A 225,819-nucleotide genomic window follows, 5' to 3' on the forward strand; every position below is an offset into this window, starting at 1 on the left:
TCTAGGATGTTGATCATGGCCTCTGACCCCTCTTCCGATGTCTCCAGGGTGCTGGAAAGGCAGCAGTACAAGATGCACGGATCCCACTCCGCGGTCAAGCTGTGCCACTGGGTGCAGCAGAGCCTGCTGAAGGGGCGGCCCTGCTACAAGCAGGAGTTCTACGGCATCAGGTCGCACCGCTGCCTGCAGATGACCCCGGTGGTCAATCAGTGCACGCACAACTGCCTGTTCTGCTGGCGGGTGCAGGGCTTCGAGGCCCAGAATGTGGAATGGAAGGGCCCGGAGGAGATACTGGACGCCTGCATGGCCGAGCAGAGGAAGCTGGTGTCCGGCTTCGGCGGGGACCCCCGTTGCTCCAAGGAGCAATGGAAGGAGTCCCGGGAGCCCAAGCATGTCGCCATCTCGCTATCGGGCGAGCCGACCATGTATCCCCGCTTGGGGGAGTTCATCGAGATCTGCCATCGCAGGGGCATGACCACCTTCCTGGTCACGAATGGCACTCTGCCGGAGGTTTTGGAGAAGCTCGACCCTCTGCCGACGCAGCTGTACGTAACGGTGGCGGCGCCCAACGAGGAGGTGTACAAGAGGCTTTGCGTTCCTCGCATCCCCGACGGCTGGGAGAAGCTGCGCAGGACGCTGGAGCTGTTCCCCTCACTGGGGACCAGAACGGTCGTCCGCCACACCCTGGTCAACGGGTGGAACGTGGGCTGGGAGGATGAGTACGCCAAGCTCGACGCCATTGCCGACCCCATGTTCATCGAGCCGAAGGGCTACGTGTTCGTCGGGGATTCCAGACGCCGAATGACCATCGACAACATGCCCTCCCCCGCCATGGTGGCGGAGTTCGGACGGAGATTGGGCGACCGCCTGGGGATGGAGCTCCTGATGGAAAGACCGGACAGCCGGGTGGCTTTGCTCGGAGGGAAGGGCGCCCAGGTGAAGATCCCCGGCCTGGACGAATGATCCCGTCAGCTCGTCAGATATTAAAAGAAAAAGATGAAGCAGCGGGCTCGCGCCCGCCGTTGGCCCTCGGTCCCGGCCGGATCACTTCATCCGGATGGTCTCGAGGTTCATGGGGGCCCTGGTCTCCACGTTGAACTTCTTGTAGATGGAGGACGCCAGGTCGGAGCACTTGTGCTCCTCCCCGTGGCCGATGACGATCCTTTCCGGCTTGGGATCTAGGGAGGCGATGTACGCCATGAGCTGGCGGCGGTCGGAGTGGCCCGAGAAACCTTCCGCGGTCTCCACGTCCATCTTCATCTTGACCGTCACGGGCTTGCCGCGCTCGCTGAGAGTAAGCTCGGACCAGCCCCTCTGGATCTTGCTGCCCAGGGTCCCCTCGGCATTGTAGCCGACGAACACCAGGCAGTTCTTGGGGTCGTCCGCCCAGGCCTTCAGATACTCAAGAACGGGTCCGCCGTTCATCATGCCGCTGGTCGACAGGACGATGCACGGCTCCACGTCATGGCAGATGCGTTCCCTCATGTCCTGGGTCTCCACCCTCTTGAAGTTCTGTGACAAGAAAGGATTCTGCCCCATCTGGAAGATCTGGGTGCGCAGCTGGGAGTTGAGGTACTCCGGGTACGCGGTGTGAATGGCGGTGGCCTCCCATATCATGCCGTCAAGGTAGATGGGCACATTGGGCAGCTTGCCCGTCCGGATCAGCTCCTCGAGAACGAGCATGACCTCCTGGGAACGCCCGACCGCGAACACCGGGATGAGGATCTTGCCGTTGCGGGCGAGAACGCGCTCGCAGACGGCCTTCAGGGTATTGCCCGCGTCGATACGGGACGGCTGAACGTCCCTGTACCCGCCGTACGTCGCCTCCATCACCAGGGTCTCCAGCCTGGGGAACTTGTTGACGGTGGCGTTGAACAGCCAGGTCCGCTCGAACTTCATATCGCCGGTGAAGGCGATGTTGTACAGCCCATCCCCGATGTGGAAGTGGCAGACCGCCGAGCCGAGGATGTGGCCGGCGTTCTGGAACGTCAGCCTCATGTCCGGCGCGATGTCGGTGGTCTCTCCATATTTCAGGGGTATGCAGTGCGCCACCACCTCGCGGACGTGCGAGGACTCGTACGGAGCTTTCTTCCCTTCGCCGTAGGACACCTTGATCCCGTCCAGCTGCATCAGGGACATCAGGTCCCTGGTGGGCGGGGTGCAGTACACCGGGCCGTCGTAGCCGTACTTGTAAAGCGCGGGCAGGAGGGCACAGTGATCCATATGGGCGTGGGTGATGACCACCGCGTCCAGCGCGTCCAGCGGCTGGATCTCGGGGGCGTTGAAGTATGGGGTGCCGCCGTCCTTGTCGGAGGGGTCGATCCCGCAGTCGATGAGCACCTTGGACTCCCTGGTGGACAGCAGCGTGGCGCTCCTGCCCACCTCCCTGTACCCGCCCAGGGCGGTCATGCGGATCCACGACTCGCCCTCGATGCGCGGCCTTGCCAGCCTGCGCCCGACCTTCTTCAGGAACACCTTCCTGTCATCGGATATCGTCCGCAGGTAGGCGCGGATGTCCGAGACGGTCTTGGACGGCAGAGGGGGAGCGCGAACGACCTTCGGCGCCCAGCCCACCTCTTTCTTGATCTCGTTGAGGATGCTGCCGTGCTTGCCTATGACCAGGCCGGGAGCGATCGCCTCGATGGTCACCTCCCCGGTGTCGTCCTCGAAGTAGATATCGGTGATCTGCGCTTCCTCGGGAATTATCTCCCTGATGCGCTTCTCCACCGTCTCCGGGTTGGCCAGCATGGACGGGTCAGGGCGGATCGCCACTCTCCGGCGAAGTCCCTGAGCCAGCTGCCTCACTATGTCGTTGTTGGAGGCGAACTTCTCCATGTCCTTAGTATAAATGACGACGACGGGGCCCTCGAACTCGATGGCCGCGATGTTCACATCGGAAGGCGCGATCTTCCGGATCTGTTCCCTTGCATCCTCTAGAACTCTCTCTGCGCTCATTACAATTCCCACGTTATATTTTAAACCAGATTATTGGATAATAGGAAAGATGGATTGGGAAGGGGTTTGAAGGATCAGTGGTGTTTGGCGAACCCTATCAGAAGGCCTATTTCCTGGGCCTTCTCCAGAGCTTCCTCGGGGGTCAGCTCCCTGAACCCGTCCTTGTTGATGACCGAGACAGCGTAGCCGTCGCCACTGGCGGAGTCCCTCCTCATGGCGGCGTTCAGGGCACGGATGGCCAGGTTCACGGCCTCGTCCTCGCCCATCTCCCTCTTGAACCCGTCCTCCAGGACACCGTAGGCGAACGATGAGCCGGAGCCGATGGAGACATACTCGTCCCTGATGGAGCCGCCTGCGGAGTCCAGGGCGAACACGTGCCCGCCGGCGTTGTCGAGGCCTCCCATGATCAGGCCTACATAGTAGAACCCGTAGGATCCGCCCCCGCCCCTCATGATGTTGGCCAGCAAAGTAGCTGCGGAGTTGACGGTCATGGGGGTGCCCTTCTTGAGCTTGTACAGTTCCACCTCCGCCTTGAAGTAGCGGGCGAGGATCTGGGCGTCACCAACCAGGCCAGCGACGGTAAGCCCAAGGTTCTTGTCGATCTTGAACAGTTTCTGTACTTCCTTGTGGGCGATGACGTTGCCCATAGTGGCACGATGCTCGGTCGCCATCACGACGCCGTCCTTGTATACAACGCCGATGGTGGTGGTTCCCGTCTTAAGTTCATTATTTGCCATAGTGATCAACCTCAAAAGCGGTTAAAAGGGGGTTTCTTCTCCATCCTCTCTAATGAGGGCGGCCGTATATAAATTTTAGCTTAAGACTGGCCCTGAATTATATTAGAAATATTGAGCCAGATTATATGATTATCGCTCTGGACATCGTTCCGTGATAACGTCCCTGGCGGCCCGGGGCGCTGCGGAAAACGCGCCCTGCAGGTGCCTTCCGTAATAGATGTCGCCAGGTACGACCAGTTGCCATGTCGATGTCGGATTTCTTAACAATAGATTTATGTGCTTTCCTGTCGATTATGCTCAACGGGACAGGTAGCGTGTAAGACCACTCCAGATACACGCACTCACTACATACCGTGTGCTCCTAAATGGAAATACGGGTGGCCTCGCGTCAGGACCTACCGTGCCTGCCTGTCTCGCCTTTTTCTCTATTCCTCATTGACCATCGGTCTCGACGCTCAGGAACGCGTCGGCCACGTGGGCCAGGAAGTAGGAGGCGGCCCCGCCTCCCAGCATGCCCGTGAGCAGCCTCACTATGTTGCTCGACTCGTAGTCCGTCACCAGCTGCACCCCTCCATCCAGCAGGATCGGCGCCGCCAGGAGGATCAGGGCGAGCCAGCTGAAGCGCGGCCTCAGTGCGATGATCAGGGCCATTCCTGCGGCCAGGCCGATGAACAGGCCGATGTCCCGGGCGCAGAACGGCATCTCGTTGCCGTTCAGGAAGAACGACCTCTCTGCGATCTGGTGGCAGTTGAGGTCCCCAAAGAGGTACACGCCTGCGGCCAGGGGGTTCATGTTCGCGATCTGGTCGCCGTTGTCCTCCTTGCCGACAACCCCGGAGAGGTCGGTGACGCTGCCGTGCGGCAGAGTGAACGGGGCGATCAGGACCACCAGGAGCAGGGCTGAGAACAATATCAGCATGCCGACCTTGGTCTTCAACGCCAGGTCCCGGACCACAATGCAGGGACGCCGCCCTGCTACATAACGGTTTCCGACAATGGGCGATGGGAAACGACTTAATTCAAGAAGCGCTGTCGCCGGAGCATGGTCACCCTTCCCAAGGAAATGGAGGAGCTTAAGAGGTTCCACGGCCACCTGGGCCCCTACGCCGTAATCGGCTACCGCATGGGCGAGATCGCCCGAAAGAGGTTCCCCCAGCGCATCTACGCCATCGTGCACAGCGGCACCCAAAGGCCCCTGTCCTGCCTCGCCGACGGCGTGCAGATGTCCTCATGCTGCACCCTGGGCAAGAGCAACATCTCCGTTCGGGAGGACAACGAGGTCCGCGCGGAGTTCTCCGATGGGACATCGCACCTCGAGATCTCGGCCCGCCCCGAGGTCCGGCCCGGCATCGACGGCAAGTGCACCCATGGCAACGAAGAGGAGATGGCCATGGCTTTCTACGACCTGCCGGAGGCCGATCTCTTCGTCATCACAGAAGGGATCTCAGCCCCGTTCGGCAGATGAGGGAGACCGCCACGAACACCGCGAACGCCACCGGCGTCCGGGAGCCGAACTGGTAGGCAACCTCCTTCCATGACCTGTCGCCCATGAGGAACACCGTGAAATAGGAGATGACGAAGCTCAGCTGGGCGATGTACAGCCCGGTGATGGTCAGGATGCCGGCGGAGCCCCCGGAGGACGCCCCGCCGATAAGTCCGAACAGCGCTCCGGTAACGCCGAGCACTATGGGGGCGAAGAACAGGCCGGTGGAACGCATCATGTCCACCACGCCCCTCAGTTTCTCCTCTACCTTCCCCTGGCATGCCTTCAGGTCCGACAGCATCTGGGCGAGGTTAAGCGCTACCTGCCCAGCGAAGCGGGGGTCCCGGTCCGCGCACTCTCCCACGGTGACGAAGGCGTTCTCCAGGAGCGGGGAGATCAAGCGAAAGGAGCCATCCTCCACGATAGCATCCCCGAGTTCCTTGCCGGTGATGCGGCTGCGGTGCAGAACGGCGCGCGAGATATCGTTGAACCTTGAGCCGGGGCGGGAGCTGGCAGCGTCCTCGAACGCTCTCTCGAAGGTGTCGCCGGAGGTCATGCGGTTCCCTATCTGGAACAGGCAGGCGATCGACTCCCTTTCCCACAGCTCCCTCCTCTTTCCGGCGCCACGGTGCTTCCGGGCGCTCCACGCCAGGAACAGGGACGGGGGGAGGACCGCCGCCCCGGACAGGACGTACGGCGTCATATCCCCGGAGGCGCACAGGACCGCGGCGACCACCGCGGCCGCCCACGCCGCCAGGAACTTGACGGCAGTGGCATTGATCTTGACAGCGTCCGAAGAGGGTGCCCCGACGGGGTTCCCCTGCAGGATCTGGCGGGAGTACAGGAATGACGCGGAAGGGAACACTGCCAGCAGGAGGAATGCGATGTGCCCGGAGGATATCGGCTCCGTAGCCTCGGTGCCTATCGAAGTGCCCAGGGTCATCAGCGGGAGGATGGAGAACATCATGATGGGGAGAAGGGTGCCCAGCGCGAACAGGACCATGGTCGGGACCGATAACGACGCCACGTATCGGTCCACGCTGTCCCTCACGCCCGCCAGAGCGATGGAGTTGGCCTTGTCCAGCAGGCGGTCCATGCCCTCCCTTGTGCGCTCGCAAGTGGCCGACATGACCAGGTGCATGCTCTGGCGCAGCGAGTCGTTCACCTCGGAGAGCGATGAGGTCATGTCCAGGACCGCTTCCGACAGGGAGCCCTTTACCCGGGTCAGAGAAGCCCACATCGCTTCTTTCAATCGGGAGGCCAGCACGCCCTCGCCCCGGTCCGCGGCGAATGCCACCGCCGATTCCAGGGATGGGCGGAGCTGCATGCTCATGGCGAGGCAGCCGATGATCCCGGGGCTCTCCCTGAGGATGGTCCTCTCCTCATCCTTGGCGAAGGAATCCGGCGCGTTCATCACCGCGGTGGCGGCGATGAGGGGCACCAGGAGCACCGGGAGCACTGCGTACATGGCGTTCTGCGGTCCCGACAGCATGACGAGGGCGGCCGCGCAGACGACCGCCGCGGCGAGACTGGCCAGCAGCATGCACCAGGAAGCCCTCAGCACCGCATCATGATGGACCTCGTGGCGGCGCATCCATTCCTCTCCCAGGGAGGTGCGCTTGACCTTCATGGAACCGGCGTACCAGGAGGGGGCCCGGACCTTCGGCAGGAACGAAAGGGAACGAAGGAAGGCAGCCTCAGTCCAGCTCATGCCCGCACCTCCTTTCCACCAGCCGCCTGAAGTCGTTCACCAGCCCGTCGTAGTCGCCGTCCCCTTCGTCCATCCAGTGCCAGAAATGCTCGTTGCACCGGCACACCCAGGCGGGCTCCAGGTACTCCCTGCCCCCTCGGCTCGCCGCGGCCAGAAGGATGTCCCTCATGGCCGACCGGGCCTCGATGTTAAGGAGCGCCTCGTCGTAGGACATGTTCCAGGACCCGGCGATCCGCTCTATCGTTTCCGAGCGCACCTCGGGATCGATGGCAAAGCCGCCGGAGGCGGGGTCCAGGCGGACCAGCTGGTTGAACTCCCCCGGGCCGCGCTCCCGGGATACCTCGGCGAGTTCGATGAGCCTGCGGACCTGGCGGGAGGAGCCGCCCGGGCGGGACAGGCCCATGGTCACGACCACGTCGGTGGCCATGAACGCTTCCTTGGCGATGCCCATGTCGTGAACGACCCTCTCGTACACCGAGCGGGCCGAATCCCCATGAATGGTGCCCAGGACGGAGGATCCCGCCTTGCCGGCGCGCATGCTCTGGTACAGGGTCTGCGCTTCCTTGCCCCGCACCTCCCCCAGCACGATGGCCGACTCCCCCAGCCTCAAGGACACCCTTAGGGCGCCGTCGGTGCTCTCCTCGGCGTTCTGCTCCATCCTCCTCTCCACGAACAGCGATTGGACCTTGTACCCCAGCTGCTGCATCTGCTTTACCGGGAGTTCTAGGGTATCCTCGATGGTGAGGATGCGCTGGGAGACCGGGAACTCGAACATGACCGCGGAAAGAAGGGAAGACTTGCCCGCTCCCCTGGCGCCGCTGATGAGCATGGTGCTCTTGCCGTCGATCAGGAACGACAGCAGGGCGGCGGTGTAGGTGTCGATAGCCCCGCTGTAGGCAAGCTTGAGCAGGGTCCAGGGGGTCCGGGAATGCCTCCTCAGCGCCACGGCCGTCCCGCTGGGCGAGAGAGGCGGACCGATCACGGTGGCCCTGGTGTCGTACCCGTGGACATCGGTCTCCATCACCGGGAACGCTTCCGAGAACGGCCTGCCGCTGTACTGCTTGAATCTCGAGGCCATCCTTTCCACTTCCTCCCCGGACGCGGTGATGTTGGTCCCGCACCGGCATACCGTATTGAAGCCGCTGACCCCGTTGACGGTGACATGCACAGGGTTCTCCCATGAAGGGGCATCGACGAACACATCCTCGATGCGGTCATCGCTCAGGAGCACTTCGAACACTCCCAGGCCGACAGTGTATCTTGACACCGCCTCGGAGAGCCGGGATATGTTGTCCTCCCTCTCCCCGATGTCCCGGCCCAGGTCCACCTGGTCGGCGGTAGCGACGGCGCGTAGCAGCCTGGCCGCGGTCCTGGTCACATGCCCTCTAAGGTCGGTGTACTGGGCACCGATGTCCTCGGGGGGACAGAGCGACACCTTTTCTATCACCTTCCCCAGCAGGGAGATCCAGCTGTCCGGCAGGAGGTACTCCCACGGGGTGACGTGGTACAGGTGCCTGGCCCCGTCGTCCACCGAGATGATCGATACCTTGCTGCCGATGACCTCGTACCTCTCCAGCTCGACCGAGCGGGAAGGAGGGCACGGCGATGTCCAGCACCCCGAGAAGCACGGCCGCTTCCTCGCTCGCTCATTGAGCAGGTGGACCAGCCCCTTGCTCATCTGGCCGCCGTCCGCTCCCAGGCGCGGTCTCGCCGAGCGCAGCACCACCTTATTGGATGACATCGTTCGACACCACCCTGAACGCGGTCCTGGCAACCTTCCTCTCCGCCTCGCTCAGCAGCTGCTCGATGTGCACCAGGTTCAAGCGCAGGGACCTCACGCACTGCTCGCATGCCGTGCCGTGCGTTCCTATCCTCAGCGACGACGCTGCGGCGGGGACGTAGGATTGGGGAAGCATCTCCAGCACCCTGCTCACGATGGTGCGGGGGTTCGACGGACAGGACGCGCAGTCCTCGAAGGCCTGGTAGAATGAGATCCCGGAGCAGAATTTGGTCACCTCGGCCAGGCTCTCCATCACCACCACGCAGTCCCGGTCGTACACGATCTCCCAGTCCCGGGACAGTAGTATCTCCCGCACCCCCGTCTCATTGGAAAGGGCCTTGAGCACGCCCTTGAAGCAGGCAGTGCTCTCCAAACTTTGCTCATGGGGGCAGCCCTTGCAGTTCACCACCAGGGTCCCGTTGCTCTTGCGGCTCTCGCAGCTCCGTCTGGCCGAGGGCCTCCCGACAGGAGCGGCGGTGCGTTTTCTGAACAGTCCGAGGTCAAGCTTCATCTGCCCGTTGGACCGGCGGCCGAGGTAGTCTTACTTGAGGCTACATTCAAGCTACGTCGGGGGCAGCGTTCCGGCTGCGCCTCGCATCACTTAAATCGGGGAGCTGACATAGGCCCTCCTCATGGAGGTCCTGTCACCAGCCGGTTCAAAGGACGCGTTCAAGGCCGCATTGGAGGGAGGGGCCGACGCGGTGTACCTCGGCGGCAAGACCTTCGGGGCCAGAAAATTCGCCCCCAATTTCTCGGACGCTGAGTTGAAGTGCGCGATAAAGCTCGCCCATTCCAGGAACGCCAAGGTCTACGTCACCGTCAACACTCTGGTGAAGGACCGCGAGCTGGGCCAGGCGTTCTCTTATCTCGACCTTCTCAACTCCATAGAGACGGATGCGGTCATCGTGCAGGACCGCGGGTTGCTGCGCATGATCAGGGACAGCTTCAAGATCCCCGTTCACGGCTCCACGCAGATGGGGATACATTCTCCCGACGACGCGCGGTGGGCGAAGGAGAACGGCCTGGAGCGGGCCATATTGTCGAGGGAGCTCAGCCTGGATGAGGTCGAGAGGGTGAGAAAGGCCTCGGACATAGGCATAGAGGTGTTCATTCACGGGGCGCTGTGCTACTGCTTCTCCGGCCAGTGCCTGTTCTCGTCCATCCTGGGCGGGCGGTCGGGGAACCGGGGCATGTGCGCCCAGCCCTGCCGGAAGCGGTACGCCCTCGGAAGGGAGCAGGGATACATGCTCTCCACTGCCGACCTGTTCTCGGTGCAGGCCCTCCCCCGCCTGATGGAGATGGGCGTGGACGCGATCAAGATCGAGGGGCGGCTGCGCTCTCCCGCATACGTGTACCTGGCCACCAGGACCTACAAGAGCGCGGTGGAGCGGGCGGCGCGGGGCGAGGAGGAACTGATCACCCCACGGGAGAGGGAGATGCTGGAGGTGGCGTTCAACCGGGGCTTCTCTCCTGGCTACCTGATGACCAATGATGTCATGCAGCGCGACTACGCCGAGTCGAGGGGGCTGTCTCTTGGCAAAGCTACCGTCCGAGGGAAGGAGGTCACCATTCGCTCGGCCCTGCTGGAGGCAGGCGACGGCATCACCTTCTACCGCGGCGCCGAGAAGGTGGGGGGCTTCGAGGTCAAGGACCCCCAGAAGGCGAACGGCACCACCGTGGTGAAGTCCCCATTCCGCTTGGAGATAGGGGAGTACTCTGTTTACAAGACCAAGGACCGGGAGTTCCCGGGGATCGAGAGAACGCTGTCGTCCGTGGAGTTCCCGACCTGTCAGGCCCAGCGCCGTTCCTTGCCGTTCGATCTGCCCAGGGTGAGCAGGGGGAGGAGAAGGGAGGAGCTGTCATTCTATGTGTCATCGCTCAAGACCCTGGACGCGGTGCTCCGCTACGCCGACCGGGTGTACTACGACGGCCCCGAGTTCGAGGGCGCGCTGTCCAGATGCGATGCCTCGAAGGTCGAGTGCGTGCTCATGATGCCGCGGGTGACGCCGGAAGTGCCCGAGGCGGAGGCGAGCTCGATCATGGTGAACTCGGTAGGCCAGTACCAGAATTACAAGGACCGCCGTCTGTACGGCTCATACTTCATGAACCTCTTCAACTCCCTGGCGATGCCGGACCTGTACCAGTACACGCTGTCGGTGGAGCTGTCCAGGGAGGAGATGAGGGAGCTTTGCTCTCACTACCGGGGCCGCCTGGAGGCGCTGGTGTTCGGACGCATCGAGCTCATGGTGACCAGGGACCCCTCGCTGAACGAGGGGACGCTCATCGACGAGAGGGGAAAGAGGTTCCCGGTGTCCCGGGACCGCTGCGGGTACGCGCACATCATGAACTCTTCCGACCTGTTCCTGCTGGACTTCATGGAGGAGATGGACTCCATGGGCATCGATTCGTACGGCATCGACCTCCGGGGGCGGCCGACCGAGCTGTGCTCTCTAGTGGCCAAGGCCTTCCGGGAGAGGGACCCCCGGGCCAAGGACCGCATCAGGAGGCGCGGGAGCATCACCGCCGGCCATTACCTCCGCGGGGTGGAATAAGCTAACTGTAGCCGAACCCGGCATAACGCCTTAACGTTCTCTTCGTCCGGGATATCGATGCGCGGAGCTGTATCGGGCGTTCGGCGTAAGAGGCTGCCAGGCGACACTGGGGGCATGGGAGGGTTCTACGAGGCTATCCTGTCTCTCATGGTGGTGACGCTGGGAGTGGTTCTCCTCACGCTGTCGTTCACTTTCCTGTCCTTCGGCGGCGCGTCCTCCGGTGACGATCTCGACGCCGAGGCCAGGGAGATCATGGATGGACTGCTGTCATCCCCTTCCCTCTTTGACGGGGACCGCGTGGCGGAACGGTCCGACATCGTCCGCCTGCCCCATGGCGCCATTTCGTCAGAACCTTCGTTGGGAGTGAGGATAATGATCACAGAGGTCAACGGCGCCACCGAGATACTGTACCAGAACGGCGGGCCGGAGGGGATGAAGGAGCGCGCTTCCCTGAGCGAGCCGGTGAACGTCCGGCATTCCATGGGGGACGTGCGCGCGGCGTCCCTCACCGTATGGGTGTGGCGATGAGGCGGGACCGCCGCGGGATGGCGGCGATGTTCGATGCCGTGATGTTCCTGGCAGTGGCTTCGGTGGTCTCCGTCGCGTTGCTGGGGGTTTTCTCCGCCGTGGACGCCCCTCAGGACCCGGCAGTGATGGAACGGGTGGAAGCGGCCCACCAGGTGCTGCTTCGCTCGACCCTGTCCAGCAGCACGGGCAACAACCTCACGGTCATGGAGATGGCTGCGACCGAGGTAATGTACGGGACCTCCCAAAGCTCCCTGGACATGGCGTCGGAGGCCCTGCCCACGCTGATCCCGGGGATGGAGTTCCGATGGGAGGCGTGGTGCGGCGAGAGGTCCATGACCACGTCGCCGGCGAGCCTTCCCGGCGGCAGCGATGTCTATTGCTCTATGGCCGATGTGGATATGCCCTGGGGCAAGGTGACCTTTCGGCTGAGGGCCTGGTTCGCGTAGTTCAGGCCCCGAACTTCTCGGAGCGGTCGGTCTTGTCGATGAGGATGGGCATGAGGTCCTTGCCCCTGATCCTTCCCAGCCCGCCGACGTAGCAGGCCGCCTCATCATACCCTTTGCTGCCGTCCTTGACGGTGCTGTCGGAGTAGATGCACAGCGGCACCGGGTCGCCGGAGTGGTCGCCCCTCTCCACGGGAGTGCAGTGGTCAGCGGTCAGCACGACCACGGTGCCCGGCGGGATGCCTTCCCTGATCACCTTGGCCATCTTGTCAAGGCGCTCGATGACCTCCACCTTCGTCCGGGCGTCGCCGTCGTGCGACGCCACGTCGGTGGCCTTCACGTTCATGAGCACGAAGTCCTTCTTCTCCAGCTCCCTCAGCGCGACCCGGGCCTTTGCCTCCATATTCGTGTCCAACCCGCCCGTTCCGCCGGACGGCTCCACTACTTCCAGGCCGCACATCTTGCAGATGCCCTTGATGAGCGATACCCCAGCCACGCAGGAAGCGGTGAGGCCCCAGCGCTCCTCGAAGGGGACGATGTCGGGGAACGGCCCCGCGCCCCGGGGCAGCAGGATGTTGGCCGGCGGCTTCCCCTCTTTCTTGCGGCGAACGTTGACGGGGTGATCCTTTAGCAGCTCATACGAGCGTTTTACGAACTCATTAACGGCGTCGGCGGTCCTCTTCGCCTCGGGCACCAGGGGCCTGGACACGTGGACCCTGGCGACCTCGTGGGGATCGGCATCGGTGACGTGGGCATCAAGGCCATCGCCTCTCAGCAGCAGGACCGCCCGGTGCTCCGTGGCATCCTTCACTATGGCCCTGATGCCGTTGATCTCCAGCCCCTCCAGCGCCTTCACCAGCTCGGAGGTGTCCGGCTCCTTGATGCGGCCGGCCCGGCGGTCCAGGACATTGAAGTCATCGTCGACGGTGGCGAAGTTGCAGCGGAAGGCCACGTCGCCCTTCTTGCCGATAAGCCCGACCCCGGCCGCCTCGAACGGCCCGCGGCCGGTGTAGACCTCATAGGGATCGTAGCCGAGAATGGCCAGGTGAGAAGTGTCGGAGCCCGGCCGGACCCCCGGGCCGATGACGTCCATGGCCCCGGTGGACCCGTTCTGGGCGAACCAGTCCAGATTAGGCTTCTTGGCCGCCTGCAAGGGGGTCTTGTAGCCCAGCTCCTTGACCGCGCGGTCCCCGAGCCCGTCCATCACAATGATCAGAATCTTCTTACCAGCCATCTTATCAGAACGGTATTATTGAGCGCACTATAAAAAACCACATCGGTTAGAAAGGGCAGGGTTGAAATTGTTTTTGAAATGGTTTCGGCCCGCTCAGGCCGCGGACCTGGACCACACGTCCTCGGGCAGAGAGTCGTAGAGGCCCAGCTCGATCTGCTCTTCTTCCCCTTTGCGGGGAGCGGCGGCCCTCAGGATGTTGTCGGTGTTCAGCATCCAGTAGAACACCCTCCAGGTCCTGCCGTTGGGGAGGACGGCTTCCTCCCAGCGGGTCTGGAGCATCTGGACATCCTGCAGGAAGTAGAACATCCTGCGGTCGTCCTGGTCGAGGACGTTGTCTATGATCTCGTCCTTGAAACCGAAGTAGCTCAGGACCCTGAACGCGATGTCATTGGATATGTCCTCGGTCACCTCCATCTTGTTCTGGACGGCCTTGGACAGGTCCTCGTAAGTTATGATGGGATTTATGTTGCTCATCTCACACCTCGAAACCCATAATCTGTTTACACTACTATAAAAGAATATGGGAAAAACCACCGGAATTACGGAGGTTTTCATTATGCGACTGGATGCGCTTCGGCACCTCCTCCTGACGAGGCCTTACACGATGATGTCCCCGTCATTCAGGATCTGCCGCCCGTCCACCCATATCGAGGGGTTCTTCACCAGGCAGTCCTGGTGTATGAGCGCGGGAGCGTCGCTGTCGTAATTCATGCCGATGGCGAAGTGGCAGGTCTTCCCGACCTTCTCGTCCTCCAGCATGTTGTTGATCATCCTGGCGTTGTAGTTGAGCCCGATGCCGAGCTCGCCAAGGTGGCGGGCGTTCCTCTCCTCCACCTTGAGGCCGGCCTCGCGGGCCTTCTGCTCGCCCTTCCCGATGACCTCGAGCAGCCAATCCGCCTCCTCTCCGCCGGTGACGGAGGACACGTACCCGTCCTTGAACTCCACCCTCACCGGGGTCTTCGGCTGGACGCATCGGGTCATCAGGTCCAGAGTGCCGTCGTAGCAGATGACCCCCCTGGTGGATGCTACTACGGGGGAAACGTACACCTCCCCGGCCGGAAGGTTGCCTCCAGTGCCGGGGAAGCGAAAGTCCCCGTCGTCGGCGAAGGGCTCCCTCCCCCCGATGGAGATCGTCACGTCCGTCCCGCCGGGCGCGGTCACGTGGACCTCCTTCCCACCCTTCATGGCCGCTTTCAGCCTGGCGGCGTTGGCGCGCATCTTATTATAGTCCACGGTCACCGCGCGCTCGAAGGTGTCCCTGGTGACCGAGGGCGACCACACGCTCCTGATCCGGCGATCCCCGGTCATCAGCTTGTAGTGGATGTGATCGTACCTCTTGCCGTCGCGGCCCACATATCCGATCTTCTGGCCATAGGGGTCCTTCCCGGTCTTGTAGAAGGGGACGGAGATGAATATGTCCGGATTGGCCTTGATGGCCGCCAGCACGGCGTTCTCCGCGAACTGGAGGATGGTCTTGGGCTCCTGGACCATCATGACCGGCTTTCCGCCGAGCTTCTTCGTTTCATCGTACAGCGCCTTGGAGATGTCGAAGGCGTCGCCCTCGAAGTTGGTCAGAATCAATACCTCTTCGCCCTGCCGGAGGCCGAGCACGTCCTGCATGGCCACATGGGCCGCTTCTTCGAGCTTGGACATGGCTGCACCCTGTATATCGGCGATCGGACCGGGTTCACGCCTATAATAGACTTGCGCAACGCGTAGCTGGATGGTGAGAGGCCGCTCCAGCGAGAATAGTCATGAAAAACCGATTATGAGAAAAAGAGGGAAGAAATTAAGGAAAGGTGGTCGGTTTAGAACCGCCTCTCGCTGCGTGCCGGCTTGTGCTTCTGGTAGCACTCCCTGCAGTAGACCGGCCTTCCCTCAGTCGGCTTGAAAGGAACCTGGGTCTCCGCTCCACAGTCGGAGCACTTGGCATTATGCATCTCACGGGGCTCGTCGCGCCTGTATCCGCCTCTTCTGTCGTTCATTCGAATTACCTATTTTTGGTTCCACACACCTTGGCCAAGCCTAGACATGTGTATGGTTCTCCAATTCATATTCTGGTATAAAATAACCACTATTAGACGAATGCTTTTTGCACTAGGACTTGCTGGCCTCAAGACATCGGCGGCTTTCTCCCTCGACCCAAGCGGCCCCGAGGGGCCTTCTCCGCATCTAGAGCGGGGATGGGTTCAACGCTGCCCGCGTACCGCTGAGCCGAGACCCCCGAACGTTCAACAAGCTTTATATCGGATTCTCGTCATCCCTCCCTCCCATGGAAAGGAAGAACGTCCTGCTGGTCCTAGTGATCATTCTTACTCCCATCATCATAATGGGCACTCTCGCGGTCCTCGGCGCTCATAACACCTAAAAAGCCCGACTATGCGGATCGAAACGGTGGGAATGGGGGTCGGCCCCATGACGCCACCGCCTTTGGTCCATTCATCGTCGATGTTCCGGCCCCCATCGCTCTCGCCCTGTTAGGCGCGCTGGTCTGACGGTCCCGGAAGGGGCATCGCAGGCTCGATCAGATCCGGCCGCAACGCCACGCGTCCGCATCATGATTTTCACTTTTCATTTGATACTTCACATTTTTATGTGCTGATGCGCATACTCTGGAAGAGGGACCATCATGGCCGCAGCAGAAACGAGCATATGGTATCAGAACTACTATCGCACCAGGAAGAAAGTGCTGGCAGTGGCATCCCAATACTGGATCGAGGACGCCAACGGCAAATGCCTGGGGTACGCCAAGCAGAAGATGCTGAGGATGAAAGAGGACATCCGCATCTATTCCGACGAAAGCATGGCCACCGAACTGTTCAGGATCAAGCAGGAGCAGATCATGGACGTCTGGGGGACCTATTCGGTCATAGATTCATTCACCAATGCCGTGGTAGGCAAGGTCAGGAGAAGCGTCATGTCCGGCATCGGGGCGGACGAGTGGCAGATCCTTGACCCCGCCGGCCAGCAGATCGGCAGGATCGTGGAGATGTCCGGGAGGGGCCTGGCGAGGAAGTACATACCACTGGGAAACCTCGTACCGGAACAGGTGAAGGTGGAGTTCTACGGCCAGGAGGTCGGACAGATCAAGCAACAGTTCAAGATCGTCGGCGACACCTGGGAAGTGGACTGCTGCAGGATGCCGCCCCAGCTCGACCGCAGGGTCCTGCTGGCGGGCATGGTGATGATGGGGATGGTGGAAAGGGAGAGGAAGTAAGCTCCTCTGGCCCCTTGTCAGTCCATCGGCCTCGGGCGGGCACCTCGCGGGGAGCGGATAAATATGCCGGACGGCCATGTCCCACTTATGGTAGCGCTCACCCCCGAGTTTGAGGAGCTGTTCAAGGCAGCGAAGTACTATCCCCTGGCCACCGCGTCGAAGGCCGGGGACCCCAACGTGGTCCCCGTCGGCTCCGTCTTTCTGATGGATCCCCAGACCATTTGGATCGGCAATCAGTTCATGAACGCAACAGTGGCGAATCTCAAGGAGAACCCCCGAGCGTGCTTGTACGCATGGGGTCCTGACACCAAGGGCTGCCTGAAGATAAAGGCTGACGTCACCGTGCTGGAGTCCGGCGCGGACTTCGAGAAGATGAAAGAGATGGTCAAGGCCCGCCGCGCCGACCTGGTTTGCAAGGCCCTCCTGGCCCTCAAGGTCACCGAGGTCTACAACTGCAAGTCCGGCGGGGATGCGGGAAAGCGGCTGCTGTGAGGTCCGCGCAACGCCCGGCCCCGGCCGGCCTTTTTCCCCTTTCGATATTTTGATTAGCTAATGGGAACCGTCTATACTGACGGGATGATCGCTTAAGGCTCCCGGGAGGCGGCTTCATGACGCACCACGACATCGCTATAGTGGGCAGCGGCCCATCCGGAATGGTGGCCGGCGTTCACGCCCTGAAGCATGGGTACCGGACCATAATCCTTGAGCAGGGGGCCACGGTGGACCCGTCCCCGCCTCGGTTCGAGGCCACCCCGTCGAACGGGATCCTGAGGCTCGTCGACAGGATGAAGATCCCGTATGAGTCGCTGTCATACCGTACCATGTGGGTCTCCCCCTCTGAGTTCATGTACCTCGAATCATCCAATACGCCGGACCTCATCATCAGAAGGGGGGGCATGCCCGACTCCCTGTGCGAAGTGCTGAAGGAACGCTTCCTGGACGCAGGCGGGGAGATAATGTTCCGACAGAGGGTGCACAGCGTGGAGGTCTCCGGAGGAGCGGTCCGGCAGCTGAACGGCGGCGACTTGGACGTATCGTTCGACTGGCTCATCTGGGCCGGCGGCGAGACGGTGCCGACGCTGGAAAAGTTCTGCCTCGCCCCCAAGGTGATGAGGACCATGCACGGCGCCGGCACCATATTCGACAGCGAGGGGGTGCCGGACCGGGTGACGGTGTACCTGGACCCGCGAAGGTCGCCCGGCGGCTACCTGTATGAGGTCACTTCAGGGGGGAGGACTTCCATCTACAACGTCACCGTGGGCGGGGACCCCGACCGGCTGTTCCGCGATACGCATGAGTACTTGGCATCGCGGGGCATACCGGGGGCCGCCCTTACCTACGGGCACGCGCATACTTCTCCCTGGGGCAAGAGGTGCATCCTGGAGAACGTCCTGCTGGCGGGGGATGCCGGGGCGATGAACGATTATGGGTTCGGATACGGCACCAGGAGCGCGATTTTGTCGGGGCACCACGCCGCGGAGTCGATAGCGAAGGATTACAACTACGATCTGATAGCGAAGAAGCCTAGCAGAGAAGCATGGAAGTCCAGGCTGGTGCGGAGGTGCCTCGACCGGTTCGAGCCCCAGGATTGGGACGCCGTGATCGGCCTGATGGACAACACCACCTCGTTCGGTCCGAACGTGGGGTGGAAGGCGAGGATGAGGCGGGCGGGGGGAGTATGCCGGGCGGTGTGGAGACTGTTATAGTCGGCGGGGGGCCGGCCGGCGCGTCCGCGGCCATCGCCTGCTCGGTCCACGGGGCGAGGGCGATCATCGTGGACAGGCGCGAGGTCATCGGCAGGCCGGTGCAGTGCGCGGAGGGCTATACCCCCCTTCTGGGGGAGATGAGCATCGTTGACCTCCCGGACCGCCTGACGGTGTGGAGGACCGAGGGCACCATCTTCAGGTTCGACGGGGAGGAGAGGAAGGTCGACGGGAGGATGTGGTCGACCAATATGATCGACAGGGCCGAGCTCGACTCCTGCCTGTACAATTCCGCGATGGGGTTGGGGGCCCGCCGGATCACGGGTGAAGTGTCGGACTTCGATGACGCCTCTCTGCATCTTTCGGACGGGCGAGAGGTCCCGTACGGGCGGCTGATCATCGCTGACGGGGCCGACTCGGTGTTCCTCGACCCTCAGGACAAGAAGCGGTCCGTTGCGTACGTCAGGTCGTACGAGGTACGCGGGGGCGAGGTCCCGGACCCCCGCAGAAGCACGATGTTCATCGGTGACTACTGCGAGAAGGGTTACGGGTACATCTTTCCCCGAGGGAAGAGGAGTGCGAATATCGGCCTGGGCGGTCTGGTCGACCGGGACGAGCTGGAGCGGCGGTTCGAGGAGTTCTGCGAGGAGCCGGAGGTGAAGGGCATTCTGAAGCGATCCGAGGTGGTTGCCGACAAGTCAGGATGCGCGCCGCTGTTCGGATCCAGGATGAGAAAGGAGCTGAGCGGCGCCATCATGGTCGGCGACGCCGCCAACCACAACCTTAAGCCGTTCGTAGAGGGGTTCATAATCAGCTCGATATGCGGCTATCTGGCCGGAGCGGCCTTGAGCCTCCGCCCCGCAGAGGATGCGAAGCGCTTCTTCGACACGCTGTCGCGCCGGTACCTCGGCGACCTGCTGGAAGAAGGACAACGAAGCTTCGATAAACTGTGCGGCGCCTGGGATGCCTTGAGCGCCGGGGAGATCGTGAGGGAACTGATCGACACGGACCTCGAAGGCCTCATCCCGGCGGGGAGGGATCGATTCGCGTACTGGTACGCCTCGATGATGATGCGCCGCCGCAAGAGGGAGCTAAGAAGGACGATACGCTTTCCCGGCACGGCCGGCGCTCCGGGGATCGGGGCGGGAGAATGCGCCTCACTTCCTGGGAAGAGCCCGGAACGACCGTAGGCCGCAGGAAAGCGCAGATAAGCGTCCCTTGAGTGGTGGGGCACGGCCGATCTACCTATACGCGTTCGAGCTCGTTACATGGCCGCCGTGACCGCCTATGCCTCGATGGCTTGGCCTCACCAATAATTGAAAAAGAGAAAAAAAGGAAAGAATAAGCCGTTAGGCTTAGTTGAACTGCTTCGCCAGCTTCTTGGCCATGGCGTACGCGATCGGGATCAGCATGATGGCGAGCGCGATGGCAAAGGCCCAGGAGATGTTGGCGATAATCCCGGTAACGCCGGGGAAGGATGCGAAGAGGGCGCCGGTGCCGACGATCAGGAAGATCGCGTACAGGACGAACTTCGCGTAACCAGCGACCTCCGCGAACTCAGGGTGGTCGGCCATTATGGACTTTATCAAGGCGTCGGTCAGGGAAATGCCCACACCGATGATGACAAATGCGAGTATCAGGGGGTAGATGAAGTCCCCGGGCAGGCGCATGGTGTCGAGGGCCAGCATCAGCACGAACGCCAGCAGGCCGATGAACAGCATGTTCTTCAGCCCATCGGCGACCCCGCACTTCTCGGCGGAGAACATCGGCCTGATGATCTTGCCGATGAACGAGGCCAGGAAGTCCGCTAGTATGGCGCCGAGGATCAGGATCAGGATGCCGGCAAGCAGCCAGGGCAGGTAGGTCGCAATGTCGTTCAGGTATGTGCCGAACACGCCGCCGAACGACAGCAGCTGTATGGCATAGATAACGGCTAGCACGATGATTATGGCCTTTACGACAGTACCTATCAATTTCGACGGATTCGTTCCCGCGTTCCTGAGGGACTTCCCGACCGCGGTCTCGTCGACGGTCCTGTCAAAGCTGGTCTTTCTGACCACCCAGTTGACAAGGTTCCCCACGAGGATCCCCGCGAGAACGCCCAGGGCGAGAACTACGATCGCCGCCAGGATGGATGGTACCGCATTCACTATGTCGTCCAATAATCCTTCCAACTGAGCACCCAAATCGGCCATGTTGTTACCTCTGAACTTTAAACTTAAATGAGATAATAATATTAATGTTGAATTTTCTAATTATCAAGAAATAAAGGAACAATCCAGCGGCTCATTTGGCATGCTGATGGAACGCCAGGGCCAGGGGGTCGGGCCCAGGACCGCGGGGGATATAATGGCAGCCTACCAAGAACACGGCGAGGCCATGCCGAAATGGGTGGTGGATATCAGCATCACTTCTCCCGGGCTCATTTCCTTCCGAACCTGTACTTTGCCAGCGTCCTCGGCCCCCATAAGGATGCCGCCAGCACCGCCACGGCCGCTACAAGCATGGCGGTGACGGCCGGGGCGTAGTAGCCCGCCTTGGGGAACAGAGTGAAGAAGCTGACGTTGATCATGGCGTGGACGACGACCACGGAGAACACGCTGCGGCCGGCATTATTGTAGATCCACACCATGAGCACGCGCAGGAACACCGTGTTGCACCGTTCCCAGAGGATGTAGTCCCATGCCTGGCCGGCCTGGATGTCCGGGATGACGTGCCACGCCGCCCAGATGATACCTATGATGATGCCGGCCCCCAGAGCGGTCCACTTTGCCTGCAAGGGATCAGTGGCGTAGCCGGTCCACCCCGCCTCCTCGCATGCTGCGGCGATGAAGAAGATGATGAACAGGAGAGGCAGCAGCACGGGTGAAAGAGGATTGGGGAGCGGCGTCCCCATCAGGTACATTATGGCGTACGACAGGAGGTATATCGCCGGCAGCAGGAAGAAAATAGCTGCGTACCAGGCCTTCTTCCTGATCCTCTTGTGATCGAAGACCCTCTTGAGCAGGCGCTTTACGCCGTCACGTCCCTCTTCACGGTAAACGAGGATGGATGCTGCGATGAGGGGGCAGGGAAACATCAGCGCGGCGATGGGCAGGCCCAGGGGAAGGGCCAGGTCGGACATGGCTCCTACTGCCAGGAACGGGAGGGATAGGATGAACACGAGGATGAAGAACGCCCCATACTCTCGCATCACCTTGCCGATGCGATAGGCAGCGTATCGGGCATCTCTCTCACATATCTCCTTGTCTACCATGAGCCAAGTAGCGAACTTCACATCGTAGTTCTTCGACGGTTCTTGCTGGCTGTATCCTGCGCTTAATATGTCCTGTCCTAAAAGTAGGCCAAAATCTACTTGCTCTTTCATTGTCCAGTCTCCATGTGTGTGGAGGGACTTGTCCTGCGTATCCTGTCCTTACTGTAGGACAAATTTTGCCCTAGTGCATCAAAATGGCGTGAGGGCCAGATGGTGCAGGGGGTGCGATTTGAACGCACGGACCACTAAGGACAGGATCCTAAGTCCTGCGCCGTTGGCCAAGCTTGGCTACCCCTGCGTTGCCAGGCGATAAACCCGAATGGTATTTGAGGGTTGCCACCGCACCCCTCAGCCGAGCAGGGTGGACCTACCGCGCCTCACGATCGGAAAGGCGCCCAGAACGGCCATCCCGGCGAGGACCACAGGGCCGTCAGCAGGTAGGGGTTCAATAAGGAGGTTCTAAACACGGCCCAGTGCCCTCAGCGTCGATGGTGAAGCGCAGTTCGCCGATGACAGTGTTGCCAGCACCGTCGGCGATCCTTATGGCGCCGCCAATCTCGCCGTCCGCGATCTCGAACAGCTCGAACGAGAACGGCCGCTCTCATCGTTCTCGGGGGGTTCGGGCTTCACTTTCTGGATATGAATCCACGGATTCGGTATAAATACAGAGTATTTGTTTTCGTAGGCAAGGCGTTCCCCAAATCGCTTGCCGTTCTGAACGCCCGCTCATCAGGACCGACCAGTGAACAGGGCCGCCGCACCCGTAGCCGGCAAAAATTGGGGTTGATGCCATGACCTATGAACACGCCAGGAACAGTCTCGACGAAAACGGCCGGAAGCTGCTCGACACGCTGGACGCGTGGAGGGCGAAGCGCGGCGACATAGAGTTCGTGGACAACAAGGTAGGTTTCAACATCTGCCTGAAGACCGCCAGCGGGCCCGTGACCATACTGGTGTTCTGGGGCCACATGAACCAAAAGGAGAGCTTCGTCATGGAGAGCCGGCAGGATGGGTACCCATCTTTCGTGAAGGTGGACCGGGCCGACAAGATCAGGTTCGCCAGGCAGCTGCAGCAGTACTACTTCCAGGAGACCGCAGGGCCGCACATGAACTCCCGCCTGGAGTTCCGCCAGGTGCCCATGACCCCGGACCGGCTGAACAAGATCGTGGGGGCCATCGACGGTGCTGTCGACATAATCAAGGCCAAGGTATGATCCCGGCCCCGCGCGCCTTTGGATGGTGAGGCTCATGCCCGTTAATCCAATATCTATGAAGATAATATTTAATAATTAAACCTGCCAAATACAACCGAATGAGCAGCGGGAACAAGCCTCGGTCAGTACCATCCTCCAGCCGGTCGGGGGGAAATATCATCCCGACCTCTGTGCTGGTCATAGTGTGCATTACTGCCATCACGCTTGCCCTCATCCTGTCCGCGGACCCGTCGAGGCAGAACATATCGGCCTCCCCCGACGCGGACGGGGATGGGTACGCCGACGCCAAGGACGTCTTTCCGTATGACCGCACTCAGCAGTTCGACCGGGACGGGGACGGCTACGGCGACAATCCCTCCGGCAACAACCCTGACAAGTTCCCGAACGATCCCAGCGAGTGGGCCGACTCGGATTCGGACGGAATAGGCGACAACGCCGACTTCTACGACCGGGGCAACGGGAAGATAAGGATCGCCATCACCGGTTACAAGGGCGACGGGACCGCCGATGCCGTCGGCGCGGGCGATCCCTACTTCATCATCAGGGTCGACACCAACAACGACGGCATCATGGACTTGACCTACACCAGCCAGGTCTTCACCGACAAAGAGAACCTGACAGGGCCGTACTCGGTGACGATCGACCTCCCGGACGATTCCAAGACCGTGCGGTTCTCCATCTCCGTTTTCGACGACAATAACGCGGCCGATCGCCCCATCGACTACGCGCCAGGTTCTGCCACCGTGCAGACCCACACCGTCAACGCCCCTTTCTTCGGTTCATGGACGTATGACGGGGACGATGACAAGAGGAAAGAGATCGACTGCGAGCTGAGCTACACCATCTCTGCGGTAGGCTGAGCGCTCCTTTCAATCCTTCTTGTCCATTCGGTCCGCGCGGTCGAGCACGGATTGAAGGAACTTGCTCATGGCCGCGACGGCGTTGTCCCTATTCTGCGGATAGGACTTCACCTTCCCGCGCACCGCGATGACGTCCTCGTGGTCGGCGAGCTTCAGCCTGCCCTGGTACGCTTCCTGCTTGTCCAGGCGAAGAAAGAAGAACGATTCTTCGTCGACCCTCTTCTCAAGGGAGTCCAGCAGATCCTTGACATCTTCCTTGGGCAGTCCGCTGAAAAACGCCTTGATCCCCTTGGCGTCGGTGACCCTGGCCTCCAGTACGATGATGGGGTTCCCGTGATACCCGACAGTACTGCTCTTTTTGATCTCCTCCGCGCCGGAAGCGAATTTGAGCGCCTGCTCCACCTTGGCCTCGTCCTCGGTGGCATGGGCGAACGTCCTATAGGCCAGGCTGCCGATATCCATCGCGGGAAGATACGCTCGGGCCATAGTTATTGTTTTTCCCCTCGGTGTTCCCGAAGGCCATGTGCCCTCTACGAATATCGTGCTGCCCGGACGGCAGGGCTCGGAGGATGCAAGCTGCCCCCTCCGGAGAAGAGCGATCTGTTCCATCCAGTCGGTTCGAGGCCGGCCCTTGATGGCCCCGAGGAGGTCCGTTCGTGCGTTCGATATTCGGCCTTTACGGTCGCAAATTCCGCGCCCTATCCCCGAACGCGCGCTTCAAATGGGGGCATGGCCGAGCTCGGTTTTTCGATTTCCCCAAAACATCTGGTGCGACCGCCGCTCGCTGGCAAAAATTAAAGAACAGAAAGCGGCTTGATGAACGATCCGCCCCTGCGAGGGGGGCCGACGCGTGCGGAAGGTGGACCGGTTGGATAAATTATTGGCGGAAGGCGGAAGGCTCCTGTTACTGGGCAACGAAGCGATAGCAAGAGGCCTCATCGAGGCCGGGGCAGGCCTGGCGGCCACGTACCCCGGGACGCCGTCCTCCGAGGTCGGGGGCGTCCTCGACGACATCGCCAAGGACGCCGGCATGTACTTCGAGTACTCCGTGAACGAGAAGGTGGCCATGGAGGTCGCCGGGGCCGCCGCCGTGTCGGGGGTGAGGTCCTTTGTCTTCATGAAGCACGTCGGGCTGAACGTCGCCTCCGATGCCTTCATGTCCCTCTCCTACACCGGAGTGCGCGCTGGCATGGTGGTGATGACCGCCGACGATCCGTCCTGCCACTCCTCCCAGAACGAGCAGGACAACCGCTTCTACGCCAAGCTCGGCCTGGTGCCCATGCTGGAGCCGTCCACTCCCGCGGAGTGCAAGGACATGGTGATGGAGGCGTTCCGCGTCTCCGAGGCCCTGGGCACCCCGGTGCTGCTCAGAACGACCACCCGCGTGAACCACGCCCGGGGGGCCGTCGAGTTGGGGACCCCCGCCCTCGGCAAGAGGAAGAGCGTGTTCGAGAAGGACCCCCGGCGGTTCGTGACGGTGCCCGCCAACGCCCGCCTGGGCCGCGTGGAGCAGCTGAAGCGCATGGAAAAGGCGCTGGAGATGGCGGAAGCGTCGCCGCTCAACTTCGTGGACGGCAGCTCCGACATCGGGGTCATCGCCAGCGGCGTCGCCTACACCTACGCCAGGGAATGGCTCGACGGCGTGGCCGTGCTCAAGCTGGGATTCTCCTATCCGGTGCCGGAAAGGATGGTGCTGGACTTCCTGCGCGGCAAGAAGACGGTCGTGGTCCTGGAAGAGCTAGAGCCCATCCTGGAGGATGAGGTGCGCAGGATCGCGCAGCAGTCTGGCATCAACGTGGAGATACTGGGCAAGAGGACCGGGCATCTGCCCCGCGCGTTCGAATACTCGCCTGATCTCATTCTCGCTCTGAGATCGGTCCTGCCGGTCCGGAAGGAGAAGGAGCCGCTGCCGATGCCGGCGCTCAAGGTCCCGTCCCGCCCGCCGGTGCTGTGCGCTGGCTGTCCCCACCGTGCCACCTTCTATGCGGCCAAGAAAGCCGTCGGAAGAGAGGGGGCGATCTACTCCACCGACATAGGGTGCTATACTCTGGGGGTCCAGCCGCCGATGCGGACCGCCGACCTCACACTGTGCATGGGCTCGTCGGTCGGTGCGGCTAACGGGTTCTCCGAGGTCACGGACCAGAAGGTGGTCGGTTTCATCGGCGATTCGACGTTCTTCCATGGCGGCATACCGGGGCTGATCAATGCTGTGTACAACAAGCACAAGTTCCTGCTGGTCATACTCGACAACCGCACTACCGCCATGACCGGCCACCAGCCCAATCCGGGCACCGGGAGGGACTACGGGGGCATCGAGTCCCCGCCCCTTCCCATCGAGCCGCTGGTGCGGGCGTGCGGCATACAATACGTCAAGACGGTGGACCCGTACGACCTCCGGACCACCACCGAGGCGATGAAGGAAGCATTGGCGTTCGACGGCCCCTCGGTCGTCATCGCCGAGCGCGCCTGCCCCCTGGCCATGAAGAAGGGAGGAAAGCTCGCTCCCACCATATATGAAGTGGACCAGGAGAAGTGCGTGCACTGCTATACCTGCGTGGCCAAGTTCTCCTGCCCCGCCCTGAGCAAGGAGGGCGGCGACGTCAAGGTCGACGCGGCCTCCTGCATCGGGTGCGGCGGCTGTGCTCAGGTGTGCCCCAAGAACGCCATCGGGGTGGTACAATGAAGTACAACGTGCAGCTGGTGGGCGTGGGCGGTCAGGGCGTGCTCTTGGCGTCCGCCGTCCTGGGGGGCGCGGCAGTGGCCGAGGGCCTCGAGGTGGCGATGTCGGAGGTGCACGGCATGGCCCAGCGCGGCGGCAGCGTCCTCTGCTCGGTGCGCATGGGGCAAGGGGTCATCAGCCCCCTGATACCCGCGGGCGGGGCGGATCTGCTGCTGGGGTTCGAGCCAGCGGAAACGTACCGGCACCTCGGCACCGTGAACAGGGACAGCTGCATAATCACCAACGTTACCCCGGTCGTGCCGATCAGCGCTTCCATCGGGCAGGACGCCTACCCGCCGGTGGACGAGATCATCGCGGCCATGCGGTCCGTCAGCGGTAACGTGATATCCATCGACGCTACCGCCAAGGCGATCGAGGCGGGCAAGGCCATCGCCGCCAACTCCGTGCTCATCGGCGCGATGTCCGCGGTTAAGGGCTTCCCGCTGTCCCCGGAGAGGATGCTCGATTCCCTGCTGCAGCTCGTGCCTGCCAAGGCCAGGGATATAAATGTAAGAGCGTTCGAGATGGGCTTCGACGAGGTCACAAGGTCCGCGAAGAGCTAGGGCACCTATATTTGCCGCATGTCATATATGGACGGAGATCCCGCGTGAGATTCACTGTCTGGGGAGCCTTAGCGGTATGCCTCTTGCTATCGGCATCGAATATGGCCGGTGGCGCTGCCGCGGATTGGGACGGCGATGCGGACATAGGCCCGACGAGCGTCACTGGGGGCAAGTTCCAGTGCACCGTGGACCTCACCAATGGCGGGACGGCGGACCTTCACGTGACGGAGGTCGTATACTCTATCGTCTGGCCGTTCGATCCGATAATGGAGGGGCAGAACCGGTGGATCGAGAAGGTGACGATATTCCAGGGCGAGCAGGTCATCACCCCGGGGGGATCTCATCTCTTCGTCGGACAGGTCAGCGCAGATGGCAGTGGCGGTTTCAGGTCCGAGGTCTTGGTGACCGCATATGCCGAGGGGGAGCCCCCTTCGGTCCGCGTTTTCACAGGGGATATCGCCATGGCAGAGTCGGCCCCCGCGGACCCTGTGCCTCTGATGGCTGGCATTCTGGTAGCGTCGCTTGCGTTCATGGGGATGATAATTTACTACTATGTCAAGAACGACATACCTCTTCATATGCCATTATTGTGGGCTCGGCCTCATGCCAGGATAAAGGTTGTCAGGAACTGCCCGTCCTGCGAGAGGGAGATACCCAATGACTCGAAGCTGTGTCCATACTGCGGCCGGAAGTTGTGAACGATGCGATCTGGTCAGCGGACCGTCGCCACCAGCTGCTTCCCGTACTCCACGATGACCCTCTGGTATCCTCGCAGCTCATCGTCCAGCAGGATATCGCCGGTGTCGACCCTCAGCGTCCTGGTCTCCCTCATCTTCAGCGGAGTAGCCAGCACCACCACGTTCTTCACCCCCGCCTTCCAGATGACCTCGGGGGAGATCTGCTGGTTCCCGCGTCCGAAGATGAAGCCCTGCTGCCCGATGGGTGTCACCACGATTCGCGCGTCGGGGTAGGAATCCAAAAGCGCCAGCAAGGCGGCCTCGTCGGCGTCCTTGGCCACCTGCTTCCAGTCGTACACCGCGTCCACGCCCAACAATGTCTTGTCGATGCCCAGCTTCCGCCCCACCGCCTCCATGGTGGTCCCGGGCCCAAGGATGTACAGCACGCTGGCCTGCATCTCCCCCACGAAGTACTCTGCCAGGGCGTCCTTCATCTCGTCCTCGGTGCCCCCGCCCCAGGCGACCTTGAACGGCTGCATCAGGGCCGGCTCCTCGGGGGCAGCATGTATCCGTACAGGGACGAGGAGATGCGCCCCCCGCGGAACTGCTCCTCGTCGATGTCCATGACCTCGGTGCGGCGGGAGGGAAGGTCCTCTATTCTCCACCGCCTGAGCAGCGCCCCGGCGTCGCGGGGGGTGTTGGCGAACACCCCGGACTGCATCTTGACGCCGGAGGGTATGCCGATGACCGGGACGCTCTCCCCAACGGCGTCCATGACGTCCCTGGCGGTGCCGTCGCCGCCGGTGAACACCAGGATGTCGATGCCCGCCTCCAGCAGCGCCCGGCACGCCTCGCGGGTGTCGGCGTCATACGTCTCGGGGCCGGGGCGGCATACCACCAGTGGGTCGGCGCCGAACGTCCTGAGGACATCCTCGCCCATGGCCCCGCCGGCGGTGAGGAACTCGTACCCCTCGAGGTCGCCGGCCGCCCGCAGTGCTTCGGCGGTCCGCTCCTGCGAGATCGGAGAGGCGCCCCTGCGCCTCGCTTCGTCCAAGGTCGCGGGGGAGTCCGTTCCTTTCAGGCCCACCGCTCCGCCCATGCCGGCGATGGGGTTGATGACCAGACCGACGCGCACGGGACCATGATTGGCAGCGGAATGATATATCATTGCCGAGAACAGGACTGATAGAATATGGAGGGGGCGGGAGGGTCATCCTCCGCGCCCTTTCCTGAGATGTTTTGGAGAGCTTATCTTGACATCAGCTCGGGGGTCATGGCCTCGGCGAAAGGCATCGCAGAGGTCGGAGCGTCCGCATTGATCAGCTCGGCCACGGGGGCAACCGCGGGGCGGGGCATGACCTCGGCACGGCACTCCGCGCCGTGAAGGGCCTCGGCCATCTCGTCCTTGAACTGGGACATGATGTCCGTGGTGATCTGGGAGGACACCGAGTCGATGATCTTGTTTATGGACATGTCCATGATGGAGAAGCTCTCGGTCATGGTGTAGTCCCCGGCGATCTGCAGGAGCTTGTCGTTATCCAGGACGACAGTGGTACCGGCGACGCTTTTCAGCTTCCCGATGCCGGCCCTGGCGGCATCCTGCCTGCAAGCCTCGTAAGAGAACGGGTTGATGGCGATGGCGAACGTCACCGCGTTAAGCCCCTTGGCGACCTCTGCCACCACAGGAGCGGACCCGGTGCCGGTGCCGCCGCCCATTCCGGCGACGATGAAGACGATGTCGCTGCCGTCGAGGACCCTCTCAAGGGCAGCCCTGGCATTCTTCGCGCAGCGCTCCCCGACCTCAGGATACCCGCCGGCGCCCACGCCGTGGGTGACGTCCTTGCCGATGAGGACCTTCTTGTGCGCGTCAACCTTCTCGAGCTTGCTCTCGTCGGTGTTCACCGCGATGGTCTCGACGTTCTTGTTGGCCCAGTAGATGCTGTGCACGACGTTGTTGCCAGCGCCGCCGCACCCCACCACGGTTATCCTGGGCTCCATAGGCACCTTGTTCAGGTTCGTAACGTTCTTCTCGCTCTCCATTTGTATCGTCCCCTCTCCATATCGACCTGTGCAGCAGGCGAGCTGACCGGTGTGGATAAAACCGTGCATCCCATCCCTTCTGCCAGACTTGCCCATCTAGCTGAGCTTTATCCCCGTTACATCTGCACCTGGCTCTGGAAGGCTTCCACTTTCGCTTTCTTGATGGCCTCCAGGGTCTGCTTGGTGTCGATGTACTTCTCCCTTACGCACTCCACGACCGCTTCCTCGGCGGAATTGTATATTCCTGCCCGTACCGAGCTGACGATAGTGTCGTGCGCCATCCGGGGGATCTCCACGGTGATCACGTTGTCCTTTGCTACCGGAGCGACGCTGACCTCCTGGGACCCTCCCTCGAGATTCTCTATGAACGAGCGGAAAGCGATCCTCGCGAAGTGGGAGCGGTTGGAGTACTCCGGGTGTCTCTCGATGAACTCATCGAGGAGCACCAGGTCCTCGGCTTCCAATCTCAGTGAGATCCTTTCTCCGTCCATTCGTAGCTCTCCTGCTTGCTCAGGTCTAAACTACCTAATAGTATGCCTCGTATTTAAAAATATGTCAAAATATGTCAGTCGTATTATTTTGTCATATCGATGCAGATACTTAGATTTTTTTCTAGCCAGAGAGCCCGTTTTGGGTATATACGGCTTTGCCCGGGGTGTCCGAAAGTGCCTCCTCCCGCGCGATATGACATACCTGTTCGCACTCGGGCGGCCCGGCGCCCCGCAGGCATTGCAAGGGAATCTAGCACCAAAAAGGGCCATCAAATATCCTATTAATACAAGTTGCATATACCTGGCCAAAAGGTGCGCCGATGTCTGAATGGACAGCTCAGATAGAAGCAAAGTGGCAGGAGCGGTGGTATGCCGCGAAGATCAATGAGTCCGAGAGGGACTCCAGACCGAAGTTCATGATCATCTTCGCGTACCCCGGTTTGACAGGCTACCTGCACGTCGGCCACATGCGCGGCTACACCTATGTGGACGCCATCGGGCGCTACATGAGGATGTCTGGCTACAATGTCCTCTTCCCGGTAGGCACTCACGCCACCGGCAATGGGGCCATCTCCCTGGCGAAAAGAATAAGGGAACGGGACCAGAAGACCATCGACTACCTGCTGGCGAACGGCTGCCCGCCGGAGAAGATCTCCGAGCTGGACGACCCGGTGTCAGTGGTCAAGTTCTTCAACCAGGTGTACGTGAACCAGTACTGGAAGAGGTTCGGCTTCCTGTCTGACTGGCGCCGGTTCACCAGCACCATCAATCCCGACTACAGCAAATTCATCCAATGGCAATTCCGGAAGCTTCACGACGCTGGCCTGCTGATACAGAAGCCTTACTATGCCCCGGCCTGCGTGGAGTGCGGCCCGGTAGCGGTGGACGCATCAGAGACGGACATCTCCAAAGGCGGGACCGCCGAGACCAATGAGTACACACTCCTCAAGTTCAAGTGCGAGGACTTCTACCTGGTCGCTGCTACTCTGCGGCCGGAGACGGTGTATGGTCAGGTCAACTTCTGGATCAATCCTGACGTGGAATATGTCAAAATAAGGCGCGGCGATGAGACCTGGGTCATAAGCCGCCCCTCCTTCGAGAAGATGAAGTACCAGAAGGACGGCCTCGAGATCGTCGGCACCGTCGCGGGCGCCGACCTCATCGGCAAGATGGCCCTGGCTCCCGTCATACACCGCCAGATACCGGTGCTGCCGGCATCGTTCGCCAAGCCCGAGGTCGGCACCGGCCTCGTGACCAGCGTCCCGTCGGACGCGCCGGACGACTGGATATCCCTGAAGATTCTCCAGGATGACGACGCCGCCCTGGCCAAGTACCACCTCGATCCCGAGACGGTCAAGGCCATCAAACCGATCCCCATCATCGAGACCAAGGGGTACGGACCCCTGCCGGCGGTGGAGATGATCGAAAGGCTCGGCATAACCAGGTCCGGCGACCCCCGGCTGGATGAAGCGAAGAAAGCCATCTACAAGGACGGCTTCCACACCGGGAAGATGAACTCGAACGCCGGGGAGTTCTCCGGCCTGAAGGTCGAGGAAGCCAAGGAGCTAATCAAGCAGATGATGATCAAGAGCGGCGAGGCCGAGCTGTTCTTCGACCTGTCCGAGGAAGTGGTATGCCGGTGCGGGCGCCCCGTGGTAATAAAGAAGGTCGATGACCAGTGGTTCATCGACTACGCCAATGCCGCCCTCACGGAGAACACCAAGGCCCACTGCCGCGCCATGCACATCCTGCCCCAGGAGTACTACGTGAACGTCCAGGGCGTGCTGGACTGGTTCAGGGAGAGGGCCTGCGTGAGGCAGGGCAACTGGCTCGGCACGCGCTTCCCGTATGACGACAAGTGGATCATCGAGGCCATCTCCGATTCCACTCTTTATCCGGTATACTACCTTGTAGCGCATTACTACAACTGCGGGCAGCTGACCGCGGACCAGATGACCGAGGCCTTCTTCGACTACGTGCTCCTGAACAAGGGCGAAGCGTCCGAGGTGTCCAAGAAGACCGGCGTCAGCGCCGAGCTTCTGGACCGCATCAAGCAGGACGTGTACTACTGGTACCCCCTGGACATCAACCTGGGCGGCAAGGAGCACATGACCGTGCACTTCCCCGCCTTCCTGAAGAACCACGTAGCCGTCCTGCCGGAGCAGCTGTGGCCCCGGGGCATATTTGTCAACTGGTACGTCACTGGCAAGCTCGGGAAGATCTCCAAGTCCAAGGGAGGCGCCGAGCCCATCCCGGACGCGGCCGGCCGTTTCGGCGTGGACACCCTGCGCCTCTACTATGCCCACATCGCTGCCCCCTTCGCCGACGTGGAATGGGACGAGAGCAATATAGTGAACTATTCCTCCAGGATCGACAGGGTCCTCCGGACCATCGAGGAGCTGAAGGGACTGGGCGGCTCGGAGGTCAAGAGCGTGGACCGCTGGCTCCTGTCGCGGATGAGCAATCGCGCCGCAGCGATCCAGAAGGCCATGGAAGAATTCGACCTGCGAAAGCTCGCCAACGAGGTGTATTTCGAGACCCTTACCGACCTGCGCTGGTACATGCGCCGGGGCGGGGACAACAAAGAAACGGCGGCCAAGGCGCTGCAGGCGTGGGTCCGCATGATGGCGCCCATCACCCCGCACATCGCCGAGGAGATGTGGGAAGGCATAGGGGGCGAAGGCTTCGTCTCCAAGGCCTCCTACCCTGTCGCGGCAGAGGGGGACATCGATCCCCCAGCGGAGGAGGCCGAGCAGTACCTCGAGGACGTCATGACCGACGTGAACGAGATCCTCCGGGTAACGGGCATAACACCGAAGCGCGTGCTGATCTACACTACCACGCAGTGGAAGAAGGACATCTTCGCCATCGCGCTCGACATGGCCAAGGGGAAGCAGCTGTCGGTCCCCGGGGTCACCAAGGCGGTGATGGCTCGCGACGACCTCAAGCGCCGCGGGAAGGAATCGGCCGACTTCGCCCGCAAGATCGCCGAGGACCTCCTGAAGCGCTCCGAGAACGAGCTCGCCCGGCTGTCCATCGATATCGATGAGCAAGCCTACCTTTCCGACGCGGCGGCGTTCCTCTCCAGCGACATGGGCTGCGAGGTGCGCGTGTGCTCCGCCGACGACGCTTCGGCGCCGGACCCCCAGAAGAAGTCCCGGGCCGCCCAGCCCCGCCGCCCGGCCATATTCGTGGAGTGAGCGGGGTCGGCCCTTCCAGGGCCTTGCGCCACCCTCTTCCTATGGCCGGAGATGGTCCGGGCGCCCTCTCACTTCATGGACTTTATTGTCCTGTCCAGCTCCATGAGCCGGTCCGCCACGGAAGCCCCCTTCCTGGTCAGAGAGATAAGATATCGCTTTCGCGGGCGGGTCTCCAGCTCGATCTTCACGAGACCGCTGTTCTCCAGCTGATGGATGATGACCATCATCCTTCCGTAGTTGGACATCACCTGCCGCAGCTCGGTAGCGATGATCTCCTCTCCCGACCTGGAGCGGAGGAAGGACAAAATGGAGTAGACGTGGTCTATGTCGAGGATGTTGATATCATCACCATCGTTCATATGCGCTCATGATATTGGCTGATGGGGCAAATAGGTTGCCCTCTTGCGCCCTTTCTTTGGTCCAGGCAACATCCATTGAGCACCTTTTATATAACCGACGGCGATTCGTATACTGCATTCCGTATTCGGTATTCGGAATACAGGCGGGAAGGCGCTCCCTCTCCGGGGATCGCGGCTTTCCGTTTCATTGGAGGGTGGAGGGCGGGTGGCGGTGGGTAGGGGTAAAAAGGGCGCAAGCCCTGATGGCAAGAAGCGCTCGATGGCGTTCACTTTAGTTCTGCTGTTCGGGCTGGTCAGTTTGTTCGTTGATGTGGCCAATGAGGGGGCCCGAAGCATCATCGGCCCCTACCTTGGCATCCTGGGAGCCAGCGCGGCCGTGGTGGGGATAGTCGCCGGCCTGGGCGAGCTCATCGGCTACAGCCTAAGGATTGTCTTCGGCAAACTGGCCGATGCCACCGGGAACTACTGGGCCCCAATATTCGTGGGGTATGTCATCAACCTCATCGCCGTCCCCGCCCTTGCTCTCGCCGGTGACTGGCAAGCGGCCGCCGCCCTGATAATGCTGGAGAGGATCGGCCGGGCCATGCGCTGTCCAGCCCGGGACGCCATGCTGTCATACAGCGGAAAAAAGGCGGGGCGAGGCTGGGCATTCGGGGTCCAGGACGCGCTGTCCTCGGTGGGGGGCATGCTCGGCCCTGCCGTAGTGGTCATAGTGATGGTCCTCGGCGGCGGCTACCGCATCGGCTTCGAGATGCTGGTGATCCCTTTGCTGATAGCGATGGTCGTCCTGGCCCATGCCTATCGCGTAGAGAGCGTCCCGCGCAAGCGGGAGCCCGCTCGCAAGAAGGCGGGCCGGGGAGAGAAGTTCCCCCGCATATTCTGGATATATATGGGAGCGGGCGTGCTCATCGCCGCGGGGTATTCCGACTTCCCTCTCATCTCCCTGCACGTGGGGGCGTACACCAGCGTTCCTGAGGGCTGGATCCCCATCCTGTACGCGGTGGCCATGGCCACCAATGCGATCACGGCGCTGCTGTTCGGGCGGCTCTACGACCATATGGGCATGGGGCCGCTAGTCATGATCTCGGCGATCGTCCCGGCGTTCGTGCCGATGGTGTTCTCCGGCGATCTTGAGCTGATACTCCTGGGAATGATGCTGTACGGCGTTGGCTTCGGCGCACAGGACTCCATGATGAGGGCGGCGGTAGCGGACATGGCCCCGCCCGGGCGGGAGGGCTACGCTTTCGGGCTGTACAACGCGGCGTTCGGGGTGTCATGGTTCATGGGCAGCGTGACCACGGGGCTGCTCTACGGGGTCTCCGTCATGGCGATGATAGCGCTCTCGGTGGGCTTGCAGCTCATGGCCATCCCGCTCTTCATGAAAGTAAGGCGGGGAAGGCAGGAGCCGCGCCCCGGCGGGGCGGGAGAGCCGGTGCCCCAGGCATGACCCCTCAGGCAGTGCTCACTCCCACCGCCTGAACAGGTCATGCTCCTGGCCGAGCTGGTCGAGGACCTTGCCCACCACGAACTTGACCATGTCCTCCATGCCAGCGGGCCCCTGGTAGAACGCCGGGGACGCCGGAAGTATGACCGCGCCGGCCCGGGCGAGCTTCAGCTCGTTCTCCAGCATGATGACGTTCAGCGGCGTCTCCCTGGGCACCAAGATGAGCTTCCTCCCTTCTTTGAGGGACACCGTGGCCGCCCTGGTGATGAGGGTGTCGGCGATCCCCGCCGCGATTTTGGCCATGGTGGACTGCGAGCACGGGCATATTATCATGGCGTCGAACTTGTGGGTCCCGGAGGCGGGCGGGGCGAACAGGTCGTCGTCCTCGTACACCGCCTCGGTGATGGCCTCCAGGTCCTCCAGGTCCAGATCGGTCTCTTGGTCCAGGACCTTCTTGCCCATCTCCGAAACGATGAGCTCCCGGTCCCCGTCAAGCTCCTCAAGGAGCCTGATGCCATACTGCATCCCGGAGGCGCCAGTCAACGCCACTACATAACGCATGCCCCGAATATCCCCGTCACCCTATTTCAAGCCCACTCCGTTTTTGAAATATTATTCATTTCAAATATTATCCTCCCGGTCCCGACACCCCGGGGGCGAAAGGGATATTATCACGGACCGCCTAGGGGCTCCAGCGCATGTATGGAAATGAGGTCGTCCGGACCGGTCCGACGACACTTCCAGTGGTCGGATTCTTGAAAAACGCTTAAATACAAGCAGTATATTAATGCCGTCGGCATTATCTATCCATACATAGAGCATTAATGTCATTTCGAGGTAGGTCAGATGGTTACAGTCTACGATGTCCCGCCGGAGAAGCTTATCGCGAAGGCAGCTGCTCAGTTGAAGCAGATCGACACGATCAAGGTTCCGGACTGGGCCGAGTTCGCGAAGACGGGAAGGCACACTGAGAGGGCCCCCATACAGGAGGACTGGTGGTTCACCAGGTCCGCCTCCGTGCTGAGGAAGGTATACATAAAGGGTCCCATCGGGACCTCCAGGCTCGCCGCCGAGTACGGCGGGTTCGCCGACCGGGGCTCCAAGCCCAACAAGGCGGTCAAGGGCTCCCGGGCCATCGCCCGCAGGTGCCTTATCCAGCTGGAGCAGTCCGGCCTGATCGCCAAGGACAAGAAGAACGGCCGTATCATCACCCCCAAGGGGCAGGCCCTTCTCGACAACGTCGCCAAGCAGGTCTACGACGAGGCCCACTGAGGTCCGCCGCCCAATGGAGTTGAAAACGATGCAGGACGCCGAGCTTGAGGAACTTCGCCGCCGCAAGATGGCCCAGTTGCAGCAATCGCAGGACGCGCAGATGCAGCAACAGGTCGCCATGGCCGAGCGGCAGAAGCAGATGGAGGCAGAGCGTCAGGCGGTGATGAGGCAGATCCTGACCCCCGAAGCCCGTGAAAGGCTGGGGAAGGTCAGGATGGCATACCCCGATATTGCCGCCGCAGTGGAAGAGCAGCTCATACGCCTCCTGCAGATGGGCCGCATCCAGAACCAGATAGATGATGAGACCTTGAAGGCAATCCTGAGAAAGGTCTCCCCTCAGAAGAGAGATATCAAGATTGAAAGGGTGTAATCTTATGACCAGGAACAAACCCACCGCTATGAAGGCCCGCCTGATGAGGGCGGAGAAGTCCAACCGCAGGGTCCCTGCTTGGGTAATGATGAGAACCAACAGGACCGTGCTCCGGCACCCCAAGAGGCGCAGCTGGAGACATGCCAAGCTTAAGGAGTGATAAGCATGGATGAGAAGATCATGAACATCACGCTCAAGAAGACCAAGATGTCCCCCCGCTCCAAGAGGGCCAAGAGGGCCGTCAACGAAGTTAGGGAGCAGGTCGTCAGGCACATGAAGGCCAAGGAGGACGACATTTGGATCGACCACCGCCTGAACGAGGCCCTGTGGTCCCGCGGCATCAGCAAGCCGCCGCTGCGCATCAAGGTGAAGGCGGTCAAGTTCGAGGACGGACTGGTAGAGGTCTCCCTCCCCGAAGACTCCACCGTGGAAGAGTAAACCCGGTGGTAAGATGCTGAAGCTCTCCAGCTACGATGGGAATCCCTTCATCGGAGTCTACTGCGTAGCCAACGAGAGCTATGCCCTGGCCCCCCTCGACGCCCCCGAAGCCCTCATAGATGACATCACCGAGGGCCTGGGTGTCGAGGTGCTCAGGGCCTCCCTGGCCTCCAGCAGCATCCTGGGCACTCTGGTGGCGATGAACTCGCACGGGGCCATCACCTCAGGCATGGTGGCCCTGTCGGAGATACGCCCCCTGAGGACTAAGATGACGGTGAAGAGGATCAAGGACCGCCTCAACGCGTGCGGCAACAACATCCTGGTCAACGACAACGCGGCCCTGGTGAACCCCGATCTGGAGCGCACCGCGGTCAAGCAGATCAAGGACGCTCTGGGCGTGGAGGTCGTCCAGGGCATGGTGGCCGGGCACAAGACCGTGGGGTCGGTGTGCGTGGCGACCAACAAAGGGGTCCTTTGCCACCCCAGCACTTCCAAGGCGGAGATGGAGATGCTCCGCTCTCTTTTCAAGGTCCCCGTGGCCATCGGCACTCTGAACTATGGGGCGCCGGTGGTCGGCGCATGCATGATCGCCAACAGCAAGGGCGCGGCGGTAGGGTTCCGCTCCACCCCCATCGAGCTCGGCCGCGTCGAGGACGCGCTCAACATCTGACCCTTTCGGACCGAGGTCAGAATAGTTTTCAAATTTTCGAACGGCATACGCCGTGCGATATGCCGACCTGTACCGACCCCGAGGGCCTGAGCCGATACTTGCTGAAGCGTGACGACGCCGTTCTGCTGATCATCGATGTCCAGGATCGCCTGGCCGCTGTCATGCCCGAAAAGGACCTGACCGTGGCAGCCACCGTCCGCCTGGTGGAGGGGGCGAAGCTCATGTCCGTCCCCATCATCGTCACCGAGCAGTATCCCAGGGGCCTCGGCCCCACTCTGCTGGCCATCTCCGGCGCGCTCCCGGAGCACCAGAAGTTCGAAAAGCTCAGCTTCTCCTGCTGCGGCGAGGCGGGCTTCGACGAGGTGCTGGACGGCCTTGGGAGGAAGAGCGTCCTCATCGCCGGCATGGAAGCTCACATCTGTGTGCTGCAGACAGCCCTGGCCCTCCTGGGAAAGGGGCATGATGTTCATATTGCCAGGGACGCGGTGTGCTCCCGAGTCGAGGAGAACAAGGACGTGGCCCTGGACCTCATGCGGGACGCCGGGGCGGTCATCACCACCAGCGAGATAGCGCTGTTCCAGCTCCTGGGGCGGGCGGGGGTCCCCGAGTTCAAGGCCATCTCCGCGCTGGTAAAGTAAGTTACTGGGAGAACACCCAATATTCGGTGGGGACGGGCAGCTCTTCCTTGGTGAAGTCGATCTCGTTGCCCACCCTTAGCACCTGCTCGTCCGGCACGCCCTCCAGGAAAGAGTCCACCGTCTGGATGGAGATGGACAGCCCGCCCAGCCGGAAATGCATGGGCACCGCGACCCGGGGGCGCACCATCTCCACCACCTCTCTCGCCTCCGCCCCGTCCAGGGTGAAGACGCCTCCCACCGGGAGGAAGAGTATGTCCACCGTTCCGATGGCCTTCAGTTGTTCCTCGCTGGGCAGGTGGCCCAGGTCCCCGCAGTGGCAGAACCTGATGCCGTCGAGTTCGAAAACATATATCGTGTTGCGGCCCCTCTTATCGCCGCTCTCCTTGTCGTGGAACGTCGGAATGCCGGTGACCTTCAGCCCCTTGAGGGTCTTCTCCCCAGGCTCCCGCATCACCATGGGCTCGCCCTTGATGATCCTCACGCAATTATGATCAAAATGTTCGTGGCTTATCAGGACCACATCGGCGCGGGCCACCGGGGGCTTGATGCCGATGGATTTCCCGTCATGAGGGTCGGTGACCACGCCGATGCTCTCGCGTATCTCGAAGCAAGAATGTCCGTGCCAGACGATCTTAATTCGCTCACCGCCCCTAGTTCCCCGGCTCGGCCTCTTTGCCTTTCTTGCGGGAGGGCAGGGCCTCGGTCAGCTCGGGAAGCAGCCTGCTGATCCCTAACACCGCCAGGAACGCGCCCACGATGGAAACGATCCATCCCACCGGCTTGTCCAAGGAACCGCTGGTGACCAGAAGCAGCGCGGCGGCCAGGCAGCCGATCCCCGCTACCAGCAGGGCGGCGTCGATCGCAAATGGGAGCTCGAGCTTGAACGAGGCCTTATGTCCTGCGGCAGGCTCCGCCTCGGCGGCTGCCAGCTTGGCCTTCGCTTTAGGCCGTTCCGGTCCCGTCCCCACATATGGGTCCGGGATGGCCTCGGCGATGGTATCGTCCGATGGAATGGCGCTGTCGTAGATCGGCTTGGCCACCGCGGCGGTGCCGCCAAGATCCAGCTCTTCGAACAGGGGCACGTCGTCCGCAACAGGGGGCAGGTCATGTCCCTGGACCTCTGCGGGCTTTTTCATGGTCATCTCGATCTTGGAGGCGGTGCTTTCGTCCACCGACGGGGCATCGATCTCCTGCCCCAGCTTCTCAAGGTCGCTGATCTGCCCCATCCAATCGTCGGAGGCAACTCCAAAGTCCCACCCGCAGAACTCACATTGGTAGGCTCCAGGGCGATTCCGCAACCCACAGCGAGGGCATTCCTTAAGACCGGACGGTTTCTCCATGATAACAGCCTAGCTGAGGATTACTGTCCCTGGTTATATTTGTTTCACCCCTGCGTTCATAAATAAAAATACGACGATGTATTCCGTGGCGAGGGGAAATTGCAACTAAAAATGTTGTAGGACCACGCTGAAACCTTTTATAATCGAAAACTGGATAGGCAACTCAGATGAAGACCCTCGTTCTCTGCGTGGACCGGGACGACGATTTCGGGGCCAAGGCCGGCCTTAACAGTCCGTTCATCGGCAGAGAGGAGAACCTCAACGCGGCGATGACCCTGGGGCTCAAGGACGCCGAGGACTCCGACATCAACACCCTCTTCGCGGCGATATGCCTGTACGACGAGATGACCAAGAAGGGCATGTCCGTGGAGATCGCCACTATCTGCGGGGACACCGACGTCGGCTACGAGAGCGACCTGGTGCTGGCGACCCAACTGGAGACCGTGCAGGAGGTCGTGCATCCGGACCGGGTGGTGCTGGTGTCCGACGGGGCCGAGGACGAGTACATCTACCCCATGATCTCATCGAGGATCAAGGTCGATTCGGTCCGCAAGGTCTACGTGAAGCAGGTGCCAACGGTCGAGGGGACGTACTATATCCTCATCAAGATGCTGAACGACGACAAGATCCGCAAGAGGATCCTGGTGCCCATCAGCCTGGCCCTCCTGGTGTTCGGCCTGTTCGCCCTCATCGACCCATTATATAAACTGTGGAACAGCGACCCAGACGTTTCGTTCACCAGCATCGGCCTGGCCATGATCTGGCTGGTGGTCGGCATGTATCTGTTCTCGTTCGCGTACAAAGCGGGCGACAAGATGCGCGTATGGATGGACGAGATGGGGAAAGCGGTCCGCTCAGGCAGCCAGCTAATACCGTTCGCCATACTCTCGGGCCTGCTCGCGGTGCTCGGCGTGCTGTACGGCTGGGACGCCGCCACCATGGACCCCGACGCGGAGCTGGTGCAGCAGTTCCTGCTGTTCTCCAGCACCACCCTGTGGATGTGGGTGTTCGCCTACTTCGCGTACCAGGTGGGGCTGTTCATAAACCACTGGCTGTCCAAGGGCACGGTGTCATACACGTTCATCATCGCTTCCCTGACGGTGTTCGCGGCGGGCTTCATACTGCAGGGGGCCCTGGACGCGACCGCGGTGTTCTTCGACTACCGGCACTACGATCAGGTGGTTGTGATCCTGGAGATCGCGGCAGGCTTCCTCCTGGCGGTGTTCGGGGGCCTGCTGAACTCCTCGCTCCGCGGCTCCTCCGAGGACGGGGACAAGGGGGCCGAGAAGGGCGAGGCCGCCGAGACCACGGAGTAAGGGGCCCATGGACTTCTCGGAGTGGGAGCCGTACTATCGGGAGATCGTGTCGCAGCTCCATTATTCCGTGGCGGAGGACGAGCGGGCGGCGCGGGTGCTGGCGCAGGCCGCGGTCGGCAAGACGCTGTGCAGCCCGGCCTGCCTGGCCCAGAAGATCGGACCGGAGGTCACGGTGTGCGGCTGCGGCCTCGATCTGGAGGATGCGCTGCGGTCCTCGGAGCCGCGGGGCACCCTCATTGCCGCCGACGGCGCCACCTCGGTCCTGCTCCACCAGGCCGGGCGGGTCCCCGATATTATAGTCACCGACCTGGACGGAGCGGTGGAGGACCAGATCTCCGCCAACGCCCAGGGCGCCATCGTGATCGTGCACGCTCACGGGGACAACGTCCCCGCCATCGAGCGGTTCATGCCCTGGTTCACCGGGAGGGTCGTCCTGACCACTCAGGCCCGGCCCCTTCCTACGGTCCGCAACTTCGGCGGCCTTACCGACGGCGACAGGGCGGTCATGCTCGCCCGCCACTTCGGCGCGAAGAGGATACATCTGCTCGGCTTCGACATGAGCGAGCCGAGGGAAAAGAAGGGCCGGGACCCCGCCGTGAAGAAGGAGAAGCTCAAGTGGGCCCGCAAGCTGATATGGGACCTCAATCCTCCCGGGGTCGAGCTGTCGAGCCCGTGATCCATTCGAGGTAGGGGGCGTGGCCCTCTGCGATGTCATAGCGGACCACGCAGGGCACCTCATAGGGATGCAGGCGCACCACCGCATCCTTGAAGGCCTCGAAGTCAGAGGACGCGATCTTGTAGATGACGGCCACCTCCGGCTCGTCCAGCACTTCCTCCTTCCAGCGATAGATCGACCGGACGGGGAAGATGTTGGCGCAGGCCGCCATCCTCCTGTCCACCAGCTCTCTTGAGATCTTCGCCGCCGTCCCCTCATCGGGATATGTGACCAGGACCGTGGATGCGCGGGTCATGACGTTGCCTCGGGATCTCCAAAATGCTAATCCTGCCTATCGCGCCCCGTTTATTAATAATCCTGCCGATATGTGTGCGATACTCATTTATATTGACCAGCCGATTTCCCCGCCAGTGGCTATGAGAATGCGACCCTTGGGTTGGTGAACTGTTATGAACTCGGCTACCGATCGCCCCCTTCCCGAAGAGCCTCGTTCCGGCGGGAGCTACCCAAAATTGGCATCGCTCGTCCTGGTGGCCGTTATGGTCGTGGCGAGCCTGGGCAGCGTCCTTCTGCTGGGCAAGGGGGGCGACACTCCCTCGGCGTCGTTCGCGGCCAGCAAGACCTCGGTGTCCGTTGGCGAAACGGTGCAGTTCGACGCCTCCGGCAGCAAAGCGCCTTCCGGGACGATACTTTCATATGTATGGAACTTCGGCGACAACACGCGGGTCACCACCAGCGGGCCGCTGATAGATCACACTTATTCCATTCCCGGCGCCATAATCGTCGGGCTCACCATCACCACCGACAAAGGCACATACGCGACCTCTGACGTTGTCAGGATCACCGTCAACCCGTCCACCGCGGACGCGGCCAACGACTCGGCCCCGGTGGCGTCCATCACTTCCTCCATCGAGCTGGCGGGAAACACTCTGGCCCCCGGGGCCTCCGCGATCTTCGACGGAAAGAACTCCTATGCATACACCTGGAACGGAACCGGCTTCGAGGCCGACGGGGCGGCCATCACCGGCTACGCTTGGACGTTCGGGGACGGCGGAGAGGCCTCCGGGATCAGCGCTACACACTCCTGGTCCCAGACGGACATATACGGGGTGGTGCTCACGGTGACCAAGGAGGGGAGCGTCAACACCACCTCGCAGTCGATGGTCTCGGTGTGGGTCAAGTCCTCCTCCCTTCTGCCGTTGACGAGGGCCGACACCTTTGTGAAGGCCACCAACGCCGAGCCGAGGACCGTTGATCCGGCCGTCTGCACCGACACCGCCGGAGGGGAGATAATCCAGAACGCGTACCAGACCCTGGTATGGTACGACGGGGCCAGCGCCACCGAGCTGAGGCCGGTCCTGGCGACCAACGTCCCCAGCCTGGAGGACGGGACCATATCCGACGATGGGCTGGTCTATACTTACCACATCCGCACTGATGTCAAGTTCCATTCTGGAAACATCCTCACCCCGGAGGATGTGGAGTACTCGCTGGAACGGGTTCTCCTGATGGGGCAGGCTCCCGCCTGGATCCTCGCCCAGTTCGTGGTGCCGGACTGGAGCACCGGCACCCCGGTCACCCCGGCCCAGGCCGACGCGGCCATCGAAGTGGAGGGGAACGACGTGATCATCACCCTGGTGAGGCCATACCCCGCGTTCAACTACGTCATGGCCACCACGGTCACGTCGATAGTGGAGAAGGCCCAGGTGGAGGCCCACGGGGGCGTCGAAGCGGGAGAGACCAACGCTTGGATGTCGAGGAACGACGCAGGTACCGGGCCGTTCACCCTGGCGGAATGGGTCCCCAATCAATATGTGCGGATGGACCGGTTCGACCAGTACTGGGAAGCCCCCGCCTCGCTGAAGCACGTGTTCATCAAGCAGGTCAAGGACCTTGGCACCCGCGAGATGATGCTGTTCTCGGGCGACGCCGATACCGCGTATATCGATCGCCAGCACGCCTCTGACGTGGCCGGCCGTACCGAGCTGAAGTCCGTGGTGGGCCTTCCTTCGTTCAGCATAAACTTCGTCGGACTTAACCAGAACATCGTGGCCTCGGACCTGAACGTGGGGGTGCCCTCCGACTTCTTCTCCGATGTGCACGTGAGGAGGGCGTTCGCCTACGCCTTTGACTATGCCAGCTTCATCAACGACTACATGCTGGGCACGGCGTCGCAGCCCAACAGCGCCATACCTGAAGGGATGCTGCACTACAATGCCTCCCTCCCGGTGTACCAGCTCGACCTGGAAAAGGCCAGGGAGGAGCTCCGGCAGGCCTCCGACGGGAAAGGCGGCAACTACTTCGACGCCGGGTTCACCATAAGCATCTATTACAACGTGGAGAGCCCGGAGCGCCGGGCGCAGTGCGACCTGCTGAAGACGGGCCTGGAAGCCATCAGCGACCGGATCGAGGTCAACGTGGTGGCGCTGTCATTCTCCTCGTACTACAGCCACCTGCTGGCGAACCACTTCTCCGCCTTCATCGGGGCGTGGCAGAGCGATTATGCCGATCCCGACGACAACGTCCTGCCATTCTACCACATCGGAGGCACCTACGCCGCCGCGGTCGGATTGGACAACGAGACCCTGAGCGGCATGGCAAAGCAAGCCTCGGAGACGCTGGACTATTATGAGAGGCAGCAGCTGTACGACGCCATCGCCATGTCCAGCTACGAGAACGCCTACTACATTTTCACCTCCCAGCCGGACGTGTTCCATGTGGAGCGGGCATGGGTGCAGGGCTATCACTACAATCCCATGCATATGGGCCTGTACTACTACGCGCTGTCCAAGGGATGATGCCTGATTCCCGGGACCATTTCGCGGTCCGCAAGCCATTTTATACGGTGACCCCGTTTTTCTGGCCGGTGGCGGTACCGTGAGGATCAGCGTCTACATCGCCAGGAGGCTGCTGCTGATGGTCCCGGTCCTGTTCGGGCTGTCGATATTCATCTTTTCTCTCACCCGCATCGGAGGGGACCCAGCCTACGCATACGTCACCGAAGGCATGTCCGCGGCGCAGATCGACGCCATCAGGGAGACTTACCACCTCAACGAGCCGCTGCATGTCCAGTACGTCTACTGGCTCAACGGGGTGGTGCACGGGGATTGGGGCGTTTCCCCCACCAACGGGTATCTTCCGGTCACGGACAGCATCGCCATGTTCTTCCCCGCCACGCTGGAGCTTGCGCTCTTTGCCATCGTCATCGCCGTCGCGGTGAGCGTGGTCATGGGGACCCGCTCCGCGGTCAAGAAAGACCGCGCCTTCGACCACGCCACCAGGCTCGCTACTCTGGCCAGCATTTCAGTCCCCATCTTCGTTCTGGCGCTGGGGCTACAGTATGTCTTCTACTACCAGCTGCACCTGCTCCCCGCCACCGGCCGCTACGACGAGTTCCTGTTCATGATGCACTCGTCCGGCTACCATGAGTACACCGGGCTCCGCCTGGTCGATGCCCTGCTCAACGGGGATGCCGAGCTGTTCTGGGACGCCTTGAAGCACATCATCCTGCCAGCCACCGCCCTGGGGCTGGGGACCGCGGCCGCGCTGACCCGGATCATGCGCGTGAGCATGCTGGAGGTTCTGAGCCTCGATTATATACGCACCGCCCGGGCCAAGGGGCTGGAGGAAGGGGCCGTGGTCCGCGACCATGCCCGGCGCAACGCCCTCATCCCCACGGTGACGATGTCGGGGATGCTGTTCGCGTCCCTGCTGGGCGGCGCCGTCCTCACGGAATGGATCTTCGCGTGGCCCGGGCTGGGGTACTGGTCCGCCAGCGCGATAGCGGGCAGCGACTCCGTTTCCGTGGTGGGCTTCGTGATGTTCTTTGCCATCGTGTTCGTGATCGTCAACCTTGCCGTGGACATACTGTACGCGTTCCTGGACCCCCGGATGGAGCTGAGGTGACATGGCCACGGTGAACGAGCGCGGTCCCGGGGCGGGGGAGAGGAGGTTCGGCGGGGCACGGTCGTCCCTGGCCCCCGTGCTGAGGGAGCGCCGGCGCTGGTTCGCCGCCCTGAGGAAGAACAGGCTGGCCATGGCCGGCCTCGCGCTGGTGCTGTTCATCCTGGCTATCGCCGTGGCCGCGCCCCTGCTGGCCCCGCCGGTGGGGGACGGGAACCCCCTAGAGGTGCCCAAGGACATGGAGCGGCCCGCTCTCCCCAAGCCTCCGGGGGCCCAGGGGATAATCGACGGGAAGACCACCACCTTCATCTTCGGCACCGGGCAGTACGGTGAGGATATCTACTACGGCATCGTGTGGGGCGCGAGGACCTCGCTGTACATCTCCATGGCGGTAGTGGGGGCGGCCCTGTTGCTCGGCATCGCCGTGGGAGCGCTCGCGGGGTACCGCGGCGGGCTGGTCGACGAGGTGCTGATGCGCCTCACCGACGTGTTCATGGCCCTGCCCGCCCTGATAATGGCCCTGGCCATCGTGGCGGTGCTGGGGAACAGCATCGAGAACGTGATACTCGCCCTGGTCATCACGTGGTGGCCCGCTTACGCCAGGATCATGCGCGGCCAGGTGATGTCGGTGAAGAACAGCGGGTACGTGGAGGCAGCGAGAGCGATCGGGGCCGGCCGCGGGAGGATACTGTTCCGCCATATCGTGCCGAACTCCATTTCCCCGCTGATGGTCCAGGCCACCATGGACATCGGCATGGTGGTGCTGGTGGCCGCGGCCCTTTCCTTCATCGGCTTCAACCATCCGGACATGGCGGAATGGGGCCGCATGGTCGCTTCAGGACAGAGCTATATCCTTTCCCAGGTCCCCTACCCGTACCCTGACGGAGCGATGCACAACCCCTGGTGGATGTGGGCCATACCGGGGGCGTTCATATTCATCATGGTGATGGGCTTCAACCTCCTCGGGGAGGGGCTGAGGGACGCCATGGACCCCCGGAGGGTGAAGAGGAGATGAGCGGGACGGTGCTGGAGGTCAGGGAGCTGAGGGCGGGGTTCGACACCCCCGACGGCAGGCTGGAGGCTCTCGACGGGGTGTCCTTCGAGGTCCGGAGGGGAGAGGTCTTCGGCATCGTCGGCGAGTCGGGGTGCGGGAAGAGCGTCACCGCCTCCTGCATCCTGCGCCTTCTTCCGCCCTCGGGCAGCATAGGCTCCGGCACGGTGCTGTTCGCCGTCCCCGAGGAGACCATGGACCTCATCAGGGAGCTTCGGGCGTCCGGCAAGGATAACGGCGGGCTCAGGATGCTGGTGGGAGAATGGGACCTCCTGGGGCGCTCGGAAGGGTACATGCGCCAGATACGCGGGGACCACATATCCATGGTGTTCCAGGACCCCGCCTCCGCACTGAACCCCGTGCTCACCGTCGGGAGGCAGATCTCCGAGGTGGTGCTCGCCCACCGCGGCAAGGAGCTTGCCGAGGCCGTGCTGGCGAAGGCCGATTCCGGAGAAGGGAAGAGGCACCGACTGGTACGCCCGTTCATCGCCCGCATGAAGGAAGATCCCGACAGCTTGATGCTCAGGGCGGCGCGTCGAATCCCCGTCCTCCGCAGGTACCGGCGACCGGTCGAGGAAGAGGCATGGTCCCGGGCCGAGGAGATGCTCCGCCTAATGCAAGTTCCCGACCCGCCCAGGATGATGAACTCGTACCCATTCGAGCTGTCGGGGGGAATGCAGCAGCGCGCTACCATCGCCATGGCCCTGATAAACCGGCCCAGGCTGCTCATCGCCGACGAGCCCACCACATCGCTGGACGTGACGATACAGGCCCAGATCCTGGAGCTGATGAGGCGCCTGCAGAAAGAGATGGGCAGCTCCATCCTGCTGATCACCCACAATCTGGGGGTGGTGGCGGAGACCTGCGACCGGGTGGGGGTGATGTACGCCGGGTCGATGGTGGAGATCGGCCCGGTGGACAGGGTGCTGAAGGACCCCCTGCATCCGTACACCCGGGGCCTCCTAGACGCCGTCCCGAGGCTGGACCGGAGCGAGAGGCTGAGCACCATCCAGGGGAGCGTGCCCGATCCCCTCGACCCCCCGTCCGGCTGCCGGTTCCATCCGCGCTGTCCCAGGGCGATGGACATCTGCAGGACGGAAAGGCCGGCCCCCGTCAGCATCGGCCCGGACCGCCAGGTGTGCTGCCACCTCTGCGCTGGGGTGAGGGAATGAGCGAGATGCTCATGGAGGCCAGGGGTCTGGTCAAGCACTTCCCGGTGCGCTCCGGCGGCCTGGCCGGCCGGGATGTGGTAAGGGCGGTGGACGGCGTGGACCTCGCCGTGCGCAAGGGGGAGACGGTCGGGCTGGTCGGCGAGTCCGCCTGCGGGAAGACCACCTTGGGAAGGATGGCGCTGCATCTGATCGCGCCGACCGAGGGCAATGTGTACTGGAATATGCCCCCGGAGGTCCGGGAGAGAATGCTCGAGCTGGAGCCCGGACCGGAGAGGAAAAGTCCGTCCAGGGAGCTGGAGGTCATCAACCGGGAGTACTCGCTGGGCCGGATGGGAGCTAAGAAGCTTCGCCTCATCAGGAAGGACATGCAGATGGTGTTCCAGGACCCCTACGGCTCCCTGGACCCCCGCATGCTGGTGAAGGACATCGTGGGCGAGCCCCTGGTGGTTCACAAGGCGGCCAAGGGCACGGAGCTGCGCTCCAGGGTCCTGGATCTCCTGGGGACGGTGGGCCTGGGCCCGGAGCACCTATATCGCTACCCTCACGAGTTCTCGGGAGGGCAGAGGCAGAGGGTCGGCATCGCCAGAGCGCTGGCCCTCGACCCGGAGTTCCTGGTGCTGGACGAGCCGACCTCGGCCCTGGACGTCTCGGTGCAGGCGCAGACGCTGAACCTTCTGAACGATCTCCAGGACCGCCTGGGCCTGAGCTACCTGTTCATATCCCACGATCTGTCGGTGGTCCGCTACATGTGCGACCGCGTGAACGTCATGTACCTCGGCAAGATCGTGGAGTCGGCGCCGAAGGAGGAGCTGTTCGCTCATCCCCGCCATCCGTACACCGGGGCGCTGCTCTCCTCCATCCCCGACCCGGAAAGGCCGCGGGCCCACGCGCCCCTGCCCGGGGAGGTCCCCTCGCCCGCCGATCTCCCGGTGGGCTGCCGCTTCCGCACCCGGTGCCCCTGCCGCCAGCCGATATGCGAGAGGGAGGAGCCGGGGCTTTGCGAATGCAAGCCCGGGCACTGGGTGGCCTGCCACTTCTGGGATCGGGCGGACCCGCCGCTGACGGACGGCAGGGACCGAGGTTAAGGAGGCGATGAGGGGGCACCGTTCCGGCGACGGCCTTTATACTCTACGCAGAATTATTAGAGAGAAAGATATATAAACGAGCTGTTCGAATGCAATAATCATGTCGGTGGTGAGCATGGAGGAGCTAGTCCTAGCGTTGAAGAACACGCTGGGGAAGAAGGGGATGCAGGAGAACGACATTGGCCGCTTGGCCGAGTACATCATGAGCTTTTTCGGTTACACTGACGCGGTGATCGACAACCGCCTTACCTCCGAGGACCGGGACGTGTTCTACATGCTGGAGGAGGAGGGACTGGTGACGACCACCGAGGAGGAAGTGCACCTCAAGAAGGGCAAGATGTGGAGGATCCACTACTGGATCCTCAAGAAGGACCAGATCTTCCGCCTGGCCGCGATCCCGGAGGAGAAGAGGCCGGAGGAGGACGAGCTGGCATCCATCTACGAGCGGATGTCCCAGGAGGTCTGGAGCAGCAGGGGATCGAGCCAGGCCGAGTGAGGCCGCAAACACTTTCCACCAAGCCTTTATAGTTTTACAGTATTAGAGCGTTCCGAGGAAGTGGATGGACGGCCTGCTTATAGCGCTCTTCGTCATCATTGGATATGTTATCCTGGTGTATGCCCTGAAAGGCATGGGCATCCTGGAAAAGTACAACATGAGCAACTGGGGCCCCTTCGTCATGTGGAGGACCAAGAGAGGCAGGGCCCTTATCGATAGGCTCGCCCGTCCCAAACGGTTCTGGGAAGCTTACGCTTTCGTTGGCAAGTTCATCGTAATCGGCGTGATGATCTCCATGCTCGCCCTCCTGCTGTGGGAGGCGACCATAGTGCCTACCATACCCGCGGAGAGCGCGCCCTCTCCCGAGATGATGCTGGGCATACCGGGCCTGAACCCTATCATCCCGATCTGGTACGGCATCCTGGGCCTGGTCATCGCCGTCCTGGTGCACGAGTTCGCGCACGGCATTCTCACGCGGGTGGGGGACATGAAGGTCAAGGCCATGGGCATCGTGTGGATGGTCATACCCATGGGCGCCTTCGTGGAGCCGGACGAGGAAGCGCTGGCTACTACCACTAAGAAGAAAAGGACCTCCGTGTACACGGTCGGTCCGTCCACTAACATAATCCTGGCGTTCATCTGCGCCATCCTGTTCTCCACCGTGATGGTGGCCTCCGCGGTACCGGCGCAGGACGGCCCGGTGGTGTACCAGGTGGAGGACGGCTCCCCTGCGTCCATGGGCGGCCTGGTGTACGGCTCGCAGATAATCTCGATCAACGGCACCGCCGTCGCCTCGGATGGTTTCGAGACCTTCGACGCGCCATATCCAGGGAATAGCGTTCCTGTGGTGTACTATTTAGAGGGCGAACAACGAGAGACCACGGTCGCGGCGGGAGTATACATCAGTAGTTTGGTCTCCGGTCTCCCCGCGGAACAGGCCGGGGTCCGCGCGGGCATGATACTGGAATCTCTGAACGGGGTCACCATAACCAACCTCGCCACCTTCCGGGAGGTTCTGGCGAGCATCGCGCCCGGCACGGAAGTGAGCATCACCGCCCTGACCTACGACGCCGGCACCGGCGGCTACGTCAGGACCCTGGACAGCACCATCACTCCCATCAGCAGAAGCGGGTCCGGAACGACCGATGCCTACATCGGGGTGTACATGTCCTATATGGGCGCGAGCGCCAACTCTCCCCAGGCGATAGTGGACCTGATGGCCCATCCCTTCGCCGGGGCGGACTCGGTCAGCGGCTTCACCAGGGGCATCTTGACCTACATCTCCCTGCCCTTCCAGGGCCTGCAGCCCCTCCAGTCCCCCATGTCCGACCTGTTCGTGCCCACTGGCATATTCGCCTGGATGTCCCCGGACCTGTTCTGGATAGTGGCCAACTCCCTGTACTGGATCTTCTGGATAAACCTGATGCTGGGCATGACCAACGCTCTGCCGGCCGTGCCGCTGGACGGGGGCTACCTGTTCCGGGACTGGTTCGACACCATCGTCAGCAAGGTCAAGAAGAGCGCGAGCCAGGAGCAGAGAGACACCGTGGTGAACTCCATCACCTGGGCGCTGGCCTTCCTGGTGCTGTTCCTGGTACTGTGGCAGCTGGTGGGCCCGCGGATCCTGTGATCAGCGGCCCACGTTAACCCTTTCCACCCCTTTTTCATTGCACTTCTGGCACAGACTGTAGTCCAGCGCCCGGAAGTTCGAGGACACCTCGAACACCTCGCCGCAGCACTCGCACTTCTTGAAGGCCATCAGGATGGGGGTGAACTTGTCGCACTCCGTCACCCTGCCTCCCTTGTTGTACACGCACAGCTCGGCGGTGCAGTTGTCGCAAAGACTGCGCCTGCTGATGTTCATCCACCGATGCTCGCCGACCTTAACCTTAGCCATGATACCACTCCAGGCCGACGTCTGCCTATGTGGCGGTTTGGTATTTAACATTGGACCCGCGAAACGCCGGGGTTGACGAATGACTCGCTGGAACGAGCGGAACGTTACAAAAGGAAAAAGAAGAGGGGTAAAGGGGTTTGTTTCATCCGATGTTGTTGCGGACGCGGTCCTTGAGCTCGCCCATCTTGCCCTTGTTCCAGCCCCTGGTCTTGGAGAAGAAGCCGGTGACGCGGGTGATGCCCTCTATGTCGGGAGAGCCGCACTTGGGGCACGACTCCTTAAGGCCCCTGACGGTCTGGCCGCAGCTCAGGCAGGAGGTGAACTCCGGGCTGAAGGCGATCTGGGCGTTCTGGGTGCCCTCGAAGGTCTTCTTCACGAACGCGGCAATGCTCTCCGCCGGGGGTTTGGACTCGCCAAGCCACACGTGGGTGAGCGACCCGGCGTCGATGAGCGGGTGGAACCGCCCCTCGCTCTTGACCCTCTCGATGGCGGAGATCTGCGCCCCCACGTTGAGGTAGGTGGAGTTGGTGTAGTAGATCTCCCCATTGGACTTGTTGCCCCTGATGACGGTCGGAGACTGGAGCGGGAAGTACTTCATGTCCAGCTTGGCGAAGCGGTACGCAGTTGATTCCGCCGGCGTCTGCTCCAGTGGCATCTTGAGCCCGTACTCCGCGCCGATGCGCTCGGCCTCGTTCTTCATGTAGGAGATGACCTTGAGGCCGAACTTCATGGCCGCGGTGGACTCGTGCAGCTGCTCCCCGGTGTGGTACTGGACCATCTCGTTGAGGCCGACCATGCCCACCAGGAAGGAGGACTTGTGGATGCGGTAGTAGGGCTCCCCGTCGATGTCCATGGTTAGGAGCGAGAGCGGTCCGCTCTTGCCCATGCTGAACAGCTGGGTGATGAACTCCCTCTTCTGGATGTGCGCCTGGGCCACCATCTCGATCCTCTGGGTGAGGAGATCGAACAGCCTGCGGTCGTCCTGGTGGGCCTCGTAGGCGACCCTGGGCAGATTGAGGGTCACGTTCTGCATGGCGCTGTACCTCATCTTCCACGGCGTCTTCGCGTCATCCAGGTCCGACTGGTCCAGCTTGAAGGTGAGGCGGCAGCATTCGCTGATCTTGGCGGTGTCGCCGCGGTCGAACACGTAGTAGGTGTTGCCCTTCTCGCTGCTGACCTTCGCCAGCTTGAGCAGGAACTCCTCGTGCCCCTCGCTCTGGAAGAACCGGTCGGTCATGTGCACGTTCGGCTTGGGGAAGAAGAACGGCCTTCCCATCGCGTCGCCTTCGAGGTACACGTCCATGAGGGAGCTGAGGAACCTCTGTGCTTCTGGTAGGTAGTCCTTGTAGGTCTGCCCGGTGAACTTGCCCTCAGGACCGATGGCCTCCACGTCCAGGAAGTGCTTGGGGCACTCCCAGTACAGGTTGAGGTCCGAGAAGATGGACTGTCCGCCGCGGGCCACGGCCTGCTGGGCGAACTCATAGATGAGGATTTGAGCGAGCTGCTTCATCCTCTTGTCGTCCACGTTCTCCAGGTATGGGGCAAGGAACAGGTTGAAGGCGTCCCAGCCGATCGCTCCGGAGAAGTGGCCCTGCAGGGCCGCCGAGAACTTGATGATCTGCTCTATGAGCACTTCGGGGTGGCGGGCCGGCTTGGCGATGCTGAGCGCGTTGGGAAGGTTGAGGCCGAACTTCTTGACATATTCTATGCTCTGCCCGCTGCAGTACGGTCTATCGACCATGCCCAGGTCATGAAGGTGAATATCCCCGCGCATGTGCGCGTCGGCGAGGTCCTGGGAGAACACCTCGAGGAGGGCGAACTCCTTCTTGATGTTCTCCGCCAGAGTGAGGTTGGTGGCCTCGGGGTTGTGGGGAACGTTGGCGTTCTCCTTGTTGGGCATCATGATGATCTGCCGGGCGTCGTACAGCGGCACGCCTAGGCGGGTATGCTGCTTGCGGATCTTGGAGAGCCCGTACTCTACCAGCTTAGCGTTGGTGAGCTCCCTGATGAGGGGCGCGGTGATGACATCGATCTCCAGCTCCGTCATCATCTTTTCCACCTCGCGGGACACAATGGCCGCGGCATCCTCGCTGATGGTGGTCTCCCGCATCAAGGCGTCAAAGATCTTGGCCCGGTCCCACTTCTTGAGCTCCTCATCAGAGGTGCGGACGAACAGTGACAGTTCGGTCGACTCCTTGTTATCCCCATACAGCTCTCCCGTCCTCTGTACAACATCTGTCGCCTTCATTATATCACACATGCCCCATCCATTTTCAATCAATTTTTTCAATCGCGGTTGAAGCAAAAGGGACTATCTACAGGTCCCTTTAAAACAATTTTTTGAACGCGGTCTGGTACAGATAATCCTTGATTCTGGGTTCATTCTTGGACATGTGTTACCATATCTGTTATCAGATGATGGGACCAGCGTAAGACTATCATCCGAGATATCAAATCTTAATGAGCGTTTAGGAAAGAAAAACACATTCTGACTATTGATAGAAATAATGCTTGCCGCCCTCGATTAAGGTCCGTTAATCGCTGTCGTCGGCCCGCCCCGGCCCCTCCGTCGAGATCGTCAAGGGCGGGCCGCTCGATAGGGGCCGAAACGTCCTTTCGAGCTCGTTCCGTGGACGGTTAGGAAGCGAGGGGACGCCGAGGGTCCGTTCGTTCCGCGGCTCTTTGCCGAATGGCCCCCATAGCTCAAATAATTCATTTGCCAGTGTTATACACAAAGTAAAATTTTTAGAGAAGATATTTATTTATCATGTTTGTTACCATATTGATTACCAAATGTTTCATCCTGAGAGGGATCTGAGGGAAATAATATACGAGATACTCAAGGCCGATGGCAAATCCATCAGCGCACTGTCCAGGGACTTGGAGGCGCAGGGGATCAGCATCCACCGCCTCATCCTCACCGGGTATCTGAGAGCCCTCACCGACCTGAATATCCTGAAGGAAAAGGACGTCCCTCCGGCCAAGGTCTATGTTCCCGCCCGGCCCAAGGAGAAGGATGTCTACGAGATCATCGGGGACGGTTCGAGGAAGGTAGCGGGCGGTACGGAGGCGGACAAACTGGCCCTTTATGCTCTGGGCAAGCTGTTCCGCCGCCCCATCTTTATCGACGAGCTCAGGCGGGCCGGGGTAAGGGACCCGGTAGGTCGGCAAGCCTCTCCCGAGGAGCGGGCCGACGCGAAGAAGACCCTGCAGAAGAGCGGGATGAAAGTCCCCGACAGCAGCCCCGCTTTCGTCGCCGAGGACAACGGCGCTCCGGGCAAGTTCGAAGACCTCCTGAGCGCGACAATCATCGAGCTCCTAGACGTTTCTTTCTTGGTCCGCGAGACAAAGCAGACCAAGCTGCTCAAGGATGGCATGTGACATCGGGGCGTGCCGCCATCTCCCATTTCGCGCCACGGTGGGCAAGATATTTTACCATGCCGGGCATCTATGGGCGATAAGGTCGTAAAATGGACGCCGCTAGTGGGAGCCCCCTCGTCAGCATCGTGATACCGACGTACATGGAGGAGAAGTACCTCCCGGACACCCTCGCCTCCATCCGGGCCCAAAAGGTGAGCTTTTCCTACGAGATACTGGTGGCCGACGCCCACAGCCCCGACCGCACCCAGGCCATCGCCGAAGAGTTCGGAGGCAAGGTGGTCCTGTGCCCCAAGAGCACGGTGGCAGAAGGCCGCGTGCTGGGCGCCAGAGAGGCCCGGGGCGACATATTGATATTCACCACCGGGGACAACCGGTACGTGGAGGGCTGGCTGGAGAACATGGTGAAGCCCTTCGAGGACGAATCGGTCGCGGTGGTGATAGGCAAGATCATGTTCAACGGGGGCACCAAGTACGAGGACCTGTTCAGCGAGAAGGTCCTCTTCCCGGCCTCGGTGTTCTTGTCCAAGATCGGCATCTATTATGCTCATGGGGAAGCGTTCGCCATCAGAAGGTCGGTGTACGATAAGGTCGGGGGGATCGATCCCGCCCTGGTCACCGCCGACGATACTGACCTTGCGATGAAGTCGGCCAAGGTCGGCAAGATCATGTACTCCGAGGTAGCGACGGTGCTCACTTCCAGGCGGCGCATCGAGGAGTGGGGGACCGCGTACTTCCTATGCTTCCACGTCACCAACTTCTTCCTGACCAATCTGTTCAAGAAGCCGCTGGGGACCTACGAGGTCATCCGATGAGCCCCGAGGCATCCTGCTGACTTGCTGGATTATTCGCGGAAAGGAGCGCGGGGGTAGTGTTTATTTAAGTGCTCGCTCTATACTCGCCGCATGAACGTTCAGTCCCTGGTGGCTGACCTCAAGAAATATCCGGGGATAACCAGGAAGAAGACAATCTCAGATGTCATAGGGTTCTTCCCCTCGATCTCTCATCCCGAGGTCCTGGCCGCTTACGGCGAGGATGCCGCGGTCATAGCGCACAACGACGATGTTCTCCTGCTCGCGGCCGACGGCATAATGGAATCGCTGATGAAGTCCAACCCCTACTACGCGGGGTACTTCGCCGTGCTCGTCAACGTCAACGACATCGCCGCCATGGGCGGGACGCCCCTGGCCATGGTAGACATCATATCCATGAAGGACGAGAAGGTGTGCGGGCAGGTCATGAAGGGCATGGAAGCGGCGGTCAAGAAGTTTGGCGTTCCGATCGTGGGCGGACACACCCACCCGGACTGCGCCTACAACGCCATCGACGTGGCCATACTCGGTACCGCCAGGAGGTCTGGGGTAATTTACTCCCATACTGCCGAGGCGGGGGACGACATCATCATGGCCATGGACCTGGACGGGTTCTTCCCCCTTACCCTGCCGTACGCTTGGGACACTACCACCAGGAAGGACGCGGCCATCTGCCGGCAGCAGGTGTGCCTGATGAGCGAGATCGGCGGCCGCGGGCTGGTGCACGCGGGCAAGGACATCAGCAACCCCGGGTGCGTCGGAACTCTCGGCATGCTGCTGGAGACCAGCGGCAAGGGCGGCATAGTGGACATCGGGAGGATCCCCCGCCCGCCCAAGGAGGACCTCGCCCAGTGGCTCAAGGCCTACCAGGGATGCGGGTTCGTCCTCGCCTGCGATTCCTCCAGGTCCAAGGATGTGATCGACCTCTACTCCACCGTAGGCGTGACCGCCGCGGTGGTGGGCAAGGTTGACGCTACCAAGAAGCTGGTGCTGCGCCAGGATGGGGAGGAGGCGGTCCTTTTCGACTTCGCCTCGGAAAAGATCACCGGCTGCGACCCCAATATGGTGCCGGAATGCGCCAAGAGAACAGGGAAGTGCTAGGCCACGAAGGTTGACGCTCGGATCAGCTCGAGTTATCCTGACAGCTTCTCGGCCTCGCTCCCCTTTGAGCGTTGGTAATCCACGGTAAGGCTGCTCCCGTCAGGGCCTGACCCGTTCCCCATGATTAGGGCAGGGCGCGCGACCCTCCGATCGCGCCTCCCAGCCGCTTCCAACCCCATAGGACAAGGCTTCATCGTCGTTGGCAGGGCCCGAGCCTCTCCGGTTACGCCGTCCTCCGCTGTCACCCCCGCTATCGACGTCTGCGATGTATAAGGGCGTGCCGAACGTCCCGGTCGAGCCTAGCACCCCTCCTAAGTTCTAGTACCTATATATCATTTAGCCAAAGGATATGGCTCTCTGGCCTCAGAATCGCTTGGGGGCGGTGCTCTCCCCGCCCCTGGTGCAATAATGAAGCTTCCGGAACCCGAACTCATCGTGCACCGGGCACTTGGGGCAGATACACTTCAGCTCCCTGGATATGCAGTCGGGGGAGCGCCCGTAGAAGCAGAACAGCTTTTCGTCGCGGTCCCCGGCGCACTCGGTGTAGGTGGGGCATTTCTGGCACGGGCACCTGGTCCGCATGGCCGCGATCTCGGCCTTGCGCTTCTCTGGGGTGAGCCTGTTGAGGTCCTGAAGGCTTCGCATCACATCACTCGCCGGCGCTCACTTGCGAGCGCGCATTTCCTTCTCGGAACCGGATGTGCAATAATAAAGGTTCACCAGTTCGTTCTCGGCGGCCACCGGGCAGTCGGGACATACGCACCCCAGCTCTTCCTGTATGCATTCGGGGCTCCTGCCGTGGAAGCAGTAGAGGAGCTCCTTCTTGTCCCCTGCGCATTGGTTGTACGACGGACAATCGGGGCAGGTGCATTCAGACTTCATCTTGGAGAAGATGCATTCCTTCTCCTCCTGCCCCATCTCGCCGAGGGCCTTGAGCAACTTCTCGAAAGCGTCCATAGTGTCCCGCTCTTTTTTCAGGACTATGGTCTCCACGCCTTAATAGTACCTACCTTCGCACGGCAACGAATATGATACCCGAACTGCCAAAGATAATGGTATGGCCATCGGGACGCCCGGTCATGCCGCCAGCTTCGACGTCGTGGTGATAGGCGGAGGGCTGGCCGGCCTGAGGGCCGCGCTGGAAGCTTCGCTGGGCGGTTCCGTGGCGGTGGTGAGCAAGGTGCATCCGCTCCGTTCCCACTCCGTGTCGGCCCAGGGAGGGATCAACGCCGCCCTCGGCCACGCCGATCCCTCGGACTCGTGGCAGGAGCACGTCCGCGATACCATCGAAGGGTCGGACGACCTTGCGGACCCTGAGGCGGTGGAGGTAATGTGCCGCGCCGGGCCGGAGGCGGTGCGCGAGCTTGAGCACATGGGGGCGGTATTCTCGCGCACCCCCGACGGGCGCATCGCCCAGCGGCCGTTCGGCGGGGCCGGCTCTCCCCGCACCTGCTACTCCTCGGACCGCACTGGGCACGACCTCCTGCACACCCTCTACGAGCAGGCCATGGGGCGCCCCATCGAGTTCTGCGATGAGTGCTTCGTGACCTCCCTGGTGCACCACCGGGGAAGGTGCGTTGGCTGCTTCGCCTGGGATATGGCGGAGGGAGGGATGTTCGCCCTCTCCGCCCGCTCCACCGTGCTGGCGTGCGGCGGCCACGGGCAGATCTATCAGCACACCACCAATTCCTACAACTGCACCGGCGACGGGGCCGCCCTCGCTCTCAACGCCGGGGCGGCGGTGGAGGACATGGAGTTCGTGCAGTTCCACCCGACCGCGCTTGCAGGTACGGACATCCTCGTCTCCGAAGCCTCCAGGGGAGAGGGCGGGAAGCTGATCAACGGGGAGGGGGAGAGGTTCATGAGGAGGTACGCGCCGGAGGAGATGGACCTGGCCCCCCGCGACGTGGTGGCCAGGAGTATACAGACCGAGATCGACCAGGGCCGGGGGGTGGACGGCCACGTGCTCCTCGACATCACCGGGCTGGGAGAGAGGCTGATCGAGGAACGGCTCCCCGGCACCAGGCGCATCTCCGTCGACTTCGCCAGCGTGGACCCCGTGAAGGAGCCGATGCCGGTGCATCCAGCGCAGCACTACTCCATGGGTGGGGTGGCAGTGGACGTGGAAGGGCGGACCTCCCTGCCGGGCCTCCTCGCCGCCGGGGAGTGCGCCTGCGTGAGCGTGCATGGGGCCAACCGGCTGGGCGGCAACTCCCTGCTGGAGGCGGTGGCGTTCGGGCGCATCGCCGGCCGCACCGCTTTGAGGGTGGGTGGGCCCGATGACCCTGATCTCGTAGCATCCCGGCTGCCGGCGGAGGCGGAGAGGCTGGAGGCCCTGTTCCGCCCGGGCGGCCCTGGAGATGTCCCCGCGCTGCGGGAAGAACTGCAGAGGACCATGTCCGAGCGGTTCGGCATCTTCCGCTCCGGGGAGGACATGCTGGGGGGGCTGGAGCGGATCAGGAGCATCGCCCGCAAGGCGTCCCGGTCCACGGTGCGCGACGGCGTCAGGACGTACCGCCAGGACCTGATATCGCTCCTCGAATTGAGGAACATGGCGCTGGTGGCGGAGGCGGTGGCCCTGGCGTCCCTGTGGAGGGAGGAGAGCAGGGGGTCGCACTGCCGCACCGATCGCCCTGAGCGTGACGATGGCCGGTTCCGGCGCCACAGCCTCATCCGTCTTGACGGCGGCAAGTGCGCTCTGGCATCGGTCCCGGTGGGCGCGAGCGGCATCAGGGCGGTGAAGGGGAGGATGGCGTGAAACAGCTCACGGTGCTTCGGAACAACGGGACAGGGACTTGGGAACAGGCCTATCGGGTCGAGGAGGGGGAGGGCATGACGGTCATGGACGCCTTGCTGGAGGTGCAGGAGGGGCAGGACCCCACCCTGGCGTTCCGCTATGCCTGCCACTGGGGGGTGTGCGGGAGCTGCGCCATGCTCATCAACGGAGTGCCCCGGCTGGCCTGCCGGACCAAGCTGGATAGGGCCCATGAAGGACCGGAGCTGGCCCCGATGCCCGGGGCTGCCGAGAGCAGGGGCCGCCAGGACATCTTCCTCGAGCCGCTGCCGAACTTCCCAGTGATCAGGGACCTAGTGGTGGACATGCGCCCGTTCTTCGGAACATATCGTTCGGTCCGCCCATGGTTCAGTCCCAAAGAGGACGGGCCGGGAGCGGAGAGGACGCTGTCCCCAGAGAGGGCCGGGGCGATAGGCCGGTACGCCGGGTGCATATTGTGCGGCGCATGCCACGGCTCCTGCCCCGAAGTGGCAAGGGAGCCGTCGTTCCTGGGCCCCGCCGTCCTGGCGAAAGTGTACCGCTTCGCCGAGGACCCCCGAGAGGGACGGAGAGGGGAACGATTGAGATCATGCGATGGTCCGGAGGGGTGGTCCCGCTGCCGCTTCTACGACAACTGCCGGAAGGTGTGCCCCGCGGAGGTGGCCCCGGACCGCGCCATCGGGAGGGCCAAGGCCGAGCTCAAGAGGTCGGGACGATGAGGATAGAGCGAGACACCATGGGTGAGGTGGAGGTGCCCGACGACGCCTACTACGGCGCCCAGACCGCCCGGGCGATGATCAATTTCCCCATCTCGGGAAGAAGGCAGGACTCCCTGCTCATCAGGGCGTACGGCGCGGTGAAGAAGGCCGCCGCACGGGCCAACATGCAGCTGGGTGTCCTGGACGAAGAGCGGGGGAACGCCATAGTGCAGGCGGCGGGAGAGGTGCAGGAAGGCAGGTTCGCCGACCAGTTCCCGGTGGACGCGTTCCAGGCGGGGGGAGGGACCTCCACCAACATGAACCTCAACGAGGTCATCGCCAACCGGGCGCTGGAGATTCTGGGGCGTCCCAGGGGAAACATCGACCACATCCACCCCAACGACCACGTGAACCGCTCGCAGTCGAGCAACGACACCTATCCCAGCGCGGCGCACATCGCCGCGGTGTGGGCAATATCCGGCCTGGAGAGGGAGGTGGCGGCGCTGTCCGCGGCGTTCTACGCGAAGGGGCGGGAGTTCGCGGACATCCCCAAGGCCGGAAGGACCCATCTCATGGACGCCCTGCCGGTGACGCTGGGCAGCGAGTTCGCCGCCTACGGGCTCGCCCTGAAGAGAGCGAACGGCCGCCTGCGGTACCGCAAGGACGAACTCCTGGAGCTGGAGGTCGGCGGGACCGGGGTCGGCACCGGCGCGGAGGCCCCCGAGGGGTTCAAGGAAAGGACCATAACGCTGATCTCGGAGGACCTGTCCCTTCCGTTCTGGCCCTCCCTGGACGGACAGGAAGCGCTGCAGAGCCGGGCCCCCCTGGGCACGGCGATGTCCTCGCTCAAGGGGCTGTCGGTGGAGCTGCTCCGCGTATGCAACGACCTACGGCTCCTGAACTCCGGGCCGGAGGCGGGCATCGGGGAGATCGCCCTGCCGCCCGTGCAGCCGGGCTCGTCGATCATGCCGGGGAAGGTGAACCCCTCGGTCCCGGAGTGCCTGACCATGGTGTGCTTCCAGGTGATCGGGAGCGAGCTCGCGGTGACGATGGCCTGGCAGGCCGGACAGCTGGAGCTGAACGTGTTCGTGCCGAGCATCACTTACAACGTGCTCGAATCCGCGCGTGTGCTGACCAATGCGGTCCACGCCATGCGGGCGAGGTGCGTGGAGGGGATACAGGCGCGGCCGGAGCGGTGCCAGGAGCTGCTGCGAAAGGACGCCTCGCTGGTGACGCTGCTCCTCCCCTCCCTCGGCTACCGCAAGGCCGCGGAGGTGTGGAACGAGACGGTGCGTTCCGGCGAACCGCTGGAGGATGTGGTGGAGCGTATGGGGATAATGGGCAGGGAGGACGCCATGAAGCTGCTGGGACCGTGGCTCCGGCCGGTGAAGGGGAAGTGAGCCCGCTCTAAGATATACAGTAAGGCGTTGCCTTTTTCATGGGGCGATGATATCTCTGTACGATGGGGGTCTGAGCATATTGAACGCAGCGAAGCCCGAGTGGCTCAAGGTCCGCGCCCCGGTGGGTGAGGGCTTCCTCAAGGTGAGGGCGGTCACCAAGTGCTTTGGTGTGACCACGGTATGCGACGCATCCCATTGCCCCAACATCTCCGACTGCTGGTGCCGCGGGCATGCCAGCTTCATGGTCCTCGGCGACGTGTGCACTCGGAGGTGCGCCTACTGCGCCGTACGCTCGGGGGAGCCGAAAAAGGTCGACCTGGACGAGCCGGAGAGGGTGGCCGAGGCCGTCAACTCCCTCGGCTTCGACTACGTGGTCATCACCTCCGTCACCAGGGACGACCTCCCCGACCAGGGGGCGTCGCATTTCTCCGCGGTCGTGAGCGCGGTGCGCGAAAGGTGCCCCGGCACCCGAGTGGAGCTGCTCATACCGGACATGCAGGCCGATGCCGAGGCCCTGTCCATAGTGGCGGACAGCCGCCCCGACGTACTGGGGCACAATATCGAGACGGTGCGCCGCCTCCAGCCCATCGCCCGGGACCGGCGGTGCTCCTATGAGCGGTCCCTGCAGGTCCTGCGGACCATCAAGAGGCTGGACAGCACCATCGTGACCAAGAGCTCCATGATGCTGGGCCTGGGGGAGAAGCGGGAGGAGGTATCGCAGACCCTCCGCGACCTCCGGGGAGCGGGGGTCGACATCGTGGCGATAGGCCAATATCTCAAGCCGACCGGGAACCGGCTGGAAGTGGAGGAGTACGTGACCCCGGAGGTCTTCGAGGACATCCGAGAGGAAGCGGAGGGGATGGGGTTCCGGTACGCCTCCTCCGCGCCGATGGTCCGCAGCTCATATAATGCCCACGAGGCATTTATGGACAGGGGACGTTGATGCTCTACGATGATCTTGACCTCTTGAACGGGAAGATGCTGCGGGTCCTGGATGCGGACGGAAAGGTGGTCGAGCCGTCGCTGGAGCCGGAGATCGACCCCTCTATTCTGAAGGAAGCGTACCGCACCATGGTGCTGGCCAGGACCGCCGACGAGAAGGCGGTGCTGCTGCAGCGCCAGGGACGGCTGGGAGCGTACCCGCCCAACCGGGGGCAGGAGGCCGCGTCGCTCGGTCCGGCGATGGCCATCGGAGGAGATGACTGGCTGGTATGGGCGTTCCGCGAGCTCGCCGGCCTGCTGTGGAAGAAGGTCCCCCTGCGAAGCTACTATCTGTACTGGATGGGCAATGAGGAGGGGAGCCGCTACCCTCAGGGGGTGAGGGCGACCCCGGCCTGCGTGCCGGTGGGCTCCCAGCTCCCCTATGCGGTCGGGATCGCTCTGGCCTCAAAGTACCGGAAGGAGAGGTCGGTCACGCTGGCATACTGCGGGGACGGGGCCACCTCGGAAGGCGATTTCCACGAGGCCCTGAACGCCGCGGGAGTGTACAAGGCGCCGATGGTGTTCGTCATCCAGAACAACCAGTGGGCCATCTCGGTGCCGCGGTCCCGTCAGACCGCCTCCAGGACCCTGGCCCAGAAGGCGGTCGCCTACGGGATGCCGGGGATCCAGGTGGACGGGAACGACCTGCTGGGCATGTACGTTGCCACCAGGGAGGCGGTGGAGAGGGCCCGGCGCGGCGAGGGCCCCTCGCTGATCGAGGCGTATACCTACCGCCTCGGGAACCACACCACTTCCGACGATGCCAGGAAGTACCGGGAGAACCGGGAGCTGCAGGAGTGGGAGTCCCGAGACCCCCTGGTGCGCCTCAGATCGTACCTCCTCGCCAAAGGAGTGATCGACGAGGAGGAGGACAGGGCCATCAGGGAAGAGATGACCGATCTCGCCGAAAGAGCGGTGCAGGAGGCCGAGGCGCATCCCAAGCCCACCCTGGATGACGTTTTCGCCCACACCTATGCCGAGGTCCCGGCGGAGCTGAAGGAGCAAATGGACGACCTCCGGAAGGAGCTGGGGGGTGAGGAGTGATGGCGGTCATGAACATGGTGCAGGCCATCAACTCAGCTTTGGCGAACGAGCTGGGAGCGGACCCGAACGTGGTGGTGTTCGGCGAGGACGTGGGCAGGGACGGCGGGGTGTTCCGCGTCACCGAAGGCCTCCAGGACCGCTTCGGGCAGGACCGGGTGTTCGATACCCCGCTGGCGGAGAGCCTCATCGCCGGGATGGCGCTGGGGATGGCTATGAACGGCCTCCGGCCGGTGGCGGAGATCCAGTTCATGGGCTTCTCCTATCTCGCCCTCCCCATGATGATCTCCAATGCCGCCAGGATGCGCACCCGGACCAGGGGCGCGCTGACCGCCCCCATGGTGCTGCGGATGCCCTACGGCGGCGGGGTGAAGGCGCTGGAGCACCACTCCGAGAGCACCGAGGCGCTGTACGCCCAGATACCTGGGATCAAGGTGGTGGTGCCTGCCGCTCCGAGGGAAGCGAAGGGACTGCTGATATCTTCAATCAGGGACCCCGACCCGGTGGTGTTCCTTGAGCCCACCCGCAGCTACCGCCTGATCAAGGAGGAGGTGGAGGAAGATGAGTTCACCATACCCCTGGGCAGGGCCCGGACGGTGCGGGAGGGAGACGACGTCACCGTGGTGGGCTGGGGGGCCATGATGCCCCTCATCGCCAAGGCGGCCGAGGCGGCCGGGAACGAGGGGATATCGTGCGAGGTGATCGACATGAGGACCCTCTCTCCCATGGACGCCGGCGCGGTGATATCGTCCGTCAAGCGCACCGGCCGGTGCGTGGTGGTGCAGGAGGCCCCCCGGACCTGCGGGGTGGCCGCGGAGATCGTGGCCAGGATAAACGAGAAGGCCCTGCTGTCACTGGAAGCGCCGGTGGAAAGGGTCACCGCCCCCGACATCACCCCTCCCCTGCCGCAGGGGGAAAATTATTATTACCTAAGCCCGGATAGAATTTACAATGCCATAAAGAGGGCCGCGGCCTTCTGAGGCACCGCGAGGTCATCAACATGGAGTACAAGTTCCCGGACCTCGGCGAAGGGGTCGCCGAAGGAGAGGTAAAGAAATGGCTGGTCAAGCCAGGTGATCAGATCAAGAAGGACCAGTCCATCGCGGAGGTGGAGACGGACAAGGCCGTGGTGGAGATGCCGTCGCCGGTGTCCGGGCGGGTCCGGGAGACAAGGTTCCCCGAGGGCGGCCTGGTCAAGGTGGGCGAGGTGCTGGCCGTCATCGACGAGGAGGGCGCTGCTGCACCGGCGGAGAAAGAATCGGTGTCCGTGGTGGGCGAGCTGCCGGAGCACGAGGAGGCCATCATCTCCAAAGGGCCGGCGGAGAAGCGCGCGCCGGCGGCCCCACCGGTGCAGGCGACGCCGGCCGTGAGGAAGCTGGCCAAGGACCTGGGCGTGGACCTCTCCGCGGTGAAGGGCACCGGGCCCGGCGGCAGGGTGACCGAAGGTGACGTGAAGAACTCCCAGAAGCCCGCGCCGGAAGCGAAGGCCCCCCGGGTCCAGCCCAGGTTCGACATCTACGGCTTCGTGGAAAGGGAGCCGCTGAGGGGGATCAGGCGGACCACCGCCAGCCACATGGTGGAGGCGAAGGCCCATGCCGCGCTGGTGACGGTGACCGACAAGGCCGACGTCACCGAGCTGGCGAGGCTGCGGGAGAAGGTCAAGAAATATGCCGAGGAGGCCAAGGGGCTCAAGGTCACCTACCTGCCGTTCATCATGAAGGCCGCCATCGCCGCGCTTAAGAAGCACCCCTATCTGAACTCGGAGCTGGACGAGGAGCGCCAGGAGATCGTCCTCAAGAAGTACTATAATCTGGGCGTCGCCGTGGCCATCGAGGACGGCCTCATCGTCCCGGTGGTGAAGCTGGCGGACCAGAAGGACATCTTCACTCTGGCGAAGGAGCTCAAGGACCTGTCCGCCCAGGCCACCGAGCGCAAGATAGATATGGCCGATCTCAGGGGAGGGACCTTCACCATCACCAACTACGGCTCGTTCGGCGGGGAGTACGCTACCCCCATACCGAACTACCCGGAGGTCGCCATACTGGGGGTCGGGCGCATGACCGAGCAATCCCTCGTCATCGGCGGCGAGGTGAAGGTGCGCAAAGTGATCCCCCTGTCGCTCACCTTCGACCACCGCGTGCTCGACGGAGCGGAGGCGGCGCAGTTCATGAACGAGCTGGTGATGTTCATGCAGAACCCCGAGCTGGCTCTGCTGGAGCCGTGATCACCTCGAAAAGGTCCAGTCCCGGTTGTTGTACCTCGTCCGGGACAGCTCCTCGGCCCTCGCCAGCTCCTCATGGTCTAGCCGGTCCTCGTACCACTCCTTGCCCCGGCAGAACGAGCGCTGCAAAGCGGCAAGCAGGGTTCCCAAGCTCGCTCCTCCCAGGGATGCTATGCCGGTGACCCTTTCATCCGACGAGCTTAATCCTTTATCGGCAAGCTTGGCCGGGTCGACCCTGAGCACGGAGAACATGGCCTCCCGGTCGGGGGCGTACAGCACCGTGCCGTGCTGGAGGAACACCCCGTCCCGGCGGGTCTGGGCGCACCCCGACACCTTCTTGCCGCCGACGGTGACGTCGTTGATGGGCGCGAACTCCGCCGGCAGCCCGATCTCGGCCAGAGCATCGATGACCCACCCGCATACCCTGCGATATGAGCCGACGATGTCGCTCCCCATCACCTCCTCCGGGGCGATGACGCTGTAGGTGATCTCCCCCTGGGAATCGTGAAACACCGCCCCGCCCCCGGTGCGGCGGCGGACCACTCCCACACCTCTCCTGCGGCATTCGTCCAGGTCGACCTCGTCGCCGACGGACTGGAAGCAGCCGATGGAGACCGCCGACGGCTCCCAGCCGTAGAAGCGCATGGTGGCGTCTTGGCCGGAGCGGGCGATGGCCTCCGCCACCGCCTCGTCGATGGCCATGTTGAGCCCGGCGTCGAAGCGGGCGTACGGCACCATCCTCCACCTCACCACGACGCCTCCGATATCAGCTCGGCGAGGTCCCGGGGCTCGAAGCCCACTATGACCAGGCCGGACGCCCTTATCAGCGAGTTCAGGCGGGACAGCAGTCTCTCGGCCCCCTCTCCCAGCGGGGTGCCGGCCAGCCCTTCTTCCAAGGAAAGCAGTCCTTCCTCTGGGTATACGAAGAAGTCCCCTGTAATGGACACTCGGGTTATCCGGGAGCCGTCGTCGTCCACCTTCACGCGGACCAGCTTGCCCCCCTTGACCTTTCTCTGGGCCGTTCTTGTCAAACCGTCCCTGCTCCGTCCTTACTCCGAAGCCCAGGTGACTATCTGCTCCTTGGTGGTCCTCATGCCGCACAGGGCTTTTTTCGTTCTTTCGTTATAGAACGCCGGCACTCCCAGCGAACCGCCGCAGGCCTGCTTCAGCACGTCGCCGTACGAGCGCATCAGCTTCTGGTTCTCCTCGGAATGCCAGACCTCCAGCTCGGTGATCTCCTTCCCCATCTCCTTGGATACCTCTCCGACCAGCGGGTGGATCTTCGCGCAATGGGGGCATTCCCTTCCCCAGAAGAATATCAGTCTCTGTCCTTGTTCGGCCATGTGTTGTTCACCTCTTGACGAAAAGGCCGCACCAGCATTCCCCGGTCTCCTTGTACACCGGCTGAATGAAGAAGTTGCAGGGGCAGATCAGGTTGAGATCCTCCTCCGGTTCTCCCGCGGTGATGCGGCATGGGCAATATTTCAGCCCATGGTTCTTGAGGTTTTCCAGTTCGCCCTTCGCCAGGGTCCTGACGAACTCCTTGTCGGGGTTCACTTTGAACGGTTTTCCCTCCGCGAACTTTTCCCATGTATCCATGAGCTTCTCCTCGGTGTCGAGCCTCTCGCCCTTGTCCAGGATGACCTTCTTGGTCTCCGGGTAGTCGATAAGGGTGTAGGCGTTCTTGACCCCGCAGGTAGGGCACACGGTGGGAGGTCTGATCCCGTAATGCACGTCATTGCAAACGTTGCACCGCCAAAGCTTCTTTACCGCCATAATGGACCCGTTAACACTATGATTTCGGGCAAATATAAATCTCGCTGTCGCCCGGAAGCTTTTCCCCAACGCAGCTGCGAATGGCCAGACCCGATGGGCAAAATCTGCAAGTTATAAATGGGATGCGGTCCAGAATAGACGTGGGCGGCCCGGTGGCGGCAATGTGGCCTGCCAGGGAGCGGGGCAGGGATGGGATGCCTGTCCCTCAGCGCTCCACCAGGCACCGCTGCGCCACCCCCGCCGCGGAGAGGTGATGGAGAATGGTATCGGTGAGGTGCCCGTGGTGCGATGCCCGGATGAGCGAGGGCGACAGCGAGGCGCTGTCGTCCGCCCTGATGGTACATTTCGTAAGGACGCACGGCCTGGTGCTTCCCGATGACAGCCTCCTCCAGGGGGGAAGGGAGGGGCACCTTTCCACGCTGGCGGAAGTGCCTGACGAAACGGGTGAATACGAGGTCCGGTACGGTGCGGAAAGGTACGGAGCTGAGCTGACGCAGAGGGAGACAGACCTCTACGGGGTCCTGGGGCCGCCCCGCACCATCAATGTCCAGCGGGGAAAGGAGCTGCCGGCGGTGCAGTGCCCCCTGTGCGGGTTCGAGGTGAGGGGGAGGAACGAGAACGACCTCACCGCCGAGCTGACGCGCCATATGGCGCAGAACAACGAGCTGGAGAGCGGCCGGGAAGCCATTCCGCCGGAGAAGGATGAGCGTTCCGATTACGACAAGAGGTTTTGACATGAACTCGGTCAGATGCCCGGTGTGCAACGCGAGGCTGACAGGCGAGGATTGCGACGATCTCACCGTGGGCCTGCGGGAGCACCTCGAGAGGGAGCACAACATCCAGGAGCTGTGCAATTCCCCCACCGGGGGAGTGCCGCCGTCCACGGTGGCGAGGTCCTACGAGCCCCCGGAGGAAATGGAGCCGTACCGCGAGACCGAGATGGACCGGGAGCGGCTGAGGCGGGGGAGCGAGCTGAGGGAGGCGGAGCTGAGGGATGAGACTGGGTCCTGGGGTCCGCCTGCTGGCGAGGCCTCCCTGCGCGCCCATGGGGTGGGCGGATGGTTCAGGAAGACCCTGGGCCTGGGGTATGGGGACCGGCCCGACCAGGGGGGCGAATGGGCCCGCGGCGGGAGGTATTCCGGCGCGGACGTCGCGCCCCGCCATCCGGCCCCGGAAGGCTCCTCCGTCAGGGAGGAGTATGGTAAGGAGAGGGGCCGGAGAAGAGAGAGGGTCCCAGGCAGGGAGCCGGCCGGTCCGTCGATGGGGCTGGCCCACGGGGACCACGTCGACTGCCCCATGTGCGGCATGCACCTGAGCGGGGCGGACGAGGACGAATTGTCGGTCGCGCTGAGGGAGCACATGATCTCCATGCACGAGGTCGCGCCCCTCATGACCATGAGGCCGAGGGCGTGACCATGACGGCCCTGAGATGCCCGATGTGCCCTGAGGTCCTGGAAGGCGAAGGGGTGGCTCTAACGCACTCCCTGAGGGACCACCTCTCCGACGTCCACGGCATGGCGGACCTATGCATGGACCCAGAGAGGCTGCGCTCCAGCCCCCCGGCCGTTCTGGAAGGGTATGTGGGGGTGACGTGCCCGGTGTGCGCGGCAAGCATCGCCGCCGCGGACGACCGGCTGCTCTCCGAAGGGCTCCGGGCGCACTTCGGTAACGTGCACGGCATAAGGTCGTCGAGCCTGCTGGAGCGGCTCCGCCGCTGATCACTCCATCTTCCTGATGACCTTGGAAGCGGTCCTGAACTCCCCATCCCAGTAGAGGAGCATATTGCCGCGGTCGTAGTCGGGATGAATGTCGCAGTGCACGATCTTCCCGATGACCCAGATGTGGTCCCAGTCGCTCCGGTCGATGATCTCCTGCTTCTCCACCTCCAGGTTCAGGGGGCACTCCTGGATGGTCGGGGACCTGGTCCTCGTTCCCGGCTTTGGAGTAAGGCCCACCTCGGCGAACTTGTTCATCTTGCTCCCGGAGACCTCGCCGATCTTGATGACCTTGTCCACCAGGTCCTTCCCGGGTATGTTGAGAGTGAAATCGGGGGTCTCCTCGAGCAGCTTGTATGTCCACCTCGATGATTTGACCGCTACCCCTACCCGGGGCTTGTCCACCGAGAACACGTTGAACAGTCCGATGGTGCTAACGTCGGGGTCCTTCTCCCCCACCGCCAGAAGGAACACGGGGAAGGGGGGCAGGCTCATCAGCGCGGGGAGGGCGCCGCGGTCCAGCTTTTCAGGGTCATCGTTGGCCATTCCAATCACTGAGAACATATCCGTCGCCGGACCGATATATATTTCCCCGTCACGGAATGGCATGGGGGGTCACACGATCTCGGGCGCCCTTTCCTGCCTCTCCGGGGGAAGCCCCATCAGCTTCCTCCAGGTCCTCCTGTCAACATGGATTATCTTTCCGTCCTCGTCGTAGCAGTGGAGCTGGTAGTAGAACAGCCAGTGCCTGTTGAGATCCAGGAGCTTGAGCCGGACCTTGGCGGCCCGGTCCCGAGGCACCACCAGGACCAGCCGGCTACGGCCCATCAGCACTCTGGCGTACTCGCCCATGCGGTTCTCCCGGAGGCTGTCGTCAGTTTCCACGAATTCCTTGCTGACGACGAACCTGTCGTCCAGGACGGTGACCACGCCCCTCCCGCCGGCCGTCTCGTAGCGGACGGTGGCCTGGGGGTATACGTCGGCTATCTCGTCCCGGGCCTGCTCCGCCCTGGCGCGGGTAACCTTCTTCAGGAGGTCGTTGTCCGGCATAGGTCCGAATCGTTCCGCCAGGTATATGAACGTGGCCCGGCCCTGCCGCGACGGACGTCGCTCCCGATAATCAGGAGCGGCGGACCAATCATTATGACATGCAGCGGTGTTCCCGCGCCGATGGGAACCACGACGAAGAGGACGTCGGCGGGCAAGGCGACCCCCCGGAAGAGGTCCACCATCAAGCGGAGGCGGAGGAAGCCGAAGAACAAGCCCTCTCTGGAGCCGGTGTTCTCCGCGTTCGTATGGGGGGCGCTGACATTCATTGGCATCAGCCCGATGCAGATGATCTTCGAGGCCACCGTAATCGAGATCAGCCCCTACATACAATTCGCATCTCTCGCCATCCTGCTCCTGGTGGTGTACTTCACCTATGACCCGGTCATAGAAGGGCTGCACCGAGCCCGCAAGGCCTACCGAATCTGCGGGTTCCTGGGAGTGGTGGCGATACTCATGGCCGTCCTCTCCGGCTTCTTCGTGTACGTGGAGCCGAGGGCGGTGATGGCCCAGCTGGTGGCGGTGGTGCTGTGGCTGGCTGCCACGTGGAACGGAGAAAAGGCCCGGCGGTGACGCCGGGAAGGAGTTTTACCTCACTGGGTATCGATGATCTTGATCAGGTGGTAGCCGAACTCGGTCTTGACCGGGCCGACCACCTCGCCCTTCTTCCCGTTGAAGGCGGCGTCCTCGAACTTCTTGACCATCTGTCCCTTTCCGAAGGTGCCCAGGTCCCCTCCCTTGGCCTTGGAGGGGCACATGGAGTACTCCTTGGCTATCGTCTCGAACTTCTCGCCGGCCTTGATCCTGGCGAGCAGTTCGTACGCCTTGTTCTGGTCCTTCACAAGTATATGAGCAGCGTGAACTTTGGTTGCCATGAGAAGGCCAGAGAAAGGTGGGCGGATAAATACATTGTTGTCGTGGAATATCCAGTGGGACGAAAGAGAACGAGGAGTGAAGAAAGTCGCCCCCTCGTTCGACCAATGCTTCGCGCGGGAACGGTGTTCCGGGCAGAGGATGATGGTCACTGCCGTCCCCGCCTCTCCTCTCAGACCACTGAGTATTCGGCGATTTTTCCCTGCGCCTCGGCGATCCGATCCCTTATCTTGTCGACAGTGGGCACCCTGCCCTGCGCCATCGCCCTTCCATTGAGGAGAGGGCGGGCGAGGCCGCCACCCCTTTCTCCTTGGCCTCCCCCATGCTACGGTATCTTCTCTATTTCGACGTTCAGCCCCATATCCTCAAGCGCTGCGTGGGTGGCCACCTCGATGAACCTGCATCTCGCGCATCCGATGGCGACGATATCGACCTCCATGTTCCCACGCTCATAGGGTGGGTCTTTCACCATATGGTGTGGGAGCAAAAAGAAGAGAAAAATTAATGTAATGATTTACAGTCACAGGCTGGATGGCGCCCGCGCCAATAAAACCGTTCGAACCGTTCATCCAGCATCTGGGACCCACCGCGGCCCTCCAGGAGACCATCTATGGCCTGGTCATGGTGCTGGCGACGCTTAGCGCGTTCTCGGTCGCGTTCGGCCTGAACGAGGAGACCAGATGGACCGTAGTCTTCGCATCCCTGGCGGTCAGCGTCGCCTGGGGCTTCGTGGATATGGTGATGTGGATCTTCACCCGCAACTTCGACCGGCTAAGGCAGCATTACCTGGCGGCATCGCTGAAGAAGAACCCTGGAGAGAGTGGGACCGTGGAAGCTGTCCAGGACGATCTCTCCGACACCATCGTCGGTACCCTGGCCCCTGCGGATCGGGAGCGTATCTACAAAGACGTTCTCGAAAGCGCCAAGCGTGCGCCGCCGATGTCCCACGGCATCGAGCGGGGGGCGTTCTGGGGCGGGCTCAGCGCATTTCTCATCACCATGATCGCCGCCGTCCCGGTGCTGGCGCCGGTCGCCCTGGTCGATCCTCCCATGGTGGGCCTCCGGATCGCCAACATCATGAACGTGGTCCTGCTGTTCGTTGTGGGGTACTCGTGGGCCTCCTACGCCGGGCTGAAAAAGTGGAAGGTAGGCATCACCCTGGCGGTGATCGGCACGGCGGTCACCCTGACCACCATTGCGCTGGGCGGATGAGAGGCTGCGCAACATTAAATCTTTCATCGCTGTTACCATCTTCCGATGTGGAAGCAGCTGGACGTGGAACAGTGGACCTCCCGCCGCAGGGGCACTTTGTCCGAGGTCCGTAGGTCGGTAGAGGATATCATCGCCAAGGTCAGCAAGGAGGGCGACGCCGCCCTGTATGAGCTGACGCAGAAGTTCGACAAGGTCCAGCTCGACCATTTGAGGGTAACGAGGGAGGAGATCGAGGACGCCTACGCCAAGGTCGACGATTCCCTCATCGACGCGCTCAAGAAGGCCAAGGCCAACATCGAAGCGTTCCACCGGATGCAGCGCCCCGCGGACATGTGGACCAGGGAGGTCGCTCCCGGGCTGACCCTCGGCGTGAAGAACACCCCTCTCGATCGCATCGGGGCGTACATCCCGGGCGGGCGCGCCGCTTATCCGTCCACGGTCCTCATGTGCGCCATCCCCGCCAGGGTGGCGGGGGTCGTGGACGTCGTAATGTGCACTCCTCCCCCCATCAACCCCCTGACGCTGGTAGCAGCGGACCTGGCGGGAGTGGACGAGGTCTATCAGGTAGGGGGGGCGCAGGCCATCGCGGCGATGGCGCTGGGAACCAGGAGCATCGCCCCGGTGCAGAAGATCGTGGGGCCCGGGAACGTGTACGTCACCGAAGCGAAGATGCTGATGCGGGACCGTGCCGAGATCGACTTCCCGGCGGGACCATCGGAGATAGCCATACTGGCCGATGGATCAGGCGAGGAGGAGTTCATCGCTGCCGATATATTGGCGCAGGCCGAGCACGACCCCAACGCCGCATGCGTGCTGGTCACCACCGACCAGGTGCTGGCGAACAAGGTCGGCAGGGAGGTCGAGAGGATGGCCGCCAAGGCCGAGCGCAAGGAGATAATCGATAAAGCGCTGGGTAACGCCGGGTACGTTCTCGCCAGGGACATAGCCTCGGCCGTGGAGCTGGTCAATTTCATCGCCCCGGAACACCTGTCCATACAGGTCAAGGATCCCATGGCCGCGCTGCAGGGGATACGGAACGCAGGCTCCATCTTCGTTGGCAAGTACGCGCCGGTAGCTTGCGGCGACTATGCCTCCGGGACCAATCACGTGCTCCCCACCGCCGGCTATGCCAAGACCTATTCGACCCTGGACGTCGGCCACTTCATGAAGCGCTCCTCGGTGCAGATCGTGGAGAGGGACGGATTGGAGGGCATCGGCGATGTCGTGGAGACCCTGGCGAAGGCCGAAGGGCTGCACGCCCACGCCAACTCGGTGAGGGTACGCCGGAAGTGACGGCCCTTATCATTTTTTTAATTACATTTCTTTATTTCCATAATTAAATAGGCAGAAGCACAAGAAATAGGCCATTGACGGGTAGCGATCACGTGCTCATCATCTCGCCGACCCCAGGCCTCCCAAGAAGGTTGAAAGAGTAAAAAGAAAGAATTTGAGGCGCCTTTCCTCCCTCAGACCACGAGTTTTGTTTTCGGAGCTTGAGCGGGGGTTTCGTCCCGGGGCCACTGGGTCCTGAGATAGTACAGCGAACCCAGTGCGAACACCACGATGAACGCTTCGGCCGCCCATACCCCCATGGTGCTGCTCAGGTACACCGCGCCAGCGTCGAGCGCCGTGTGCGCGGCGATGGCCGCGACCACCAGTATCGGCCGGCCTTTCAAGATCGCCAAGCCTACCAACAGCGTAAACGCGATCTGGGCGGTGAACGCGGCCATCCTCTCCACTGGAGCGGGCACCAGGTCCAGCGGGGTCAGGCTCTTCAGGGCCTCGATCTGCTCGTTCAAGGCTTCGCTGTCCCCGCCGATCTGCGCGGTCTGCTCGGGGGTCAGGGAAGTAAGCGAGACATAGGAGATTAGTTGCAAAAGCAGGACGAGCCCGATGAGAACGCTTTCGATCGCACCCCAGCCCGCGCCGAAGAACAGGACCTTCTTTACATCAAGGCGCCACTGCTTGTTCTTCCACCTCATTACCAGATACTTGCCCACGCTCTCGAAGGCGCCTGCCAGGAAGCCCAGGACAACAGAAAGTACGACCAATGCGCCTGCTGCGCCCAAAGCTTTCGTCAATGAGCTTCCCAAAGGCGCCTGCGTGAAGGTCACCAGTGGATAGTGGATCACCTGCACCAGAACGAACCCGATCATCCCCCACGCGAAGATGGCCCACGACAGATTGAATTTTTTCCTCATGTAGGCGCCCACGAGCAAAGGCACCCCTACCATTGCGGCGGCCGCAATCAGATATGCCAGAACTACGAACAGGTCCATTTTTCTTCCCCCTTGAGATTCATACTATTACAAACGGTGCAATGTGATCAGGCCCCTCTCACCTGCATGAGGTCGAGGTAGAACCGCTCCGTCTTCGACAATGAATCGAGATTGAACACTAGGGTGCCGCCGTTGTGATGCACTATGATGCACTCGTCCGTTGATCGATGGACGGCGAGCTTGTAGCTCCCGAACTCGTTGTTCCTGTAGTTGCCGCTGAGCATGCTATCGCCCGCGTAGCCTGCTGTTCGTGAACCATAGCTCACGCCGCTCCTCAGCTCCACTTTGCTTATGTCCGAGTACTGGACGGACTCATCGACGAACGGCGCTTCGACCCTGAGATCGCCGGCGTTCAGCTCGGCGGACACGGACTCCGAGCCGAGTGTGAATAGCATGCCGACCACGCAAACCGCCAGCATCACGCCGGTGAATGCGATGATGATCCTGGGAACGCGGGACATGGCCCTCTGAACAGGGCCCTTGTTCTTCAGAAAGTACGCCGCGAGCATGATGGGCGGCAGGACGGCGTACGCCACGATCCCATACAGAAAGGCATTGCTGAGGCTGGTCCCCCAGGCGATGAGCACTATCAGGACGGCCGTCGGGAGCAGGATGGCGGCGGCGATGTAGTACAGGCCTGCTTTCGAACCCTTATCCATGCTCACACCTCAAGACGATCTTAGAACGCCGCAACATCATCCCCCAGCTTTCCCCGCCGGTGAAATGGCCTCACGGAATAATATTATTTGCTTCAAATAAGATTTTCAACGGGTCAGCGAGGGGCATCAGGCGCAGTGTTGCCGCGCGGCCGCGGGGAACGGTCCGGGCGCCTTTGTTCAGAACTTATCGGTCGACCTCATTTTTCACGGCAAGATCCGGATCACGCGCGAGGATGAGGCAGCAACGCATGGCTCAGTCCGTGCGTTGCCCAGGGCCCATGTATCAAATATAATTATGACCATCTACGGTCCAATGGACCATGGGGGACGCGCCCTTCCGCCGTATGGTTTTCAGGTTCTAGCGCATTCCATGAGCAGGAGGCATCGGGATTGGACAGATTGAGCTATCCGAGCGTTCACGTTCAGCAGATACCTTGTAATGCACAGCCCCTTACCGGAGCGCCCACGTCCGTCGCGGCGTTCATAGGCCGCACTTCCACCGGACCGGTGGACAAGGCGGTTCGAGTGCGTAGCTGGAGCGAGTTCACCAACACCTTCGGGGGAGCGCTCCCCGGGAGCGAGCTGAGCGTGAGCATCCGCCTGTTCTTCGAGAACGGGGGGACCGAATGCCAGGTGGTCCGGGTGGGAGGGGACGAGCCGATAGCGGCCGACGTCCTTGGCAGCAAGAGCGCAAGGACCGGCATGTACGCGCTGGACGCGGTCAGCGACGTCAACATATTGATCCTTCCGAGCGATACCGAGATCGACCTATCCGGGGCATGGGCCCCGGCATCCCAGTACTGCGCCCGGCGGGGCGCCTTCCTTCTCATAGATCCCCCGGCCGGATGGACCAGGGCCGGACGCGCCGAGGCGGCCCACAACCCGTACCTTGTCGACGAACTCCGTCGCGGGGCCGATCAGGACCATTGCGCGGCGTTCTATCCCCGCCTGATGGTAAGTGATGAAGGTGAGGCAAGGGCCGTGGGCCCCTCTGGAGCGGTGGCCGGGCTGATGGCCAGGACCGACGCCGAAAAGGGAGTATGGGCTTCCATGGCCGGCCTGGGGGCCGACCTGCGCTCCGTCGACCGCCTGGAAGTGGAGCTGGACGAACGGGAGGTCAACAATCTCACCGTCCAGGGAGTGAACCCTCTGCTTCGGAAGAACGGCAAGTGCGTATCGTGGGGCAATTTCACCTTCCGCAGTCTCTTCGAACCCCCCACCGGGCTGAGGTACATCCCCGTTGCCCGGACCAAGATGTTCTTAGAGGGATCGGTGCGCCGCGGGACCCAGTGGACAGCGTTCGAGCTGAACGACGAGGTGCTGTGGGCCAAGGTCAGGACCCATGTCACCGAGTTCATGCTGCGGCTGTGGCGCTTCAACGCGTTCGTCGGGGATGCTCCCAGCCAGTCGTTCTACGTCAAGTGCGACGCCGAGACCACTGCCATCGAGGACCGGGCCCGGGGGGTCCTGAACCTCCAGGTCGGCTTTGCCCCACTGAGGCCCGCCGAGTTCCTGGTGATCAGGGTTCAGTGCCAGGCCGTTCCCGCCGCGCCCCCTGCGCCGACGGTGGTCAGGCCCACGCTGAACGTCGGAAGGGTCATATCTTCTTCCGGCAGAACCACCAATCCAGGCAGCCGGACCTATCCTTGATGGCCATGGCGCCCTTGACGTCGGTGGGCGGGCGCTCCAGGACATCGGAGCCGATGAACTCGTTCTCGGGCCAGTTGGCCGGGGTGACCACGCCGTGCTCCTCCACCACTTTGAGGGCCTTGACGACCCGAAGGAGTTCCTCGATGTTCCGCCCCACGCCCTTGGGGTAGAACAGCACCGAGGCGATCTTGCCCTTGGGGTTCACGAAAAAGCACGCCCTTATCGCCCCTCCGTCCGGGTGGGGGTGGATGGTGCCGAACATGCTGGATATCTCTCTGAGGGAATCTGCGATGATGGGAAAGGTGATCTCCACGTCCAGCTTCTCCTTGATCCACTCCACCCACTTTATGTGCGAGAATAGGGAATCAGCGGACAGCCCGATGAGCTCGCAGTTGAGCTCGCGGAACTTCTGGTGGTTCATGGCAAACGAGGAGAACTCCGTCGTGCACACTGGGGTGAAGTCCGCGGGGTGGCTGAACAGCAGGAACCACTTTCCGGCGAAATGGTCCGGCAGGGATATGGGACCCATCGTGGTCTTCACCTTGATCTTCGGGAACGCCTCCCCTATGCTGGGGATGCACACTCTCTGAAGCTTTGGTTCGGCGGCATCTTCGGACATCAGCTGTTCTATGGGGTTCTTGAATAATAATAGGTTTCCCGAAACATATTGCGCTGCGATCCGTTACAGACCGTGCCCTGGGTTAGCCCGGATGTAGCGGCAAGTCCCATAACCTCGCAAGCGGTCGAAACTTTCCTTGAGCGAAGTCGGCAGCGGTCACGGGCATAATTCGATCATCATTCTCCTGGACGAGTGCGGGGACCTGGGGCGCTCTCCGAACAGTTCACGGCATTTCGTCGTAGCGGCCATGATGGTCCGGGACCCCCACGAGCTGGTCCAATCGATAAAGAACGCCCGAAGGAAGCTGGGCAAGAGGGGGACTGGAAAAGAGAGCTCAAGTTCAACAACACGGTGGACCCGATAAAGGAGCTGATACTGGAAGGCGTGGCAGAGCCAGATCGCCTGGGTATCATTCGAAAAGGACAAGATGGCATCGGCGCTGCTGAAGAATGAGAAGCTTCTGTATCTGATGGCCTGTGACCCGGTGCTCGGCGAGATATTTCGACGCACACCGACAAAAAGAATGCACGTGATAGACAAGCGTTACACGAACAAAGTGGAACGCGATAGGATCGATGAGCATATTTGGGACCTGGTCGAGGATAACCACGCTGGATACCTCATACTGCAGATCCTGGTGAACCAATATGATTCAAAACTGAGCTGAGCAAAGAGTTGCAGATCCATGATTTTGCGGTAGGCGCTATTTATCAGCGCATTGAAAGAGGCGTTGACAAATATTTTGATCTCATCAAAAGCAAAATCGTTTTTCATCAAGAACTAAAAATATGAGGCAGCCCCTGGCCGGAATCTTGCAGCGATCATAGTCGACAGTAGGATTCGAACGGTGGTTGGGGCGATAAGTTAGAGTAGAGGCCGAACGTTGGTCCTGACGGGACTTCGATGGCAGAGGTAAAGGATTTCGCCGGAAAGACGCTTGAGTGGGCCCGGAAGGGCATCATGGACCGCAACTACGAACTGCGAGGCGGGAACGAGATCGTCGCCACTATCACCTGGACAAAGATATGGGGGACCCTGGCGGAGGGCACCATAGGCGGCATCAAGTACACGCTCAAGCGCAACGGGTTCTTCAACCCCTACATTACCGTGAGGAAGCCGCCCTTCGACGAGGACGTGGCCCGCTTGGACATGAAGATCGGCGGCAACGGGACCCTGCAATTCCCGAACGGCAAGAGGTACTCTTTCCAGAAGATGTCCTTCTGGGGGTTCAAGTGGTCGTTCACCAACGAGAACGGCGATCTCATCATGACGGTGGGCGCGCCGTCGCTGGTGAAGAGCAAGGGAGAGATCGTCATCGAGCCGGGAGCGGCCTCGGACCGGAACCTGCCCCTGCTGGTCCTGCTGTGCTGGTACACCGCCGTGCAAATGATCGAAGAGGCCACCACGGCCGCGGCGAGTTCGGCCGGTGCGTGAGGTCATCCCATGGACCTGACGGGAGCGCTGACATGGGCGAGGCCGAGCAGGGTGAGCATGAAGTGGGAGCTGAAGAAGGGGGACGATGTGATCGGCGCGATGTCCCCGCCCCACACCTTCGGCACCAGCGTGACGGCGTCGTTCGGCGCGGATGGCTATAATATCAGGAAAGGGGGGATAAGGCACTCAGGCGCGGCCATCTGGAAGGTCGGCAGCGAGGACAAGCTGGCCACGATGGTGGTGGGCTCGCTGGGGAAGGACACCGTGATCGCGCAGGATGGTTCCACCTATCAGCTGTCCCAGCTCGGGTCGCCGGACGACTGGATACTGTCCACAGCGGACGGGAAGGATATCTTCAGCGTGCACCGGGAGACCGCGGGGAAGAAGCCCGGCGGCGTGGTGGACGTGAAGTCCCCGGACCCGCATCTGTCCGAGCTTCTCCTCCTTTGCTGGTTCGTGATCTCGACCTCGGAGCGCTGAGGGATGAGGCACTCGCCCTCGGAGGCGTGGGACCGAGAATATTCGAAGCCTGATCCATTGTGGAAAGGGCCCCCGCAGGCCGATGTGAGCGTTTCTCAGGGGGCGAGGGTGCTGGAGCTGGGCTGCGGGAACGGCAAGGCCATCGCCGCCCTCGCCAAGAACGCCTCGGAGGTGGTGGCCGTGGACATCTCGCGGGTGGCGCTGAGGGCATGCGGCGCGGCCGTTCCCTCCAAGGTAAGCTTGGCCCGGGCGGACGTGCTCCATCTCCCCTTCGCGGACCGGAGCTTCGGCGAGGTGGCGGCGTTCCACGTGCTGGAGCATATCTCCCAGCATGATCGCCCTCTCGCCGTGGAGGAGGTCCGCAGGGTCCTGGTCCCGGGCGGCATCGTGCATGTCCGAGCGTTCTCCACCAGGGACATGCGGTGCGGGAAGGGCGAGGAGATCGAGCCGATGACCTTCATGCGCGGGAACGGGATCCCGTACCACTACTTCACCGCGGACGAGCTCAGATCGCTGTTCAACGGGTTCGAGGAGGTGGAGATGAGGGAAGCGACCTCGCCCAAAAGGTTCGACGGGAAGGATTACCTCCGAGCGGAGCTGGTGGCCAAGTATCGGGCGTAGGGGTGGTCTGCGCCGGTCATCGAAGCCCCGCAGGGGAGATCGCATGCTCCGGCCGGAACATGCTCCCCGGGTCGTATTTCGATTTCAGCTCCTGAAGGCGGCCCTGGTTGCCCTTGAAGAGGCGCGCCGGCGAGCCCTCGCTCCTGGAGGTGAAGCCCGCGTAGCCCGCCCCGGTCAGGTGATGCTTCATCTCGCCCCACCCCCGGTTGGCCCAGGCGGTGTTCCGGGTATTGCTGCGCGGCTCCTTCCAAGCGGCCGCAAGATGCACGTTGAACTGCTTCTCCCGGTGAGGGAACGCGGCGGCGTCAGGGCGCGGCCTGCACACCTTTCCGTGATGGCACCATATGTGAAGGGCGGACTCGTCGGACGGGAGGGATCTGGCCATCGAGACCAGGGCCTTGATGGAGTCGTCGCTCAGCCCGGTCATGAACCCGCTTCTCCAATAGTTGATCAGGCCAGTCGGGACCGCGGGTTCGGCCACCTTGGACAGGCCATGGTACGAGGTCATCTCCAGGGAGTCGATATCCGGCCGGCCCACCCTTATCAGGGGGTCCAAGGCCTTCTCCCCCTGCTTTGCTTCTCCGTTGTAGCATATCAGCCCGGCCACGGCCGGCCCGAGGGCGGGGACCTCGGTGAGAGTGAGGATGATGTCCAGCTCGTCCGGTATGGTCTTCATGAGCCGGCGGGCCCCTCTCAGCACCTCTATGGCCATGCTCATGGGCCATGCCACCGTTCCCCCGTAGACCTTGCTGACGCTGTGGAGCTTGTACGTGAATGACGTGACAGCCCCGAAGTTACCGCCGGCCCCCCGGAGGGCCCAGAACAGGTCAGGGTGGTCCTCGGCACTGGCGGCAACAAGCTCGCCGTCCGCGGTGACGACATCGGCGGAGACGAGGTTGTCGGCGGTCAGCCCGTAGGAGCCCATCAGCCACCCCACTCCTCCATCCAGGGTGTGGCCGGAGATGCCGGCGGAAGAGAACACCCCGCAGGGGACCGCGAGGTGTGCGGCTTGGGCCTTCTTGTTCAGCTCCCCCCAGGTAAGCCCGGGGCCGACCCTGGCGGTCCGGCCGTCCTCGTCGATCACGATGTCCTTCATGAGGCCGAGGTCCAGGACCATGCCGTCCTCCTGGATCGATGAGCCGCTTACAGAGCCTCCGCCCGCCTTTACGGAAAGCAGCACGTCGTGCTCGCGGGCGAAGGCTACGCCTTCCGCCACGTCGCCCGGGCCGTTGCATCGAAGGATGAGCGACGGGCGATGGTCCACCGAACCGTTGAAAACCCTGCGAAGCTCGTCATACTCCTCGTCCCCCGGGAGGATGATCCTCCCTTCCACGCTTCCCTCGAGGCTTTCAAGATCGGCACGAGCGAGCGGACTGTCCTTCCCCATTTGATCTCCCATCATCCAGCTGGGTATTTGGATTGAGGAATATAATATGGTTCCTCATACTGTCAGTATTCATTTCTTGATGATCTTGCGTTCGGTGCCGGGGAGCTTGCGCAACTTGCCGTTGTCGAGGGCCCATTGAAAGTTCGCCTTTTCCGAAGGGGCGACGAGCACCCTGTCCCCCGGCGCGTACTTCCTGTGGGAGGCCCACTCGGTGAAGCCGGCGATCACTTTGTACACCTCGGCCTCCTCCACGGCGTTGCGGCCGGTCCTGACGCCCTTGTATTGTGAGTAGCTGCCGTTGAACACCGTCAGCTCGCCGCCCCTCAGCTCGGCCACCTTGCTGCACACCGAATCCAATAGGTAACGATCATGGGTGACGATAATGAAGGTGCCGGGGTACTCCGCCAGGGACATCTCCACAGCGTGCTTGGCCATGATGTCCAGATAGTTGGTCGGTTCATCGAGGACCAGGAAGTTGAGGTCCGAGGACAATAGGAGAGCGAGGCCGACCCGGGCCCTCTCCCCTCCGGACAGCGTGGATATCGGCCGCCCCGCGGCGGCCTGGTCGAGCTGGAAGCGGTAAAGGTACGAGCGCGCCTTGGTGCGAGCCTCACCCTCTAGGGACTTGTTGATCTGCTCAAGGGAAGTGAGCTTGGGGTCCATCATGTCATGGCCCTGGGCGAAGTACCCTATCCTCGCCCCCGGCGCCACCCAGAGGTCCCCCCGGGAGGGCAGGTCCCCCAGGATCGCTTTTATCAATGTGGTCTTCCCCGCCCCGTTCGGTCCGAACAGGCCGAGCTTGTCGCCGGTGTCCACGTCGAGGTCCAGGTCGTCAAAGATGGCCCTGCCTCCCAGCTTGACCCTCAGCTTCCGGGCGATGACCATGTTCTTCCCCGACTTCTGCGCGGCGTTGATGTCGATGGTGAGGTCCTTCTTCTTGTCCGGCGCCTCCTTGATCTCCATCCTCTCCAGCATCTTCAGGCGGGTCTTGTGGGTGGAGGAGAACCACAGCATGCGGTGCTGCTCGTCGGCGATCTTGGCCTGCCTGTCGCGCTCCCTTGCGTTCTTCTCGAACTCCTTGCGCTGCCGCTCCAGCTCCATGGCCTTCTTGTCGACGAACTGCGAGTAGTTGCCGTCGTAGTGCTTTATCTTGGCGCTCTCCAGCTCGATGACCTGGGTAACGGTCCTGTCGAGGAAGTAGCGGTCGTGCGATACGATGAGCACGGCGCCCTTGAAGTTGAGAAGGTAGTCCTCCAGCCATTCCACCGCGTCGATGTCGAGATGGTTGGTAGGCTCGTCCAGTATGAGGAGGTCGGCCTTCTCCGCCTGCGCCAGGACCTTGGCGAGCATCACCTTGGTCCTCTCGCCCCCGCTGAGTTCGGCCACTTTTCCCGCCATCTTATCGTCGATCCCGAAGGTCTTGAGGTGGTCAAGTGCGCGCTCGGCGCCGCTCTTGTTATCCGCACTGGCCTCCTCGGTCAGCTTGGCGTACTCCAGCGATATCTCGTTCCAGTCCATCCCCCGGGGCAGCTCGCCGGAGGTCATGATGGCCTCCAGCTCTTCCATCCGCTTCTGCGCCTCGCTCTTGGGCGCGGCGCTGAGGGTCTCATGGACCGTGGTGTCCTGGTCGAAGGTGGGGAATTGCGACAGGTACACTATCTTGTTCGTTCGAACGGTGAGATCTCCGGAATCCTGCCTCACCTCTCCCATTATCATCTTGAGGAGGGTGGTCTTCCCCGCCCCGTTGGGACCTACCAATCCGATGCGGTCGTTGTCGTTGATCTGGAAGGAGACGTTCTTGAGGATGTCCTTGGGCCCGAAAGCTTTTGATACTCCCTCCGCGCGGACGAGCATGCTTCTCCAATAAGGCCAAGCAACATAAGCTTTGCTTCCGATATGGCCGCACACTCAGCACGGCCACGATATGATATTATCGGATATGGGCTGATATATCTCCCTTAGGATCAAGATGATCAGGATGGACGATCGTCACTTCTTCGGCCTATTCAGGCGCTTCAGCATGCTGAGGGACCGGTACGTTACCCACCTCGACGGTCTGCCGTTCGGCTCCACGGACACCAGGAAGCGGCCGTTGTAGCTCCTCTCCATAGTCCACCGCCCCTCATCATCCTGTTTGGACAGCAGGATGTCCAGGGCCGGCGTCATCCTCTCGTCCCATACTCCCAGCCTCGCCAGGATGTCCAGCATCTCCAGTATGTCGGTCTCGTACATGTGAGGGTAGCCAAGCTCGAGCCACTCCGGCCGGGCGGGGTCAATCCCCTCCTCGGACACGGGCAGGCACTCCGTGAGCAGCGCTTCCGTCAGCGCGGCCGCCGCCTTCTTCTCCGCCGGGGTCCGTTCCTTGGGATGAAGCTCTGCCAAGGCCTTCAGCACCTTGACCTTGCCAGACCGGCACCCCCCGCACAGATAGTACATCTCTTGGGCATCGTCGTCGTAGGCGTGGGCGATGTAATCCCTGGCCCTGCGCATTTCGGGGCCGTCCCCGAAGCCCAGGCGGGTCATGGCATAGACCATGTTCGCGGTCAGACTGGGCATTGACGGCTTGGTCCCTCCGTCAGGGCCGCCCTTATAAGTGAACCCTCCCGACGGGGCCTGGGCCCACTGGCATATGAACTCGCAGGCCTTCCCGAGGCGCGGATTGCCCGGCATCGCGCCGAGCTCGGCCAGGAGGATGAGGTTCCACATGGTCCCCTTGTACTTGGTCCGCTGGTAAAAATCATCGGGATTACCCCAGTGCCCTCCCTCCTCCTGCACCGAGAGGATCCTGGCGATGGGGCCGTAGTCAAGTTCGGCCATCCCGTCGCTGTTGACCTGCTCTCTGCCCGAGGGGAGGTCCAGCAGGTCGACGGATACAGCGCGGCGCAACGCCGGGTCCTTGGACTCCATCAGCCACTCAATGGGGTCGGCCTTCAGGAGGCTCCTCCAATCCCTCATTGGCCGGTGTCCATCGATTGCTGTTAAATAAAGCAAACCGACAAATGTAGCCCACCATTCTCGATGTTCAGCATGCTCGCGGTCAGTGACCAAAACAATTTTATCGTGCGCTTCAGGTCACGTCACTGATAACCATGAAGATCACCCGGAGCGCCTTATTCGAGCATGTGAAGAGCTATGAGGGAAAGGACAACTTCGAAGGTTTCCTCGGGTTCATCGATAGCCCCATCAGGGACTTGAGGGTCATCAAGATGCCCCAGGGCCGCGTCCGCCTGAAGTATATCGATCAGCACGACAACATTCACCGCGTGGACGTGGGGCCGGGCGAGGAAGAGGAGATAAGCTTCCCTTTTTAGAGCGGGTCCACCCACGCCACCACCGGGGTGGCGTCCAGTCTCTCCCGTATCATCGGTGCCACGGACAGCTGCCATACCCGGTCCGGCAGGTTCTCCGCCGACAGGTCGCAGTCCTCCATCAGCAGGACGACCCGCGATCCGAGCAGCATCTTTTTATGGACCTCGCCCCCCTCCTCCGGACGGCTCGGCGACGCTGCTGACAGCACGTCGATGCCCAGGATCTCCAAGTGAGGAAGGTGCTCCATAAGCGCGTCCGCGAGCGATGGGTCCAGCCAGGGGTGGGCGCTGATGTACCGTTCCTCATCATCCCGGTGGCGGTGCCACCCCGTTCTCAGCAGCAGGGCCCTGGCGTCGGCCATGGTCCCGGCCTGCGGGGCGAGATGCTCCCAGGTGATGCCCTCGTCATCGTCAACGCGTATATCGATGCAGTAGGCGGGCTCGAAGGTTCTCAGCGGGGGGATCAGGTCGCTCACCGTCGCCCCTTGCTCCGAGAAATGCTTCGGCAGGTCGATATGGGTCCCGTGGTGAGTGTTCAGCACGACGGTCGTGGATGCCGAGCCGTCCCTCTGCGTGGTCTGGAACGCTTCCAGCTTCACCGGCGGGGTGCCCGGGAACAGCGGGATGTCGGCCGACAGCGGGCGCGATATCAGCAGGCTCATGGGCTTGCAGTTGGGAGCTGGTAGTTCAAGACCTTGACGCCCGGCGATCCCGCTGCAACAAGGCCAGCATAGCTTGATTACTGCCCACGCCATCGGATGGCCCGCGTATGCCTTTTTCAGGAGGCACCGCCCATGACCGACGAGACAGGAACCAATCCGGCGCTGGAAAGCGCCATCGAGCTGCTCCGCGACGAGCGGGCCACCACCAGGAGGAAGGCCGCCCACGCCATCGGCCAGATGGCACTGGTCGATGCGTTCGACAGTAAGAGCGTACCCCGCCTCCTGGAGCTTCTGGACGACGATCTGGCCAGGCGGAACGCCGCCTTTGCCCTCAGGGTCCTGGCCGACAAAGGGGCGTTCAAGCCATCGCCCCAGGAGCGCGAGGCCATCGGCGACTGGAACGCGCCTGGTACGTGCCCGTACTGCGGCAGCGAGGACGTAATGGAGGTTCTCAGCTTCATCAAGCGGCCCGGCCGGGACATCGCCCTCCCGGAGCCGGCGGAGGTCCGCCCGTGGACCTATACCACCGCCCACTGCGTCAAATGTCGCCACGACTTCCCCGCGGACCCTTGGGAAAAGGAGCCCCGGTGCGGCCGGTGCGCCGACGCCGCCGGCCAGCTGGAGCTGCGGTTCCACTGTCCCGGCCTGAAGTACCTGGACTTCAACTCTCCGGCCTTCGACAAGAGCATCTTCGGCCGGGATTTCCGCTCTCTTTACTGGCAGTGCAAGAGCTGCCTGCGGACCTGGAGCCCGGTGAACGATCACGATCTGGCCAAAAAATGTCCCCGGTGCGGAATGAGGGCGCTGGTCCCCGTGGCGAGGGGCTTCCCCAGCGGGGTCCTGATGGCCGCGTCGGAGAGGAAAGAGGTCTTTATAGGGGCCAGCATCGCCATCGGTGATGAGCCGGAACGGGCCTGTACCGAATGCGGCTTCCGCTGCAATGAGTCCGACATGAATGACGGCCTCAGGGAATGAGGGCTCAGAGGTACGTCTTCTCGCCGACCAGGGTCGACTCGTCCACTATCTCCGGCCCAGCGGTCCTCCCCACCAGCCTGGCAGTGGAGGGCCTGCTGTCCTCGCAGTACGCGCGCATCCGCATCATGTACTCCTTGAACTTGGGATCGCCCCTAAGCCTTTGCACTCCCATCTCGGACTCGAACGGCCAGAACGCGAAGAACCTCCTCGGCTCCGCCATGTCCTGCACCAGGGTGCCTTCGTCCGCGCCAACGTTCATGTCCTCCGTCCAGAGAGCCAGGTCCTGCCAGGTCGCGATGAACTCCGCTTCGCGACCCGGCTTCACCAACCATGTCCCGATCGAGTATGTAATGCCGCTCATCGTTCCTGCCTCCATTAACAATAGATAATTGCTCTCCAAAGGTATAATCCTTCTTTTCGAACGTAACGTAGGGGAGCGAATTAACGGCCCCGAAGGGCGGGAAAAGCATTAAGTTGAGCAAGGCCGAAGTCATACCCCTATGCAGCAAGAGATCCACCCGCCCAGGGAATCCATCGTCGACCTGGCTCTGCTCCTGGAGGAGCACCTCCGGCGGGAGGGCGAGGACTGGTACACCGGCGACCAGGTGATGGACATCCACGCCCTGAAGAAACGGCTCAAGGAGGAGCACGGGGCGCTGGAGTCATCGCTGGACCGTGTCAGGCTCCAGGGCTGCAGGGCCGTTCTGACCAGGCCTCAGAAGGAGGCGGTGCGCCGCGACGCCGTGGCGCTGGCGGGGCTGTGCATGCATATCCTGCAGGCCACCAGGCTCCTCGACCCCCTGGAGGACATTGAGGCCCCTGGGCGATGAACCCGCCGCTGTTACGAAGATTCAAATAAATCCGGCTCCGAAGTGTGCCCCGGAGGACGACCGCATATGCTGGAGCAACATAGAGCCGTTGAACGGCCCGACCGCGACCTCGAGATCGAGGTGGAAGGCGGCACCATGCCGTCGGCGGAAACATGCGAAGGTCCGGATTATACTCCGGAAGTGAGGATCAATGGCCTGTGGGCGCCCTATTTCGCCCTTATAATGGACGACCCCTCGGCGTCGGAGGGCGGGTTCACCCAGTGGCTGATGTGGAACGTGCAGCGGACCGATCGGATCCCCCGCAACATCCCCAAGTCCACGGAGATCAATTTTCCGATAAGGGCGGTCCAGGGCCGCAACTCTCTCGGCGAGATCGGCTACAGCGGACCGTGCCCCCCTCCTGGGGAGGTGCACGAGTACAACGTCAGGGTGTACGGGCTCGATGAGCCGCTGGACCTCAATCCCGCTTCTGCCCGCGAGGCCCTGGAGAAGGCCATGTCTGGCCATATCATCCAATACGGTCAAACCCAGGTGGAGTACAGACTGAAGAGGGAGATGAAGATAGCCTCGGGGTCCCGGCTGTGATCTCCGCGGCCGGCGCGCAGGCCCAATGGTCAGATTAATGCCAGAGTACGCGTTCTCCCTCCCATCGAGGCGATGATATGAGCGATTCCATTCCCGCCGCGTTCGGCGGCGATGATATCGAGGAGCGGCTGAAGGCCATGGTGCAAGCGCCCTACGCGGCGCATCTGAACATCGAGACCGTGAGCATCGGCGATGGCAAGGCGGTGGTGCGCATGCCGGTGGACGGTTTGACCAACGCCCTGGGCGCGGTGCACGGCGGCGCGATCTTCTCAATAGCGGACCAAGCTTTCGCCCTGGCATGCAATTTTTCGGGGGACCCTCAGGTGGGGATCAGCGCCAGCATAACTTATCTCAAGCCGGCCAGGGGAGACCTGGAGGCGAGAGCGAGAAGGATCGGAGAGAACAAGAGCACCTCGGTGTACGAGGTGCTGGTGTATGACGGCGACGATCTCGTCGCGACTTTCCAGGGCATCGGGTATCGCCTGAGGAAGAGGTCCAAAAGTTAGAAGAGCTTGGCGCGTGAACGTCCTCCGCATGAAGCAGTGCATCAAGTGCTACGCAGAGAACGACGATCATGTCGCCATATGCAGGGCCTGCAACAGCACCAAGTTCATTATGGAAAAGGAAAGCTCCATGCGATGCCCGGCCTGCGGGGCCGAGAACGAGGAGGGGCACGACATGTGCTACTCCTGCGGGCACCGTCTAGACCGCTGACGGAGGTTCAGCGCCCGCCGGGCCTGCGGCGATGGGCGAGTTTTTCGGCATCGTTCCGGGGCATGCAGTGTGAAACGGCCCTCATAGCGGCAAAAACCCGCCTTCCCACTAATTTCTATCGTGATAGTACTAAATCTCGGACGCTGGGATAGGCCACGTCGAGCTTGCTGACCCTGTCAGGGAGTTCATCCAGAGCCTCATCGAGAAAGGAGGTCGTATGAGAGAAGACGACAGACCGAATAGATGGGACAATCCGGATCCGGACCGGACCGATAGGTTGGATGGACCGGATCGGCCGTCCGGTCGTGACAGGCCGGACGGGCTAGAAGGGCACGAGAACGAACGTGTCATAGAGGAGAGGGTAGTCAGCAGGACAGAGGAGCAGGTGTATGAGCCCGCCCCCGTGGAGGCGCCGCCCCCCAGGGCGCCGCCGCCCGCGAGATCGTATAGATGGGTGGGCGCGCTGATCCTCGCCGCCGCGCTCATCGCCGCGGCATTTGGAGCATATGCTTTACTGAACCAGGAACGGCCATCCATGCCGGAGACCACACCCAGTGAGCCTACGCCTCAGGTGACCGCGCCTAACAACACCACGAACGTGACGGCGCCGAATATGACGGCACCGCTCCCGGTGCTGCCCAACGCCACCTCACCAGGACCCGCTTCGTCGAACAATACCACGCCTGTGGTGCTCCCGCCAGGGATCCCCGCAGGCCAGGGCAACGTGTCGGCGGCCGGCGTTCAGGGGGTGGCAGCGGGCAACGTGACGGCACTTTCGCCGGCGACGTTCCCGCAGATGGCGCAGGACCTGCAGCTTACCTCGATCGAGCAGGGATCATCTGATTCCCTGACCAGGATCGCGGTGGCTAACAGTGGGTCCGAGGCGGTCACGCTGCAGTACAGCGGCTTCCTCGCCACCCTCGCTGACGGCTCTACTGTCGCACCCACCAACGCGGCCGGCATCGTGCTGCCGCCGGGGACCACCACCTTCGTGACGCTGGGCTTCCCGACGGGGGGACAGGCCATAAGCGCTATCAGCTACTCCGACGGCACCACCGCGTTCGGTGTGCCGTACGAGGGCGCAACCTTCGCCCCCGCCGGAGAGCCGGTGACCATGCAGACACCCTCGGGCCTGGTGCCGAACACCGATATCGGGTTCGCATCACCTGACTCCTGGATGTCCGACGACAGCCTGGTGGTCCTGGTACAGGCCACCAACAACAACCCCGATCCCGTGGCCATAAGTCCATCGGACTTCTGGATCGATCTGGGCGGTGGCACCTGGGTGCAGGCGGACGGCGTGAACAACAATGTTCCTGCCGCCCTTGAGCCCGGAGAGACCACTCCATTCCTGGTAGGATTCAGCGGCGTCTCCGGCGCCTCTCCCGACCAGGTGTGGTACTGGCCAGGCGGCCCCTCGCTGGAGCGCATCGGCATAGAGCCGTCCAGTGCTGCCGGCACCGGCGCCCAGCTGTATCAAGCGTGGGCATCGGACAGCGCCGACCCGGCCATGCAGGAGGTTTCGTTCGTCCTGCTGAACAATGGAGCGGCCGCCATCAATGGCTGTGAGATCGTGGCGTACACTGCCAGCGGTGGAGTGTACAACGCCGCGGCTGCGGTCGCTGGAACCACTGACCTGCCCGGCAACGCCGGCGTGGGCACCGTAACGGTGACCTTCGACGTGCCGAGGGATGACAACATCGTCCTCCTCAGCTACGTGCAGAACGGGGAGACCCAGTACGCGCAGTTGGGTTGATGCCGGATCGTCACAAACCTCTTCCCGACTTTTTTTCTTCCGAGGCGCCTGCGCTCTCCTCGCAGGGGGCAGTGTCGACAAAGCACCGGAAGAACGCTCCGAAGAATTACCGGGGCCGATCGGACCGCATAACTAATGAAGAGATCGTCGAAAAAGAAAGAGGGAAAATGTTTGGAGCTGAGCCGATAAGCTTCCGTGTTTATCGCCGTCTCCTGCTGTACAGCACAGCTCCGAGGGCTCCGAAGGAAGCTATCGCGGCAATGCCGGCGAGGGCGTACGGCGCTGCGCCACCGTTGTTCTCCTCGCTCAAGCCGCCAACGACACTGTCGTCGATCTCACCGGTCGGTGTTTGGCTGTCATCGGACGATCCGTCCTCGGACGTCTCCTCGCTGGGTGGTTCGGGCTCACAAGGGGGTACCGAATATTTCACACCGCCGATGCAGATCACGCTCCCGTCGGGGATCGCGTTGTTCTCGACGACTATCTCGCCGAACTGCTCGCCGTTCATCATCAGGGGGTACCCGCCGTTGTGGCAGAGGACGTTGTCCGTTACGGTGACATTGCCGTAGGCCTCGCCGTCGAAGAGCACCCCGTCGCCGCCGTTGTACCACGCATCGTTCTCGGTAACGATCACATTGCCATAGCTCGTGGCGCTGAAGGCGATGCCCGCCCCGACGTTGTTGTTGAGGCAGTTGCTCATCACCACGACGTCCCCGATCACGCCGTCGATCGCTTCAACGACTATGCCGTTCGCGCCATTCCCCATGGCAGTGTTGTCCCTGACGATGACGTCCCCGATGTTGGCCGCGGCCACGCAGATGCCGTCACTGGTGCTGCCGCTGACGCCATTCCCTTCAAGAACGATGCTGGCAATATCTCCGGCTACACCGACATATATGCCGTAATAGCCGCTCGTGACGCTATTGCCGCTTATGCGGACATCGCCCAGAGAGGTGATGTTGGTCCCGACAGCATGGGCCAGCACCCTTATGTAGGACGACGCGTCAACGCCGACGGAGTTGTTCTCCACAACCAGGTCCCGGATGCCCACGCCGCCTCCCGTGGCATATGCCTGGATATCGATCCCGCCCCGGCCGGCGTTGGTGACGATGTTGTCCGCAACGACCACGCTGTCCGCGTCCCAGAGATCGAGGTGGATGCCGCCGGAACCGATTATGTCCACATTGTTCCTGATGATCACGCTCTCCGCGCCGGAGAGGGAAAGAACAATGCTGGTTTCGGTGGTGTTGCGGAAGGTGTTGTTCACGACGATGAGGTTGCCGTACCCGGAGCCATAGGCGTGGAGGCCGAGCCAGTTGTTCTGGAAGGTATTTCCTTCGAACACTACGCTCTGCGCCGATATGTGCGTATAGACCACTACACCGATGCCGTGGAAGGTTTCAGCGGAGCCTTCGATGTAGTTATCCTCCATGATCAGGCTGTTGATGGTCTCGCCGGTGACATCGAAGCCATCGCCATGCGCGGTGTTCCCCGTGAAGGTGACGTTCCCGATGGCGCCCCCGTTAACGGCGATGCCGCTGTACCTGTTGTCACGGACCACATTGTTAGCTATAACTAGGTCGCCGATGGCTTCGCCGGTGAAGGCTATGCCGACATTGTCGTTGCCAATGGCGGTGTTGCCGCGGATGACGGGATCGGGGCAGTCCGTCAGGAGTATGCCGAAGACGTTCCCCGTGAACGTCGAGTTCGTTATCTCCACGTTCGACCCGGTGGCCAAGACGGCGTTATCGGCGTTGGAGAACTCGGCATTGTCAATGGATATGGTCGAACCCGAAGTGGCATTGATGCCGAACCAGTAGCTAAAGCCCGCATCGGTGGTGTTAGGGCCGAAGATCACCGGATCGGCCGAAGTTCCTGCGATGATCAGCGCACCGCTGACATTGAGCCCGGTGCCCGCGCTGAACAGCACCGTCACTCCCTCCGGGATGGTGAGAGCGACCCCGGCCGGCACGGTCAGATTGCCGGTTACGATGTAGGTGTCGCCCGGCACCCATTCGGTATCGGTAAGTATCTCTCCGTTCACATAGTTCGTATCCTGCGCGCTGACGTTCCCCAATGCCAAAAAGAGCGACATTACCAGTACTAAGGCCAATGCGTACGAAGACAATCTTTTGGCCAAGGGGTTTTTCAGCGCTTCCGCTGCGCTATTTTGTTTCATTCCTATTCCCCACGAGATATCTAGACTGTTATCTAGATAGAGAATGATGTTGTATCATGGAGTATTTAAAAATTATCAATTAATCAGGCCATGCGTATACAAAAGCACCTATCTTTGAAGAACATATACTGTTCTGACCTAGGCCTAGCGACAATTTCGGTCCGCGCTTTGCAAGCGACAATTATTTTTCTTCATACTGATTTAACAAGCAGACATGACTGAAGCCGCCGCCAAGTGGGACCTCACGCAGCTGGTCAGCGACCCCGACACCGACAAGGTCGCCAAGGAGATGGAGAACGCGGTTAACAGGGCCTCGGAGTTCCGGGCCAAGTACCAGGGGAAGATCAGGGACCTTGATGCCGCCGGCCTTCTGAAGTTCATCGAGGAGCGCGACGACGTGTTCCTGCCGTTCGAGGGAGCGTTCCAGTACGCCCGGCTGTCGTACTCCGCCGACTCCACCGACCCGGCGGCGAAGAAGCTCAACGACGTGGCCAGGAAGGCTGGCACCAGGGCGGGGCAGCAGCTGGCGTTCGCGGAGATCGAACTCGGGGAGCTGCTGAAGGCCAAGCCCCAGCTGGTCGACGATCCCAAGCTGGCGGAGTACCACCACTACCTGGAGAGGGCGCTGAAGCGCGTCCCCCACCAGCTCTCCGAATCGGAGGAGCGCCTCATCATGGCCAAGGACCAGAACGGCATCGACGCGTGGTCCCAGCTGCAGGGGGACTGGCTTTCCACCCGCACCTTCAAGATGACCGTGGACGGGGAGGATAGGATTCTGCCGTACGGACAGATCATCGGCTATTATCAGGACCCTGACCGCGTCAAGAGAAGGGAGGCGAACCGGGTGGTGTACGACGGCCTGGGCAAGGACGAGATCGTGTGGGCCTCCGCCCTGCGCTCGGTGGCCGCGGACCATCTGCAGATGATGGAATGGAGAAAATACTCCTCGCCGCTGGAGCCGAGCCTCAACGACAACGACGTCGACGAGGCGTCCGTGGACGCGCTGATGAAGGTCATGCGCGAATCTGTGGGAGTGTACCGCAGATACCTAGTGCTGAAGGCCAAGATGATGGGGCTGGAGAAGCTGGGGAACTGGGACGTGGTGGCGCCGCTGCCCCACGCTCCCGACAAGCACTATTCCTGGGAGGACTCCCGCGCCGAGGTCGTCCGCGCGTACACCAAGTTCGACGAGCAGTTCGGGGAGTGGGCCGAGGACATGTACAAGGGCCGGCGCCTGGACGGGCAGGTCCGCAAAGGCAAGGTCAGCGGGGCGTTCTGCTCCTACTGGTACGGTGGGAGGACCGCTTTCGTGCTCCAGAGCTTCACCGGCCGCATGGGGGACGTGTACACCCAGGCGCACGAGCTCGGCCACGCCATCCACGGATACATAGGGTCGAGGCACCAGAGGCCCAGCAACTTCGAGATGGGGTCGTGCATCGCCGAGAGCAGCTCCATCTTCGGCGAGCTGCTGCTGACCGATCAGCTGCTGGGAGAAGCGAAGAGCGACGCGGAGCGCCAGGCGGTGCTGTCTAACGTGCTGGACGAGTTCGGCATGGCCGCCTTCCAGGTCAGCGCCCGCTACTTCTTCGAAAAGAGCCTGTACGAAGCTATCGAGAACGGCACCTTCCTGGACGGAGAGACCATTTCGGAGCTGTGGGTGAGGGCGCGCGACGACGTGTACGGGGACGCGGTGGACTGGCTGCCGGAGATGAAGTGGGAATGGACCATGAAGCTCCACTATTACATGCCCAACTACCGGTTCTACAACTACCCCTACGTGTTCGCCCAGCTGTTCGTGTTCGCGCTGTACCGTCTGTATCTGGAGCAGGGAAGGGAATTCGTCCCCAAGATGAAGGCCCTGCTGGCGGCCGGGTCCAGCAGATCGCCGGCCGAGCTAGCCAGGGAGATGGGGTTCGACATCCGCACCGAGGCGTTCTGGCGGAAGGGCATCGAGCAGTTCGAGGAGTTCCTGGGGCAGCTAGAACGGACTCTTTGATCCTACCGGTCCGCCCCGAAAAACGGGAGCGAATATTATTTACCCTTCCCGGCCCTCTTTGGCTCGAATGAGCGGGGAGGAGGCCGGGAAGGCCAAGAGCTGCGAGCCCAGGCCACGCGGCCGTCTGAACCGGGCGGTATGGAACGTTCTCGGGACCTTCTTCGTCGTGCTGGGGGCCATCGGGATCGCGCTGCCGGTGCTGCCCACCACCCCGTTCGTCCTCCTGGCCGCGGCATGCTATGCCAAGGGCTCCGAGAGAATGCATTGCTGGCTGATGAACAACAAGTACTTCGGCAAGTACCTCCGCGATTACGCCGAGCACAGGGGCATGCCGATGCGCGCCAAGATCGTTTCCATACTGTTCGTATGGGCGGGCATTCTGTTCTCAGCGTACTTCTTCGTCCCCGTGCTGTGGGGCCAGATTGCCATGGTCGCCGTCGCGATAGGGGTCACCGTCCACCTGCTGAAGCTCAAGACCCTTAGGTCCTGAAGGCCCGGTGCCTAAAGCGTATATACGTCCGCTTGCCACGTGGCAGGCCATGAAGGATACGACCAAGATGATGCGGAGGGTCGACAGGGTCCTGAAGGGCGAGGAGACCATGGAGGGCGCGGGCGTGCGCCTGAAGCGCGTCCTGGGTCGGGACGAACGATCGACCCTGGACCCGTTCCTCATGCTGGACATGTTCGAGTCTGACGACCCCCGCGACTACCAGGCGGGGTTCCCGGCGCACCCCCACCGGGGCATCGAGACCGTAACCTACATGTTGAAGGGAGAGATGGAGCACGGGGACAGCACCGGGACCAGGGGCCTGATAGGTCCCGGAGAGGCGCAGTGGATGACCGCGGGGAGCGGGATCATCCACCAGGAGATGCCGGTGGTGTCGTCCGAGGGGATAAACGGCCTGCAACTATGGGTGAACCTGCCCCAGCGGGCCAAGATGAAGAGGCCCCAGTACCGGGACGTCAGGAAGGACAGCATCAAGAAGGTGGACCTGGGCGACGGCGTGGAGGCCAGGATCATTGCCGGCGAGCTTGAGGGGTCTGCCGGCCCGGTAAGGGACCTGGAATCCGACATCCAGTTCTTCGACGTGGTCATGAACCCTGGCAGCACCGTCTCGCTGAACGTGCCCAGAGGCCGCACCTCTTTCGCCCTGGTGCTGGACGGCGCGGCCTCCTTCGAGCCCGGCGGCTCGCCCGTCAAGAAGGGCGAGGCAGCGGTGTTCGCCGACGGGGACTCCGTTCAGGCCGGCGCGTCGGACCGCGGGGCCAGGTTCCTGCTCATCTCCGGAGATCCCCTGAACGAGCCGGTGTTCTGGCGCGGGCCCATCGTGGTGAACTCGCAGGAAGAGCTGGACCGGACCTTCGAGGAACTGCGGAACGGTACCTTCGTCAAGTGAGGACGCCGATCCTCCTTTTTATCTTCGATCGTCCATGGATGTCTGGTCCGGCGTTCGGTTCAGACAGGACATTTTTTAAACGGTGATGCATATTAGCCGTTCGGGATGCACTTATGGTTGCTGACGTGAAAGTTCCAGCTCAAGATGCGGAGAAGGCCGAGGAGAAGCGCAGGGAGAACGTGTGGAGGGTCGCCCCCCGCATATGGGAGAGGTGCCTGACCTGCGAGGTGCGCAAGAAGTGCACCGAGGCCGGGGTGGTAAGGGGATCCAGGGCCTGCATCAATGCCCGCGCTTCCCTGATAAAGAGAGGCGGCGAGAAAGGGCCGTTCTAAGGCGACATTCAGGGCCATAATCAGGCTGCAGATAATGCGTCATTGGCTTCGCGTCCAGCGATAGCATTGAAGAGAACGGGCAGGGAAGGTCTTGTCTCCGGCCGCCCCGGGTCCGTCGCGATCACCGTTCCTGCTCGGAAGGCCCGACCGGCCCAGCGGTCTGCCTTGCGGAACGCTTCTTCCGCCTCCTCCATAGCAGGAAGAGCACCGCGGCGATGACGGCCACGGCCGCCACGGCGATCATGACGACATTCACCCAGTTCGGACCGTTGGCGATCTCGTAGGCCACAGTGGCCGGTCTGCCCGCGTAGGTCTCGCCGTGGACCTGCGAGTTGTCAATGATGACGTAGTACATGCCCGGGTCCAGCTTCACCTTCGCGTCCACCGAGGTGACGCCCATGAAGCTCCCTCCGTCCACGATATCATACGATCGCAGGGACTTGTTCAGCTTGGCATAGTTCTCCTCGTCCAGGACGAAGACGTCGACCTCGTGGTTGGCGGTGACGGAGATCGACATTTCCGTGGCGGACCTCACCTCGTAGCTCAGCAACAGATATTCTCCGGGCTGAATGGTCTGGGTCATTGCCGCGGCCGAGGCCGCCGGCGCGGCGAGCAGGCCGACCAGCAAAATGGCTAACGCTAGTCCAGTGAACGGTTGGGAGCCCCTCATCGTTTTCCCACGTTACATGATTTCATCAACAACATGATGAAACCAAGCATTTCCCTGCGATGGGGAAAAGAGGTCCCGGCTCACTCTTCCAGCGTGGAGAGGTCGCCCAGCGGCTGCCCCAGCTCCTTCGCTTTCAGGACCCGCCTCATGATCTTGCCCGATCGGGTCTTCGGAAGCTTCTCGACGAACTCGATCTCCCGCGGATACGCGTAATACGCCAGGCGGGTCTTCACGAAGCGCGTTATCTCTTCCTTGAGCTTCTCTGACGGCGCATAGCCGGGCCTCAAGGAGACGAACGCCTTGACGATCTCGCCCCTCAGCTCGTCGGGCTTGCCGATGACGCCAGCCTCCGCTACTGCTGGATGCTCGATCAGAGCGGACTCCACCTCGAACGGTCCCAGCCTCTCCCCGGAGGTCTTGATGACGTCATCCGCCCGACCAAGGAACCAAAGGAAGCCGTCCTCGTCCTTGTAGGCCTGGTCCCCGGTGATGTACCAGCCCGGGATCCTGAAGTACTCCTTGTAGGTGGAGGCGTTCCTCCAGATGCCGATCATCATGGACGGCCAGCCGGGGCGGAGCGCCAGGAACCCCTCTCCATACGGCGGGACCTCCGCCCCGTTCTCGTCCACCACGGCGGCAATGAGCCCATGGATGGGCTTGCCCATGGAGCCGGGCTTGATGATGTTGCAGGGATAGTTGACGATGCAGGGGGCGCCCGTTTCGGTCTGCCACCAGTTGTCGTGGACCCTCTTCCCCATGGTCCTCATGGCCCAGCGGATGACCTCCGCGTTGAGCGGCTCTCCGGCGGAGCAGATGTGGCGAAGCTTGCTGAGGTCGAACTCCTTGACGACATCGTCACCGGCCCTCATGAGCATCCTCAGGGCGGTGGGTGCGGTGTACCACACGCTGACCTTAAATTTCTCCAGGAGGTAGTACCATGCCCGGGCATCGAAACGGCCCTCGTACGATATGATGGACGTCCCCAGGAACCAGGGGGCGAATATGCCGGCAGAGGTTCCGGTGACCCAGCCGGGGTCGGCGGTGCACCAGTAGGTATCTTCCTCTCTGAGATCGAGGACATACTTGGCTGCGGCCATCTGCTGCACCATGGCCCGGTGGCCGAGCATGATGCCCTTCGGTTTTCCGGTCGAGCCGGAAGTGTAGTGGATTATGTAGGGGTCGGTGGGCTTCATGGGGACCGCCTTGAACCCATGGTCCCCCATGGCCAACAGCTCGCGGAAGCTGATGATGTCCTTCCCGAGCCCTCGCAGGCTGCTGATCTCCTCGTCGTTCCCTACCACCACGATCTTCTGCAGATCTACAAGTTCATGCAGCACCGGCTCGATGCGCTTCAGCAGGTAGGGTGAGGTGAAGATGATATTGCAGCCACTGTCCAGGGCGCGGTCCTTGATCGCTTCCGGGCCCAGGGCGGAGAACAGCGGTCCGGCGATGCCGCCCATCTTAATGATGCCTAGGATGGAAGCGTACACCTCGAAGCCCCGGTCCAGGTACACGAAGATCCGGTCGCCCTTCTGCGCGCCCAGCTTGACCAGGCCGTCGGCGATCTTGCTGGACACCCCTGACATCTCGTCGAAGGTGTACTTCTCCACCCGGGAGTCGGCCTTCACGGCGTACAGGGCGATCTTGTTCTTGCGCCAGCTGTGGGAGTGGCGGTCGACGGCCTCGGCGGCGATGTTGTAGACTCCGCCGTGGTACCACTCGAAGTCCTCGTGAATGGATGCCCAGTTGAACTCCTTCGACAGCTGCTCGTAGTCTTGCAGGTTCCCTGTGCCCCTGGGAGGCAATACATCATCCAATCCAACATCACCTAGACTGGCGACCTAAAAACATAGTGGGATATAAAGTCCACGACCAGTGGAACAACGCGGCCAGATCGATGGACAGAGGGGCGTGGCGGCAGAACGGATGTCCCCTGCATCGCATGACCTCGCCTCGACGTTCCGCTGTCGCGATGAGGTCGACGGCAAATTGCAACATCGCGGGATAGGGCGCCGGTGAGAACGCTCGGAAGGCGCTCCGGCCGGCAATCCCTCACCGTTCATATGATGGGGCCCACTTATCGAGCGGACAAACGGCATCAATGCCCCGTTGCGCTCGTTCATGCGATATCATGAATGTCGGTACCAAGTACATCGAAGTAGAGCCGGGGGTGTATAACTACGTGCAGGACTGGGGTGAGGGGCGGCCGCTCCTGCTCATCCACGGGTGGCCGCTGAGCCACCGCATGTTCGACGCGCAGTCCGCGGAGCTGCCCAAGAGGGGGATCAGGGTGATCACGTACGACCTGCGAGGGTTCGGACGATCAAGCAAGACCTGGAACGGTCTGGACTACGACACCTGGGCCAATGATGTGGACAAGATCATAGAGGCCCTGGACCTGAGCGACGTCACCCTGGCCGGGTTCTCCATGGGAGGGGCGATCGCCATGCACTACGTAGCGACCAAGCGCGACTGGAAGGTGTCGAAGCTGGCCTTGTGCGCTGCTGCCGGACCCAGCTTCATCGCCAGGGATGGCTTTCCCCAAGGGGTGCCGAAGGAGGTCGCCCAGGGCATCATTGACATGGAAAAGAGCGATCCGGCCAGGTCAAAGCGGGAGTTCGGGAAGAGCTTCTTCTCCACGCCGGTCAGTGAGGAGATCGCCAGATGGTATGACAGCATCGGCATGGAGGCGCCCCCGCGTTCCACCATCAGGGGGATGGAGGAGCTGCGGGACCGGGACCTGAGAGGGGAGATGAAGAACATAGGCATCCCCACGCGCATCTTCCACGGCATCAACGACAAGATAGTGCCGTTCGCTCTGGGGGAGTGGCAGAGGGACAACATCGAAGGGTCCGTGCTGGTCAAGTTCGACAAAGGAGGCCACGCTTTTGCCTATGAGGAGATGGACAAGTTCAACGACGAGATGGAGCGGTTCGTCAAGGAAGAGGCGAAGGGCAGGGTGGAGGTGGCCGCCCGGGCCAGAGGATGAGGCCGTTCGGCCGTCCCCGGCCCGTCCGACAACAGCGGGGATCGAAGTGCCCTCGCCCAGCGGCCGCCCGCTGATCCTGCGGCACACTGGACTATCCTGCGGAACGGGGCCTATAATACTTTACTTTCGGCTAGATATTCGACCGTTATGCATGATATCTTCGAGCCGTTCTCTGAAGACTCGAAGGTTGAATATATAATGAACCGCGTTATGGTACCTTGGGGAACCATGGTAAAGGTCTGCTTAAGTTGTGAGCTGGAGGTAGAGAATGGAACGGAGAAGTGCCCTGTCTGCGGCGGGGAGCTGCGGAAGAGGACCGTTGGCGACGCGATCGTCAACCTGTTCGAAGCGTCGGAAAAGAAGGACGAGTCGACCTGACTCCGGCCATGCCCTGGCTGGGCGGCCTGCGGCCGACAGTACGGCCGTTCGCTGAGCAATTTCAATAATTTTAAATAATCAAAGGAGAATGTGCTAATTGTATTCGCTGACGTTCCCAGGACATAGCCATTGGGGACACGGGTGCTGAACCCTTGTGTCGCCTGGGAACCTCAGTCTATATCTCAGGCACTTTTGGAAGGCTTTTTAAATCCATACTTGCTCAAGAGCCATGTTGCAGCCTCCACAGACAGCTACGGTCCTCATCGACAACGGGTACCTGGTGAAGATCCTGGAGTACGAGTTCCACAATGCCCGGCTGGACTACGCGGCGTTCTCGGACTGCGTGTGCCGTATGAACTCGTGCGTGCGCAGGAACACTATATTCTTCGATGCCGCGCCGGTGCAGTTCAGGGACTCCAGCTCCCGGGAGAGGAAGAAGTATGCCAACAAGCAGCGGTTCTTCGCCGAGCTGGCCAAGCTGCCGGATTTCGAGGTCAAGCTGGGAAAGCTTGTCCCCTATTATGACTGGGTCACCGGGGAGTCGAAGATGAGGCAGAAGGGCGTGGACGTGCAGATCGCGGTCGACATGGTGGCGATCTCGTGGGACCCCGCCCGGAAGGTGGACAAGATCATCCTTATTGCCGGGGACGGGGACTTCGAGCCCGCCGTCAAGTACGTCCGTACCCTGGGGAGGGAGGTGGTGCTGTATCACTCCGCGCGAAGGAACAAAGATGGGTCGAAGAAGGTCGCCGACGCGCTTAGGGCCGCTTGTGACGAATGCTATCCGCTGGACCAGGGCTTTATGACGGAGTGCTTCTACGACGGAAGGAAAGTTGCGGGAACGTAAACCGAATCCGTTTCAATCATGATCAGCAATTTGCATATTGGATCGGATTCTGAGACCCGGGCCCGATATGTTGTCCAAAGAATTGATCACGAATATCCATTTGCCACCTCTCCAGAGGATCCTCATCTTTTCAGATAACGGTCTTGGAATCCATAGGAATCATGTCATCTCAGTATAGCTGGTTTATCGTGAATAGTATGGTCTTGTGATGCCTGTCCATCGACCTGCTTTTTCACATAATTTAATCTCGTTTCGTTAATAGGGAATAATTCTGCAAGTTCCTGTAAGCCATAAATAGGTAGGATAGAATTAATTGGATCTATAGCAAGGGCCCTGGATTTTTAATGAGCGTCCCCTGCTGGAACCCGTTAAAGGGAGCGAGTTCCGCTCACAACGGGATCGGTGGGTCATTCATCCTCGGGTGGAGGCGGTATGTCCTTTATCATTCCCCGCTCCTGCATGCGGCCGAGGAAGTCCTCTCGGTAGGCTACGTGGTCAAGGTAGTACCGTACGGAGGAGAGGATGAACTCGGATCGAGACATGTAACCCTTTTTGTTCACCCAAAGGTCTATTTCCGCGACCAATGCGGGAGGCATTCGTACGTTCACTATCTTGGAATCTTCTTGGTTTCCGGATTTCCGGGGCATTCGATCGTTGTAATACACTTGTGTTGTATATTAAAGTCCTCCGTGCCCAAAAACTAAAGGAAAGAATAATATATCTACAATTGTATTACACAAGTAATACAAGAAACCATCTCCATCCGAAATAGGGACGACCACAATGAGCCAAACGGAACGTATTGCGTGGCTTTTCGCGGCCTTGACCTCTAGAACGGCGTTCAAGGTAGCTCCTAGCCCCCCATTGAACCGTATTGCCGGAAATCGTCGTTCTCTTTGATCTCTCCGGCAAGATTCACATCTAACTCGTCAGGCGGGAACGCCCATCCGATGAGATAGCGGTCCAGCCAGATAGGAGGAAAACAAATGGGAAACCAAGAGGAAATATTGGAAGGACTGAAGAACAGCGTGATAGACTACGACCAAGATAAGGCCAAGGTCTACGCTATCCGAGCCGTAAATGACGGCATGGACGCACAGAAAGCCATCACCGACGGGCTGAGTGCGGGGATGAGTGAAGTGGGACAGCGGTACGAAAAACAAGATATGTACCTGCCGGAAGTAATGGCTGCATCACAAGCCATGTATGCGGCGCTAAATATCCTGATGCCTCACCTGAGTGCCAAGGATGACACTAAGGTAATGAAGAAGGTAGTCATTGGCACCGTGGAGGGTGATGTGCATTCGATCGGTAAAACGATCGTAGGTACACTCCTTAAGGTGCATGGCTATGATGTCCAGGACCTCGGAGCGGATGTCCCCATAAATACGTTCATCGAGACCGCGGAGAAGAGCCAAGCAGATGTGATCGCCATGAGCACGCTCATGACCACTACGATGGCGGGCATGGAAGATGCCATGAAGTCCCTCAAGGCCAAGGGGATCCGGGACAAATTCAAGGTGGCCGTCGGCGGAGCTCCGGTGAACGAGGAATTCTGCCGGCTCATTGGCGCGGACTTCACCGCCACCAACGCGGAGAAGGCGGTCGAAGAGGCCAACAGAGTGTTCGGAGGCGAGTAGGATGTGGACCGAGACCATGACCCCGTTCGAGCGTCTGATGTCCCTTCACCAGACGGGATGGGCGGACCGGCCGGGGGTAGGTGCATTTGCTATGGGCATGATACCCAAGCTTACCCCGGGACTAACTATTGGGGAGTGTTACGAGGACCCTGTCAAATTCGCCAAGGCCTACCTGCCGATACAGCAGCTGTTCGGTTTTGACACTGGTCCTCTCTTCGGGCACGCCTGCTCCGGAGCGGCCGAGTTCGGCGGGACGATATCATATCCGGCCCCAGACTCACGATCGCAGTCTCCCATGATAAGGAGCCACCCCCTTAACACGCCAGAGAAGGTCGATGCCATGGAGGTTCCCGATCCGGCCACCGCGGGGGAGGTCGAGAAGACCTGTCAGGGCGCGAGGTATGTGCTCAAGAACTTCCCTGATGGATATAAAAGTCCCTCCATCGTCACCGGCACGCCTTTCACATGGGCCGGCAACGCCGTCGGAGTGGAAACTATGCTCCTGTGGATGATCAAGCAGCCGGATCTCGTGCACAAGGTGCTCAAGGGGGTGACGGAGTTTCTCATCGAGCAGGCCAAGTACATCGTGAAGACGGTTGGCCCGATCATGCTGTTCGATGGCGGGCCTAGCGATGCAAACGATCTCATCAGCCCCAAGCAGTTCGAGACCTTCGCCTTGCCCTACCTCATAAAGGTCAGGGAGGGAGCGCTGAAGGCAGGCATCCCCGGCTTCCTGGCGCACCCCTGCGGGAACCAGGTCAAGAACGTGGAGATGTGGGCCCGGGTGCCGGGATCGTTCGGCATCAACTTCGACTACCGCACTCCGCTGGAAACTTGCGTGAAGGTGTTTGGCCCCACCACCATGGTGATCGGGAACATCGAGCCGGCCAAGTTCCAGTACAGCAACTACGGCTGGATCTACCAGAAGACCATGGAGAGCCTGCGCACCGCGTACAACGCCCCTCATGGATATATGGTCGGTCCTGGCTGCGAGATACCCACGGACACGCCTCCGCTGCACCTTGCCGCGATGATCCAGGCAACCAGGAAGTTCGCTCAGAGCAAGGAGTGGCAGGAGATCCGTCCCAAGTAAGGGCCGCTAGCGGACTTTAGAGGACATGACAGAGGTGTTACTATAGCTGAAGCTAACAAAGAAAATCTGGTAAGGATAGTGGACTCGTCAGCGAGCCCGGACGCGCTCGGCTCGATGCTGCTGGGTTGGGTGACCATCCTTCTGGCCTTGTCGGCCTTGAACGTATACCCGGTAGGGGGAATGGTCCTGGCGACCATATTCTTCTCCGGTTTCGGGTTCATGTTGGTGGCCTATATCGGGTACAAGCGGGGCGAACCCTTCACCTTGTTCGCTTTCGGAGCAATAGCGGTGTTCGTATGGTCCTTCTCAGGGTTCCATATCTTGCCAGCAATGGGCCTGACAGCGGCCACCACAGCAAACGAGGTGGCCGCATTCATGATAGTCTTCGCGTTATTCATTGCCGTCCTGGCCGTGATCACCATGAAGATGCCATGCCGCCTGCTGACGATCACGATCTTCTCGGCGGCGATATTGTTCCTCATGGTCGGCATCCAGGCGGCAACGGGTGATGCGAACCTGTTGACCATGTTTGGGCTTTGGGGCATGTTCGTCGGCATTCTGGCCCTGTACCTTGGAAGCGCGATCACGTTGAACACGGTCTACGGGAGAATGGTCGTCCCCCTGATGATGAAATGCGAGGTGATCAGAAAGGAAGCCTGAAACGTAACGAAGACAGGGGCCTTTCACTGACATTTGGGCCCCTGTCATTTTTTCCTAAGAGCATGGTTCACGAGTACACATCGGCGTTGGAAATAGGCTCCTTGTGTGCAACATCTGTGAAATACAGTAATATATGGCACAGGGAGCTAGATGACCGTAGGCGCATTGGTGGGGTTGACGCGATAGATGCAAGGTGAGCCTCGGAGGTGATCAGAGTGTTCCGAGAGAAAATGACACCGAAAGAGCGGATCAACTCGCTCCATGAGACCGGCCGGGCCGACCGGCCGGGGATATCTGTCCTGGCGATGGGACTGGTCCCCAGGATGACTGGGGTCTTGACCATCGGGGAGTGCTACGAGGATCCCATCAAGTACGCCCGCGCGTTCCTGAGGGTCCAGGAACTTTTCGGGTTCGACAGCGGGCCTGTGTTCGGACACCCCGCCTGTGGAGCTGCGGAGTTCGGGGGCAAGCTCCTGTATCCTCGGGCCAATTCCAAGATGCAGTCGCCTGTGATTGCCAAGCATCCTTTGACCAAGCTCGAGGACATCGATCGTTTGGAGGTCCCCGACCCTGCCAAGGCAGGAGAGATACCCAGATTGGTGGCCGGCGCGAAATATGTTCTGGACAACTATCCCGATGGATATCGGAACCCCATGCTGGTCTCCGGCGACCCCTTCACCTGGGCAGGGAACATCATTGGCATGGACACCATGCTTATGTGGATCGAGCAAGACCCCGCGCTGGTGGCCAAGGCGCTTGACATCGTAGCAGAGTTCGAGATCGAAGTGGTAAAATACGCACTGCGAGAGCTCGGGGAGGTTACTTTCTTTGACGGAGCCGTATGCTGTTCGAACGACCTTATTAACGCAAAGCGGTTCAAACAGTTGGCCCTTCCCCCGCTGGTGAAATACAGAGTGGAGAGCATAAAGGCAGGAGCTGAACGGTTCGTATCTCATCCCTGCGGGGACCAGAGCAAGAACATTGACTTCTGGGGCCAGGTACCGGGGACGTATACCATCAACTTCGATTTCCGTACACCACTGGAACTATGCGTCAGCAAGCTCGATAAGGAAATGACTATAGCCGGAAACATTGAGTGCATGCACTTCCTAATCGGCGACTACGACTGGATCTACAGGAAGTCTTACGACAAGCTCAAGTTCGCCGCCACTAGATGCCGGAGAGGATATCTCGTCGGTCCGGGGTGCGAGATACCTCCGAACAGCTCTCCCGTCAACATCCACGCGTTGGTGTCCGCCGCGAGAGACTACGCCGCCAACGATCCCGATTGGAAAGCGATGGGAGCACGCTGAGCCTCGCAAGTAATTTTATCTTGGACAGAGCGACTCGGCCATTCATCTCGAGCGGTGGCATGATGAGCAACGGGATTGGAAAGGAAGGGAGCACCGCATCCATCAGTATGAGAAGGTGGAATGGTCGGCCGGAGAGGTCGATTACTCCGAGTTCGCTTTCCATAATGCTCTGGGAAAGAACGATGCTACGGTAAATGTGCTGGGGACAATGTCCTCAAAAGCATCGCTAGGGATATCGCCGACATCATCAACAAGAGCGCCAGGGAGAGCACTCGGGCCGACATGCGCCGCCTGGTCAAGCGCATCCTGCGGAAATACAACAACTCCCCAGATAAGCATGAGAAGGCCGTCACCATTGTGATGGAACAAGCGGAATTTTTGTATCTCGGCATGGCTTAATCAATGCTTATAAATACCAGCACGCCTACCATGGTCGGGGATTGGATGCATCTGTTCTCACAGATCAATTACTTTCTCACTGAGTGAACAATCATGACAACTTTCGAAGAACTTCATATCTCACAGAAGATCATCAGCGCAATGAGCGACATGGGCTGGACCGAGCCAACCCCGGTGCAGATAGCATCGATACCGGTGGGTCTCGACGGCGGCGACATGTTCGCCCAGGCCCAGACCGGCACCGGCAAGACCGGCGCGTTCGGCACCATCATACTGGAAAGGACCAAGCCCGGGATGAAAAAACCATCCACGCTGGTCCTGGTGCCGACGCGCGAGCTCGCTAACCAGGTCTCCGAGGAGCTCGGAAAGCTCGCCAAGTACACCGGCCATACCTGCGTTCCCATCTATGGCGGCGTGGGCTTCACCCCTCAGATCGACAAACTCCGCCACGGTGTGGACATAGTGGTGGCGTGCCCGGGACGGGCCAAGGATCTCATCGACCGCAAGGACCTGGACCTCTCCAAGGTCAGCGTGGTCGTTCTGGACGAGGCCGACCGCATGCTGGACATGGGCTTCGCCAGGGACCTCCATTATATCCTGGCAAGAGTGCCGAACAAGCGCCAGTCCCTGATGTTCTCCGCCACCATGTCCGAGGACATAAGGGACCTGGCCATGGACCAGATGGTAGATCCTCAGGAGCTCCTGGTCTCCAAGGACGAGCCGGTGCTGGACCTCACCGCGCAGCAGTACATCGTGGTCGGCAACGACCTCAAGCGCGACGCCCTGTGCACCATCCTGGACACCAACTCGGCCAAGAGCATCGTGTTCTGTAACGCCAAGCACAGAGCGGACCGGCTCATGAAGAAGTTGCTGGCCTGCGGGTACTCGGCGGGAGCGATCCATGGCAACGTGGCTCAGAACAAGAGGGAGAGGATCCTCAAGAGCTTCAAGGACGGCTCCCTCAGGATCCTGGTCGCCACCGACGTGGCGGCGCGGGGGCTGGACATCGACAACGTCGACCTGGTGGTCAACTTCGACGTGCCGGCCGACGCCGACACCTACGTCCACCGCATCGGCAGGACCGGTAGGGCGGGAATGAAGGGAACGGCGGTGACGATCTTCACTCCGGAGGAGAAGAGCATGCTCAAGGCCATCGAGAACCGGACCGGAAAGCCCATCGAGCAGATCGAGCTGGAGATCGTGCGCCGGCCCGAGCTTGAGCCGAAGCCACGCGCCCCCGGCGATCGCCGCAGCGGTGCCGGAAGGGGGCCGCGCGCGTCCAACCGGGATACTCCTCCCAAAAAGCACTCTCACCGCCCCCCGCAGAACGCGCAAGGTCCCAAGAACGACGGCAAGCGGCACCTCAAGCCCCGCGCCGCCGGGGGCAACCGCCCCCGCCAGGACTCTAGGCCCTCCGGTGCGAGAACGCGCTGATATGAAGGGTCTTCGCACTCTATTCTTTGATGAGCATGCAAACGCTCAACTAAAGAGATAGCTTCTAGTCTGATCGATATGCCCGAGACCACCTCCACGTTCGAAGGCGAGCGCGTCGCCAAAGTGCTTGCGAGAGCGGGCGTATGCTCGCGTCGCGACGCCGAGAAGCTCATTGCCGACGGCCGCGTCGCCGTGGACGGCGAAGTGCTGACCTCCCCGGCAGTGAACGTCACCAGAAAGAGCGTCATCACGGTCGACGGGGAGCCGGTGAAGGCGGCCGAGGAGACCCGGGTGTGGCGCTATCACAAGCCTCCCGGAGCCGTCACCACGTCCAGGGACCCTCAGGGGCGCCCGACCATCTACGACCGGTTGCCCCCGGAGATCGGCCGCGTGGTGAGCGTGGGCCGCCTGGACATCAACAGCGAGGGGCTGCTCCTCCTGACCAACGACGGCGAGCTGGCCCGCCATCTCGAGCTCCCGCAGAACGCCTGGCAGCGCCGCTACCGGGTGAGGGTCCTGGGCGACGTCGACAGCCGGAAGCTGGCCTCGGTGGCCAAAGGCGTGGAGATCGACGGGGTGCGGTATGAAGGCGCCAAGATCGTGCTGGAGAGAGGGGACGAGGGCGCCCATCACTGGGTCTCGGTCACTCTCCGCGAGGGCAAGAACCGCGAGGTCCGCAACATCATGGCCCACCTGGGCCTGCAGATATCGCGCCTGGTCCGCGTGGAGTACGGGCCGTTCAAGATAGGCAGGCTGCCGCGCGGCGGCCTTGATGAGGTGCCGCAGGACGTCCTCCGGAAGTCGCTGGGGCAGTTCTACAGCGAGAAGAGAGGAAAGGAGAGATCGTCCCGGCCGAGCGGCGGAAAAGGGGTCCGCGAGAAGCGGTACCGTTGAGTAACTCTTTAACGGTCAGGTTTACAAAGAGCATTTCGTGAGCGAGAGGCCTTCGTCCAATGATGCGGCATGGACCGCGGAGCGTGATGATGATTCCGCCGCCAGGGAGAGGCTGGTCAGTTCATTCTTCTCGGGGACCGGCAAGAGCTATGACCGGGTCGTCAATATCTTCACTCTCGGGCTCGACAGGCATTGGAAGACCGAGATCGTCAAGCTGGTCCCGGGTCCGGGAAAGATCCTTGACCTTGCCTGCGGCACCGGCATACTCACGGAGCGCCTGGCAAGAAGGTTCCCCGCCGCGGAGATTATGGGGGTCGACATCACCCCTGACTACCTCGCGGAGTACGATAAGCGCATCGATAGGAAGCCCTGGATACGGGCCCGCTCCGCCCTCGGGAACGCCGAGACAGTGGCCCTGGACGGCGAGTTCGACGCGGCGATCTCCTCGTATCTGGCAAAATATGTCGATCCCGACGCGCTCCTCGACAACATCGGCCCCCGCCTGAGGAAGGGCGGAATGTTCATCGCTCACGATTTCATCCTGCCGACGAAGCCAGTGTATCTGGCAGGATGGAACGCATACACGCGCGCGATGAACCGGGTCGGCCCTGCCTTGTTCATCGGTTTCCGGACCGTGTTCGACGATGGATTGACAAGCCTGATCCGCAGAACGGATTGGTTCGACGCCTTCGCGAAGGCCCTCGAGAGACATGATTATGCGGATATCCATGCCCGGCGGCTCAGCTTCGAGACCGCGGGGATCATCTGGGCAACCAAGACCTGACCTCTGATCAGATCGAGATCGGGACCGCTGATCGGCTCCATTGGTCCTCGGAGGCTGCCTTGGCCTCCATCATCGGGGGCACACGGTCAGATTCGCCAGGGACTCCGCCTCAATGTAGACGCGCTTCGTTTCCGGGTACGCCGCGCGCAGGTCGGTCTCGATGCGGCGGATGGATGCGTGCATCTCCTGGTCGGTGGCACCGTCGGCGAAGCAGACCCCCATGTTGATCAGGAGGTCGTGGGGACCAAGGTACATCGTGAGGATGTCCCCGGCCCGCCGCACCGTCGGGTCCGACTCCACTCTCCGCCGGATGTCCGCCAGCTCGTCCGGGTTCACGCCCTCTCCTACCAACAGCCCCTTGGTACGCGAAGCGAGGAACCAGGCTACGCTCATGAGCAGCAGACCGATGGCGATGGACGCTACCCCATCAAGGTACGGGTTGTTGAAGAGGTGGCCCAGGAAGATGCCCAGGAACGCGAACACCAGGCCGAGCATGGCCGCGCTGTCCTCGAACACCACCGCGTAGAGGCTGGGGTCCTTGGAGCGCCGGATGAACTCCCCCGCGCGCATCTTCCCTTTGGCCTTCATGAACTGCCTGACGGCGATGGTGAACGACGCTCCTTCCACTACCAGCGCGATGGCGAGCACTATGTATGCTGCGGTGGGGTCGCCCAGGACGGTATGCTCACCTACTGAGGTGACATGGGTGATGCCCTCATAGAGGGACATGCCGCCGCCGATGCCGAAGATGGAGATGGCCACGATATTTGTCCAGAAGTACAGCGATTTGCCGTGGCCGAAGGGGTGCTCCTCGTCAGCAGGCTTATCGGCGTCCTTCAGCCCCAGCAGCAGGAGGCCGCCGTTGCCGGTGTCCACGACCGAGTGTATGCCCTCGGAGATCATGGCCGATGAGCCGGTGAACGCCGCCGCGATGAACTTTATGATCGCTATGATGAGGTTGCTCGCGATGGCCGCTACCACCGCTATCTTTGACTCGCCGTGTTCCGCCGTACGAAGCCTCCGAGGATGAGGCAGTGGATGGCCGCGCAAGTACTTAATCCCAAACTCAGACCTTGTCCTTCATGATCTTGAGGAAATCGCTGTTCTCGGCCTTGTAGACCACCAGGCCCCTCTTCTTCAGAACATGAAGGATATTTGTTTATCGGCCCCGCATCGATACCGAACCCCCTGGACCACCGTCGGAGGGCGGGGGCTCAATTGATCGTCTTGAACCGCTGGTGCACCCAATCAAAGAACACTGGGTCGGACATCCTGTAGTATCCGGTGCGAGGCCTCTCCAGGACCCCGCAGTTCAGCAGCAGCTTCAGGGTCTTAGAGATGTTCACAATGGGCTTCCTGACCTCCCGGGCGATCTCGCTCGGCTTCTCCATGCCGAGGGACAGGGCGATCAGTATCTCCCTCTCCAGCGGGGAAAAGGAGCTGAAATACGTTTCGAACTCGCCGTCCAGGCCGATGAGCATGTCCTCGTACACCTTGTTGACGTCCGCCTCGGTGAGCGAACCGCCGGGACCCACGGAAAGATAGAGCTCCAACCCCAGACGCTGGACGTAATCGGGGAACCCCTCCGACAGCGTCACGATCCTGGACGACACTGCGTTGCTGGCCTTGATGCCCACCGAGCCGAGCCGCTTCTCCAGGAAGGAATGGACGACCTCTTCCCGGAGCTTCCCGATCGGTACTTCGACAAGCTGACGGTAGAAGGGTGAGCGGGTGTCATAGACCAGCTCGTGCATTATGGTGGTGGCCGAACCGGCGAATATGTAGCAGACCCTGCTCTGGGACTGTATGACCGTGCGCATCCTTTTCAGCGTTCCCTCTCCCCACCGGATGATGTCCTGGAACTCGTCGAACATTATGAGGAAATAAACTTCCTTCTCGCCAGCCAGCGTTTCAGCGAATCGCAGCGCGTCCTCCAGGAGGGCGACCTCGTCGACATCCTTCTCCCTCAGCTTGACGGTGAAGTCCCGGAGCGAGACCTCGCTCACTCTTTCGGAGGCCGCTTTGGCCGCCTCATCCACGATGATCTTGAACCTGCGGAGATAGGCTTTGTCTCCCGTCTTCTTTACATAGCTATCAATGACGCTGTCGATGAGGATCCTAGCAAGCCGCGGTTTCGAGGCGATACCGTAGCAGTTCACGATTACCGGGATGATCTTCTTGTTCGAGTCCAAATGTTCGGAGATCTGGTATAGCACCGATGTTTTGCCTGTTCGTCTCAACCCAGCGATGACGGAATTGCTGGCAGCTCCGTTCTGCACCCCCTCGACCAAGATCAATAGTCGCTTTATCTCGTCCTCCCGGTCCACGAAATAATCGCCTGTCGCTGGCCGGCCAACAATGAACGGAGGGGGCATGGTCTCGGCTTCGGTATAGGGATTTATGCCTATATAGGATTTACTGCCTATGTAGTCGCGTGTCCGCAGTTCGGATAGTTACTATCGACGGTACTTCTGAAGTGACTTGCCGACAAATATCTCTAGAGGCTAGATACTTATTATTATGAAATAAAGGTGGACAGAGCGGGATTTGAACCCGCGGCCTCGACATTGCGAATGTCGCGATCTTCCAGCTGATCTATCTGCCCAATGCTGGGGGAGTGTAATGCCAGGACAGATATAATCTTTTGTGGTCGGAAGGCCACTCGTCCATGTAGCATACGCCCAGATGAGTTGGTGAGGCATTGCGAAGGCGTTGACACTCCCACACATCAATCTGTAGGATTCTAAGATTAGCATCGTTCATTCCGTTGCTTACTGAGGGGTATCAATGCGCCCTTTGCATGCATCCCTGTCTGCATGCAATCGACCATTACCTTCTCCCAGAGGAGGACGCAGCGCGATGTTGAATGACGCGTTCACGTCAGCGTGGTCAACGTGCCCGCAATGGGGACACGAGAAATCCTTGCCGTTCCTGTTACCTATCCTGCCACAGCGTGAGCACTGTTGGCTGGTGTAAGCAGGGTCAACGTAGGCGACCGGTACCCCGCGCAGCTTGGCTTTATGTTCTATCATCATTTGTATCTGATAGAACGACCAACTGTGCAGCGAGGCCCTGGTCGATTTGGATGTGCGTGCGGTCGTTCGTATGTCGCTCAGCCGTTCCATTTTTATACCGCACCCTTGCTGAGCTGCATTGTTCACAATTTCTCTTGAGATTTTGTGGTTCAAATCCTTGGATATCCTATTCTCCTTATTCCTTATCTTCTCCTTGGCTACTTTAGGGTAGCCTTCGTTGTTGAGGTTATTCCGCATCTTGGAGTACTTCTTGTGGATGTGCGGCACTTCCTTGCCGTACTTCTGGACCTTACCCGTGGATGGGTTAGCTACAACGGCGACGTGTCCGGTTGAGTTTAGATCGATACCGACCCACTGCTCGACCTCGCATATCGGCAGCTCGTTGACCGTAACCATAACGTGCGCGTATTCTTTGTCCAGTTCTATATGGTTTACCTTCTCGAACAATGGCAGATGGCTTATGTCAAGGCGGAGCTTGAGGCATGGTATGTACAGTTCTCGATGGTCCACGCTCACCCTTGCGTCCCTGCCATAGAGGGACAGCAGCACGTTGTCTCCTTGAGCCTGTAGTTGCGAGAGTACTTCCTGAGCACTTGACCAGATATCGCTGAGGGCAGGCCAATGTCCTTGACGTCCTTAGATGTCCCGTAACCAACGCGGAGAGCATACTCCGCCACTTGCCTGGCCTTGGCCAACTCGACGCTGAGGTCCCTGTTGTGCTTTACGTTGTACGTCAAGAGCATGAGCTCACATCCTCGACCGGACCCAGCGCATAAAAGAGACCGAAGCGCGCCAGTGGCAAGAAGATCATCTGCTCAGAAAGTTCGGTCCGCTACCGGACCTCGATCTGAGGGAGGATACCTCTGGCCGTGCTTGGCTCTTCCTGTTTCTCGCACTGCCTACCTCCCCTCTGTTCCCATTGCTCGATAAAGCAGGGCATATAAAATGGATTATGGAAGGTTGGGCGAAAATACAATGGCCGCTGAGAGCGTCCAGCACCGAGATGGAAACCCGAAGACGTCGAACGTTCACAACCCCGGAGATCGCCATGCCGGCCTCGATGACGGGCGGCACCTCCAAAGAGGGACAATCCTCACTCGATATTCCTCTTGTACAGCCAGTCCGCGGCGATCTGGAACACCAGGGTGAACGCTGCCAGCGCCGCCACGTCGATGAGCGGGTCGATGTTGGAGCGGCCGGTGAAGGCGCTCTGGATGAGGTCGTTCCCGTACGTCAGCGGGGAGAGGTAGGCGATCCACCGCGCGGCCTCCGGCAGCTCGGCGATGGACACGAACACCCCGGAGATGAATATCAGGGGGAAGCGCACCAGGTTCAATATGGACATGATGTCGCCGGGGCTCTCGGTGGGATACGCCGCGGACAGCGTGCCCATGGTGGCGAAGCAGAACGATGTGAGCAGCGCCCCCACCAGCAGCGGAAGGGCACTGACGATGGTGCCGTCCAGCAGGAGCATTCCCGCCACCAGCGGGACCAGGGCGATGCCCAGCGCGTACAGGAAGCCGCTGAGGCTCTCCCCCAGCACCACCGCGTTCAGTGAGATGGGCGCCGACACCAGGCGGTCGAAGGTCCGCATCCTTCTCTCGATGGGAATGGACACCGGCTCGATGGAGGATGCGGAGAACAGGAGGGTGATGGAGATGAGCCCGGGGATTATGATCTCCGCCCCCAGGGGGCGGCCGACCGCGAACGCCAGGAACATGAACAGGGGGAACAGCAGACCGGACACGATGATGCTCGGGCGGAGATAATAGATCAGCACGTCCTTCTTGCAGATGGCCCACGCCGCCGTAAGCTCGTTGCGCAGCCTCGCCGCCCCGAGACCATCAGTCAATGGCCTTCACCCCTCGGGCCTGGGGCTCCAGCCCGGTCAGCTTGATGAAGACGTCCTCCAGGCTGGGCCCGTAGGTGTTCAGGCTGATGACGGGGTTATCGTGCTGTCTGGCATACTCGGCCAGGTCGGCGATCGCGCACGGCGGGTCCTCGGTGATGAGGCGGAACTTGTCGCCCTCCTTGCGCACCTCATGAACGCAGGGGATGGCCATGAGGTGCCCCTCCAACTCCGGCACGTTCCTCTGAAAAGCGACCTCCACCGACTGCACGCTCTGTATGGCGCCCTTCAGCCTCTCGGGCGAATCGATGGCCGCGATCTTGCCGTGGTTGATGATGGCCACGCGGTCGCAGGTGAGGTTGGCCTCCTCGATATTGTGCGTGGTCAGGAAGATGGTCACGCCCCGGGAGTTGAGGTCGCGTATCATGTCCCGGATGATCAGGTTGCTCTGCACGTCCAGTCCCGAGGTCGGCTCGTCCAGGAACAGGAGCCGCGGCTCGTTGATCAGCCCCATGGCGATGGTCAGTCGCCTCTTCATGCCCTTGGAGAAGCCGCGGGCTTTGCTGTCCTTGCGGTCCCACAGCCCCATGGTATGGAGCAGCTCCCTCCCCCTTCGCTCCCGGGACGACCTTCCCACGGAGTACAGCTCGGCGGCGAACATTAGGTTCTGCCAGGCGGTCATGTCGTCGTAGATGTTCGAGGTCTCCGGGACGATGCCCATCATCCTCTTGGCGGCCACCGTCTCCTTGGCGATGTCCTTCCCGAATATCTCCGCTCTCCCGCCGGTGGGAGGGACGATGCCGGTGAGGACCCTGATGGTGGTGGTCTTGCCGGCCCCGTTCGGCCCCAGGAACCCAAAGGTCTCCCCATCGTTCACCTCGAAGCTGATGCCCCCCAGGGCCTGGAAATCGCCGAACCTCTTGTACAGGTCCTTAACATCGATGGCATACAAGGCAAAGCACCGGCCTCGGGGAGAAGCCTATTGACTCAATAGGCACCGGGCCATGATATCTTTTTTGCCGAAAAGGAATAAAAGAGGGAAGGGGGGCGGAGCCTGCCGGGCCGAGACGCTCAGGCCACCTTCTTGCCTAGGGCCCTCTCCGCCGCCTTCACGACCTGGTCCACCATCTGCGGGGCGCTCCCCACATAGTTGTCGGGGTCCATGGCGGCGTCCAGCTCCTGAGGGGAGAGCAGGCTCATGACCTCCTTGCTCTCCCGCAGCGCCTGCTTCAGGCCCTTGCCCTCCGCCTCCGCCCGGATCGCAATCTGGCGCACCAGCTCGTGCGACTCCTGTCTTCCCAGACCTTTTCCGGCCAGGGACAGGAGCGCCGACTCGGCCATGATGAACCCGTTGGCGGAGTCGATGTTTCGGCGCATGTTCTTCTCATAGACATTGAGGTGGGCGAACACGTCGATCATCTTGTACAGGATGTCGTCGGTGAGCACCGCTACGTGCGTCAGGATGAACCTCTCCGCCGAGGAGTTGGTCAGGTCCCTCTCGTGCCACAGCACCATGGACTCCATCTGCGGGGCGATGTACGAGCGCACCACCCTCGCCAGGCCGCATACGTTCTCCGACAGCATGGGGTTCTTCTTCTGAGCCATTGTGGAAGAGCCGACCTGCTTCTTCACGTCGAACGCTTCGGACACTTCGCCGATCTCCGACCTCTGGAGGTTCCTGACCTCGGTGGCGTACCTCTCGCACGAGGTGGCTATGAGCCCGAGCACGAACACCAGTTCGGAATAGCGGTCCCTGCACACTATCTGGGTGGCCGCATCCTCGATCCCGAGGCCGAGGTCCTTCATGACCGCCTCCTGGACCTTGAAGAACTTCTCGCCGAAACCTGCCCCCGTGCCGATGGCCCCGGACATCTTGCCCACGCAGGCGCGGGCCTTCAGCTCCCTGACCCTGTCGCGGTGGCGCAGCATCTCCGACACGTACCCGGCGATCTTGAACCCGAACGTCGTGGGAATGGCGAACTGCCCGTGGGTGCGGCCGATCTCCACGGTGGAACGGTGCTTCTTGGCCAGCTGTGCAAGTGTAAGGATGAGCTTGTCCAGGTCGGCCTCGATTATGTCCAGGGCGTGCTTGAACTCCAGCCCGGTGGCGGTATCTACGATGTCGTTGGACGTAGCCCCCAGATGCACGTACCTGCCGGCGTCGCCCTCGCACTGCTCCGATAGCGCCCTTACGATGGCCATGACATCGTGCTTGGTCTCCGCCTCGATCTCCTTGACCCGGTCCAGCGTCACGATCTCGGGGACAGCCTTCCTGGTGATCTCATCGGCCGCGGTCCGGGGAATGTTCCCCACGGACGCTTGGGCCCTGGCCAACGCTGCCTCTACCAGTAATTGGGCGTTCAGGCGGCTCTCCTCGGAGAATACCGCCTTCATCTCTTCCCTTCCGTATCGATAGTCTAATGGGCAGATGAGCATGACGTCACCCATCGAGGATAAAAACGGGCTGATTTAAAAGTATGGTCGCCCCCGCCCATTTTATCGGCGCCACGGACCCAGCGCAAAAAGTTTATAGGGATATGGTTAATATTGAAAGCTGTCTAATTTAAGTATAGGTGCAGCGCATGGTATCTATCCCCGCGGCGGAGAAGCAGAAAGGCAACATCCCCAAGGTCATCCTGGAGTTCCTTAGGTCCTCGGGCGGCCATTCCATGATGATAAAAGGGGACGCCGGCACTGGCAAGACCACCCTGGCCCTCCAGATAATCGAGGAAACGTCCGAAGAGATGCCGGATTATTACCTCTCCACCCGCGTCTCCGACGAGGCGCTGTTCCGCCAGTTCCCCTGGGTGAGAGAGCGGACCAAGAGGGACGACATCCTGAAGGCGGGAAAGACGTTCCTGAAGAGGGCCAAGGATGTGCCCGAGGCCCCCGAGTCCGCGGCGCGCCAGCAGGTCACCCTGCAAGCGGCCAAGGACCTCCTCCGCGCGCTGAACACTCACGACAACAAGCTTATGGTGGTGCGGTCGGAGCTGCAAAAGCTGGAAGGCCAGGTGGAGGCGGGAGAGGTCGGGGCCGAAGAGGAGGGCGGGTTCTTTGGCGATGTCACCGACGAGGAGATCACCTTGGACCTGGGGGTGATGCTCCCGGAGCTGGAGGTCGCTTACGATCTGGCCGAAGCGAACCTCCCCAACAAGACCCTCATGGTGGTCGACTCCATCGACGCGCTGTCCGAGAGATATGGCATAAGCCAGTCCAGGATCATCAACACGCTCCAGAAGGACCTCGCGGAGAACTCCGGCACCAACATCCTATACACGCTGGAGCGCTCGGGCAAGACGGATCTCGATTATCTCGGCGACGGGGTTATTCAGATGCTGTCGGAGGACCGCAGCGGACGGCGGATGCGCCAGCTGGTGATAGAGAAGCTACGCGGCCAGTCGGTCGAACAGTGGAAATACTATTTCACTTTGTACGGCGGCAGGCTGAACGCCTTCGAGCCCACCTGGGTCCGGATACCGGAGAAGATGGGCAAGCACGCCCCGGTGAACGATCCCTCGATGCGGACGGTGTCGTCCGGCAACAAGTACCTCGACGAGTACGTCGGCGGCTTCCCCAAGGGATCATTGATCCTGTGGGAGTTTGAACTGGACGTGCACCAGGACGTGGTGCGGTGCCTTGAGCTGGGCGTCATGGCCGACTTCCTGGCCAAGGGCCGCGGGGTGGTGTGGCTACCCATGTACGCCACGGACTACTCGCTGGTCAACTCCCAGATGGGACACTTGGTGGGCGGCAGCCTGGGGACCAACTTCCGCATCCTGGACCCCGAGAAGGAGCAGGAGGTCAGCTATCCGTTCATCACCGCCATAGAGGGCGAGGACGCCGGCCAGGACCTGCGCATGTCCAGCATCAACTACATGCTGGCCGAATCCCAGGCCCCCCGTCTGAGCATCCTCGGCTACGACGTCATGGAGGGGCTGTACGGCCAGGACGTGTTCAAGAGGACCCTCCAGCACATCGACGGGATGAGGAGGGCGGGCCACGTGGTCATCGCCATCGCTTCCTCGACCTCCAGCTCCCTCGCCTCCCTGAGGGAGCAGGCCAAGATCCACCTGAGGTTCGAGAACATGGGCGGATGCGTGATGATGGTAGGCATGAAGCCTCATACCCCATACTACTACCTCGACTTCGAGGGCCAGGAGGGTAAGCTCCCCTCGGCGAAGCTGGTGCCCATGATCTGAGGCATCTTGAACAAAGAGGGCGCCGCCCGAAGGACGGACGAATAGCCAGCATAATTAATCCGGCATTACTAAAAAATTATTCTTATAGATAATACTAATATTGTCGATTCTGATAGTTATGAGGCAAGTTCTTTAACGGGTACGTCGATTCAACCCCAATGGACAGGACCATCTCTCGCGATGAGGAGATCTCAAGACTTATTGCCGACGAGTACGCTGGCAAGATCCTCACCGCGACGTTCAAGAACCCGATGTCGGTGCAGCAGGTCAGCCGCGCGTGCGCCATACCTATCGCTGTCGCCTACCGAAGGGTGGCCAAGATGGAAGAGCTGGGCTTGATCAAGTGCGTCGGGTACGAGGAGGTCTATCGAGGAAAGAAGGTCTCCTACTATCAGTGCGCGGTCAACGTCGCCAAGGTGACGTTCTCCAGCGGAAAGTTCAACGTGGATATCGAATACATCCCTGATTCTGAGATGTCCCGGGTCGGAGAGGGCATCGCCGCTTCCGGCGACCACGCTTGAACCTCGCTCGGGCCGAACTGTTTGGCTGTGTCCTACTATTTATAGAAGCGCCCGAAATCATTATTAATCAAAATCGTTTTTTCAGGCCAGAATCAGGGATGGGCATCCGGACCTGATGCGGATATCTCCTGCCAGCAGCAGAGAAGCATTTATGTCCGGTCCAGAACCATTTCTAGATTAAAATGGGGAGATAGTCATAGACGTACTGCGCGTATCCCAGCTACTGACCGATGAATATGCGGTCAAGATCTTAGTGGCCACGGTACGCCAGCCCCGTTCGGCGCAGGACATCGCCAACAAGTTCGGGATCCCCATCGCGGCCACGTACCGCCGCATCAAGGACCTCGAGGCCGCCGGCCTGCTGGTATGCCATGAAAGGCGGCTGTCCCAGCAGGGGAAGCGCGTCTCCTACTACATCTCCATGCTCAAGAACGCCTACGTGTTCTTCGAGGACGGGCATCTCAGGGTGAAGTTCCAGCTCAAGACCGGGGGCGCTGACCGCTTCGGCACCGACTGGCACGAGGTGCAGCTCGAGCCGTCCAAGGACGAGTCCCCAGGTGGCAATGAGAACGAGCTTGACGAGGAAGCCGAGGACAACCAGAAAAAGTAATCCTGGCTAGTTCAAAATGATATCGTTGTCCAATCGTAAATAATATAAACAAGTGTCAGTATGTCCTTTTTTGCCAAGCCATTTTATCGCTTGCTATTGAGTGTGAACGTATGACTGAACTCTTGGAGGAGCTCGAACAGAAGCGTCAATTGCATAACACTGAGGCGGAAAAGCACCGCCGTGTTCGTGATGAGCTCAATGAGAAGACCAGGGAATGGGTTGAGAAGAGAGACGCCCTGAACGCTAAGGTAAGAGAGCTTGTTGACCAGGCCGCCAAGCACCGCGAGTCCCGCGACCAACTGAACGTGAAGGTCCGCGAGGCCAAGGAAGAGCGCGACAAGTGGAACAAAGTGGTCAACGAGCTGAACGAGAAGGTGACCAAGGTCAAGAAGGACAATCTCCCCAAGAACGGTCCTCCCATCTCGAAGCTGAAGAAGGAGCTCAAGAACCTTGAGTTCAAGCACATGACCTCCACCCTGTCCAAGGACAAGGAGCAGGAGCTCATCGATCAGATGGGCGAGCTGCAGGCCCAGATCCGGGAGAGGGAGAAGGCTTACGATCAGAATGAGGAGATCAAGGACGCCGTGAAGGAGCTCCGCGAGGCCAAAGAGCAGGCGGAGTCGCACCACAAGGCCGTTTCCGAGTGCGCCGAGAAGGCTCAGACCGAGCACGACGCCATGATCGGCCTGTACGAGCAGGCCGATGCTCTGAGGAAGGAAGCTGATGGCGCCCAGGAATCATTCATCGCCAACAAGCTCAACGCCGACGAAGAGCACAAGAAGCATATCGAGAACATCCGGCAGGTCCACGACTACGACAAGATCATCGCCGGGATGAGGCAGAAGGCTCGCAAGGCCAAGAAGAAAGAGGATGAGAGTTCCGCCAAGGAAGAGGCCGAGAAGATCTTCGAGAAGTTCAAGGCCGGCGAGAAGCTCAGCACCGACGACCTCATGGCCCTGCAGAAGTCAGGCTACCTTTGAACAATGTTCCTTCCCAAACCCCTTCTAGCGTTTCATTTATTTTTGTTCTATAAATTTTTAGGTGACGGGCAAAATCTATAAATAGCCTAGAGTGAATATTAGGAGCGGGAAGCGTTGGGCTAGTTTACAGAGTGCATCCCATCCCTTCTGACAGAGCTAGCCCTTCCCACTTCCTTTTTGGTGCCATTCCTGGAGCATATCTATTTCTTCTGGCTTATGCGATCCAGTCTGTGAAATGGCCCTGACGATCAAGCACCTGTCGCGGTCCTGTTTCCAGCTCCGGACCCCTGACAGATGTGTGTACTTCGACCCCGGCCCCCTCGGCAGGGGCCTCGGTCTTCCCAAGGCCGATCTCATACTGGTGACGCACCACCACTGGGACCATGTTCTCCGCGGGACCGTGGCCCGGCTCACCGGCGCCGACACCCTGGCGGTCGGGACCGAAAAGTCCCGCCGAAAGCTCGGGCCGCGCAGGATCATCATCAATCCCGGCGAGAGCGTGGACGTAAAGGGCATCGCCATCAACGCTGTTCACGCCTACAACTCATCAGGGAGCCGGCGCATCACGTACCACCGGAAGGGCGCGGGGGTGGGGTACGTGATCTCCATGGGCGGCAAGACCATCTACCACGCCGGGGACACCGGGCTGATAGAAGAGATGAGCTCGCTCGGCGGCATCGACATCGCCTTCCTGCCCATCGGCGGCAAGTTCACCATGGATATCGGCGAGGCGGCGGAGGCGGTCGAGCGGATAAGGCCCAGGATCGTGGTTCCCATGCACATGCTCAAGGCCGACCCCCTGGAGTTCAAGGAGCTGGTGGAGAAAAGAGCACCCACGACGGCGGTGCGGGTGCTCAGACCGGGGGAAGAGATGGCCCTCGAATGAGACCGCCGCTGGCGCAGCCTAACGCGCCCCGGCCGCGCGGTCGGAGCGATATCTCGCCAGCCGGGGATATGCCAGCCAGACCACGGCGGTCCCCAGAGTGCAGGTCCATACCAGGTTGTTGAGGGATATTATCCCGAAAGCGGTGACCAGGTCGACCAGGCCGAACATTTCCAGTCCGACGGCGATGATGACGGCACAGGCCACGCTGGACACGATGACAGCGATAAGATAGTGCCCGGCGGAGCGGAGGTCGAAGCAGTACTTGGACCCCGATCCCAGCTCGTCCCACACCAGCCACGCCACGAAGGCGAGAGTGAAGTTGCCGATGAAACCCCCGATGCTGCCCATGGTGAGAGTCCCGCCCAGGATGTCCCCTATGAGGTTGCCGACCGCTGAGCCCAGCGCCGCGCCGGGCCCGAACAGTATGGCCATGGCCACGGGGACGGCCCCGGCGGGGCGAATCTCGGTGATGGCGTCCACGATGACGAACTGCTTGAACGGTATGAGCAGAACGGCGTACAGGACCGCGGTCACCAGGGCCACTTGCAGCCCCCGCTTGCCGAACATCTCCCCGAGAATCGATGGGGTCATGCCGAGGAGATAATATCCGTCCAGATAAATCTGCCTCTGAACGGGTCGGGGGCATCCCCCAAGAGCAGCTTGTCGCATGGGGTGCGATTTATAATATTCTCGAATCTTGATGTCCGGAGCGAGGTCGGGCGGATTGGTCCAGGTGCGAACTCTGAAGATCGCTTTCGCGGTGGCGGTCGCTTTGGTGGTAATAGAATCGGCGGCGCTGGCCGTCGTGGTCACGGACAAGAGAACGACGGACGCGAAGCTCAGGGGATCGGAGCAGCGGGCGGACATGGTCACGGCGCTGATCGCGGTGTCCTCGAAATTCCAGGAGGAGCTGAGCGTTCTGGACCAGGCCACCTCGGAGGGCGCCGCCCGGCTGGCCGGCCAGGACCTCAACGGGAGCCTGGCCCGCACCGTTGTCAATGACACTCTGGCCAGCTCCGAGTATGCCATCGACGTCCTCACTTGCGACCGCAGCGGGAAGGTCCTGGCCATCGGGCCCGAGCCATGGCGGTGGATGTCCGGGACCACCCTCAATGCCAACGATCCGGTGGTCCTGCTCATGGACGACAACAGGCCTATCGTGAGCGGCCTCTTCCTCACGCTGGAGGGGTTCTGGGCTGTGACGGTGGCCTATCCGGTGGTCGACTCGAACGGCGTGGTATCAGGCGCCATCTCCACCCTTTTCAGGCCGGACCACATGATGGAGAACATATCGAGATCGCTGAACGGCATGAGCGCGATGGTCCAGCAGAGCGACGGCGTGATACTGTACGATCCAGACACGACCCAGGTGGGCAAGGACGTCTTCACCGATCCCATGTTCGAGGATTACCCCCAGGTCAGGACGATATCGAGCATGATGGTGGGGAACACCAGCGGCAGCGGCCAGTATGATTTTGCCGGCTCCGGGGGCACCGTGACCAAGCTCATCCACTGGACCACCGTAAGCGCCCTGGAGGCCCGATGGTCGGTGGCGGTCCACATGGCCGCCGCGTAATGGCGGCATTGGGGGAGAGGTTTCGGTCCGGCATTGGGTGCCATTATCGGCGGCGGACCGGCCGAAATGGATGGCAACCTTTAAAACACCGGTCCACGCTCAATGTGGCAGGTATCATAGATGGTTCTCGAAGGCTTGGGACAGTCACTGCGCAATGTCCTTAAGAAGATCACCGGGGCCAGCCATATCGACGAGGCGCTGGTAAAGGAGATATCCAGAGATATCCAGCGTGCCCTGCTGCAGGCCGATGTCAATGTCAAGTTGGTCCTCGAGCTCACCAAGTCGGTGGAGAACAGGGCCCTCACGGAGAAGCCTCCCGCTGGTACCAGCCCCAAGGAGCACGTTGTTAAGATCATCTATGACGAGCTCATAAAGATCCTCGGGACCCCCCGGCCGCTGCCCATCGCCAAGCAGACCATCATGATGGTCGGCCTGTACGGGCAGGGAAAGACGACCACCACAGGCAAGCTGGGGAGGTACTTCCACAAGAAAGGCCTTCAGGTCGGGGTCATCGCCGCTGACGTGCACCGGCCGGCCGCGTACGACCAGCTGAAGCAGGTGGCCGAGAAGGTCAACATCCAGTTCTACGGGGAGCCGGGCGAGAAGGACGCTGCCAAGATCGTCAAGGATGGCATGGAGCACTTCGCCAGTACCGATGTGGTCATTATCGATACTTCGGGGCGCCACGCCCTGGAGGACGACCTCATCGCCGAGCTGAAGCGGGTAGCCGACGTGGCCAAGCCGACCGAGCGCATCCTGGTCCTCGACGCCTCCGTGGGGCAGCAGGCCGGCCCCCAGGCCAAGGCGTTCCACGACGCCGTGGGCGTGACCAGCGTCATCATCACCAAGATGGACGGCACCGCCAAGGGAGGCGGCGCGCTGTCGGCGGTGGCGCAGACCCAGGCCGCCATCGTGTTCATCGGGACGGGGGAGCACCTCGTCGACCTGGAGCCGTTCGACCCCACCAGGTTCATATCCAGGCTCCTGGGCATGGGCGATCTCCAGACCCTGCTTGAAGCTGCCAAGGACAACATCAATGAGGAGGAGGCCCAGGAAGCGGTCAGGAAGATGATGTCCGGGCGGTTCACCCTCACCGAGATGTACGAGCAGATGGAGATGCTCACCTCCATGGGCCCGCTCAAGAAGCTGGTGTCCATGCTCCCCGGGATGAACACCATGGGGGACAAGGTGGATATGGAGCAGTCCCAGGAGAAGCTCAAGAAGTTCAAGTACATCATGGACTCCATGACCGAGGAGGAGATGGATGACCCCAAGCTCATAAAGTCCACCAGGATCACCCGCATCGCCAAGGGCGCCGGGGTGGAAGCTAAGGACGTCCGCGAGCTGCTGAAGCAGTATAACATGTCCAAGAAGGCGGTCAAGGGCTTCATGGGCAACCGGAAGTTCCGCAAGCAGCTCATGAAGCAGTTCCAGTCCGGGGAGCTGGGCATGCAATGAGGCGGTTCGTCATCGTGGGGCACAAGGCCTCGACGTCCGGCGATTTCAAGCTCGACGACATGGCCGGCGGCGCAGGACGGCTGGACATCCTGCTGCGGTGCGTCAACTCCACCTTCTTCCTGTCCCACGGCATCCGCAAGGACGCCGAGATCTACCTGGTGTTGCAGGGCCCCCCGACCCCGCCCCGGACCATCCGCATCTCCGGTCAGGAGATCCGGTACCTGAACCCCGACGAGCGGTCCACCGGCGCGCTGGTGCGCAACGCCCTGCTGAAGGATATGGTGGGCGAGGAGACCAAGTCGTCGCCCGGGATCTACGTTTCCAAGCGCCCCCTGGAGGACGTGCTGAAGGACCTTGCCTCGAAGAGCAAGCTCGTGTACCTCAAGGAGACGGGCGAGGACGTGCGAGGGCGGAAGTTCGAGGGTGACGTCACCTTCGTCATCTCCGACCACCAGGACCTAACCGCTCAGGAAGAGGAACTTCTGCTGACCTTCGACCCGGACATCATCACCCTCGGCCCCCTGTCGCTGCACGCGGACCACTGCATCATCCTGGTGCACAGCGAGATGGACCGCGCCGCACCGGACAAGGAACTGGGCGCCTGAACAGTACGGCGATGACCGTCGTTCATCCTCGCGATGAATCCGAAGGCGCCGCGAGACGTCGCAAACCTTCCCCCGAGCCTTTGTTCACCCATTGGCCTGGCCGTGGGCCAACGGCCGGAAAGTAAGAATAACCTTTTATCGCCAGGGGGCCATGGGGAGCATCATGGTAGAGAAGATACCGCAGCACAGCCACTGCGCCCAGTGCGGCAAGGCCTACATCGGCGAGGGCCGCTTTTGCTCGGAGGAGTGCAGCGGTTCCCACGGCGTCAACATGAAGAAGCGAAAACGCCAGCTCATGCTGCTCTACGCGGTCAGCCTGGTGGTCTTGGTCATAGCGATCATCGCGCTGCAGTTCCAGTGAGGCGGGGATGAGAAAGGTCGGCGTGGGAGGCACGTTCAACGCGCTCCACCGCGGCCACAAGGCCCTGCTGGATAAAGCGTTCTTGTCGGGGGACGAGGTGGTCGTCGGCCTTACCACCGACGCTTTCGCCGCGGGGCGCAAGGAGAAGGTGATACCCTATGAACAGCGCCGGACCGAGCTGGAGGATTACCTGCGCGCCAAAGGCCGCCCCTGGGCGGTCGTGCCGATCGACACCCCCGCCGGCAACACCGACCAAAGCTCGGACGTGTCCGTTCTGGTGATATCCCCCGAGACCCTGCCGGGGGCCGTGGCCATCAACGACGCCAGGCGGGAGAAGGGGCTGGAACCTCTGGAGCTGGTCATGACGCCTCATGTCTTGGCGGAGGACTGCGTGCCCATATCATCCGGCCGCATCATGTCCGGTGAGATCGACGGAGAGGGCAGGCTGCTCCGCCCGCTGGTCGTCAACGTCGGCTCCGACAACCGCATCAAGATCGACGCAGTGCGGAACGTCCTCACGAAGCTGTACTCCAGCGTCGAGGTCAGGGGGGTAAAGGTCGTCACCTCCGTCCCGGAGCAACCAAGGGGAGAACAGACCCGCCAGGGAGCGATGGAGCGGGCCAGGGAATCGATCGGCCCCGCCGACTTCGGTATCGGGCTCGAAGCGGGCGTATTCGATGCTCCCGACGGCCTCTACGACGTCCAGTACTGCGCCGTGATCGACAAGCGCGGCCACTATACTGTCGGCCATGGCTCCGGGTTCCGCTACCCTCCCGCCGTGGCGGAGAGGGTCAACGAGGGCTGGACAGTGGGCAGGTCGTTCCGAGAGCTGTACTCGTGGGAGAAGGACGGGAAGAAGGAAGGCGCGATAAGCTACCTCACCAACGGCGTCCTCAAGAGGACCGAGCTGGCCGAGCAGGCGGTCCTGGCGGCGATGGTGCCGCGCATAAAGAGGGACCTCTACCCGGACCTTTGACGGACCTCAGCCAAGCTCCTGTCAATGATGTTCGCGGCGCGCGAAGCTCTCGCATCGCCTATCTGTCGTTCAGGAGCATCCAGCACGTGCTGGCATCGAGTCCCGGACCGCTCGCGGTGCGGGCTGCGCGAACCATTCGTCCGACCGGCTGCGTCTGGCTTCCTTGCGGTACGCGATATCCTTGATCTTGCGTATGATTAAGTGCATTTGCCATCCCGAAGGTGGGATGGGTTTGGAATTATAAATAGTTCACAGTTTTAATGATATCATGGATGAAACTCCTTGACCTTGCCGGCCATGTCCTCCAGGCGCTTCTGGACCAGGTCGTTCACGCTCCCCTTGTCGTAGGTCCCGTCCTTCCTCCTCTTCCCCGCCTTCACCCCGGTCAGCATCTCGATGCCCTGGTCGATGGTCCCGATCGGGTAGATGTGGAACTTGCCGGCCTTGATGGCCTCCACCACCTCGTCCTTGAGCATGAGGTTCTTGACGTTGGACGCGGGCACCATGCAGCCCTGGGTCCCCGTGATGCCGAGCCGCTTGCACACCTCGAAGTACCCCTCCACCTTCTCGTTCACCCCACCGATGGCCTGGACCTCCCCCTTCTGGTTGACGGAGCCGGTGATTGCTAGGTCCTGCCGGATGGGCAGCCCCGACAGTTCCGAGAGGAGAGCGTACAGCTCGGTGCTGGAGGCGCTGTCCCCGTCCACGCCGGAGTAGGACTGCTCGAACACCAGGCGGGCCGACAGGCTCAGCGGGGCATTGGTGGCATAGCGCTCGTTGAGGAACCCGGTGAGGATGCCGATGCCCTTGGTGTGGGTCGGCCCTCCCATCTGGGCCATGCGCTCGATGTCGATGACGCCCTCGCGGCCCACCCCGACGCTGGCGGTTATCCTCGACGGCCTGCCGAACGCGAAGTCACCGGTGCTCAGTACGGCGAGGCCGTTGGCCTGCCCCACCTTCTTGCCGGCGATGTCCAGCAGGACGGTCCCCTCGGCAATGAGCTCTTCGATCTTCTGCTGGATCAGGTTGGATCGGTAGGTCTTCTCCTCCAGCTGCTTGTTGATGTGCTTCCGGCCGATGAACTTGGCCCCCTCCTCCACCGTATAGAAGTTCGCCTCCCGAATGATGTCGGCGATGAGGGAGAACTGCGTGGACAGCTTCTCCTGGTCATCGGCCATGCGCGATGAATATTCCACTATCGCCGCCAGCGCCGAGGAGTCAAGGTGCAGCAGCCCCTCCTTGTTGCACAGCCCGCAGATGAACCTGGCGTACCTCTCGACGTTCTTGTCCTCCCTCGGCATCACCGTGTCGAAGTCGGCCTTGACCTTGAACAGCTCCCGGAAGTCGGGGTCCATGTTATACAGAATGCCGTACGTCTGGGGATTTCCGAGCAGCACGATCTTGGCGTCGAAGACCACCGGCTCGGGCCGGAGGGTCTTGGTGATTATGTACCCCATGCGGGAGGCGAAGTCCTCGGTCTCCAGAGCGCCGTTGGAAATGGTCTGCTTTAATCCCTCCCACACCAGGGGGTCCTGGAACATCCTCTCCACCGGGATCACCAGGAACCCGCCGTTGGCGCGGTGGGCCGCTCCTGGCCTCACCAAGGTGTAGTCGGTGACGAGCGTCCCGAACCTGGCCTCCTTCTCGGTGGCCCCAAACAGCCTCGGGTATGTCGGATTGTTCTCCAGGACCGTCGGCGCTCCCTTGAGATTGGAATTGTCCACCACCAGATTGACGTGGTAATCGCGGATGGGATCGACCGGCACCTGTCCCGGCGCTCCGGCCTCCTTCTGGGCCGCCACCATGAACAGCAGCACGTTCTCCAGGATGTCGTTCTCCACGTCCTTGAGGTACGACTGGACCTCGTCGTTGGGCTTGAACATGCTCTTGATGCCTTCCAGGTAGGGGGCGATGGCGTACGCGGCCACCTGGCGGTTCATCGCCTGCAGCTCGCTGTCCACCTTGCGGACCAGCTCCTGCATCGGCCGGAAGGCGTCCCCGATCTTGGAGTTCAGGGCCTCCCGGTCCTGCTGGATCTTCTTCTGGAGAGCGGGGGGCAGCTGCGCGATCTCCTGGTCGGTGAGCGGCTTCCCCTCCTCGTTGACGGGGGTGAGGGCGAGCCCGATCTGCGACGGCTGGACGATGAAGCCGGCCGCCTGGGCCATGGTGTTGATGCTGTGGACGATCTCGTCCCTCTCCCGATTTATCTTCTGCATGGTGGCCTCGCGCCTCTTGGCGTAGTCCTGGCTCTCGAACGCCTCTCTCAGCGCGGGCTGTATGGAATTGGCGAACTTCTCCATGGCATCCTTCAGCTTGCGGCCCATGCCGGCCGGGAGCGTCAGCGCGTTGGGGCGGGAATTGTCCTGGAAGTTCTGCACGTACACGAGGTCGGGCGGCACCGGCCGGGTCGCCGCAAGCTCCTTTAGCGATTCTAGAATGGTGGTCCGCCTCCCCGTCCCCGGCTGGCCGGTGACGAAGACGTTGAACCCCTTGCCGCCCATGCGAAGGCCGAAGTTCAGGGCCCGCATGGCCCGGTCCTGGCCCACTATCTCGTCCAGGGGAGACAGTTCGGCGCTGCTGTCGCATTCGAAGGTCACTTCGGGGCAGGCCCTGCGGACCTGTTCATAGGAGAGCTCCTCGACCATGTGGTTCCCGTAGTGATATATTTCCTAGGCCTAGATAAAGCTGTAACCTGAAGGCCACATCATGAGGGCGCGGAGGCCAGCGCGGCCGCTGTGGGAGCGGGCGGGAACATGAACCTGCTGACATAGATCAGCCAGGCGATGTCCACGGTCATGCATACCGCGGCAGGGAGGGCGGCCGCGTCGCCGATGAGGGCAATGGCTAGGGCCGCTGCCATGCCGGTGTTCTTGTGGGTGGCGAACAGAGCGCCGGAGACGCGCTCCTCCCGGGGCATCCCTTTCCACCGCATGAAGCGGTCCAGAGCGATGCCGATGCCGAAAGTGCGAACGATGGCCACCGCCAGCAGGGGGAGGACCAGGGCTGGGTCGCCGAAGAAGGCGCCACGATTGGACCCGCACACGGCGATGACCAGGCAGAAGAAGGCCAGGTTGATAGCGATATGCCTCCCCTCGGAGCCGATGGGCGCCCTCCTCAGGGGGCGGGAGAGAGCCAGGGGGATGACGATGAGCATGGCCACGTACCAAAGAAGGGTGAGGGGGTCCACGGCGTGGCCGATGAACAGGAGCGTGAGGACCGGGGTCAATGCGAGGGCGATGATGTACAGGGCCGCCGAGGACACCAGGGTAGCCTCCGCGTCGCCTCTGAGAAGGACCACGAACGGGATCACCGACACCGCGGACGGCACCGCGGCCTCTATTATCCACCCGCTGCGGATGTCCCCCGTGAACAGGAAGGCCATCAGGATGGTGGTGCCGGTCGACAGAACGAACGACAGCAGGAAGGCCCTCCACACCGCCCCGGTGTGCTTCCGGACGTTCAGGCCGCCTAGCCGCAGGCTGCACAGCGAGAAGGTCATCATGACCATCAGGGAGAGCATGGCCAGGTCCTTGTTCATGCGAGGGTACGCTTCGGGAAAGCCGCCGAAGAGCATGGCCACGATGAACCCGGCGATCATCATGAGGGCATTGTTGCCCATGAACTCCTTGATGCTCACGACCGCGGTAACGCCGGTCCGGGATTAGTACTTTCAGACGCGAACCGGAAAAGAGAGCGCCGAGGGGGAGATTCGAACTCCCGTAGTGCAGGGCACCACCAGCTCTCAAGGCTGGCGCCGTGATCCGGGCTTGGCTACCTCGGCAACAGGTCCGGCCAGGCGCCTGGATGATATTAAGCGTTCCGGTCCGCCGAACCGTGTTGACTAATTCAGCAACATCGCGTTGTACGCGATGACGTTGCGCTCGATCTCCGAGCGCATCGTGTCGAGACTGCGCGAGCTGATCGCGTCGTCGAACATGCGCTTGAAGCCCCCGAAAGTCCGCTCGATCGTCCACCGATCCGAATAGCCGTGCTCGCACTTCCAGACCTCCACGCCGACGCGCTTGATCTCGCGCACGACGCGAGACCGAGCCATGCTCCCTCCCTGCATCTTGGCGTTCGCTCTCCTCCGCACGTTGATGCCCGCCTCGATGCCTTGCAAGTCCAAGAAGTCGAAGTTGGCCCGAGCATCATAAGCGGCGTCCGCCAGCACCTTCACCACTCGGCCGTCCAGACTCTCCTGCGCCTGACGGACCAGCGTCGGCAGCAAGCGAGCGTCGCCGGTGCGTTCGTCCGTAACTACATACGAGGCGAACGCTCCAGAAGCCACATCGACCGCGGCGTGCAGCTTGACGAAGCCTCTGTTCCGACCGCGCAGCCATTCGCCTCGCCGCGACACGGCGAGGCCGGTACTGTTGATAGTCAGGACGTGCTCCTTCGATCGCGGCACCGTCAGTTCGTCCTCGTCCAGCAGCAATCGCTTTCGCAGCGTGGTGTAGTCCGGCGCTTCAAGGCCGAACGAGCCGAGCAGCGAGGCCAGCGCCCCCTGCAGACGGCGCAGGCCCAGCCGCGACGACGAGCGCAGCCGCGAAGCGAAGCGTACCAGCGAACGAGGGAAGCGATACGGCCTCCCCCGCTTGCCCGAGTTCATCGCCTCCAGCTCGTCGTGCCAGTGTCGCACCCAGGCCCGGTCCATGAGCCGTCGCCCGCTGGCGACGTGCTGTGCATCGATCGCTCCCCAATCTCTTTCTAATCGTCGTTCCAATGCATTCTCGCGCGTCATGTTTTTCGCCAAACCAGCATTGCGAGCGCAACGCTGAAAAGACCTCTGACGCGCGCCCTTCTCCCGAATTAGTCAACACAGTTGGTCCGCCGGCCCCGCTCGTCTGCACTATTTTTATTAGACCGGAGAAAGAACCAATTCTGCTGCCGAGCGGTCCGGCCCGGCCCAGGTTCGAGGAGGGGACAGGATGAAGGGGTTCATCGCTTATGACACGGTCCACGGCAGCACCAAGGCGGCCGCGGAAGCCATAGCCGAGCGGTTGAGGGAGAGAGGGCACGAGGTCGAGATCGTGTCCATCAAGGACGGGGGCGTCCCGCCGACCAGCGGAGATTGCATCTTCATAGGCTCGCCCACCCGGGGCGGCACGCACACCAAGGGGGCCAGGGAGTTCATCGAGAGCATGGACGCCTCATACTGGAACGGCCGGCCGGTGGTCCTGTTCGACACCCTGGGGCCGATGCCGAAGAAGCCCAATCAGCAGGTCATGTGGATGGCCGTAGTGGAGCAGAAGGAAGCGACCGCCGCGCAGAGCATGAGGAAGCAGTGCGCCGGGCGCGGCATCAGGGCCCGTGAGGAGCTGTGCCACCTGCCGGTCAAGGGTATGTGGGGGCCCCTGAGAGAGGACGCGCCGAGCGCCGCCAAGGAATACACCAGGGAGTTCTTGGAAGATATGGAGGAACCGGGAGAGGTCTCGGAGAGATCCAGCGACCCTAAGCCCGCACAGCTCGATCCGATCATAAATGCGGCCAAGCCAGTATAAGGCTCAGGGACTGGAAGAAAGCGGGAACGCCCCAGCACCTCGGAAAAGAGGGATTATGGCAATGGCCGCGGGCCACGCTCGCGGCGGGGATCGGGGGATCACGCCAGCCTTTCGAGCTTACCCTCGGTGACCGCCGCCACATCCAGCTCGAACGCCGCGATGGGGTACCCGAGCTCGAAGTTCTCTATGACCTCGGGATGGAGTTCGCCGAACGAGCCAATGATCTTGTCGGCCACCACTACGTCCGCTCCGCGGCCGTCGAGATATGCCCCGGACGCCGAGGGGCGGACCGTGGACTTCACCGACAGGTCCCTGAGCGCGCTCTCCACCAACGATTTGATCTCGGTGAACGATGCCTTGGAAGATATGCTGACGGCGGCGAGGTGCTTGCGCCTCTTGGCCCCGGCGAGCACGTCCCCGACCTCGAACAGCCGCTGGGGCAGGTCCCGGTGCTTGTTGCGGCGCAGCACCACCATGAGGCTGGGGAGCAGGGAGACCCGCAGGCAGGTGTGGTCCTCGCTGATGGGGTTCAGTACCTCCACCACTTCGCCGGGCGGGAGGCGCATCTTCCGGAACTGGTCATCCTCGGAGGTGAGCGTCAGGGTGGTGACCTCAAGGAACCCGTACCCGATCATGAGATTGCGCACCACATCAGCGGCCTTGTTGCTCTTGAGCTCGGAGCCGAAGGTCTGGATCGCCGGCAGCGACCTGCCGAACTTCTCGTACCCGTAGCCCTTGGCAACATCCTCCATCAGGTCCACGGGATGGAGCATGTCCAGGCGGGTGGCGGGGACCAGGGCCTTCACCACGTCGCCCTCCGGTGTGGCGCCGTACCCCATCTTCTCCAGCGCCTCGGCCGTCTGCTGGGCGCTCAGATCGGTCCCCAGCCAGGCATTGGCATCGGCGACCTTCAGCGTCCAAGGCCGGGGCTCCAGGTCCGGCGTCACGATCTTCCTGTCCCCTAGATCCACCACTACCGAGCGGACCTTCCCGCCCCTCTCCGCCATGGCGGTGGCCACGATGTTGAGGGCGCCGGAGACGGCGTGGTGGTCCGTCCCGGTAACATCGATGAAAACGTTACGGGTCTCTTCTGTAACGGTGGTGAGGGTCCCGTTGATGATCGGCGGGAACGACAGCACCCGGCCGTCCTTGTCTACCAGGAGGGGGTACTTGTCCATGCCCTTCAGGATGTAGGCGTAGTCGATGCCTTTCTCGTGCCTCTCCAAGATCTCCTGCAGGTCCCACTTCTCGGTCTTGGCCAACGGGATGAACTTCACCGAACGGGGGTCCACCGCCTTGTATGTGAACGGCGCGCGGACGTGATCTAGGTCATGCACGCCGATGGATACTTTGGCCCTCTTCCGCCCCATGGTGAGGTGCAGCTTCTCCTGCAGCTCCATCAGGGAGCGTATGAGCTCGTCGGACATGACGATGTCATTGACCACCCCGGCCACCACCTGCGGCCTGACGGGGACCACACTGGGATCTCTTTTAAGGACAATGCCAGAGGGTTCGACGGGGTACCTGGTCAGCCCCTTCTCGAAGCCCAGAAAGGTCCGCAGCGCCCTGGCGGCGCCCTCGACGCAGTAGAGGTCCGGGCGGTCGGGGAAGAACTCTATGGAGATCTCCCTGGTAGCCTCATCATATGAGTGCACGTCCGCTCCCAGCTGGGGGACCCGCTCCAGCAGGGTGTCCACGCTCACCTCCCGGCCCAGCAGGCCGGTCAGGTCATCGTAGCCGAAGGTAACTACTGGCATCGACGATGCGATGGGGAAGACTATATTTGAATCATTCCGTCCTCCGGCGGGAAGCGTGAATGTCACCGTGCGTGAACTTTGGACCCGCGGATTGGTTTCGAACATGAGGTACATCTGTTCGCTCATGACGGGGGGTCTCCTCGCCGGGAGCAGGTCTCAACAGGACCGGCAACATCCCGCGATGGTTAATATATCCGGACCGCACTACATAGTGGGAGTATACATCCAACTGTTGTGAGGTCCATGAGAGTTAACATCGACGGGATATGTTTCAGCTACTCCAGCGTTCCTGTGCTGAAAGATGTGCGCCTGGACATTCAGGGCGCGCAGCTGGTCTCTATCATAGGCCCCAACGGCGTGGGGAAGTCCACGCTGATCCACTGTATCAACAAGATATTGGAGCCTTCTTCAGGTTCCGTATATATCGATGATATCGACGTAAAGAAATACACATTGAAGGAGCTGGCGAAGGTCATGGGGTACGTCCCCTATTCTTCCAGCGACGCTTTTCCCCTGACAGTAGTGGACACGGTCCTCATGGGGAGGCACCCGCACAGCGGATGGAAGTCCACAGAAAAGGACTTGGAGATAGTGTACGACGCCCTGAAATCGCTAGGCATACACCATCTGGCCATGAGGCCCTTTGACGAGCTCAGCGCAGGCCAGCATCAGAAGGTAATGCTGGCCCGCGGTCTCGTGCAGGAACCCAAAACCCTGCTCCTCGATGAGCCCACGGCCAATTTGGACATCAAGCACCAGATGGAGGTTACCCGTATGCTGAGGGACCTTTCGCGCAACAAAGGGATAACCGTCATCATGATCAGCCACGACCTCAACATAGCAGCGAAGTACTCCGACACGATGATCATGATGCACGAAGGGAGCATTTTTTCCACCGGCAGTCCGGAAGAGGTCATGACCGAAGCCAACATCAAAGCCGTGTATGGTGTGGACTCCCGGGTGATCCAGGACGAAGGAAGGCCTCACTTGATCGTCAGGGACAAGGAGTTCGACGCCGAGGTTAGCGAGCACGGCGACTACAGTATGGTGTCGACAGTCAAGGCGGTCGATGAGGGGCCCCGCGCAGAGGCACATTGACCTAGCTCGATGAAACATTAGCGCCGATTTGTAGGCACGCAGTGGGAGACCAGCCGATACATACATCTGTATCGACGGGGCCGCCACATAATTCTCCATTCTAGACGTCAAAATGAATTGCCACTATGGAAAAACATCGTTCCGCCCTGTATCAAAATCAATAATAGAGAAAGAATAGGAAGGTGCGGCCCCAGGGCCGCGTTGAGGCCGCTCAGAGGCTGTCCTTGACCATGTCGTAGGTTATGAGCGTGGTCATATCCTGGGAAACGTCGAAGTCATCGCCGAGGTACGACATGAACGTGTCCACGAATTCCTGGTGGACAGAGTCTCCGTACCCGTCTCCGAATATCTCGGGATAGAAAACCTCTGCCAGATACGCGATCCTGCACACTACGGGTATGCTCGAGTTGATGTATATCAGGTTCTCGTAGCAGTCCAACTCATCGAAATAGGTCATGTACGCCTTCCAGGTATCAACAGGGGTCATGGTCTTGCCCTTGGTCATGTCCAGATAGTCTATGCTATAGTCCAAGGTGCGATAGCTGACGATGTAGTCAGCGTTCCACGCCTTGTAGTATTCGTCCCCCTGATCCATCTTCGCGGACCCATCGCCTTCGAGCGTGCATACGGTGGGAGAACCTGCCAGAGCAGTAAGTCCAGTGTAGTCCGAATCGATCCTTGCAACATAATAGCCCATGGTGACGGAGAAGGAAGTCTTGACATCAGCGGGATCAACTTCCTTCAGCTTTTCCTTGATCTCGTCCAGGATCTCGTACGACATCAGCGCATAATTTATGGCCTGCTTCTCGCAGTCCTCGCCCAAGAGATATCCGATGGTAAGTGCCCCATCTATGGAGCTCAGTCCTTCAGCAGTGTCAAACCGGAGGATGGTCACCTCGGCGCCCTCCAAAAATGACGCGGACTTCTTTAGATAGGAATCTGAGTTCTGGGTCACGACCGCATCGATGCCTCCATCTATGCTTGCGTCAAGATTCTTGAAGGCATTTATGGAGTCGTCAGTATCGAGGTCAAAAATGCCCCCTCCTAATTGTACGGCGTTGTTCAGGATCGGACTGTGGGCCACACCATAGTTGGTCTTCGTGTACCCGACCACCGTTTGGGCACCGCCAATCTGTATTATCGTAGATATAAGGTTCGTGCCCACAGGAACTATGTGCTCCAGAGGATACTCTATGCCCACGGTGGCACCTGAGGCATCAAAAACGTATACAGTTATGCCCTTTTTCTTGTCAATCATGTCGCGCAGATGGTCGACGTCCTTGCTGTCGACGGCCCCATCATAGTTCGCGTCGGCAAGAGGGTACTCATTTGCTTTGAGTTCTCCACTGATGATCTTCTCCACTGTTGAGACATCATCTTCGTCTATCTTGTAGTCGTTATCAGCATTTCCGTATATCGATAATGGGGCATCGACCTTCGCCAGGGTTGCCGACCCCTGATTCATCAGGAGGTAGGCGCCTACTCCCGTCCCGGCGAGGACCACCACTAGGATCACTGCTATGATCTTTGTATTCATGGCACCACTTGGATGTATAATCCAACTCTTCATGTTTTATTGGATATATAATCCTATCTGCGCTTGCCCAGATACGACCATTTTCGTTACCTCTCGATATCGATAAGTGCACCGCTCATCAGTTTTTTATATCAACTACTTGTTTTGGTTGGATTAATCATCCAATTACCCATTCTATTTGGATGACCTGCCGGTGAGGAAGTCCATTGAGCGATGATATTAAGGAAGATTATCGCAGGCACGTCTTGCGGAAGATCGTGTTCATATCAGCGTGCTTGGTCTCCATAATCGCCATCATAGGATTGGCCTGCAATGTGGGCCAAAGCCTTTCGCTGATGGAAACGTATACCCTGATATACAACCACATCACGGGAGTAACTTATCCAGTAAGGAGCCCCACGTGGTGGCAAGATTACTTCATATGGAACTCCGTAATGCCCCGAATAGCGGTGGCGATCATCGCTGGGACCTCCCTGGCACTGGGCGGGACAATCATGCAGAGCATGATGGCCAATCCCCTGGCGGAGCCGTATACTACCGGCATAGCCTCCGGTGCATGCTTCGGTGCGGTGGCGGCCATCGTCGCGGGGGTCTCCTTCTCTACCATAGCTGGGCAATATGGGATAGTGACCAACGCGTTCCTCTTTTCTCTCATCCCCGCGTTCATGGTCATCCTCATATCCAGATATGTCGACGCTTCCCCCGCTACCCTCGTGCTGGTGGGAACAGCCATATCGTATTTCTTCAATGCCATGGTCACCCTGCTCATGGTCACGACCGACGCTGACACGCTCCAGGCGGCCTACCTGTGGCAAGTTGGCTCCTTAGTGGGCGTGACGTGGGCTGATGTCCCCCTCATGCTAATCGTGACCGTCCTATGCTCTATATTCATAATGTACACGGCAAAAAACCTCAATCTGATGACCTTGGGGGACAACAACGCCAAGAGCCTGGGGCTGAATGTGGACCAGTACCGGACCGTGTGTATGCTCATCCTCTCGGTGATGGTGGCCTCCGTCATCAGCTTCACCGGCATAATCGGGTTCGTGGGGCTGGTGGCCCCCCACATCGTCCGGCTGGTCATTGGATCCGACAACAGGTTCGTCGCCCCAGCGTCGATGATAGTAGGAGCGCTCATACTGCTGGTTGCCGACCTGGTGGCCCGGACGGTCTCGGTATCCAGCGAGATACCGGTCGGGGTGGTCATGGCATTCATAGGCAGCCCGATATTCCTTCTGCTCATCCTCTTCAAAAATAAAGGCTACGGGGAGGTCTATTGATGTACCAGGATTTCGAGGACTTCAAGAAGGACTATACTTCCAGAACCTCCAGGAAGGTCCTCTTCGCCCTTATCGTCCTTGCCCTGGCCTTCGTCGTCTTCGGCATCACTATTTCTGTGGGGGAGTACCCCATAGGCTTCCTGGAATCGTACCAGATCGTCTTCGATCGACTGCTCGGGAACCCCGCGAGCGACCGCATGAAGGACATTATAATATGGAACTACCGTCTCCCCCGGGCCATAATGGCCGCGCTGGCTGGTTCTGGCCTGGCGATAGGGGGCGCGGTCATGCAAAGCGCTCTCAGGAACCCGCTGGCGGAACCATACACAATGGGCATATCGTCCGGCGCATCCCTGGGCGCGGCCCTATCGATAATAAGCGGCATATGCATAATCCCCTCGATCACTGGCGAGTCCGCTACGATCATCAACGCCTTCGCTCTGTCCCTGATACCCGTGGCCGTCATCCTGCTAGTAATCAGGTTCAAGAAGACCACGCCCACGATGATGATCCTTTCCGGCATAGCGGTCATGTACGTGTTCAGCGCGGTGACCACGATGCTCATGGTCGTGGCTGACCCCACCAGTCTCTCGGAAGTATATCAATGGAGGGTGGGGACCCTGGGCAAGGCGAGCTGGGATAACATCCCCATCGTATTGATATTCGTGGCGGCAGGCATAGCGGCGCTTTGGTATCTCTCAAGAAATCTCAACATCCTGGCGATGGGGAACAAGGGCGCCACCTCCTTGGGCGTGAACACCAACAGGCTTATGATGGCAAGTCTGGTGGTGGTGGCGCTGGTCACCTCTGCCATCGTGTGCTTCACCGGGACCATAGGCTTCGTGGGGCTGATAGTGCCGCACATGGTCAGGATATTCATCGGATCGAACAACAAGTACCTGATCCCCACCTCCGCCTGCTTCGGCGCGCTCTTCCTGATGGTGATGGATTCCATAGCCAAGGTGGCAGGCCAGACCGGGCTCCCAGTGGGAGTCATATGTGCTGTGGTCGGCGGTCCCACATTCATCTACGTGCTAATAAAACAGAAAAAGTCCGCATGGAAGTAGCCGGGCCTGAAGACAAGGAGTATGCTATGTCTGGAGATATCCTCGAAGAGGGCAATGCTGGCGGGACGGTCGGCCGGCGAATGAGAATAGTGAACCTTTCCATACAGAGCACCGACGCTAAGATGCTGGTCGGGCCGGTCAGCGAAGTCGAGGAAGAGCTGGGCATCAACATAGACCTCTTTTGCGCCAACGCAGCAGACGTGGACGAGGACGTTCTCATGTACCAGAGGCTGGTGGCCGCCACCGAGGGGGCCGACTTCGTCTTCATCAGGTGCATGTCCGATCCCGGCAAGTTCAAGTGGTTCGAAAGGTACGAGGCCGTGCTGAGGTCCATCAAGGGCCGCGTATTGCTTTTCTCCGGCAATGCGGAGGTGCGGCTCCTTTATCGCGACCTCTTCAATGGTTCAGACCAGGACTTCTTCATTCTGTGCAAATACTTTGGGTACAGGGGCCACCTTAACGACAAGGGCATTATCCTCTGGGCGTACAAGGCCCAGATCGACCCGGACTATCAGCTTCCGGAGCCAGTGAAGCAGAGGCCCGATGGGATATATCACCCTGATTTCGACAAGGATGTTTCCTTCGAGGAGTACCTGAGACATCTGAAGAAGGATGCTCCCACGGCAGGCATAATGATGATGGGGAACGTGTGGGTGTACGACAACCTGGAGTACATCGACGTCCTGATAAGGGAGCTGGAAGGGAGGGGCATGAACGTGATTCCCATCTTCTTCTCCGCCGCCGTGAGCTCGTCAACGGACCTGTGCAGCACCGCGGACGTATGCGAGCGCTACTTCATGGACGAGGGGAGGCCGCGGGTGGACGTGCTGATAATCAACTCCCCATTCTCGCAGCTCGCCAATTCCAAAAAGACCTCCGGCATGTTCACGCCCGACGAGGAGAACTTTTTCAGGCGCGAGATGAACGTGCCCGTAATCCAGGCCATGACGGTCACCGGGCATTACCGCGACTATGAGGAATGTACCGCGGACATGACCAAGGCCGAGGTGTCCTCGCAGGTGGCGTGGCCGGAGGTCGACGGACAGATCATCGCTGTCCCGATAGGTTGCTCCACCGACTCTCCCAAGTCCGTGAGGAGGACCGCCCCGATCCAGGACCGCATAGAGCATATCGCGGCGCTTGCGTACAACTGGGCGAGGCTGGGCAGGACGCCCGTGTCCGAGAGGAAAGTGGCGATCCTTATGTACCAGTCCAGGCCAGACTCCGGCCGCATAGGCAACGCCGCCTCTTTGGATGTCATCGAGAGCGTCTACGAGATGCTGAAGACGATGAGGGACCTGGGATACTCCCTGGACCACGTTCCCGGGTCCAGCAGGGAGCTGATAGACGAGATACTGGAGAACGTGACCAATGATTTCAACTGGATGCCCCCCGGAGAGATAACCAGGAAAGCCGCGGACCTCGTCGGCGAGAGAGAGTACAGGGGACATTTTGACAAGCTTTCCGATTTCAACAAAAGGTCCATGATGGAAAGTTGGGGAAAGCCTCCCGGAGAGATATGCGTGGAGGGCGGGAAGATAGTGATCCCAGGCCTGAGGAACGGCAATGTATTCATCGGCTACCAGCCCCTGAGGGGATGGGCGGAGCAGAGCGGCTCGATATATCACGATCCGGTGCTGGCGGCCACGCACCAGTACCTGGAATACTACCGCTGGCTGCAGTACGATTTCGGCGCGCACGCGGTCGTCCACATGGGGACCCATGGGACATTGGAGTGGCTGCCGGGCAAGAGCGTCGGAATGTCCTCCAAGTGCTACCCCGACATCATTCTCAACGCCATGCCTCACATCTACCCTTACGTCATCGATGACCCCGGCGAGGGCATACAGGCAAAAAGGAGGTCCGAGGCGGTGCTGATAGGGCATCTCAACGCCACGATGGCGAGGGCGGGCGAGTACGACGACCTCGCAGCCGTGGACGTCCCCCTGCAGGAATACTTCAAGTGCAAGGCATCGGCCTCCGATGACAGGAAAAGGACATTGGTGCAGCAGATCTACGAGGCTTCGAGAAAAGCCTCCCTGCTCAACGATCTGAACGTTCCCGATAGCACCGGGCCAGAGAGTTTCGAGGGTCATCTGGGAAAGCTGCATGACTACCTCACGGAGGTCAAGGACGCCTTGGTGAGGGATGGTCTGCACGTTCTGGGCAGATGTCCGCGCGAGCACCATTTGGACGAGGCGGTGTACTCCCTGACCCGGCTGGCCAACGGGGATGTCCCTTCTCTCAGGGACTCCCTCGGTGAGACCATGGGAGTGGACACGGACGCGGCCCTGAACGCTCCGTCCGAGCTGTCGGGTTCCGGCGAGCTCAACAGCGCCCTGCTGGACAGGGTCGACGATGAGCTCCAGCTCATCCTGTCGGAAATGCGGGGGATGGACTATGACACGGACAGGTGCGTCTCGTTCGTCAGGGAGAGGCACCCGAACATGACCCCGTCCCTGACGACGGTCTTGGGATACATATGCGGAACGCTGGTCCCCAACCTAAAGAGGACGTCCGACGAGATCACCCACATGATGGGGGGGTTCGAGGGCAAATACGTCCTGCCGGGACCCTCTGGCGCCCCCACCCGGGGCAACGCCCACATACTGCCCATGGGGCGAAACTACTACGGCATAGATCCCGACTCCATACCGACCCCGGCATCCTGGGCCACCGGGGTGAGGATGGCGGATCAGATGATAGAGCACTACATCAGCGAGAAGGGGACGTATCCCCGGGAGATAGGCTTCATCATCTGGGCTACGGACACCATGAAGACAGGGGGAGATGACGTGGCCTATATCTTGTGGCTCATGGGCGTGCGGCCGGTGTGGTCTCGCACCGGGGGGCAGGTCATCGACCTTGAGATCATACCCCCTTCTGAGCTGAAGAGGCCCCGGATCGATGTCACGGTACGCATTACAGGATTGTTCAGGGATACCTTTCCCAATCTCATCGATATGATCGATGACGCCGTGCACTTGATATCTGACCTCGACGAGACCGATGAAGAGAACTATTTGGCAGCAAATCTGAGAAGGGACATAATACAGGGCCTTCAGGAAGGGATCGCCGTGGACGAGGTGCGTCGGCGTTCGTCCGTGAGGATCTTCGGCTGCCCGCCGGGGGCCTACGGTCCGGGCGTGAACCACGCCATAGAGTCCAGCGACTGGGAGACCGTGAAGGATCTCGCGGACATATATATCGCCTGGGGAAGTTGCGCCTATGGCCGCGGCATCAACGGGGAATCCATGAAGGATGAGTTCATCAAGCGGTTCGGCAAGGTATCGGTCACTGTTAAGAACATGCCGGACCGGGAGATCGACCTTTTCGACATGGATGATGTATACGGATATCTCGGGGGGCTCAACGCGTTCGTGCGGCAGTATGGGAACCCTGATGCCATGTCGGTTATGGGGGACGGGTCCAACCCCGAGAGGCTGAAGATCAGGGATACCAAGGAGGAGTGCAGGTTCGTGTTCAGGAGCAAAGTGCTCAACCCCAAGTTCATCAACGGGCTGAAAGAGCACGGGTATCGCGGCGCCGCAGAGATGGCGAACCTGACCGAATATGTATTTGGATGGGATGCCACGTCCGACGTCATTGACGATTGGATGTACGAGCAGCTGGCCGAAAAATACGCCCTTGATCAGGAGACCAAGGAGTGGATGACGAATGTCAATCCCCATGCCCTCATGAACATTATCAGCAGGCTCCAGGAGGCCATAGAGAGGGGGTTGTGGGACGCGTCTGACGAGATGAGGGAGAGGCTGAAGGACCTGTTCATAGAGGCGGAGGGGAGGCTGGAGGAGATATCCGACCGGTAGTTCGGACCTCTAGCTTACTCCCCTGAGAACAGTTACATACCTAGTTGGTGATATCCTCCAATTGATTCAAACTCCATTGATATAAACGAACTGGAAATGATAACTTGACAGATATAATAGTCGCTGAGAAGTTGGTCAAGAAGTACAATGGCAAGGCTGCCGTTAACGGCATCGACCTCAGGGTAAGAAAGGGAGAGGTGTTCGGGTTCCTGGGACCGAACGGGGCCGGCAAGACCACCACCGTCCGCTTGTTGTCATCGCTGGCGACCATAGATGAAGGAAGGATACTGATCGACGGCCACGATATCGTCAAGGAGCCCATCGAAGCCAAAAGCTGCATGGGAGTGATACAGCAGCACATCAGCTTGGACAAGGACCTCACCGTAAAGGAGAACATGATGCAGCACGCCATGTATCACAAGATACCTCGGTCGCAGAGGGAGCCTAGGATAGCCGAGCTGGTCAAGTACGCGGGGCTGGAAAAGTACCTCGATCACATGGTAAACTCCCTTTCGGGAGGATGGAAGCGCAGGGTGGCAATAGTCTGCGCCCTCTTCCACAAGCCCGCATTACTATTCCTAGACGAACCGACCGCGGGACTGGACATCCAGGCCCGGAGACTTCTTTGGGACCTCATCCGCCAGCTGAACAAGGACGGTACTACGATATTCCTCACGACCCACTATATAGAGGAGGCGGAGGCCTTGTGCGACAGGGTGGGGATAATCGATGAAGGGGAGATCATTGCCCTGGGAACTCCTAAGGAGCTCTGCGGAAAGCTGGGGTCAACGGCCGTGGAATATTTCGGCGACAGTAAAAAGACACAATATAAATACTTCCAGGGAAGGGACGAGGCCAATGAGTTCATAAGGACATTGGGAGGGGAGGAGACCGTGATACTGAGGAACACGAGCCTGGAGGATTGCTTTGTGGAATTGACCGGCAAGACGGTTGGTGATGCCTGATGTTCGAGACCGCCAAGGAGGTCTATTACGTCTCCTGGTCGGACATCCGGTTCATGATGCATAACATCGTGAACGTGATCCTCATGAGCCTCATGAGCCCTTTGCTATATCTGATAGCGTTCGGGTTCGGGCTGGGCAACAATATCACTGCGCAAGGCGTCCCCTATATCGCGTTCATGATCCCGGGCATAGTAGCCCTCACATCACTGTCATCCTCTTTTACGTCCACATCCACGAGGCTCAATGTCCAGAGGCTCTTCTACCGCAGCTTCGACGAGATGCTGATGTGCCCCCTGAAGTCCACTTCCATAGTGCTCGGAAAGACCATGCTGGGATTCATACGCGGCCTGCTGAGCTGCGCCGTGATATTCACGATAGGGCTGTTCCTGACACCATATCTCAGCCTGACGCCTCTCTTCATCGTCAGCGTCCTGCTGTCCTGCTTCACGTTCTCGTGCCTAGGCGTGACCGCTGCGCTTCTGGCCAAGTCCCATCAGAGCATGGCGACGTTCAATACCCTGGTCATCCTCCCGATGACCTTCCTATGCGGCACTTTCTTTTCGATAGACAGCCTCCCTGAGGTGTTCCAGTGGATCCTCTACGCGGTACCCCTGACCCACTCCAGCGTGTGCATCAGAGCGGCCGCCCTAGGCTGGTCGTTCCCATGGATATCTTTGGTGGTCCTGGCGGCCTTCGCGGTGGCATTCTTCCTGATCAACATCTATCTGCTGAAGACCAGGAGGGTGTGATGGATACCCATCCGTCAGGTCGAACGGGAACGGGGCGGGACCGCAATAACTGCAAGGCCGGGACAGGGCCCGCGGTAATCGCCGTTCCCGCCATCGGACCGATAACGCAATCTCGGGCGCGAAATGATCTCACCGAGGCCAGTTCATCGTCTTCCAGGAAACAACTGGGCTCGGGATAGTATGGTCTCGTGCCGAATGATGTAGATAGGCAAGGCAACAAAAAATGCATGCGGCCGATCAGATGGCCCAAGGTGCCCGGCGCCTCGGCCCGCCGCATGTGGCTTCCCTTTTAATAACTATTGCTCCCTTGCCGAGCGGCTTCCTCACGATCTGGAACTGATGAATAAAATACCCATTGTGATTCGGATGAATAGTTGGATATATAATCCATTATATGGTTTTATATGGAGATATCATCCATATTGATTGGCCGAACTAGGGGGACGGACGGCAACAGTACCAGTCATATGGCCTCGAGGTGGATGAGCGAGAAGTGATGGCATGTTGGAGACATACAAGGATGTGAAGGATCCCGAGCAAAAGGGGCGGGAACATTTCCGCGAGGGATTGAGAGCAATGGGCAATGAGAGTGGGATCCCTAGGGCGAAAGACCTCTTCACCTTGGCCGTCGAGGAAGGCTGCACCGAAGCGATGGTGAACCTTGGAGCAATATATTCTCAGGGAGATCAGACAGATAAGGAGACGGCCCTTTCCCTTTTCATGCGTGCGGCCGCTGCCGAGGATGCAGTGGGGATGAGAAATGTCGGTTACTTCCACGCTTTGGGGATCGGTGTGCCCAGGGACAAGAAGCTCGCTGCTGAGTGGTATGAAAAGGCTGCGCTGAAGGGAAATGCCCGGGCGCAATGCAATCTGGGCGTCCTTTACGCATTCGGCAACGGAGTGCCCCAGAACTATGAAAAAGCGGCATACTGGTACAAGAGGTCTGCGGAGAACGGATACTCGCGCGGACAGACCAACCTCGGCGTGTTGCTCATCCAAGGCAAGGGTGTGGAAATGAACCCCCTGGCCGCGGCATATTGGTTCGCCCGGTCTCAGTCGCCCCGGGCGCTCTACTATTTGGCCCGCCTCTACCTGCAAGGGGAGGGGGTCCCCTACGACGCTGACGAAGGATGGCGGCTGATGAGGTCATCTGTGGCAGGCGGCTATTCCAAAGCCTTGGTGGCCGTGGCCCACACCGTCGAAGGGACGGACCCCGAACGGTCCGTGGATATGTACCGTGCCGCTGCCGGAAAGGGAAGCGAGGAAGCCAAGAAAAGGCTGGCTGAGCTGGGGATCGCCGTTCCGACCGCCAAAGGGAAGCAATAACGGCCGGTCCGAGCGGTCCGGGCATGAAGGCCGCGGCAATTCGATAACGGTTCTCAATTGCATGAAGGATATAAATAATAAAACGGCATTTCAACCATAGTTGGATTATATATCCAATAATAATTGATAATAGGTCGATATGTCCAAGTGGTCAATATGCTTAACAAAATAAAAGCGCTGATTGTAGCAGTGATCGTCGTGGCCGTCTCCGTGGTCGGAGCGGTCATATATCTAGCGGGAAGTGGCCATGATGACGATAACCATGATACCGATGCGGCTTTGAAGGTCTATGGCAATGCCAATGGTGACCACACCATTGATTCCAGCGATCTGGATCTGATAAGTGGCATAATTGCAGGTGACGCATCTTTCGACGAGCATCCGCTTGCCGATGCCAATTATGATGGGGCCATCACTCAGGCCGATGCGGACCTCGTGCAAAAAATAATGAACAAAGAGAACTGCACGGTGTATCACATCAACACGTGCACCGCTGGCGACTATGTCGCGAGCACCAAATGGCCGGTAAAGTCCGCAATAGCTACAGGCGCGGCGAACGGCTTGCTTTTCCTGACCATGGCAGGGGTCAAGGACATGATCCACGGGATCTCTTATACCTCCACGTCAAAGCCCGACCCCACGCTCTTCCCGACGTTCAGCGCGATGCCCAGCCTCAGTACCTCATCTACCGAGATGGGTATTGAGGCTTCTACGCCGATCATAAAGCAGTACAAAGTCACCGCACTGATAACCGACAAGACCGCTTCCACGGTCCAAAATGAACAGGAGTTCGAGAATATAGGCGTGGATGTGATAAGGATCGCTCCGGCAATGGTAGATCCGAACGAGTCCAGATCTCAGCTTCTGATGATCGGTTTCCTGTTCGGTACCGAGACCCAGGCCATGCAGGTGGCGGAATGGCAGACCAACCTCCAGAACTATATCGATTCGAAGCTGGAGGGAGTGTCCAAGGTGACCGCTATTACCTCCAACGGGAACCACAAAGATAATGGGGCGTGGATCTCCGCTGGTACATCTGATTACAAGGACGTCCTATTAGCCGCGGGAGCGATCTACGGCATAAGCGACGATACGAGACCGAACAAGTTCGGGTCCGGGGATTACTTCGCAGGCGGGGGCACCTGGCTATACAATTACGACTTCGAGTACCTCATCTCGATAAGGACGGGAGGCTGGTACAGTGGGACCGTGGACGCCACCGCAAAGTACACTGAATCCATGCAGTTCCTCACTCACACGGAGGCATACGAGAACGGAAAGGCCTATGTAGTCGTCGGCGACGGCCCTATTCCCATCAGGATAGCCTACTGCGCCGCGGTGATGTACCCCGAGATATTCTCGATGCATTGGGCGAACAGCATCAACCAGGAGTTCTTCGAGAAATACTATGGCGAGCAGGTTGATCTCACCGGCCGGTTCTTCGTTATATCGCCTGACATGGTGTCCGGATGAACGCCGGCGGATACCGGCCTTTTCCCCAATCCATTTTTCTCTTTGGAGCCGACAAGGGCGCTGCCGGGCGGGATGAGATGTCACGCCCCCAGCCGATGGGACATCTATGAACGTTAGCCTCCCCGGTAGATCAACATGAACTATCCCCAGCACCACGTTCGAGCTGACGAAGCCAGTGCAGCGCAGGAAGGCCCTGAGGTCAGCGGCAAGGTGGCTAACGCGGGCGGACATGACGGGATGAAGAGCGAATACCACCGCTATACTGAGAGAAAAATCCTGTTCATTACTGCGTGCATCATTGCCGCGTTCCTCCTGCTGGGCATTTCCATATGTATAGGCGCTGCGGGCATCGATTTCTGGGAAGCTTATGATCTTCTGTTCAAGCATCTCGCCGGCACAACTTACGACATGGGCACTGTTCCGTTCATCCACGATTATGTCATCTGGAATGTGAGGCTGCCCCGCGCATTGTTCGCCCTTGTAGGGGGCGCTGGACTGGCTGTCGGCGGAGCGGTCATGCAGAGCGTCATGAGGAACCCCTTGGCCGACCCATACACCACCGGCATATCCTCCGGCGCCCTCCTGGGTGTGGCCGTGGCCATAATCCTCGGCCTTACCGTCTCCGGCTCCCATCTCAACGATGTTGGGCTGGTGGTCAACGCGTTCATCTTCGCCCTGATACCGATGGCGTTCATCATGGTCATCGCTCCCATGAGCAACTCCTCCCCGGCGACGCTGATACTGGCGGGAGTGACCGTATCCTACATCTTCAACGCGCTGACCACGGTGCTCATGATCTCCACCGATGCGGAGGAGCTGGCCATAGTGTACCGGTGGCAGGTCGGGTCCCTTTCCATGATCACATGGAACAGCCTGCCCATAATGGTCATCGCCAACATCGCCGGGGCGGTGGCAGTGATGGTGGTAGCCAGACAGCTGAATGTCCTTGCGCTGGGAGACGATAATGCCAAGAGCCTCGGGCTCAACGCCAACAACATGAGGGTCCTCTGCGTCATGATAACCTCGTTCATGGTCGCGTCGGTCATAAGCTGCGTGGGCATCATCGGGTTCATCGGGCTGATCTGCCCGCACATCATACGGATATTGATAGACTCGGACAACCGGTTCGTCATACCGGCCTCCGCGGCCCTGGGCGGGGTGTTCCTGCTGGGCGCGGACATTTTGGCCCGCTGCCTTTCTCCCATCGATGCCATTCCCGTGGGTGTCATCCTCTCCTTCGTGGGCGCCCCGATCTTCCTCTACCTGATCATCCGGCAAAAGAAAGCGATGTGGTAACATGGACGCATTCGTCGAATCGTACAAGGCCAACTCCCGGAGGAAGGTTCGGCTATCATTGGTAACTATCATCATCACAGCCGCTGTGGCCTTGTTCTCGATATGCGTGTCCAAGTACCCCGTCGGTCTGGCGGAAGCGTACGGCATAGTGTACAACAACCTCCATCACATCGAACCGGTCACGTACGTGGAGAGGCTGAAGGACTACATTGTATGGGAGGGTTTCGTGCCCCGGGCCATCGCGGGGGTCCTGATCGGCGCGATACTAGCTGTCGGCGGAGCGGTCATGCAGACGATCATCAAGAACCCCCTTACCGACTCGTACACCACCGGCATATCCTCCGGTGCCCTGTTCGGGGTGACCACATTCATCGTACTGGGGTTCAGTATCGTGCCGGGGCTGACCGGGGACCTCGGAATGATAGTCAATGCGTTCGTGTTCGCTCTGGTCCCGGCATTGATAATAATGTTCTTCTCTTTGTTCCGAAGGGTCACCCCCACGGCCATGGTGCTCATCGGCATAGCGGTGATGTACATATTCAACGCCTCCACCACTCTGATGAAGTATGTGTGCACCGAGGATGACCTGGCGACGATATATGCATGGTCCGTGGGCACCTTGGGGAAGGCGACCTGGGACAGCGTCCCATACCTGCTCGGCTCGTTCATATTGATCTTTGCGGTAATGATGGTCCAGTCCAGGACCCTGAGCGTTATGTCCACCAACGACAACGTGGCCAAGACCCTGGGCATAGAACCATTGAGGGTCCGGCTGATCTGCATGCTGGTCATATCCATGACCACCGCGGTGGCCGTTTGCTTCACCGGCACCATAGGATTCGTGGGGTTGGTCTCGCCTCACATAGCCCGGATCCTGGTGGGTTCCAACGCAAGATTTCTCATCCCTTCGTCGGCGAGCATCGGGGCGTTCATGCTCATCGCCTCCGACTGCTTGGCCAGGGTCGTCGGTAACACCGGGGTGCCGGTAGGCGTGGTCACGGCTCTGTTAGGGGGGCCAGTGTTCCTGCTCATCCTGATCAAGCAGAGGAAGGGCGCCTGGTGAGGGATCATTTCCTTTCCGGGCCGTCCCCCTCATTCTCATGACCGTACTTTGTCCAATACTGCTCCGAGGAACTCTCGGCCTTCCGCCCCATCAAAACTGCGCAGATCAGAACGAATAAGGACAGTGTTGAGGCCAGGAAGGACGAGGACAGCATTAGCTTGGATGAATCGGCCGGGTCGCTCCCCCATGCATAAATGCATAGACATAGCAGAACGAAGAACAGCACTATTACTGTCGCGGCAGCCGCCCACGCCATCCTTTTCCTCATACCGACACCCCACCCCGTCCAGGCCGACGGCGGCCACCCGCCCCGCTGGACCGGGCTTTGTGCACAGGTGTACCCTTCATGACTTATGCCGCCAAGTGCTGGATTATGTGTATAACCTTATTAATGAATTGGATGATACATCCATAATCTTGCTGTGTGAGAACATGTCAGAGGATCCCATATTATTTCCGTTCACGAGCATCGTCGGACAGGAGAGCATGAAAAAAGCCCTCCTCCTGAACGTGATCGACCCCGGGATCGGCGGGGTCTTGATAAGAGGGGAGAAGGGGACCGCCAAGTCCACTTCGGTGAGGTCCCTGGCACGGGTCCTTCCCCAGCGCATGTCCGTGGAGGGCTGCGTGTTCCATTGCGATTATGACCGTCCGGAAAGGTTCTGCACCTACTGCCGCCAGCGGATCGAAGCGGGTGAGACGCTCTCCCCCGCGTCCGCGCCCATGCAGGTGGTCGAGCTTCCCCTGAGCGCGACGGAAGACCGTGTGGCGGGAACGCTCGACCTGGAGCACGTCCTGAAGACGGGTGAGAAGAAGTTCGAGCCGGGGGTACTGGCCAAGGCTAACGGGAACATATTGTACGTGGACGAGGTCAACCTGCTGGACGATCATATCGTGGACCTTCTCCTCGACTCCGCCGCGATGGGGACCAATTACGTAGAGAGGGAGGGCGTGTCGTTCCATCACCCTGCCAGGTTCGTGCTCGTGGGTACCATGAACCCCGAGGAAGGGGATCTTCGCCCCCAGCTGCTGGATCGGTTCGGATTGTCGGTTGAGATCAAGGGTGAGAAGGACATCCCCACGCGGACCGAGGTGGTCAAGAGGAGGCTTGCCTTCGACGCGGACCCGGAAGGGTACGTGGCTCGATGCATGAACGAACTGGATGCTGTCAGGGAGAACATCGTGTCCGCGAAGGCCCTCCTGCCGAAGGTCCGCGCCGACGATGCCGTCGTGGAGATGGTAGTATCCACTACCATCCACTTCGATGTCGATGGGTACCGGGCGGACATAACGCTCATGAAGGCCGCGAAGGCCAACGCCGCCCTGGAGGGGAGGACCGCCGTCACCAAGAATGATATCATGGACACCGCCGAGCTCGTTCTGTCCCACCGCATGAGGAGGCGCCCCTTCGAGGACGCCGGCCTCAACGTCGAGGAACTGGAGAAATGCCTCCAGAGCCTATAACGTCCAGATTCCCATTCTCGGCCATACTGGGAATGGACGACGCCAAGCGGGCGCTCATGTGCATAATGGTGAACCCACGCATCAAGAGCGTCCTGATCAGGGGCGGCCCCGGCGTGGCCAAGACCACCATCGCGCGCTCCGTCTCCGAGGGCATTTCCGGAAAAAGGATGGTCAACATACCTCTGAACGCTTCCGAAGAGCAGGTCTTCGGCGGCCTCGACGTGGAGGCCGCGGTGAATGACGGCACCATCAAGATGCAAAAGGGGCTCCTGTTCCGCGCCGACGGAGGTCTTGTGTATATCGACGATGCCAACCTTCTTGACCAGAAGATATTGACATCGGTCCTTGACGCCGCGCACACCGGGCGAGTGGTGGTGGAGAGAGGAGCGGTGTCCGACACCTATCCTTGCCCCGTCGCCGTCATCGCCACCATGAATCCCCGGGACAGCGATCTCAGCTCTCACATGCTGGACCGCTTCGATCTCTGCGTCAATGTGGAACTCTGGGGTGGACCTCAGGAGAGGGGAGAGATCCTCCGTAGGAACATGGAGTTCAGCGATGACCCGTCGTCGTTCGCGATAACGTACTCCGACGGGGAGGAGGAGGTGAGGCGGAAGATAGAGAGGGGACGGTCCATCCTGCCGATGGTCACCATATCTGACGAGTTGCTGTCTATAGTCTCCGAACTGTGCTACAGCATGGGCGTGGACGGGTATCGCGGGGACATCGCCATGGTAAATGCCGCCATGGCATTGGCAGCACTTAACGGCAGAGATGAAGTCATAAAGAAGGATGTGGAAGAGGCTGCGGTCCTGTGCCTTTCTCATCGACGCAACTATGCTCCAGAACCTCCTTCCCCGCCGCCTCCGGAAAAGCAGGAGCAGGGACAAAATGAACGGGATGAGGAGCCCCCCCAGGATCAGGACCGGCCACCCGAAGATCGGCGGGACGACCGCCCCCCGCAGGAAGAGCCCGATAATGGTCCCGAGGAGGGAAATGATAACGGCGGACCGGACCGTCCGGACCCTCCCGACCTGCAAGAAATGCTGTTCAACATTGGCGAGCAGTTCCGGGTGATCGATTACCTGAACAATCGGGAAAAGCTCCCCTCGAAGACCCGGAGCAGGAAAGGGCGACGGGGCATCGCGGAAAGCGATGACATGACCGGCCGCTATGCGAGATCCAGGATCGTGGAGTCTCCCCGGGACATAGCCTTCGACGCCACCATCAGGGCCGCCGCCCCATACCAGAGGTCCCGGGAGAACAACGGCCTGGCGATAGTGATAGAGGAACGGGACCTGAGGGAAAAGGTCAGGGAAAGGCGCAGCGGATGCACCCTCCTCTTCCTCGTGGACGCCAGCGGGTCTCTGGGCGTAAGGAAAAGGATGTCGACGGTGAAGGGGGCCATACTTTCCATGCTCAGGGAGAGCTACGTGAAGCGCGATCGGGTCGGCATGATGGCGTTCAGGAGGGGCTCGGCGGAGCTGATACTCCCCCCCACCAAATCGGTGGAGTATAGCTACAGGAAGTTGGAGGAGCTGCCCACTGGAGGCAAGACCCCGCTCGGGGAAGCGATGGTGTCCGCACGAACGTTCATGACCTCATACACGAGGTGCCATCCGGGGGAACGATGCTTCATAGTCCTGGTCACCGACGGGAGGGCCAACGTACCTCTAAAAGAGGGAGCCGATGCCAACGAAGAGGTCTTGGCGCTCGCGGACGACCTGATCATGCCCTCGGTGAGGTGGATCGTGGTGGACGCGAGCGCAGGATATCCCCACTACGATAACGCGGCTATGCTGGCTCACAAGCTGTGCGCCGAATATTTCCGATTGGAGGACCTCAACGCGGACAGGCTCGCCAGCAGTGTTAAGGCGGTGATCGGGACCTGACGGTCCCCCGTTAATGGACTAACGCGTTGTCCGTGTCATCACGAATGCGGGCCCACTGAGGCCGCCCGTTCCTCTATCGGCCGTGGTCGCCCCGGTGCAGAGCGCAGCCGGCCTGTCGCGGATCCTATCGCCTCGGGTCGGATCTCTGCAAAAAGAAAACGTGTGATGTTCATATTATGTCGCATGTTGGATTATACATCCAACATAATAAATATGTTAGATGGTATATCCAATTAAACGGGCCAGTCAGCCCCATCCATCATTCAGATGGTGCGCGTGGAAGCGGCGCTTAAGGCTTCTGACGGCGGAATATCACTCATTACACGATGAATTTTTCACAACAAGCCAAGTGAGCAAGATGATCGTTACATGCCTAGGGATAGGTTCCAGGGACGGCCATGTTATGGACGCTGCCGCTGACGCCCTTCATCGGGACGGATACGAATTCGACCTGGAAGGAGCGGACTATATCATTCTGAACGAGGACCCGCTCAGGTTCGGATCGTTCGTGAAGCGGATCGAATCTTCGGACCTCCTGGTCATCAAGGTCCATGGCGACGTGACCTATCTGAGGAGGTTCGACCAGGTGAAAGAGGCCATCGGCCGGTCGGGATGCTCGGCCCTCCTTATCTGCACGGAGCCCCGGGTCATGGAAGAACATCGGCACATGTTCAAGCAGTCGGAGGAGGACTATCAGCTCCTGAGGTCATTGACCATCATCGGTGGTGATGACAATCTCCGCTCTGTCCTTCTGTGGGCATTGAGAACGTTCGACAATGTGGACGTTGACGTACCCGACCCCGTCATGCCCCTCGCCCAGGGGGTGTACCGTCCGGGAATGGAGGCTATGAGCATCGAGGACGGAGTCGCCGCGATGGACCACAGCAGACCGGCGATAGGCATTTTCTTTCACCAGAAATTCTGGCTGGTGAACAATCTGCAGGCCATAGATCGGCTGATAGAATGCGTGGAGAGAAGAGGCGCCAACGCACTGCCGATATTCCTTTCAACGTATCTCAAGGACATGACCGGATCGATCGGGATCAAGAATGTGATAGACAACTATCTCATCAAAGATGGGGAGCCCCTACTCGATTGTATCATAGAGACCTCGGGCTTCGCCCAAACGCTCCTTTCCAAGCCGGGTGACGGCACCCAGATCTCCGAGGACAATTTCTTTGAACGATTGGGGGTCCCCGTCATCCAGGCCATGATGATGTTCGATTCCGGCAAGAAATGGAAAGAGAGCCCTTTCGGCCTCAACGCATACGATATTGCCATGAGCGTGGTGAACCCGGAGTATGACGGTCAGATCATTACCGTTCCGTTCGCCGGCCAGGACCAGGACGACAGCGGAAGGTTCCTCTTCCTCCCCCTGGAGGAGAGAGCAGAGAGGATCGCCGACATAGCCTACCTGTGGGCGAACCTCCGCCGAAAGGAGAATCGGGAGAAGAAAGTGGCGGTCCTCCTATACATGTACCCTCCCCGGCAGGACTTGGCCGGCGGAGCGTCAGGCCTAGATAGCATCCAGAGCGTTGTGGAGCTATTGAAGGGCATGAAGAAGGAGGGCTATTCAATCGATTGGCTCCCCTCCGACGGAAAGGAGCTTGCGGGCCGTCTGCTGGACGGCGTGACCAACGACAACGATTGGAAGACTGACGGCGAGCTGATCGAGAGATCTGCGGACCTGATAGGCCCGCAGCAGTACGAGCAGTGGTTTAACGCCGTGTCCGATCCCGCCAAGAAGGGGCTTATCGAGGGATGGGGCGAACCTCCGGGCGACATCCACACAGTAGCGGGGATGCAGCTCATCCCCGGGTTCATCGACGGGAACGTGTTCATCGGCTTCCAGCCGGACAGAGGTAAGACCTCCGGCGAGAATATTCATGATCCTGACCACGCGATGCCCCACCAGTATCTGGGGTTCTACAGGTGGCTCAGGTATGTGTTCGGGGCGGACGCGGTGGTGCATATAGGAACGCACGGCTCCCTGGAATGGCTCCCCGGAAAGAGCGTGGGCCTTTCCGAAGATTGTTACCCGGACGTCGCCCTGGACAGTCTGCCGAACATATACCCGTATATCATCGACAACCCCGGAGAAGGGATGCAGGCCAAGAGGAGAAGCTATGCCGTTGTGTCCACTCACATGATCCCCTCCATGACCCGGGCGGGCAGCTATGAGGGTCTCGGCGAACTAGAAAGCATCGTTCAGGCCTACATGAACGCCAAGTCATACCAGGAGTTCGACAAGCTCCCATCGATCTTGGAACAGATGGGCGCAAGATTGAGGGACATGTCCATGCTTTCGGACCTGGACCTGCCCGAGGACGCGTCCTTGAAAGATCTGGAGACCAAAATCGACAGGCTTTACGATTATATCATCGAAGTCAAGGAGGCGCTGATCAATGACGGCCTGCACATACTGGGCGAGGTGCCGGAAGGGAAGAGGCTAGTGGAGATGATATACGGCCTGACGAGGTATGCCAACGGCGACATACCGTCCCTCCGGGGGTCCATCGCCGGTTCTCTGGGGTTCGATCTCGATGAACTGATCAACGACGCCGGCGGACGCGCCGGGGACGGCCGTTTGAATGGTCAAGTTGTCGACGAGATCGAGGAAAGGACGTTCTCCGTGATCGAGACCATGATGTCGGAAGGGTTCGCGTACGAGCAATGCGCGGAGCGGTTGAAAGAGGACTATCCAGAGGGTAACGGCGACCTCGCGAAGGTAGTGGGTTTCATCTGCGATCGTCTGTATGGTGACATCCTGCGCATGAACAGGGAGCTGGAAAGCATCATCGCGGGTCTGAACGGAGAATACGTGCTCCCCGGTCCCTCCGGTTGTCCTACCAGAGGCCGAGCTCAGATCCTCCCCACGGGGACGAACTTTTATTCGATAGACCCTGACGGCATCCCCTGGCATTCCAGCTGGGATGTCGGGAGAAAGATGGCCGACCAAATGATCGAACGATATGCCGAGGAGAAGGGTGAGTACCCCAAAAGCCTGGGCATCGTGATCTGGGCCACCGACGTCATGAGGACCGGGGGAGACGACATCGCCTACATCCTATGGCTCATGGGTCTTAGACCGGTATGGACGGGGTACGGCGGCCGCATCAAGGGGCTTGAGATCGTCCCCGTGTCAGAGCTGGGCCGGCCCCGCGTGGACGTGACGCTCAGGATCAGCGGCCTGTTCCGCGATGCTTTTCCCAACCTCATGGACATGATCGACGACGGTGTCCAGATCATATCGTCCCTGGATGAATCCGAAGAGGAGAACTATCTCGCGGCGAACCTCCGCTCCGACATGCTGGAGGCGATAAGGAACGGGATCCCCCACGATGAGGCTAGGCGCCTTGCCAGCATCAGGATATTCGGGGATGCCCCCGGGCAGTACGGATGCGGGGTGAACACCCTCATCAATACGGGCAACTGGAAGGATGCCCGGGATCTTGGCGCGGCATATCAGAGGACCGGCTGCCACGTCTACGGAAGAGGCTTGTCGGGACAAGCGCAACCTGAGCTGTTCAAGAAGAGGCTGGCGGGAATGAACGTCACGGTGAAGAACCACTCTAACAGGGAGTGCGACATGTTCGACATGGATGACGATTATGATTACCTAGGCGGATTCAATGCGGCGGTGAGGTCCGTCAGCGGGAAGATGCCCACATCGTTCATGGGAGATTCGTCGGACACTGTGAACCTGAAGCTGAGGTCCACGGCCGAAGAGTGCAAGTTCATATTCCGCAGCAAGATCAACAACCCCAAATGGCTGGAAGGACTGAAGCAGCATGGTTTCAGAGGGGCGCAGGAACTGTCCACGTTATTCGACTACGTAGTGGCGTGGGACGCCACGTCGGACATCATAGAAGATTGGATGTACGAGGACATCACCGAGAACTTCGTCCTGGACGAGGAGACCCAGAACTGGATCAAGGAAGAGAACCCCTACGCCATGGTGGCGATGCTGGCGCGCTTGCAAGAAGCTATCGAGAGAGGCATGTGGAAAGCCACGAATGAAATGAAGGAGCGGTTAAAGGACCTCTATATGAAAATAGAAGAGCGGATGGAAGAGATGACCGACCGGTGAGCCTCTTCTTCCACGGGGGTGCGCAGGCTGGCATGGCACCGGATCGGCGGGCGGCCGTTCCGAATCGGACAGCCTCAGCGATCGCCCGAGCTCACACCTTCCCGCTCTTCAGCAGGTAGTACGATACCAGGAAAAAAGCGACGCCGAAGCCTATCAGGACGACGAACGATCCCATGGGGAACGCCCACTCGAGAGCCGCGGCCCTGATGCATGCGGTTACATGCGTCAGAGGCAGCACGGAAATGACGTACCTGACGGGCGCAGGCATGGATGATACCGAGAACAGGGTCCCGCACAGGAAGGTCATTGGGACTATGACCAGGCTGGTGAACATCGTCATGGTGGGCAGCCCCTTGACCACGAAGCCTGCCAGCACCCCCAGGAGAGAAAAGGTGAAGCAGGATACCAGGACGCATATCGCCAGCAGGGCGTTCATGTGAACATCGCCGGACATGTACATGCCCAGAGCGATGAGCACGAAGCAGCCTATGACCCCTTTCAGGAACCCAACGGTGGTCTTGCCCAGGATCACGGAGGAGGGGGAGATAGGGCATAGGAGGATCTCATCGAAGCTGGAATAGAACTTTCTCTGGACCATGATCTTGTTGGCCGTGGATGAGAAGGTGGAGTTCAGCGTGGATAAGGAGACTATGCCGGGGATCACGAACGCGATGTACGAGACTCCTTCGATAGTATCCATCTGGCTCCCCAGCCCGTAGCCGAAGGCGATGAAGTACAGCAGAGGAGTGACCAGTATTGTCACGGTCACCGTCAGGAAGTTCCTTTTCAGATAGCATAGGTCCGACCAGGCGACGCGGAGCGATTCATCCAGTATCCGAAGGATCAGACCCTCACCGCCTTTACGAAATCCGTGCTCACGTTCCTTCCCGTGAGCTCCAGGAACACGTCCTCCAAGTTCGTCTTCCGCGTTAGCACGGAATCATTATCTTCCATTGTTCCGGCGAATTCCTTTGCGGCCGAACGGTCCGGAAAATACCTGTACGCACGGGCACCATCGTCATTGTCATATTCCACGGCGATGCGGCCGATCTGGTTGCACAGGTCGGTCGGACTTCCTAGAGCGATTATCCTGCCCTTGTTGATCACCGCTACCCTGTCGCACAGGAACTCGGCCTCTTCTATGTAATGAGTGGTGAGGAATATCGTCGTGCCTGCCTTGTTCAGCTGACGTATCATGTCCCACAGCGCATGCCTTGACTGCGTGTCCAGCCCGGCGGTGGGCTCGTCCAGGAAGAGGACCTTGGGCCGGTGCATCAGGGCGCACACGATGGCGGTTTTCCTCTTCCACCCGCCAGAAAGGTTGATCACCGTGTAGTCCAGGAAGGGCGTCAGCCCCATCAGGTCGGAGAGTTCTTCCAGCCTTTCCTTTACGGTGCTCTTGGGCATCTTGTGGAGGATGGCGTGATAGATGATGTTCTCCCTCACGGAGATGTCCTTGTCCAGGCTGATCTGCTGCTGCACTATCCCGATGAGCTTTCTCGCCTCCTTGGCCCCCTCAGGTATAGGTATGCCGTTGATGTGAATATCCCCGGAGGTGGGAGTAAGCAGGGTGGTCAGCATCCTGATGGTGGTGGTCTTCCCCGCCCCGTTCGGTCCCAGGAACCCGTAGATCTCTCCCTCGCGGACGGAAACGTCCACGTGGTCCACCGCGTTGTGGCCCCCGAACCTCATCACCAAGCCCCTGGCTGAGATCAGGTCTTTCACGTGATCACCGCAGGCTAGTTCCGGTCAGCGGCCCAGCGAGTACAGCATGGCGTTGCAGATTGCGGCACCGATGTTGCTCCCTCCCTTCCTGCCGCGGGCGACGATGTACGGGACGTCCGCGCTCATGGTGAGCTCCTTGGACTCCACCACGTTCACGAAGCCGACGGGCACGCCGATCACCAGGGCAGGTCTTACTTTTCCCTCCTTGATGAGAGCGTGAAGTTCGACCAGGGCCGTCGGCGCGTTGCCGATGACGAATATGGCCGGGCCTTCGAGCTTGGCCGCCTTCTCCATGGCCACCGCGGCCCTGGTACGCCTTGTGGCCTTGGCCTCGGCAATGACGTCGTCATCGCTGATGAAGCAGTATACCTGGCCTCCGCAGGTCCTCATCCTGTTCTTGTTTATGCCGGCGGCGGCCATCTTGGTATCGGTGACCACGGAGGCTCCGCCCCTCAGAGCCTCGATCCCTATCTTGGCCGCATCCTCTGAGAAAACGAGGTTGTCAGCGTAGTCGAAATCGGCGGAGGTGTGTATGCACCTCTTCACTATGGAGAACTCCGGCTCCGGCCAGGTCCTTCCGTTCAGTTCGGAGGTTATTATCTCCATGCTCCTTTTTTCTATCTCGTGCGGCTCTACGATCTCTATTGCCATAACGTATATCTCCCTATATCGTCCGTTGTCTGCTCGATGCTATGTCGAAGGCCTAGACCTGCTCTCAGGCCAGCGGGCCCCTGAACGGCGCAAGGGTCCGGATCGATGACACAGCAATTGGATGTATTATCCAACTGATGGATAAACTAGGCGATATTTATAATCGAGCCATGAGCGGAGGCGCTCTGGAGCAGCTCAGCGTCCCAGGGCCTTATGTGCGCTTCCCAGCTGCCCGGCCGCCTGCGCGCACAGCGTGGACAGCTCGCCGGCCAGCACCACCGCGCCGACGATCTCCGCCAGCTTCCTGGCCTTCCCGGCCCCGGCGCAACCGATCATGGAAAGGGCCTCGGACTGGCAGGGGAGGCGGGTGCCGCCGCCCACGGTGCCGACCTCCACGCAGGGCAGGCGGACCGAGATGTAGAGGTCGCCGTCGACGACCTCGCAAGTGGTCATGACCATGCTCCCTTCCGCCACTTGGGCGGGGTCCTGCCCGGTGGCTATGTACACCGCCGCGAGCATGTTGGCGGCGTGGGCGTTATATCCATAGGAGGCGGCCATAGCGCTGCCCACCTCGCACTTGCGGAAGCAGGTCTCGGCCACAGCCTCCGGAGTGGCATGCATCTTTTCCTCCAGCAGAGCGCGCGGCACCGTCACGTCGGCCAGCACGATCTTCCCGCGGCCCAGTATGCTGTTCACCGCGGCGGGCTTCTTGTCGGTGCATAAATTCCCCGACACGGACACCAGCACCGCCCCGGTCTCCTTCTCGATGAGCCTGGACGCCGCCTCGGTGGCGATAGTGGCCATGTTCATGCCCATGGCGTCGCCGGTGGAGTAGGCGAAGCGCACGAATAGGGAGCGGCCGGAAGCGAACACGGCGGCGGAGAGCAGCTTTCCGTGCCCGGTGGTGGCCTCGGCCGCCTCTTTGAGCTTCTGGAAGTTGCCTTCGACCCACTTCCCGGCCTGCACGGCGTGCCGGGCGTCCTTGACCCTGAACACGGGAGCGCGGGTCATCTCATCCTTGACCACGACCGATGCGGCCCCGCCGGCGGCGGATATGACCGAACAGCCGCGATTGACCGATGCCAGAAGCGCGCCCTCAGTAGTGGCTAGGGGCACCAGGAACTCCCCCCTGGCCTCGTCCCCGTTGACGCGCAGAGGGCCGACGAAACCCACCGGCACCTGGACCGCGCCGATCATGTTCTCGATGTTCTTCTCCGCCAGCTGGGGGTCGAAGGACATCGCGCCGATATGCTCCAGCTTCGTTTCGGTGTAATCCTCCACGGCCTTGCGGCGGTCCTCCACGTCCGCCCTGCCCTTGCCCCGGTTCTTCAGCCCTTGGCCCATGTCGATCGGAACTAGAATGGCAACGGCAATATAATATCCACACCCTGCGGGCCGCGACCGTCACTGACCGGTTAGCCGTCCTCCCGACATATGAGCGGTGGGCCAGCGCCCCTGATCCACCATATATTGGGCATATTTTCGTATCTTGGCCTATTCTCAGAATTAATTTCAAATACTAGGTTTCTTCTAGCCCTTTCTCCAAGGTGGTCTTGTGCCGCCCAGGCAGTGATAACACGCCATGTATAGAATGAGCCCGAAGCCCGGAGAATCTTTGAGCGACGAAGAGACGATCGAACTGTTCAAGAACGGAAACGAATGGGGACTCCTCACATCCGTGGACCTCCGAGGCTGCGATCCTGAAAAGATCCGCAGCAAGGAAGTGATCACCCAGTTTTCGATCGACCTTTGTGAGTACATCAAGATGAAGAGGTTTGGCGACCCCATTGTTGTAAGGTTCGGCGCCGACCCGCGTGTGCAGGGATATTCCCTTGCCCAGCTTATCGAGACCTCCCTGATCTCCGGCCACTTCGCCGAGGACACCGACAGGGCGTTCATCGATATCTTCTCATGCAAGGAATACCCGCCGAACGAGACCGCCGAGTACTGCAAGAAGTACTTCGGGGCGAAGGAAGTTGACTACTCTGTCACCTTCAGGAACTGAGCTGGCTCAGGGCTTTAATAATAGAGTGACGCTCGACAAACGCATTTGAAACCCTTCACGTTCTTCTTTGACTCACTTATCTTTGACCGCCGAGCTCGGACCGGCCGCCACGGCGCGTATATCCGATCTCAATCCCCCGCCTTCCTGCCATAGACGATATGCTCGAGCATCATGACCGCTACGATGCCCATCACGAACCCGTTGGTGACGAGGGGGCGAACAGTTGCCGGGAATCCCGCGGCGACCGAATCGGGAAGGAACGATACCATGGTCCCGAGGAGAAGCGGGACCCCGACGATCAGACCCTCGTCGAACGTTCTCACCGCACTGTTCTGCTGCCCCAGCATGAGCCCTGCCGATATCTGCGCGGCCATGACGAAGGCGAGGACCACGCCGATGACCGGTCCGGGGATGCTGCTCAAGTAGCCGATGACGAGGGGAGACGTGGCCATGAGCGCAAGTGCCACACCTGTGGGGACCAGGGCGAACCGGGATGCGCACCTCATGGCGGCTATGACGCCCGGGCTCAGCGAGAAGTTGACCGGACCGATCACTCCAGTGAGGCCGGCCAGAGCATTGCCCAGGCCGGTGACGGTCACTCCGCGATCCACGCGTTCGCCCATGTTATCCGCCGCAAGAAGGCCGCCTACCGACCGAATGGACCCCAGATCATTGATGGCTAGCGCAATGAAGCATATTATGAACGACGCAAGGACCCCAATATCGGGCATGGCGAGCGGGCCGAGAAGGGCTTCGGGAAGCGCGAGAAGCGCTGTATCTTCTTGCGGTAGGGGAACCGCACCGAAGAGAGCGATATATGCCAGGCTGCCGATGATGATCGCCCATAACGCCAGGGTCGATTTCCATATCCCTTTCAGGAACCCGTTCGCGATGAAGAGGGCCATGGTGAAAGTTATGGCAAAGAGAAATGTATGCGTTGACGGAACCGTGCCGCCGCCGTCGATGATGAGATCAAGTATCACCGGGGCCAGGGTGAATGCGATCAAGATCAGCACGACCGTGATGACTCGGGGCGTGAAGAGGCGTTCGAGATGCTTGAAGAGGCCTGCTGCCGCAACCCCTGCCAGGATTAGCCCGCCGACAAGCAATGATGAGTTGATCGCGCCGAACCCCGCATCAAGGCTCGCCAGTATGCCGATCAAGAGCACCGTCGCCGGACCGACCACCAGAGGGAGCTTATGGCCCAGATATACTTGGACAAGAAGGACCAAAGCGGTGATGAGGAAGAGCTTTTGAAGATAGGGGATCGCTGGACCTCCATAGAGGTCGGCGACCACTTTGCCGATGATCAGGATGGCGGGCACGCTCACAGCCAGCCACTGCAAGCTGAAAATGAGCAGAGCCGTTGGTTTCGGCCGATCGTCGATGCCATAGTTCAGCTTCATCATGCTCATTCCTTCCAGATCATTGGCCAGAGCGCAAGTTGAGAGAGCGCTTCAGAACATATCTAATTGGCTTTGGTGCAAAGCTTATCTGGTGGGTCCATAGATATGATCATCTTTATTATCCATCTTATTGCCAACTATCTCTATCTCTCAATTGAGGGGCCCGTAGCTTAGCCTGGCTGGAGCGCCCGGCTGATAACCGGGAGGTCAAGAGTCCAAATCTCTTCGGGCCCACTATAACCGCATATTTTTCAGAGTTCTGACATTGGATTTTCAACGTTACATGATATTAGAACCCAGCCAAGCATGGAAAGGTTTAAAATAGATATGACTATTCCCACACTCACAGGGGCCCGTAGCTTAGCCTGGCTGGAGCGCCCGGCTGATAACCGGGAGGTCAAGAGTCCAAATCTCTTCGGGCCCACTATCACTGTCCAGTCACCCGCGCCGGCAGAAAACGGTCTGTCGGCCCTTATAAATCTATTCTCGGTTGGGCGCTGAGGTCAGAAACACTGTTCATGTAGCATTGAATGTGCTGGGGCCCCTAGACCATGGCTGATCTGAATATATATCCCATGCAGCAGAGAGTTTACCATCATTGAATTCTCATTTCTTACAAGCTATTAAGTTCTCTCAATAATTATCGTTGTCGGGGTCATATGGCAGCGATAAAGCAGCAAATGGTAGAGCGATCACAGCTGAAGAAATATCAGACGATCATGCTGGCGGCCAGGGAGGAGAACCTGAACGAGGCGGACATGGTGCTCCGTTTGGTTAAGATGCTCGAGGACGTGTTCGGCTACGATGCCTTCAAGGAGGTTAGCCGAGAGGCCCAGCTCCGCGACAAGTACGTCGACCTCATGATTAAGATCGACAACGTGCCTCGGCTGCTCATCGAAGTGAAGGCCCCGACGGTGGCGTTGCGCGATCGGCAGATCGAGCAAGCGCAGTCCTACGCTTCCAGGAATAACTATCAGTGGGTCCTGCTGACCAACGGCGTGGAGTGGGTCTTATATCACCTCACCTTCGGCGAGGGAATCGAGTACGAGCGCGCCTTCCAGGTGGACCTGGCCACGGAAGATCTCGCCAAGGCCACCACCACACTGAACGTATTGCATCGCAAGGTCCTGGGGCGCGGAGGCCTCGACGAGTTCTGGGAATGCCAGGTGGCGCTCAGCCCGATATCGATCTCCAAGGCCCTATTCCACGAGGATGTGCTCAATGCGGTCCGGAGGAACGTCAAGAAAGAGACCGGCCGGTACATGGACATCGAGGACCTCGCTGGCGCCATCCGCGGCATGTTCTCGCAGGAGGCGCGTGAGCTCATCGGACCGATGAAAATCAGAAAGGATGCCAAGGTCAAGAAGGCTGTTCCCTTGCCAGTTGCGGGGACCTGCGCGCCGATAAATGCTGTGTCGGAGGCTTCTGTGAATCCCACTCCGAAGGAGCCTTCAGGGCTGACGCCGTGAGGGCACTCCCGTCGTCTGCCTGGCGAACGCCCCAGATTCATTGAGCAAGGCGACCTTATTAAGACTAGAAATGGCCGTTATAGCTGCTGGCTCGCCATACTCATTCAAATCGAGAAATCCAAAGAGAGGGAAGGGCGAACGACAGATGCGAAAGAGTGAACTCACCTTTGACCCCCCGGTTCCCAGAGAGGTATCGCCGCAGCGGGATATGATGAGGGAGATGTCCTGCTAACCCCGCTCTGAAGGCACCGAGCTCGATCTCGTCCTCATCAGCCTTTGACGATAGTCTGAAGGCCTCGACGAGGGATGTTCAGAGAATTGATAATAACACTCGGTCCCGAAAAAGCACTGGCTTCAGTATTTTCCCCCGAAGCGTGAGATCTGATAATGACGGCGGGTCCTCCGGCGCGATCAGTCTCTATCATTATACTTCGATAGATCGTCGGCGAGATCGTAGGCGCTCTCGTTGAGCACATGCCGGAGGTGGACGAGCATCTCCAACATGGTCCCCCTGGGCCTGACGAACAGGAAATCCGCCCCGTCGATGGTCACCGGAGCAGCCGTCACTTCGCCCTTCAGTTGGGTCAGGACCTCCTGGCGATGCGCCGTTTCCACATCCATGAAGCTGAATCCCTTCGCGGTGATGTCGATGTTCCCGACCGGCTCACCATTCTTGATCAACCTATACCACGTCACAACTTCCCCTGCTGCTCTCAAGGCCAAATATAAATATTTATTCTTTTGTTCATAAATATCAACAATCGATACGAAATCCAATGATGGCCAGGCCCACGTTTTATAAGCATGGAATATATCGAAAGCCGTCAGAGCCCCACTAGGGGGAGGCGGCACGAGAACGTACATGCGGGGCATGCGCGGTAGGCATCAAGAGGCCGTCCCCCCTTGAAGTTTTTAATTGAACTCCCTTATCTATAGATTTTGCTGCTCGAAATAGGCATATGATATCTCAGATAAACTCGATATCGAATAGGAAATAGAAAAATCGTAGAAGGAGGCTCAGGCCGGCACTGAGACCTGGGCGGCGAACGCCTCCACTTTCTTCTCCCAGTCCTGCTCCAGCGGCCCTTGGATGCCCAGCAGGTATACGGTCCCCTCGGCGACCTTCTTCAGGCCCTTCTCCTGCAAGATCTCGTCCATGACCGGCCTCACCTTCTGCCACTTGCCCCTTTCCTCCTCGGAAGGCATCTCCCCGGTCTTCTTGTTGGGCTGGGGCGCCATCTCGGTGGTCAGGAGGGCGTAGCGGGCTCCGGACGGCAGCTGAAGGCCCTTGAGGAACTTGCGCATGGACCCGATAGGCTTGCCGATGCGGCCCGGCGAGCTGAACACGTACAGGTCCGCCTCCGGCAGCTCGGCCGGGCGCGCGTCCTTGACATGGTGGACGTTCACGTCGACCCCCCGGGTGGACATCAGCTTTTTGAACTCCTCGGCCACCTTGGCCCCGTTGCCGTACTTGGACGCGTGATAGTATTCGATTTTCATGTGATATCGAAGATACATTCATCGACGCCCCTATAAGCTGAGCGGTGCTCGTGCCCCCCGCTCGGACTCAGAGCAAAATAAGCGCGGCCAGGAAAAGGTGGGCTATGGCGAAGAGGGGCACTGCCTGGAACTTGAGGACGCGGGTCTTGTGCCTGAACAGCTTCATCCCGGCGTAGGCCCCGAAGGGGCCCAGCACGGCGTACAGGAGGAGCGTTCTTTCGGGGGTCCTCCGCCTCTTCATGATCGCGCTGCGCTTATCCACCCAGAACTGCACGAACGCCAGCAGGTTCAGCGCCAGAAAACCCACCAGGACGATGGCGATGGTGGTCTCGTCCCCGGTAAAAAAGGTGTCCTTGATGGTGCCTATTGGCAACATGAGCGACGGACCCCCTAGAGGTATTTAGCCCTTGCCGACCGAGCGTGGCCCTTGAGGCGCCCATTGTCCGCCTGAGGCAGGCGTCGCGCCCTCATTCCAGACGGAGCCCTGGACCGATGTGCTGCTGCAACGCTCCCGCGGACCGGCCGCATGCGGCCGGAAGGACCTGGATGCGCTTGAGCCTGTACAAAGATGCAGCGAAGGGGCCATTATTAGCACAATCGTATCATGTTTCCGCTCCCAGAGTGGCATCCTTCTAGCGTGCCGCGCAATATTTTCACTAGTGTTTTTATACGATTGTGTCATTGTACCGATTAGTGTAAAGCGAGATGCCACCTCGCTCGTTCACATGCTCTAAAGTGGGCAGCGGACCGATAGGTCCTGACAGTGATGATGAGACGACAAACAGGTTCCCCCAGCGGCCTGGGTCATCTCCTCTCGATTTTCTGGAAACTGCCCATCTGACACCAGGCATGGACCGGCCAGGGACGCAACGAGCCTGCCCACGTAGGAGACTATTAAATGAACATCTGCAGCAACATGGACAGGGGTAAGAGATGAGCGAGGTTCGGGTCATCATCGACATGGCCATTCTGCTGATAATTTCTGGCATTTTCGCCGTCATCTTCGCCAAGATCAAGATGCCTCCGATCCTGGGATACATCTGCGCGGGCATCATCATTGGCCCGACCATGTTCCCGGACCTGTGGGTGGAGGGGGAGACCGTATCCATCCTATCCAGCCTGGGCATAGTCCTGCTGCTGTTCTACATCGGCCTGGAGACCGACCTTTCCAAGCTTAAGAGCACCGGGATGAAGATCCTGATCATCGTCCTGGTGCAAATGCCGTTCATGGTAGCCATAGGCTACGTCCTCGGGATCCTCTTGGGCATGAACTTCGTCCAGTCCATATTCCTGGGCGCCATCATCTCGGGCACATCCACCGCCGTCGTCACTGGCATTCTCAAAACCGCCAAGCACATCGACGCGGAAATGGCCAAGCTTATCATCACCATCACCATCTTCGAGGACGTGGGGCAGGTGCTCATCCTGACCATGGCCGCGCCCCTTCTGGCCGGCGACACCCCCGCTCTCGGCTCGACCCTGTATATGGTCATGGGCCTGATCCTGTTCGTGGGCATGACGGTGGTCTTCGGCATGACCCTGGTGCCCCGGCTCATCAACTTCGTGGGGAAGAGGTTCTCCCCCGAGATCCTTCTCATTGTCGCGGTGGGGCTATGCTTCCTCATGGCCGCGATCTCCTCCGTGATCGGCCTGGACTTCGCCATCGGCGCCTTCTTCATGGGCGTGATGATCGCCATGTCGCGGTTCGGCCACAAGATCATGAAGACGGTCGAGCCGGTCAAAGAACTGTTCATGGCGGTTTTCTTCGTCTCCATCGGGCTGCAGGTCAGCCCCGTTCTCATCTATGAGAACATCTGGCTTGCCGTCATCATCGCAGTGGTATTCATCGTCAGCAAGATCGTGTCGATCTTCATCGGCTGCTACCTGGTCAATATGTCCGCCCGGGACAGCCTGACCGTCGCCACAAGCCTTCTGGCCATGGGTGAGTTCGCCTTCATCATCGCCGCGGCCGCTCTGGGTGCCGGGGTGGTGTCGCAGGGCTTCTACGCCGCGGTCATCGGCGGCGCGCTGATCTCGATGTTCGTCATGCCACTCATCACGAAGATACAGCCAAAGCTGTTCGATTGGACCGTCAAGCTCATCCCGAACCGCCTGCTGTGCTCCCTGAGGAGCATCGACGATATACGGTCTACGGCGTCCAGCGGCTGGTCCAAGGGGTCGCCGTCCAGCGCCAAGATCAAGAACTCCATATTCCTCATCGTTGTGGACGCCGTCGTCCTCATCGCGGTGATGTTGTTCTTCAACCTGGCCGAGGAACAGACCCAGCAGCTCCAATCCGTCATGATGCAGTGGAACCTGCCCGGGGACGTGCTGCTGCTGGCGCTCCTGATCATCGTCATCGCCCCGGTGGTCGTCAATATGTTCACCAACGCCAAGAAGATCGCTGAGCACCTTACCACCATGGTGATGGAGTCGCCGCGGAACCGGGCCAACAACCCCAACATCATCTACCGCGTGTTCGTGAACCTGATCTACGCGGCCATGGTGATGGTCGTGCTGCTGCTCATCATCCCACTGATGCCCAACCTGCTGCTGATAGGGCCGCTGGGGCTGGCCGTGGCCCTGATCTGCGGCGCGGTCATCCTGATGCTGGCGTGGGACACCCTGAGGAGGGTGTACGCGCGCTTCTGCGCCATGGTGACCAACCGGCCGGACAACGGCGAGGAGCACGAGTGATTCAGTCGACCGGCTCGAACTCGCTCTTGGACGCGCCGCACATGGGGCAGGTCCAGTCGTCCGGCAGGTCCTCGAACGCCGTTCCCGGGGGTATCCCCGAGAGGTCGTCCCCCACCGCGGGGTCGTAGACGTACCCGCACACCACGCAGCGGTACTTCTTCACTGCCCCACCCCCTTATTGGGGAAGCTCTTCTCAGCCGCCTCCACCACTTCCGTATAATGCTCATGGACCATCCTGCGGTCGAACTCCTCGAACTCCTTTAGCATTAGTGCGCTCTCCTCCTTTGACAGATATTTCATGGCGCGGGGGAAGAAGACCTCATCCTCCAGCTTGATGTGCGCCGCGTACAGCGACACGATGCGCCGGAGCACGTCCGATGCCTTGAGCGCCGCCGGCGGGTCGCCCCCCGAGTATTCGGCCACCGCCTCCCTCAGCTCCGCCACCATCTCCCTGGAGCGGCGGTGGTCCTCCGTCAGCTTCGCCATGGTCCCCTGGTCCTCGGAACTGAGACCCTTGCCCTCCAGTTTCCTGAACAGGATGTTCTCCTCCTTGCCGTGGTGGCAGCGGTCGGCGTAGGAGGACATGAAGTCGATGGCTTGGCCGGCCAGTACGGTATCCACGATGCTGAACGCCTCGATCCGCTCTCTCTCGCGGTCCAATACCGAGATCATCCTCTCTATCAAGCGGTGCTCGATCATGAGTGGGCCTGCCGGCAACATAGCTCAGCAATTGCACGAGGAAGATAAAAAGGATGCCGCGGGCCGTCACCGGCCGAACCGCGCCATCGCTTCCCCGTACTGCCGGACGCGGCCCTCCATCGCTGCCATTAACATCTCCTTGGTAGCTCCGGGCTCCAGCTCCAGCGGCCCCTCCAGGCCGTACACCTTGAGATAGTAGCGATGCGGCTTGCCGCTGGGCGGACAGGGGCCCTGATACCCCGTCCTTCGCCCGGTGGTGATACCCTGGGACGCCCCCTCCAGCTCGGGAGGCTGCTCTACCTTGGATACATCTCCGGGGATCTCGTCCGCCGCCTTCACGTTCCACAACAGCCAGTGCGTGTAAGTCCCTCCGGGGGCGTCGGCGTCGTCCAGTATCAAGGCTATGTAAGGGGCCCGGAGCCCCCCGACGGCGATGCGCGGGGAGATGTCCTCCCCCTCGCAGGTGCATTCCCGGGGAAAGGCATCGAACCCCAACCCCACCTGGATCTCTTCCATCTTGCTTCTCATGATATCCCTCCTAGCGGGCCCTCATGGCCGGCATCGGTCGCTCGTAAGTGATGAAGGCCTCCCCGTACTGGAGTATGTGGCCCTCCAGGGCCCGCTCCAGGTCCCTGCCGGTGGAGCCGCCGTCCAGCTCCAGCGCTTCGTTGAGCCCGTACACTCTGAAGCGGTAGCGGCGGCGGGCGCCCTTGGGTGGACAGGGGGCGGTGTAGCCGATGTCGCCGAAGGAGTTGCGGCCCTGCCGGCCCCGCACGGGCCGCTCTATCTCCTCCTTCTTGGGCAGGTTCCGCGGGATCGCCTCGGTCTTCTCCACGTTCCACAGCAGCCAGTGCACGAAAGATCCCTGGGATGCATCCACGTCGTCCATGACCACGGCCAGGAACGGCGCTCTCAGGTTCCCCACCACGATCTGGGGCGAGTACTGCGTCCCTTCGCAGACTTCATCGTGCTTCAGCTCCCCGCTCTCCACCGAGACCTCCAGGCCCTTCTGCCGGGGCATATGCGCGACCTCTTCCTCGATCCTCTTCAACAGCAGACCTCCAAAAGAACGACCTCGTTCTCCCCTTCCCAACGCTGGGTATAAATGAGTTTTGGGAGGTCAGCGCACCGGGCTTTCCAGTAGGCGGAACCCCGGCCCTGACGGGTCGATCTCGGCCTTGATGTTGTAAGGCAGGAGGAACTGCGGGTCGGTGTGCCCGAAGTCCAGGTCCATGAGGACGGGGAGATCGGGCCTCCCAAATTCCTGTGCCACCACCGCCTTGGCGTTCTCGGCCAGGTGGCGCTTCTCGTTGCGGCTGTAGTCGCGCGGCCGCCCCATGATCAGGCCCGCGAGGTGCTCGAACGCTCCCTGCATGCCGTAGTTGCGGAGCATGCACTTCACCGCCCCCGGGGTGGGCTTCTCTTCAGAGGTCTCGAGGAACAGTATGCGGCCCTTCCAGAAAGCCTTGGGCGGGAAGAACTCGGTGCCCTTCATCATCTCCAGCACCTCCAGGCAGCCGCCGAACAGCCTGCCCCGGACCGCGCCGTCGCCCTGAAGTACCTTCCACCCGCGGTGGCGCTTCTTCCTGGACACATGGCCCGCCAGGGCGTCATTGGACCAGTCGGGGTACCCCTCGCTGAAGGCAGGGAAGGGCGAGTACTCGTACGTTCGGGGAGCGCCGAACAGCACCGCCCCGATATGCTCCCTCTGCCGAGGATACTTCTCCATCTGGGACAGGCCCGCCATCACTGAGGGGCCGTAGAACGTCACCAGGCCCGCCATGGCGAGGTATGCGAGAAGAGCGGTGTTATCGGAGAAGCCCATCAGCACTTTGGGGTGCCGGACCAGCTCCCTGGCCTCCAGGAAGGGCAGTAGCCGGATGGAGTCGTCCCCTCCGATGGAGCACACGATCCCGTCGACCTCGGGGTCGAGAAAGGCGTCCCGCAGGTCCCGGGCCCGGGCCTCCGGGTGCTCGTACAGATATCTCTGCGGAGCCCTCGTCGAGGCCATCTCCTTGATCTCGAGACCGAGAGAGCGCAGCGCCGACAGGCCGCGCTCGTACACCTTGGGGAACTCGTGGGGGCCTCCCCAGGAAGGGGATATGACGGCCACCGTGCCGCCCTCTTTCAGCCGCGGCGGCCTTATCGGCGGGACCATCTCAGGACAGGTCCTTGGCCTCGAGGAGGTCGCCGCCCTTGGCCAGGAGCGCCTTGATGGCGTCCTCGACCTGGTCGACGCGGAGCACCAGCACGGCGGCGCCCTTGCCGGAGTACGCATAGGCGTATTCGATGTTGATGTTCGCTTCCCCCAGCAGAGTGGCCACCGCCCTCAGTCCGCCGGGGCGGTCCCTCATGCGCACGGCAATGACATCGGTGAACTGGACGGCATAGCCAAGCTCGGTGAGCTTCTTGTGGGCCCTCTGGGGGTCGTCGACCAGCGCCCTGACCACCCCGAAGCCGCTGGCCTCGGCGATGGAGAACGCCTTGATGTCGACCTTTTCTTCTTCCAGCGCTTCCGCGATAGAAGCCAGCTTCCCCGGCCGGTTCTCCGCGAAGATCGATATCTGCTTTATGGTGTACGTCATCAGATCTGCCTCCGGTCGATGACCCTCTTGGCCTTTCCCTCGAAGCGTGTCAGGGTCCCCGGCCCCAGCAGCTCCACGTCAGCCGCCACGTTCAGCGAGTTTCTCAGCACGTGGCCGACCTTGCTCTTTAGCTTCAGGAGGTCATCCAGCTTGTCGGTGAACGCTTCCTTCTTCAGCTCCACGCGGACCAGCATGGTGTCCAGGGAGCCCTCCCGCTCCACCACGATCTGAAAGTGCTCCCCCAGCTCGGGCATGGTCATCAGCGCGTACTCTACCTGCGACGGGAACACGTTGATGCCGCGAATGATCAGCATGTCGTCGACCCTCCCGCTGATGCGGTCGATGCGGGTGTGGGAACGCCCGCACCCGCACTCTGAGTCATCATACGAGGTTATGTCCCCGATGCGGTAGCGGACCATGGGGAGCGCCTCCTTCTGCAGCATGGTCATGACCAACTCGCCCTTCTCACCGGGACCGAGCTGTTCCCCCGTCTCCGGGTCTATCACTTCTACATAGGCGAGGTCGTTCCATATGTGAATGCCGCTCTGCTCGGCGCACTCGGTGAATAACGGGCCCGACAGCTCGGAAGTTCCGTAAATGTCGTAGCACATGATGCCGGTAGCATCCTGGATGCGATGCCTCATCTTCTCCGACCACGGCTCGGCGCCCAGAATGGCCGTCCTGAGCCGGGTGTCCTTCTGGAAGTCCACCCCCATCTTCTCGGCCACCTCGGACATGTGCACCATGTACGACGGGGTGCAGCAGATGCCGGTGACCTTGAGGTCCTGTATCAGCTCGATCTGCCGCTCGGTGTTGCCGACCGAGGCGGGGACCACGGTCGCCCCGATCTTCTCCGCCCCGTAATGGAGGCCCAGGCCGCCGGTGAACAGCCCATATCCGTAACTGACCTGGATGGTGTCCTTCCGGCCCAGGCCGACGGAGGTGAGGGCCCTCGCCACCGATTCGGCCCAGTTGTCGAGGTCCTTCTGGGTGTACCCCACCACAGTAGGCTTTCCGGTGGTGCCGGAGGAGACGTGATAGCGGACCAGCTCGTCCTGGGGGCCCACGAACAGCTTGTCCGGGTAGTTGTCCCGGAGGTCCTTCTTGTACATGAACGGGAGCTTCGTGATGTCGGCGAGGGAGCGTATGTCGTCCGGGTGCACGTTGACCGCCTTCATGCGGGCGTGGTAGAAGTCGGAGAAGGAGTACAGCCTGTACACCATCGTCTTCAGCAGCTTGAACTGCATGGCTTCCAGTTCTGGCCTGGACATCTCCTCGATCCGGGGGTCCCAGTATCTCATCATGTCACCTATTGCGATATCGGACGAGAACAGCTTTCCAGATTAAAGCTTTGACCGCGGCGGCCGCCACGCAACGTTTATGGCCCATGGCCGGCCAACCACCGTTCATGACCGCCATGCATGAGGGCGCCACGGTGGAGGAGGCGAACAAAATGATGGTGCTCGGCCTGTTCAGGGCATTCGGGAAGGGCGACGTGAGCTGGATCAACGATTTCGTGAGCGATGACTACGTGCAGCACAGCATACTGGGGCCACCTCCCGGGAAGGAGGGGCTGAAGAAGTTCTTCGCCGTCCTCGGTACGGCGTTCCCGGACCTCCGGATCGACATCCAGGATATCACCGCGGAGGGGGACAAAGTCTTCCTCCGGGCCAGGGTCACCGGGACCTGGAACGGCGAATGGAACGGGAAGAGGCCCAACGGCAAGAGCTTCGATATCGTGGAGTTCGACGAGCTGAGGATCGAGGACGGCAAGATCGCGGAGCACTGGGACGCCTTGGACATCGTGACCATGATGAGGCAGCTGGAGATCCCGATCGATTGAGCCGGGGGCGGCCCCAGCACGTTATTAGTATGTGGGGCGCACCAGGGACTATCATGGCCGAAGCGAGAATGGAACATCCCGAGATGAACAAGATATTGGTCCAGAGGTTGTACGACGAATACCTCAACACCGGGGACCTGGACCATGTGGACGAGCTGATGGGCTTCGACTTCAGGCTACACGGCGAACGGGACCTGGAGGGTGGCATCGAGGGGGTGAAGGCGCTCATGGCGCCATGGTACTCGGCGTTCCCGGACCTTCGTCTGGAGGTCCTGGACATGATCGCGCAGGGCAACAAGGTGGGAGTGCGGGTGCGGGTGAGCGGCACACAGAGGGGGGAGTTCATGGGCCGCCCTCCCTCGGACAAGAGGATGGAGTTCATGGAGCTGGGCATGTTCAGGCTTGAAGGGGAGATGATCGTCGAGTACTGGGGCGTCGAGGATACCGCCGCCATGTACGGCCAGCTGGGCATGATGCCGCCCTGAGGGCCTTCCCGCCGGTCCCAGTTTTCTCCCTTCGTCGTTTCAGGACCAATACTATTTATATCGATGCTTCGAGAACAAATCACCGACGAGAAAGCTCGTCGGGGAAGTTCTAATGGTCCGGCAGGAGTACTCCAGAGGCATCGTTCAGGAGAGTCTTGACAGCTTTCTCATACGAGAGTTCTTCTACTGCACCGGGCACCCCATGATGATGTTCGAGCCCGAAGGGAGGTGCATCGTCGCCAACGCCGCGGCCTCCACCGCATTAAGGGAGCGGGCCTGCGTGGATAGCATCGCCGACTGGTCCGACATCACCGCGATAAGGGGCCAGGCCGATGTGCTGGACCGGGCGTTCCTGTCGGCGGTGGACAGGAAGGAGGCCAGGAAGGGCATGGCGGAGCTTCGCCCGGTGGACCGGCCCACCATGTTCATAGGGTTCGAACTGGAGCCCATATTCGATGACCGGGGGGACGTCGCGGCCATCGCCTTCAGCTTCAACGAGGTCACCGACATCATGCAGGCCAGGATGCTGAACGCCGTGCTCAGCGATATCAACGCCGAACTGGCCTCGGCCAGGTCCATCGACGAGGTCATGGACCGCGTCCTGACGGAAGCGCGCCGGGCGCTGGAGTCCGACGCGGCAGGGGCGTCGCTGAAGGAGGGGGATTGCTGGGTGATCCGCCACTCCGTGGGGGACCTGGCCGACAAGAAGGGCATGACCGTCACCGACCAGTGGCTCCGCGAGTCCCTGCCCGGCCTGTGGGAGGACGGCCTGGTGATGATGGAGACGGTGAACCTGTCCCAGATCGGCCGGAAGATGCAGGGCGAGCTGGGCCTGCGGTCCGTCGTGGCGATCCCCATGACCCTGCGGGGCGAGGTGGTGGGGGCCATGCTGTTCCCGTACCGCAGGAGGGGAGTGACGTTCACCGACGCTCAGAAGGACTTCGCGCTGAAGCTCGCCCACACCGTATCACTGGCGCTGGAAAACGCCAAGCTGCTGGAGGAGGAGAGGAGGGAGCGTGTGCGGCTGCAGGACATCATCGACAGGTCCCTGGCTGGCATCGTGGTGCTGAACGCCCACGACCACTCCGTGGTGCTGGCGAACGCGATGTTCAAGGAGCATATGGGGGAGGTGGCGGAAGGCGAGAGCATGGACAAGGCCGTCCAGAACATGGTCCCGGAATCCACGAAGGCCACGTTCCAGGAGGCCCTGGGTCGGGCCGTGCAGGAATGGCGGGCCGTCCGGAACGAGGAGGTGCCCGTACGCCTCTGTGATGGTACCATGAGCTACTGGACCTATATCATCGCGCCCATGAGCAGAGATGGGCAGCGAACGGTGCTGCTGGCGGCCAACGACGTCACCGGACAGGTCCTGGAGAAGGAACATATGAGGGAGCTGGCCAGGAAGGAGGAAGAGGAAAAGAGCCGCCTGAGGGCCATCCTGAACACCCTGCCGGTGGGAGTACTAATCGTGGATGCTGACGGGACCACGGCGGAGTACAACGCCATCCGGGACCGCATCTGGGGCCACGGCGCTACGCCTAAGAATATCGATGAACTGAGCAGCCACGAGGGCCGATGGGCCGACAATGGGATGAAGCTGAAGAAGAACGACTGGCCCATCGTAAGGGCGCTGAAGAAGAGGGAAACGGTATTGGGAGAGGTTATCGACATCCGGCGGGGCGGCGGCTCCATCGGCACGGTCATCGCCTCGGCGGCTCCGGTCATAGACGGCAAGGGCAAGATCATCGGGGCGGTGAGCGTGCTCCAGGACATCACCGCCCAGCGTAAATTGGAGCAGGAGGCGGTGCAGTCCAAGGACAAGATGGAGCTGTACCTGGACCTCCTGTCCCACGATGTCAACAACCTCAACGCCGCGGCCAAAGGGTACCTCGAGCTGGCCCTGGAGCGGGAGAAGCTGACGCTGAAGGCGAAGCAGTACGTGAGCAACAGCAACGATCTCCTGGACCAGGTGTCCAGGCTCATAGAGAACGTGCGCAAGATCCAGAGGCTGGAAACGGAGGCCCGGTCGCTGAGCCTCATCGATCTGTCCTGGATGCTGGAGGAGGTCCAGCACGAGTGGGAACAGGTGCCGTACAAGGAGGTAACCATCGAGTTCCAGCGCGAGGAGCGGAGGCTAGTGCTGGCTAATGAGATCCTCAAGGACGTCTTCGACAACCTGGTAGGGAACGCGGTCAAGCACTCCGGGAACGATGTATATATCCGCATAAAGTCGTCCACATACTACGAGGGCGGGAAGGAGTACCACCGGGTGGACGTGGAGGACAACGGCCCGGGGATACCGGACGACGCCAAGGAGAAGCTGTTCCAGCGGTTCGTCAAAGGAAAAGCAAGGGGGCACGGCCTGGGCCTGTACCTGGTGAAGAGGTTCGTGGAGGACTTCAACGGCCGGGTATGGATAGAGGACCGCATCCCGGGGAACTACAAGAAGGGGGCGCGCTTCGTGGTCCTCCTGCCGGTGGCGGGCATCGATAGCGGGCCCAGGGTGGTCGGTATCGAGTGAGTGGACGCGTCACCTGCCCAGGATGCTCCGTATCCAGCTCTCCACGGTGATCAGCCTGTCCCGCCCGATGAGGTCGACGAGGGCGTCGGAGGTCCCGCTCGCCCACCCGGTGGCCATCGCGGGCTGGAACGCCGAAGGGTCCCGTGCGATCTGCTCCGGGGTGAGCCCCAAACTTGCCAGGTAGTCCCTCATCCCCTCGGGAGTGACGTCCCTGTACTCGATGGGCTTCCCCGAGACCTTCGATATGGCCATGGCGACGTCCTCGTAGGAGTACGGCCGGGGGTACGTTATCTCGTAGGTCTTGTTCTTGTGCCCGTCAGAGGTGAGGACCGCCGCGGCGGCCTCGGCCATGTTGTCCCGGGCGGCGAAGTTCACTTTCTGTCCGCCCGCGGCGGCGAGGTACTTTCCGCTGCGGACCGCTCTTTCGACGTCGGGAGAGATTATCTGATAATCAATGTAGAACGCGTTCCTCATGATAGTGTACGGGATCCCTGAGGACCTGATGGCGAGCTCGGTGGCCAGATGCACGTTCTCCAGCCCCGAGGTCGACCTCTCCGGGTAGGCCAGCCCGGTGTACACGATATGCTTCACCCCGGCGTCGCGAGCGGCTTCTACTACCGTGGCATGCTGCTTGATGCGGTGGGTGTTGTCGGGTGACGAGGACGACACGAACAGCAGCTTGTCGGCCCCCCGGAAGGTCTCGTACGAGAACTTCGGGTCATCGTAGTCCCCTCTCCTCACGCTAATGCCCATATCTTTCAGCGGCTCTGCCTTGTCCAGGTTGCGCGCCACCGCGATGATGTCGCTGGGATGAACCCCACGTTCCAGCAGGTGCTTTGCGGCCTGCCCGCCCAGGTGACCGGTGGCGCCGAGAACGAATATGTTGCCCATGGTCCTCTCCATGATGGATTTGCCAACCGGCCGATTAAAGATGTTTGCCCCTCCGGTCGCGCAAGGGGGGCATATCGGAACCGAAGATGCTCCAAAAAGGAGGGCGCGGGGCCCTCAGAGCTTGTCGATCTGCTTTTTGGCCGCATCGAGTACGTCCTGCTCCGTCACGGCCATTCCCTCCGCCAACGGGCTGTACTCCATAGTGCATATGACGTTCCTTTCCCGGAACAGGAGCACATAGGAGGTCCTGTCGTCCTGGCTAACGTAGTTCTTGACGGCGAAGAGTACCCCGCCGTCACCGACCGTTACATTCTTCGAAGTGGCGCCCTGCCCGCCGAGAGCTTTTGCCATTTTGGCAGATGTGTTCTCATACCCATCCGTTGCGTTCTCCAGGGAGTTGAATATACCCATCTCCATCTTCAATAGGTAGAGCTGGGTCCCCTGATCATCGATCTTGTAGAGAAGAACGTGCCCCGCGGAGATCAATCCTTGCAGCCTGTAGGCGGTTCCGGTCCCATTGAAATATAGGTACTGTTATAATTCAGGTCCCACTCCTGGCCCATGCCATCGGGTCCCAGCATGACGCTCATGTCTGCGGCGCCCGTGACCAGCCCCTTGGGCTGGTTGCCTTCACCGCCCTGGCCGATGAGAAATACCGCGGCCACCAGTACGATCACGACCGCGACCGCTGCCACCATGATGATCTTCTTCGATCCGGAACCGCCAGCCCTGCTGTTGTCTTGCTCATCAGACATATAATCACATCGTCACGGGAAGATAGAGAGAACTGATGGGGCCTGCGTGGCCCCCACACCTCCTGCCTCCCCTCCAGGGAGAGACTTTTTAACAAGCATAAAACTAATGATGCCCCTCTAGAGGCCAGCGCCTTTCGCGGCAGATCGGACGGACGATATGGAGACCACTCTATGGCGGCGCTGCGCCGGATATCGCGATCCCTACAACGCCTCTTCTTAGCGCGATCTCGTCATGCGCCCCGGGCGGGATAGAGGGACGGGTCCGGGGCGTAGCGCATGACCTCGCCGAACGTGGTAAGCTTGCCGCTCTCCAGAGTAGACACCGCCCCGTGCCCGCCGCAGATCAGCAGCCTCTTGCCCCCGGTGCCGAGCTTGGCGTCGAGGTCCTTGGCGATCCCCAAGAGGCACTTGCGTTCCTTGGAGGCGCGCTCGCTGTCCACGTTGACGGAGTTCATGAGAATTGTGGCCAGGGTGGCGAACTTCTCCCTCTCCTCGGTGAACGAGCCGAAGTTGATGAGGCAGTCGCCGGTGAACAGCAGCCCCTCGTCCTCGCACAGAAAGAACAGGTGCCCGTGCTGGTGGCCGCCGAGGCTCTCCAGCACCTTGAACTTCAGGCCCCCGACCGTGAACTCGCCGAGGACCGGGAGGCCGCACATCTCGCCGCTGGGCGCGGCGGAAAGGACCTCCACATTGGTGGGGGGATTGAACCCGGAGAACAAATTGATGAGAGTGGTGTACACGGCGCCGAGAATGGAGCCCTCCATCTTGGACCCGTAGGCGCGGTTGGAGTATCTTATGATCTCCTGGCTCCCCGGGTGCATCACCGTGGGGACATCGAAGAACCCTCCCCCGCCAGCGTGGTCCGCGTCCGCATGGGTCATGTAGATGCGCTTCAGGCCGGACAGGTCCAGGCCGTAGGCGGTGAGCATGTCCATTATCTCGTGGTGGTATATGCCGAACCCGGAATCGATCATCACCATCTCTCCTTTCGATTCCACGATGTACACTGAGCCGCCGCAGGGGAGCTGGAAGCACAGCACCTGGGCCTCCGGGGAGAGCTTGATGCGCTGGACATCGGCGTAGAAGCCGGGCCCCCGGGTCTGCTGGAGGGTGCGTCCGGAGCGGAGGATGGAATCAAAGACCACCTTGGGATCTTTGCCCTGCGACGTCAGCTCCTGCGCGATGTGGTTGGCGTCGTGCAGCAGGTTCATCAGGAACTCGTCACCCGCCTCGCCGATCAGCTCGCGGATCTCCTGCGCGAAGCGGAGGTAGAAGACGGTGTCATCGAGCTTCTTGCCGGTGACGTCGTACTCCAGGATCTCCAGGCGATAGCGGAGCTTGAGCTGTTCTAGGAGGGAGTTGGCCACCGCGTCGTTGTCCAGCGTTAGGGCGACCGTCAGTGCGCCGGGGTGCTTGCCCTTGGTGTCGAAGTCGAGGAAGGCTATGTTGGCGCCCGCCCCGGTGGTGTAGCCGAGGAAATCGAACAGCATGCCCGCCTTGTCCGGAAGGTACACGTGGAACTTCAGGAACCGGAGGGTCGCCAGGGAGGTCTGCAGGTATCCTATCTTCTGGAGGTCCTGCTTGATAAGCTCCGGAGCGCCCTCGTCGGCGTCGATCTCCCAGAAGACAACGTGGGGATCGATGCGCCGGTCGTAGTCCACTCGGTGGATGTTGCCGCCGTGGCTCTTGATGATCTCTGCAGCACGATGAAGCGCGCCGGGATCGTCGGGCATGCGGGCGATGAAAGAGAACGTTACCAATTATGTCCCCGCCCGCGCACCGCTTTCCTTTCTATATATTTCCTTTGAGGACCGCCCCTACTCCATGATGATCTTCCCTGAAGCGAGGGCGGAGCAGGCGTCCGCGCAGCTCCTGCATACCCTCCCGCATTTTTCCATGGGGCGGTCGCCCTTGAAGCTCTCGCAGCTCTTGGCGCAACGCTTGCATACCTCCGCCACCACCAATGACATCGGGATGGAGGAGGGAGAATGCAAGGTCGCGGTGTCCTGCAGGGTCGCACACAGCTGGGCGCAGTCGTAGAGAAGCCTCATGTGCGCCGACCCGGCATATTCGTTGCCGAGCTCGTAGCAGTAGGAGATCGTTTCCATGCAAGCCTGGTGGCAGTTCGCGCACTCATCGATGCATGATTGCATTCTGCGATCCCTCGTCCTGACCAGAGTTATCTGCATACGTCAACCCATAACAATCGTTGTTCCACGCAGGTACTTAGTGGTTCTCCGCTCCCATCCCGACCAGTGCGTGTTCTAAAATAGACTTGAGCGTCCTGTGTAAGACAAGTTATGCATCTAGTAAAAATATTACAGTAATATAGCTACAATCTATATTATTTGCATATTCATATTTCTATGGGGCCGCCCATGGGGAAGAACGAACGAACAACAATAAATCAGGGATGCATAATCGCCATGCAATGGAGCCCGTCGACATCAAGCTGATCCTGCTCGTCGCAACGGGCGGCGCCATCGGCAGCGTGCTGCGCTATCTCGTGCAAGGATACCTCACCCGCGGTGATTTCCCATGGGGGACCTTCGCCGTCAACATCATCGGCAGCTTCCTGATATCGCTGATATTCTTCTACTTGTCCCAGGGAACAGGCCTGACACCCGAGTTCAGGGCGTTCATGTTCATCGGCATATTCGGCGGCTTCACTACGATGTCCTCATTCTCCCTCGATACGGTCGCACTATTCATCGAGGGACAATGGTTATGGGCCCTTGGGAACATCATTCTTAACGGGGGGCTGTGTGTGATCGGGGCGTTCCTGGGAAGAGCGGTCGGCCTCCTGCTGGGAGGCTATTGAGATGGACCTTCAGGAAAAGGCGATCAGGCTGAAGATATATGTGGGAGAGTCGGACCAGTATGGCGGTCTGCCGGCCTATAAGGCAGTGGTCCACTACCTCAGGGAGAGAGGGATATGGGGAGCGACCGTGACCAAGGGCGTTTACGGCTACGGGAAGAAGAGCCTGTTGCACGCGACCAATCCTTTGCGGCTCTCCACTGATCTGCCGGTCGTCATCGACGCGGTCGATTCGGAGAGAAAGATACAATCGGTGCTGCCGAAGGTACGCGAGATCGCCAGGGATGGCCTCATCACTCTCGACGAGGTCACGGTCGTGAGCATGATCTCGTCCGATGAGAGATGAGTGGGCTTTCGATGCCCTCATGCTTCCTTGCCGACATCTGGGAAAATATTGTATTTAGTAATCACGTTTACTAATCTCTTATGTATCGTTACTATAACAAATATATTAGATATACCCTATTTCGATAGGAAGATAAGCCGCATTATTGCCATTTCTTATTGGGCGCATAGTGCGTTCAGCGGTTCTTCTGGTCGCTTCGACGATATGACGAGAGTCTTCCCACCGAGATAGAGGGCCTCACGCCTCGGGGTGTTCTAGGTGCAATATATCCCATGATTTTTCCCCCAAGCCTGACCCCGTAACCCTGAAAATCCTTCAGTGGTGAAATACGAATTATCAGGCAATTCACTACCGAGCTCAAAGGTATCGTCTGCGGGTAACGCACGATATCTATCCCTGATCTCGGAACCCTCGATCGTCACCTCCATTTTTATGAAGTAAAGCCAAATTATGTAGAGAATAGTAGGAAGATAAGCCGCGATGAAGATGATCGAGCTGAACAATATGTCATTGAGGCGATGGAATCGAAGACACACTATTGCTGCTGTTGCCACCAAAACCGCCACGGTCGACCATTTTGAGATGAAGCAGCGATGCGTTTCCGAAAAATGGGCCATGTTGCAAGCATTTTAAAGGCCGAGGCATCACTTAATTCTATCTATCTGTTAATATACAATATCGGTGCATTGCACGATCCCTAGGAGATCTGGAGGAGAAATGAAGAACAAGAGCACGACGCTCTCCACTAACCCGTCGTGAGATTCATTTTTCAACATAATGTTGCATAAAGCATATAGCTATACTTATTGTTGTTATAACGTATCAATCGTAATTTTATAATTTCTATCCGAAATGACGTAAAAATGATGAAGAAAAGCGGGATGAATCAACCCGTTTTTTCCTGCGGATCTGCCTTCTCATATTGATCGCACAGTTCGTTGAGGAACTGATCATAGGTCCGGCGGAACTTGAGCTTGAACAGACGGTCCCTCGTTATCGGGGAGATCTGTATACTCGTCTTGGAGTCCTTGTCGTAATCTTCCTGCATCCCATCCCTTCTGCCGCTAGCATCCCATTTACCTAATCGGCCTTCCGCGCTATGTGAATTATATTAATAATATTTTCTATTGAAGACATCAATTTCAATAATCATCATAGTTCCGCATATTGCAATAATCCTATGAGCGTTATGCTAAACAACAGGAACAATAGAATAGTGAGCAGATTTGGATAAAATAGTCAACAACGGTGTCCCGAACGTCAACTTGGATGGCGACCCTAGAGGGCCCGGTACGCCAATTTTTCCTCTACATAGAAAGTTAATCGCCTCAGCGCCGTTGAACTCAACAATTCCTTAAAATTATATTTCTACAGGAAATGAAGGGGTCTGAAAATATACAAAGATAATTAGGTGTTAAGGGGCGGGGGAGCGCCCGAGGTCGTCGAGGGTCTTGAGGTACGCCCTTCTCCTCGACTCATACCCTTCTTTATCCTTCCCGAAGGGGACGTACTCCGAGACGACCCATCCCTCGGCGGCGAGGGAGACCTTGGTCTGGTCCGCCAAGCCCTTCAGGAACCCGAACTCGATGAGGCCCTTGTCCTTGGCCCGGGCCTTCGCCCATTTGATTACATCGGGATCGTGAGTGGCCATACTGAAGGGGGTATTGCGGTCCACTATCTCCTCCACCAGGTCCTTGAGCACCTCGGCGATGAGGTCGAACTCGCGGATGTCCCCGAGGTAGGCGCCCTTCACCAGGCGGACCTTCACGCCGGCGTCCAGCATCCTGATCAGATCGGCGTGGGTGCGTCTCAGGTAGGCCTGCAGGGCAACAGTGACGGGCGCGATGCGGACGCACTCCTCCGCCACCTCAAGAGTGAGGTTGACCATCCTCTGCCCCTCCATATCCAGCTCGAAGCTCACTCCGAGATCGCGCATTTTTTCACAAATAAGTCGGGACTTTTCAATGCAGATCTCCCGGTTCAGGGTGCCCCCTAGAGCGGAGAGCTTGACCACGACGGAGGCATTGAGCTTTTCTCTCCTGATCGCAGCGGCGAGCTCCTCGATCCGCAGGACCTCCTCGTCGATGGAGGCGTCGGTCCTCGAGTACTTGGCGAGAACGTCCATTGCGCATCGGATACTTTGCTCGTTCCTTTGCCTGCACCACTCGATCGCGGCGGCCTGATCAGGCAAGACCCAGCGGTCTTCCATGAACTATGATATTGCACCCGCTCAGGATAATATTGCTCACTCCGGGGCGAGGTCCATATCTCACCAATCCCGGAGCCCGACGAGGTCGTTCGACGGACCTGTCATTCGCGCAAACATCCTATCGGCACCACATACACGCCGTCATCACGGCGGTAGCCCAGCTCAGTGGCGGTCAGCACCATGAGGAAGGATGGTTCCTTCATCTTGTCCAGGTCCACCTTTTCCTTTAGTTTCATCAGGTTCCGGGCGGCGGTCTCAATCTCCACGGCGCCCATCTTTACCTCGACCGCGCCCCATCGCCCGTCCTTAAGGTGAATGACGGCATCGGCCTCCAGCCCGCTCTTGTCCCGGTAATGGAAGACCTCGCCGTCCAGGGCCTGGGCGTACACCCGCAGATCACGGACGCAAAGCGATTCGAACAGCAGGCCGAACGTGTTGAAGTCGCTCAGCAGCTTCTCCGGCGAGGCTCGCAGGACCGCCGCAGCGATGGATGGATCGACAAAATGGCGCTTCGGGGCGGTCCGCAGAGGGGTCTTGGAGCGCAGGGCCGGGTTCCAGGCGGGAAGGTCCTCTACCACGAAGATGCGCCGAAGGATGCTTAGATAGGAAGCCATCGTCCTTTCGGTTATGGCGCTCTCGTCCCCCGCGATATCGTCGCGGATGGTCGCCAAGCTCGCCTGGGTCGATACGTTCCTCGCCAGCGAGCGCATGAGCGCGCGAACGCGGGCCGGGCTTTTCTTCACTCCGTCCGCTCGTTGGACATCGACACCGATGACCGATTCCACGTAGTCGTAGACGCGCCGGAGCGCGATATTGCTCTTGGGCTCGACCACGGAAGCGGGCCAGCCCCCGCGGGCCAGCGCGAAGGCCAGCCGTTCGACGGAGAGTGTAGACAGGCATTCCCCGCCGACAGTCCCGCTGAACAGCGCGCTGAGCGAAATGGCGCCGTTCGATTCCAATGACTCGAAGAGGCTCATGGGTCGCATGAGCATCCGGGATATCCTGCCCGTGCCGGTATGCTTCACCGCATTATCCCGGGGGACGGCCGAACCGGTCAATATGAACTGCCCGCTCTTCCTTCGCCGGTCCACGGCGAAACGGACCGCGTCCCACAGCACCGGGGCCATCTGCCACTCGTCGATAAGCCGCGGTGTCTCTCCCTCCAGCAGCAGTGATGGTTTCACGCCGGCGGCCTGTAGGTAGCTCTCGGTATGGTCGGGGTCCTGCATGTACAGTGTGCTCGCGGCCACCTCTTCGGCGGTCCTGGTCTTCCCGCACCATTTGGGCCCTTCGATCAGGACCGCGCCAGAGGCCTCCAGGGAGGCCCTCAACACCTTATCGGCGATCCGTCCCAGATATTTTTGTTCCATGGTCACAGGCCTGATGCAGCATGGCATCACTGGATATATTTTATTTCCTAATTTGGCGCTATTTTATTTCCTAATTTGGCGCTATTTTATTTCCTAATTTGGCGCTATTTTATTTCCTAATTTGGCGCTATTTTATTTCCTAATTTGGCGTCCGTGAGGACTTACCGGGGTGGCTCGCCGTGATCCTCACTGCCCGGCCGGGGGTGACCACACCTTTCGGCGCCGGGGGTCGCGGACGTTCGAGGCGATAAGCTCCTGCACCCGGATGAACGTCTGAAGGTCGATTATGGCGGGGTGCTGAGACTTCACCTCCACTTTGTCCCAGCGGCGGTAGCCGGCGTAGGCGGGGTTGTGAAGGAGGCGGCTGATGGACCACTTCGTCCACTCTTTCTTTTGCCTGGTGAGGAAATTGTTGCTGTTCATCGCGTCGGCGATCTCGCACATGGTCATCCCGCCGAGGTACGAGCTGAAGATGTACCTCACCCAGGCCGCTTCCTCCTCGATGATCTTGAGATCGTTGTCCTCGACCTTGTACCCGTAGGGGGGATAAAAGCCCAGCAGGCCGCCGGTGGTGGCCTTCTGCTCCATGCCAGCGTAGGTACGCTCGCCGATCTGCTCCGATTCGAGCTGGGCGATCCTCTGGATCATGTCAACCACGAAGCGCCCTATGGCTGAGGAAGTATCCAGCTCCTCCTGCATGGAGGTGAACTTCTTCCCCCATTTCTCCAGGTTGTCCATCATCTCGATGAAGTTCTTGGAGTTGCGGTGGATACGGTCCATCTTCATTACCAGGATGGTGTCCCAGCTGTCCTTCTCGGCCATCATCCGCTTGTAGGCTTCGCGGGTGCTTATCTTCCGTCCGGTGTGCCCCCGGTCGGCGTAGATCCCTGCAACGTCCCAGCCCTGCGCCTCGCAATAAGCTACCAGTCGCTCCTGCTGCGCGTCCAGGGAGTAGCCTTCCTCGGCCTGCTCCTCAGTGGAGACGCGGATATAGATGGCCGCGCTAACCAATCTCCACCGCCTCCAGTCGGTGGTGCGACTGGCCGGCGCTGTTGCGCCTGCGTTCCACCATCATCTCCTGGACCATGTCGTAGGCCCCCGGGGAGATGAGGACGTAATGGTCCAGGTGGATGAGGTTGCCGTCCCACTGGATGTAGCCGCAGTATAAGGGGTTGCGCAGTATCCTGCTCACCGCCTGCTTGGACCAGGCCCCGCCCTTCTTCGACGGCACTTCCCTCCGGTTCAGCTCCTGGGCGATCTGGTCGAGGGTGCACCCCCTCATGTAGGACTGGTAGATGTATGGCACCACTCCGGCCTCGGAATCGCGCACCACCAGCTTGCCGTCCACGATCTCGTATCCATACGGATCCGGCGAGCCCAGGTGCCCGAGGCCCTTCTTGGCCTTCTGGAGCATTCCGACCTTGACCCTCTCGCCGGTCTGCTCCGATTCGAGCTGGGCGATGCGCTGGATGATGTCCATGACGAACCGGCCCATGGCCGAGGTGGTGTCGAACTTCTCCTGCATAGAGCTGAACTGCTTCTTCCATTTGCCGAGATCGTCCATCATCTGGGCGAAGTTGCGAGAGTTCCTGTGGATACGATCCATCTTGAGGACCAGCAGCACGTCCCAGCCGTCCTTGTCGCCCATCATGCGCCGATAGTGGGGACGGTCGGTATCGCGGCCAGAGTACCCATCGTCAACGTATTCCCCGGCGACGTCCCAGCCCTTGGCCTTGCAGTAAGCGTGCAGGCGCTTCAGCTGGGCAGGTATGCTGAACCCTTCTCTGGCCTGGTCGTCAGTGGAGACCCTGGCGTAGATGGCGGCGCGCATGCTCACCGCTCCTGCAATGACGATACGGCGTGGCTCGAATGCATCCCGGCGGGGCATCTACGTTTGGGAATACAAAATTTAGGGTCATCCGCCCGGGCACATTTTTGTTCAATGACGCATTATGCTATTATTATTTAGCATCTATCGTTACTACATATTATTTATCTGCCATATCCTTATAAGTGGGTTTAAGTGGATTAATTTAATGGTCGGTCTTAATGAGTGATAGTCCTGAATCCAAGATCGTCAGGCTCAGGGAGGAGTTCGGCGGACTTGTCGACGACGAGACCCTGAAGCGGCTGGTCATGGAAGAGGGAGGCATGAAAATGGCAGCAGAAAAGAAGATCGCAGATTTCAGCGACCGCGAGGAGATCACTGCGGTGGTCAAGGTCGCCAGGATAAACGACACCAAGACATTCAACAAGAGGACCGGCGGACAGGGCCGGGTCAGGAACATCAACGTGGAGGACGAGTCAGGTAACTGCAGGTTAACCCTCTGGGACGATGACGTCGATCTCCCCGAAGGCCTCAACATCCAGGTGGGAACCTCCTTAAAGCTCACCGACTGCTACACCAAGCAGACGGAGTACGGGGTGGATGTCTCCAAGGGGAAGAAGGGAAAAATAGAGATGCTTTGATTATAAAGCTATTCTCTTTACCTCATTTTTATTTATTATTAATACAATAACAAGATATTCAAGGGGCGTCGATTTTCCGCCTGGCCGGCCTGAAGACAAATTAAAGATCAGTAATTAGATAATTTAATAAATATAGAACAACGCTCCGAGCTCGCCCTTGAATGAGTTGAATGAGAAGTGAGCAGGCGATGGAAAAATAAGAAAAGAAGAAAAATTTTGAAAAGATGTTTACTTCTTCCTGGCGCGGGTGACCATGAAGAGAACTCCGCCGACCACTACCGCCGCTACGACGATCAGGATCAACCCGATGTACGGGGGATCGAAGAAGAAGTCAGTGATGTTGTCACTGCCGGCCCTCTTCTCCACATCCGCCTGGAAGTTCTCTATGGAATTTATCTCCGACTGGGCCTTGCTCACCGAGACCGGTTCCATGAACGGCATGAAGTCAGAGAGGTCTATGGGTACGTCCCCGATGCTCATGGAGACCCCTGCCCCAGAGAGGAACCTCTGATCGGGGTCGTAGTAATACTTGAGCCCTATCGACCTCGATTGCTCCGAAACTATTTCTCCAGAGCCCGGGGGCACCTGTAACTCGCCGTTCACCTGGTCTTCGCCATCCTCGTCAGCTCCCATCACGGTTATCTCGTAAATGCCGCTTTCTGATTCATTGGCAGAGAAGCTTAGATCGATATTCCGCTCGATGGCCCCGAACTTCCCGTCGCTGAGCTTTCTGTCCTCGGGAATGAGGTCAACGAATTTGATGGGGAAGGCAGTGACGCCGGCCTCCTTCATCAGCTCGTTGTCGAAGAAATCCTCCTGCATCTCCTCGGACAAGCCCTTGACGTCCAGGAAGCCTCCGATCTCGCCGCTGATGTTGGCTACGGTATTGACGTCCCATTCCTTCCCATCATAGAGATCGAGGCCGAACAGGTCTAGGGGCTGCGGCTCGAAGAGGACGTTCACGTCCAGGCTAAAGACGAGCTTGGCATCGATGTCATAATTCTGGTAGGCGACGGTGTATTGTCCCTCATCATTATTGAACATCGGAAGGTTGGTCGCATCGAAGCTTATTATGGCCGAGGCCTTAGCGCTGAGATCGACGCTCTCGATGGCCAAGGATTTGTTGAACACAGTGGTGCCTTCAAGAACGAACGCGAAGTCAGCTCCTAGGACCACCCTGATGGTCTTCGCCTCCTTGCTCTCTGCAGGTATCAGATAAGGACTGGGGACATTATAGGTGCCAGCCTTGGGCAGCTGTCCAGAGACCGACGCGTCCATGTCCGCCTCCATCTTGACGGCGATCTTGGTGCTGACAACATAAGCGGTGTCGTTCACGCCAGTCACTTCGAACAGCGCGTATATCGCCGCGTTCGTGGAGACCTGCGCACTGGCCTCTTCGAAGCTCATGCCCGTCATCGAGCTGACGGCCTGCGCCAGGGCCTGATTGACAGTGGCGTTGTTCTTAGCGCTGAAGCTGGTGTCCCATCCCAAGGCCCACCTATCACCTTTCTGCCAGGCCGGTGCCTCGGCCGGCTCCGCGCTCACGGCCGGCACCAAAAGGCCGACCAGGAACAGCGCGGTGACCAGGGTCACGGCCGCTGTGATCATTTTTCCCATCAGTTATACCTCCTAAGCCAAATGTTAGGCTAAGTTGCAATAGGAACAGAATATAGTATATTGAACCTGCCTATCATTTTCGTCCGATAGAAATCAAGAATGTGTACCGCACCGGATACAAGTGAGATGACGGAAGCGGTCCGCATGAAAAGCCTGATGATAAAGAAAAATAAGAGATTGTGGAAGGGGTTTTGAAAGGAGAACTTACGGCCCTTACATCATGCCAGGCATGCCGCCGGGCATCCCGCCAGGCATGCCGCCGGGCCCACCGGGCATGGCGGGTCCCTTCTTGGAAGCGATAACGTCGTCGATCCTCAGGATCATGCCGGCGACCTCGGTCGCGGACTCGATGGCCTGGGTCTTGACCCTCAGGGGCTCGATGACGTTGGCGTCCAGCATGTTGGCCGGCTCGCCGGTGGCCAGGTCGATGCCCATGGCGGAGGCGCCCTTCTTCTTGGCCTCGTGGGCGTTCTTGAGCTGGATGACCAGGTCGATGGGGTCAAGCCCAGCGTTCTCGGCGATAGCCCAGGGGATGACCTCCATGGCCTCGGCGAAGGCCTCGATGGCGAGCTGCTCGCGGCCGCCCACGGACGAAGCGAAGTCGGCCAGCTTCATGGACAGCTCGATCTCGGCAGCGCCGCCGCCGGCGACGACCTTTCCGTCCTCAACGGCAACGCCAACGACCCTCAGGGCGTCGTGCAGAGCGCGCTCGACCTCGTCGATAACGTGCTTGGTGCCGCCGCGGATGATGATGCTGATGGCCTTGGGGTTCTTGCAGCCGGTGATGAAGGTCATGGCCTCCTCAGCGATCTTCCTCTCCTCAACGGCGTCGGCGGTCCCGAGGTCGCTCTTGGAGAGGGAGTCCAGGTTGCCCACGACGTTGCCGCCGGTGGCCTTGGCGACCTTCTCCATGTCCGACTCCCTGAGGCGGCGGCAGGCGTAGATACCCGCCTTGGCCAGGTAGTGCTGGACCAGGTCGTCCATGCCCTTCTGGCAGAACACCACGTTGGCGCCGGCGGCCTTGATCTTCTCGACCATGTTCTTCAGGGTGTTCTCCTCCTCGTCGAGGAAGCGCTGCATGGAAGCAGGGTCGCGGATCTGGATCTTGGCCTCGACCTCGGTCTTCTTGATCTCAAGAGCGGAAGAGATGATGGCGATCTTGGCCTTCTCGACCTTCTTGGGCATCCTGGGGTGGACCTTCTCCTTGTCGATCACCAGGCCGTTGATGAGCTCGGTGTCGGCGATAGCGCCGCCGGTCTTGGTCTCCACCTTGATGTTGTCAATGTCAACGAAGTCCTTGCCGTCTCTCTTCTCGTTGACGGACTTCACGGCCTTCACGGCGAGGTCGGCCAGGTAGTCCCTGGAAGCGCCGACGGACTTGCCGGTCATGGCGGTCATGGCGACCTTCTTCAGGGTCGCGTCGCCCTTGGCATCAACAGCGATGTCGTTCAGCAGCTCCACGGCCTTGGCCGCGGCGAGCCTGTACCCGTTGGCGATGACGGTGGGGTGGATGTTCTGGTCAATGAGGGCCTCGGCCTTCTTGAGCAGTTCGCCGGCCACTACAACAGAGGTGGTGGTCCCGTCGCCGCACTCGGCATCCTGGGTCTTGGCGACCTCCACGACCATCTTGGCCGCGGGGTGCTGGACGTCGATCTCCTTCAGGATGGTGACGCCATCGTTGGTGATCACAACATCTCCCAGAGTGTCCACGAGCATCTTGTCCATGCCCTTGGGCCCCAAGGTGGAGCGTACCGCGTCAGCGATAGCGCGGGCAGCAGCGATGTTGTTGGCCTGCGCTTCCTTGTTCTTGGTGCGCTCTGTGCCTTCTTTCAGCACAATGATCGGTTGGCCTTGTCCTAGAGAATATGCCATTATAAGCCTCCTTTTCGAGGGGCCGATATTTTATCGCTTCTATATAAGGGTTGTTGTATTACCACGGTCGAGAGCGCACAATGGGTAGCGAAGGCCGCCCGCGGTCTCCGAGGCCCCATAGTTCCCGCTCGCCTACATTTCCACGTTCGGGTTGATATATTGACCGTGCTTCTTGGTCCCCTTCCCGTACTGGATCGAGAACTTCGGGCAGCGGTGCAGGCACCCCAGGCAAAGCACGCACTTCTCCTTGACCCATGCCGGCCTTCCCTCCCGCATCTCGATGGCCTCCGCCGGGCACTTCCTCGCGCACAGCCCGCACCCGATGCAACTGTCCTCCACCGTGAAGTTTTGCGTCCTTCGATAAGTCTCATAACGGGGATAGTAGAGCCTGACCAAGGCTAGGGGCACCTTTCGGCGGCTGAGGTCACCAACGGACCCTCGCCTGATGTTCTCGACGACCTCCGCGATCTCCTTTTCGGCCTCGCGGTTCATCTTCTCGATCCTGCTTCGGTCAGTGAGATCGAAGACCGGAGTCCATGTGTCGGGCATCCGAACGCTGAACCTGCCGTCCAGCGACAGGCCTTTTTTCCTCAGGACCTCGTCGACCATCCGGCCAGCCTGGCCCGTGGTCGTTCCGAAGGTGGCCACATGATAGATGTAGGGGCGGCGAGGGGTGAGGATCCGAAGCTCCAGATCCTCAAGGAAGTCGCGTACTGTGGAGGGCAGGCCCCAGAAATAGACCGGAGCGACGAAGCCGATCTTCTCCCCTTCTTCCGCCTCGAAGGTGAGCTTCTGCTCCTTCACACAGTCCGCGATGGCGACGATGTCTTCCCCCATCCCTGCCGCGATCCTCGAAGCGACATGCTTGCTGTTCCCCGTGGCCGAGAAATAGAAGATCATGGCATCGCTCCATCTGATCGTTCGGACGAGGGGGGCTTAAAAGGCACGCGAGACCTCCAGCCCCCTGGCCTTCCCTTCCCGTTCTATCCTGCTCATGACCGATGAGTAATGGCCGGGATCGTCCAACAGCGGCGCCGCCCTCTCGGCCAGGGACGGGTCGGCCCGTGCCAGGGCCTCGGTGATCCTGGCGCCCATTCCCGGCCGCAGGTTCAGGCGGTCCGCCATCACCCTCTTCACCCCGGTGTCCGCGATGGCGGAGATGAGGTCGTCCAGCCGGTCGTCGGTCACCAGCGGGATGATCGGCCCCAGGAAGATGTACGTCGGCACCCCCGCGTCCACCAGCTCCCTGGCCGCCCGCAGGCGTTCCGATTGGAGGGACGCCCCCGGCTCCAGCGCTTTCCCGAGCTCGTCGTCGATGGTGGTGACGGTTATCCCGACCTCCACCGCCTTCATCCGGCGGAGGATGTCCAGGTCCCTGGTAACCAGCGCGCTCTTGGTCAGGACGCTGGTGGCCGTCTCCGCCTTCCGGAGCACCTCCAGGCACCGGCGGGTTAGGCAGGTGGCCTTCTCCAGCGGTTGGTACGGGTCCGTCACAGTGCCCAGCCCGACCACTCCGGGGCGGGGGACCTCCCTGGCCAGCACCGCCGGCATGTTCTCCTTCACCGAGACCTTGGTCCACTCCGCCATGGGCACTCTCATCACGTACGGCGCGTAGCAGTATGCGCAGCCGTGAGCGCAGCCGCGATAGGGGTTCATGGCGAAGTTCAGGCCCGGAAGTTTCGAGAGCGAGAGCGCGCTCTTGCATTCCACGCATTTGTAGCTCGGCCGCCCGTCCTCGAACGATTCAAGGCTAGGCATAGTCGTCCAGCCTCCTCTGGGTGAACAGGTCCTTGAGGACACCAGATGCGGCGATCCATCGCTCCAGAGGTATGGACATCTTCGATGAGACGTGCGACAGCGCCTCGCCCACCGTCTCGAAACGGGCCGGCTCGGTCTGCAGAGCGGCGCGGACGTTCTCCCGCACGTTCCACACCCCTACCGGCATGATGTACCCGGGGTGCGCCTCCCTGAATATGACCGCCCCGGCCTGGCGGCGCTCCTTGGTCAGAAGCTCGTTCACGGCCAGGCGGGCGGCGTAGTAGCAGCCCCCGATCTCTGCATAGGTCTTCCGCCCGTTGAAGAACTCATGGGAGCTGATGATCTCGATCTCCCTGCCCAGGGGGTTCCAGGTGGTGTTGGGATACCACGCCTCGATGAGCTCGTACCTCCAGGACGTGGGCATCAGCAGGACGCTCCAGCGGTTGTCCAGAGAGTACCAGTCATACACCCTCCAGTCCCCTATGAACGGATTGTATTTAGTGTCCGAGAGCAAGGACTTGCCGAGGATGTCGTCCACCGCGGTGATCGACCATCTCGTGGGCACGAACTTGCGGTTCTTGTCCACGCCGAACGCTCCCACGGAGAAGGCCTTCTGGATCTTGGAGATCATAACCCCGCTGCGGTACAGATCCTTCACCGCCTCGGTGGCTCTGAGATCGGTATCGTAGAACGCCTTCTCCACGTGCTGCTCGTAGCGGGGGTTCCCCACGTCCAGCTCCTTGAGCCGGGCCGACGGTCCGAACGGCTGCACCTCGTCGTCCAGGACAAGCCTCCCGGACGGCCTCTTCTCGAACTTGGCCTCCACCTCCAGCGGGTTGATGGAAAGCGCCAGGTCGCGGGTCTGGTCGACGATGCGCCCGAACTGCTCGAAGTTCACCGCGTCGATGCGGTGCTTCCCCCTCACCAGGTTGAACCGGAAATCCACGATCTCCTCGATGGACTTGCCTACCCACTGCTCAGGGGTGTCCATCATCGAGGTGTCGCCCATCATCGGCGGCACCAGCGGACCGATGTCCACTTTCGGGTATCCGTACCTTCCGATGAAGATGCCGGGAGGGGACATGCCTTGCATATCCAGAGCGTTGATCAGCCTCCTGGTCTTGGAATGGGAGTAGAACTTGACCATCAGGGGGCAGCGGTCCTTCCCGCAGAGGTTCTTGGAGCCCTTGCAGATGACGCACGGCGAGCCGGCGGGCACCTGCAGCGCCCCCGCTGAGGAAAGCGATCTGACGTGAGAATCGAAGCCTGAGGTCCCCTGTCCGAACATATCAGTTTTTCAAACTGCGCAAGGCTATTTAGACTTTATAATAAGTATCGCCGGAAACCCCGCCTTTTCAAAGATGAATTACATGTAGCCAGAAGTATCTCTTGATTGACAATCTCTAGCCAGATGTTTCGCACCATCAAGATCCGTTTGGAACGAACCGTTGAACTCATTGAGACGGTTAACGAGTTCAACAAGGCGTGCCAGTGTGTCTTGGACTGGGGCCGAATGAACAAGCAGTACAACAAGAACAAGTTGCACCACGCGACGTACAAAGGAATACGAGAGGATTTTCCATCACTGCCCTCGGGCCTCGTGGTGACCGCTAGGGACCAAGCTAGCGATATGCTCAAGCGGGACAAGTTCAAGCACAAGATCAGGAAGAGGCCGTTCAGTTCTATCCGTTACGACAAGAGAACGTTGAATGTCTGGCTGGAACATGGATACCTTACCATTAGCACGGTTTTCGGCAGGAAGCGGTACGAGTTCAATCTACCGGAATACTACCGACAATACCAGTCATGGAAGATAAAGAGCGCCCAGCTTATCGTCGGACGGAACGCTTGTTTCCTCAATACCGTAGTCGAGGGTGAAGCCCCTCCTCTGAGCGGCGGCGACAGGCGTCTGGGGATAGATCTGGGCATCAACAACATCGCGGTGTGCTCGGACAACACTTTCTACAACTCCAAACACCTAAAAAACGTCAAAGGCAAGTACAGACATCTCAAGGCTGAACTCCAGTCCAAAGGCACTCGCTCCGCTCGACGGAAGCTTCGTGAGGTAAGCGGGCGAGAAAGACGGTTTGTTCGGGACTTGAACCATCGTGTGGCCAAAGAGATAGTGAACAAGCCGTATGATGTTTTCGTCTTCGAGGACCTGACAGGCATACGGGATCGCAGCAAGTTCAACAGCAAGTTGGGCAGTTGGTCGTTTGGCGAATTGATCCAGTTCGTGCAGTATAAGGCAGAGGCCCTGGGAAAGCAAGTTATGCTCGTCGATCCTCGCCACACCTCTCAGACCTGCTCTAAATGTGGTCACGTCTCTCAGAACAATAGAAAAGGAAGGCAGTTCACATGCGTCCAGTGCAGGTTCACGTTGGACGCGGATCTGAATGCCAGCAGGAACATCGCCGCCTTCTCTACACGGGAGGGCGGCAGGCTCCGTGTCAGCGAGCCAAATGTAGCGAGCGATGAGGCTGAAGGCCGTATGGCAGTTGAGGCTGAGTTTAGCTGCAAGCCCGTGAGCTTGCTCGTGGGCAGCTGACGCCAGGGTGTTCGATTGTGCATCAGGGGATGTGCCGGTGAGAGGCTTTGTCAGTACGCTCCTCGTTCATCATCAGCGCGGCGATCTCGGAGGGGGACGACCTCAGCACCGGCATCCAGGCGGAAAGCCTTTCCGGAACTTCGGGGGCCTCGCCCACCAGGTCGAGGGTTCGAAGCGCAGCGTGGATGGCCTTGGCCAGGACCTCATCCGCCCCGCCGCAGCGGAGCAGCAGCAGCTCCGAGGCATTGTTCGGCCCACCGCTCCTGGCCGGGGTCCGAAGGTCCGAGATGTCGTCGCCGATCTGCATTGCCTTGCCCGCGGCGGCGCCGAACCGCCCCATCCGCTCCACCAGGTCCGCAGGGCAGCCTGCCGCCGAGGAGCCGAACCTCGCGGCCAGACCGAACATGTCACCGGTCTTCCGGGATATCACCTCGTCATATAGCCTGGACGGCATCTCCTCCGGCTTCACGTCCAGTTCGGCGAGCGCGCCGCCGACCATGCGGCGATGGGTCCGGGCGAGGTCGTCCACATACCCTCCCCCGTGCCGGGCGGCGATGGAGTAGGGCATGGAAAGCAGCCCCACCGCCTCCAGCAGGGCCTTCTTCCGCCCCTTGGACATGTGCAGGGCGGGCATCCCTCTCCGGTCCTCGTCCTCGTCGAGCATGTCGTCCAGGACCAGGCTGGCGCTGTGAGCGATCTCGATGGCCGCGGAGAGGTCGAGGGCCACGCCCAGTCCCTCGGGGTCGTCGGAGAACGCGTCGAACGATAGCATGCACACCCCCGCCCGCAGCCTCTTGCCGATCCCCGTCAGGGCGACCAGCTCGGGGTCCATGGCGCCGTCGGGATCAAGGGCGGATATGCATCCGGCGATGCGCCGGTCCACTGCCGGCCTCACCTTCTCCAGGTACCGGAGGAATGTATGCTCCCCACTGTCGTCCGGCATCTTGGCCGCCCCTTCCGGCTCGGCGCGCTGCTCCATGATATCACCAGCTCCGGGAGGCGAACAGCGCCGCCAGAACGAAGGCGAAGGCGCTGGATATGTACAGCTGTCGAAGCCTCAGGCGGCCGGCCCTCCCCTCGGGGTCCCTGACCTCGCCCCGCAGGTACCGGTGACGAAGCTGGTCGACCATCAGCCCGTAGGCGATGATGGGGACGAACGCCAGGATAGACACTGCCAGGAACAGGGCGGTGGCCGGGGGGCCCAGCTCGTCGTAGAGCAGGAGCGGGGACACCGCCGCCGCGGCCAGCCCGAGGCCGGGGAAGATGGCGCACCAATAGGAGCGCGGGTACCTGCCCACAGTGGTCACCTTTCCATTAGCCAGGTCGGTGGGGAGGTCCATGCTCATCATGCTCACGAACACCGCCGAGGAGGCGAAACCGAAGATGACGCTTACTGCCGCCGCCACCGGGGACGCCGCCCCCGACCCGATGTAGGATGTGACGAACACCACGATGGCGTTCACCGGGACGGCCATGTACAGCTCGGTGAAGGGGTGATAGGCCAGCCTGGCGGCGGGGTGGTTGTATCCCATGAGCGCGGCCATGCCGTAGGCCGCCGGGAGTATCAGGGGCGGCCGGAGATATATCAAGTACGCGAGGATGGCCAGGATGATCAGCACCAGGGCCGTGGTCAGATGCTTGGCCTCGCTCACGGTCACCGCGCCGCTGACTAGGGGCTTCACCCGCCCGGTGGCCCCGATGGGGGCCTGGCGATCGACCTGGCAGTCCATGATATCATTGAGGGGGTGGGCGGCGTATTGCATGAGCACCACCGCCACCATGGCCAACGCGGTGGGGAGGACCGCCACGATGCGGCCGCCGGATATGTAAAGCGCCAGTCCCAGCCCCAGGACCGAGCCGCTGATGCTCCACGCAATCAGGGGCTTGATCCTAGCGAAGTGCGCTAAGGAAAGGAGGTCCATGCGCTCACCTGAGCCCCTTGCCCCGACCTCCGCCCTGGCGGCCCGATCCCTCTCCCGACATTATCATGCCGGCGAGAACGTCTGCGCTCAATGGCAATTAACATATGCCCGGGCGCCAGGCCCGTCATGGCGAAGATCTCAGGACGAATCCAGCATCTTCCTGAACAGGGACACTATGTGGGGCACGGTCATCTTGATGCCCGCCCGCTTGCAGTGCTGCTTGAAGGTCAGGGCATTGGAGAGCGTGGGCATGTGGCCGCCCAGGAGCCTCTCCAGGGCCAGGCGTTCCTTGTGCATCCACCTGTATTTCTTGAGAACGGCCCGGGCGTACCTCTCGGGGCGGTCCCAGTCGTCCATGAGCATCTCGGCGGTCTGCATGGCATAGAGGTTGCCGTCGCCGGCGATGGGGCCCACCGCGCCCACCGCCTCGCCCACTCCGACGACGTTGCCGCGATAGAACGGCTGGGAGCTCAGCGGGGAGGTCAGGCGGATCTTGCTCAGGCACTTGCAGCGGGTGACCCTCTCGGAAGGATCGAAGCTTATCGATAGCTGGTATTCGGCCGTGGAGGCCTTGAGGTTCCCGAAGCCTACATGATATTCGCCGTTCCCCAGGGGGAAGCACCATTCGTACCCGATGGAGTTCAGGTTGAACCGCATCCCCAGGTCCTGGGGGCTTCTGATCCGATACTGGATGGTGTCGGCGACGAAGTCCTGCCCATCCATCGGTCCGAGGTAGGCGCGCTCGGCCCCGGTGGCGTCGATGACCCTATCGTACTCCTGGGTCTGTATCGGGGAGTAAAAAATGGGCACGCCGCCGGTGAGATCGTCCAGCAGCGCCGGCTTGTCCACGGTCACGACATCGCCGGGCATCTTCACGCCCTCTATGGACACTTCGGTGGTGCGCAGCATGATGAACTTGTCGGGATCGGCGAAGCGGGAGACCAGCCGGCGGTATTCTGCCGACGGGGACATTCCCCACGCGCAGGGATGACGGCCGCAGCGGGTGGTCCTCTTCACGTCGTACAGGTCCACCTGGTCGAACCCCCGTTCCTTCAGAAGCCTGTACATGTACGCCCCAGACATTCCCGCGCCGGCAATAGCTATCTTCATTCTCGTTCTCCTTTCGGGGGTATGATGGCATCCATGCTATCAATCTTTTGAAGTTCCGGGAGCCTGGTCCGGGCATTCTCTGATCGTAACGGCATCGGCGTCGCCGGCCCGGTGGACGTTTCCAGCGCTCCAAAATCGCTAATGACAAATAGGGCGGGATGCCAGGGCGTATGGGAGGCGGCTCGAAAAGGCGGAACGACCGGTCGATCATGGAGCTGGCTCTGAGGTCCACTCTCATATTCTCCATAATAGGGTTCTTGGTCAATTTCGGCCTGGGGACCGTTGCCCCCATCCTGCCCCTCTATGCCCTGACGTTCAACGTATCCATCGTGATGGTGGGGGCCTTGGTATCGGCCTCGGCCATTTCCAAGGTGATCCTGGATATGCCCTCTGGGATCGTTGCCGATCGGCTGGGAACAAAGCGGTTCATGCTCGGGGGGCTTTTGATCGTGGCCGCCTCCGCCATGATCTCAGCGTTCGCGGTCGATTACTGGATGCTCCTCATCGGGTTGACGGTGCAAGGGATCGGCTCGGCGATCTATTTCACCACATCATATCTTGGCATCAGCAGGACAGCCCCGCCGGCTAAGCGGGGAAGACATTTGGGCCTGTTCATCAGCCTCCAGTTCCTGGGGACCACCAGCGGGCCGGTCCTGGGCGGCCTTATCGGACAGGCATACGGGCTGAGCGGGCCTTTCCTCATCTACGCCGCTTTCACGCTCATCTCGGCCGCGATGGTATATTTCCTGGTGAGCGGGGCGTCCATCAAAGGGGCGGGGGGAGCGAGCGTCGATCTTCATCAGATCACCAGGACGTTCAGGAACTATACCCTGACCTCCGTGAACGCGGGCCTTTTCACCACTTCGATCCTCCGCGCCGGCCTGGTCTCCACCATCGTTCCGCTCTTTGCCGTCAGGAACCTGGGGCTGACCACCGTCGAACTGGGGGCGGCATTGACGCTGTCGGCCGGCTTCAATTTCTTATCCTTGCTGCCGGCCAGTTCGCTCTCCGACCGCCTGGGGCGGAAACCGTTCCTGTTCTCCAGCCTGCTCTTCGGCGGTATCGTAGCCGCCATGATACCACTGGCCACCGATCTGCTCACCTTCGCGGTGATCATGTCGGCCCTCGGCTTCGCCTTGGGCCTCTCCGGCTCCGTAGGAGCGTACGTGACGGATGTGGCCCCGCCACCGGACCTGGGAGGGGCCATGGGGATCTTCAGGACCATGGGGGACCTTGGCTCGTTCATCGGCCCGATAATCCTGACAGCGTTCATACCGGCATCGGCGGGGCCAATAAACGCCTCCCCCTTCCTGGTGGCCGGAATGATCCTTTCCGTTTCCGGCCTCCTGCTCATCCCGGCGAAGGACCCCGTGCGCTCCAAGGCAGGAGGCCGGAAGTGAGCGGTCAGAACTTGGCCACGCCGGCAATGCAATAATAATTGGACGACAGCGCGTACTTGATGGCCACATTGCACTCGCCGCAAACGCATCCCCGCCGTTCCAGTCTGCAGCCGCTCTTTCCTCTAGAGCAATACAGCTTCTCCCCCTTCCTGCTCGTGCATTCGTCGTAGGTGGGGCAGCTTTTGCAGTAGCACATCTCAAAGTTCTCCTCCGTATCCGGGACCCTCTTGCTCCTGATCTCCCTGACGCATCTTGGCGGCCCCATGTTCGTTCCTCTAGCGCTCATTCGGGCCTCACCACGAAAATGTTGCCCTGGGGCTCGGCGCCATAGACGCTCCCCTCCCCATGCAGGTCCGTGAAGTACATGCCATCCCGGCCGAAGGCCATGCCGACAGGCATCCCGATCCCTTCGCCGGTATAGGCAACGAACTCATCGTAGGACCTGATCCCCGAACCATCGCGGTCCAGCTCAAGCTTCACGATCTTCTTGCCTTTCATGGAGGGAGCGCGATATCGAGCGGGGCCAGCAAGCACCACGAACAGGTGGTCATGGAATTCCTGGGGGAACTGACCATCCTGCATGAACGCGAGAGCGGTGGGGGCCTGCGTGAAGGTCCACCAGAAGAGCGAGTTCTGCTTCATGTCCATGGGCCACCCGTAGTTCCCTCCGGCCTGGATCCTGGCCACCCGATCGTACGTGCGGGGGCCGTTGTCAGAGATGTAAAGCGACGAGTCGCTTTTCCGCCAGGTCGCGCCGAAGGGGCTTCGCAGCCCTTTGGCGAACACCGGGCTCTCCGGGTCAGGGTTGTCGGAGGGGATCGAGCCGTCAAGGTTCATACGGAGGACCTTGCCCCGCAGGTCCTTGTCGTCCTGGGCCACCTCCGACCGCTTCATGCCATCTCCCACATTGACATACAGCTTCCCGTCAAGGCCGATGGTCACGGCATGGATCTGATGGGCGCCGAGCACCGACGGGATCCCCTCTATCACGGCCGCCATCGACTCCATCCTAAGTCCGTCCCTGCTCTTGGTCCGGACCACTTTGGCCTTGAAATCATTGCCGTCCTTGTAGAGCATGGATATGAAGAGGTCACCGCTCTGCGTCTCTACGCATATCCCCATCACCCCGGACTCACCTGAGCCGGGCAAGATGAAATCGGGACGATAGTTCAGGAGCCCCTCGGCATACGTTATCACTTGGCAGTCATTGGTCACCACGCGCACCCGCCCATATAGCTCGGTCACGTACAGCAACGGGTCGCCCGGCCTCTTTCCGGGGTTCGGAACGGGAGCGATGTTTACCGGCTTATCCAGGCCGGTAGCCAAGTGCTCCAGGCGGAACCCCGGGAAGGTCCACCAGCTCTCGATAGGCTTCATGGCAGCGGTCCCCGGGCGTCGGCCCGGCCCAATGTCGAAGGTATGTTCCGGACGATCACTTTCTCGACCCCGAACCGCGCTGCTCGATCTCATCGCCGCGAAGGCAGTAGTACATGTTAACCATGCCAAGGTCCTTATGCACCGGGCAATCAGGACAGAAGCACACCACTGTATCCTTGATGCACGAGCTCTTCTCGCGCAGACAAAAGACCAGCTCGCCCTTCTCCTCTGCGCACTGGGCATATGTCGGACAGGGAGGGCAATTGCACCTCTCCTGATTCTCCTTGGCCATCTTCTCTTTCTTTTCCTCGCCCGGACCTCCCGCGTTTTTCATGATCTCCTCGAACCTGTCCAACAGAGCACCCATCCGATTCAATCCCAGGCCAGGGTTTAAGTAGATTTCTCCGGGCCACCCCTCGGCCCAGACCATCTGGTCATGGAACTTATTTATCCGATGGAGGCGCAACGGACAGTGGTGACGAGCGCATGTTCAAGAAGGCGTTTAGCGGGCCCCGACCGCTCCCGGTCGAAGAGGCGAGGGAAAAGATGTTCCCGGCGGCCGTAGGGATCGAGATCGTATCGGAGGACTTCATCAACCCTGTGGCCCTGGCCGCACCGCCGGACTCGTCCGGCCGCCTGTTCGTGGTGGACCAGGCCGGAAAGGTGCTCGTGCTGAGATCGGACGGCACCAGGGAGGAAACCCCGTTCTTGGACATTGCCGATGAGATCGTGGAGCTGGCCCCGAAATACGATGAACGGGGACTGCTCGGGATGGCCTTTCACCCCCAGTTCAGGACCAACGGAAAGTTCTACCTTTTCTACAGCGCGCCCCTCCGGGATGGAGCGCCCAAGGGATGGAACTGCACCAACCACCTCGTCGAGTACCGGGCGGCCAAAGACGATCCGAACAGAGCGGACCCCGGCTCAAGAAGAGTACTGTTGTCACTGGACAAACCCCAGATGAACCACAACGGAGGGCACATCGCCTTTGGACCGGACGGCTATCTGTACGTCCCGTTGGGGGATGGAGGGGGAGAGAACGACAAGGACGAGGGGCACACGCCCGGAACGGGCAACGGGCAGGACCTCAACGCTCTGCTCGGCAAGATACTCAGGATCGATGTGGACGGCAGGTCGGACGGTAAGGAATATGGCATCCCGCCTGGCAACCCGTTCACTGATGGCCAAGGGCCCCCCGAGATCTTCGCGTACGGCTTGAGGAACCCGTACCACATCTCCTTCGATGCCGGTGGGGACCGTCAGCTGTTCGCCGGTGACGCCGGACAGGTCCGCTGGGAGGAGATAGACATCATCGTCAGGGGCGGCAACTATGGGTGGAACCTCAAAGAAGGCTCTCACTGCTTCGATCCGAATGACAATGCCGCCGACCGCCTGGGCTGCTCCTCCACCGGTTTCCGCGGTGAACCGCTCATCGATCCCATCATAGAATACCGGAATCTTTCGAACAGGTCCGGCGGCATCGGATCGGTGGTCATCGGCGGGTATGTCTACAGGGGAAGGGCGATGTCTTCTCTCAGGGGCCGTTACATCTTTGGAGACCTGAGCGGCACCCACGGAAGGGCCGATGGCCGGATGTTCGTGGGCTCCCCTCCTCCGGACGGGGGTGCCTGGGTCATGGACGAGATCATCATCGAGGGCAGGGACAGATTGAATGAATATGTCCTGGCGTTCGGCCAGGATATCGACAATGAGCTGTATGTACTCACTTCAGATACCCAGGGGCCCAGTGGGAGCTCGGGCAGAGTGTACAAAATCGTGCCGCCCAGGAAGAGCTGATCGTCCGAGGAAGCATTATGCGGTGCACCCATGATGAACGCGCCCCTGCGGCCATCGCCATGGCAGCCTCTGTGACAGCCTGAGGCGATCGTGGTGTTCTTCGAACCCAGCGTCTTCCTCGTCAAAGACCTGATCTCGTCCATGGGATACCCCGGCCTGGCCTTCCTGATGGCGCTGGACGCTACCATCGTCCCGATGCCCAGCGCGGCGGTGATGGGGTTCGCCGGAGCGCTCTGCTATGAGGGGAGGTACGACATAGCTCTCGTCACGGCGGCAGGAGCGTTCGGCAGCATGCTCGGTTCCGTCTCCATGTACCTTGTTGGCCTGTGGGGAGGACGACCTTTCGCCGAGCGCTATGGGAAGTACATTGGTCTGGGGGAAGAGAGGATCAGAACGGCCGAAGGCTGGTTCAAGAGACACGGCGATCCGGTGGTCTTCATTTGCCAGCTCGTTCCGGTAGCGAAAGACCTCATACCATTCCCTGCGGGCCTGGCCAAGATGAGATTGCGGCGCTTCGCGACGTTCTCCTTCCTGGGCTCCATCCCCTTCTGCTTCATCCTGGCGTATATCGGCCTGTATTTTGGCCAGGATTGGGAGATGGCGGTGGCGGTGGTCGATCGATATGACCTCCTGGTCCTGGCGCTGTTCGTCGTGCTGACGGCGATTTACCTCGTCCACCGAAAGAGACGGGGCCGGTCCCGGGAGCGAAGCTGATCTATGGGATGTCCGCAGCTCAGCCGGCCCAAGAGGTGATGTGGTACGAGCCGTTCTCGCGGTAGTCGCCCAGCTTGGTCATGCGCACATTAGCGCCTTTGAGCATGTAGTCATGGGACAGCAGCACATTGTACAGCTGCAGATGGTCGCCGGAAAAGCGGGTGAGCAGGCGGTTCTTGCCCTGTTCCAGGGACACCTGCTCGCACTTGGAGAGCAGGGAGGACATTATCTCCAAGGGATTGGGCGCCTGCGGGTCCACCAGAAGCGCCTTGATCGACGAGTAGCTGGCCTCCTCGCCCCTCTGATAGGAGTGCATTATCGCCGCGCCCCGGGCCTCTCCGCCCTCCTCGAAGATGTACACGTTCCCCAGCCGCTTCCCTACCGTGACGGCCGCCTCCCTCGAATAGTCGAGCAGGGGGTTCACCTTGGCACTCAGGCGCGATATGGCCGGCATGGCCCCCTCTATGCCGGCGCCCCCCGGCTCCACCACGCTGGCGGTGGACCGCCCTTCGTAGCGCAGCACCTTCTCCACTATGAGGATGAGCGAGCTGGGACGATATCCCGATGACATGTAGAAATGGATGTGCTTGGGGATGTGCGACATGGTCTCCAGTCCTATGATCTCGCACCCCCGTTCCCGGAGATGCTGCTCACTGGCGCCCAGAAGGAGCTTCCCGACCCCGTGGCTCTGACAGGCCGGCAGCACTTCCAACGGTCCGATCCATCCGATCCGGCCCCACACATGGGCGAACGCCGAGCCTATTATCTTTCCGTCCTCCTCAGCCACGATGCACCCGCCCGGTTCGTTGGACAGGTAGGCGTCGATTATCCTCTCCGAGCGCTTGGGGTACTTGAACTTCCGGCCGATGTCATGAGTGGCAAGGTCGGACCAGGCGATCTGCCCCACCTCACGCACTTCCTCCATGTCATCACGGGTCATGGACCGGAGCTGGGGCGCTTTGTCCTTGCTCCTTATGAACATGCTCATTCGGTGCTCACTTCCTCCAGCCTCTCCCCCTGAGTTCGTCCGCGGTCCTCGAGTTCAGCAGCCTCTGCGGGGGCAGCAGCGCCCTCCTGGCCATGGCCAGCCCCCAGTCCCAGTACATGATCTCGTTGGGGAACGCGGCATCGGTGCCTATGCTATAGGAAGCTCCCTGTTCATAAAGGTTGTAAATGACATCGTCGTAAAGGTCCAGGCGGTCGGGGTAGGCGTTGATCTCCAGAGCGGCGTTCACCTCGGCGGCCTTGGCGGCCACAGCCTTCAGGTCGATAGCGGACGGCTCCCGCAATCCTATGACCCGGTTGGTGGGGTGGCCCAGCACATCCAGGTTGGGGTCGTCGAGCGCCCTCAGCACACGGCGGGTCGTCTCCTCCCCGCCCATGGACAGCTTGGTGTTCACAGAACCGATGACCAGGTCCAGGCGGTCCAGCGCCGAGGAGGGGAAGTCCAGCCGCCCGTCCGGGGCGATGTCCACCTCCGCGCCTTTCAGTATGTCGATGCCCACCGCGTCGGCCGCCCGGTCGATGGCGGCGTTCCTGCGCTCCAGGGCCGGGAGGTCCATCCTCCTTCCGCCTACTCGGTCGCAGAAGCACACGTACTGATGACCCAGCTCCTTGGCCGCCGCGGCTATCTCGCTCACCCTCTGCGTTCCGTCGATGGACGCGGCGCGCACGTGCAGGTCGCCCAGAAGATCTCGCGCTTCCGCCACCGGGCCGTCGGGGAGGGCGCGTCCTTCCCGCAGCTCGGGCGAAAGGGGCGGCAAGTTCAGCACCTCATATATCTCCTCCTCCGAGCATTGGGTCCCCTTGCCAAGCCCCCCGACGGTGAAGCGGTGACCCAGTTCCTTGGCCCTGGCGGCCAGGTCCTTCACATGAGCGTCGGAGCCGGTCGACCTCACCAGCTCGTAGGCGAAAGCCTCGTCCTTTACCCATCTGATCATGCACGCCGCGCCCGAGGCGGTCTTTCCCACCGCCTGGTCCCTCTCCACCACCGTCAGCTCCAGCACCTCGGGGCACAGAGCGAAGCGGGACACCACCAGGTCGGGGCGGTCGGAAGCGAATATCAGAGTAATGTTGGCCACGGTGGAGGCTTTCCTCCTGGCCGGCCCGACCAGCGCGACCCGTCCGACCTCGCCGCCGGCCTTGAGGAAGCTCATGATCAAATTCGCCGACCTGACCGCTCTGGGAGTGGGAACTTCCGCCGCCTCCTCGCGGCGCCACACCAGCCACTCCATGGTCTTGCGCTCGATCTCCTCGCTGAGGTCGGGTACCTTGGGCAGCTGGTCCTCGGAGATGGCCCGCAGGAGCTCGTCCACCGACCTCACGCCGAGCACGATGTCGAGGTCGGCGGTGCGCTTCGTCCCGAGAGTGGGGATGTTCCGGAACAGGGTGATGTCCTCCGGCAGAACGTCCCTCACGTTCTCCAGCGTCTCTATCTTTCCGGTGGCGAGGTATTCGTCCAGCTTCGACTCGATGGATTCGCCCACGCCTTCGATCTTCTGGAGCTCGCCGCGCTCGCTGATGGACCGGACGCTCTCCCCCAGCTCCTCGATGCTGTGGGCCGCCTTCAGGTACGAGGTTGCCCTCCAGTGCTCCCCCTGTATCTCCATGGCCAGGGCGAGGTCGTAGAAATGCTCCGCCGCCCGCTTGTTGTCCGTCCGGCCGGTCGCCATCCTCATAACGATCCCTATCACTATTTGTGGCGACAGCACCTAATACTTATCAATGCGGCGGTGGCCCCCGCTCCCACGCCGTTGTCGATGTTGACGACCGCCAGCCCGGGGGAGCATGACTGCAGCATAGAGAGCAAGGCGGCCTGCCCCTCCGCGCCCGCCCCGTATCCCACCGAGGTGGGCACCCCGATGACGGGGACATCGGATAGCGAGGATACCACCGAAGCGAGCGCTCCCTCCATCCCCGCCGCCACTACCAGGGCGTCCACGCCGGAATCGAGCATGCCGACCAGGGGGTCGAGGAACCGGTGGAACGCGGCGATGCCCACATCGTACGCGGCCATGACCTCCACGCCCATGGATTCCGCCACCACCCTGGCCTCGTCGGCCACCCGCGCGTCGGAAGTGCCCGCGGCCAGGATGCCGATCCTGCCTCGGTCCAGAGGACCCCTTCGCCCTCCCGCCACGATCATCCTGGCCCCTTCCTCATAGCGCGCCGGCAGCGGGTCGATGGCACCGCGCACCGCTTCGAAATGCTCCTTGGTGGCGCGGGAGACCAGCAGGACCTCCTTGTCCCTCATGACCTCCTTCACTATTTCCGCGACGGCCTGGGGCGATTTGCTCTGGCCGAAGATCACCTCGGGGATATCCTTGCGGTCGGAGCGTCGCGGATCGAAAATAGTGTGCTCGCCGATGCCGCGGACGTAGTCCATGCGCACCAGGCGCTCGGCCTCATCGCAGCTCAGCTCGCCCTTCCTGTATCGTTCCAGAACGTCCCGCACGCTCATAAGCGGTCATATGCTGGCGCAATAATCTAATTTACTGCCCGCGGGACAGAACCTCCGATGATGGCGGCGGATACCGGACCGCCGCGAACAGGCGGCCCTCCACCTCCTCGTATTTCTTAAGGAACTCCCTGATCTCATCGTCCGTGAAGTAGTCCACGGCCATGTCGTACAGCTCCTTCTCCTCGTAGCTGGCATGGTGCTGGTACATGAACATCAGCACTTTCAATTTCGCCACCCAGATATCGTCCGCGAGTTCCTCATCCTCCAGTTCCGTGGTCAGGAGTTCATGGACATGGTGCTCTTCGCAGCGGACCAGCGCCATAGATCGGGGGACGCCGTCGAGTTCCTTGAAGGCCTCGTAGATGGTCTCCTCCTCTGCCTTCTGGTGAGCCAGTACGAACGTGTTCAGCGCTATGACCTTTTCACGGCGGGAGACGGGGTCGCTGCCGACCAATCCAGTCATCTGGTCATTGAATTCCTTGTGCTCGGCCTTGATCTTGTCGAAGAGTTCCATCAGAGCTACCCTCCCTCAAGGGGCCATCGAGAGTTGGACGGCCATTGTATAAATCAATTGGCCACTCCGGCGGGGGAGCCCATTGAAATGCCGGAGTGTTGGGTGGAGCGAACTAACAGGTCGTGGGCTATCTTGCTCCACGACCTTGACTGTGGGATGAATTGCGACACCAATCACTTTCGGCCATCTCCCCTCAAGACGTTAATATTTCCACATGCTCTGAGATTGTATGCTCCTGACCTTCAAGTTCAAGCACAACAGGGATTTAAGTGCAGAGTTAGTGAAGGCCAGGCAGGTGGCGGAGTATGCCCTCCGCGTTGGTTACGGGACATCTAAGGACGTCAAGGACATTGGCCTGCCTTTTGAGATCTCGAACCAAATCCTCAGGAATACTATCGTAACTCCAACCTTAGAGCCATTCACAGCGTCAAGTTGACCCTTCCAGGCCGAGCGTCGAGGGTGATCTCTGACCGTAAAGAGCTTTACATCTCCTGTCTCAAGCTTCGCCTCGACATCAGCCACCTCCCGATGTTCGAGAAGGTCAACCAAGTCGAGTTAGACGAAGAGTGTGCGCACATCACCGTTACTATCAATGAAATCCCGGTCCGGGAGGTCGAGAATTGGATTGGCGTGGATCTTAACTCGACCGGTCACATCGCCGTTGTAGCTAATCCGGCCACGGGCAAGGTCCAGAAGTACGGCAAGGAAGTGCCGCACATCCACAAGAAGTACTCCAAGATGCGGAGACACCTCTACAAAGAAGGCCACCCGAAGGTGGCCAAAGAGAAAATAAGGAACAAGGAGAAACGCAAAATTAAGGACATAGACCACAAGGTCACCAGTGCCATAGTGAAAGAAGCCGTCCGGCAAGAGTGCGGTATAAAATTAGAATGGCTGGACGGAATCAGAGAGACCGCACGCACATCCAGGTCGTCCAGGGCCTCGCTGCACAGTTGGGAGTTCTATCGGATCCAGCAAGAAATAGAGTATAAGGCCAAGCTGCGCGGGGTACCGGTCGCCTACGTTGACCCTGCTTACACCAGCCAACAGCGCTCACGCTGTGGCAGGATAGGTAACAGGGACGGCAAGGACTTTACGTGTCCTCATTGTGGGCACGTTGACCACGCCGACGTGAACGCGTCGTTCAACATCGCGCTGCGTCCTCCTCTGGGAGAAGGTGATGGTCGATTGCATGTATACAGGGATGCATGCAAAGGGCGCATTGATACCCCTCAGGAGGCTCCGGCATGAACGATGTCGATCTTAGAATCCCACGTGAGTGAGAGTGTCAAATCTCCGAACGGGTGAACCGCACGTCCCCCACCAGCACGGACGGAGATAGAGTGGGGGTGCGAACCTCCCACCATTTTATCCACTTCCTCTCTCTGGATGCCTCCTGAATCCCCCCGACCAGGCGGAGCATGTTTTCCGATATCCTCAGTTCCTTGAGGGAGCCGGCCACCTCGCCCTTCTTGATGAGGAACATGGCGTCGCGGGGGATGACAGAGAAGTCCCCAGTGCTGTAGTTCTGATACCGCAGGTACCATGCGTTGGTGACCATGATACCGCTGTCCACCTCCGCGATCAGCTCGTCCAGCTCCTTGGTGCCGGGCGATACCTCCAGGTTGAACGGCCGCGGGGCCACCAGTCCGGCGTTGGCCGTGGACCCGGTCCCGTACTTCTGAGCAGTGACGGAGTTGTGGAGGTAGCTTTTCAGGACCCCATCCTCGATGATCTCCGTCCGCCGGGTGGGCAGGCCCTCCGCGTCAAAGGCAGAGGAGCCGTAGGTGTTGGGCATGGATGCGTCGTCGTATAAATAGAACCATTCAGGCGCAAGCTTCTGCCCCACCTTCCCGCCCAGGAAAGACATGCCTGAGTCGACAAGGAACGCCGAGGACACCCGTCCGAACTGGTTCATGAGGCCGGCGAAGGCCAGGGGGCCGAGGATGGTCCGGAAACTGCCTGGCTCCCCCTTCACCGGCGAAGCGGACAGCCTGGCGTACTCTCCCGCCTCCGCTCCTGCTCTCTCCGGGCTGAACATCCCGTCCGACGGGGAGATCGAGACGGAGTGCCCGGAGGCGTGGTCCTTTCCGAACGCCCGGAGCGATATCTCCAGCGAACCACCCGCGGATGACGCCGCCACGTCCCCCGAGGTGGCCATGGTGTAGGTGCCGTTGCTGGCGATGAGGGAGCCGGCCATTCTCTCGGCGCCCTCCTTCAACCCGGCGTCGATGGCCCCCCTGGTCCAGGACACCAGGACGTCCGGGTCCGTGGTAACGGGGGGCGACATCCGGAGTTCGGGATCGTACCTGAACGGCCCTTTGGGCAGGGGCACGTAGGCATCGGCGGGAGGGCTGTTCCTGGCCGCAGCCACCACCTTTCTCGCGGCGGTCCTCAGGGAGGACTGCGACAGGTCCTCCACGGTCGTCCCGGCCTTGCGCGCCTCCACCTTCACGAAGATGCTGCAGACCTTCTGATCCAGATCGTCGATGACGGTGATCTCGTTGTTAGAGAACCGGACCATGGTCTCCTCCGATTCCCCGATCGAAGCCACCACATCGGTGGCGCCTTCCTTCCTGCACATCTCGATGACGCGCTGGCAGATCTCCTCGCCGTTCACTTCGATCCCCCCAGGCGAATGTTCCTGAGCCTCATATGGGGGCCTCCGGTCCACACCGGTATGGCCTGCATCGGATCACCTTTGCCGCAGTGCGCCGCGGCGAACTCGACATCCTTCCCGACCGCGTCCACCGCGGACCACAGGGCCGGGGTGGAGATCTCCAGCACGGGGTTCTTCAGCCTCGGCCCCAGCTTTCCGTTCTCGATCAAATACGCTTCCAGCCCGACATATCGCTGGTTGTACCTGCGGTCGTCGATATTCCACTCCATGAAGTTCTTTATGTACGCTCCCCTGCGCACCCCCTCGATCAGCTCGCCCACGCTGTGGTCCTTCGGCTCGACGAAGGTGTTGGCCATGCGCACGATCGGTTCGCGGTAGTACGCCACGGCGCGGGAGGAGCCGTTGCTGGCAGCGCCCATCCGGTACGCCGTTTCCCGGTCGTGCAGAAGTTCGTTGGCCAGACCTTCCTTGATAAGATACCTCCGCCTTGCTTTCACGCCCTCATCATCGCTGAGATAGAAGCCGAAGGAGCGGTCCAGGGTAGGATCGTCGACCACGTTCACGACCTCCGAGCCGATCTTCCTTCCCGCATCCTCCTGCCCCAGGTAGGTCTCCCCCGCCTGGGCCGCCTCCCTGCCGAGCATGCGGTCCGCTTCCGCGGGATGCCCGGCGGACTCGTGGGACACTATGCCCACGACCTCCGGACCGAGGACCACGTCCATGTTCCCGCCGTCGAACGGCACCGCGGTAAGGAGAATCTCACCCAGCGTGGCAGCTTCCCGGTCCAGCTTGGACGGCAGGTCCCATCGCTCCACCGCCTCCCAGCCCCCGCTCTCCCCGATGGAGAAGGACCTCTGCCCCGAGCCTTTGGCCGCTTCCGCTGCCGTGAGCATAACGTCGACCTCCACTCTCGGGACCTTGCTGCGGAAGTCCGCCCCGTCCGAGTTCACGATGTACTTCTCGGTGGTGAACACGTCGAGGCTGAGCTGCCGCCCGACGAGCTTCACGCCCGATCTCTTGGCCGCTTCCATCGCCGAGGAGTCCGCCTCCTTCAGCAAGGCGATGCGGTCCTCCAACTCCACGTCCCCGAACTTCACGCGGGGCCTCTTCTCCGCGTACCCCGTGGCCATCTCCGCCTCCCCCATGCGGATCGGCTCCTTCCTCAGCCCCGCCGCCGCTTTGGCGCTGCGCACGGTCCTTCCCACCATCGCCCTGAGATCACCTTTGGCCAGTGAACCGGTCGCCCCGAAGCCCAGGCCTCCGCCGGCGAGCACGCGAACGGCCACTCCCCGGCGGGACTCGAAGGACGAGACCTCGGGAACGCCGTTCCTCAGCAGGCTGCTCTCGTAGCTGTCACTTTGGTACCTGGCCTCGGCGTAATCGGCGCCCTGGGCCAGCGCGAGATCGATGAGGGTTGCGAGCTCCGGTTCCATCTAGTGCCTCCGTTTCCCCGATGCCTTGAACGACGTCAAGCTTTGCGGCGGGGAGATGCTACATCTTGGAAGTGGGCGCTATATTAACCTCCTGGACCGGTTGGATGATGGGGATAATCTACATTTTGGGAAAAGAGATAGATATGCCCGCCGACGATATCGGGTCATGCGTATCAACATTACCCTTCTTTCCTACGACCATGGCATATTGAGGCAGGTGTTCGACGTCATGGAGTACGTCGTCCAGAACGGGGAGACGGAGAAGCACCGGGACCTGTTCCCGCCGTTCGCGGACTTCACTATCCGGTTCATGGACGAGTACCACCACAAGAAGGAGGAGCAGTTCGTGTTCCCCCTGGCCGCGGACGGTCCGGACAAGCTCAAGGAGATGATGCCCGAGCTGATCGACGACCACCGCAAGGCGAGGTCGTTCGCCGATGCCATCACCAAGGATGTAGGGGCATGGGACCGCGAGGGGCTGGCCAAGAACACCCTGGACCTGGTCAAGCACATGCGCCACCACATCCTGGAGGAAGAGGACTACGTGTTCCCGACCATCGACGGCTACATGGACCCCGACCAGGACCTGGAACTGTGGCAGGAGTCCCAGAAGTTCCTCGCCGACAAGTTCGGAGAGGCGTTCCCGTCGGACATGGAGAGCTGGGCCAACGAGATGCAGGAGAAGGTGTGGGGCAAGGGCGTCATCAAGGCGCCATCGAGGTGATCGAGGCCGCCTCGTAGCCTATCGGGATCGGGTATTTTCTTCCCCTGATCTTCATCTTCCCTCCCCGGTTGATCCTTCCCGCTCGTGTCTTAGGATCACCGGGGGAAGAGTCGACCCATTCAACAGTCTCAAAGGGGATGCTCATCGGAGGTCTGGCCCTGAATTCCAAGCGGACCTCCTCTGCGATGCAGACGAGGACGGGGCGCCGAATGAGCTCCGTGTTCAATAGGGGAGCGTCATGACAAACAGAGAGAGCATCAGGAAAAGGGAAATGCCAAACAGCTGAGGTAACCAGTGCTGAGTGAGCACCAGGCTTAACAGACCGGCAGTATTGAACAGTATGAAGGCGAAAAATGCCAGCCCGATGAAATATTTGTCGGGAAGGTTCTTGAAGCAGCATTCTGTCGTATCGATGGTCTCAGGCCTTCGACCACGAGATGGTCGAATCAAATTAAAAAATATGGAACGGTGGAATTGTTGCAGGCTCGTGCCTGCAAGCTCCTATCATCTCATAAGATGGACGAATGGCGCCGAGGGAGAGATTTGAACTCCCGTGGCGGGGACCGCCAGTGGTTCGCTCGGAGATCTCGTTCTTTCGAGACCACCGCCTTACCGGGCTAGACTACCTCGGCGTGTGGATAGGGCAAAAAGCCAACCGCATATAAACCCTTTTGCTGAGCTGCGGGCTATTGGGCCGGTCCCGATGTGCCCATGAGACGGAAAGGATGATAACTCCCTCGATGCTTCGGGAGGGGAGATAAGAATGGTCGATAAGCGCACCAGCAAACAGCTCTTCGTCGCCCTGGGCCTGGCCCTCGCATTCGTGGTCATGGCGGTGCTGGTCCTCGCGGACCAGGTGGTATGGGGGATCGCGCTGGGCGCGTCGGTCGCCGTCATAGTCATGGTCATCGCCTTTCTCCCGCGGATGGCCCGCTAGTCCGGACGTCGCGCGAAAAGGGTATATGCCCGGCCTCCTTTGGCAGGGGCATGAAAGTCAAAGTGAGGAGCGGCCGCGAGGACCTGGATCTCGATCTTTCCGAGGGGGCTACTCCCGAGGATATCGTGAAGGCACTGTGCCTCCATCCTGACGCCCACCTTATCGTGCGGGACAACTCGCCGATACCCATCGATGAGCCCCTCCGGGAAGGCGATCACATAAGGCTTATCAGGGTAGCCTCCGGGGGCTAAGCCAGTGTTATGCACATCATTATTCTCCCCCTTGATAAAATAATTGGATTTGCCGTTCCATCACCGAAAGTTTTATACCGCCCATCTCCCTCTATTGGGGTGAAACGGCTTAGTTCCTAGACTGATTTCATGCTCACCATCATCATTTCCACCTGGCCAAAGGTGGAAAGTCCAGATATAAGGCCACATTCGGGCCGGGCGGTGCTGTTAGCGCAGCCCAGTCAAGATGTCAGATAAGTGTCCGTGCATCTAGTCGTGGGGATCGCCGTTTCGAACGAAAGAGAGGTGTACTACTATGAACATCGATCCCAGCACCACCAAGTACATGATCAGGGCCAAGCTCCAGGCCGACGGCATCGTGGAGAAGCCTGACGTGGTGGGCGCGATCTTTGGACAGACCGAAGGATTGCTGGGCGACGAGCTGGACCTCAGGGACCTCCAGAAGAGCGGCCGCATAGGGCGCATCGAGGTCGAGGTAAGCTCTAAGCAGGGCAAGTCCGAGGGCGAGGTCCTCATACCATCAAGTCTCGACCAGGTTGAAACGGTAATACTCGCTTCCGCATTGGAGACGATCGACAGAGTTGGTCCCTGCAAGGCCAAGATCAACGTGCTCAGCATTGAGGACGTTCGCATCACCAAGCGGTCCAAGATCATTGAGAGGGCCAGGGAACTGCTCACCGAGCTTATCAAGCAATCCAAGACCTCCGGCATCGACCTCACCGAGAGCGTCCGCCAGAGCGTGCAGACCGAGGAGATCATTCACTTCGGCAAGGAGCGCCTGCCCGCCGGACCGAACGTCCAGGACAGCGACGCCATCATCGTCGTGGAGGGCCGCTCCGACGTTCTGAACCTGCTCAAGTCGGGCATCAAGAACGCCATCGCCGTGGAAGGGACGAACGTCCCCAAGACGGTCATGGACCTCAGCAAGGAAAGGGTCATCACCGCCTTCGTCGACGGCGACAGGGGCGGCGAGCTCATCCTGCGCGAGCTGTTCCAGGTGGCCGAAGTGGACTTCGTGGCCAGGGCGCCCCGCGGCATGGAGGTCGAGGAGCTGACCCAGAAGCAGATCATGAAGTGCCTCCGGAACAAGATCCCCGGCGAGCAGTTCATGGAGATGTACGGCATGTCCGGCGAGAACGGCAAGGCCCCCGAGCCCCGCGAGGAGAAGGCCAGGGAGCGCGAGGAGCCCTCTGAGCGCTACGAGAAGGCCGAAGCGCGGTCCGAGAGGACTGAAAAGCCGCACCGCGAGCCCCGAGAGAGGCGTGAGCCCCGCGAGGAAAGGCGCGAGCGCAGGGAGCCCCGGGAGAGGGAAAGGGCCGAGCCTGCAAGGGAGCTGCCTCCCGCCGAGCCCGCTGCGGCCGAGCCAGCTGACGCATATTCCGAGCCTGAGCCCGCGGACGTTCCCGAGCCGGTCAAGAAGCTGTCCGAGTCGCAGGCAAAGTACAAGACCATGATCAACGAGCTGTCCTCCTCGTCCAAGGCCAAGATCCTGGACTCCAACGGCGAGCTGCTGAAGGAGGTCCCGGTGAGGGAGCTCGTGAACACCCTGAAGGCCGGCCCCAAGGGGGTCGGCGCGGTGGTCTTCGACGGCATCGTGACCCAGAGGATCATGGATATCGCCGCCGAGGGCAAGATCAATACCATCGTGGGCACCAAGATGGGCAACATCACCAAGCAGCCTACGGCGGTAGAGGTCTGGACCAAGGACGACCTGAACGAGTGAGATGAGCGAAAAAGTGGACATCCAGGGCGAACCGGACCTCCGTTCGGTCGCCACCACCGCGGACATCCTGATACCGAAGGACCCTCTCAGGAGGGTCATCGGGCAGGACGAAGCGGTGGAGCTCGCGAGGATCGCCGCCAGGCAGAGGAGGCACCTCCTCCTGGTGGGCCCTCCGGGCACTGGTAAGTCCATGATCGCTCAGGCCCTCGCCCTTCACCTTCCCCGGCCGAAAGAGGAGGTTCGGGTCGTTCACAACCCCGAGAACCCCGAACGGCCGCTGGTGGAGGTCAAGAGAGAGGACGAGGTCTCCAGGGAGAGGGAGTCCAAGGGCTCCGCCGAAGGAGACCTCATAGACCCCCACAACGCCCCGCCCAGCGTGGCCGAGCGGCTGGGATACCGCTGCAAGAACTGCGGCACCTATTCTCCACCACAGGACCGCTTCTGCCCCAAGTGCGAGAAGGCCAAGGCCGACACGGGGATGCCCGGCAATCCCTTCGGGGACATCCTGGGAAACCTAATGGAATCCATGGCCGGCGCCGCGCCCGGCCTGGCCCCCGGCAAGGAGAAGGTCACCACCACTCGGAAGAGGGGCGAAAAGGAGGAAGTGGTGGTCTTCGAGCGCGCCGGCGAGATGATAAGGATGCTGGACCAAAGCGCGCTGGAGAGAAGAAGGGAGCTGGAGAGGCAGCGCCCCCGCAAGGTGCTGGTCCCCCTGGAGCGAAACCCCTTCGTTCTCGCCACCGGCGCCAGCGAGACCGAGATCCTCGGCGATGTGCGCCACGACCCCTACGGCGGGCACGCCCAGCTGGGCTCCCCTCCGTATGAGAGGGTCATACCTGGTTCCATTCACGAAGCTCATGAAGGAGTGCTGTTCCTGGACGAGGTATCTCATCTGGGACCGATGCAGCGTTCCATCCTCACCGCCATGCAAGAGAAGCGGTTCCCCATTTCCGGCCGCAACCCCCAGTCCGCCGGTGCTTCCGTTAAAGTGGAGAACGTCCCGTCCGATTTCATCCTGGTGGCAGCATGCAACATCCAGGACCTCGAGAACATCCTGTCCCCCCTGCGCTCGCGCATCGCCGGGGATGGCTACGAAGTGCTGGTGGACACCTGCATGGAGGACAACGAGCTTAACCGCGCCAGGCTGGCGCAGTTCATGGCCCAGGAGATACACACGGACGGCCGCATACCTCACGCCTCCCGCTCGGCCATCGAAGCCATCATAAGGGAGGCGAGGTACCGCGCCAAGGTCCTCGACGGAAAGGAGGGCGCCCTGACCCTGAGGCTCCGCGAGCTGGGCGGCCTGATACGCTCATCCGGCGATCTTGCGGTGAGCCTGGGCGACTGCCTCATCGAGGAGAAGCATGTCCTGGCCGCTCAGAAGAGGACCAGGCCGGTGGAGGAGCAGATCAGGGAGCGCTACGGCACCTACATGAAGGGGCTCGGCACCGACATATCCTCCGCGCAGAAAGAGAAGTCCCCCTATTATTTCCAGAACGAGCACATCAGGGACGACCGGGCGTATCAGTGAAGCGGATTCAGATGAACAGCTGCATCTGGTAGGCGTCCTCGCCGTCATTGTAGTAGTTCTTTATGACGTCCATCGGCTGGAACCCGAACTTGTGGTAGAACTCGGTGGCCGGAACATTGCCCTTGCGGACCTCCAGTGACACTACCTTGGCCCCCTTCTTCCTGCTTTCCTCGAGATATCTGGACATGAGCATGGAGCCGACCCCTTTTTTCCGTATTTCCGGAGAAACGGCCAGCATTAGCACGCGGGAGTGCACCGACGAGGTCAGGATGCCGAGTATGAACGCCTTGATGCCCCAGGGCGATTCGACCACGATGAAGCCTTCCGGCCAAGAGGACGACAAGGTAGTGAATATGGTCGGATCATACCTCTCGCTCAAGGTCGAGCATGCCAGTCGGTACACCGACGGCAGGTCGTCGCTCATGAATCCCCTCAGGTACACCTTTGATTCAATGTCCCTTCCGTTCTTTAATCCTTTTGAATACGATGAACGCTGCCACCGGGACCAGGGGCAGGACCGCCAGGTATGGAAGGCCGCCTCGGTCTTCGCCCTGCTGCCCCGGGAGCGGCATCGCCGTTACAGTCACGGTCCCCTGCGCGGAGTTGTTGTATCGGTCGTAAGCGGTCACGGTGACGACGTGGACGCCTTCCTCGAACACCGCGACGAACTTGGCTCCGGTCCCATCGGGGCGGCCGTCCCCGTCCAGGTCCCAGGCGATCAACGATATGCCGGAGCGGTCGGTGATGTTGCTCCCGTCCAGGAGCACCGGCATGCCGGCATAGGTGAGGATCCGCTCGTGTCCCAGCCGCATGGTGGGCGGCAGGGGGTCATCGGCCCAGTCGGCCCAGAAGAGATCGGAGAAGAAGCCCGATATCTCGGACGAGCGGACCAGGAGGCCCAGCTCCCGGTTGTCCCGGAGCGCGCTGTCGCCCCAGTTGATCGAGGAGATCAGGACCGAGTCGTCCATGATCATCCCCTTATTGTGCATAATGCTGATGCCGTGGTACGACGAGACGACCTTGGCCTGCATGTCCACGGAGGTCCGGGCGGCCAGGGCATTGATGGCCTCGGCCACTTTGAAGTTCTCGTCCTTCGAGAAGGTGTTGTCGAGGAGAAGCCTCACCGTAACTCCCCGCGACGCGGCGTCGATGAGGTCAGTGAGCAGGCCCGGTGAGGCGAGCCAGTTTTCCTGGCAATACATCTGTTGGACCAATATGCGGTCCCGCGCCGAGGCGATCATCCCGCGGAGCGCCTCTTCGGAGAAGTCCGGGGATACTATCGGGATTACTGCGGCCCTCCACCGCACCAGCTCGGAAACCGGGCCTGGAGCTGTCGCCCCCTGTCCCGAGTAGGGAGCGGGCTCGATGTTAGCGGAGACATCGATCTGCCCGCTGAAATCAGCATCGAACATGCCCTCCAGGTACTCGACCAGGCCATAGCTCTGGGCGCACACTCCCCACCCCCGGTTGTTCCACAGGCCGGAGCCCCAGTTCTCCGACATGACCACCGAGCGCAGGCCGTCGGCGATAAGATACTTGCAGTGAAGGTAATCGTACCGCTTGTACGCGTCCTGGGAGCGCAGCGCTCTCACGTCGCACCCGGCGTCAAGCAGCGCGGTCGCCGCCGCGCGGGAATCGGCGGACAGGCCGCCCACCGGCTGCCCTTCCACCAGCACGCTGACGTTCACGCCCCTCCCCGCGCACGCCGCGAAGGCGTTCACGACGACGGGATCGGTGAGCTCGTACACGGCCGCCTTGACCCATACGGAAGCGGTCTGGATCTCCCTGACGAGCCGTTCCGCGGCGTTCTCCGGCATCGCGAAAGGCTCCACCACCGCGGGGAACTCCGCCGGCATCAGGGCGCTCCTTCCCGGCGGGGCAGGGGACCAGTCCAAGGAGGAGTTGGTGTCGGGACCGCCCCGCACCAGGGCGTCGGCCGATCCTCCCTTGAGAGCGGGGGCGCCGCTCCACCCCGGGCCGGAATAGGCGCTCTTTCCGTAGGCGAGCATGTCGATCAGGGCGCCCGAGCCGTCCAGGAGCTGCACCTCGTCCCCGGTGTCGGCAAGTGCGAAGCGCCCGGCCTTCCTGATCTGGGGAGAGGTGAACTCCAGGCAGGCGATGCCCGGGTGGACCTTGGCGAACGTGGACGCGTCAGCGGCGATGGCCACCTCGGCTAGGGAGGCTAGGACAAAATGCGCGGTCCAACTCAGCGTTCCCTCCCCGTCCGAGATCGCGGTCCCGTTGAGATTGACATCCCCGCCGCAGTTCCTGATGATCACGTACTCGACCGGCCTCGCGGGGCACACCTCCGCTATGAGGAGCCCGCCGGACTCCCCAGCAGCAGGAACTGCGCTGTCCTTCCATGATTGTGATGAGAGGCCGGGGAGAACAGTGGGGATGACGATCAGCAACACGAGAAAACATGCGCTGTGGCCTCTCATCGTCACGGGACCGACGGTGGAGAAAATAACCGCTGGTGCTACAGTTAAGGTGCGGAAACCCGTTAAATCGCAGGAGCTTCTTGACAGTATGACGAGGCGGAATATGGACATAGTTCTGGGAGCCACAGGGCAGGTCGGGTCTGGGGTGGCCAAGGGCCTTCTCAAGAAAGGGCGAGAGGTACGCGCCGTGGTGAGGAACGGGGCCAAAGCACGCGAGCTGGAGAAGATGGGGGCAGAGATCGCTGTCGCCGATTACCTGGACAGGGAAGCGCTGGAGAGGGCGTTTCATGGCGGCGGGACCGCCTTCCTCTTGACCCCCGAGGACCCTTGGTCGGAGCACCACATCGATGACGTTCGCGTGATGCTCGGCAATTATCGTGAGTCTGTCCAGGCGTCCGGCGTAAACAAGATAGTGGGCCTTTCGACCATGGGTGCGCAGCTCGGACCGGGCTCGGGGGACCTGTACGCATCATATCTGCTGGAGCGCGCCTTTTGGGGGCTTGATGTCGAACAGGTGTTCGTCAGGCCGACCTATTATTACAGCAACTGGACCGGATACCTGGACCTGGTAAAAGCGCAGGGGATATTGCCGACCCTTTTCCCTCCGGAAATGAAGCTGTCGATGGTCTCCCCGCTCGATATCTCGGCATATTTGGCCGAAGCAATGGTCCGCGATGCCCCTCAGGAGCGAGTGGCAGAAGTCCTGGGCCCCCGGGAATACAGCTCATTGGATATAGTCAAGACATTCGAGGATGTTCTCGGAAGGGATGTAGCGTTGCAGCCGATCCCGCCGGATGAGTGGGGGAGAATGCTGACGCGGGCGGGGTTCACGGCGGACGGGATAGAGGATCTCACGCTGATGACGAAGGCCGTGATCGATGGAAGGACCAAGGGCGAACGCCCCGACCCGGTCCATTTGCCAACAGACTTCCGAACATATCTGGTCAATCGGCTACGAACGGCCTAGACTGTCCACGGACCACCCGAGGACCGCGTTCTACCGCCCATAATCATCAGAGGTACTTTATCAGGTCCTCGACGGCGGCCTTGGGGTCCTTGGCCTTGACGACGCCCGAGGCGACGAGAACGCCGGAAGCTCCCAGCTCGACGGCCTTCCGCACGTCCTTGCCGGTCTTGACGCCGGCGCCGCACAGGACCTCGATGCCTTCGTCGACCCGGCGCACCGCTTTCACGGCGTCGCTCACGATCTCCGGCTTGGCCTCGGTGACCGAGATGTTGCCGCCGATAAGTTCGGGCGGCTCCACAGCCACCATGTCGGGGTCGAGCGCCGCCGCGGCCGCAGAGGTGGCCTCCGTGTCAGTGCATACCACCGTCGCCAGGCCGGCGCCCTTGCACATCTGGATGGCCTGAGCGAGGTCGGCGAGGACCATGCGGTGCTCGGAGTGGTTGAGCAGCGTCCCCGCCGCTCCCGCTCCTGCGGCAAGCTGGGGAGTGACCCAGCCGGTGGCGGCGCCGGGGGACCTGGCGTCGACGTGCTGCGCGAGCACCGGCACCGTGACCGCCTTGGCCACCGCGGAAAGTTCGGTGGTGGGGGGGCATACCCCGACGGTGATGCCCGAGGCATCGGACACTTCCTGGCATATATCCGCCAGGCGGACGGCCTGGGGGCCTTCCACCTCGGCGTACGCCTTGAAGTTCACGATGACCACGGGGGTGCGGAGCTTACTCAAGTTTTTCCATCCTTTCCTTGAGCTTCTTCAGCACAGCGGGGCGGGTGGTGTACTCCATCTCCTCGGGGCCGAGCACAGCGGGCATGAAGGGGCCGTGGCGGCGCATGTAGATGGATGCCTTGACCGCATCGCTCCTGGCCTTGTCCCAGCAGCTTCCCTTGAAGTAGTCCAGCGCCACGTGGGTGCCCCTCGGCGAGGTGGGGTCCTCAAGACCCTGGAACACGCCGTTGCTGACGTGCAGGCTCACCGCGCATATGCGGGGGGGCCCGTCGAAGAACACGGGGTCGGAATCGTCCACCGCGCAGGGGTACCATCCGCCATAGTGGGAGCCGCGCATCCAGCCGGACACCAGCGCGGGGAACATGTATGGCTGCAGCAGCTCGCCCACGGCGGGAAGGCCGGACTGGGCGCGGCAGATGCAGACTGGGTCGTCCTTTCCGACGTACTTGCCGGCGGCGATGTTCAGCTTCTCGGTGGAAACGACCGCGGCGATGCCGATATCGCTGCTCTTGCTCCATATCTTCTTGATGGCGTACCTGGTGGTATCGCCCAAGAGGGTAAGGATGTCATAGGTCTCATCGGGAGTTGACATGACCACCTTCTTGGAGTCGCACACGTCCACGATCTCGAACTTGAAGCCTTCGTGGGCCCGGGGGTCGATGACGAGGCCGGTGGTGGTGAAGGGGTCCATGTAGCTCCTGCACAGCGGCAGGGAGTAGGAGGACGGCTCGGTCTTGTCGGCCATGAAGAACACCATGGGCTCAGCGCCCCTCTCCTTGAACTCCATCTCGGCGGCGCCGGGTCCGGCCCCTCGGACGTTACCGGAGAACGCATCGGTAAGGAGATCCTGGCCGGCGGCGTACAGCTTCATGCTCTTGGCGACCTTGGTGGCGTCCATGAACGCCTCCCAGGTCAGACCATGAACGTCCCTGTTGTTCTCTCCCCGGGTGTGGGTGAGGAACAGGTTGATGTCATCCCCCACGCGGGTAACGTAATAATCATCGATCGTGCCAGCCCTGAGGCCGTCGGCGAGCCTTTCCTCGCACTTCTTCATCATAAGCGGATGCGGGCGGGCGTGTCCTCCGACGGAACCTACATCTGCCTTGATAACTGATACTGTAACCCTATCTGACATTTACTTTCCCCTTACTGTATCCTCGAAATATTACTTGCAATATAAATACTTGCCATGGCAGGCCGACCGCCCCATGATCGGATAGGCGGCCTGCCAGTATGTTCCCCGCTATGCTCTTTGAGATGATATTACTTGCTCACGGAGATCACGTTGGTGGGACACTCCTCGGCCGCCTTGGCGGCGCAGTCGAACTTGTCGTCCGGCGCTTCTCCCTTCGCAACGTCCCCGCCCACCCGATACTCCTCTTTGACGTCCGAAGTGCCGTCCTCAGACTCGGAAAAGACAGCAGGGCATTCGTCGTTGTAGCACTTGCCGCATTGGATGCAGCCTTCCCGGTCGATTTCGATCTTCACGGTCATGGTGGAGTAATTCCAAGGCCCGGCCTTTTATCCTTTTGGTGCCCGCGAGACGGTCAGTGCTTCAAAAGCGTACTTGGCCTAGAAGCAATCATTCTTATGATCATTTGAAATATTCTGGTTATTAGAAAATCTTAATAATCTCCAAATGCCTTGCGTTGTTTAGCAGGTAGGTCCCGGCGGTACAGATCGTCGGACGGCGGTCGCTGCAAGACTCCCTCTGGGGGCTGCTACTTTTTGTTACAAAATTCGTCCAGAGACAATCTTGTCCATTATTATGCGCAAGTAGGTGTCCACGCCCATTTCGACATGCTGAAAAATCGCTCCGACAACAAAATCGTGCACTTGCAGTTCCTTTTTTGATTCGGAATCGAATTGGCTTACCTGAACTTGCGGTGCGAAGTTGCCAGCGTGGTGATCTTTGAGAAGAGATCTTACATGCTCTTCCAGTTTGTCGCGCTCCTATTTCTTCGAGAAGTATCTGTCCATCATGATATGCATTCTTCGTGCAGGTGCCCGTATGAATAACTCTGGAAGGACAATGTCGCAGGCCATCAGGTACATGTTGTGTTTATTGGCAAGAAGTGTTGTGGGCATGTTGGATTTCCCCAAGGACGTGGCGCCGCGCCCGAACCCCACTATCTTTATAGTGCTCCAGGCCATCCACGGCCCCGATATAGCTATGAGCGATGTCACGCTTCGCGATTCCAAGTCCCTCTCCCCTGCCGACGCGGAGAAGGACGTCACCGTGCAGGGCTGGGTCCAGGACGTCAGGAACCTGGGAGGAATATCGTTCCTGGTCCTGAGGGACCGCTTCGGAACTGTCCAGATAACCGCTCCCAAGAAGAAGATCGCTCCCGAGGTGATGGGTGTGCTGACCTCGGTGTCCCGCGAGTCCGTGGTCAAGATAAAGGGCGCCGCGAAGGCAGCGCCCCAGGCCAAGGGCGGCGTCGAGGTGATACCGTCCAGCATCGAGGTCCTCAGCCCCGCGGCGACCCCCCTCCCCATGGGCGTCATCGACAAGGTGAACGTGGAGGCGGACACCCGCTTCGACCACCGCTTCATGGACCTGAGGAAGCCGGAGAACCGGGCGGTCTTCGAGATCAAGTCCATCACTCTCAACCTCATTGACCAGTTCTTGGTGAGCGAGGGCTTCACCGAGGTGTTCACCCCCAAGATCGTGGCGTCGGGGGCCGAGGGGGGCGCCACCCTCTTCAAGCTGGGATACTTCGGGCAGGAGGCCTACCTGGCGCAATCACCCCAGCTGTACAAGCAGATGCTGATGTCCACCGGCCTGGACCGGGTGTTCGAGATCGGGCCGGCCTTCCGCGCCGAGCCGTCCGATACCGTCAGGCACGTTTCCGAGTTCATATCATTCGATGGTGAGATGGCCTTCATCGACTCCATGAAGGACGTGCTCGACCTCATCGAGCGGTGTACCCAGTACGTCATCGGCGGCGTGGCGGACAGAGCGAAGCCGCAGCTTGAGCTGCTTGGAAAGGAGGTCGCTGTACCCGGGGCCCCCTACCCGATCATCGAGTACAAGGATGCCGTGGAGATGGTAGCAGGCGAGGGCATGCACATCAAGCTCGGCGACGACCTCGGGACCGAGGGGGAGAAGCTCCTCGGAGACATCATGAAGGCCAAAGGCAACGAGATGTACTGGATCGTGGAGTATCCGGAGGAAGCGAAGCCGTTCTATATCATGGAAAAGGACGGGACGCCGTACTCGTACTCCTTCGACCTTGATTATAAGGGCCAGGAGATATCCTCCGGTGGGCAGAGGGAGCATCGCTACGACCGCCTGGTCGCCAGGATGCATAAGAAGGGGCTGAACCCCGAGGCCTTCAAGTTCTACCTCGACGCGTTCGAGTACGGCATGCCCCCCCACGGCGGGTGGGGGATCGGTGTCGAGCGCCTCGTCCAGAAGATGTTGGACCTGCCGAACATCAGGGAGACCATACTGTTCCCCCGGGACCGCGTCCGCCTGGTCCCTTGAAACATTTTTAGAAAAATCCTTAATCGTCCCGGGGGTCGTCGTAGGGGTGTTCCTCGGCGGCCTCGGGGGCTGCCTTCGCTTTCTTTCTCCCCTTCTTCGCAGGCTGCTCCTTCCGGGGCTTGGGGACGGCGTTGGTGTATCGCGACACTTTGATGTACGCCCCCGGCCTGACGCCGTCATTGTAGTCCTTGGAGACCCGCATGGAAACGACCTGGCAGTCGTCGGGGAACATGATGCCCGTGAGAGCGTCATTGATCGCTCTCACCAGCTTGTCGATGTCCGGCTTGACAGTTGGGTGCAGCCTTCGGTGCCAGGGAATGGACGGCGGCCTGGACAGAACGAAGTCCACGTCCACGGCGTACGCGCAGCCGCAGTCGGAGACCCACGGACGGTCCACGATGGCCCGCTGGGCCTCGGTGGCAACGCGGTTCCTCCAGGCCTGCAGGCCCTTCTGGTTCTGGTGAGTGATGACCGCGCGGTTCAGCTTCTCGATATAGAACGCTTTGGTGCTTCCCTCCGGTGAGGGTTCGCCAAGAACGACGAATTCGATCGTTTCCAAAGGTTCTTCATCGGCCCGCATGTCGTCACTGCACGATACTGAGAGAACGCGTGCAACGCTCCCAGGGTCCTGAACGGACCGTCACCAGATGTCGAAGGAAGATATAAAAAGAACCCAGATGAGGTGGCCGAAAGTGCACTAGCCCTCCGGGCTCACCGTTCCGGGCCCTTCTCCATCTCCTTCCACCTGACCCGGTACCGGAACTGGGTCTCCGGGGCCTTGCCCGCCGGCGCCTGGGGGAGGCGCTGGACGGGCCTCGCGTACAGCGAGGAGTCGCAGGTCCGGTCATGCACCATCTTGGCCAGGTACAGGAACCACACTGCGTACGCCGCGAGCACCACCAGCACCGAAGGCCAATACTGCTCGAAGGTGAAGGCCACCACCAGAACCGCGAACAGGCCCACGCTCACCGCCGACGCGATGTACTTTGCTATGAGATCGTGGCTGTCGGGGATAGTCCCAAGGTTCCGGTAGTCGGTCCGGGCGGCCACCTCCCGGAGGCTGGAGCGAAGGTAGAACCACGCCATGACAATGGAGCCTGTCGCCGCCGCGGCCATGATGAGCCGCAGCTCCCCGGATGTCGCGGCCACCCCTATTACTGTCACGATGTACGCAGCCAGGGGTATGAGGACCTGGTTGCTGGCGCGGAATATCTTGTAGCCTCCCGGGAGGATCATCTTCCCGAGGGTGCGGGACATCACCGCGCCCCCGTAGGCCATGAACCTGGGCATCTTGGAGGCGAGGTAGTCGGCGAAAGGATAGCTCATGCGGATGAAGAACGGGCACAGGATGCACATTATGAAGGTAAGGCCGCCGGCGATAGGGACGAGCTCGGCGCCCTTGACCGCGCCCGCGGCCTTGCTGCCCACCGTGGCGTACATGACCGACTCCCCGCCCCGGGCGGAGAACGAGGCGCCGATGGTCATGGAGGTCCTCCGCCCGAACCCGACCAGGTAGGCGA

231 protein-coding genes, 6 tRNA genes, 1 other RNA gene and 1 pseudogene (2 of these 239 only partly in view) are annotated in these 225,819 nt (G+C 60.7%); 124 read left to right on the forward strand and 115 right to left on the reverse strand.

Annotated elements, in window-relative coordinates:
* Positions 1-5, forward strand: the final stretch of a protein-coding gene (locus tag WYS_RS14265; protein WP_019176873.1) for a replication factor C large subunit. The gene continues 1,408 nt to the left of window position 1, outside the view; 5 of the gene's 1,413 nt are visible here — the last part of the coding sequence; its start codon lies off the left edge, out of view; the stop codon is at positions 3-5.
* A gap of 10 nt (positions 6-15) precedes the next feature.
* A complete protein-coding gene (gene twy1 / locus WYS_RS14270) occupies positions 16-963 on the forward strand; it encodes a 4-demethylwyosine synthase TYW1 (protein WP_019176874.1) in 948 nt (315 codons plus the stop codon).
* Positions 964-1,044: 81 nt separating this feature from the next.
* On the opposite strand, the gene WYS_RS04010 is transcribed toward twy1, so the two are convergent.
* From WYS_RS04010 to WYS_RS14275, 3 genes are all read right to left on the reverse strand, one after another.
* Positions 1,045-2,955 (reverse strand): beta-CASP ribonuclease aCPSF1, encoded by a 1,911-nt coding sequence (locus tag WYS_RS04010; RefSeq protein ID WP_019176875.1) that lies wholly within the window; start codon positions 2,953-2,955, stop codon positions 1,045-1,047.
* 74 nt (positions 2,956-3,029) lie between these two features.
* A complete protein-coding gene (gene psmB / locus WYS_RS04015) occupies positions 3,030-3,692 on the reverse strand; it encodes an archaeal proteasome endopeptidase complex subunit beta (protein ID WP_019176876.1) in 663 nt (220 codons plus the stop codon).
* Positions 3,693-4,124: 432 nt separating this feature from the next.
* Positions 4,125-4,646 carry a DUF2085 domain-containing protein gene (locus tag WYS_RS14275; protein ID WP_019176877.1) on the reverse strand — a complete coding sequence of 174 codons (522 nt, stop codon included), beginning with the start codon at positions 4,644-4,646 and terminating at the stop codon, positions 4,125-4,127.
* Between the two features lie 87 nt (positions 4,647-4,733).
* Here WYS_RS14275 and WYS_RS14280 point away from each other — a divergent pair, with 87 nt between their 5' ends.
* Entirely contained in the window at positions 4,734-5,156 is a 423-nt protein-coding gene (locus WYS_RS14280) for a formylmethanofuran dehydrogenase subunit E family protein (protein WP_019176878.1), read from the forward strand.
* On the opposite strand, the gene WYS_RS04030 is transcribed toward WYS_RS14280, so the two are convergent.
* Genes WYS_RS04030 through WYS_RS04040 form a run of 3 tightly spaced genes read right to left on the reverse strand, consistent with a single transcriptional unit; the run spans position 5,122 to position 9,176 of the window.
* Positions 5,122-6,885 carry a hypothetical protein gene (locus tag WYS_RS04030; protein WP_019176879.1) on the reverse strand — a complete coding sequence of 588 codons (1,764 nt, stop codon included), beginning with the start codon at positions 6,883-6,885 and terminating at the stop codon, positions 5,122-5,124. The genes WYS_RS14280 and WYS_RS04030 overlap by 35 nt on opposite strands.
* Complete coding sequence (locus tag WYS_RS14285; protein WP_081579816.1) at positions 6,872-8,626, reverse strand: type II/IV secretion system ATPase subunit; 1,755 nt, start codon at positions 8,624-8,626, stop codon at positions 6,872-6,874. The genes WYS_RS04030 and WYS_RS14285 overlap by 14 nt, the downstream gene beginning before the upstream one ends.
* A complete protein-coding gene (locus tag WYS_RS04040; RefSeq protein ID WP_019176881.1) occupies positions 8,613-9,176 on the reverse strand; it encodes a hypothetical protein in 564 nt (187 codons plus the stop codon). Before WYS_RS04040 ends, WYS_RS14285 begins: the two co-directional genes overlap by 14 nt.
* A gap of 121 nt (positions 9,177-9,297) precedes the next feature.
* Here WYS_RS04040 and WYS_RS04045 point away from each other — a divergent pair, with 121 nt between their 5' ends.
* The 3 genes from WYS_RS04045 to WYS_RS04055 all read left to right on the forward strand — a co-directional run bounded on the left by WYS_RS04045 (position 9,298) and on the right by WYS_RS04055 (position 12,191).
* Complete coding sequence (locus WYS_RS04045; protein WP_019176882.1) at positions 9,298-11,217, forward strand: U32 family peptidase; 1,920 nt, start codon at positions 9,298-9,300, stop codon at positions 11,215-11,217.
* A gap of 114 nt (positions 11,218-11,331) precedes the next feature.
* Positions 11,332-11,745 carry a hypothetical protein gene (locus WYS_RS04050; RefSeq protein ID WP_019176883.1) on the forward strand — a complete coding sequence of 138 codons (414 nt, stop codon included), beginning with the start codon at positions 11,332-11,334 and terminating at the stop codon, positions 11,743-11,745.
* Positions 11,742-12,191 (forward strand): hypothetical protein, encoded by a 450-nt coding sequence (locus tag WYS_RS04055; protein ID WP_147654417.1) that lies wholly within the window; start codon positions 11,742-11,744, stop codon positions 12,189-12,191. The genes WYS_RS04050 and WYS_RS04055 overlap by 4 nt, the downstream gene beginning before the upstream one ends.
* A gap of 1 nt (position 12,192) precedes the next feature.
* Here WYS_RS04055 and WYS_RS04060 read toward each other — a convergent pair whose 3' ends face one another.
* The 4 genes from WYS_RS04060 to WYS_RS15590 form a co-directional block, all read right to left on the reverse strand.
* Positions 12,193-13,422, reverse strand: coding sequence for a 2,3-bisphosphoglycerate-independent phosphoglycerate mutase (locus tag WYS_RS04060; protein ID WP_019176885.1), 1,230 nt, complete (start codon positions 13,420-13,422; stop codon positions 12,193-12,195).
* Positions 13,423-13,515: 93 nt separating this feature from the next.
* Complete coding sequence (locus WYS_RS14290; protein WP_019176886.1) at positions 13,516-13,896, reverse strand: DUF6015 family protein; 381 nt, start codon at positions 13,894-13,896, stop codon at positions 13,516-13,518.
* A 123-nt stretch (positions 13,897-14,019) separates the two neighbouring features.
* On the reverse strand, positions 14,020-15,075 hold the full coding sequence (locus WYS_RS04070) for an aminopeptidase (RefSeq protein ID WP_019176887.1): 1,056 nt from the start codon (positions 15,073-15,075) through the stop codon (positions 14,020-14,022).
* Positions 15,076-15,230: 155 nt separating this feature from the next.
* A complete protein-coding gene (locus WYS_RS15590; protein WP_019176888.1) occupies positions 15,231-15,407 on the reverse strand; it encodes a CxxC-x17-CxxC domain-containing protein in 177 nt (58 codons plus the stop codon).
* Positions 15,408-16,051: 644 nt separating this feature from the next.
* Between WYS_RS15590 and WYS_RS04080 the strand changes: the two genes are divergently transcribed.
* From WYS_RS04080 to WYS_RS04095, 4 genes are all read left to right on the forward strand, one after another.
* Positions 16,052-16,639, forward strand: a complete 588-nt coding sequence (locus WYS_RS04080) for a hypothetical protein (protein WP_019176890.1) — start codon at positions 16,052-16,054, stop codon at positions 16,637-16,639.
* Positions 16,640-16,726: 87 nt separating this feature from the next.
* Complete coding sequence (locus WYS_RS04085; protein WP_019176891.1) at positions 16,727-17,131, forward strand: pyridoxamine 5'-phosphate oxidase family protein; 405 nt, start codon at positions 16,727-16,729, stop codon at positions 17,129-17,131.
* A gap of 116 nt (positions 17,132-17,247) precedes the next feature.
* A complete protein-coding gene (locus WYS_RS04090; RefSeq protein ID WP_019176892.1) occupies positions 17,248-18,345 on the forward strand; it encodes an NAD(P)/FAD-dependent oxidoreductase in 1,098 nt (365 codons plus the stop codon).
* A complete protein-coding gene (locus tag WYS_RS04095; RefSeq protein ID WP_019176893.1) occupies positions 18,318-19,532 on the forward strand; it encodes an NAD(P)/FAD-dependent oxidoreductase in 1,215 nt (404 codons plus the stop codon). The genes WYS_RS04090 and WYS_RS04095 overlap by 28 nt, the downstream gene beginning before the upstream one ends.
* Positions 19,533-19,697: 165 nt before the next feature.
* Here the strand turns inward: WYS_RS04095 and WYS_RS04100 are convergent, their stop codons facing one another.
* The 3 genes from WYS_RS04100 to WYS_RS04110 form a co-directional block, all read right to left on the reverse strand.
* A complete protein-coding gene (locus tag WYS_RS04100) occupies positions 19,698-20,537 on the reverse strand; it encodes a mechanosensitive ion channel family protein (RefSeq protein ID WP_081579817.1) in 840 nt (279 codons plus the stop codon).
* Positions 20,538-20,764: 227 nt separating this feature from the next.
* Entirely contained in the window at positions 20,765-21,709 is a 945-nt protein-coding gene (locus WYS_RS04105; RefSeq protein ID WP_201798843.1) for a CPBP family glutamic-type intramembrane protease, read from the reverse strand.
* Positions 21,710-21,809: 100 nt separating this feature from the next.
* Positions 21,810-21,896: transfer RNA gene (locus tag WYS_RS04110), tRNA-Leu, on the reverse strand.
* Positions 21,897-22,389: 493 nt separating this feature from the next.
* Here WYS_RS04110 and WYS_RS04115 point away from each other — a divergent pair.
* Both WYS_RS04115 and WYS_RS04120 read left to right on the forward strand, forming a co-directional pair.
* Positions 22,390-22,812 (forward strand): hypothetical protein, encoded by a 423-nt coding sequence (locus WYS_RS04115; RefSeq protein WP_019176896.1) that lies wholly within the window; start codon positions 22,390-22,392, stop codon positions 22,810-22,812.
* 98 nt (positions 22,813-22,910) lie between these two features.
* Positions 22,911-23,672: a hypothetical protein gene (locus tag WYS_RS04120; RefSeq protein WP_026068784.1), complete on the forward strand. Its 762-nt coding sequence runs from the start codon at positions 22,911-22,913 to the stop codon at positions 23,670-23,672.
* A 9-nt stretch (positions 23,673-23,681) separates the two neighbouring features.
* On the opposite strand, the gene WYS_RS04125 is transcribed toward WYS_RS04120, so the two are convergent.
* Entirely contained in the window at positions 23,682-24,134 is a 453-nt protein-coding gene (locus WYS_RS04125; protein WP_019176898.1) for an RNA-binding domain-containing protein, read from the reverse strand.
* Positions 24,135-24,522: 388 nt separating this feature from the next.
* Between WYS_RS04125 and iorA the strand changes: the two genes are divergently transcribed.
* From iorA to WYS_RS04140, 3 genes are all read left to right on the forward strand, one after another.
* Positions 24,523-26,355, forward strand: a complete 1,833-nt coding sequence (iorA, locus tag WYS_RS04130) for an indolepyruvate ferredoxin oxidoreductase subunit alpha (RefSeq protein ID WP_236993895.1) — start codon at positions 24,523-24,525, stop codon at positions 26,353-26,355.
* Complete coding sequence (gene iorB, locus WYS_RS04135; protein ID WP_019176900.1) at positions 26,352-26,954, forward strand: indolepyruvate ferredoxin oxidoreductase subunit beta; 603 nt, start codon at positions 26,352-26,354, stop codon at positions 26,952-26,954. Before iorA ends, iorB begins: the two co-directional genes overlap by 4 nt.
* A 101-nt stretch (positions 26,955-27,055) precedes the next feature.
* Entirely contained in the window at positions 27,056-27,652 is a 597-nt protein-coding gene (locus WYS_RS04140) for a zinc ribbon domain-containing protein (protein WP_019176901.1), read from the forward strand.
* Between the two features lie 14 nt (positions 27,653-27,666).
* Here WYS_RS04140 and WYS_RS14295 read toward each other — a convergent pair whose 3' ends face one another.
* From WYS_RS14295 to WYS_RS04155, 4 genes are all read right to left on the reverse strand, one after another.
* Entirely contained in the window at positions 27,667-28,170 is a 504-nt protein-coding gene (locus tag WYS_RS14295) for an ATP-NAD kinase family protein (protein WP_019176902.1), read from the reverse strand.
* A complete protein-coding gene (locus WYS_RS14300) occupies positions 28,170-28,766 on the reverse strand; it encodes an ATP-NAD kinase family protein (RefSeq protein ID WP_019176903.1) in 597 nt (198 codons plus the stop codon). The genes WYS_RS14295 and WYS_RS14300 overlap by 1 nt, the downstream gene beginning before the upstream one ends.
* Positions 28,767-28,879: 113 nt before the next feature.
* Positions 28,880-29,671: a hypothetical protein gene (locus WYS_RS14305; protein WP_019176904.1), complete on the reverse strand. Its 792-nt coding sequence runs from the start codon at positions 29,669-29,671 to the stop codon at positions 28,880-28,882.
* Positions 29,672-29,787: 116 nt separating this feature from the next.
* On the reverse strand, positions 29,788-30,162 hold the full coding sequence (locus WYS_RS04155) for a ribbon-helix-helix domain-containing protein (protein ID WP_019176905.1): 375 nt from the start codon (positions 30,160-30,162) through the stop codon (positions 29,788-29,790).
* A gap of 320 nt (positions 30,163-30,482) precedes the next feature.
* Here WYS_RS04155 and leuS point away from each other — a divergent pair, with 320 nt between their 5' ends.
* Complete coding sequence (gene leuS, locus WYS_RS04160) at positions 30,483-33,362, forward strand: leucine--tRNA ligase (protein WP_019176906.1); 2,880 nt, start codon at positions 30,483-30,485, stop codon at positions 33,360-33,362.
* A gap of 68 nt (positions 33,363-33,430) precedes the next feature.
* On the opposite strand, the gene WYS_RS04165 is transcribed toward leuS, so the two are convergent.
* Complete coding sequence (locus WYS_RS04165) at positions 33,431-33,721, reverse strand: hypothetical protein (protein WP_019176907.1); 291 nt, start codon at positions 33,719-33,721, stop codon at positions 33,431-33,433.
* Between the two features lie 211 nt (positions 33,722-33,932).
* Between WYS_RS04165 and WYS_RS14310 the strand changes: the two genes are divergently transcribed.
* The gene (locus WYS_RS14310) at positions 33,933-35,168 is read left to right on the forward strand and encodes an MFS transporter (RefSeq protein ID WP_147654420.1); all 1,236 of its coding nucleotides are present in this window, start codon (positions 33,933-33,935) and stop codon (positions 35,166-35,168) included.
* Positions 35,169-35,183: 15 nt separating this feature from the next.
* On the opposite strand, the gene WYS_RS04175 is transcribed toward WYS_RS14310, so the two are convergent.
* Positions 35,184-35,726 (reverse strand): UbiX family flavin prenyltransferase, encoded by a 543-nt coding sequence (locus WYS_RS04175; protein WP_026068786.1) that lies wholly within the window; start codon positions 35,724-35,726, stop codon positions 35,184-35,186.
* 285 nt (positions 35,727-36,011) lie between these two features.
* Here WYS_RS04175 and WYS_RS04180 point away from each other — a divergent pair, with 285 nt between their 5' ends.
* The 6 genes from WYS_RS04180 to WYS_RS04205 are packed head-to-tail and all read left to right on the forward strand — an operon-like array spanning position 36,012 to position 38,553.
* The gene (locus WYS_RS04180) at positions 36,012-36,437 is read left to right on the forward strand and encodes a 30S ribosomal protein S19e (RefSeq protein ID WP_019176910.1); all 426 of its coding nucleotides are present in this window, start codon (positions 36,012-36,014) and stop codon (positions 36,435-36,437) included.
* A 13-nt stretch (positions 36,438-36,450) separates the two neighbouring features.
* A complete protein-coding gene (locus WYS_RS04185) occupies positions 36,451-36,807 on the forward strand; it encodes a DNA-binding protein (protein WP_019176911.1) in 357 nt (118 codons plus the stop codon).
* 4 nt (positions 36,808-36,811) lie between these two features.
* Positions 36,812-36,967: a 50S ribosomal protein L39e gene (locus WYS_RS04190; RefSeq protein WP_019176912.1), complete on the forward strand. Its 156-nt coding sequence runs from the start codon at positions 36,812-36,814 to the stop codon at positions 36,965-36,967.
* A 5-nt stretch (positions 36,968-36,972) separates the two neighbouring features.
* Entirely contained in the window at positions 36,973-37,245 is a 273-nt protein-coding gene (locus WYS_RS04195) for a 50S ribosomal protein L31e (RefSeq protein ID WP_049796272.1), read from the forward strand.
* 13 nt (positions 37,246-37,258) lie between these two features.
* Positions 37,259-37,915, forward strand: coding sequence for a translation initiation factor IF-6 (locus WYS_RS04200; RefSeq protein ID WP_019176914.1), 657 nt, complete (start codon positions 37,259-37,261; stop codon positions 37,913-37,915).
* A gap of 59 nt (positions 37,916-37,974) precedes the next feature.
* Entirely contained in the window at positions 37,975-38,553 is a 579-nt protein-coding gene (locus WYS_RS04205) for a hydrolase (RefSeq protein WP_019176915.1), read from the forward strand.
* Position 38,554: 1 nt separating this feature from the next.
* Here WYS_RS04205 and WYS_RS04210 read toward each other — a convergent pair whose 3' ends face one another.
* Together WYS_RS04210 and WYS_RS04215 are read right to left on the reverse strand one after the other, a co-directional pair.
* Positions 38,555-39,190 (reverse strand): MBL fold metallo-hydrolase, encoded by a 636-nt coding sequence (locus tag WYS_RS04210; RefSeq protein ID WP_026068790.1) that lies wholly within the window; start codon positions 39,188-39,190, stop codon positions 38,555-38,557.
* Positions 39,191-39,203: 13 nt separating this feature from the next.
* Positions 39,204-39,779 carry a hypothetical protein gene (locus WYS_RS04215; RefSeq protein ID WP_019176917.1) on the reverse strand — a complete coding sequence of 192 codons (576 nt, stop codon included), beginning with the start codon at positions 39,777-39,779 and terminating at the stop codon, positions 39,204-39,206.
* A gap of 281 nt (positions 39,780-40,060) precedes the next feature.
* On the opposite strand from WYS_RS04215, the gene WYS_RS14315 reads away from it, so the two are divergent.
* Both WYS_RS14315 and WYS_RS04225 read left to right on the forward strand, forming a co-directional pair.
* Positions 40,061-41,209: a DUF373 family protein gene (locus WYS_RS14315; RefSeq protein ID WP_019176918.1), complete on the forward strand. Its 1,149-nt coding sequence runs from the start codon at positions 40,061-40,063 to the stop codon at positions 41,207-41,209.
* 7 nt (positions 41,210-41,216) lie between these two features.
* Positions 41,217-41,885 carry a 6-hydroxymethylpterin diphosphokinase MptE-like protein gene (locus tag WYS_RS04225; protein ID WP_019176919.1) on the forward strand — a complete coding sequence of 223 codons (669 nt, stop codon included), beginning with the start codon at positions 41,217-41,219 and terminating at the stop codon, positions 41,883-41,885.
* Here WYS_RS04225 and cutA read toward each other — a convergent pair.
* The gene (gene cutA / locus WYS_RS04230; protein ID WP_019176920.1) at positions 41,851-42,180 is read right to left on the reverse strand and encodes a divalent-cation tolerance protein CutA; all 330 of its coding nucleotides are present in this window, start codon (positions 42,178-42,180) and stop codon (positions 41,851-41,853) included. The two genes, WYS_RS04225 and cutA, sit on opposite strands and share 35 nt — an antisense overlap.
* A 217-nt stretch (positions 42,181-42,397) precedes the next feature.
* Between cutA and WYS_RS04235 the strand changes: the two genes are divergently transcribed.
* The 7 genes from WYS_RS04235 to WYS_RS04265 all read left to right on the forward strand — a co-directional run bounded on the left by WYS_RS04235 (position 42,398) and on the right by WYS_RS04265 (position 51,222).
* Entirely contained in the window at positions 42,398-44,683 is a 2,286-nt protein-coding gene (locus WYS_RS04235; RefSeq protein WP_162137693.1) for an ABC transporter substrate-binding protein, read from the forward strand.
* Positions 44,684-44,762: 79 nt separating this feature from the next.
* The gene (locus WYS_RS04240) at positions 44,763-45,791 is read left to right on the forward strand and encodes an ABC transporter permease (RefSeq protein ID WP_019176922.1); all 1,029 of its coding nucleotides are present in this window, start codon (positions 44,763-44,765) and stop codon (positions 45,789-45,791) included.
* A gap of 1 nt (position 45,792) precedes the next feature.
* Positions 45,793-46,803 (forward strand): ABC transporter permease, encoded by a 1,011-nt coding sequence (locus WYS_RS04245; protein ID WP_019176923.1) that lies wholly within the window; start codon positions 45,793-45,795, stop codon positions 46,801-46,803.
* Positions 46,800-48,011 (forward strand): ABC transporter ATP-binding protein, encoded by a 1,212-nt coding sequence (locus WYS_RS14320; RefSeq protein ID WP_019176924.1) that lies wholly within the window; start codon positions 46,800-46,802, stop codon positions 48,009-48,011. The genes WYS_RS04245 and WYS_RS14320 overlap by 4 nt, the downstream gene beginning before the upstream one ends.
* Positions 48,008-49,096, forward strand: a complete 1,089-nt coding sequence (locus WYS_RS14325) for an ABC transporter ATP-binding protein (protein ID WP_019176925.1) — start codon at positions 48,008-48,010, stop codon at positions 49,094-49,096. Before WYS_RS14320 ends, WYS_RS14325 begins: the two co-directional genes overlap by 4 nt.
* A 100-nt stretch (positions 49,097-49,196) precedes the next feature.
* The gene (locus tag WYS_RS04260) at positions 49,197-49,592 is read left to right on the forward strand and encodes a DUF6015 family protein (RefSeq protein WP_019176926.1); all 396 of its coding nucleotides are present in this window, start codon (positions 49,197-49,199) and stop codon (positions 49,590-49,592) included.
* 64 nt (positions 49,593-49,656) lie between these two features.
* Positions 49,657-51,222 (forward strand): site-2 protease family protein, encoded by a 1,566-nt coding sequence (locus WYS_RS04265; RefSeq protein WP_019176927.1) that lies wholly within the window; start codon positions 49,657-49,659, stop codon positions 51,220-51,222.
* Here WYS_RS04265 and WYS_RS04270 read toward each other — a convergent pair whose 3' ends face one another.
* Positions 51,223-51,489, reverse strand: a complete 267-nt coding sequence (locus WYS_RS04270; RefSeq protein WP_147654421.1) for a hypothetical protein — start codon at positions 51,487-51,489, stop codon at positions 51,223-51,225.
* Between the two features lie 142 nt (positions 51,490-51,631).
* Complete coding sequence (gene nrdD / locus WYS_RS04275; protein ID WP_019176929.1) at positions 51,632-53,737, reverse strand: anaerobic ribonucleoside-triphosphate reductase; 2,106 nt, start codon at positions 53,735-53,737, stop codon at positions 51,632-51,634.
* Positions 53,738-54,282: 545 nt separating this feature from the next.
* On the opposite strand from nrdD, the gene WYS_RS04280 reads away from it, so the two are divergent.
* The 3 genes from WYS_RS04280 (at position 54,283) to WYS_RS14330 (ending at position 56,780) form a co-directional block, all read left to right on the forward strand.
* Entirely contained in the window at positions 54,283-54,870 is a 588-nt protein-coding gene (locus WYS_RS04280; protein ID WP_019176930.1) for a hypothetical protein, read from the forward strand.
* Between the two features lie 89 nt (positions 54,871-54,959).
* Positions 54,960-55,682 (forward strand): glycosyltransferase, encoded by a 723-nt coding sequence (locus tag WYS_RS04285; protein WP_019176931.1) that lies wholly within the window; start codon positions 54,960-54,962, stop codon positions 55,680-55,682.
* A 90-nt stretch (positions 55,683-55,772) separates the two neighbouring features.
* Positions 55,773-56,780 (forward strand): methanogenesis marker 2 protein, encoded by a 1,008-nt coding sequence (locus WYS_RS14330; RefSeq protein WP_019176932.1) that lies wholly within the window; start codon positions 55,773-55,775, stop codon positions 56,778-56,780.
* Here WYS_RS14330 and ffs read toward each other — a convergent pair.
* The 3 genes from ffs to WYS_RS04305 form a co-directional block, all read right to left on the reverse strand.
* Positions 56,775-57,085: signal recognition particle sRNA (ffs, locus tag WYS_RS04295), an RNA gene on the reverse strand. The genes WYS_RS14330 and ffs overlap by 6 nt on opposite strands.
* Positions 57,086-57,143: 58 nt before the next feature.
* Positions 57,144-57,425, reverse strand: coding sequence for a DUF2769 domain-containing protein (locus tag WYS_RS04300; RefSeq protein ID WP_019176934.1), 282 nt, complete (start codon positions 57,423-57,425; stop codon positions 57,144-57,146).
* 18 nt (positions 57,426-57,443) lie between these two features.
* Entirely contained in the window at positions 57,444-57,773 is a 330-nt protein-coding gene (locus tag WYS_RS04305) for a DUF2769 domain-containing protein (RefSeq protein WP_019176935.1), read from the reverse strand.
* A gap of 64 nt (positions 57,774-57,837) precedes the next feature.
* Here WYS_RS04305 and WYS_RS04310 point away from each other — a divergent pair, with 64 nt between their 5' ends.
* The 7 genes from WYS_RS04310 (at position 57,838) to WYS_RS04340 (ending at position 65,897) form a co-directional block, all read left to right on the forward strand.
* Positions 57,838-59,538, forward strand: coding sequence for an FAD-dependent oxidoreductase (locus WYS_RS04310; RefSeq protein WP_019176936.1), 1,701 nt, complete (start codon positions 57,838-57,840; stop codon positions 59,536-59,538).
* Positions 59,535-60,272 (forward strand): succinate dehydrogenase/fumarate reductase iron-sulfur subunit, encoded by a 738-nt coding sequence (locus WYS_RS14335; protein WP_019176937.1) that lies wholly within the window; start codon positions 59,535-59,537, stop codon positions 60,270-60,272. The genes WYS_RS04310 and WYS_RS14335 overlap by 4 nt, the downstream gene beginning before the upstream one ends.
* On the forward strand, positions 60,269-61,651 hold the full coding sequence (locus WYS_RS14340; protein ID WP_049796243.1) for an aspartate ammonia-lyase: 1,383 nt from the start codon (positions 60,269-60,271) through the stop codon (positions 61,649-61,651). Before WYS_RS14335 ends, WYS_RS14340 begins: the two co-directional genes overlap by 4 nt.
* 79 nt (positions 61,652-61,730) lie before the next feature.
* A complete protein-coding gene (gene lipA, locus WYS_RS04325) occupies positions 61,731-62,594 on the forward strand; it encodes a lipoyl synthase (RefSeq protein ID WP_026068793.1) in 864 nt (287 codons plus the stop codon).
* Positions 62,594-63,676, forward strand: coding sequence for a pyruvate dehydrogenase (acetyl-transferring) E1 component subunit alpha (gene pdhA, locus WYS_RS04330; protein WP_019176940.1), 1,083 nt, complete (start codon positions 62,594-62,596; stop codon positions 63,674-63,676). The genes lipA and pdhA overlap by 1 nt, the downstream gene beginning before the upstream one ends.
* Entirely contained in the window at positions 63,676-64,653 is a 978-nt protein-coding gene (locus tag WYS_RS04335) for an alpha-ketoacid dehydrogenase subunit beta (protein WP_026068794.1), read from the forward strand. Before pdhA ends, WYS_RS04335 begins: the two co-directional genes overlap by 1 nt.
* A 20-nt stretch (positions 64,654-64,673) precedes the next feature.
* Entirely contained in the window at positions 64,674-65,897 is a 1,224-nt protein-coding gene (locus tag WYS_RS04340) for a dihydrolipoamide acetyltransferase family protein (protein ID WP_019176942.1), read from the forward strand.
* On the opposite strand, the gene WYS_RS04345 is transcribed toward WYS_RS04340, so the two are convergent.
* The 4 genes from WYS_RS04345 to WYS_RS14350 are packed head-to-tail and all read right to left on the reverse strand — an operon-like array spanning position 65,898 to position 67,670.
* Positions 65,898-66,644, reverse strand: a complete 747-nt coding sequence (locus WYS_RS04345; protein WP_201798844.1) for a lipoate--protein ligase family protein — start codon at positions 66,642-66,644, stop codon at positions 65,898-65,900.
* Positions 66,641-66,925 carry a hypothetical protein gene (locus WYS_RS14345; protein ID WP_019176944.1) on the reverse strand — a complete coding sequence of 95 codons (285 nt, stop codon included), beginning with the start codon at positions 66,923-66,925 and terminating at the stop codon, positions 66,641-66,643. Before WYS_RS14345 ends, WYS_RS04345 begins: the two co-directional genes overlap by 4 nt.
* Positions 66,926-66,943: 18 nt before the next feature.
* Positions 66,944-67,237, reverse strand: coding sequence for a thioredoxin family protein (locus WYS_RS04355; protein WP_019176945.1), 294 nt, complete (start codon positions 67,235-67,237; stop codon positions 66,944-66,946).
* Between the two features lie 7 nt (positions 67,238-67,244).
* Positions 67,245-67,670: a ferredoxin-thioredoxin reductase catalytic domain-containing protein gene (locus WYS_RS14350; protein WP_019176946.1), complete on the reverse strand. Its 426-nt coding sequence runs from the start codon at positions 67,668-67,670 to the stop codon at positions 67,245-67,247.
* A gap of 260 nt (positions 67,671-67,930) precedes the next feature.
* On the opposite strand from WYS_RS14350, the gene WYS_RS04365 reads away from it, so the two are divergent.
* From WYS_RS04365 to WYS_RS04375, 3 genes are read left to right on the forward strand one after another with little or no spacing between them, the layout of a single operon-like run.
* On the forward strand, positions 67,931-68,404 hold the full coding sequence (locus tag WYS_RS04365; RefSeq protein WP_147654422.1) for a hypothetical protein: 474 nt from the start codon (positions 67,931-67,933) through the stop codon (positions 68,402-68,404).
* A gap of 1 nt (position 68,405) precedes the next feature.
* A complete protein-coding gene (locus tag WYS_RS04370; protein WP_019176948.1) occupies positions 68,406-69,083 on the forward strand; it encodes a hypothetical protein in 678 nt (225 codons plus the stop codon).
* 2 nt (positions 69,084-69,085) lie between these two features.
* A complete protein-coding gene (locus WYS_RS04375; protein ID WP_049796244.1) occupies positions 69,086-69,388 on the forward strand; it encodes a hypothetical protein in 303 nt (100 codons plus the stop codon).
* Here WYS_RS04375 and WYS_RS04380 read toward each other — a convergent pair whose 3' ends face one another.
* Together WYS_RS04380 and WYS_RS04385 are read right to left on the reverse strand one after the other, a co-directional pair.
* Positions 69,389-69,931: a flavin reductase family protein gene (locus tag WYS_RS04380; RefSeq protein WP_019176950.1), complete on the reverse strand. Its 543-nt coding sequence runs from the start codon at positions 69,929-69,931 to the stop codon at positions 69,389-69,391. It abuts the gene before it with no gap.
* Between the two features lie 69 nt (positions 69,932-70,000).
* Entirely contained in the window at positions 70,001-70,435 is a 435-nt protein-coding gene (locus tag WYS_RS04385) for a hypothetical protein (RefSeq protein ID WP_019176951.1), read from the reverse strand.
* A gap of 120 nt (positions 70,436-70,555) precedes the next feature.
* Here WYS_RS04385 and WYS_RS04390 point away from each other — a divergent pair, with 120 nt between their 5' ends.
* Positions 70,556-71,005, forward strand: a complete 450-nt coding sequence (locus WYS_RS04390) for a hypothetical protein (protein ID WP_019176952.1) — start codon at positions 70,556-70,558, stop codon at positions 71,003-71,005.
* Positions 71,006-71,025: 20 nt separating this feature from the next.
* Here the strand turns inward: WYS_RS04390 and WYS_RS04395 are convergent, their stop codons facing one another.
* Positions 71,026-71,307, reverse strand: coding sequence for a peptidylprolyl isomerase (locus WYS_RS04395; RefSeq protein WP_026068798.1), 282 nt, complete (start codon positions 71,305-71,307; stop codon positions 71,026-71,028).
* Positions 71,308-71,630: 323 nt separating this feature from the next.
* Positions 71,631-71,777, reverse strand: coding sequence for a hypothetical protein (locus WYS_RS15915; protein ID WP_019176955.1), 147 nt, complete (start codon positions 71,775-71,777; stop codon positions 71,631-71,633).
* A 59-nt stretch (positions 71,778-71,836) separates the two neighbouring features.
* Here WYS_RS15915 and WYS_RS04405 point away from each other — a divergent pair, with 59 nt between their 5' ends.
* Positions 71,837-72,517 carry a hypothetical protein gene (locus tag WYS_RS04405; RefSeq protein ID WP_019176956.1) on the forward strand — a complete coding sequence of 227 codons (681 nt, stop codon included), beginning with the start codon at positions 71,837-71,839 and terminating at the stop codon, positions 72,515-72,517.
* 45 nt (positions 72,518-72,562) lie between these two features.
* Positions 72,563-73,810, forward strand: coding sequence for a histidinol dehydrogenase (gene hisD, locus WYS_RS04410; protein ID WP_019176957.1), 1,248 nt, complete (start codon positions 72,563-72,565; stop codon positions 73,808-73,810).
* A 173-nt stretch (positions 73,811-73,983) separates the two neighbouring features.
* Here the strand turns inward: hisD and WYS_RS14355 are convergent, their stop codons facing one another.
* Both WYS_RS14355 and WYS_RS04420 read right to left on the reverse strand, forming a co-directional pair.
* Positions 73,984-74,796, reverse strand: coding sequence for a YhfC family glutamic-type intramembrane protease (locus WYS_RS14355; RefSeq protein WP_019176958.1), 813 nt, complete (start codon positions 74,794-74,796; stop codon positions 73,984-73,986).
* A 47-nt stretch (positions 74,797-74,843) separates the two neighbouring features.
* Positions 74,844-75,455, reverse strand: a complete 612-nt coding sequence (locus tag WYS_RS04420) for a PH domain-containing protein (protein WP_019176959.1) — start codon at positions 75,453-75,455, stop codon at positions 74,844-74,846.
* Positions 75,456-75,845: 390 nt separating this feature from the next.
* Here WYS_RS04420 and WYS_RS14360 point away from each other — a divergent pair, with 390 nt between their 5' ends.
* Complete coding sequence (locus WYS_RS14360; protein WP_162137694.1) at positions 75,846-77,105, forward strand: phage tail sheath family protein; 1,260 nt, start codon at positions 75,846-75,848, stop codon at positions 77,103-77,105.
* Here WYS_RS14360 and WYS_RS04430 read toward each other — a convergent pair.
* On the reverse strand, positions 77,053-77,724 hold the full coding sequence (locus tag WYS_RS04430; RefSeq protein ID WP_019176961.1) for a peroxiredoxin: 672 nt from the start codon (positions 77,722-77,724) through the stop codon (positions 77,053-77,055). The two genes, WYS_RS14360 and WYS_RS04430, sit on opposite strands and share 53 nt — an antisense overlap.
* A 136-nt stretch (positions 77,725-77,860) precedes the next feature.
* Here WYS_RS04430 and WYS_RS15920 point away from each other — a divergent pair, with 136 nt between their 5' ends.
* The 5 genes from WYS_RS15920 to WYS_RS14365 all read left to right on the forward strand — a co-directional run bounded on the left by WYS_RS15920 (position 77,861) and on the right by WYS_RS14365 (position 80,259).
* Positions 77,861-78,088, forward strand: coding sequence for a hypothetical protein (locus tag WYS_RS15920; protein ID WP_147654423.1), 228 nt, complete (start codon positions 77,861-77,863; stop codon positions 78,086-78,088).
* 63 nt (positions 78,089-78,151) lie between these two features.
* Positions 78,152-78,391, forward strand: a complete 240-nt coding sequence (locus WYS_RS04440) for a hypothetical protein (RefSeq protein ID WP_019176963.1) — start codon at positions 78,152-78,154, stop codon at positions 78,389-78,391.
* A 236-nt stretch (positions 78,392-78,627) separates the two neighbouring features.
* Positions 78,628-79,158 (forward strand): hypothetical protein, encoded by a 531-nt coding sequence (locus tag WYS_RS04445; protein WP_019176965.1) that lies wholly within the window; start codon positions 78,628-78,630, stop codon positions 79,156-79,158.
* A 9-nt stretch (positions 79,159-79,167) separates the two neighbouring features.
* Entirely contained in the window at positions 79,168-79,638 is a 471-nt protein-coding gene (locus WYS_RS04450; protein ID WP_019176966.1) for a hypothetical protein, read from the forward strand.
* Positions 79,639-79,641: 3 nt separating this feature from the next.
* Positions 79,642-80,259 (forward strand): class I SAM-dependent methyltransferase, encoded by a 618-nt coding sequence (locus tag WYS_RS14365; RefSeq protein ID WP_081579824.1) that lies wholly within the window; start codon positions 79,642-79,644, stop codon positions 80,257-80,259.
* A gap of 16 nt (positions 80,260-80,275) precedes the next feature.
* Here WYS_RS14365 and WYS_RS04460 read toward each other — a convergent pair whose 3' ends face one another.
* The 3 genes from WYS_RS04460 to WYS_RS14370 form a co-directional block, all read right to left on the reverse strand.
* Positions 80,276-81,661, reverse strand: coding sequence for an FAD-binding oxidoreductase (locus tag WYS_RS04460; protein ID WP_019176968.1), 1,386 nt, complete (start codon positions 81,659-81,661; stop codon positions 80,276-80,278).
* A 54-nt stretch (positions 81,662-81,715) separates the two neighbouring features.
* Positions 81,716-83,500 (reverse strand): ABC-F family ATP-binding cassette domain-containing protein, encoded by a 1,785-nt coding sequence (locus WYS_RS04465; protein ID WP_019176969.1) that lies wholly within the window; start codon positions 83,498-83,500, stop codon positions 81,716-81,718.
* Between the two features lie 135 nt (positions 83,501-83,635).
* Positions 83,636-84,601, reverse strand: a complete 966-nt coding sequence (locus WYS_RS14370; RefSeq protein ID WP_019176970.1) for a hypothetical protein — start codon at positions 84,599-84,601, stop codon at positions 83,636-83,638.
* A 134-nt stretch (positions 84,602-84,735) separates the two neighbouring features.
* On the opposite strand from WYS_RS14370, the gene WYS_RS04475 reads away from it, so the two are divergent.
* On the forward strand, positions 84,736-84,957 hold the full coding sequence (locus WYS_RS04475) for a hypothetical protein (protein ID WP_019176971.1): 222 nt from the start codon (positions 84,736-84,738) through the stop codon (positions 84,955-84,957).
* On the opposite strand, the gene WYS_RS04480 is transcribed toward WYS_RS04475, so the two are convergent.
* Positions 84,954-85,616, reverse strand: coding sequence for a cyclase family protein (locus tag WYS_RS04480; protein WP_019176972.1), 663 nt, complete (start codon positions 85,614-85,616; stop codon positions 84,954-84,956). The two genes, WYS_RS04475 and WYS_RS04480, sit on opposite strands and share 4 nt — an antisense overlap.
* A 132-nt stretch (positions 85,617-85,748) precedes the next feature.
* On the opposite strand from WYS_RS04480, the gene WYS_RS04485 reads away from it, so the two are divergent.
* Entirely contained in the window at positions 85,749-86,591 is an 843-nt protein-coding gene (locus tag WYS_RS04485; RefSeq protein WP_019176973.1) for a hypothetical protein, read from the forward strand.
* 4 nt (positions 86,592-86,595) lie between these two features.
* Here the strand turns inward: WYS_RS04485 and WYS_RS14375 are convergent, their stop codons facing one another.
* Positions 86,596-86,952 (reverse strand): hypothetical protein, encoded by a 357-nt coding sequence (locus WYS_RS14375; RefSeq protein WP_019176974.1) that lies wholly within the window; start codon positions 86,950-86,952, stop codon positions 86,596-86,598.
* A 139-nt stretch (positions 86,953-87,091) separates the two neighbouring features.
* Between WYS_RS14375 and WYS_RS04495 the strand changes: the two genes are divergently transcribed.
* The 5 genes from WYS_RS04495 (at position 87,092) to WYS_RS04515 (ending at position 90,476) form a co-directional block, all read left to right on the forward strand.
* Positions 87,092-87,421 (forward strand): hypothetical protein, encoded by a 330-nt coding sequence (locus WYS_RS04495; protein WP_019176975.1) that lies wholly within the window; start codon positions 87,092-87,094, stop codon positions 87,419-87,421.
* A gap of 66 nt (positions 87,422-87,487) precedes the next feature.
* Entirely contained in the window at positions 87,488-88,006 is a 519-nt protein-coding gene (locus WYS_RS04500; protein WP_019176976.1) for a YbhB/YbcL family Raf kinase inhibitor-like protein, read from the forward strand.
* Between the two features lie 77 nt (positions 88,007-88,083).
* Positions 88,084-88,512, forward strand: a complete 429-nt coding sequence (locus tag WYS_RS14380; protein WP_019176977.1) for a PaaI family thioesterase — start codon at positions 88,084-88,086, stop codon at positions 88,510-88,512.
* Positions 88,513-88,525: 13 nt separating this feature from the next.
* Positions 88,526-88,720, forward strand: coding sequence for a double zinc ribbon domain-containing protein (locus WYS_RS04510; RefSeq protein WP_019176978.1), 195 nt, complete (start codon positions 88,526-88,528; stop codon positions 88,718-88,720).
* Between the two features lie 277 nt (positions 88,721-88,997).
* Positions 88,998-90,476, forward strand: a complete 1,479-nt coding sequence (locus WYS_RS04515; protein ID WP_147654425.1) for a hypothetical protein — start codon at positions 88,998-89,000, stop codon at positions 90,474-90,476.
* A gap of 199 nt (positions 90,477-90,675) precedes the next feature.
* Here WYS_RS04515 and WYS_RS04520 read toward each other — a convergent pair whose 3' ends face one another.
* Positions 90,676-92,655, reverse strand: coding sequence for a right-handed parallel beta-helix repeat-containing protein (locus WYS_RS04520; RefSeq protein WP_081579826.1), 1,980 nt, complete (start codon positions 92,653-92,655; stop codon positions 90,676-90,678).
* A 214-nt stretch (positions 92,656-92,869) separates the two neighbouring features.
* Between WYS_RS04520 and WYS_RS04525 the strand changes: the two genes are divergently transcribed.
* The 4 genes from WYS_RS04525 to WYS_RS04540 all read left to right on the forward strand — a co-directional run bounded on the left by WYS_RS04525 (position 92,870) and on the right by WYS_RS04540 (position 96,380).
* Complete coding sequence (locus WYS_RS04525; RefSeq protein ID WP_019176981.1) at positions 92,870-94,651, forward strand: M3 family oligoendopeptidase; 1,782 nt, start codon at positions 92,870-92,872, stop codon at positions 94,649-94,651.
* A 67-nt stretch (positions 94,652-94,718) separates the two neighbouring features.
* A complete protein-coding gene (locus WYS_RS04530) occupies positions 94,719-95,141 on the forward strand; it encodes a YbaN family protein (protein ID WP_019176982.1) in 423 nt (140 codons plus the stop codon).
* Between the two features lie 49 nt (positions 95,142-95,190).
* Complete coding sequence (locus WYS_RS04535; protein ID WP_019176983.1) at positions 95,191-96,048, forward strand: pirin family protein; 858 nt, start codon at positions 95,191-95,193, stop codon at positions 96,046-96,048.
* A 113-nt stretch (positions 96,049-96,161) separates the two neighbouring features.
* Entirely contained in the window at positions 96,162-96,380 is a 219-nt protein-coding gene (locus WYS_RS04540) for a hypothetical protein (protein WP_019176984.1), read from the forward strand.
* A gap of 121 nt (positions 96,381-96,501) precedes the next feature.
* On the opposite strand, the gene WYS_RS04545 is transcribed toward WYS_RS04540, so the two are convergent.
* A complete protein-coding gene (locus WYS_RS04545; protein WP_147654427.1) occupies positions 96,502-97,050 on the reverse strand; it encodes a hypothetical protein in 549 nt (182 codons plus the stop codon).
* An 80-nt stretch (positions 97,051-97,130) separates the two neighbouring features.
* On the reverse strand, positions 97,131-98,867 hold the full coding sequence (acsA, locus tag WYS_RS04550) for an acetate--CoA ligase (protein WP_049796245.1): 1,737 nt from the start codon (positions 98,865-98,867) through the stop codon (positions 97,131-97,133).
* Positions 98,868-99,181: 314 nt separating this feature from the next.
* Between acsA and WYS_RS14385 the strand changes: the two genes are divergently transcribed.
* From WYS_RS14385 to WYS_RS14390, 3 genes are all read left to right on the forward strand, one after another.
* Complete coding sequence (locus WYS_RS14385) at positions 99,182-100,039, forward strand: alpha/beta fold hydrolase (RefSeq protein ID WP_019176987.1); 858 nt, start codon at positions 99,182-99,184, stop codon at positions 100,037-100,039.
* 228 nt (positions 100,040-100,267) lie between these two features.
* Complete coding sequence (locus WYS_RS15925) at positions 100,268-100,417, forward strand: hypothetical protein (RefSeq protein ID WP_155897730.1); 150 nt, start codon at positions 100,268-100,270, stop codon at positions 100,415-100,417.
* Positions 100,418-100,646: 229 nt separating this feature from the next.
* Positions 100,647-101,264: an NYN domain-containing protein gene (locus WYS_RS14390; protein WP_019176989.1), complete on the forward strand. Its 618-nt coding sequence runs from the start codon at positions 100,647-100,649 to the stop codon at positions 101,262-101,264.
* A 407-nt stretch (positions 101,265-101,671) separates the two neighbouring features.
* On the opposite strand, the gene WYS_RS04570 is transcribed toward WYS_RS14390, so the two are convergent.
* On the reverse strand, positions 101,672-101,911 hold the full coding sequence (locus WYS_RS04570) for a ribbon-helix-helix domain-containing protein (RefSeq protein WP_019176990.1): 240 nt from the start codon (positions 101,909-101,911) through the stop codon (positions 101,672-101,674).
* A gap of 339 nt (positions 101,912-102,250) precedes the next feature.
* On the opposite strand from WYS_RS04570, the gene WYS_RS04575 reads away from it, so the two are divergent.
* The 8 genes and pseudogenes from WYS_RS04575 to WYS_RS14405 all read left to right on the forward strand — a co-directional run bounded on the left by WYS_RS04575 (position 102,251) and on the right by WYS_RS14405 (position 109,481).
* Positions 102,251-102,904 (forward strand): cobalamin B12-binding domain-containing protein, encoded by a 654-nt coding sequence (locus WYS_RS04575; protein WP_019176991.1) that lies wholly within the window; start codon positions 102,251-102,253, stop codon positions 102,902-102,904.
* A 1-nt stretch (position 102,905) separates the two neighbouring features.
* Complete coding sequence (locus WYS_RS04580; RefSeq protein ID WP_081579828.1) at positions 102,906-103,997, forward strand: uroporphyrinogen decarboxylase family protein; 1,092 nt, start codon at positions 102,906-102,908, stop codon at positions 103,995-103,997.
* 78 nt (positions 103,998-104,075) lie between these two features.
* A complete protein-coding gene (locus WYS_RS04585; protein ID WP_019176993.1) occupies positions 104,076-104,657 on the forward strand; it encodes an acetate uptake transporter in 582 nt (193 codons plus the stop codon).
* A 215-nt stretch (positions 104,658-104,872) separates the two neighbouring features.
* Positions 104,873-105,970, forward strand: coding sequence for a uroporphyrinogen decarboxylase family protein (locus WYS_RS04590; RefSeq protein ID WP_026068804.1), 1,098 nt, complete (start codon positions 104,873-104,875; stop codon positions 105,968-105,970).
* A 207-nt stretch (positions 105,971-106,177) separates the two neighbouring features.
* Positions 106,178-106,369: pseudogene (locus WYS_RS16615) on the forward strand (type I restriction enzyme endonuclease domain-containing protein); the annotation flags it as partial.
* 141 nt (positions 106,370-106,510) lie between these two features.
* Positions 106,511-107,803: a DEAD/DEAH box helicase gene (locus WYS_RS14395; protein ID WP_019176996.1), complete on the forward strand. Its 1,293-nt coding sequence runs from the start codon at positions 106,511-106,513 to the stop codon at positions 107,801-107,803.
* A gap of 78 nt (positions 107,804-107,881) precedes the next feature.
* Positions 107,882-108,697, forward strand: a complete 816-nt coding sequence (locus WYS_RS14400) for a pseudouridine synthase (protein ID WP_019176997.1) — start codon at positions 107,882-107,884, stop codon at positions 108,695-108,697.
* Between the two features lie 37 nt (positions 108,698-108,734).
* Positions 108,735-109,481 (forward strand): class I SAM-dependent methyltransferase, encoded by a 747-nt coding sequence (locus WYS_RS14405; protein ID WP_019176998.1) that lies wholly within the window; start codon positions 108,735-108,737, stop codon positions 109,479-109,481.
* A 69-nt stretch (positions 109,482-109,550) separates the two neighbouring features.
* Here the strand turns inward: WYS_RS14405 and WYS_RS04615 are convergent, their stop codons facing one another.
* The 8 genes from WYS_RS04615 to purB all read right to left on the reverse strand — a co-directional run bounded on the left by WYS_RS04615 (position 109,551) and on the right by purB (position 116,813).
* Positions 109,551-110,462: a cation diffusion facilitator family transporter gene (locus tag WYS_RS04615; protein ID WP_019176999.1), complete on the reverse strand. Its 912-nt coding sequence runs from the start codon at positions 110,460-110,462 to the stop codon at positions 109,551-109,553.
* Between the two features lie 233 nt (positions 110,463-110,695).
* Positions 110,696-111,808, reverse strand: coding sequence for an AAA family ATPase (locus WYS_RS04620; RefSeq protein WP_162137696.1), 1,113 nt, complete (start codon positions 111,806-111,808; stop codon positions 110,696-110,698).
* A gap of 205 nt (positions 111,809-112,013) precedes the next feature.
* Positions 112,014-112,086: transfer RNA gene (locus tag WYS_RS04625), tRNA-Ala, on the reverse strand.
* Between the two features lie 166 nt (positions 112,087-112,252).
* Positions 112,253-112,963 carry an RNA-guided endonuclease InsQ/TnpB family protein gene (locus WYS_RS04630; RefSeq protein WP_238540772.1) on the reverse strand — a complete coding sequence of 237 codons (711 nt, stop codon included), beginning with the start codon at positions 112,961-112,963 and terminating at the stop codon, positions 112,253-112,255.
* Positions 112,964-113,028: 65 nt separating this feature from the next.
* A complete protein-coding gene (locus WYS_RS16350) occupies positions 113,029-113,259 on the reverse strand; it encodes a hypothetical protein (RefSeq protein WP_201798846.1) in 231 nt (76 codons plus the stop codon).
* 350 nt (positions 113,260-113,609) lie between these two features.
* The gene (locus tag WYS_RS04635) at positions 113,610-114,368 is read right to left on the reverse strand and encodes an ABC transporter permease (RefSeq protein ID WP_019177001.1); all 759 of its coding nucleotides are present in this window, start codon (positions 114,366-114,368) and stop codon (positions 113,610-113,612) included.
* Positions 114,361-115,317, reverse strand: a complete 957-nt coding sequence (locus WYS_RS04640) for a daunorubicin resistance protein DrrA family ABC transporter ATP-binding protein (protein ID WP_019177002.1) — start codon at positions 115,315-115,317, stop codon at positions 114,361-114,363. Before WYS_RS04640 ends, WYS_RS04635 begins: the two co-directional genes overlap by 8 nt.
* A 119-nt stretch (positions 115,318-115,436) precedes the next feature.
* Positions 115,437-116,813, reverse strand: a complete 1,377-nt coding sequence (gene purB, locus WYS_RS04645) for an adenylosuccinate lyase (protein ID WP_019177003.1) — start codon at positions 116,811-116,813, stop codon at positions 115,437-115,439.
* Positions 116,814-116,947: 134 nt separating this feature from the next.
* Here purB and WYS_RS04650 point away from each other — a divergent pair, with 134 nt between their 5' ends.
* From WYS_RS04650 to WYS_RS14420, 5 genes are all read left to right on the forward strand, one after another.
* Entirely contained in the window at positions 116,948-118,564 is a 1,617-nt protein-coding gene (locus WYS_RS04650) for an RAD55 family ATPase (RefSeq protein ID WP_019177004.1), read from the forward strand.
* Between the two features lie 158 nt (positions 118,565-118,722).
* Positions 118,723-119,085, forward strand: a complete 363-nt coding sequence (locus tag WYS_RS14410) for an ArsR/SmtB family transcription factor (RefSeq protein WP_019177005.1) — start codon at positions 118,723-118,725, stop codon at positions 119,083-119,085.
* Positions 119,086-119,308: 223 nt separating this feature from the next.
* On the forward strand, positions 119,309-119,695 hold the full coding sequence (locus WYS_RS14415; protein ID WP_336603350.1) for a winged helix-turn-helix domain-containing protein: 387 nt from the start codon (positions 119,309-119,311) through the stop codon (positions 119,693-119,695).
* Positions 119,696-119,805: 110 nt separating this feature from the next.
* Positions 119,806-120,675 (forward strand): coiled-coil protein, encoded by an 870-nt coding sequence (locus tag WYS_RS04665; RefSeq protein WP_026068806.1) that lies wholly within the window; start codon positions 119,806-119,808, stop codon positions 120,673-120,675.
* Between the two features lie 235 nt (positions 120,676-120,910).
* Positions 120,911-121,561: an MBL fold metallo-hydrolase gene (locus WYS_RS14420; RefSeq protein ID WP_019177008.1), complete on the forward strand. Its 651-nt coding sequence runs from the start codon at positions 120,911-120,913 to the stop codon at positions 121,559-121,561.
* An 18-nt stretch (positions 121,562-121,579) separates the two neighbouring features.
* Here WYS_RS14420 and WYS_RS16215 read toward each other — a convergent pair whose 3' ends face one another.
* On the reverse strand, positions 121,580-122,152 hold the full coding sequence (locus WYS_RS16215; RefSeq protein WP_019177009.1) for a QueT transporter family protein: 573 nt from the start codon (positions 122,150-122,152) through the stop codon (positions 121,580-121,582).
* A gap of 142 nt (positions 122,153-122,294) precedes the next feature.
* Here WYS_RS16215 and WYS_RS16220 point away from each other — a divergent pair, with 142 nt between their 5' ends.
* The 5 genes from WYS_RS16220 (at position 122,295) to yjjX (ending at position 126,537) form a co-directional block, all read left to right on the forward strand.
* Complete coding sequence (locus WYS_RS16220; protein WP_394296329.1) at positions 122,295-123,137, forward strand: cache domain-containing protein; 843 nt, start codon at positions 122,295-122,297, stop codon at positions 123,135-123,137.
* Between the two features lie 120 nt (positions 123,138-123,257).
* Positions 123,258-124,595, forward strand: a complete 1,338-nt coding sequence (locus WYS_RS04685; protein ID WP_019177011.1) for a signal recognition particle protein Srp54 — start codon at positions 123,258-123,260, stop codon at positions 124,593-124,595.
* Positions 124,592-125,200 carry a tRNA (pseudouridine(54)-N(1))-methyltransferase TrmY gene (gene trmY, locus WYS_RS04690; RefSeq protein ID WP_019177012.1) on the forward strand — a complete coding sequence of 203 codons (609 nt, stop codon included), beginning with the start codon at positions 124,592-124,594 and terminating at the stop codon, positions 125,198-125,200. Before WYS_RS04685 ends, trmY begins: the two co-directional genes overlap by 4 nt.
* A gap of 163 nt (positions 125,201-125,363) precedes the next feature.
* Positions 125,364-125,561, forward strand: coding sequence for a DUF2116 family Zn-ribbon domain-containing protein (locus tag WYS_RS04695; RefSeq protein ID WP_162137698.1), 198 nt, complete (start codon positions 125,364-125,366; stop codon positions 125,559-125,561).
* Positions 125,562-125,568: 7 nt separating this feature from the next.
* Positions 125,569-126,537 (forward strand): inosine/xanthosine triphosphatase, encoded by a 969-nt coding sequence (gene yjjX, locus WYS_RS04700; RefSeq protein ID WP_019177014.1) that lies wholly within the window; start codon positions 125,569-125,571, stop codon positions 126,535-126,537.
* A gap of 266 nt (positions 126,538-126,803) precedes the next feature.
* Here the strand turns inward: yjjX and WYS_RS04705 are convergent, their stop codons facing one another.
* The 4 genes from WYS_RS04705 to WYS_RS04720 form a co-directional block, all read right to left on the reverse strand.
* Positions 126,804-129,182 carry a Lon protease family protein gene (locus WYS_RS04705; protein WP_019177015.1) on the reverse strand — a complete coding sequence of 793 codons (2,379 nt, stop codon included), beginning with the start codon at positions 129,180-129,182 and terminating at the stop codon, positions 126,804-126,806.
* 59 nt (positions 129,183-129,241) lie between these two features.
* Complete coding sequence (locus WYS_RS04710; protein ID WP_019177016.1) at positions 129,242-130,174, reverse strand: bile acid:sodium symporter; 933 nt, start codon at positions 130,172-130,174, stop codon at positions 129,242-129,244.
* A gap of 57 nt (positions 130,175-130,231) precedes the next feature.
* Positions 130,232-130,318, reverse strand: a tRNA-Ser gene (locus tag WYS_RS04715).
* A 60-nt stretch (positions 130,319-130,378) separates the two neighbouring features.
* Positions 130,379-131,278, reverse strand: a complete 900-nt coding sequence (locus WYS_RS04720) for an IS5 family transposase (RefSeq protein WP_026068807.1) — start codon at positions 131,276-131,278, stop codon at positions 130,379-130,381.
* A 187-nt stretch (positions 131,279-131,465) separates the two neighbouring features.
* On the opposite strand from WYS_RS04720, the gene WYS_RS04725 reads away from it, so the two are divergent.
* Positions 131,466-132,038, forward strand: coding sequence for a flavodoxin domain-containing protein (locus WYS_RS04725; RefSeq protein WP_019177018.1), 573 nt, complete (start codon positions 131,466-131,468; stop codon positions 132,036-132,038).
* Between the two features lie 98 nt (positions 132,039-132,136).
* Here the strand turns inward: WYS_RS04725 and pheT are convergent, their stop codons facing one another.
* Positions 132,137-133,795 (reverse strand): phenylalanine--tRNA ligase subunit beta, encoded by a 1,659-nt coding sequence (pheT, locus tag WYS_RS04730; protein ID WP_019177019.1) that lies wholly within the window; start codon positions 133,793-133,795, stop codon positions 132,137-132,139.
* Positions 133,796-134,038: 243 nt separating this feature from the next.
* Here pheT and WYS_RS14430 point away from each other — a divergent pair, with 243 nt between their 5' ends.
* Positions 134,039-134,893, forward strand: coding sequence for an ABC transporter ATP-binding protein (locus tag WYS_RS14430; RefSeq protein ID WP_019177020.1), 855 nt, complete (start codon positions 134,039-134,041; stop codon positions 134,891-134,893).
* A gap of 211 nt (positions 134,894-135,104) precedes the next feature.
* Here WYS_RS14430 and WYS_RS04745 read toward each other — a convergent pair whose 3' ends face one another.
* Positions 135,105-136,430 carry a hypothetical protein gene (locus WYS_RS04745; RefSeq protein WP_019177021.1) on the reverse strand — a complete coding sequence of 442 codons (1,326 nt, stop codon included), beginning with the start codon at positions 136,428-136,430 and terminating at the stop codon, positions 135,105-135,107.
* Between the two features lie 206 nt (positions 136,431-136,636).
* Here WYS_RS04745 and WYS_RS04750 point away from each other — a divergent pair, with 206 nt between their 5' ends.
* The 9 genes from WYS_RS04750 (at position 136,637) to WYS_RS04790 (ending at position 149,479) form a co-directional block, all read left to right on the forward strand.
* Positions 136,637-137,710 (forward strand): FecCD family ABC transporter permease, encoded by a 1,074-nt coding sequence (locus WYS_RS04750; protein WP_026068809.1) that lies wholly within the window; start codon positions 136,637-136,639, stop codon positions 137,708-137,710.
* On the forward strand, positions 137,710-138,777 hold the full coding sequence (locus tag WYS_RS04755; protein WP_019177023.1) for a FecCD family ABC transporter permease: 1,068 nt from the start codon (positions 137,710-137,712) through the stop codon (positions 138,775-138,777). Before WYS_RS04750 ends, WYS_RS04755 begins: the two co-directional genes overlap by 1 nt.
* On the forward strand, positions 138,768-142,607 hold the full coding sequence (gene cobN / locus WYS_RS04760; protein ID WP_019177024.1) for a cobaltochelatase subunit CobN: 3,840 nt from the start codon (positions 138,768-138,770) through the stop codon (positions 142,605-142,607). Before WYS_RS04755 ends, cobN (WYS_RS04760) begins: the two co-directional genes overlap by 10 nt.
* A 104-nt stretch (positions 142,608-142,711) precedes the next feature.
* Positions 142,712-143,572 carry an ABC transporter ATP-binding protein gene (locus WYS_RS04765; RefSeq protein WP_026068811.1) on the forward strand — a complete coding sequence of 287 codons (861 nt, stop codon included), beginning with the start codon at positions 142,712-142,714 and terminating at the stop codon, positions 143,570-143,572.
* Positions 143,572-144,321: an ABC transporter permease gene (locus WYS_RS04770; RefSeq protein ID WP_019177026.1), complete on the forward strand. Its 750-nt coding sequence runs from the start codon at positions 143,572-143,574 to the stop codon at positions 144,319-144,321. Before WYS_RS04765 ends, WYS_RS04770 begins: the two co-directional genes overlap by 1 nt.
* 504 nt (positions 144,322-144,825) lie before the next feature.
* Positions 144,826-145,647, forward strand: a complete 822-nt coding sequence (locus tag WYS_RS14435) for a tetratricopeptide repeat protein (protein WP_187120194.1) — start codon at positions 144,826-144,828, stop codon at positions 145,645-145,647.
* A 147-nt stretch (positions 145,648-145,794) separates the two neighbouring features.
* On the forward strand, positions 145,795-147,120 hold the full coding sequence (locus WYS_RS04780) for a hypothetical protein (protein WP_026068813.1): 1,326 nt from the start codon (positions 145,795-145,797) through the stop codon (positions 147,118-147,120).
* A gap of 135 nt (positions 147,121-147,255) precedes the next feature.
* Positions 147,256-148,416, forward strand: a complete 1,161-nt coding sequence (locus tag WYS_RS04785) for a FecCD family ABC transporter permease (protein ID WP_236993899.1) — start codon at positions 147,256-147,258, stop codon at positions 148,414-148,416.
* Position 148,417: 1 nt separating this feature from the next.
* On the forward strand, positions 148,418-149,479 hold the full coding sequence (locus WYS_RS04790) for a FecCD family ABC transporter permease (RefSeq protein WP_019177030.1): 1,062 nt from the start codon (positions 148,418-148,420) through the stop codon (positions 149,477-149,479).
* 4 nt (positions 149,480-149,483) lie between these two features.
* On the opposite strand, the gene WYS_RS14440 is transcribed toward WYS_RS04790, so the two are convergent.
* Entirely contained in the window at positions 149,484-149,747 is a 264-nt protein-coding gene (locus tag WYS_RS14440; RefSeq protein ID WP_147654432.1) for a hypothetical protein, read from the reverse strand.
* A 164-nt stretch (positions 149,748-149,911) separates the two neighbouring features.
* On the opposite strand from WYS_RS14440, the gene WYS_RS04800 reads away from it, so the two are divergent.
* The 3 genes from WYS_RS04800 (at position 149,912) to cobN (WYS_RS04810) (ending at position 156,925) form a co-directional block, all read left to right on the forward strand.
* The gene (locus WYS_RS04800; RefSeq protein WP_019177032.1) at positions 149,912-150,943 is read left to right on the forward strand and encodes an ATP-binding protein; all 1,032 of its coding nucleotides are present in this window, start codon (positions 149,912-149,914) and stop codon (positions 150,941-150,943) included.
* Positions 150,925-152,835, forward strand: coding sequence for an AAA family ATPase (locus WYS_RS04805; RefSeq protein WP_201798847.1), 1,911 nt, complete (start codon positions 150,925-150,927; stop codon positions 152,833-152,835). The genes WYS_RS04800 and WYS_RS04805 overlap by 19 nt, the downstream gene beginning before the upstream one ends.
* Positions 152,836-153,193: 358 nt before the next feature.
* On the forward strand, positions 153,194-156,925 hold the full coding sequence (gene cobN, locus WYS_RS04810) for a cobaltochelatase subunit CobN (RefSeq protein WP_147654477.1): 3,732 nt from the start codon (positions 153,194-153,196) through the stop codon (positions 156,923-156,925).
* Positions 156,926-157,016: 91 nt separating this feature from the next.
* Here cobN (WYS_RS04810) and WYS_RS04815 read toward each other — a convergent pair whose 3' ends face one another.
* From WYS_RS04815 to hmgA, 4 genes are all read right to left on the reverse strand, one after another.
* On the reverse strand, positions 157,017-157,772 hold the full coding sequence (locus WYS_RS04815; RefSeq protein WP_026068815.1) for an ABC transporter permease: 756 nt from the start codon (positions 157,770-157,772) through the stop codon (positions 157,017-157,019).
* Positions 157,769-158,650 (reverse strand): ABC transporter ATP-binding protein, encoded by an 882-nt coding sequence (locus WYS_RS04820; RefSeq protein ID WP_019177036.1) that lies wholly within the window; start codon positions 158,648-158,650, stop codon positions 157,769-157,771. Before WYS_RS04820 ends, WYS_RS04815 begins: the two co-directional genes overlap by 4 nt.
* A gap of 24 nt (positions 158,651-158,674) precedes the next feature.
* Positions 158,675-159,301: a precorrin-8X methylmutase gene (locus tag WYS_RS04825; protein ID WP_019177037.1), complete on the reverse strand. Its 627-nt coding sequence runs from the start codon at positions 159,299-159,301 to the stop codon at positions 158,675-158,677.
* 195 nt (positions 159,302-159,496) lie between these two features.
* The gene (gene hmgA / locus WYS_RS04830; protein ID WP_019177038.1) at positions 159,497-160,645 is read right to left on the reverse strand and encodes a hydroxymethylglutaryl-CoA reductase (NADPH); all 1,149 of its coding nucleotides are present in this window, start codon (positions 160,643-160,645) and stop codon (positions 159,497-159,499) included.
* 271 nt (positions 160,646-160,916) lie between these two features.
* On the opposite strand from hmgA, the gene speD reads away from it, so the two are divergent.
* Positions 160,917-161,306 carry an S-adenosylmethionine decarboxylase gene (speD, locus tag WYS_RS04835; protein ID WP_019177039.1) on the forward strand — a complete coding sequence of 130 codons (390 nt, stop codon included), beginning with the start codon at positions 160,917-160,919 and terminating at the stop codon, positions 161,304-161,306.
* A 128-nt stretch (positions 161,307-161,434) separates the two neighbouring features.
* On the opposite strand, the gene WYS_RS04840 is transcribed toward speD, so the two are convergent.
* Positions 161,435-162,715: a uracil-xanthine permease family protein gene (locus tag WYS_RS04840; protein WP_201798848.1), complete on the reverse strand. Its 1,281-nt coding sequence runs from the start codon at positions 162,713-162,715 to the stop codon at positions 161,435-161,437.
* 156 nt (positions 162,716-162,871) lie between these two features.
* Here WYS_RS04840 and WYS_RS04845 point away from each other — a divergent pair.
* From WYS_RS04845 to WYS_RS04855, 3 genes are all read left to right on the forward strand, one after another.
* Positions 162,872-162,946, forward strand: a tRNA-Ile gene (locus WYS_RS04845).
* 115 nt (positions 162,947-163,061) lie between these two features.
* Positions 163,062-163,136 (forward strand) — tRNA-Ile (locus WYS_RS04850).
* A gap of 256 nt (positions 163,137-163,392) precedes the next feature.
* The gene (locus WYS_RS04855) at positions 163,393-164,181 is read left to right on the forward strand and encodes a type I restriction enzyme HsdR N-terminal domain-containing protein (protein ID WP_026068817.1); all 789 of its coding nucleotides are present in this window, start codon (positions 163,393-163,395) and stop codon (positions 164,179-164,181) included.
* Positions 164,182-164,592: 411 nt separating this feature from the next.
* Here WYS_RS04855 and WYS_RS04860 read toward each other — a convergent pair whose 3' ends face one another.
* From WYS_RS04860 to WYS_RS04870, 3 genes are all read right to left on the reverse strand, one after another.
* On the reverse strand, positions 164,593-164,862 hold the full coding sequence (locus WYS_RS04860; protein WP_147654436.1) for a hypothetical protein: 270 nt from the start codon (positions 164,860-164,862) through the stop codon (positions 164,593-164,595).
* Positions 164,863-165,198: 336 nt separating this feature from the next.
* Positions 165,199-165,681 carry a flavodoxin family protein gene (locus WYS_RS04865; RefSeq protein ID WP_019177043.1) on the reverse strand — a complete coding sequence of 161 codons (483 nt, stop codon included), beginning with the start codon at positions 165,679-165,681 and terminating at the stop codon, positions 165,199-165,201.
* A 67-nt stretch (positions 165,682-165,748) separates the two neighbouring features.
* Positions 165,749-166,057, reverse strand: coding sequence for a DUF1294 domain-containing protein (locus WYS_RS04870; RefSeq protein WP_019177044.1), 309 nt, complete (start codon positions 166,055-166,057; stop codon positions 165,749-165,751).
* 557 nt (positions 166,058-166,614) lie between these two features.
* Here WYS_RS04870 and WYS_RS04875 point away from each other — a divergent pair.
* The gene (locus tag WYS_RS04875) at positions 166,615-168,378 is read left to right on the forward strand and encodes a cation:proton antiporter (RefSeq protein ID WP_019177045.1); all 1,764 of its coding nucleotides are present in this window, start codon (positions 166,615-166,617) and stop codon (positions 168,376-168,378) included.
* 1 nt (position 168,379) lies between these two features.
* Here the strand turns inward: WYS_RS04875 and rd are convergent, their stop codons facing one another.
* The 7 genes from rd to WYS_RS04910 form a co-directional block, all read right to left on the reverse strand.
* Positions 168,380-168,541 carry a rubredoxin gene (gene rd, locus WYS_RS04880; RefSeq protein WP_019177046.1) on the reverse strand — a complete coding sequence of 54 codons (162 nt, stop codon included), beginning with the start codon at positions 168,539-168,541 and terminating at the stop codon, positions 168,380-168,382.
* Positions 168,538-169,077, reverse strand: a complete 540-nt coding sequence (locus WYS_RS04885) for a hemerythrin domain-containing protein (RefSeq protein WP_019177047.1) — start codon at positions 169,075-169,077, stop codon at positions 168,538-168,540. The genes rd and WYS_RS04885 overlap by 4 nt, the downstream gene beginning before the upstream one ends.
* Positions 169,078-169,143: 66 nt before the next feature.
* On the reverse strand, positions 169,144-169,605 hold the full coding sequence (locus tag WYS_RS04890) for a YbhB/YbcL family Raf kinase inhibitor-like protein (RefSeq protein WP_019177048.1): 462 nt from the start codon (positions 169,603-169,605) through the stop codon (positions 169,144-169,146).
* Between the two features lie 10 nt (positions 169,606-169,615).
* The gene (locus tag WYS_RS04895) at positions 169,616-170,128 is read right to left on the reverse strand and encodes a YbhB/YbcL family Raf kinase inhibitor-like protein (protein WP_019177049.1); all 513 of its coding nucleotides are present in this window, start codon (positions 170,126-170,128) and stop codon (positions 169,616-169,618) included.
* 69 nt (positions 170,129-170,197) lie between these two features.
* Positions 170,198-171,190 carry a S66 family peptidase gene (locus WYS_RS04900; RefSeq protein ID WP_162137699.1) on the reverse strand — a complete coding sequence of 331 codons (993 nt, stop codon included), beginning with the start codon at positions 171,188-171,190 and terminating at the stop codon, positions 170,198-170,200.
* Between the two features lie 46 nt (positions 171,191-171,236).
* Positions 171,237-171,662 carry an ACT domain-containing protein gene (locus WYS_RS04905; RefSeq protein ID WP_019177051.1) on the reverse strand — a complete coding sequence of 142 codons (426 nt, stop codon included), beginning with the start codon at positions 171,660-171,662 and terminating at the stop codon, positions 171,237-171,239.
* Positions 171,662-172,963, reverse strand: coding sequence for a phenylacetate--CoA ligase family protein (locus tag WYS_RS04910; RefSeq protein ID WP_026068821.1), 1,302 nt, complete (start codon positions 172,961-172,963; stop codon positions 171,662-171,664). Before WYS_RS04910 ends, WYS_RS04905 begins: the two co-directional genes overlap by 1 nt.
* Positions 172,964-173,070: 107 nt before the next feature.
* Between WYS_RS04910 and WYS_RS14445 the strand changes: the two genes are divergently transcribed.
* From WYS_RS14445 to WYS_RS14450, 3 genes are all read left to right on the forward strand, one after another.
* Entirely contained in the window at positions 173,071-173,505 is a 435-nt protein-coding gene (locus tag WYS_RS14445; RefSeq protein WP_019177053.1) for an ester cyclase, read from the forward strand.
* A gap of 53 nt (positions 173,506-173,558) precedes the next feature.
* The gene (locus WYS_RS04920; protein ID WP_019177054.1) at positions 173,559-173,990 is read left to right on the forward strand and encodes an ester cyclase; all 432 of its coding nucleotides are present in this window, start codon (positions 173,559-173,561) and stop codon (positions 173,988-173,990) included.
* Between the two features lie 112 nt (positions 173,991-174,102).
* Positions 174,103-176,511: a GAF domain-containing sensor histidine kinase gene (locus tag WYS_RS14450; protein ID WP_019177055.1), complete on the forward strand. Its 2,409-nt coding sequence runs from the start codon at positions 174,103-174,105 to the stop codon at positions 176,509-176,511.
* A 9-nt stretch (positions 176,512-176,520) separates the two neighbouring features.
* Here WYS_RS14450 and WYS_RS04930 read toward each other — a convergent pair whose 3' ends face one another.
* The 5 genes from WYS_RS04930 to WYS_RS04950 all read right to left on the reverse strand — a co-directional run bounded on the left by WYS_RS04930 (position 176,521) and on the right by WYS_RS04950 (position 180,310).
* Positions 176,521-177,414, reverse strand: coding sequence for an SDR family oxidoreductase (locus WYS_RS04930; protein ID WP_019177056.1), 894 nt, complete (start codon positions 177,412-177,414; stop codon positions 176,521-176,523).
* Positions 177,415-177,516: 102 nt separating this feature from the next.
* Positions 177,517-177,888, reverse strand: a complete 372-nt coding sequence (locus WYS_RS04935; RefSeq protein ID WP_019177057.1) for a hypothetical protein — start codon at positions 177,886-177,888, stop codon at positions 177,517-177,519.
* Entirely contained in the window at positions 177,885-178,157 is a 273-nt protein-coding gene (locus WYS_RS04940; RefSeq protein WP_019177058.1) for a hypothetical protein, read from the reverse strand. The genes WYS_RS04935 and WYS_RS04940 overlap by 4 nt, the downstream gene beginning before the upstream one ends.
* 230 nt (positions 178,158-178,387) lie before the next feature.
* Positions 178,388-179,917, reverse strand: coding sequence for an MBL fold metallo-hydrolase (locus tag WYS_RS04945; protein WP_019177059.1), 1,530 nt, complete (start codon positions 179,915-179,917; stop codon positions 178,388-178,390).
* A gap of 57 nt (positions 179,918-179,974) precedes the next feature.
* Positions 179,975-180,310 (reverse strand): four-helix bundle copper-binding protein, encoded by a 336-nt coding sequence (locus WYS_RS04950; RefSeq protein ID WP_026068823.1) that lies wholly within the window; start codon positions 180,308-180,310, stop codon positions 179,975-179,977.
* A 278-nt stretch (positions 180,311-180,588) separates the two neighbouring features.
* On the opposite strand from WYS_RS04950, the gene crcB reads away from it, so the two are divergent.
* Both crcB and WYS_RS04960 read left to right on the forward strand, forming a co-directional pair.
* Entirely contained in the window at positions 180,589-180,978 is a 390-nt protein-coding gene (gene crcB, locus WYS_RS04955) for a fluoride efflux transporter CrcB (RefSeq protein WP_019177061.1), read from the forward strand.
* A gap of 1 nt (position 180,979) precedes the next feature.
* On the forward strand, positions 180,980-181,321 hold the full coding sequence (locus WYS_RS04960; RefSeq protein ID WP_019177062.1) for a DUF190 domain-containing protein: 342 nt from the start codon (positions 180,980-180,982) through the stop codon (positions 181,319-181,321).
* Between the two features lie 886 nt (positions 181,322-182,207).
* On the opposite strand, the gene WYS_RS15930 is transcribed toward WYS_RS04960, so the two are convergent.
* From WYS_RS15930 to WYS_RS04990, 5 genes are all read right to left on the reverse strand, one after another.
* On the reverse strand, positions 182,208-182,369 hold the full coding sequence (locus tag WYS_RS15930) for a hypothetical protein (protein WP_019177064.1): 162 nt from the start codon (positions 182,367-182,369) through the stop codon (positions 182,208-182,210).
* Positions 182,370-182,735: 366 nt separating this feature from the next.
* Positions 182,736-183,530, reverse strand: a complete 795-nt coding sequence (locus WYS_RS04975; RefSeq protein WP_081579836.1) for a proline dehydrogenase family protein — start codon at positions 183,528-183,530, stop codon at positions 182,736-182,738.
* A gap of 101 nt (positions 183,531-183,631) precedes the next feature.
* Entirely contained in the window at positions 183,632-184,900 is a 1,269-nt protein-coding gene (locus WYS_RS04980; RefSeq protein WP_147654439.1) for an ATP-binding protein, read from the reverse strand.
* A gap of 186 nt (positions 184,901-185,086) precedes the next feature.
* A complete protein-coding gene (locus WYS_RS04985; RefSeq protein ID WP_019177067.1) occupies positions 185,087-185,911 on the reverse strand; it encodes a recombinase family protein in 825 nt (274 codons plus the stop codon).
* Positions 185,904-186,731, reverse strand: coding sequence for a recombinase family protein (locus tag WYS_RS04990; RefSeq protein ID WP_019177068.1), 828 nt, complete (start codon positions 186,729-186,731; stop codon positions 185,904-185,906). The genes WYS_RS04985 and WYS_RS04990 overlap by 8 nt, the downstream gene beginning before the upstream one ends.
* A gap of 218 nt (positions 186,732-186,949) precedes the next feature.
* Between WYS_RS04990 and WYS_RS04995 the strand changes: the two genes are divergently transcribed.
* Positions 186,950-187,369 carry a hypothetical protein gene (locus WYS_RS04995; protein WP_019177069.1) on the forward strand — a complete coding sequence of 140 codons (420 nt, stop codon included), beginning with the start codon at positions 186,950-186,952 and terminating at the stop codon, positions 187,367-187,369.
* A 228-nt stretch (positions 187,370-187,597) separates the two neighbouring features.
* On the opposite strand, the gene WYS_RS05000 is transcribed toward WYS_RS04995, so the two are convergent.
* The 5 genes from WYS_RS05000 to WYS_RS05020 form a co-directional block, all read right to left on the reverse strand.
* Complete coding sequence (locus WYS_RS05000; protein WP_147654440.1) at positions 187,598-188,986, reverse strand: hypothetical protein; 1,389 nt, start codon at positions 188,984-188,986, stop codon at positions 187,598-187,600.
* A gap of 213 nt (positions 188,987-189,199) precedes the next feature.
* The gene (gene thsB / locus WYS_RS05005; RefSeq protein ID WP_026068825.1) at positions 189,200-190,858 is read right to left on the reverse strand and encodes a thermosome subunit beta; all 1,659 of its coding nucleotides are present in this window, start codon (positions 190,856-190,858) and stop codon (positions 189,200-189,202) included.
* Between the two features lie 132 nt (positions 190,859-190,990).
* Positions 190,991-191,758, reverse strand: a complete 768-nt coding sequence (locus tag WYS_RS05010; RefSeq protein WP_019177072.1) for an EFR1 family ferrodoxin — start codon at positions 191,756-191,758, stop codon at positions 190,991-190,993.
* A gap of 36 nt (positions 191,759-191,794) precedes the next feature.
* Positions 191,795-192,616: an SPL family radical SAM protein gene (locus tag WYS_RS14455; protein ID WP_019177073.1), complete on the reverse strand. Its 822-nt coding sequence runs from the start codon at positions 192,614-192,616 to the stop codon at positions 191,795-191,797.
* Positions 192,609-193,904, reverse strand: coding sequence for an Nre family DNA repair protein (locus WYS_RS05020; protein WP_019177074.1), 1,296 nt, complete (start codon positions 193,902-193,904; stop codon positions 192,609-192,611). The genes WYS_RS14455 and WYS_RS05020 overlap by 8 nt, the downstream gene beginning before the upstream one ends.
* A gap of 225 nt (positions 193,905-194,129) precedes the next feature.
* Between WYS_RS05020 and WYS_RS14460 the strand changes: the two genes are divergently transcribed.
* The gene (locus tag WYS_RS14460; RefSeq protein ID WP_236993901.1) at positions 194,130-195,164 is read left to right on the forward strand and encodes an RNA-guided endonuclease InsQ/TnpB family protein; all 1,035 of its coding nucleotides are present in this window, start codon (positions 194,130-194,132) and stop codon (positions 195,162-195,164) included.
* 22 nt (positions 195,165-195,186) lie between these two features.
* Here the strand turns inward: WYS_RS14460 and WYS_RS14465 are convergent, their stop codons facing one another.
* The 3 genes from WYS_RS14465 to WYS_RS05040 form a co-directional block, all read right to left on the reverse strand.
* Positions 195,187-196,143, reverse strand: a complete 957-nt coding sequence (locus WYS_RS14465; RefSeq protein WP_019177076.1) for a polyprenyl synthetase family protein — start codon at positions 196,141-196,143, stop codon at positions 195,187-195,189.
* Between the two features lie 4 nt (positions 196,144-196,147).
* Entirely contained in the window at positions 196,148-197,086 is a 939-nt protein-coding gene (locus WYS_RS05035) for a prenyltransferase (protein ID WP_019177077.1), read from the reverse strand.
* 138 nt (positions 197,087-197,224) lie between these two features.
* The gene (locus tag WYS_RS05040; RefSeq protein WP_019177078.1) at positions 197,225-198,196 is read right to left on the reverse strand and encodes an NAD(P)/FAD-dependent oxidoreductase; all 972 of its coding nucleotides are present in this window, start codon (positions 198,194-198,196) and stop codon (positions 197,225-197,227) included.
* Positions 198,197-198,366: 170 nt separating this feature from the next.
* On the opposite strand from WYS_RS05040, the gene WYS_RS05045 reads away from it, so the two are divergent.
* Entirely contained in the window at positions 198,367-199,596 is a 1,230-nt protein-coding gene (locus WYS_RS05045) for an MFS transporter (protein ID WP_019177079.1), read from the forward strand.
* Between the two features lie 4 nt (positions 199,597-199,600).
* Here the strand turns inward: WYS_RS05045 and WYS_RS14470 are convergent, their stop codons facing one another.
* Genes WYS_RS14470 through WYS_RS05060 form a run of 3 tightly spaced genes read right to left on the reverse strand, consistent with a single transcriptional unit; the run spans position 199,601 to position 201,328 of the window.
* Positions 199,601-199,882, reverse strand: a complete 282-nt coding sequence (locus WYS_RS14470; RefSeq protein ID WP_019177080.1) for a DUF2769 domain-containing protein — start codon at positions 199,880-199,882, stop codon at positions 199,601-199,603.
* Complete coding sequence (locus WYS_RS05055; protein WP_019177081.1) at positions 199,879-200,973, reverse strand: PQQ-dependent sugar dehydrogenase; 1,095 nt, start codon at positions 200,971-200,973, stop codon at positions 199,879-199,881. Before WYS_RS05055 ends, WYS_RS14470 begins: the two co-directional genes overlap by 4 nt.
* Before the next feature lie 55 nt (positions 200,974-201,028).
* On the reverse strand, positions 201,029-201,328 hold the full coding sequence (locus WYS_RS05060) for a DUF2769 domain-containing protein (protein WP_162137700.1): 300 nt from the start codon (positions 201,326-201,328) through the stop codon (positions 201,029-201,031).
* Between the two features lie 131 nt (positions 201,329-201,459).
* Between WYS_RS05060 and WYS_RS05065 the strand changes: the two genes are divergently transcribed.
* Together WYS_RS05065 and WYS_RS05070 are read left to right on the forward strand one after the other, a co-directional pair.
* Positions 201,460-202,770, forward strand: a complete 1,311-nt coding sequence (locus WYS_RS05065; RefSeq protein ID WP_019177083.1) for a PQQ-dependent sugar dehydrogenase — start codon at positions 201,460-201,462, stop codon at positions 202,768-202,770.
* A 93-nt stretch (positions 202,771-202,863) separates the two neighbouring features.
* Positions 202,864-203,484: a DedA family protein gene (locus WYS_RS05070; RefSeq protein ID WP_147654442.1), complete on the forward strand. Its 621-nt coding sequence runs from the start codon at positions 202,864-202,866 to the stop codon at positions 203,482-203,484.
* A gap of 19 nt (positions 203,485-203,503) precedes the next feature.
* Here the strand turns inward: WYS_RS05070 and WYS_RS05075 are convergent, their stop codons facing one another.
* The 4 genes from WYS_RS05075 to WYS_RS05090 are packed head-to-tail and all read right to left on the reverse strand — an operon-like array spanning position 203,504 to position 207,458.
* Positions 203,504-204,472, reverse strand: a complete 969-nt coding sequence (locus WYS_RS05075; protein ID WP_019177085.1) for a GNAT family N-acetyltransferase — start codon at positions 204,470-204,472, stop codon at positions 203,504-203,506.
* A 7-nt stretch (positions 204,473-204,479) separates the two neighbouring features.
* Positions 204,480-206,162: a PHP domain-containing protein gene (locus WYS_RS05080; RefSeq protein WP_162137701.1), complete on the reverse strand. Its 1,683-nt coding sequence runs from the start codon at positions 206,160-206,162 to the stop codon at positions 204,480-204,482.
* Between the two features lie 14 nt (positions 206,163-206,176).
* Positions 206,177-206,944, reverse strand: a complete 768-nt coding sequence (gene larB, locus WYS_RS05085; RefSeq protein ID WP_019177087.1) for a nickel pincer cofactor biosynthesis protein LarB — start codon at positions 206,942-206,944, stop codon at positions 206,177-206,179.
* Positions 206,945-206,975: 31 nt separating this feature from the next.
* Positions 206,976-207,458, reverse strand: a complete 483-nt coding sequence (locus tag WYS_RS05090; RefSeq protein WP_019177088.1) for a hypothetical protein — start codon at positions 207,456-207,458, stop codon at positions 206,976-206,978.
* Between the two features lie 229 nt (positions 207,459-207,687).
* On the opposite strand from WYS_RS05090, the gene WYS_RS16355 reads away from it, so the two are divergent.
* On the forward strand, positions 207,688-207,894 hold the full coding sequence (locus WYS_RS16355; RefSeq protein WP_201798849.1) for a hypothetical protein: 207 nt from the start codon (positions 207,688-207,690) through the stop codon (positions 207,892-207,894).
* 92 nt (positions 207,895-207,986) lie between these two features.
* The gene (locus tag WYS_RS05095; protein ID WP_238540773.1) at positions 207,987-208,709 is read left to right on the forward strand and encodes a transposase; all 723 of its coding nucleotides are present in this window, start codon (positions 207,987-207,989) and stop codon (positions 208,707-208,709) included.
* A 37-nt stretch (positions 208,710-208,746) separates the two neighbouring features.
* On the opposite strand, the gene WYS_RS05100 is transcribed toward WYS_RS05095, so the two are convergent.
* Together WYS_RS05100 and WYS_RS05105 are read right to left on the reverse strand one after the other, a co-directional pair.
* Positions 208,747-210,078, reverse strand: coding sequence for a TldD/PmbA family protein (locus tag WYS_RS05100; protein WP_019177089.1), 1,332 nt, complete (start codon positions 210,076-210,078; stop codon positions 208,747-208,749).
* On the reverse strand, positions 210,075-211,511 hold the full coding sequence (locus WYS_RS05105; protein ID WP_019177090.1) for a TldD/PmbA family protein: 1,437 nt from the start codon (positions 211,509-211,511) through the stop codon (positions 210,075-210,077). Before WYS_RS05105 ends, WYS_RS05100 begins: the two co-directional genes overlap by 4 nt.
* A gap of 166 nt (positions 211,512-211,677) precedes the next feature.
* Between WYS_RS05105 and WYS_RS05110 the strand changes: the two genes are divergently transcribed.
* On the forward strand, positions 211,678-212,235 hold the full coding sequence (locus tag WYS_RS05110; protein WP_019177091.1) for a hemerythrin domain-containing protein: 558 nt from the start codon (positions 211,678-211,680) through the stop codon (positions 212,233-212,235).
* Here WYS_RS05110 and WYS_RS05115 read toward each other — a convergent pair.
* Both WYS_RS05115 and WYS_RS05125 read right to left on the reverse strand, forming a co-directional pair.
* Entirely contained in the window at positions 212,216-212,404 is a 189-nt protein-coding gene (locus tag WYS_RS05115) for a hypothetical protein (RefSeq protein WP_147654443.1), read from the reverse strand. The two genes, WYS_RS05110 and WYS_RS05115, sit on opposite strands and share 20 nt — an antisense overlap.
* A 356-nt stretch (positions 212,405-212,760) precedes the next feature.
* Positions 212,761-212,867 (reverse strand) — tRNA-Ser (locus WYS_RS05125).
* A gap of 131 nt (positions 212,868-212,998) precedes the next feature.
* Here WYS_RS05125 and WYS_RS15935 point away from each other — a divergent pair.
* The 4 genes from WYS_RS15935 (at position 212,999) to WYS_RS05145 (ending at position 216,677) form a co-directional block, all read left to right on the forward strand.
* Positions 212,999-213,172, forward strand: a complete 174-nt coding sequence (locus tag WYS_RS15935) for a hypothetical protein (RefSeq protein WP_019177094.1) — start codon at positions 212,999-213,001, stop codon at positions 213,170-213,172.
* 50 nt (positions 213,173-213,222) lie between these two features.
* Positions 213,223-213,423 carry a MoaD/ThiS family protein gene (locus tag WYS_RS05135; protein WP_019177095.1) on the forward strand — a complete coding sequence of 67 codons (201 nt, stop codon included), beginning with the start codon at positions 213,223-213,225 and terminating at the stop codon, positions 213,421-213,423.
* Positions 213,424-213,718: 295 nt separating this feature from the next.
* On the forward strand, positions 213,719-215,146 hold the full coding sequence (gene dnaG / locus WYS_RS05140; protein ID WP_019177096.1) for a DNA primase DnaG: 1,428 nt from the start codon (positions 213,719-213,721) through the stop codon (positions 215,144-215,146).
* A 1-nt stretch (position 215,147) separates the two neighbouring features.
* Positions 215,148-216,677: an ATP-binding protein gene (locus tag WYS_RS05145; RefSeq protein ID WP_049796250.1), complete on the forward strand. Its 1,530-nt coding sequence runs from the start codon at positions 215,148-215,150 to the stop codon at positions 216,675-216,677.
* 7 nt (positions 216,678-216,684) lie between these two features.
* Here the strand turns inward: WYS_RS05145 and WYS_RS05150 are convergent, their stop codons facing one another.
* The gene (locus tag WYS_RS05150) at positions 216,685-217,101 is read right to left on the reverse strand and encodes a GNAT family N-acetyltransferase (protein ID WP_147654444.1); all 417 of its coding nucleotides are present in this window, start codon (positions 217,099-217,101) and stop codon (positions 216,685-216,687) included.
* 25 nt (positions 217,102-217,126) lie between these two features.
* Positions 217,127-219,118 carry a phospholipase D-like domain-containing protein gene (locus WYS_RS05155; RefSeq protein WP_081579839.1) on the reverse strand — a complete coding sequence of 664 codons (1,992 nt, stop codon included), beginning with the start codon at positions 219,116-219,118 and terminating at the stop codon, positions 217,127-217,129.
* A 103-nt stretch (positions 219,119-219,221) separates the two neighbouring features.
* On the opposite strand from WYS_RS05155, the gene WYS_RS05160 reads away from it, so the two are divergent.
* The gene (locus tag WYS_RS05160; RefSeq protein WP_026068832.1) at positions 219,222-220,085 is read left to right on the forward strand and encodes an NmrA family NAD(P)-binding protein; all 864 of its coding nucleotides are present in this window, start codon (positions 219,222-219,224) and stop codon (positions 220,083-220,085) included.
* Between the two features lie 46 nt (positions 220,086-220,131).
* Here the strand turns inward: WYS_RS05160 and tpiA are convergent, their stop codons facing one another.
* The 3 genes from tpiA to WYS_RS05175 all read right to left on the reverse strand — a co-directional run bounded on the left by tpiA (position 220,132) and on the right by WYS_RS05175 (position 222,303).
* Entirely contained in the window at positions 220,132-220,809 is a 678-nt protein-coding gene (gene tpiA / locus WYS_RS05165; protein WP_026068833.1) for a triose-phosphate isomerase, read from the reverse strand.
* Positions 220,802-221,944, reverse strand: a complete 1,143-nt coding sequence (locus WYS_RS05170; protein WP_026068834.1) for a fructose-1,6-bisphosphatase — start codon at positions 221,942-221,944, stop codon at positions 220,802-220,804. Before WYS_RS05170 ends, tpiA begins: the two co-directional genes overlap by 8 nt.
* Positions 221,945-222,072: 128 nt before the next feature.
* The gene (locus WYS_RS05175; RefSeq protein WP_019177103.1) at positions 222,073-222,303 is read right to left on the reverse strand and encodes a ferredoxin; all 231 of its coding nucleotides are present in this window, start codon (positions 222,301-222,303) and stop codon (positions 222,073-222,075) included.
* Positions 222,304-222,982: 679 nt separating this feature from the next.
* On the opposite strand from WYS_RS05175, the gene aspS reads away from it, so the two are divergent.
* A complete protein-coding gene (gene aspS, locus WYS_RS05185) occupies positions 222,983-224,299 on the forward strand; it encodes an aspartate--tRNA(Asn) ligase (protein ID WP_019177105.1) in 1,317 nt (438 codons plus the stop codon).
* Between the two features lie 19 nt (positions 224,300-224,318).
* Here the strand turns inward: aspS and WYS_RS14475 are convergent, their stop codons facing one another.
* The gene (locus WYS_RS14475; protein ID WP_019177106.1) at positions 224,319-224,858 is read right to left on the reverse strand and encodes a RusA family crossover junction endodeoxyribonuclease; all 540 of its coding nucleotides are present in this window, start codon (positions 224,856-224,858) and stop codon (positions 224,319-224,321) included.
* 152 nt (positions 224,859-225,010) lie between these two features.
* Positions 225,011-225,819, reverse strand: the 3' portion of a protein-coding gene (locus WYS_RS05195) for a cation:proton antiporter (protein ID WP_019177107.1). It continues 964 nt past the right edge of the window; the window shows 809 of its 1,773 coding nt (coding positions 965-1,773); its start codon lies beyond the right edge, outside the window — the gene reads right to left on this strand; the stop codon is at positions 225,011-225,013.

The sequence above is a fragment of the Methanomassiliicoccus luminyensis B10 genome (genome assembly GCF_000308215.1).
In the GTDB taxonomy this organism is placed as follows: domain Archaea; phylum Thermoplasmatota; class Thermoplasmata; order Methanomassiliicoccales; family Methanomassiliicoccaceae; genus Methanomassiliicoccus; species Methanomassiliicoccus luminyensis.

Excerpts from the sequence above, each read along its gene's own strand:
- twy1 (WP_019176874.1), top strand. The coding sequence starts at position 16 with ATGGCCTCTGACCCCTCTTCCGATGTCTCCAGGGTGCTGGAAAGGCAG.
- WYS_RS04010 (WP_019176875.1), bottom strand. The coding sequence starts at position 2,955 with ATGAGCGCAGAGAGAGTTCTAGAGGATGCAAGGGAACAGATCCGGAAG.
- psmB (WP_019176876.1), bottom strand. The coding sequence starts at position 3,692 with ATGGCAAATAATGAACTTAAGACGGGAACCACCACCATCGGCGTTGTA.
- WYS_RS14280 (WP_019176878.1), top strand. The coding sequence starts at position 4,734 with ATGGTCACCCTTCCCAAGGAAATGGAGGAGCTTAAGAGGTTCCACGGC.
- WYS_RS04030 (WP_019176879.1), bottom strand. The coding sequence starts at position 6,885 with ATGAGCTGGACTGAGGCTGCCTTCCTTCGTTCCCTTTCGTTCCTGCCG.
- WYS_RS14285 (WP_081579816.1), bottom strand. The coding sequence starts at position 8,626 with ATGTCATCCAATAAGGTGGTGCTGCGCTCGGCGAGACCGCGCCTGGGA.
- WYS_RS04040 (WP_019176881.1), bottom strand. The coding sequence starts at position 9,176 with ATGAAGCTTGACCTCGGACTGTTCAGAAAACGCACCGCCGCTCCTGTC.
- WYS_RS04045 (WP_019176882.1), top strand. The coding sequence starts at position 9,298 with ATGGAGGTCCTGTCACCAGCCGGTTCAAAGGACGCGTTCAAGGCCGCA.
- WYS_RS04050 (WP_019176883.1), top strand. The coding sequence starts at position 11,332 with ATGGGAGGGTTCTACGAGGCTATCCTGTCTCTCATGGTGGTGACGCTG.
- WYS_RS04055 (WP_147654417.1), top strand. The coding sequence starts at position 11,742 with ATGAGGCGGGACCGCCGCGGGATGGCGGCGATGTTCGATGCCGTGATG.
- WYS_RS04060 (WP_019176885.1), bottom strand. The coding sequence starts at position 13,422 with ATGGCTGGTAAGAAGATTCTGATCATTGTGATGGACGGGCTCGGGGAC.
- WYS_RS14290 (WP_019176886.1), bottom strand. The coding sequence starts at position 13,896 with ATGAGCAACATAAATCCCATCATAACTTACGAGGACCTGTCCAAGGCC.
- WYS_RS04070 (WP_019176887.1), bottom strand. The coding sequence starts at position 15,075 with ATGTCCAAGCTCGAAGAAGCGGCCCATGTGGCCATGCAGGACGTGCTC.
- WYS_RS15590 (WP_019176888.1), bottom strand. The coding sequence starts at position 15,407 with ATGAACGACAGAAGAGGCGGATACAGGCGCGACGAGCCCCGTGAGATG.
- WYS_RS04080 (WP_019176890.1), top strand. The coding sequence starts at position 16,052 with ATGGCCGCAGCAGAAACGAGCATATGGTATCAGAACTACTATCGCACC.
- WYS_RS04085 (WP_019176891.1), top strand. The coding sequence starts at position 16,727 with ATGGTAGCGCTCACCCCCGAGTTTGAGGAGCTGTTCAAGGCAGCGAAG.
- WYS_RS04090 (WP_019176892.1), top strand. The coding sequence starts at position 17,248 with ATGACGCACCACGACATCGCTATAGTGGGCAGCGGCCCATCCGGAATG.
- WYS_RS04095 (WP_019176893.1), top strand. The coding sequence starts at position 18,318 with ATGCCGGGCGGTGTGGAGACTGTTATAGTCGGCGGGGGGCCGGCCGGC.
- WYS_RS04100 (WP_081579817.1), bottom strand. The coding sequence starts at position 20,537 with ATGGCCGATTTGGGTGCTCAGTTGGAAGGATTATTGGACGACATAGTG.
- WYS_RS04105 (WP_201798843.1), bottom strand. The coding sequence starts at position 21,709 with ATGAAAGAGCAAGTAGATTTTGGCCTACTTTTAGGACAGGACATATTA.
- WYS_RS04115 (WP_019176896.1), top strand. The coding sequence starts at position 22,390 with ATGACCTATGAACACGCCAGGAACAGTCTCGACGAAAACGGCCGGAAG.
- WYS_RS04120 (WP_026068784.1), top strand. The coding sequence starts at position 22,911 with ATGAGCAGCGGGAACAAGCCTCGGTCAGTACCATCCTCCAGCCGGTCG.
- WYS_RS04125 (WP_019176898.1), bottom strand. The coding sequence starts at position 24,134 with ATGGATATCGGCAGCCTGGCCTATAGGACGTTCGCCCATGCCACCGAG.
- iorB (WP_019176900.1), top strand. The coding sequence starts at position 26,352 with ATGAAGTACAACGTGCAGCTGGTGGGCGTGGGCGGTCAGGGCGTGCTC.
- WYS_RS04140 (WP_019176901.1), top strand. The coding sequence starts at position 27,056 with ATGGCCGGTGGCGCTGCCGCGGATTGGGACGGCGATGCGGACATAGGC.
- WYS_RS14295 (WP_019176902.1), bottom strand. The coding sequence starts at position 28,170 with ATGCAGCCGTTCAAGGTCGCCTGGGGCGGGGGCACCGAGGACGAGATG.
- WYS_RS14305 (WP_019176904.1), bottom strand. The coding sequence starts at position 29,671 with ATGGAGAGCGAGAAGAACGTTACGAACCTGAACAAGGTGCCTATGGAG.
- WYS_RS04155 (WP_019176905.1), bottom strand. The coding sequence starts at position 30,162 with ATGGACGGAGAAAGGATCTCACTGAGATTGGAAGCCGAGGACCTGGTG.
- leuS (WP_019176906.1), top strand. The coding sequence starts at position 30,483 with ATGTCTGAATGGACAGCTCAGATAGAAGCAAAGTGGCAGGAGCGGTGG.
- WYS_RS04165 (WP_019176907.1), bottom strand. The coding sequence starts at position 33,721 with ATGAACGATGGTGATGATATCAACATCCTCGACATAGACCACGTCTAC.
- WYS_RS04175 (WP_026068786.1), bottom strand. The coding sequence starts at position 35,726 with ATGCGTTATGTAGTGGCGTTGACTGGCGCCTCCGGGATGCAGTATGGC.
- WYS_RS04180 (WP_019176910.1), top strand. The coding sequence starts at position 36,012 with ATGGTTACAGTCTACGATGTCCCGCCGGAGAAGCTTATCGCGAAGGCA.
- WYS_RS04185 (WP_019176911.1), top strand. The coding sequence starts at position 36,451 with ATGGAGTTGAAAACGATGCAGGACGCCGAGCTTGAGGAACTTCGCCGC.
- WYS_RS04190 (WP_019176912.1), top strand. The coding sequence starts at position 36,812 with ATGACCAGGAACAAACCCACCGCTATGAAGGCCCGCCTGATGAGGGCG.
- WYS_RS04195 (WP_049796272.1), top strand. The coding sequence starts at position 36,973 with ATGGATGAGAAGATCATGAACATCACGCTCAAGAAGACCAAGATGTCC.
- WYS_RS04200 (WP_019176914.1), top strand. The coding sequence starts at position 37,259 with ATGCTGAAGCTCTCCAGCTACGATGGGAATCCCTTCATCGGAGTCTAC.
- WYS_RS04205 (WP_019176915.1), top strand. The coding sequence starts at position 37,975 with ATGCCGACCTGTACCGACCCCGAGGGCCTGAGCCGATACTTGCTGAAG.
- WYS_RS04215 (WP_019176917.1), bottom strand. The coding sequence starts at position 39,779 with ATGGGGCAGATCAGCGACCTTGAGAAGCTGGGGCAGGAGATCGATGCC.
- WYS_RS14315 (WP_019176918.1), top strand. The coding sequence starts at position 40,061 with ATGAAGACCCTCGTTCTCTGCGTGGACCGGGACGACGATTTCGGGGCC.
- WYS_RS04225 (WP_019176919.1), top strand. The coding sequence starts at position 41,217 with ATGGACTTCTCGGAGTGGGAGCCGTACTATCGGGAGATCGTGTCGCAG.
- cutA (WP_019176920.1), bottom strand. The coding sequence starts at position 42,180 with ATGACCCGCGCATCCACGGTCCTGGTCACATATCCCGATGAGGGGACG.
- WYS_RS04245 (WP_019176923.1), top strand. The coding sequence starts at position 45,793 with ATGGCCACGGTGAACGAGCGCGGTCCCGGGGCGGGGGAGAGGAGGTTC.
- WYS_RS14320 (WP_019176924.1), top strand. The coding sequence starts at position 46,800 with ATGAGCGGGACGGTGCTGGAGGTCAGGGAGCTGAGGGCGGGGTTCGAC.
- WYS_RS14325 (WP_019176925.1), top strand. The coding sequence starts at position 48,008 with ATGAGCGAGATGCTCATGGAGGCCAGGGGTCTGGTCAAGCACTTCCCG.
- WYS_RS04260 (WP_019176926.1), top strand. The coding sequence starts at position 49,197 with ATGTCGGTGGTGAGCATGGAGGAGCTAGTCCTAGCGTTGAAGAACACG.
- WYS_RS04265 (WP_019176927.1), top strand. The coding sequence starts at position 49,657 with ATGGACGGCCTGCTTATAGCGCTCTTCGTCATCATTGGATATGTTATC.
- WYS_RS04270 (WP_147654421.1), bottom strand. The coding sequence starts at position 51,489 with ATGGCTAAGGTTAAGGTCGGCGAGCATCGGTGGATGAACATCAGCAGG.
- nrdD (WP_019176929.1), bottom strand. The coding sequence starts at position 53,737 with ATGAAGGCGACAGATGTTGTACAGAGGACGGGAGAGCTGTATGGGGAT.
- WYS_RS04280 (WP_019176930.1), top strand. The coding sequence starts at position 54,283 with ATGTTTCATCCTGAGAGGGATCTGAGGGAAATAATATACGAGATACTC.
- WYS_RS04285 (WP_019176931.1), top strand. The coding sequence starts at position 54,960 with ATGGACGCCGCTAGTGGGAGCCCCCTCGTCAGCATCGTGATACCGACG.
- WYS_RS14330 (WP_019176932.1), top strand. The coding sequence starts at position 55,773 with ATGAACGTTCAGTCCCTGGTGGCTGACCTCAAGAAATATCCGGGGATA.
- WYS_RS04300 (WP_019176934.1), bottom strand. The coding sequence starts at position 57,425 with ATGCGAAGCCTTCAGGACCTCAACAGGCTCACCCCAGAGAAGCGCAAG.
- WYS_RS04310 (WP_019176936.1), top strand. The coding sequence starts at position 57,838 with ATGGCCATCGGGACGCCCGGTCATGCCGCCAGCTTCGACGTCGTGGTG.
- WYS_RS14340 (WP_049796243.1), top strand. The coding sequence starts at position 60,269 with ATGAGGATAGAGCGAGACACCATGGGTGAGGTGGAGGTGCCCGACGAC.
- pdhA (WP_019176940.1), top strand. The coding sequence starts at position 62,594 with ATGCTCTACGATGATCTTGACCTCTTGAACGGGAAGATGCTGCGGGTC.
- WYS_RS04335 (WP_026068794.1), top strand. The coding sequence starts at position 63,676 with ATGGCGGTCATGAACATGGTGCAGGCCATCAACTCAGCTTTGGCGAAC.
- WYS_RS04340 (WP_019176942.1), top strand. The coding sequence starts at position 64,674 with ATGGAGTACAAGTTCCCGGACCTCGGCGAAGGGGTCGCCGAAGGAGAG.
- WYS_RS04355 (WP_019176945.1), bottom strand. The coding sequence starts at position 67,237 with ATGGCCGAACAAGGACAGAGACTGATATTCTTCTGGGGAAGGGAATGC.
- WYS_RS14350 (WP_019176946.1), bottom strand. The coding sequence starts at position 67,670 with ATGGCGGTAAAGAAGCTTTGGCGGTGCAACGTTTGCAATGACGTGCAT.
- WYS_RS04365 (WP_147654422.1), top strand. The coding sequence starts at position 67,931 with ATGGTATCGGTGAGGTGCCCGTGGTGCGATGCCCGGATGAGCGAGGGC.
- WYS_RS04370 (WP_019176948.1), top strand. The coding sequence starts at position 68,406 with ATGAACTCGGTCAGATGCCCGGTGTGCAACGCGAGGCTGACAGGCGAG.
- WYS_RS04375 (WP_049796244.1), top strand. The coding sequence starts at position 69,086 with ATGACGGCCCTGAGATGCCCGATGTGCCCTGAGGTCCTGGAAGGCGAA.
- WYS_RS04380 (WP_019176950.1), bottom strand. The coding sequence starts at position 69,931 with ATGGCCAACGATGACCCTGAAAAGCTGGACCGCGGCGCCCTCCCCGCG.
- WYS_RS04385 (WP_019176951.1), bottom strand. The coding sequence starts at position 70,435 with ATGCCGGACAACGACCTCCTGAAGAAGGTTACCCGCGCCAGGGCGGAG.
- WYS_RS04390 (WP_019176952.1), top strand. The coding sequence starts at position 70,556 with ATGGGAACCACGACGAAGAGGACGTCGGCGGGCAAGGCGACCCCCCGG.
- WYS_RS04395 (WP_026068798.1), bottom strand. The coding sequence starts at position 71,307 with ATGGCAACCAAAGTTCACGCTGCTCATATACTTGTGAAGGACCAGAAC.
- WYS_RS15915 (WP_019176955.1), bottom strand. The coding sequence starts at position 71,777 with ATGGTGAAAGACCCACCCTATGAGCGTGGGAACATGGAGGTCGATATC.
- WYS_RS04405 (WP_019176956.1), top strand. The coding sequence starts at position 71,837 with ATGGCGCCCGCGCCAATAAAACCGTTCGAACCGTTCATCCAGCATCTG.
- hisD (WP_019176957.1), top strand. The coding sequence starts at position 72,563 with ATGTGGAAGCAGCTGGACGTGGAACAGTGGACCTCCCGCCGCAGGGGC.
- WYS_RS14355 (WP_019176958.1), bottom strand. The coding sequence starts at position 74,796 with ATGGACCTGTTCGTAGTTCTGGCATATCTGATTGCGGCCGCCGCAATG.
- WYS_RS04420 (WP_019176959.1), bottom strand. The coding sequence starts at position 75,455 with ATGGATAAGGGTTCGAAAGCAGGCCTGTACTACATCGCCGCCGCCATC.
- WYS_RS04430 (WP_019176961.1), bottom strand. The coding sequence starts at position 77,724 with ATGTCCGAAGATGCCGCCGAACCAAAGCTTCAGAGAGTGTGCATCCCC.
- WYS_RS04440 (WP_019176963.1), top strand. The coding sequence starts at position 78,152 with ATGGCATCGGCGCTGCTGAAGAATGAGAAGCTTCTGTATCTGATGGCC.
- WYS_RS04445 (WP_019176965.1), top strand. The coding sequence starts at position 78,628 with ATGGCAGAGGTAAAGGATTTCGCCGGAAAGACGCTTGAGTGGGCCCGG.
- WYS_RS04450 (WP_019176966.1), top strand. The coding sequence starts at position 79,168 with ATGGACCTGACGGGAGCGCTGACATGGGCGAGGCCGAGCAGGGTGAGC.
- WYS_RS14365 (WP_081579824.1), top strand. The coding sequence starts at position 79,642 with ATGAGGCACTCGCCCTCGGAGGCGTGGGACCGAGAATATTCGAAGCCT.
- WYS_RS04460 (WP_019176968.1), bottom strand. The coding sequence starts at position 81,661 with ATGATGGGAGATCAAATGGGGAAGGACAGTCCGCTCGCTCGTGCCGAT.
- WYS_RS04465 (WP_019176969.1), bottom strand. The coding sequence starts at position 83,500 with ATGCTCGTCCGCGCGGAGGGAGTATCAAAAGCTTTCGGGCCCAAGGAC.
- WYS_RS14370 (WP_019176970.1), bottom strand. The coding sequence starts at position 84,601 with ATGAGGGATTGGAGGAGCCTCCTGAAGGCCGACCCCATTGAGTGGCTG.
- WYS_RS04475 (WP_019176971.1), top strand. The coding sequence starts at position 84,736 with ATGAAGATCACCCGGAGCGCCTTATTCGAGCATGTGAAGAGCTATGAG.
- WYS_RS04480 (WP_019176972.1), bottom strand. The coding sequence starts at position 85,616 with ATGAGCCTGCTGATATCGCGCCCGCTGTCGGCCGACATCCCGCTGTTC.
- WYS_RS04485 (WP_019176973.1), top strand. The coding sequence starts at position 85,749 with ATGACCGACGAGACAGGAACCAATCCGGCGCTGGAAAGCGCCATCGAG.
- WYS_RS14375 (WP_019176974.1), bottom strand. The coding sequence starts at position 86,952 with ATGAGCGGCATTACATACTCGATCGGGACATGGTTGGTGAAGCCGGGT.
- WYS_RS04495 (WP_019176975.1), top strand. The coding sequence starts at position 87,092 with ATGCAGCAAGAGATCCACCCGCCCAGGGAATCCATCGTCGACCTGGCT.
- WYS_RS04500 (WP_019176976.1), top strand. The coding sequence starts at position 87,488 with ATGCTGGAGCAACATAGAGCCGTTGAACGGCCCGACCGCGACCTCGAG.
- WYS_RS14380 (WP_019176977.1), top strand. The coding sequence starts at position 88,084 with ATGAGCGATTCCATTCCCGCCGCGTTCGGCGGCGATGATATCGAGGAG.
- WYS_RS04520 (WP_081579826.1), bottom strand. The coding sequence starts at position 92,655 with ATGAAACAAAATAGCGCAGCGGAAGCGCTGAAAAACCCCTTGGCCAAA.
- WYS_RS04525 (WP_019176981.1), top strand. The coding sequence starts at position 92,870 with ATGACTGAAGCCGCCGCCAAGTGGGACCTCACGCAGCTGGTCAGCGAC.
- WYS_RS04530 (WP_019176982.1), top strand. The coding sequence starts at position 94,719 with ATGAGCGGGGAGGAGGCCGGGAAGGCCAAGAGCTGCGAGCCCAGGCCA.
- WYS_RS04535 (WP_019176983.1), top strand. The coding sequence starts at position 95,191 with ATGAAGGATACGACCAAGATGATGCGGAGGGTCGACAGGGTCCTGAAG.
- WYS_RS04540 (WP_019176984.1), top strand. The coding sequence starts at position 96,162 with ATGGTTGCTGACGTGAAAGTTCCAGCTCAAGATGCGGAGAAGGCCGAG.
- WYS_RS04545 (WP_147654427.1), bottom strand. The coding sequence starts at position 97,050 with ATGAGGGGCTCCCAACCGTTCACTGGACTAGCGTTAGCCATTTTGCTG.
- WYS_RS14385 (WP_019176987.1), top strand. The coding sequence starts at position 99,182 with ATGAATGTCGGTACCAAGTACATCGAAGTAGAGCCGGGGGTGTATAAC.
- WYS_RS15925 (WP_155897730.1), top strand. The coding sequence starts at position 100,268 with ATGGTAAAGGTCTGCTTAAGTTGTGAGCTGGAGGTAGAGAATGGAACG.
- WYS_RS14390 (WP_019176989.1), top strand. The coding sequence starts at position 100,647 with ATGTTGCAGCCTCCACAGACAGCTACGGTCCTCATCGACAACGGGTAC.
- WYS_RS04570 (WP_019176990.1), bottom strand. The coding sequence starts at position 101,911 with ATGCCCCGGAAATCCGGAAACCAAGAAGATTCCAAGATAGTGAACGTA.
- WYS_RS04575 (WP_019176991.1), top strand. The coding sequence starts at position 102,251 with ATGGGAAACCAAGAGGAAATATTGGAAGGACTGAAGAACAGCGTGATA.
- WYS_RS04580 (WP_081579828.1), top strand. The coding sequence starts at position 102,906 with ATGTGGACCGAGACCATGACCCCGTTCGAGCGTCTGATGTCCCTTCAC.
- WYS_RS14395 (WP_019176996.1), top strand. The coding sequence starts at position 106,511 with ATGAGCGACATGGGCTGGACCGAGCCAACCCCGGTGCAGATAGCATCG.
- WYS_RS14400 (WP_019176997.1), top strand. The coding sequence starts at position 107,882 with ATGCCCGAGACCACCTCCACGTTCGAAGGCGAGCGCGTCGCCAAAGTG.
- WYS_RS16350 (WP_201798846.1), bottom strand. The coding sequence starts at position 113,259 with ATGCTCTTGACGTACAACGTAAAGCACAACAGGGACCTCAGCGTCGAG.
- purB (WP_019177003.1), bottom strand. The coding sequence starts at position 116,813 with ATGGGTGACGTCATGCTCATCTGCCCATTAGACTATCGATACGGAAGG.
- WYS_RS04650 (WP_019177004.1), top strand. The coding sequence starts at position 116,948 with ATGGTATCTATCCCCGCGGCGGAGAAGCAGAAAGGCAACATCCCCAAG.
- WYS_RS14410 (WP_019177005.1), top strand. The coding sequence starts at position 118,723 with ATGGACAGGACCATCTCTCGCGATGAGGAGATCTCAAGACTTATTGCC.
- WYS_RS04665 (WP_026068806.1), top strand. The coding sequence starts at position 119,806 with ATGACTGAACTCTTGGAGGAGCTCGAACAGAAGCGTCAATTGCATAAC.
- WYS_RS14420 (WP_019177008.1), top strand. The coding sequence starts at position 120,911 with ATGGCCCTGACGATCAAGCACCTGTCGCGGTCCTGTTTCCAGCTCCGG.
- WYS_RS16215 (WP_019177009.1), bottom strand. The coding sequence starts at position 122,152 with ATGACCCCATCGATTCTCGGGGAGATGTTCGGCAAGCGGGGGCTGCAA.
- WYS_RS04685 (WP_019177011.1), top strand. The coding sequence starts at position 123,258 with ATGGTTCTCGAAGGCTTGGGACAGTCACTGCGCAATGTCCTTAAGAAG.
- trmY (WP_019177012.1), top strand. The coding sequence starts at position 124,592 with ATGAGGCGGTTCGTCATCGTGGGGCACAAGGCCTCGACGTCCGGCGAT.
- WYS_RS04695 (WP_162137698.1), top strand. The coding sequence starts at position 125,364 with ATGGTAGAGAAGATACCGCAGCACAGCCACTGCGCCCAGTGCGGCAAG.
- yjjX (WP_019177014.1), top strand. The coding sequence starts at position 125,569 with ATGAGAAAGGTCGGCGTGGGAGGCACGTTCAACGCGCTCCACCGCGGC.
- WYS_RS04705 (WP_019177015.1), bottom strand. The coding sequence starts at position 129,182 with ATGGTCGAGGAGCTCTCCTATGAACAGGTCCGCAGGGCCTGCCCCGAA.
- WYS_RS04720 (WP_026068807.1), bottom strand. The coding sequence starts at position 131,278 with ATGACGCGCGAGAATGCATTGGAACGACGATTAGAAAGAGATTGGGGA.
- WYS_RS04725 (WP_019177018.1), top strand. The coding sequence starts at position 131,466 with ATGAAGGGGTTCATCGCTTATGACACGGTCCACGGCAGCACCAAGGCG.
- pheT (WP_019177019.1), bottom strand. The coding sequence starts at position 133,795 with ATGCCAGTAGTTACCTTCGGCTACGATGACCTGACCGGCCTGCTGGGC.
- WYS_RS14430 (WP_019177020.1), top strand. The coding sequence starts at position 134,039 with ATGAGAGTTAACATCGACGGGATATGTTTCAGCTACTCCAGCGTTCCT.
- WYS_RS04745 (WP_019177021.1), bottom strand. The coding sequence starts at position 136,430 with ATGAATACAAAGATCATAGCAGTGATCCTAGTGGTGGTCCTCGCCGGG.
- WYS_RS04755 (WP_019177023.1), top strand. The coding sequence starts at position 137,710 with ATGTACCAGGATTTCGAGGACTTCAAGAAGGACTATACTTCCAGAACC.
- cobN (WP_019177024.1), top strand. The coding sequence starts at position 138,768 with ATGGAAGTAGCCGGGCCTGAAGACAAGGAGTATGCTATGTCTGGAGAT.
- WYS_RS04770 (WP_019177026.1), top strand. The coding sequence starts at position 143,572 with ATGTTCGAGACCGCCAAGGAGGTCTATTACGTCTCCTGGTCGGACATC.
- WYS_RS04785 (WP_236993899.1), top strand. The coding sequence starts at position 147,256 with ATGAACTATCCCCAGCACCACGTTCGAGCTGACGAAGCCAGTGCAGCG.
- WYS_RS04790 (WP_019177030.1), top strand. The coding sequence starts at position 148,418 with ATGGACGCATTCGTCGAATCGTACAAGGCCAACTCCCGGAGGAAGGTT.
- WYS_RS14440 (WP_147654432.1), bottom strand. The coding sequence starts at position 149,747 with ATGAGGAAAAGGATGGCGTGGGCGGCTGCCGCGACAGTAATAGTGCTG.
- WYS_RS04800 (WP_019177032.1), top strand. The coding sequence starts at position 149,912 with ATGTCAGAGGATCCCATATTATTTCCGTTCACGAGCATCGTCGGACAG.
- WYS_RS04805 (WP_201798847.1), top strand. The coding sequence starts at position 150,925 with ATGCCTCCAGAGCCTATAACGTCCAGATTCCCATTCTCGGCCATACTG.
- cobN (WP_147654477.1), top strand. The coding sequence starts at position 153,194 with ATGATCGTTACATGCCTAGGGATAGGTTCCAGGGACGGCCATGTTATG.
- WYS_RS04825 (WP_019177037.1), bottom strand. The coding sequence starts at position 159,301 with ATGGCAATAGAGATCGTAGAGCCGCACGAGATAGAAAAAAGGAGCATG.
- hmgA (WP_019177038.1), bottom strand. The coding sequence starts at position 160,645 with ATGGGCCAAGGGCTGAAGAACCGGGGCAAGGGCAGGGCGGACGTGGAG.
- WYS_RS04840 (WP_201798848.1), bottom strand. The coding sequence starts at position 162,715 with ATGATGAAGCTGAACTATGGCATCGACGATCGGCCGAAACCAACGGCT.
- WYS_RS04855 (WP_026068817.1), top strand. The coding sequence starts at position 163,393 with ATGGTAGAGCGATCACAGCTGAAGAAATATCAGACGATCATGCTGGCG.
- WYS_RS04865 (WP_019177043.1), bottom strand. The coding sequence starts at position 165,681 with ATGAAAATCGAATACTATCACGCGTCCAAGTACGGCAACGGGGCCAAG.
- WYS_RS04870 (WP_019177044.1), bottom strand. The coding sequence starts at position 166,057 with ATGTTGCCAATAGGCACCATCAAGGACACCTTTTTTACCGGGGACGAG.
- WYS_RS04875 (WP_019177045.1), top strand. The coding sequence starts at position 166,615 with ATGAGCGAGGTTCGGGTCATCATCGACATGGCCATTCTGCTGATAATT.
- WYS_RS04885 (WP_019177047.1), bottom strand. The coding sequence starts at position 169,077 with ATGATCGAGCACCGCTTGATAGAGAGGATGATCTCGGTATTGGACCGC.
- WYS_RS04890 (WP_019177048.1), bottom strand. The coding sequence starts at position 169,605 with ATGAGAAGCAAGATGGAAGAGATCCAGGTGGGGTTGGGGTTCGATGCC.
- WYS_RS04905 (WP_019177051.1), bottom strand. The coding sequence starts at position 171,662 with ATGACGTACACCATAAAGCAGATATCGATCTTCGCGGAGAACCGGCCG.
- WYS_RS04910 (WP_026068821.1), bottom strand. The coding sequence starts at position 172,963 with ATGAGATACTGGGACCCCCGGATCGAGGAGATGTCCAGGCCAGAACTG.
- WYS_RS14445 (WP_019177053.1), top strand. The coding sequence starts at position 173,071 with ATGACCGCCATGCATGAGGGCGCCACGGTGGAGGAGGCGAACAAAATG.
- WYS_RS04920 (WP_019177054.1), top strand. The coding sequence starts at position 173,559 with ATGGCCGAAGCGAGAATGGAACATCCCGAGATGAACAAGATATTGGTC.
- WYS_RS14450 (WP_019177055.1), top strand. The coding sequence starts at position 174,103 with ATGGTCCGGCAGGAGTACTCCAGAGGCATCGTTCAGGAGAGTCTTGAC.
- WYS_RS04930 (WP_019177056.1), bottom strand. The coding sequence starts at position 177,414 with ATGGAGAGGACCATGGGCAACATATTCGTTCTCGGCGCCACCGGTCAC.
- WYS_RS04940 (WP_019177058.1), bottom strand. The coding sequence starts at position 178,157 with ATGTCTGATGAGCAAGACAACAGCAGGGCTGGCGGTTCCGGATCGAAG.
- WYS_RS04950 (WP_026068823.1), bottom strand. The coding sequence starts at position 180,310 with ATGCAATCATGCATCGATGAGTGCGCGAACTGCCACCAGGCTTGCATG.
- crcB (WP_019177061.1), top strand. The coding sequence starts at position 180,589 with ATGGAGCCCGTCGACATCAAGCTGATCCTGCTCGTCGCAACGGGCGGC.
- WYS_RS04960 (WP_019177062.1), top strand. The coding sequence starts at position 180,980 with ATGGACCTTCAGGAAAAGGCGATCAGGCTGAAGATATATGTGGGAGAG.
- WYS_RS15930 (WP_019177064.1), bottom strand. The coding sequence starts at position 182,369 with ATGCAGGAAGATTACGACAAGGACTCCAAGACGAGTATACAGATCTCC.
- WYS_RS04975 (WP_081579836.1), bottom strand. The coding sequence starts at position 183,530 with ATGGAAGACCGCTGGGTCTTGCCTGATCAGGCCGCCGCGATCGAGTGG.
- WYS_RS04980 (WP_147654439.1), bottom strand. The coding sequence starts at position 184,900 with ATGGAACAAAAATATCTGGGACGGATCGCCGATAAGGTGTTGAGGGCC.
- WYS_RS04990 (WP_019177068.1), bottom strand. The coding sequence starts at position 186,731 with ATGCGCGCCGCCATCTACGCCAGGGTCTCCACTGACGACCAGGCCAGA.
- WYS_RS04995 (WP_019177069.1), top strand. The coding sequence starts at position 186,950 with ATGAGTGATAGTCCTGAATCCAAGATCGTCAGGCTCAGGGAGGAGTTC.
- WYS_RS05000 (WP_147654440.1), bottom strand. The coding sequence starts at position 188,986 with ATGGGAAAAATGATCACAGCGGCCGTGACCCTGGTCACCGCGCTGTTC.
- thsB (WP_026068825.1), bottom strand. The coding sequence starts at position 190,858 with ATGGCATATTCTCTAGGACAAGGCCAACCGATCATTGTGCTGAAAGAA.
- WYS_RS05010 (WP_019177072.1), bottom strand. The coding sequence starts at position 191,758 with ATGATCTTCTATTTCTCGGCCACGGGGAACAGCAAGCATGTCGCTTCG.
- WYS_RS14455 (WP_019177073.1), bottom strand. The coding sequence starts at position 192,616 with ATGCCTAGCCTTGAATCGTTCGAGGACGGGCGGCCGAGCTACAAATGC.
- WYS_RS05020 (WP_019177074.1), bottom strand. The coding sequence starts at position 193,904 with ATGTTCGGACAGGGGACCTCAGGCTTCGATTCTCACGTCAGATCGCTT.
- WYS_RS14460 (WP_236993901.1), top strand. The coding sequence starts at position 194,130 with ATGAACAAGCAGTACAACAAGAACAAGTTGCACCACGCGACGTACAAA.
- WYS_RS14465 (WP_019177076.1), bottom strand. The coding sequence starts at position 196,143 with ATGGAGCAGCGCGCCGAGCCGGAAGGGGCGGCCAAGATGCCGGACGAC.
- WYS_RS05035 (WP_019177077.1), bottom strand. The coding sequence starts at position 197,086 with ATGGACCTCCTTTCCTTAGCGCACTTCGCTAGGATCAAGCCCCTGATT.
- WYS_RS05040 (WP_019177078.1), bottom strand. The coding sequence starts at position 198,196 with ATGAAGATAGCTATTGCCGGCGCGGGAATGTCTGGGGCGTACATGTAC.
- WYS_RS05045 (WP_019177079.1), top strand. The coding sequence starts at position 198,367 with ATGGGAGGCGGCTCGAAAAGGCGGAACGACCGGTCGATCATGGAGCTG.
- WYS_RS14470 (WP_019177080.1), bottom strand. The coding sequence starts at position 199,882 with ATGAGCGCTAGAGGAACGAACATGGGGCCGCCAAGATGCGTCAGGGAG.
- WYS_RS05055 (WP_019177081.1), bottom strand. The coding sequence starts at position 200,973 with ATGAAGCCTATCGAGAGCTGGTGGACCTTCCCGGGGTTCCGCCTGGAG.
- WYS_RS05065 (WP_019177083.1), top strand. The coding sequence starts at position 201,460 with ATGTTCAAGAAGGCGTTTAGCGGGCCCCGACCGCTCCCGGTCGAAGAG.
- WYS_RS05075 (WP_019177085.1), bottom strand. The coding sequence starts at position 204,472 with ATGAGCATGTTCATAAGGAGCAAGGACAAAGCGCCCCAGCTCCGGTCC.
- WYS_RS05080 (WP_162137701.1), bottom strand. The coding sequence starts at position 206,162 with ATGAGGATGGCGACCGGCCGGACGGACAACAAGCGGGCGGCGGAGCAT.
- larB (WP_019177087.1), bottom strand. The coding sequence starts at position 206,944 with ATGAGCGTGCGGGACGTTCTGGAACGATACAGGAAGGGCGAGCTGAGC.
- WYS_RS05090 (WP_019177088.1), bottom strand. The coding sequence starts at position 207,458 with ATGGAACTCTTCGACAAGATCAAGGCCGAGCACAAGGAATTCAATGAC.
- WYS_RS16355 (WP_201798849.1), top strand. The coding sequence starts at position 207,688 with ATGCTCCTGACCTTCAAGTTCAAGCACAACAGGGATTTAAGTGCAGAG.
- WYS_RS05095 (WP_238540773.1), top strand. The coding sequence starts at position 207,987 with ATGTTCGAGAAGGTCAACCAAGTCGAGTTAGACGAAGAGTGTGCGCAC.
- WYS_RS05105 (WP_019177090.1), bottom strand. The coding sequence starts at position 211,511 with ATGGAACCGGAGCTCGCAACCCTCATCGATCTCGCGCTGGCCCAGGGC.
- WYS_RS05110 (WP_019177091.1), top strand. The coding sequence starts at position 211,678 with ATGCGTATCAACATTACCCTTCTTTCCTACGACCATGGCATATTGAGG.
- WYS_RS15935 (WP_019177094.1), top strand. The coding sequence starts at position 212,999 with ATGGTCGATAAGCGCACCAGCAAACAGCTCTTCGTCGCCCTGGGCCTG.
- WYS_RS05135 (WP_019177095.1), top strand. The coding sequence starts at position 213,223 with ATGAAAGTCAAAGTGAGGAGCGGCCGCGAGGACCTGGATCTCGATCTT.
- dnaG (WP_019177096.1), top strand. The coding sequence starts at position 213,719 with ATGAACATCGATCCCAGCACCACCAAGTACATGATCAGGGCCAAGCTC.
- WYS_RS05145 (WP_049796250.1), top strand. The coding sequence starts at position 215,148 with ATGAGCGAAAAAGTGGACATCCAGGGCGAACCGGACCTCCGTTCGGTC.
- WYS_RS05150 (WP_147654444.1), bottom strand. The coding sequence starts at position 217,101 with ATGAGCGACGACCTGCCGTCGGTGTACCGACTGGCATGCTCGACCTTG.
- WYS_RS05155 (WP_081579839.1), bottom strand. The coding sequence starts at position 219,118 with ATGAGAGGCCACAGCGCATGTTTTCTCGTGTTGCTGATCGTCATCCCC.
- WYS_RS05160 (WP_026068832.1), top strand. The coding sequence starts at position 219,222 with ATGGACATAGTTCTGGGAGCCACAGGGCAGGTCGGGTCTGGGGTGGCC.
- WYS_RS05170 (WP_026068834.1), bottom strand. The coding sequence starts at position 221,944 with ATGTCAGATAGGGTTACAGTATCAGTTATCAAGGCAGATGTAGGTTCC.
- WYS_RS05175 (WP_019177103.1), bottom strand. The coding sequence starts at position 222,303 with ATGACCGTGAAGATCGAAATCGACCGGGAAGGCTGCATCCAATGCGGC.
- aspS (WP_019177105.1), top strand. The coding sequence starts at position 222,983 with ATGAGCGATGTCACGCTTCGCGATTCCAAGTCCCTCTCCCCTGCCGAC.